Origin of the sequence: Naasia lichenicola (assembly GCF_004801885.1) — a bacterium.
Classification (GTDB): Bacteria; Actinomycetota; Actinomycetes; order Actinomycetales; family Microbacteriaceae; genus Naasia; species Naasia lichenicola.
In genome coordinates this window covers 229115-452615 of sequence record NZ_SSSM01000006.1, presented here as the reverse complement: position 1 = coordinate 452615, position 223501 = coordinate 229115, and the positions used below count along the sequence as shown (strand labels likewise).

At 69.1% G+C, this 223501-nt stretch carries 230 protein-coding genes, 5 tRNA genes and 1 riboswitch (2 of these 236 cut by a window edge); of the genes, 109 read left to right on the top strand and 126 right to left on the bottom strand.

The window, feature by feature from the left end:
* The 5 genes from E6C64_RS18395 to E6C64_RS18375 all read right to left on the bottom strand — a co-directional run.
* A protein-coding gene (locus E6C64_RS18395; protein WP_136429229.1) for an ABC transporter substrate-binding protein crosses the window boundary here: on the bottom strand, positions 1 to 524 show its 5' portion. It extends 403 nt beyond the left edge of the window; only the first 524 of its 927 coding nucleotides appear in the window; it begins with the start codon at positions 522 to 524; its stop codon lies beyond the left edge, outside the window.
* A gap of 40 nt (positions 525 to 564) precedes the next feature.
* Positions 565 to 1353: an ABC transporter permease gene (locus tag E6C64_RS18390; protein ID WP_136429227.1), complete on the bottom strand. Its 789-nt coding sequence runs from the start codon at positions 1351 to 1353 to the stop codon at positions 565 to 567.
* The gene (locus E6C64_RS18385) at positions 1350 to 2033 is read right to left on the bottom strand and encodes an ABC transporter permease (RefSeq protein WP_136429225.1); all 684 of its coding nucleotides are present in this window, start codon (positions 2031 to 2033) and stop codon (positions 1350 to 1352) included. The genes E6C64_RS18390 and E6C64_RS18385 overlap by 4 nt, the downstream gene beginning before the upstream one ends.
* Positions 2030 to 2947 carry an ABC transporter ATP-binding protein gene (locus E6C64_RS18380; protein WP_136429223.1) on the bottom strand — a complete coding sequence of 306 codons (918 nt, stop codon included), beginning with the start codon at positions 2945 to 2947 and terminating at the stop codon, positions 2030 to 2032. Before E6C64_RS18380 ends, E6C64_RS18385 begins: the two co-directional genes overlap by 4 nt.
* 185 nt (positions 2948 to 3132) lie before the next feature.
* A complete protein-coding gene (locus tag E6C64_RS18375; protein ID WP_136429221.1) occupies positions 3133 to 3771 on the bottom strand; it encodes a TetR/AcrR family transcriptional regulator in 639 nt (212 codons plus the stop codon).
* A gap of 119 nt (positions 3772 to 3890) precedes the next feature.
* On the opposite strand from E6C64_RS18375, the gene E6C64_RS18370 reads away from it, so the two are divergent.
* The 3 genes from E6C64_RS18370 (at position 3891) to E6C64_RS18360 (ending at position 6568) form a co-directional block, all read left to right on the top strand.
* On the top strand, positions 3891 to 4631 hold the full coding sequence (locus E6C64_RS18370; protein ID WP_136429219.1) for an SOS response-associated peptidase: 741 nt from the start codon (positions 3891 to 3893) through the stop codon (positions 4629 to 4631).
* 89 nt (positions 4632 to 4720) lie between these two features.
* Positions 4721 to 5779, top strand: coding sequence for an App1 family protein phosphatidate phosphatase (locus E6C64_RS18365; protein ID WP_233255721.1), 1059 nt, complete (start codon positions 4721 to 4723; stop codon positions 5777 to 5779).
* Positions 5780 to 6187: 408 nt separating this feature from the next.
* Positions 6188 to 6568, top strand: coding sequence for a GIY-YIG nuclease family protein (locus tag E6C64_RS18360; RefSeq protein ID WP_136429217.1), 381 nt, complete (start codon positions 6188 to 6190; stop codon positions 6566 to 6568).
* A gap of 280 nt (positions 6569 to 6848) precedes the next feature.
* Here E6C64_RS18360 and E6C64_RS18355 read toward each other — a convergent pair whose 3' ends face one another.
* Positions 6849 to 8246 (bottom strand): glucose-6-phosphate dehydrogenase, encoded by a 1398-nt coding sequence (locus E6C64_RS18355; RefSeq protein ID WP_136429215.1) that lies wholly within the window; start codon positions 8244 to 8246, stop codon positions 6849 to 6851.
* A 143-nt stretch (positions 8247 to 8389) separates the two neighbouring features.
* On the opposite strand from E6C64_RS18355, the gene E6C64_RS18350 reads away from it, so the two are divergent.
* The 4 genes from E6C64_RS18350 (at position 8390) to E6C64_RS18335 (ending at position 12880) form a co-directional block, all read left to right on the top strand.
* Positions 8390 to 8920: a MarR family winged helix-turn-helix transcriptional regulator gene (locus tag E6C64_RS18350; protein ID WP_136429213.1), complete on the top strand. Its 531-nt coding sequence runs from the start codon at positions 8390 to 8392 to the stop codon at positions 8918 to 8920.
* Between the two features lie 762 nt (positions 8921 to 9682).
* The gene (locus tag E6C64_RS18345; protein WP_158437928.1) at positions 9683 to 10774 is read left to right on the top strand and encodes a winged helix DNA-binding domain-containing protein; all 1092 of its coding nucleotides are present in this window, start codon (positions 9683 to 9685) and stop codon (positions 10772 to 10774) included.
* A 167-nt stretch (positions 10775 to 10941) separates the two neighbouring features.
* Positions 10942 to 11988, top strand: coding sequence for an FUSC family protein (locus E6C64_RS18340; RefSeq protein ID WP_136429209.1), 1047 nt, complete (start codon positions 10942 to 10944; stop codon positions 11986 to 11988).
* Positions 11981 to 12880: an alpha/beta fold hydrolase gene (locus tag E6C64_RS18335; RefSeq protein ID WP_136429207.1), complete on the top strand. Its 900-nt coding sequence runs from the start codon at positions 11981 to 11983 to the stop codon at positions 12878 to 12880. Before E6C64_RS18340 ends, E6C64_RS18335 begins: the two co-directional genes overlap by 8 nt.
* 31 nt (positions 12881 to 12911) lie before the next feature.
* On the opposite strand, the gene E6C64_RS18330 is transcribed toward E6C64_RS18335, so the two are convergent.
* Positions 12912 to 14090, bottom strand: a complete 1179-nt coding sequence (locus E6C64_RS18330; RefSeq protein WP_136429205.1) for a glycoside hydrolase family 3 N-terminal domain-containing protein — start codon at positions 14088 to 14090, stop codon at positions 12912 to 12914.
* Positions 14091 to 14277: 187 nt separating this feature from the next.
* Between E6C64_RS18330 and E6C64_RS18325 the strand changes: the two genes are divergently transcribed.
* The 3 genes from E6C64_RS18325 to E6C64_RS18315 are packed head-to-tail and all read left to right on the top strand — an operon-like array spanning position 14278 to position 16862.
* A complete protein-coding gene (locus tag E6C64_RS18325) occupies positions 14278 to 15114 on the top strand; it encodes a UbiA family prenyltransferase (RefSeq protein WP_136429203.1) in 837 nt (278 codons plus the stop codon).
* Between the two features lie 44 nt (positions 15115 to 15158).
* Positions 15159 to 16313: an acyl-CoA dehydrogenase family protein gene (locus tag E6C64_RS18320; RefSeq protein WP_136429201.1), complete on the top strand. Its 1155-nt coding sequence runs from the start codon at positions 15159 to 15161 to the stop codon at positions 16311 to 16313.
* Positions 16314 to 16355: 42 nt separating this feature from the next.
* A complete protein-coding gene (locus tag E6C64_RS18315) occupies positions 16356 to 16862 on the top strand; it encodes a 2'-5' RNA ligase family protein (RefSeq protein WP_136429199.1) in 507 nt (168 codons plus the stop codon).
* Positions 16863 to 16883: 21 nt separating this feature from the next.
* Here the strand turns inward: E6C64_RS18315 and E6C64_RS18310 are convergent, their stop codons facing one another.
* Positions 16884 to 18101, bottom strand: coding sequence for an MFS transporter (locus E6C64_RS18310; RefSeq protein ID WP_136429197.1), 1218 nt, complete (start codon positions 18099 to 18101; stop codon positions 16884 to 16886).
* Between the two features lie 124 nt (positions 18102 to 18225).
* Here E6C64_RS18310 and E6C64_RS18305 point away from each other — a divergent pair, with 124 nt between their 5' ends.
* Positions 18226 to 19059 carry a MerR family transcriptional regulator gene (locus tag E6C64_RS18305; RefSeq protein ID WP_136429195.1) on the top strand — a complete coding sequence of 278 codons (834 nt, stop codon included), beginning with the start codon at positions 18226 to 18228 and terminating at the stop codon, positions 19057 to 19059.
* Positions 19060 to 19120: 61 nt separating this feature from the next.
* Here the strand turns inward: E6C64_RS18305 and E6C64_RS18300 are convergent, their stop codons facing one another.
* Positions 19121 to 19894, bottom strand: a complete 774-nt coding sequence (locus tag E6C64_RS18300; protein ID WP_136429193.1) for an EI24 domain-containing protein — start codon at positions 19892 to 19894, stop codon at positions 19121 to 19123.
* Between the two features lie 149 nt (positions 19895 to 20043).
* On the opposite strand from E6C64_RS18300, the gene E6C64_RS18295 reads away from it, so the two are divergent.
* The gene (locus tag E6C64_RS18295) at positions 20044 to 20466 is read left to right on the top strand and encodes a hypothetical protein (RefSeq protein WP_136429191.1); all 423 of its coding nucleotides are present in this window, start codon (positions 20044 to 20046) and stop codon (positions 20464 to 20466) included.
* A 51-nt stretch (positions 20467 to 20517) separates the two neighbouring features.
* Here E6C64_RS18295 and E6C64_RS18290 read toward each other — a convergent pair whose 3' ends face one another.
* Positions 20518 to 21405 carry an alpha/beta fold hydrolase gene (locus E6C64_RS18290; RefSeq protein WP_136429189.1) on the bottom strand — a complete coding sequence of 296 codons (888 nt, stop codon included), beginning with the start codon at positions 21403 to 21405 and terminating at the stop codon, positions 20518 to 20520.
* A 118-nt stretch (positions 21406 to 21523) separates the two neighbouring features.
* Here E6C64_RS18290 and E6C64_RS18285 point away from each other — a divergent pair, with 118 nt between their 5' ends.
* The 8 genes from E6C64_RS18285 (at position 21524) to E6C64_RS19550 (ending at position 27693) form a co-directional block, all read left to right on the top strand.
* Positions 21524 to 22762, top strand: coding sequence for a ThiF family adenylyltransferase (locus E6C64_RS18285; RefSeq protein WP_158437927.1), 1239 nt, complete (start codon positions 21524 to 21526; stop codon positions 22760 to 22762).
* 10 nt (positions 22763 to 22772) lie between these two features.
* A complete protein-coding gene (locus tag E6C64_RS18280; protein WP_233255720.1) occupies positions 22773 to 24056 on the top strand; it encodes a molybdopterin molybdotransferase MoeA in 1284 nt (427 codons plus the stop codon).
* On the top strand, positions 24049 to 24543 hold the full coding sequence (moaC, locus tag E6C64_RS18275; RefSeq protein ID WP_136429183.1) for a cyclic pyranopterin monophosphate synthase MoaC: 495 nt from the start codon (positions 24049 to 24051) through the stop codon (positions 24541 to 24543). The genes E6C64_RS18280 and moaC overlap by 8 nt, the downstream gene beginning before the upstream one ends.
* Positions 24540 to 25058 carry a MogA/MoaB family molybdenum cofactor biosynthesis protein gene (locus E6C64_RS18270; protein WP_136429181.1) on the top strand — a complete coding sequence of 173 codons (519 nt, stop codon included), beginning with the start codon at positions 24540 to 24542 and terminating at the stop codon, positions 25056 to 25058. Before moaC ends, E6C64_RS18270 begins: the two co-directional genes overlap by 4 nt.
* Complete coding sequence (locus E6C64_RS18265; RefSeq protein WP_136429179.1) at positions 25048 to 25515, top strand: molybdenum cofactor biosynthesis protein MoaE; 468 nt, start codon at positions 25048 to 25050, stop codon at positions 25513 to 25515. The genes E6C64_RS18270 and E6C64_RS18265 overlap by 11 nt, the downstream gene beginning before the upstream one ends.
* A gap of 72 nt (positions 25516 to 25587) precedes the next feature.
* On the top strand, positions 25588 to 26415 hold the full coding sequence (locus tag E6C64_RS18260; RefSeq protein WP_136429177.1) for a zinc-binding metallopeptidase: 828 nt from the start codon (positions 25588 to 25590) through the stop codon (positions 26413 to 26415).
* 133 nt (positions 26416 to 26548) lie between these two features.
* The gene (locus E6C64_RS18255) at positions 26549 to 27292 is read left to right on the top strand and encodes an alpha/beta hydrolase (protein WP_136429175.1); all 744 of its coding nucleotides are present in this window, start codon (positions 26549 to 26551) and stop codon (positions 27290 to 27292) included.
* Positions 27293 to 27357: 65 nt separating this feature from the next.
* Positions 27358 to 27693, top strand: coding sequence for a helix-turn-helix domain-containing protein (locus tag E6C64_RS19550; RefSeq protein WP_136429173.1), 336 nt, complete (start codon positions 27358 to 27360; stop codon positions 27691 to 27693).
* 148 nt (positions 27694 to 27841) lie between these two features.
* Here E6C64_RS19550 and E6C64_RS18245 read toward each other — a convergent pair whose 3' ends face one another.
* Genes E6C64_RS18245 through moaA form a run of 5 tightly spaced genes read right to left on the bottom strand, consistent with a single transcriptional unit; the run spans position 27842 to position 31689 of the window.
* Positions 27842 to 28462: a nucleotidyltransferase family protein gene (locus E6C64_RS18245; protein ID WP_136429171.1), complete on the bottom strand. Its 621-nt coding sequence runs from the start codon at positions 28460 to 28462 to the stop codon at positions 27842 to 27844.
* Positions 28459 to 28938 carry a Fe-S cluster assembly sulfur transfer protein SufU gene (sufU, locus tag E6C64_RS18240; protein WP_136429169.1) on the bottom strand — a complete coding sequence of 160 codons (480 nt, stop codon included), beginning with the start codon at positions 28936 to 28938 and terminating at the stop codon, positions 28459 to 28461. Before sufU ends, E6C64_RS18245 begins: the two co-directional genes overlap by 4 nt.
* Before the next feature lie 13 nt (positions 28939 to 28951).
* Entirely contained in the window at positions 28952 to 30262 is a 1311-nt protein-coding gene (locus tag E6C64_RS18235) for an aminotransferase class V-fold PLP-dependent enzyme (protein ID WP_136429377.1), read from the bottom strand.
* Between the two features lie 24 nt (positions 30263 to 30286).
* Positions 30287 to 30601 (bottom strand): MoaD/ThiS family protein, encoded by a 315-nt coding sequence (locus E6C64_RS18230; protein WP_199241095.1) that lies wholly within the window; start codon positions 30599 to 30601, stop codon positions 30287 to 30289.
* 2 nt (positions 30602 to 30603) lie between these two features.
* A complete protein-coding gene (gene moaA, locus E6C64_RS18225; protein WP_136429167.1) occupies positions 30604 to 31689 on the bottom strand; it encodes a GTP 3',8-cyclase MoaA in 1086 nt (361 codons plus the stop codon).
* Positions 31690 to 31841: 152 nt separating this feature from the next.
* Between moaA and E6C64_RS18220 the strand changes: the two genes are divergently transcribed.
* From E6C64_RS18220 to E6C64_RS18190, 7 genes are all read left to right on the top strand, one after another.
* Entirely contained in the window at positions 31842 to 32987 is a 1146-nt protein-coding gene (locus E6C64_RS18220; RefSeq protein WP_136429165.1) for an XdhC family protein, read from the top strand.
* A 310-nt stretch (positions 32988 to 33297) separates the two neighbouring features.
* Positions 33298 to 33387, top strand: coding sequence for a K(+)-transporting ATPase subunit F (kdpF, locus tag E6C64_RS18215; protein WP_136429164.1), 90 nt, complete (start codon positions 33298 to 33300; stop codon positions 33385 to 33387).
* Complete coding sequence (gene kdpA / locus E6C64_RS18210) at positions 33387 to 35066, top strand: potassium-transporting ATPase subunit KdpA (RefSeq protein WP_136429162.1); 1680 nt, start codon at positions 33387 to 33389, stop codon at positions 35064 to 35066. The genes kdpF and kdpA overlap by 1 nt, the downstream gene beginning before the upstream one ends.
* On the top strand, positions 35063 to 37249 hold the full coding sequence (gene kdpB / locus E6C64_RS18205) for a potassium-transporting ATPase subunit KdpB (RefSeq protein ID WP_136429161.1): 2187 nt from the start codon (positions 35063 to 35065) through the stop codon (positions 37247 to 37249). The genes kdpA and kdpB overlap by 4 nt, the downstream gene beginning before the upstream one ends.
* Positions 37250 to 37317: 68 nt before the next feature.
* Positions 37318 to 37929 carry a potassium-transporting ATPase subunit KdpC gene (gene kdpC / locus E6C64_RS18200; protein WP_136429159.1) on the top strand — a complete coding sequence of 204 codons (612 nt, stop codon included), beginning with the start codon at positions 37318 to 37320 and terminating at the stop codon, positions 37927 to 37929.
* 8 nt (positions 37930 to 37937) lie between these two features.
* Positions 37938 to 40508: a DUF4118 domain-containing protein gene (locus E6C64_RS18195; RefSeq protein WP_136429157.1), complete on the top strand. Its 2571-nt coding sequence runs from the start codon at positions 37938 to 37940 to the stop codon at positions 40506 to 40508.
* Complete coding sequence (locus E6C64_RS18190; RefSeq protein ID WP_136429155.1) at positions 40505 to 41179, top strand: response regulator; 675 nt, start codon at positions 40505 to 40507, stop codon at positions 41177 to 41179. Before E6C64_RS18195 ends, E6C64_RS18190 begins: the two co-directional genes overlap by 4 nt.
* A 209-nt stretch (positions 41180 to 41388) precedes the next feature.
* On the opposite strand, the gene E6C64_RS18185 is transcribed toward E6C64_RS18190, so the two are convergent.
* Positions 41389 to 42087 carry an endonuclease/exonuclease/phosphatase family protein gene (locus E6C64_RS18185; RefSeq protein ID WP_136429153.1) on the bottom strand — a complete coding sequence of 233 codons (699 nt, stop codon included), beginning with the start codon at positions 42085 to 42087 and terminating at the stop codon, positions 41389 to 41391.
* A gap of 124 nt (positions 42088 to 42211) precedes the next feature.
* On the opposite strand from E6C64_RS18185, the gene E6C64_RS18180 reads away from it, so the two are divergent.
* Together E6C64_RS18180 and E6C64_RS18175 are read left to right on the top strand one after the other, a co-directional pair.
* A complete protein-coding gene (locus tag E6C64_RS18180; RefSeq protein WP_136429151.1) occupies positions 42212 to 43861 on the top strand; it encodes an FAD-dependent oxidoreductase in 1650 nt (549 codons plus the stop codon).
* A gap of 39 nt (positions 43862 to 43900) precedes the next feature.
* Positions 43901 to 44749 carry an MBL fold metallo-hydrolase gene (locus E6C64_RS18175; protein ID WP_199241094.1) on the top strand — a complete coding sequence of 283 codons (849 nt, stop codon included), beginning with the start codon at positions 43901 to 43903 and terminating at the stop codon, positions 44747 to 44749.
* 162 nt (positions 44750 to 44911) lie between these two features.
* On the opposite strand, the gene ykgO is transcribed toward E6C64_RS18175, so the two are convergent.
* Positions 44912 to 45034 (bottom strand): type B 50S ribosomal protein L36, encoded by a 123-nt coding sequence (gene ykgO, locus E6C64_RS18170; protein WP_136429149.1) that lies wholly within the window; start codon positions 45032 to 45034, stop codon positions 44912 to 44914.
* Between the two features lie 96 nt (positions 45035 to 45130).
* On the opposite strand from ykgO, the gene E6C64_RS18165 reads away from it, so the two are divergent.
* A complete protein-coding gene (locus E6C64_RS18165) occupies positions 45131 to 46120 on the top strand; it encodes a hypothetical protein (RefSeq protein WP_136429147.1) in 990 nt (329 codons plus the stop codon).
* A 136-nt stretch (positions 46121 to 46256) separates the two neighbouring features.
* Here E6C64_RS18165 and E6C64_RS18160 read toward each other — a convergent pair whose 3' ends face one another.
* The 4 genes from E6C64_RS18160 to E6C64_RS18150 form a co-directional block, all read right to left on the bottom strand.
* Positions 46257 to 47168 carry an SMP-30/gluconolactonase/LRE family protein gene (locus E6C64_RS18160; protein ID WP_136429145.1) on the bottom strand — a complete coding sequence of 304 codons (912 nt, stop codon included), beginning with the start codon at positions 47166 to 47168 and terminating at the stop codon, positions 46257 to 46259.
* A 90-nt stretch (positions 47169 to 47258) separates the two neighbouring features.
* The gene (locus E6C64_RS19495) at positions 47259 to 47702 is read right to left on the bottom strand and encodes an alpha/beta fold hydrolase (protein ID WP_233255719.1); all 444 of its coding nucleotides are present in this window, start codon (positions 47700 to 47702) and stop codon (positions 47259 to 47261) included.
* 42 nt (positions 47703 to 47744) lie between these two features.
* On the bottom strand, positions 47745 to 48080 hold the full coding sequence (locus E6C64_RS19490) for an alpha/beta fold hydrolase (protein WP_233255718.1): 336 nt from the start codon (positions 48078 to 48080) through the stop codon (positions 47745 to 47747).
* Positions 48077 to 49576, bottom strand: a complete 1500-nt coding sequence (locus tag E6C64_RS18150; RefSeq protein ID WP_233255717.1) for an FAD-binding oxidoreductase — start codon at positions 49574 to 49576, stop codon at positions 48077 to 48079. Before E6C64_RS18150 ends, E6C64_RS19490 begins: the two co-directional genes overlap by 4 nt.
* Positions 49577 to 49761: 185 nt before the next feature.
* Between E6C64_RS18150 and E6C64_RS18145 the strand changes: the two genes are divergently transcribed.
* Both E6C64_RS18145 and E6C64_RS18140 read left to right on the top strand, forming a co-directional pair.
* On the top strand, positions 49762 to 50370 hold the full coding sequence (locus tag E6C64_RS18145) for an MBL fold metallo-hydrolase (RefSeq protein WP_136429143.1): 609 nt from the start codon (positions 49762 to 49764) through the stop codon (positions 50368 to 50370).
* Between the two features lie 79 nt (positions 50371 to 50449).
* The gene (locus E6C64_RS18140; protein WP_136429141.1) at positions 50450 to 50890 is read left to right on the top strand and encodes an OsmC family protein; all 441 of its coding nucleotides are present in this window, start codon (positions 50450 to 50452) and stop codon (positions 50888 to 50890) included.
* A gap of 91 nt (positions 50891 to 50981) precedes the next feature.
* Here E6C64_RS18140 and E6C64_RS18135 read toward each other — a convergent pair whose 3' ends face one another.
* Positions 50982 to 52133: a Gfo/Idh/MocA family protein gene (locus E6C64_RS18135; protein WP_136429139.1), complete on the bottom strand. Its 1152-nt coding sequence runs from the start codon at positions 52131 to 52133 to the stop codon at positions 50982 to 50984.
* Positions 52133 to 52996 carry a sugar phosphate isomerase/epimerase family protein gene (locus tag E6C64_RS18130; RefSeq protein ID WP_136429137.1) on the bottom strand — a complete coding sequence of 288 codons (864 nt, stop codon included), beginning with the start codon at positions 52994 to 52996 and terminating at the stop codon, positions 52133 to 52135. Before E6C64_RS18130 ends, E6C64_RS18135 begins: the two co-directional genes overlap by 1 nt.
* A gap of 107 nt (positions 52997 to 53103) precedes the next feature.
* Here E6C64_RS18130 and E6C64_RS18125 point away from each other — a divergent pair, with 107 nt between their 5' ends.
* Positions 53104 to 53721: a TetR/AcrR family transcriptional regulator gene (locus E6C64_RS18125; protein WP_136429135.1), complete on the top strand. Its 618-nt coding sequence runs from the start codon at positions 53104 to 53106 to the stop codon at positions 53719 to 53721.
* A gap of 79 nt (positions 53722 to 53800) precedes the next feature.
* Complete coding sequence (locus E6C64_RS18120) at positions 53801 to 54481, top strand: TetR/AcrR family transcriptional regulator (protein WP_136429133.1); 681 nt, start codon at positions 53801 to 53803, stop codon at positions 54479 to 54481.
* Here the strand turns inward: E6C64_RS18120 and E6C64_RS18115 are convergent.
* From E6C64_RS18115 to E6C64_RS18105, 3 genes are all read right to left on the bottom strand, one after another.
* A complete protein-coding gene (locus E6C64_RS18115) occupies positions 54468 to 55433 on the bottom strand; it encodes an SAM-dependent methyltransferase (RefSeq protein ID WP_136429131.1) in 966 nt (321 codons plus the stop codon). The two genes, E6C64_RS18120 and E6C64_RS18115, sit on opposite strands and share 14 nt — an antisense overlap.
* Positions 55434 to 55602: 169 nt before the next feature.
* Positions 55603 to 55678 (bottom strand) — tRNA-Ala (locus E6C64_RS18110).
* A 155-nt stretch (positions 55679 to 55833) separates the two neighbouring features.
* A complete protein-coding gene (locus E6C64_RS18105; RefSeq protein ID WP_136429129.1) occupies positions 55834 to 56025 on the bottom strand; it encodes a DUF5302 domain-containing protein in 192 nt (63 codons plus the stop codon).
* Between the two features lie 104 nt (positions 56026 to 56129).
* On the opposite strand from E6C64_RS18105, the gene E6C64_RS18100 reads away from it, so the two are divergent.
* Positions 56130 to 56711, top strand: coding sequence for an antibiotic biosynthesis monooxygenase (locus E6C64_RS18100; protein WP_199241093.1), 582 nt, complete (start codon positions 56130 to 56132; stop codon positions 56709 to 56711).
* Between the two features lie 139 nt (positions 56712 to 56850).
* Here E6C64_RS18100 and rsfS read toward each other — a convergent pair whose 3' ends face one another.
* The 9 genes from rsfS to rplU all read right to left on the bottom strand — a co-directional run bounded on the left by rsfS (position 56851) and on the right by rplU (position 64649).
* Complete coding sequence (gene rsfS, locus E6C64_RS18095; protein WP_136429127.1) at positions 56851 to 57234, bottom strand: ribosome silencing factor; 384 nt, start codon at positions 57232 to 57234, stop codon at positions 56851 to 56853.
* Complete coding sequence (locus E6C64_RS18090; RefSeq protein ID WP_136429125.1) at positions 57234 to 58958, bottom strand: hypothetical protein; 1725 nt, start codon at positions 58956 to 58958, stop codon at positions 57234 to 57236. Before E6C64_RS18090 ends, rsfS begins: the two co-directional genes overlap by 1 nt.
* Complete coding sequence (nadD, locus tag E6C64_RS18085) at positions 58955 to 59554, bottom strand: nicotinate-nucleotide adenylyltransferase (RefSeq protein ID WP_269846392.1); 600 nt, start codon at positions 59552 to 59554, stop codon at positions 58955 to 58957. Before nadD ends, E6C64_RS18090 begins: the two co-directional genes overlap by 4 nt.
* An 11-nt stretch (positions 59555 to 59565) precedes the next feature.
* Entirely contained in the window at positions 59566 to 59769 is a 204-nt protein-coding gene (locus E6C64_RS18080) for a hypothetical protein (protein ID WP_136429123.1), read from the bottom strand.
* 352 nt (positions 59770 to 60121) lie between these two features.
* The gene (locus E6C64_RS18075) at positions 60122 to 61393 is read right to left on the bottom strand and encodes a glutamate-5-semialdehyde dehydrogenase (RefSeq protein WP_136429121.1); all 1272 of its coding nucleotides are present in this window, start codon (positions 61391 to 61393) and stop codon (positions 60122 to 60124) included.
* Positions 61394 to 61434: 41 nt separating this feature from the next.
* Complete coding sequence (gene proB, locus E6C64_RS18070) at positions 61435 to 62241, bottom strand: glutamate 5-kinase (protein WP_136429119.1); 807 nt, start codon at positions 62239 to 62241, stop codon at positions 61435 to 61437.
* Complete coding sequence (gene obgE / locus E6C64_RS18065) at positions 62238 to 63842, bottom strand: GTPase ObgE (protein ID WP_136429117.1); 1605 nt, start codon at positions 63840 to 63842, stop codon at positions 62238 to 62240. Before obgE ends, proB begins: the two co-directional genes overlap by 4 nt.
* A 198-nt stretch (positions 63843 to 64040) precedes the next feature.
* Entirely contained in the window at positions 64041 to 64316 is a 276-nt protein-coding gene (gene rpmA, locus E6C64_RS18060) for a 50S ribosomal protein L27 (protein ID WP_136429115.1), read from the bottom strand.
* A 24-nt stretch (positions 64317 to 64340) separates the two neighbouring features.
* The gene (rplU, locus tag E6C64_RS18055; RefSeq protein WP_136429113.1) at positions 64341 to 64649 is read right to left on the bottom strand and encodes a 50S ribosomal protein L21; all 309 of its coding nucleotides are present in this window, start codon (positions 64647 to 64649) and stop codon (positions 64341 to 64343) included.
* A gap of 316 nt (positions 64650 to 64965) precedes the next feature.
* On the opposite strand from rplU, the gene E6C64_RS18050 reads away from it, so the two are divergent.
* A complete protein-coding gene (locus tag E6C64_RS18050; RefSeq protein WP_136429111.1) occupies positions 64966 to 65232 on the top strand; it encodes a DUF4031 domain-containing protein in 267 nt (88 codons plus the stop codon).
* A 138-nt stretch (positions 65233 to 65370) separates the two neighbouring features.
* Here E6C64_RS18050 and E6C64_RS18045 read toward each other — a convergent pair whose 3' ends face one another.
* Complete coding sequence (locus E6C64_RS18045; protein ID WP_136429109.1) at positions 65371 to 67989, bottom strand: Rne/Rng family ribonuclease; 2619 nt, start codon at positions 67987 to 67989, stop codon at positions 65371 to 65373.
* A gap of 337 nt (positions 67990 to 68326) precedes the next feature.
* On the opposite strand from E6C64_RS18045, the gene E6C64_RS18040 reads away from it, so the two are divergent.
* Positions 68327 to 68974, top strand: a complete 648-nt coding sequence (locus E6C64_RS18040) for a vitamin K epoxide reductase family protein (RefSeq protein WP_233255716.1) — start codon at positions 68327 to 68329, stop codon at positions 68972 to 68974.
* Between the two features lie 147 nt (positions 68975 to 69121).
* Here E6C64_RS18040 and ndk read toward each other — a convergent pair whose 3' ends face one another.
* From ndk to E6C64_RS18010, 6 genes are all read right to left on the bottom strand, one after another.
* The gene (gene ndk, locus E6C64_RS18035) at positions 69122 to 69538 is read right to left on the bottom strand and encodes a nucleoside-diphosphate kinase (protein ID WP_136429107.1); all 417 of its coding nucleotides are present in this window, start codon (positions 69536 to 69538) and stop codon (positions 69122 to 69124) included.
* A gap of 39 nt (positions 69539 to 69577) precedes the next feature.
* Positions 69578 to 70000, bottom strand: a complete 423-nt coding sequence (locus tag E6C64_RS18030; RefSeq protein ID WP_233255715.1) for a DUF4233 domain-containing protein — start codon at positions 69998 to 70000, stop codon at positions 69578 to 69580.
* Positions 69997 to 71547 (bottom strand): bifunctional folylpolyglutamate synthase/dihydrofolate synthase, encoded by a 1551-nt coding sequence (locus E6C64_RS18025; RefSeq protein ID WP_136429103.1) that lies wholly within the window; start codon positions 71545 to 71547, stop codon positions 69997 to 69999. Before E6C64_RS18025 ends, E6C64_RS18030 begins: the two co-directional genes overlap by 4 nt.
* Positions 71540 to 74962 carry an isoleucine--tRNA ligase gene (ileS, locus tag E6C64_RS18020; RefSeq protein ID WP_136429101.1) on the bottom strand — a complete coding sequence of 1141 codons (3423 nt, stop codon included), beginning with the start codon at positions 74960 to 74962 and terminating at the stop codon, positions 71540 to 71542. Before ileS ends, E6C64_RS18025 begins: the two co-directional genes overlap by 8 nt.
* A gap of 358 nt (positions 74963 to 75320) precedes the next feature.
* Positions 75321 to 75866, bottom strand: coding sequence for a helix-turn-helix domain-containing protein (locus tag E6C64_RS19305; RefSeq protein ID WP_233255713.1), 546 nt, complete (start codon positions 75864 to 75866; stop codon positions 75321 to 75323).
* Positions 75866 to 77296 (bottom strand): helix-turn-helix transcriptional regulator, encoded by a 1431-nt coding sequence (locus E6C64_RS18010; RefSeq protein ID WP_136429099.1) that lies wholly within the window; start codon positions 77294 to 77296, stop codon positions 75866 to 75868. The genes E6C64_RS19305 and E6C64_RS18010 overlap by 1 nt, the downstream gene beginning before the upstream one ends.
* A gap of 184 nt (positions 77297 to 77480) precedes the next feature.
* Here E6C64_RS18010 and E6C64_RS18005 point away from each other — a divergent pair, with 184 nt between their 5' ends.
* Positions 77481 to 79331, top strand: a complete 1851-nt coding sequence (locus tag E6C64_RS18005; RefSeq protein WP_136429097.1) for a phosphoenolpyruvate carboxykinase (GTP) — start codon at positions 77481 to 77483, stop codon at positions 79329 to 79331.
* 158 nt (positions 79332 to 79489) lie between these two features.
* On the opposite strand, the gene E6C64_RS18000 is transcribed toward E6C64_RS18005, so the two are convergent.
* Entirely contained in the window at positions 79490 to 80728 is a 1239-nt protein-coding gene (locus E6C64_RS18000; protein ID WP_158437926.1) for an LCP family protein, read from the bottom strand.
* Between the two features lie 159 nt (positions 80729 to 80887).
* Here E6C64_RS18000 and E6C64_RS17995 point away from each other — a divergent pair, with 159 nt between their 5' ends.
* The 4 genes from E6C64_RS17995 (at position 80888) to E6C64_RS17980 (ending at position 85856) form a co-directional block, all read left to right on the top strand.
* Positions 80888 to 82210 (top strand): MFS transporter, encoded by a 1323-nt coding sequence (locus E6C64_RS17995; RefSeq protein WP_136429093.1) that lies wholly within the window; start codon positions 80888 to 80890, stop codon positions 82208 to 82210.
* Positions 82211 to 82433: 223 nt separating this feature from the next.
* On the top strand, positions 82434 to 85046 hold the full coding sequence (gene valS, locus E6C64_RS17990; protein WP_136429091.1) for a valine--tRNA ligase: 2613 nt from the start codon (positions 82434 to 82436) through the stop codon (positions 85044 to 85046).
* Between the two features lie 12 nt (positions 85047 to 85058).
* Positions 85059 to 85505, top strand: a complete 447-nt coding sequence (locus tag E6C64_RS17985) for a GNAT family N-acetyltransferase (RefSeq protein WP_136429089.1) — start codon at positions 85059 to 85061, stop codon at positions 85503 to 85505.
* 51 nt (positions 85506 to 85556) lie between these two features.
* Complete coding sequence (locus E6C64_RS17980; RefSeq protein ID WP_136429087.1) at positions 85557 to 85856, top strand: hypothetical protein; 300 nt, start codon at positions 85557 to 85559, stop codon at positions 85854 to 85856.
* 148 nt (positions 85857 to 86004) lie between these two features.
* Here the strand turns inward: E6C64_RS17980 and E6C64_RS17975 are convergent, their stop codons facing one another.
* Entirely contained in the window at positions 86005 to 86205 is a 201-nt protein-coding gene (locus tag E6C64_RS17975) for a hypothetical protein (RefSeq protein WP_136429085.1), read from the bottom strand.
* A gap of 441 nt (positions 86206 to 86646) precedes the next feature.
* Here E6C64_RS17975 and E6C64_RS17970 point away from each other — a divergent pair, with 441 nt between their 5' ends.
* The 3 genes from E6C64_RS17970 (at position 86647) to E6C64_RS17960 (ending at position 90636) form a co-directional block, all read left to right on the top strand.
* Positions 86647 to 88704: a M3 family metallopeptidase gene (locus E6C64_RS17970; RefSeq protein WP_438941877.1), complete on the top strand. Its 2058-nt coding sequence runs from the start codon at positions 86647 to 86649 to the stop codon at positions 88702 to 88704.
* Between the two features lie 115 nt (positions 88705 to 88819).
* The gene (locus E6C64_RS17965; protein ID WP_136429081.1) at positions 88820 to 89470 is read left to right on the top strand and encodes a GntR family transcriptional regulator; all 651 of its coding nucleotides are present in this window, start codon (positions 88820 to 88822) and stop codon (positions 89468 to 89470) included.
* Between the two features lie 134 nt (positions 89471 to 89604).
* Entirely contained in the window at positions 89605 to 90636 is a 1032-nt protein-coding gene (locus E6C64_RS17960; protein ID WP_136429079.1) for a 1-aminocyclopropane-1-carboxylate deaminase, read from the top strand.
* Between the two features lie 123 nt (positions 90637 to 90759).
* Here E6C64_RS17960 and E6C64_RS17955 read toward each other — a convergent pair whose 3' ends face one another.
* The gene (locus tag E6C64_RS17955) at positions 90760 to 92013 is read right to left on the bottom strand and encodes an acyl-CoA dehydrogenase family protein (protein WP_136429077.1); all 1254 of its coding nucleotides are present in this window, start codon (positions 92011 to 92013) and stop codon (positions 90760 to 90762) included.
* Positions 92014 to 92174: 161 nt separating this feature from the next.
* Here E6C64_RS17955 and E6C64_RS17950 point away from each other — a divergent pair, with 161 nt between their 5' ends.
* On the top strand, positions 92175 to 92504 hold the full coding sequence (locus tag E6C64_RS17950) for a hypothetical protein (protein ID WP_136429075.1): 330 nt from the start codon (positions 92175 to 92177) through the stop codon (positions 92502 to 92504).
* 109 nt (positions 92505 to 92613) lie between these two features.
* On the opposite strand, the gene E6C64_RS17945 is transcribed toward E6C64_RS17950, so the two are convergent.
* From E6C64_RS17945 to E6C64_RS17930, 4 genes are all read right to left on the bottom strand, one after another.
* Positions 92614 to 93027 carry a four-helix bundle copper-binding protein gene (locus tag E6C64_RS17945; RefSeq protein ID WP_233255712.1) on the bottom strand — a complete coding sequence of 138 codons (414 nt, stop codon included), beginning with the start codon at positions 93025 to 93027 and terminating at the stop codon, positions 92614 to 92616.
* Positions 93028 to 93224: 197 nt separating this feature from the next.
* Positions 93225 to 94028 (bottom strand): methyltransferase domain-containing protein, encoded by an 804-nt coding sequence (locus E6C64_RS17940; protein WP_136429073.1) that lies wholly within the window; start codon positions 94026 to 94028, stop codon positions 93225 to 93227.
* Between the two features lie 139 nt (positions 94029 to 94167).
* Positions 94168 to 94491, bottom strand: a complete 324-nt coding sequence (locus tag E6C64_RS17935) for a histone-like nucleoid-structuring protein Lsr2 (protein WP_136429071.1) — start codon at positions 94489 to 94491, stop codon at positions 94168 to 94170.
* Between the two features lie 88 nt (positions 94492 to 94579).
* Positions 94580 to 95161 (bottom strand): YdcF family protein, encoded by a 582-nt coding sequence (locus E6C64_RS17930; RefSeq protein WP_199241092.1) that lies wholly within the window; start codon positions 95159 to 95161, stop codon positions 94580 to 94582.
* 86 nt (positions 95162 to 95247) lie between these two features.
* Between E6C64_RS17930 and E6C64_RS17925 the strand changes: the two genes are divergently transcribed.
* Entirely contained in the window at positions 95248 to 96885 is a 1638-nt protein-coding gene (locus E6C64_RS17925; protein WP_136429070.1) for a molybdopterin-dependent oxidoreductase, read from the top strand.
* A 176-nt stretch (positions 96886 to 97061) separates the two neighbouring features.
* Here the strand turns inward: E6C64_RS17925 and E6C64_RS17920 are convergent, their stop codons facing one another.
* The 6 genes from E6C64_RS17920 to E6C64_RS17895 all read right to left on the bottom strand — a co-directional run bounded on the left by E6C64_RS17920 (position 97062) and on the right by E6C64_RS17895 (position 101986).
* The gene (locus E6C64_RS17920; protein ID WP_136429068.1) at positions 97062 to 97268 is read right to left on the bottom strand and encodes a ribbon-helix-helix protein, CopG family; all 207 of its coding nucleotides are present in this window, start codon (positions 97266 to 97268) and stop codon (positions 97062 to 97064) included.
* 102 nt (positions 97269 to 97370) lie between these two features.
* Complete coding sequence (gene clpX / locus E6C64_RS17915; protein ID WP_136429066.1) at positions 97371 to 98648, bottom strand: ATP-dependent Clp protease ATP-binding subunit ClpX; 1278 nt, start codon at positions 98646 to 98648, stop codon at positions 97371 to 97373.
* A 252-nt stretch (positions 98649 to 98900) separates the two neighbouring features.
* Positions 98901 to 99566 (bottom strand): ATP-dependent Clp protease proteolytic subunit, encoded by a 666-nt coding sequence (locus E6C64_RS17910; protein WP_136429063.1) that lies wholly within the window; start codon positions 99564 to 99566, stop codon positions 98901 to 98903.
* Between the two features lie 26 nt (positions 99567 to 99592).
* On the bottom strand, positions 99593 to 100204 hold the full coding sequence (locus E6C64_RS17905; RefSeq protein WP_136429061.1) for an ATP-dependent Clp protease proteolytic subunit: 612 nt from the start codon (positions 100202 to 100204) through the stop codon (positions 99593 to 99595).
* Positions 100205 to 100438: 234 nt separating this feature from the next.
* Positions 100439 to 101818, bottom strand: a complete 1380-nt coding sequence (tig, locus tag E6C64_RS17900) for a trigger factor (protein ID WP_158437925.1) — start codon at positions 101816 to 101818, stop codon at positions 100439 to 100441.
* Between the two features lie 94 nt (positions 101819 to 101912).
* Positions 101913 to 101986, bottom strand: a tRNA-Pro gene (locus E6C64_RS17895).
* Between the two features lie 206 nt (positions 101987 to 102192).
* Between E6C64_RS17895 and E6C64_RS17890 the strand changes: the two genes are divergently transcribed.
* Entirely contained in the window at positions 102193 to 102867 is a 675-nt protein-coding gene (locus tag E6C64_RS17890; protein WP_199241091.1) for a DNA alkylation repair protein, read from the top strand.
* A 56-nt stretch (positions 102868 to 102923) separates the two neighbouring features.
* Here E6C64_RS17890 and E6C64_RS17885 read toward each other — a convergent pair whose 3' ends face one another.
* Positions 102924 to 103418, bottom strand: a complete 495-nt coding sequence (locus tag E6C64_RS17885; RefSeq protein WP_136429057.1) for a hypothetical protein — start codon at positions 103416 to 103418, stop codon at positions 102924 to 102926.
* Between the two features lie 91 nt (positions 103419 to 103509).
* A complete protein-coding gene (locus E6C64_RS17880) occupies positions 103510 to 104529 on the bottom strand; it encodes a nucleoside hydrolase (protein ID WP_136429055.1) in 1020 nt (339 codons plus the stop codon).
* A 169-nt stretch (positions 104530 to 104698) separates the two neighbouring features.
* Here E6C64_RS17880 and E6C64_RS17875 point away from each other — a divergent pair.
* The 5 genes from E6C64_RS17875 to E6C64_RS17855 all read left to right on the top strand — a co-directional run bounded on the left by E6C64_RS17875 (position 104699) and on the right by E6C64_RS17855 (position 107022).
* Positions 104699 to 104772, top strand: a tRNA-Gly gene (locus E6C64_RS17875).
* A gap of 221 nt (positions 104773 to 104993) precedes the next feature.
* The gene (locus tag E6C64_RS17870; protein WP_136429053.1) at positions 104994 to 105770 is read left to right on the top strand and encodes a hypothetical protein; all 777 of its coding nucleotides are present in this window, start codon (positions 104994 to 104996) and stop codon (positions 105768 to 105770) included.
* Between the two features lie 213 nt (positions 105771 to 105983).
* On the top strand, positions 105984 to 106250 hold the full coding sequence (locus E6C64_RS17865) for a hypothetical protein (RefSeq protein ID WP_136429051.1): 267 nt from the start codon (positions 105984 to 105986) through the stop codon (positions 106248 to 106250).
* A 112-nt stretch (positions 106251 to 106362) separates the two neighbouring features.
* Complete coding sequence (locus tag E6C64_RS17860) at positions 106363 to 106569, top strand: hypothetical protein (RefSeq protein WP_136429049.1); 207 nt, start codon at positions 106363 to 106365, stop codon at positions 106567 to 106569.
* Between the two features lie 90 nt (positions 106570 to 106659).
* Entirely contained in the window at positions 106660 to 107022 is a 363-nt protein-coding gene (locus tag E6C64_RS17855) for an RNA-binding S4 domain-containing protein (protein WP_136429047.1), read from the top strand.
* A gap of 88 nt (positions 107023 to 107110) precedes the next feature.
* On the opposite strand, the gene E6C64_RS17850 is transcribed toward E6C64_RS17855, so the two are convergent.
* The 6 genes from E6C64_RS17850 to E6C64_RS17825 all read right to left on the bottom strand — a co-directional run bounded on the left by E6C64_RS17850 (position 107111) and on the right by E6C64_RS17825 (position 112061).
* Entirely contained in the window at positions 107111 to 107425 is a 315-nt protein-coding gene (locus E6C64_RS17850) for an AzlD domain-containing protein (RefSeq protein ID WP_136429044.1), read from the bottom strand.
* Positions 107422 to 108171, bottom strand: coding sequence for an AzlC family ABC transporter permease (locus tag E6C64_RS17845; RefSeq protein ID WP_136429042.1), 750 nt, complete (start codon positions 108169 to 108171; stop codon positions 107422 to 107424). The genes E6C64_RS17850 and E6C64_RS17845 overlap by 4 nt, the downstream gene beginning before the upstream one ends.
* An 89-nt stretch (positions 108172 to 108260) precedes the next feature.
* Positions 108261 to 108737 carry a nitroreductase/quinone reductase family protein gene (locus tag E6C64_RS17840; protein ID WP_199241090.1) on the bottom strand — a complete coding sequence of 159 codons (477 nt, stop codon included), beginning with the start codon at positions 108735 to 108737 and terminating at the stop codon, positions 108261 to 108263.
* Between the two features lie 15 nt (positions 108738 to 108752).
* Complete coding sequence (locus E6C64_RS17835) at positions 108753 to 109412, bottom strand: response regulator transcription factor (protein ID WP_136429041.1); 660 nt, start codon at positions 109410 to 109412, stop codon at positions 108753 to 108755.
* On the bottom strand, positions 109409 to 110965 hold the full coding sequence (locus E6C64_RS17830; protein WP_136429039.1) for a sensor histidine kinase: 1557 nt from the start codon (positions 110963 to 110965) through the stop codon (positions 109409 to 109411). The genes E6C64_RS17835 and E6C64_RS17830 overlap by 4 nt, the downstream gene beginning before the upstream one ends.
* A gap of 184 nt (positions 110966 to 111149) precedes the next feature.
* Positions 111150 to 112061 carry a prohibitin family protein gene (locus E6C64_RS17825; protein WP_136429037.1) on the bottom strand — a complete coding sequence of 304 codons (912 nt, stop codon included), beginning with the start codon at positions 112059 to 112061 and terminating at the stop codon, positions 111150 to 111152.
* A gap of 280 nt (positions 112062 to 112341) precedes the next feature.
* Between E6C64_RS17825 and E6C64_RS17820 the strand changes: the two genes are divergently transcribed.
* Positions 112342 to 112839, top strand: coding sequence for a Dps family protein (locus tag E6C64_RS17820; protein WP_136429035.1), 498 nt, complete (start codon positions 112342 to 112344; stop codon positions 112837 to 112839).
* A gap of 273 nt (positions 112840 to 113112) precedes the next feature.
* Here the strand turns inward: E6C64_RS17820 and E6C64_RS17815 are convergent, their stop codons facing one another.
* From E6C64_RS17815 to E6C64_RS17795, 5 genes are all read right to left on the bottom strand, one after another.
* Entirely contained in the window at positions 113113 to 114702 is a 1590-nt protein-coding gene (locus tag E6C64_RS17815) for an amidohydrolase (RefSeq protein ID WP_233255711.1), read from the bottom strand.
* Positions 114695 to 115351 carry an FMN-binding negative transcriptional regulator gene (locus E6C64_RS17810; protein ID WP_136429033.1) on the bottom strand — a complete coding sequence of 219 codons (657 nt, stop codon included), beginning with the start codon at positions 115349 to 115351 and terminating at the stop codon, positions 114695 to 114697. The genes E6C64_RS17815 and E6C64_RS17810 overlap by 8 nt, the downstream gene beginning before the upstream one ends.
* Position 115352: 1 nt before the next feature.
* Complete coding sequence (locus tag E6C64_RS17805; RefSeq protein ID WP_136429031.1) at positions 115353 to 116504, bottom strand: Fpg/Nei family DNA glycosylase; 1152 nt, start codon at positions 116502 to 116504, stop codon at positions 115353 to 115355.
* On the bottom strand, positions 116497 to 117003 hold the full coding sequence (locus tag E6C64_RS17800; protein ID WP_136429029.1) for a ribose-5-phosphate isomerase: 507 nt from the start codon (positions 117001 to 117003) through the stop codon (positions 116497 to 116499). The genes E6C64_RS17805 and E6C64_RS17800 overlap by 8 nt, the downstream gene beginning before the upstream one ends.
* Positions 117004 to 117070: 67 nt before the next feature.
* Entirely contained in the window at positions 117071 to 118102 is a 1032-nt protein-coding gene (locus E6C64_RS17795) for a DUF2332 domain-containing protein (protein ID WP_158437924.1), read from the bottom strand.
* Positions 118103 to 118239: 137 nt separating this feature from the next.
* Here E6C64_RS17795 and pepN point away from each other — a divergent pair, with 137 nt between their 5' ends.
* From pepN to E6C64_RS17775, 4 genes are all read left to right on the top strand, one after another.
* Positions 118240 to 120789, top strand: coding sequence for an aminopeptidase N (gene pepN, locus E6C64_RS17790; protein ID WP_136429026.1), 2550 nt, complete (start codon positions 118240 to 118242; stop codon positions 120787 to 120789).
* Between the two features lie 103 nt (positions 120790 to 120892).
* A complete protein-coding gene (locus E6C64_RS17785; RefSeq protein WP_136429024.1) occupies positions 120893 to 121942 on the top strand; it encodes a mechanosensitive ion channel family protein in 1050 nt (349 codons plus the stop codon).
* Positions 121939 to 122445, top strand: a complete 507-nt coding sequence (locus tag E6C64_RS17780) for a globin (protein WP_136429022.1) — start codon at positions 121939 to 121941, stop codon at positions 122443 to 122445. Before E6C64_RS17785 ends, E6C64_RS17780 begins: the two co-directional genes overlap by 4 nt.
* Before the next feature lie 71 nt (positions 122446 to 122516).
* Positions 122517 to 124178, top strand: coding sequence for an FAD-binding dehydrogenase (locus tag E6C64_RS17775; RefSeq protein WP_136429020.1), 1662 nt, complete (start codon positions 122517 to 122519; stop codon positions 124176 to 124178).
* A 147-nt stretch (positions 124179 to 124325) separates the two neighbouring features.
* Here E6C64_RS17775 and E6C64_RS17770 read toward each other — a convergent pair whose 3' ends face one another.
* Entirely contained in the window at positions 124326 to 125003 is a 678-nt protein-coding gene (locus tag E6C64_RS17770) for a DUF8185 domain-containing protein (protein ID WP_136429018.1), read from the bottom strand.
* Between the two features lie 99 nt (positions 125004 to 125102).
* Here E6C64_RS17770 and E6C64_RS17765 point away from each other — a divergent pair, with 99 nt between their 5' ends.
* Positions 125103 to 125975, top strand: coding sequence for an acyl-CoA thioesterase (locus tag E6C64_RS17765; protein ID WP_199241089.1), 873 nt, complete (start codon positions 125103 to 125105; stop codon positions 125973 to 125975).
* Between the two features lie 57 nt (positions 125976 to 126032).
* Here E6C64_RS17765 and E6C64_RS17760 read toward each other — a convergent pair whose 3' ends face one another.
* From E6C64_RS17760 to msrA, 5 genes are all read right to left on the bottom strand, one after another.
* On the bottom strand, positions 126033 to 126515 hold the full coding sequence (locus E6C64_RS17760) for an acyl-CoA thioesterase (protein ID WP_136429016.1): 483 nt from the start codon (positions 126513 to 126515) through the stop codon (positions 126033 to 126035).
* A gap of 94 nt (positions 126516 to 126609) precedes the next feature.
* On the bottom strand, positions 126610 to 128292 hold the full coding sequence (gene ettA, locus E6C64_RS17755) for an energy-dependent translational throttle protein EttA (protein WP_136429014.1): 1683 nt from the start codon (positions 128290 to 128292) through the stop codon (positions 126610 to 126612).
* Between the two features lie 91 nt (positions 128293 to 128383).
* Positions 128384 to 128878, bottom strand: coding sequence for a DUF6993 domain-containing protein (locus E6C64_RS17750; RefSeq protein WP_136429012.1), 495 nt, complete (start codon positions 128876 to 128878; stop codon positions 128384 to 128386).
* A 74-nt stretch (positions 128879 to 128952) separates the two neighbouring features.
* On the bottom strand, positions 128953 to 129474 hold the full coding sequence (locus E6C64_RS17745) for a single-stranded DNA-binding protein (RefSeq protein ID WP_158437923.1): 522 nt from the start codon (positions 129472 to 129474) through the stop codon (positions 128953 to 128955).
* A 186-nt stretch (positions 129475 to 129660) separates the two neighbouring features.
* Positions 129661 to 130188, bottom strand: a complete 528-nt coding sequence (gene msrA, locus E6C64_RS17740) for a peptide-methionine (S)-S-oxide reductase MsrA (protein WP_136429008.1) — start codon at positions 130186 to 130188, stop codon at positions 129661 to 129663.
* Positions 130189 to 130263: 75 nt separating this feature from the next.
* Between msrA and E6C64_RS17735 the strand changes: the two genes are divergently transcribed.
* From E6C64_RS17735 to E6C64_RS17710, 7 genes are all read left to right on the top strand, one after another.
* Positions 130264 to 131271: an aldo/keto reductase gene (locus E6C64_RS17735; RefSeq protein WP_233255710.1), complete on the top strand. Its 1008-nt coding sequence runs from the start codon at positions 130264 to 130266 to the stop codon at positions 131269 to 131271.
* Positions 131272 to 131425: 154 nt separating this feature from the next.
* Entirely contained in the window at positions 131426 to 131680 is a 255-nt protein-coding gene (locus tag E6C64_RS17730) for a hypothetical protein (RefSeq protein ID WP_233255709.1), read from the top strand.
* A gap of 33 nt (positions 131681 to 131713) precedes the next feature.
* Positions 131714 to 132787: a hypothetical protein gene (locus E6C64_RS17725; protein WP_136429005.1), complete on the top strand. Its 1074-nt coding sequence runs from the start codon at positions 131714 to 131716 to the stop codon at positions 132785 to 132787.
* Between the two features lie 70 nt (positions 132788 to 132857).
* Positions 132858 to 133292, top strand: a complete 435-nt coding sequence (locus E6C64_RS17720) for a MarR family winged helix-turn-helix transcriptional regulator (RefSeq protein WP_136429003.1) — start codon at positions 132858 to 132860, stop codon at positions 133290 to 133292.
* Positions 133289 to 134593: an MFS transporter gene (locus E6C64_RS17715; RefSeq protein ID WP_136429001.1), complete on the top strand. Its 1305-nt coding sequence runs from the start codon at positions 133289 to 133291 to the stop codon at positions 134591 to 134593. Before E6C64_RS17720 ends, E6C64_RS17715 begins: the two co-directional genes overlap by 4 nt.
* Positions 134594 to 134710: 117 nt before the next feature.
* A complete protein-coding gene (locus E6C64_RS19170) occupies positions 134711 to 134863 on the top strand; it encodes a hypothetical protein (protein ID WP_158437922.1) in 153 nt (50 codons plus the stop codon).
* Positions 134864 to 134919: 56 nt separating this feature from the next.
* Positions 134920 to 135792: a DNA-3-methyladenine glycosylase family protein gene (locus E6C64_RS17710; protein ID WP_136429000.1), complete on the top strand. Its 873-nt coding sequence runs from the start codon at positions 134920 to 134922 to the stop codon at positions 135790 to 135792.
* A 51-nt stretch (positions 135793 to 135843) separates the two neighbouring features.
* Here E6C64_RS17710 and E6C64_RS17705 read toward each other — a convergent pair whose 3' ends face one another.
* From E6C64_RS17705 to E6C64_RS17695, 3 genes are all read right to left on the bottom strand, one after another.
* The gene (locus tag E6C64_RS17705) at positions 135844 to 136263 is read right to left on the bottom strand and encodes a BLUF domain-containing protein (RefSeq protein ID WP_158437921.1); all 420 of its coding nucleotides are present in this window, start codon (positions 136261 to 136263) and stop codon (positions 135844 to 135846) included.
* A 167-nt stretch (positions 136264 to 136430) separates the two neighbouring features.
* Positions 136431 to 136503: transfer RNA gene (locus E6C64_RS17700), tRNA-Arg, on the bottom strand.
* 135 nt (positions 136504 to 136638) lie between these two features.
* The gene (locus E6C64_RS17695; RefSeq protein WP_136428996.1) at positions 136639 to 137013 is read right to left on the bottom strand and encodes a hypothetical protein; all 375 of its coding nucleotides are present in this window, start codon (positions 137011 to 137013) and stop codon (positions 136639 to 136641) included.
* A 178-nt stretch (positions 137014 to 137191) separates the two neighbouring features.
* Here E6C64_RS17695 and E6C64_RS17690 point away from each other — a divergent pair, with 178 nt between their 5' ends.
* The 3 genes from E6C64_RS17690 to E6C64_RS17680 all read left to right on the top strand — a co-directional run bounded on the left by E6C64_RS17690 (position 137192) and on the right by E6C64_RS17680 (position 139347).
* Positions 137192 to 137659, top strand: a complete 468-nt coding sequence (locus E6C64_RS17690) for an Imm61 family immunity protein (RefSeq protein WP_136428994.1) — start codon at positions 137192 to 137194, stop codon at positions 137657 to 137659.
* Positions 137660 to 137723: 64 nt separating this feature from the next.
* Positions 137724 to 138515 (top strand): hypothetical protein, encoded by a 792-nt coding sequence (locus E6C64_RS17685; RefSeq protein WP_136428993.1) that lies wholly within the window; start codon positions 137724 to 137726, stop codon positions 138513 to 138515.
* Positions 138516 to 138540: 25 nt separating this feature from the next.
* Positions 138541 to 139347, top strand: a complete 807-nt coding sequence (locus E6C64_RS17680; RefSeq protein ID WP_136428990.1) for a ferritin-like domain-containing protein — start codon at positions 138541 to 138543, stop codon at positions 139345 to 139347.
* A 5-nt stretch (positions 139348 to 139352) separates the two neighbouring features.
* Here E6C64_RS17680 and E6C64_RS17675 read toward each other — a convergent pair whose 3' ends face one another.
* Positions 139353 to 139568: an SCO4848 family membrane protein gene (locus E6C64_RS17675; RefSeq protein WP_136428988.1), complete on the bottom strand. Its 216-nt coding sequence runs from the start codon at positions 139566 to 139568 to the stop codon at positions 139353 to 139355.
* Positions 139569 to 139668: 100 nt separating this feature from the next.
* Here E6C64_RS17675 and orn point away from each other — a divergent pair, with 100 nt between their 5' ends.
* From orn to E6C64_RS17650, 5 genes are all read left to right on the top strand, one after another.
* A complete protein-coding gene (orn, locus tag E6C64_RS17670) occupies positions 139669 to 140289 on the top strand; it encodes an oligoribonuclease (RefSeq protein WP_136428985.1) in 621 nt (206 codons plus the stop codon).
* Positions 140290 to 140349: 60 nt separating this feature from the next.
* Positions 140350 to 140425 (top strand) — tRNA-His (locus E6C64_RS17665).
* A 101-nt stretch (positions 140426 to 140526) separates the two neighbouring features.
* Positions 140527 to 140877 carry a metallopeptidase family protein gene (locus E6C64_RS17660; RefSeq protein WP_136428984.1) on the top strand — a complete coding sequence of 117 codons (351 nt, stop codon included), beginning with the start codon at positions 140527 to 140529 and terminating at the stop codon, positions 140875 to 140877.
* 47 nt (positions 140878 to 140924) lie between these two features.
* Positions 140925 to 141566 (top strand): hypothetical protein, encoded by a 642-nt coding sequence (locus E6C64_RS19165; RefSeq protein ID WP_158437920.1) that lies wholly within the window; start codon positions 140925 to 140927, stop codon positions 141564 to 141566.
* A 10-nt stretch (positions 141567 to 141576) separates the two neighbouring features.
* Complete coding sequence (locus E6C64_RS17650; protein ID WP_158437919.1) at positions 141577 to 143058, top strand: serine hydrolase domain-containing protein; 1482 nt, start codon at positions 141577 to 141579, stop codon at positions 143056 to 143058.
* Positions 143059 to 143160: 102 nt separating this feature from the next.
* On the opposite strand, the gene E6C64_RS17645 is transcribed toward E6C64_RS17650, so the two are convergent.
* Entirely contained in the window at positions 143161 to 143436 is a 276-nt protein-coding gene (locus E6C64_RS17645) for a hypothetical protein (protein WP_136428981.1), read from the bottom strand.
* A 190-nt stretch (positions 143437 to 143626) separates the two neighbouring features.
* On the opposite strand from E6C64_RS17645, the gene E6C64_RS17640 reads away from it, so the two are divergent.
* Positions 143627 to 144970 carry a D-alanyl-D-alanine carboxypeptidase family protein gene (locus E6C64_RS17640; protein ID WP_158437918.1) on the top strand — a complete coding sequence of 448 codons (1344 nt, stop codon included), beginning with the start codon at positions 143627 to 143629 and terminating at the stop codon, positions 144968 to 144970.
* Here E6C64_RS17640 and E6C64_RS17635 read toward each other — a convergent pair.
* The 4 genes from E6C64_RS17635 to E6C64_RS17620 form a co-directional block, all read right to left on the bottom strand.
* Positions 144954 to 145544: a nucleoside/nucleotide kinase family protein gene (locus E6C64_RS17635; RefSeq protein ID WP_233255708.1), complete on the bottom strand. Its 591-nt coding sequence runs from the start codon at positions 145542 to 145544 to the stop codon at positions 144954 to 144956. The two genes, E6C64_RS17640 and E6C64_RS17635, sit on opposite strands and share 17 nt — an antisense overlap.
* On the bottom strand, positions 145534 to 146319 hold the full coding sequence (locus E6C64_RS17630) for an energy-coupling factor transporter transmembrane component T family protein (protein ID WP_136428979.1): 786 nt from the start codon (positions 146317 to 146319) through the stop codon (positions 145534 to 145536). Before E6C64_RS17630 ends, E6C64_RS17635 begins: the two co-directional genes overlap by 11 nt.
* Positions 146316 to 147704 (bottom strand): ABC transporter ATP-binding protein, encoded by a 1389-nt coding sequence (locus E6C64_RS17625; RefSeq protein ID WP_199241088.1) that lies wholly within the window; start codon positions 147702 to 147704, stop codon positions 146316 to 146318. Before E6C64_RS17625 ends, E6C64_RS17630 begins: the two co-directional genes overlap by 4 nt.
* 87 nt (positions 147705 to 147791) lie before the next feature.
* Complete coding sequence (locus E6C64_RS17620) at positions 147792 to 148427, bottom strand: ECF transporter S component (protein ID WP_136428977.1); 636 nt, start codon at positions 148425 to 148427, stop codon at positions 147792 to 147794.
* A 31-nt stretch (positions 148428 to 148458) separates the two neighbouring features.
* Positions 148459 to 148570: riboswitch (TPP riboswitch) on the bottom strand.
* 63 nt (positions 148571 to 148633) lie between these two features.
* Here E6C64_RS17620 and E6C64_RS17615 point away from each other — a divergent pair.
* The gene (locus E6C64_RS17615) at positions 148634 to 149569 is read left to right on the top strand and encodes a TIGR03560 family F420-dependent LLM class oxidoreductase (RefSeq protein ID WP_136428976.1); all 936 of its coding nucleotides are present in this window, start codon (positions 148634 to 148636) and stop codon (positions 149567 to 149569) included.
* Positions 149570 to 149649: 80 nt separating this feature from the next.
* Here the strand turns inward: E6C64_RS17615 and E6C64_RS17610 are convergent, their stop codons facing one another.
* Positions 149650 to 149976, bottom strand: coding sequence for a GerW family sporulation protein (locus E6C64_RS17610; protein ID WP_136428975.1), 327 nt, complete (start codon positions 149974 to 149976; stop codon positions 149650 to 149652).
* A gap of 237 nt (positions 149977 to 150213) precedes the next feature.
* Between E6C64_RS17610 and glgX the strand changes: the two genes are divergently transcribed.
* From glgX to treZ, 3 genes are read left to right on the top strand one after another with little or no spacing between them, the layout of a single operon-like run.
* Complete coding sequence (gene glgX / locus E6C64_RS17605; RefSeq protein ID WP_136428974.1) at positions 150214 to 152448, top strand: glycogen debranching protein GlgX; 2235 nt, start codon at positions 150214 to 150216, stop codon at positions 152446 to 152448.
* Complete coding sequence (treY, locus tag E6C64_RS17600) at positions 152448 to 154808, top strand: malto-oligosyltrehalose synthase (protein WP_136428973.1); 2361 nt, start codon at positions 152448 to 152450, stop codon at positions 154806 to 154808. The genes glgX and treY overlap by 1 nt, the downstream gene beginning before the upstream one ends.
* 2 nt (positions 154809 to 154810) lie before the next feature.
* Positions 154811 to 156556 carry a malto-oligosyltrehalose trehalohydrolase gene (gene treZ / locus E6C64_RS17595; RefSeq protein ID WP_136429348.1) on the top strand — a complete coding sequence of 582 codons (1746 nt, stop codon included), beginning with the start codon at positions 154811 to 154813 and terminating at the stop codon, positions 156554 to 156556.
* A 77-nt stretch (positions 156557 to 156633) separates the two neighbouring features.
* Here the strand turns inward: treZ and E6C64_RS17590 are convergent, their stop codons facing one another.
* The 5 genes from E6C64_RS17590 to E6C64_RS17570 form a co-directional block, all read right to left on the bottom strand.
* Positions 156634 to 156840, bottom strand: a complete 207-nt coding sequence (locus tag E6C64_RS17590) for a hypervirulence associated TUDOR domain-containing protein (RefSeq protein WP_136428972.1) — start codon at positions 156838 to 156840, stop codon at positions 156634 to 156636.
* 54 nt (positions 156841 to 156894) lie between these two features.
* Positions 156895 to 158148, bottom strand: coding sequence for a DNA polymerase IV (locus E6C64_RS17585; protein ID WP_269846391.1), 1254 nt, complete (start codon positions 158146 to 158148; stop codon positions 156895 to 156897).
* A gap of 207 nt (positions 158149 to 158355) precedes the next feature.
* On the bottom strand, positions 158356 to 159384 hold the full coding sequence (locus tag E6C64_RS17580) for an NAD(P)/FAD-dependent oxidoreductase (protein WP_136428971.1): 1029 nt from the start codon (positions 159382 to 159384) through the stop codon (positions 158356 to 158358).
* Position 159385: 1 nt separating this feature from the next.
* Positions 159386 to 159940, bottom strand: a complete 555-nt coding sequence (locus tag E6C64_RS17575; RefSeq protein WP_136428970.1) for an isoprenylcysteine carboxyl methyltransferase family protein — start codon at positions 159938 to 159940, stop codon at positions 159386 to 159388.
* Positions 159937 to 161097 carry a type III polyketide synthase gene (locus E6C64_RS17570; protein WP_136428969.1) on the bottom strand — a complete coding sequence of 387 codons (1161 nt, stop codon included), beginning with the start codon at positions 161095 to 161097 and terminating at the stop codon, positions 159937 to 159939. The genes E6C64_RS17575 and E6C64_RS17570 overlap by 4 nt, the downstream gene beginning before the upstream one ends.
* 129 nt (positions 161098 to 161226) lie before the next feature.
* On the opposite strand from E6C64_RS17570, the gene E6C64_RS17565 reads away from it, so the two are divergent.
* The gene (locus E6C64_RS17565; RefSeq protein ID WP_136428968.1) at positions 161227 to 161895 is read left to right on the top strand and encodes an SDR family oxidoreductase; all 669 of its coding nucleotides are present in this window, start codon (positions 161227 to 161229) and stop codon (positions 161893 to 161895) included.
* Between the two features lie 151 nt (positions 161896 to 162046).
* Positions 162047 to 163063: a magnesium and cobalt transport protein CorA gene (locus tag E6C64_RS17560; RefSeq protein ID WP_136428967.1), complete on the top strand. Its 1017-nt coding sequence runs from the start codon at positions 162047 to 162049 to the stop codon at positions 163061 to 163063.
* Between the two features lie 42 nt (positions 163064 to 163105).
* Here E6C64_RS17560 and E6C64_RS17555 read toward each other — a convergent pair whose 3' ends face one another.
* The 6 genes from E6C64_RS17555 to E6C64_RS17530 form a co-directional block, all read right to left on the bottom strand.
* Positions 163106 to 164005: an oxygenase MpaB family protein gene (locus E6C64_RS17555; protein WP_136428966.1), complete on the bottom strand. Its 900-nt coding sequence runs from the start codon at positions 164003 to 164005 to the stop codon at positions 163106 to 163108.
* A 70-nt stretch (positions 164006 to 164075) separates the two neighbouring features.
* Entirely contained in the window at positions 164076 to 164759 is a 684-nt protein-coding gene (locus tag E6C64_RS17550; RefSeq protein ID WP_136428965.1) for a hypothetical protein, read from the bottom strand.
* 181 nt (positions 164760 to 164940) lie between these two features.
* Positions 164941 to 165444, bottom strand: a complete 504-nt coding sequence (locus tag E6C64_RS17545) for a methylated-DNA--[protein]-cysteine S-methyltransferase (protein WP_136428964.1) — start codon at positions 165442 to 165444, stop codon at positions 164941 to 164943.
* Complete coding sequence (locus tag E6C64_RS17540) at positions 165441 to 166820, bottom strand: bifunctional transcriptional activator/DNA repair enzyme AdaA (protein WP_136428963.1); 1380 nt, start codon at positions 166818 to 166820, stop codon at positions 165441 to 165443. Before E6C64_RS17540 ends, E6C64_RS17545 begins: the two co-directional genes overlap by 4 nt.
* A gap of 41 nt (positions 166821 to 166861) precedes the next feature.
* Complete coding sequence (locus tag E6C64_RS17535) at positions 166862 to 167527, bottom strand: DedA family protein (RefSeq protein WP_438941874.1); 666 nt, start codon at positions 167525 to 167527, stop codon at positions 166862 to 166864.
* Positions 167524 to 167706, bottom strand: coding sequence for a PspC domain-containing protein (locus E6C64_RS17530; protein WP_136428962.1), 183 nt, complete (start codon positions 167704 to 167706; stop codon positions 167524 to 167526). The genes E6C64_RS17535 and E6C64_RS17530 overlap by 4 nt, the downstream gene beginning before the upstream one ends.
* Before the next feature lie 211 nt (positions 167707 to 167917).
* On the opposite strand from E6C64_RS17530, the gene E6C64_RS17525 reads away from it, so the two are divergent.
* Positions 167918 to 168889: a TIGR03557 family F420-dependent LLM class oxidoreductase gene (locus E6C64_RS17525; protein ID WP_136428961.1), complete on the top strand. Its 972-nt coding sequence runs from the start codon at positions 167918 to 167920 to the stop codon at positions 168887 to 168889.
* 68 nt (positions 168890 to 168957) lie between these two features.
* On the opposite strand, the gene E6C64_RS17520 is transcribed toward E6C64_RS17525, so the two are convergent.
* Positions 168958 to 169170: a DUF3072 domain-containing protein gene (locus E6C64_RS17520; RefSeq protein WP_233255733.1), complete on the bottom strand. Its 213-nt coding sequence runs from the start codon at positions 169168 to 169170 to the stop codon at positions 168958 to 168960.
* A 230-nt stretch (positions 169171 to 169400) separates the two neighbouring features.
* A complete protein-coding gene (locus E6C64_RS17515) occupies positions 169401 to 170069 on the bottom strand; it encodes an HAD family hydrolase (protein ID WP_136428959.1) in 669 nt (222 codons plus the stop codon).
* Positions 170070 to 170187: 118 nt separating this feature from the next.
* On the opposite strand from E6C64_RS17515, the gene E6C64_RS17510 reads away from it, so the two are divergent.
* The 3 genes from E6C64_RS17510 to E6C64_RS17500 are packed head-to-tail and all read left to right on the top strand — an operon-like array spanning position 170188 to position 171702.
* Complete coding sequence (locus tag E6C64_RS17510; RefSeq protein ID WP_136428958.1) at positions 170188 to 170466, top strand: hypothetical protein; 279 nt, start codon at positions 170188 to 170190, stop codon at positions 170464 to 170466.
* A 10-nt stretch (positions 170467 to 170476) separates the two neighbouring features.
* The gene (locus E6C64_RS17505) at positions 170477 to 170983 is read left to right on the top strand and encodes a metallophosphoesterase family protein (RefSeq protein ID WP_136428957.1); all 507 of its coding nucleotides are present in this window, start codon (positions 170477 to 170479) and stop codon (positions 170981 to 170983) included.
* The gene (locus E6C64_RS17500) at positions 170980 to 171702 is read left to right on the top strand and encodes a DUF72 domain-containing protein (protein ID WP_136428956.1); all 723 of its coding nucleotides are present in this window, start codon (positions 170980 to 170982) and stop codon (positions 171700 to 171702) included. The genes E6C64_RS17505 and E6C64_RS17500 overlap by 4 nt, the downstream gene beginning before the upstream one ends.
* A 107-nt stretch (positions 171703 to 171809) precedes the next feature.
* Here the strand turns inward: E6C64_RS17500 and E6C64_RS17495 are convergent, their stop codons facing one another.
* A complete protein-coding gene (locus E6C64_RS17495) occupies positions 171810 to 172652 on the bottom strand; it encodes a DUF3097 domain-containing protein (RefSeq protein ID WP_136428955.1) in 843 nt (280 codons plus the stop codon).
* A gap of 75 nt (positions 172653 to 172727) precedes the next feature.
* Here E6C64_RS17495 and E6C64_RS17490 point away from each other — a divergent pair, with 75 nt between their 5' ends.
* Positions 172728 to 173207 (top strand): GNAT family N-acetyltransferase, encoded by a 480-nt coding sequence (locus E6C64_RS17490; protein ID WP_136428954.1) that lies wholly within the window; start codon positions 172728 to 172730, stop codon positions 173205 to 173207.
* Between the two features lie 92 nt (positions 173208 to 173299).
* Here the strand turns inward: E6C64_RS17490 and E6C64_RS17485 are convergent, their stop codons facing one another.
* The 4 genes from E6C64_RS17485 to E6C64_RS17470 form a co-directional block, all read right to left on the bottom strand.
* Positions 173300 to 174121: an SDR family oxidoreductase gene (locus tag E6C64_RS17485; RefSeq protein WP_136428953.1), complete on the bottom strand. Its 822-nt coding sequence runs from the start codon at positions 174119 to 174121 to the stop codon at positions 173300 to 173302.
* Positions 174122 to 174275: 154 nt separating this feature from the next.
* Positions 174276 to 175055, bottom strand: coding sequence for a YidC/Oxa1 family membrane protein insertase (locus E6C64_RS17480; RefSeq protein WP_136428952.1), 780 nt, complete (start codon positions 175053 to 175055; stop codon positions 174276 to 174278).
* Positions 175056 to 175163: 108 nt separating this feature from the next.
* Positions 175164 to 175454, bottom strand: coding sequence for a hypothetical protein (locus tag E6C64_RS17475; RefSeq protein WP_136428951.1), 291 nt, complete (start codon positions 175452 to 175454; stop codon positions 175164 to 175166).
* A 157-nt stretch (positions 175455 to 175611) separates the two neighbouring features.
* Positions 175612 to 177141, bottom strand: coding sequence for a DUF7059 domain-containing protein (locus E6C64_RS17470; RefSeq protein WP_136428950.1), 1530 nt, complete (start codon positions 177139 to 177141; stop codon positions 175612 to 175614).
* 158 nt (positions 177142 to 177299) lie between these two features.
* Here E6C64_RS17470 and E6C64_RS17465 point away from each other — a divergent pair, with 158 nt between their 5' ends.
* The 3 genes from E6C64_RS17465 to E6C64_RS17455 are packed head-to-tail and all read left to right on the top strand — an operon-like array spanning position 177300 to position 178838.
* Positions 177300 to 177956: a TMEM175 family protein gene (locus E6C64_RS17465; protein WP_136428949.1), complete on the top strand. Its 657-nt coding sequence runs from the start codon at positions 177300 to 177302 to the stop codon at positions 177954 to 177956.
* Positions 177957 to 177969: 13 nt separating this feature from the next.
* Positions 177970 to 178461 carry an FBP domain-containing protein gene (locus E6C64_RS17460; protein WP_136428948.1) on the top strand — a complete coding sequence of 164 codons (492 nt, stop codon included), beginning with the start codon at positions 177970 to 177972 and terminating at the stop codon, positions 178459 to 178461.
* 29 nt (positions 178462 to 178490) lie between these two features.
* Complete coding sequence (locus tag E6C64_RS17455; RefSeq protein ID WP_136428947.1) at positions 178491 to 178838, top strand: hypothetical protein; 348 nt, start codon at positions 178491 to 178493, stop codon at positions 178836 to 178838.
* Between the two features lie 87 nt (positions 178839 to 178925).
* Here the strand turns inward: E6C64_RS17455 and E6C64_RS17450 are convergent, their stop codons facing one another.
* On the bottom strand, positions 178926 to 180380 hold the full coding sequence (locus E6C64_RS17450; RefSeq protein WP_136428946.1) for a phytoene desaturase family protein: 1455 nt from the start codon (positions 180378 to 180380) through the stop codon (positions 178926 to 178928).
* Between the two features lie 72 nt (positions 180381 to 180452).
* Complete coding sequence (locus E6C64_RS17445; protein WP_233255707.1) at positions 180453 to 180848, bottom strand: VOC family protein; 396 nt, start codon at positions 180846 to 180848, stop codon at positions 180453 to 180455.
* A 184-nt stretch (positions 180849 to 181032) separates the two neighbouring features.
* On the opposite strand from E6C64_RS17445, the gene E6C64_RS17440 reads away from it, so the two are divergent.
* Positions 181033 to 181437, top strand: coding sequence for a VOC family protein (locus tag E6C64_RS17440; RefSeq protein WP_136429343.1), 405 nt, complete (start codon positions 181033 to 181035; stop codon positions 181435 to 181437).
* Between the two features lie 20 nt (positions 181438 to 181457).
* Positions 181458 to 182825 (top strand): NtaA/DmoA family FMN-dependent monooxygenase, encoded by a 1368-nt coding sequence (locus tag E6C64_RS17435; protein ID WP_136428944.1) that lies wholly within the window; start codon positions 181458 to 181460, stop codon positions 182823 to 182825.
* 132 nt (positions 182826 to 182957) lie between these two features.
* Here E6C64_RS17435 and gatB read toward each other — a convergent pair whose 3' ends face one another.
* From gatB to gatC, 3 genes are read right to left on the bottom strand one after another with little or no spacing between them, the layout of a single operon-like run.
* Positions 182958 to 184487 (bottom strand): Asp-tRNA(Asn)/Glu-tRNA(Gln) amidotransferase subunit GatB, encoded by a 1530-nt coding sequence (gene gatB, locus E6C64_RS17430; RefSeq protein WP_136428943.1) that lies wholly within the window; start codon positions 184485 to 184487, stop codon positions 182958 to 182960.
* Positions 184487 to 186112 (bottom strand): Asp-tRNA(Asn)/Glu-tRNA(Gln) amidotransferase subunit GatA, encoded by a 1626-nt coding sequence (gene gatA, locus E6C64_RS17425; RefSeq protein ID WP_136428942.1) that lies wholly within the window; start codon positions 186110 to 186112, stop codon positions 184487 to 184489. Before gatA ends, gatB begins: the two co-directional genes overlap by 1 nt.
* Complete coding sequence (gene gatC, locus E6C64_RS17420) at positions 186109 to 186417, bottom strand: Asp-tRNA(Asn)/Glu-tRNA(Gln) amidotransferase subunit GatC (protein WP_136428941.1); 309 nt, start codon at positions 186415 to 186417, stop codon at positions 186109 to 186111. Before gatC ends, gatA begins: the two co-directional genes overlap by 4 nt.
* A gap of 148 nt (positions 186418 to 186565) precedes the next feature.
* Between gatC and E6C64_RS17415 the strand changes: the two genes are divergently transcribed.
* The 5 genes from E6C64_RS17415 (at position 186566) to E6C64_RS17395 (ending at position 191615) form a co-directional block, all read left to right on the top strand.
* A complete protein-coding gene (locus E6C64_RS17415) occupies positions 186566 to 187606 on the top strand; it encodes an isopenicillin N synthase family dioxygenase (RefSeq protein WP_136428940.1) in 1041 nt (346 codons plus the stop codon).
* 132 nt (positions 187607 to 187738) lie between these two features.
* Entirely contained in the window at positions 187739 to 188629 is an 891-nt protein-coding gene (locus tag E6C64_RS17410; protein ID WP_199241087.1) for an arginase family protein, read from the top strand.
* A gap of 190 nt (positions 188630 to 188819) precedes the next feature.
* Entirely contained in the window at positions 188820 to 190259 is a 1440-nt protein-coding gene (locus E6C64_RS17405) for a dihydrolipoyl dehydrogenase family protein (RefSeq protein WP_136428938.1), read from the top strand.
* The gene (locus tag E6C64_RS17400) at positions 190252 to 190746 is read left to right on the top strand and encodes a Fe-S oxidoreductase (RefSeq protein WP_233255706.1); all 495 of its coding nucleotides are present in this window, start codon (positions 190252 to 190254) and stop codon (positions 190744 to 190746) included. The genes E6C64_RS17405 and E6C64_RS17400 overlap by 8 nt, the downstream gene beginning before the upstream one ends.
* Entirely contained in the window at positions 190743 to 191615 is an 873-nt protein-coding gene (locus E6C64_RS17395) for an SDR family NAD(P)-dependent oxidoreductase (protein WP_233255705.1), read from the top strand. The genes E6C64_RS17400 and E6C64_RS17395 overlap by 4 nt, the downstream gene beginning before the upstream one ends.
* 6 nt (positions 191616 to 191621) lie before the next feature.
* On the opposite strand, the gene E6C64_RS17390 is transcribed toward E6C64_RS17395, so the two are convergent.
* The 6 genes from E6C64_RS17390 to E6C64_RS17365 form a co-directional block, all read right to left on the bottom strand.
* Positions 191622 to 192596, bottom strand: coding sequence for a siderophore-interacting protein (locus tag E6C64_RS17390; RefSeq protein WP_136428937.1), 975 nt, complete (start codon positions 192594 to 192596; stop codon positions 191622 to 191624).
* A gap of 151 nt (positions 192597 to 192747) precedes the next feature.
* Positions 192748 to 194157, bottom strand: coding sequence for an amidase (locus tag E6C64_RS17385; RefSeq protein WP_136428936.1), 1410 nt, complete (start codon positions 194155 to 194157; stop codon positions 192748 to 192750).
* A gap of 31 nt (positions 194158 to 194188) precedes the next feature.
* Positions 194189 to 194767, bottom strand: coding sequence for a GNAT family N-acetyltransferase (locus tag E6C64_RS17380; RefSeq protein WP_136428935.1), 579 nt, complete (start codon positions 194765 to 194767; stop codon positions 194189 to 194191).
* 33 nt (positions 194768 to 194800) lie between these two features.
* A complete protein-coding gene (locus E6C64_RS17375) occupies positions 194801 to 195535 on the bottom strand; it encodes a uracil-DNA glycosylase (protein WP_136429339.1) in 735 nt (244 codons plus the stop codon).
* A gap of 20 nt (positions 195536 to 195555) precedes the next feature.
* On the bottom strand, positions 195556 to 196284 hold the full coding sequence (locus E6C64_RS17370; RefSeq protein WP_136428934.1) for a Type 1 glutamine amidotransferase-like domain-containing protein: 729 nt from the start codon (positions 196282 to 196284) through the stop codon (positions 195556 to 195558).
* A 94-nt stretch (positions 196285 to 196378) separates the two neighbouring features.
* Positions 196379 to 196909, bottom strand: a complete 531-nt coding sequence (locus E6C64_RS17365; protein WP_136428933.1) for a phosphoribosyltransferase — start codon at positions 196907 to 196909, stop codon at positions 196379 to 196381.
* 189 nt (positions 196910 to 197098) lie between these two features.
* Here E6C64_RS17365 and E6C64_RS17360 point away from each other — a divergent pair, with 189 nt between their 5' ends.
* A complete protein-coding gene (locus E6C64_RS17360; RefSeq protein ID WP_136428932.1) occupies positions 197099 to 198595 on the top strand; it encodes an MFS transporter in 1497 nt (498 codons plus the stop codon).
* Between the two features lie 3 nt (positions 198596 to 198598).
* Here E6C64_RS17360 and E6C64_RS17355 read toward each other — a convergent pair whose 3' ends face one another.
* A complete protein-coding gene (locus E6C64_RS17355; RefSeq protein WP_199241086.1) occupies positions 198599 to 199381 on the bottom strand; it encodes an SDR family oxidoreductase in 783 nt (260 codons plus the stop codon).
* Between the two features lie 116 nt (positions 199382 to 199497).
* Between E6C64_RS17355 and E6C64_RS17350 the strand changes: the two genes are divergently transcribed.
* Together E6C64_RS17350 and metX are read left to right on the top strand one after the other, a co-directional pair.
* A complete protein-coding gene (locus E6C64_RS17350; RefSeq protein WP_136428931.1) occupies positions 199498 to 200814 on the top strand; it encodes a bifunctional o-acetylhomoserine/o-acetylserine sulfhydrylase in 1317 nt (438 codons plus the stop codon).
* A gap of 160 nt (positions 200815 to 200974) precedes the next feature.
* Positions 200975 to 202177, top strand: coding sequence for a homoserine O-acetyltransferase MetX (metX, locus tag E6C64_RS17345; protein ID WP_136428930.1), 1203 nt, complete (start codon positions 200975 to 200977; stop codon positions 202175 to 202177).
* A 48-nt stretch (positions 202178 to 202225) separates the two neighbouring features.
* Here metX and E6C64_RS19160 read toward each other — a convergent pair whose 3' ends face one another.
* Positions 202226 to 202372 (bottom strand): hypothetical protein, encoded by a 147-nt coding sequence (locus tag E6C64_RS19160; protein ID WP_158437917.1) that lies wholly within the window; start codon positions 202370 to 202372, stop codon positions 202226 to 202228.
* 199 nt (positions 202373 to 202571) lie between these two features.
* Between E6C64_RS19160 and E6C64_RS17340 the strand changes: the two genes are divergently transcribed.
* The 4 genes from E6C64_RS17340 to E6C64_RS17325 all read left to right on the top strand — a co-directional run bounded on the left by E6C64_RS17340 (position 202572) and on the right by E6C64_RS17325 (position 207039).
* On the top strand, positions 202572 to 203243 hold the full coding sequence (locus E6C64_RS17340) for a response regulator transcription factor (RefSeq protein ID WP_269846389.1): 672 nt from the start codon (positions 202572 to 202574) through the stop codon (positions 203241 to 203243).
* A gap of 453 nt (positions 203244 to 203696) precedes the next feature.
* Positions 203697 to 205049, top strand: coding sequence for an ATP-binding protein (locus tag E6C64_RS17335; protein WP_233255703.1), 1353 nt, complete (start codon positions 203697 to 203699; stop codon positions 205047 to 205049).
* Positions 205046 to 206329, top strand: coding sequence for a hypothetical protein (locus E6C64_RS17330; protein WP_136428928.1), 1284 nt, complete (start codon positions 205046 to 205048; stop codon positions 206327 to 206329). The genes E6C64_RS17335 and E6C64_RS17330 overlap by 4 nt, the downstream gene beginning before the upstream one ends.
* 53 nt (positions 206330 to 206382) lie before the next feature.
* Positions 206383 to 207039 (top strand): response regulator transcription factor, encoded by a 657-nt coding sequence (locus E6C64_RS17325; RefSeq protein ID WP_233255702.1) that lies wholly within the window; start codon positions 206383 to 206385, stop codon positions 207037 to 207039.
* Between the two features lie 209 nt (positions 207040 to 207248).
* Here the strand turns inward: E6C64_RS17325 and E6C64_RS17320 are convergent, their stop codons facing one another.
* The 4 genes from E6C64_RS17320 to E6C64_RS17305 form a co-directional block, all read right to left on the bottom strand.
* Positions 207249 to 208538 (bottom strand): MFS transporter, encoded by a 1290-nt coding sequence (locus E6C64_RS17320; RefSeq protein ID WP_233255701.1) that lies wholly within the window; start codon positions 208536 to 208538, stop codon positions 207249 to 207251.
* Positions 208539 to 208642: 104 nt separating this feature from the next.
* Complete coding sequence (locus E6C64_RS17315) at positions 208643 to 209143, bottom strand: DoxX family protein (RefSeq protein WP_233255700.1); 501 nt, start codon at positions 209141 to 209143, stop codon at positions 208643 to 208645.
* Entirely contained in the window at positions 209140 to 209496 is a 357-nt protein-coding gene (locus E6C64_RS17310; RefSeq protein WP_136428926.1) for a thiamine-binding protein, read from the bottom strand. Before E6C64_RS17310 ends, E6C64_RS17315 begins: the two co-directional genes overlap by 4 nt.
* A gap of 2 nt (positions 209497 to 209498) precedes the next feature.
* On the bottom strand, positions 209499 to 210746 hold the full coding sequence (locus E6C64_RS17305; RefSeq protein WP_158437916.1) for a glycosyltransferase 87 family protein: 1248 nt from the start codon (positions 210744 to 210746) through the stop codon (positions 209499 to 209501).
* 280 nt (positions 210747 to 211026) lie between these two features.
* On the opposite strand from E6C64_RS17305, the gene E6C64_RS17300 reads away from it, so the two are divergent.
* From E6C64_RS17300 to E6C64_RS17290, 3 genes are all read left to right on the top strand, one after another.
* The gene (locus tag E6C64_RS17300; RefSeq protein ID WP_136428924.1) at positions 211027 to 211890 is read left to right on the top strand and encodes an ABC transporter substrate-binding protein; all 864 of its coding nucleotides are present in this window, start codon (positions 211027 to 211029) and stop codon (positions 211888 to 211890) included.
* A gap of 86 nt (positions 211891 to 211976) precedes the next feature.
* A complete protein-coding gene (locus E6C64_RS17295; protein ID WP_136428923.1) occupies positions 211977 to 212840 on the top strand; it encodes an amino acid ABC transporter permease in 864 nt (287 codons plus the stop codon).
* Positions 212837 to 213628 carry an amino acid ABC transporter ATP-binding protein gene (locus E6C64_RS17290; protein ID WP_136428922.1) on the top strand — a complete coding sequence of 264 codons (792 nt, stop codon included), beginning with the start codon at positions 212837 to 212839 and terminating at the stop codon, positions 213626 to 213628. The genes E6C64_RS17295 and E6C64_RS17290 overlap by 4 nt, the downstream gene beginning before the upstream one ends.
* Before the next feature lie 2 nt (positions 213629 to 213630).
* On the opposite strand, the gene E6C64_RS17285 is transcribed toward E6C64_RS17290, so the two are convergent.
* The 4 genes from E6C64_RS17285 to E6C64_RS17270 form a co-directional block, all read right to left on the bottom strand.
* Positions 213631 to 215145, bottom strand: a complete 1515-nt coding sequence (locus E6C64_RS17285) for an FAD-dependent oxidoreductase (RefSeq protein WP_136428921.1) — start codon at positions 215143 to 215145, stop codon at positions 213631 to 213633.
* Positions 215142 to 216080 carry an FAD:protein FMN transferase gene (locus tag E6C64_RS17280; protein ID WP_136428920.1) on the bottom strand — a complete coding sequence of 313 codons (939 nt, stop codon included), beginning with the start codon at positions 216078 to 216080 and terminating at the stop codon, positions 215142 to 215144. Before E6C64_RS17280 ends, E6C64_RS17285 begins: the two co-directional genes overlap by 4 nt.
* Positions 216067 to 216552 carry an FMN-binding protein gene (locus E6C64_RS17275; RefSeq protein ID WP_136428919.1) on the bottom strand — a complete coding sequence of 162 codons (486 nt, stop codon included), beginning with the start codon at positions 216550 to 216552 and terminating at the stop codon, positions 216067 to 216069. The genes E6C64_RS17280 and E6C64_RS17275 overlap by 14 nt, the downstream gene beginning before the upstream one ends.
* A gap of 257 nt (positions 216553 to 216809) precedes the next feature.
* Entirely contained in the window at positions 216810 to 217649 is an 840-nt protein-coding gene (locus E6C64_RS17270; RefSeq protein WP_136428918.1) for an ADP-dependent NAD(P)H-hydrate dehydratase, read from the bottom strand.
* A 93-nt stretch (positions 217650 to 217742) separates the two neighbouring features.
* Here E6C64_RS17270 and E6C64_RS17265 point away from each other — a divergent pair, with 93 nt between their 5' ends.
* Positions 217743 to 218447 carry an HAD family hydrolase gene (locus E6C64_RS17265; RefSeq protein WP_233255699.1) on the top strand — a complete coding sequence of 235 codons (705 nt, stop codon included), beginning with the start codon at positions 217743 to 217745 and terminating at the stop codon, positions 218445 to 218447.
* A complete protein-coding gene (locus E6C64_RS17260) occupies positions 218444 to 219523 on the top strand; it encodes an NADH:flavin oxidoreductase/NADH oxidase (RefSeq protein WP_136428917.1) in 1080 nt (359 codons plus the stop codon). Before E6C64_RS17265 ends, E6C64_RS17260 begins: the two co-directional genes overlap by 4 nt.
* A 78-nt stretch (positions 219524 to 219601) precedes the next feature.
* On the opposite strand, the gene E6C64_RS17255 is transcribed toward E6C64_RS17260, so the two are convergent.
* The gene (locus tag E6C64_RS17255; RefSeq protein WP_136428916.1) at positions 219602 to 220642 is read right to left on the bottom strand and encodes a hemolysin family protein; all 1041 of its coding nucleotides are present in this window, start codon (positions 220640 to 220642) and stop codon (positions 219602 to 219604) included.
* Positions 220639 to 221973: a hemolysin family protein gene (locus E6C64_RS17250; RefSeq protein WP_136428915.1), complete on the bottom strand. Its 1335-nt coding sequence runs from the start codon at positions 221971 to 221973 to the stop codon at positions 220639 to 220641. Before E6C64_RS17250 ends, E6C64_RS17255 begins: the two co-directional genes overlap by 4 nt.
* 347 nt (positions 221974 to 222320) lie before the next feature.
* Here E6C64_RS17250 and E6C64_RS17245 point away from each other — a divergent pair, with 347 nt between their 5' ends.
* On the top strand, positions 222321 to 223280 hold the full coding sequence (locus tag E6C64_RS17245) for a hypothetical protein (protein ID WP_136428914.1): 960 nt from the start codon (positions 222321 to 222323) through the stop codon (positions 223278 to 223280).
* 78 nt (positions 223281 to 223358) lie between these two features.
* Here E6C64_RS17245 and guaB1 read toward each other — a convergent pair whose 3' ends face one another.
* Positions 223359 to 223501: the 3' portion of a GMP reductase gene (gene guaB1, locus E6C64_RS17240; RefSeq protein ID WP_136428913.1), read on the bottom strand. Its footprint extends 1294 nt past the window's final position; the window shows 143 of its 1437 coding nt (coding positions 1295-1437); its start codon lies off the right edge, out of view; its stop codon occupies positions 223359 to 223361.

Genomic DNA, 223501 nt, shown 5'->3' with positions numbered 1-223501 from the left:
AGCGGCACGTCGACGTTCTTGAGGTCGCCGATCGTCGTCAGCTTGTACTTGTCCGCGAATGCGGAGGTGACGTTGTAGGAGTCCTGATCGGTGGCGGGCGACTGGTCGAGGACCGTCAGGCCCTCGGGCAGCGCGTCCTTCAGTGCGGCGTAGACGTCGTCGGACGTGGTGGCGGTGGTCTCGGCGTCGTAGTACTGCAGCAGGTTGCCGGTGTACTCCGGGAACACATCGACCTCGCCGTCTTCAAGGGCGGGGAGGTATGCGTCGCGCTGGCCGATCTGGAAGTTGCGCTCGACGGTGTAGCCGGCGTTCTCGAGTGCCTGCGCGTAGATCTCGGCGATGATCTCGTTGGAGTAGTACGCCTGCGAGCCGACGACGATCGTGTCGGTCCCGCTCGACGAATCCGTGCCCGAGGTCGATCCGCTGCTGAGCGGGTCTCCTGAGGCGCACCCTGCCAGGGCCAATGCCGCCCCGACCACGACTGCGCCGATGGCGAGCCGGCCCTTGTTCCTTGCTGTGAACATGTCTCTTCTCTTCTCTTGGTGTCCCCGGTTGTCCGGGAAGTCAGCTGGGGCCGCTGCCCACGAGCGATGCGCTCGCGGTCGCCGCCTGTTCGGGCCCATCGACGCCCGGTCGTCGGCTCGACCCACGCCCGGTCCGCTTCTCGCCGGAGCCCGCGGTTCTGCCGAGGCGAACCCCGCGCGGGACGACGAGGTGCTCGAGGATCCCGAAGATCGTGTCGAGCAGCAGCGCGAGGATCACGACGACGAGCGCGCCGCCCAGCGTCTGGTCGTAGCGGCGGATCGCGATGCCCTGGAGGATGTCGTAGCCCAGGCCGCCGAGGCCGACGTAGGCGGCGAGGGTGGCCGTTGCGACGATCTGGAGCATGCCGCTGCGCATGCCCGAGATGAGCAGGGGCAGGCCGAGCGGGATCTCCACCTTCGTCAGGATCTGCCACTCGGTCATTCCCACCGCCCGCGCGGCATCGATGGTCCGTCGATCGACCGCCTCGAGGCCGGAATACGCCCCGGCGAGGATCGACGGGATCGCGAGCAGGACCAGCGCGATGGTGACGGCAGGGGCGATCTGAAGCACGCCGATGATCATGACGAGCAGCAGGATGAGGCCGAAGGAGGGCAGTGCCCGCGCGGCGCCGGAGACGGCGACGGCGATCTCGCGGCCCTTGCCGGTGTGGCCGATGAGGAATCCGACCGGCACGGCGATGGCCGAGGCGATGAGGAAGGCGAAGAAGGTGAAGAACAGATGCTCGCCCAGACGGACGGGGATCGCGTTCGCGCCCGCCAGCCGGTCGGGGCTGAACAGCCAGAGGAACGCGTCGAGGAAGAGGTTCACAGGACGGCCTCCGCAGTGGCGGCGGCGACCTGACGCTGCGAGGCGCGCTGGGGACGGCTCCAGGGCATGACGAGCCGACCGACCCTGGCGAGCAGGAAGTCGACCACCAGTGCCAGGACCATGGTCATGACGACTCCGGTCAGCACTTCGAGCAGGATGCGCCGCTGGAAGCCGTTGGTGAACAGGTAGCCGAGGCTCTCGACGCCGACGAGGATTCCCACCGTGACCAGAGCGATCGTGCTCACCGCGACGACTCGCAGACCAGCGAGCATGACGGGACCGGCGAGCGGGAACTCCACCGTCCAGAATCGACGCCAGCTCGAGTAGCCCATTGCTGTGGCGGCCTGACGGACGCCGGGGTCGACGGAGGCCAGGGCGTCGGCCACGGATCGGGCCATGATCGCGACGGCGTAGATGGTCAAGGCGATGATGAGGTTGAGGTCGCTGAACACGGAGATGCCCGTGATGGCAGGCAGGACGATGAGCAGTGCCAGCGACGGGATCGTATAGAGCAGCCCTGCGATGGTGAGCAGGATGCCGCGGGTCAGCCGATATCGGTAGGCGACGTAGCCGAGGGGCACGGAGATGATGAAGCCGAGCACGATCGGGATCACGGCGAGCCGAAGGTGCTGGATGGTGAGTTCGAGAACCAGGTCGAGATTGTTCGACAGCCAGTTCACGACGCTCGCTCACCCTGCGCCGGAGCACCCGAGGCTGTGCGGGCCCCGGCCTTTGTCTCGTCGATGCGTGCTGTCTCGGTGATCCGTCTGCCGGTGGCGGATCCGCCGAGCCGTCCGGCGGGCCGGCCATCGCCGTCGACCAGGATGTCGACCCCGTCGACCTGCTGGATGCTGAGCACCCGGCGGCCGCGGTCGGCGCCGACGAACTCGGCGACGAAGTCGTCGGCGGGCGCGGCGAGGATCTCGGCGGGACTGCCCTGCTGGGCGATCCTGCCGCCCTTCTGCAGGATGACCACCTGATCGCCGAGCAGGAACGCCTCGTCGATGTCGTGGGTGACGAAGACGACGGTCTTGTCGAGCTCGCGCTGCAGGCGCAGGGTCTCGGTCTGCAGCTCCGCGCGCACGATCGGATCGACGGCGCCGAACGGCTCGTCCATCAGGAGGATGTTCGGGTTGGCGGCGAGACCGCGAGCCACGCCGACCCGCTGCTGCTGGCCGCCCGAGAGCTGACTCGGATAGCGGTCGGCCAGCGACCGGTCGAGACCGACGGTGTCGAGCAGGGTCAGCGCGGCGCTCTGGGCCTGCTTCTTCGGCACGCCGTTGAGCAGCGGCACGGTGGCGACATTGTCGATGACCTTGCGGTGCGGCAGCAGGCCGGAGTTCTGCATGACGTAGCCGATGCGACGGCGAAGGGCGACGGGCGATTCCTCGGAGATGTCGGCATCGTCGATGAGGATGCTGCCTGCGGTGGGTTCGACCATCCTGTTGATCATCCGCAGGAGGGTCGTCTTGCCGCAGCCCGACGAGCCGACCAGGACGGTGATGCTTCGCGACGGGACGACCAGTGAGAAGTCTTCGACCGCCAGAGTGCCGTCAGCGAACCGTTTGGACACGCCACGGAACTCGATGGACATCAGAACTCGTTCCTCGGGGGCGGCAGCTGATCAAAGCGGGGGCGTCGGGGCCATGCGACCAGACACGGTTGAGACAAACACTCTTCGGAGCAAAAGGCAAAGCAGTTCGTAGCTCTGGGTAACGCTAGAGGGCGCCTCCGACATTCCCCCGTGACAGAAACAGGCTGCATCAGCCGACGATCGGGTCAGGCGTCGGGAGCGCTGTTCAGGGTCCGCATCGACTCGGTCGCCACCGTTGCGGCAGCGGCGATGAAGCGCTCGTCGCCCCCGCGGTCGGCGGCGAAGGCCCGGTGGATGAGCGAGGTGCAGAGGGTGACGATCGCCTCGAGCTGGAACATCCGATCGGCCGCTGTCAGGTCATGCCCCCGTCGGGCGGCAAGGTCGGCGAGGCTTCGGACGAGGGCGCTGGAGGTCGGATGATCGTTCGGACGGCCGTCGGCGGAATCGCTGTAGCGCAGGACCCGGAAACCGGGCTCGGTCCGATACATGGCGACGTACGCGGCCAGAAGGATGTCGACGCTCTCGGCGACATCGGCGGAGTCGGAGAGCTGGGACTCCACCTCGGTGATGAGGCGGCGCACCGATCGGGCACCGAGCCCCTCGAGGACCGCGATCCGATCGGGGAAGTAGCGGTAGACGGTTCCGATGGACGCGCCCGCCCGATCGGCGACCATGGCGGTCGTGAGCCGGTCGTAGCCCTGCTCGTCCACGACGTGCGCCGCGGCGTCGAGGAGGGAGGACAGTCGCAGGGCGCTCCGCGCCTGCACGGGCTCGTTGCGCACGGAGGTCTCAGCCGGCTGCTCCAGCAGGTCACCCACACTCATCGGACTCCCCTTTCGGTTCCTACGATGGGGAATCCTATCGCGCCCCCGAGTGGGGGCGGGAACTTCTTTCGGGACTGGGGCGGGGCGGCGAGTCGGAGGGGTGCGCCAAGATGGTGCACATGTGCGGGCGATACGTGGTCACGAAGACGGTGGGCGACATGGTGTCGTTCTTCGATGTCGAGAAGGTCGGCGAGACCCTCGCGGCCGAATCCTGGAACATCGCTCCGACCGATCGGGTCAACATCGTGCTCGATTCCCTGCCCAAGAAGACGTCCGAGGCCGACGAGCCGGCGCCCCTGCGTCGACTGGAGGCGGCCCGCTGGGGTCTCGTGCCGCCGTGGGCGAAGGAGCTGTCGGTCGGCTCGCGGATGTTCAACGCCCGCTCCGAAGACGCCGCCGAGAAGTCCGCGTTCCGCAACTCCGTCAAGAAGCGCCGAGCCGCTATCCCCGCCTCCGGCTACTACGAGTGGCGCAAGAACGAGGACGGCAGCAAGACGCCGTTCTACATCGCCCCGCCCGACGACGCGATGTTCGCCTTCGCCGGCCTGTACGAATGGTGGAAGAACCCCGCCGCTGCCGATGACGATCCAGCCAAGTGGGTGCTGTCGGCCACGATCCTCACCCAGGATTCCGCGGGCGAACTGGCGGGCATCCACGATCGGATGCCCGTGGTGCTCACCGCAGACACCCTCGAGCCCTGGCTCGACCCCACCGAGGAGGGCGATGCCGAGCTTGTGGCTGCCATCGCGGCAGAGGGGATCTTCGCGACCGAGGAGTTCTCCCTCCGGGAGGTCGGCCGCGAGGTGGGCAACGTGCGCAACAACTCCCCCGAGCTGATCGCACCGGTCGAGTCGTCGTGACGACAGGCGGCTCTGCGACGCGCCGTCGGGCGCTCCACCTCGACGACCGCTTCCCGGATCCGACGCGGCGTACCGCCTAGGCTGGCGAGGTGCCTTCGGTCCGCAAGCAGCGCCAGGAAGATGCACACCCCGGCGCCCTGATCCTCCACCGCGCGGCCCGGATCGAGGATGCGATCCAGGAGTTCCGCGAGCAGCGCGCCCGCAAGCGGGGCCTGCTCCCGACCGTCATCCCGTATGCGGGCTATGGGGCCCCTGGATGGGTCCGCGTGCTGGGTCGAGTCCTGCTCACCCGCGAGGGCGGTCGACCCGGCCGGGCCAGCGTCCGAGGCTGGCGCAGTTTCACGAGCGTGGCCGTCAACGATGTCATCGTCATCGTGACCGTCGGAAGTACGGAGCACCGCGTCACGGCCGACCGCGGCGGGGTGATCGACGTCCGGCTCGACTCCGATCTGCCCATCGGCTGGCAGACGGTCAGCATCCGCACAGACGACCCGATGAGCGATGATGCGCCCGCCGTCGAGGCGCCCGTCTACATCGTCGATCCCGACTCGGGATTCGGGATCGTCTCCGACATCGATGACACCGTGATGGTCACCGCGCTTCCGCGACCGTTCCTGGCCGCCTGGAACACCTTCGTCCTCGATGAGCACGCGCGAACGCCGACTCCGGGGATGGCGGTGCTCTACGACCGGCTCGCCAGCCAGCGTCCCGGTGCGCCGATCATCTACCTGTCCACCGGTGCGTGGAATGTGGCGCCGACTCTCACTCGCTTCCTCAGTCGCAACCTGTATCCGCGCGGGCCGCTCCTGCTGACCGACTGGGGTCCCACCCACGATCGGGTCTTCCGCAGCGGCCGGGCGCACAAGGAGAAGAGCCTCGAGCAGCTCGCATCGGACTTCCCGTACATCCGCTGGCTGCTGGTCGGCGACGACGGTCAGCACGATGAGGAGATCTACGGACAGTTCGCGACGTCGCACCCCGGACGCGTCGCGGCGGTGGCCATCCGACAGCTCTCCCCGGGCGAGGCGGTGCTCGCGGGTGGGCGCTCCAAGGCGGACGACTGGTCCTCCAAGACGGACGTCCCGTGGATCTATTCGCCCGACGGAGCCGGCATGGCCGCGAAGCTCAAGGAGATCCCCCTCGTCTGACGGCGTGATCCGCGTGCGCGCGATATCCCGTTGCTCGAGTAGGCGCGCCAGCCCCATATCGAAGCCCACGCGCCCCTCCCGTCGGTCGAGTAGGCGCCAGCGCCGTATCGAGGCCCCCGCGCCCCTCCCGTTGGTCGAGTAGACGCCCCAGCGCCATATCGAGGCCCACGCACCCCCTCCCGTTGGTCGAGTAGGCGCCCCAGCGCCATATCGAGGCCCCCGCGCCCCTCCCGTTGGTCGAGTAGACGCCCCAGCGCCATATCGAGGCCCCCCCGTTGGTCGAGTAGGCGCGCCAGCGCCGTATCGAGGCCCTCGTGAGCATCCCTTCACACTCGACGAGCCGATTGAGTTGTCCACAGATCGCGTCCATCCGCCTGAGGCCGACCCAACATGGTTCACCATCTCGGCATGGCATGGACCTACATCCTCGAATGCGCCGACAAGAGCCTCTACATCGGAAGCACCCGCGATCTGGACCAGCGCATGTTCGACCACGAAACGGGCGTCGGCGCGGCGTACACGCGCACTCGACTCCCCGTCCAGCTGGTTGCCGCGTTCGAGTCGGACACCATCGGCGAGGCCTTCGAGTTCGAGAAGCGAATCCAACGCTGGTCGCGAGCCAAGAAGATCGCCCTCATCGAAGGGCGGCTTGACGATCTCAATCGGCTGAATCGCAAGGGGCATCCACCGTCGTTGGTGAGTCCAGAATCATCGAACCCCGGTGGGCGCGGTCAGGGGTCTCACGAGATGCGCAGGACCAGCTCGCGACGGCTGAATCCGAAGGAGTGACTCAGCGCTCAGGGGCGCGGTTCAACACGTGGCTACTGCTCGACCAACGGAGCACCGCAGGCGGGCCTCGATACGGCGCTGGCGCGCCTACTCGACCAACGAGAGGGCCTCGATACGGCGCTGGCGCGCCTACCCGACCAACGGCCGGGCCTCGATACGGCGCTGGCGCGCCTACCCGACCAACGGCCGGGCCTCGATACGGCGCTGGCGCGCCTACTCGACCAACGACGGGGCCTGCACGCGGCGCTGGCGCGCCTACTCGACCAACGAGACTCGGGGGCTAGCTCCAGGTGGACGGGCCGCGGGAACCGGCGCGGTATTCGTCCAGGGGGATCTCGTCCGCTCGCCAGGCCTTCAGCACCGGGGAGACGATCCGCCAGCACTGCTCCGCGACATCGCCCAGCACCGACAGGGTCGGGTCGCTGCCGAGCACCCCGGCGAGGACCTCGCCGTACGCCGTGAGGTCGCGTTCGGCCAGCTCGACGTCGAACGCGGCGTGCTCGAGGTGGAACGGCTCGCTCCGCCCGTTGACGGCGACATCCAGCGCCAGGGTCTGAGGGTGGATGCCGAGCACGATCCGCTCCGGCACCCGCGGTCCGCTCAGTCCCGTCGGCAGGAACGGGGTCGGCCGGAACGTCAGGACGATCTCGCGGCGCGGGTCGCCGATGGCCTTGCCGGACCGCAGGATGAAGGGAACCCCCGCCCACCGGGCTGTGCGCACCTCGAGCGCGATCTCGGCGAGGGTCTCGGTCTTGCGCGTCGGATCGACGCCCTCCTCCGACGCATAGTCGGGGAACTTCCGCCCCTCGATCGTGCCGGCCGTGTACCGGGCACGGCGACTCGACCCATCCGTGCCGGGTAGCACGGGATCGCCGCTCCAGAGCGAGATCGCCCGGATCGCCTGGGAGGTCGCGGCACGGAACTCCGTCTCATCCATTGAGATCGGAGGCTCCATCGCCACGACCGACAGCACCTGCATGAGGTGCGACTGCAGCATGTCGATCAGGGCGCCGGCGGTGTCGTAGTAGCCGGCGCGACCCTCGAGTCCGAGCTGCTCGTCGTAGGTGATCTCGACCCGTTCGATGTTCTGCGCGTTCCAGATCGGCTCGAACAGCCGGTTCGCGAAGCGGAGGCCGAGAATGCCGAGCACGGTCGGGAGGCCGAGGAAGTGATCGATGCGATGGATCTGACGCTCGGGCACGAGCTTCTCGAGCTTGCGGTTGAGCGCAGCGGCGCTGCGGGAGTCCGAACCGAACGGCTTCTCGACCGCCAGGATCGTGCCCTTCGGCAGCTCGACCTCAGCCATCGCGGTGATGGCCTCGCTGACGATGGCGGGAGGCAGGGCGAAGTAGATGACAGGGACGCCCTCGGCTTCGCCCAGGATGCGGCCGAGGTCCTCAGTGACGGTCGGATCGGCCTGGATATAGGAGGCCTTGCTCGCAAGCGCCTTCGCCGCGCTCCCCGACGCTCCGCCTGCCTGAAGCGTCGACGTCACCGTCTGACGCCAGACCTCATCGGTCTTGGCTGAGCGCCCGGACCCGATGATCCGCACGTCGGTCGCGAGCGCCGACGACTTCGGATCGTCGGAGGCGATCAGACTGCCGAGCCCAGGAAGGAGCAGCCTTTCGGTCAGATCGCCGCTCGCGCCAAGGATGATCAGGGTGCCGACATCGCTCATGGCACGACTTTAGTCAGCGCGGCTTTCGTGTCCGTTCAGGTTTCGCCCATCCGGAAGTCCCGGACGCGCGCACATCCGACGCCACGACGCGCGCGAGCGGTTCCGGGAGATGCGACGCCGGTCGGCCCGGGTTACCGTGACGTGTGCCCAAAGGAGCCCTGCCGCCGGCCGAGCAGGGCACGAGCTTCCTGCTCGCCCAGTGCGGCGCGGAGGTCCGCAAGCGATGGGCGAAGATGCTCGGTGATCACGAGCTGACCCCTCACCACTTCGGGGTGCTCCAGGCGCTCCTGCACGTCGACGGAACGAGTTCGAAGCAGCTGAGCGCCGCGATCGGCATCGATCCGCGCAACGCGCCTCCGTTGCTCGATCACCTCGAGTCGCAGGGGCTCTTGGAACGCATGGAGGTTCCCGGCGACCGGCGTCGCCAGTCGATCTCGCTCACGGATGAGGGGCGCGAGACCGTCGAATGCCTGCAGCGTGCCTCCCGAGAATTGGAGGCCGACTACTTCGCCCGCCTGTCGGTGAAGGAGGTCACCACCTTGCGCGCTCTCCTCCTGCGCCTCGGCGAGCGAGCCGGATCGCCGGAAGCACGGGCGATGCTGGCCGCACCGCAGCCATCATTCGAGGAGCCCGCGGCGGTGCTCGACGACGCTGAGCACCCGTTCCTCTACTGAAGGGGACGCGGGTCCATTGACGGTCCGCATAGACAGATCCGTCTGAATTCTGTAACCCGTTAAGTGAACCAACGGGGTACGAATGACGGACAGAACGCGCGGGGACAGACAGATCGGTGTACCCCGTAGTGGGGATTTTTCGCAGTGATCGACAGGGATACATTTTCATCAAGCCCAAAAGGTCCCCGTAAATGAGGACACGGAAGGCAAGCGAAGAACCGCCGCTCCACCTGGACGACAGGCAGCCGGATGATTACCCGATCAGCCGGAAGCCGCCGCAGCAGACATACCCGAGAAGCCGCATCGTCCGCCCGTGCCACAGCCCCACTGCGGCAGGACATCACCCAGAATCAACCGAAGATTCGCCGAGGCCCACCCAGCCTCACTCGAGCTCCCCCCAGGCTCACCCGAAACATCACCCCGAAGCATCACCCCGAAGCATCACCCCGAAGCATCACCCCGAAGCATCACCCGAAGCATCACCCGAAGCCGACCCAGCTTCACCCGAGCTCCCCCCAGCTCATACCCCACAACTCAACCCACGAGCCTCCCCCGGGCTCATCCGCAGCACCACCACGCCGGCAGCCTCCCCAGCCGCCGGCCCCGCACCCGCCGTCTCCCCCACGGCAGCGGTCTGATGGCTGTCGACCGGCTCCCTCCCCCGGAGCCGATCGACAGCCATCAGTGCGTTGAGCCGCCAAGGTGAACCGGATGCACCCGGCTCGCGTCGCGGATGTCGGGGTGCTTCGCGATAATCAGACCATGCCCCTCGAGCTCACTGCCGCCGACGTCGCCCGCATGCGCGCGGTGAATCAGCTCCTCCCCGCAGGGCCGGCGCGCACCATCGCCGCCACCGCATCGTGGATGCTCGCGGTCCAAGCCCAGGACTACACCGCCTCGAAATGGGTGATCGGCTCGCGGACCCATGGTTCCGTCCGAGATCGCGACATCGAGGTGGCGCTCGAGCGTCGCGAGATCGTGCGCTCCTGGCCTCTTCGGGGAACCCTTCACATCACGGCGGCGGCCGATCTGGGCTGGATGCTCGAACTCGCCGCGGCGCGCCCTCTCAGATCCGCGAAGACCCGTCAGGAGAGCCTCGGGCTGCCCCTGCCGACGCTGGAACGCTCCGCCGAGCTCACCCACGAGATCCTCGCGGACGGAAGGATCCTCGCCCGCGATGCCTTCCTCACCGAGCTCGCCGACCAGGGAATCGACGGATCCGGCCAGCGCGGCGCGCACCTGATCGGCTACCTCGCGCAGACGTTCGTCATCTGCCTCGGACCACGCGTCGGCAAGCAGCACGGCATCGTGCTCGCCGAGAGCTGGCTTCCGCCGACGCCGCGTCTCTCCCGCGAGGAGGCGCTGCATCGACTGGCCCTCGGCTATGTGCGCGGCCACGGCCCGGTCGATGCCGCCGATCTCGCGTGGTGGGCGATGCTGCTCAAATCCGAGGCCACGGCGGCGATGGCATCGATCCAGGAGGAGCTCGAGGAGTTCGACTACGACGGCCGCACCGTCGCCGTGCTCAAGGACTCTCCCGCCCTCGTCCCGGAGATGATCACCGAGGGCAGACGGTCGATGACCGCGCTCGGCGCCTTCGATGAGCTGATTCTCGGCTATCGAGACCGCCAGCCCAACCTGTCCGACGAGCACTTCGAGCTCGTGGTACCCGGCAAGAACGGGATGTTCCTCCGCACTCTCCAACACGGAGGACGCATCCGAGGAACCTGGCGCACCGATCCGAAATCGGCGTCGGGCGCTGCCGTCGTCCCGTTCGACACCTTGACCGCCGATGAGCGGACGGGGTTCGAGCGCGCTCTCGCGGAACACGCACGCTTCGTGAGCGCCCAATAGTCGAACCGGATAGACGAGCACCGACCAGACGGCACTGGAGCACCGCGTCGGACGAGCGTCGCCGATCCGCGAGATCCCGCTCGATGACCTGATCAATACCGGTTTTCGGGGGCGTTCCTCCGCGAGCCGACGAGTGCTCCCTGTGCCGCCCGTCCTACGCTGGCGACATGCGATGGGCGAACCGGTTCACCACCGCGACCCGCGTTCCGCTGCTCCAGGTCGCGAAGACGGGTGCTGCCGCGATCGTCGCCTGGTTCGTCGCCAGCCTGCTCCTCCCCGGGGTCCTGCCCGTGTTCGCCACGGTCGCCGCTCTGCTGGTCGTGCAGCCGAGTGTGAACCAGTCCTTCGGCAAGGCCCTCGAACGCAGCGTGGGCGTCATCGTCGGGGTGCTCGTGGCCCTGGCGATCGGAATCATCTTCGCCGACCAGTCCTGGGTCGTCCTCGCCGCCGTCGTCGCCTCGGTCTTCATCGCCTGGGCTCTCCGGCTCACCCCGGCGTCGTCAGTGCAGATCCCGATCAGCGCCATGCTCGTGCTCTCGATCGGCGCGGCCACGCCCGCATACGCCGCCGAGCGCATCGTGGAGACCCTGATCGGCGCGGCGATCGGGCTGATCATCAACGCCGCGATCGTGCCGCCGTTGGCCATCGGACCGGCCCGCCTCGCTGTCAGCCGGGTCGGACGGCAGTCGGCGGACATCCTCGACCGGCTCGCGGGCGAACTCACCTCCCCCACACCGGCCGGATCGCTGGCCACCCTGCTGACCGATGCTCGGGCGCTGCGCCAGCTCCGCGCCGCCGCCAACGATGCGGTCGCCCAGGGGCGGGACAGCCTCACCCTCAATCCCCGTCGCTCGCGCTTCCGAGATCAGCTCGAGCAGGACATCGCCCTCTTCGCCCGACTCGACCCCATCGTGAACCAGGTCATCGGCATGACTCGAGCGCTGCGCGACCACTGGGACCCCTCGCTTCTCGGCGAGCCGGTCGTGGCCGGGATCGCGGAGGAGATCCGTCGCGCCGCCCATGACCTGCGCCTGCTCGTGCGGTCGGAGAAGCAGGTGGCGCGGGATGGCGTGGAACCTCCGACAGTGACGGGAGATCTGCCCGCGCTGACCGCACCTCTGGTCATCCTCGCCCCGCATCCGGAGCACTGGATCCTGATCGGATCGCTGATGGAGGACCTGCGCCGGGTGCGAGAGCAGATCGTCGGTGAGTGACCGTCCCGATCCCGCGGAATTCGGGCTGACTCCCTCCCTCGTCGACTCCCCCGCCGGTCAAGCGATGGTGTGGCACCGCCCGTCCCCGCGTCCGGATGACGAGCGTCCTCCTCTCGTGCTGCTGCACGGAGCGGCCGGCTCGTGGTCGACCTGGTCGGCGCTTCTGCGTGCGGCCGACAGCGCTCAGATCGATCTCGGCGCCGTCCTGGCGCTGGATGCTCCGGGCTGGGGATCGAGCACGGCCGTGCTGCGCCGCGAGACGAGCATCGACGACATAGCCGATGCGGTGCAGAATGCCGTCCGCTCACTCGGATTCTCGTCAGCTCGACTGGTCGGCCACTCGATGGGCGGGCTGCTGGCGCTGCACCTCGCCGCCAGGACCGACTCGATCGCCGCATCGGTGCTCGCACTGTCCCCGAGCTCGTCCGGCGTGATCGCCGCGGTCGACCATCCTGTCCGGTCGTTGGCGGGCGGCCTTCGAGAGCTCGTCCTCCTGCGTGCCGGCCTTCGCGTGCTGGCTCCGATCGACCGCGGCGCGCGATCGGCGGTCCGCGGTCTGCAGCGGTTCGGAGCTATCCGGCTGTTGGCGGCCCCGCTGTTCCGGCACCCGCTGCGCGCGCCGCGCTGGGTGATGGACGCCACCGCCGAGGATCTCCGACCGCGCTCGTTCACATTGGCTGCCGACGCGCTGCGGGGCTATCGGATCGAACGGTGGAAGCGGATCAGCTGTCCTGTCGCGGTGGCCGTCGGAGATCGGGACGTGTTCGTAGCTCCCGAAGACCTGGGCGGGCTCGAGGCGGTCGTGCCCCAGCTCACGGCCACCGTCCTGACGGACTGCGGCCACTTCCCTCAGGTGGAGCGCGCGGACGCGGTCCTGCGCCTGCTCAGCTGAACGACGGCATGCGCGGAGGAGCCCTCAAGCCCTAGGGCGTCTGGTCGCGGATGCCGATCCGCATGGCCAGCAGCAGGCGCGCATCCGCATCGATCTGGGCGCGACTGATCCGCCCGTCCTGGACGGCGGCCTCGAGTCCGTCGAGCAGCGCGTCGACATCCACTCCGGACACCGCCGGATCGGCCGCGAGCACATAGAGCAGCATCGTGTTCCCGGCCTGCAGAGCCCGCACCGCGTTCTGCACCGGATCCTGGTACTCGGGCAGCTCGGTCTGCTGCAGCATGAGCATGTCGTCGGTGATCGTCACGCCGTCGAAGCCGAGCTCGTCCCGGAGGATCTCGTGCCATCGGGTCGAGAGCGAGGCAGGCGCCGGATCGACCGACGTCAGGGCGAGGTGGCCGAACATCACGACCTGGGCGCCGTCCTCGATGCCGCGCTCGAACGGGATCGCCGCGGTCGATCTCCATTCGTCGAGGCCGATCGCGCTCGACGGAACGGTCAGATGCGAGTCGGCGTCGGTCAGGCCGTGGCCCGGAAAGTGCTTGAGCGTGCTCGAGACGACACCCTGCTCGCCGAGCACCGCCTCCCCCACCCGGTCTGCGGAGGCTGCGGGCGTCGTGCCGAGGACCCGGTCGTAGATGAATGAATGGGGATCGTCGGTGACGTCGGCGACGATGCCGAAGTTGAGGTCGATGCCTGCCGTGTGCACGATCTCGGCCCGTGCCGCGAACGCCTCCCGCGAGGCGTCGGCGGGCAGCTCGCGCAGCTGCTCCGCGGCGGGACCCGAGTCGGCATCCAGCCGGCTGACCTCGCCGCCCTCCTGATCGACGGCCACGATCGGCGGGAGGGACGGGTCCACATCGAGCGCCGACGTCGTGCCCGCGATGTCCGATCCGTCCGGAGCGTTGTCACCCATCACGATGAATCCCCCCGCACCCGTGCGGCTCATGAAGTCGGAGAGCGCTGCAGGGTCGGTGCCGGGGTAGTGCAGCATCAGCAGGCTCGCCAGCTCCTGACGCACCGACATCGCGGCGAGCCGCGCATCGACCTCCTGACAGAGCAGCTCCTCAGCGGACGGCGGCGTTGCCGTGGGAGCGGCGACGGGCGGATCGGATGAGATCGGCACCTTGCAGCCGGCGAGGAGCGGCAGCAGCACCGCACCCGCGAGGACGGCGCCGACGATCCTCCGCCCTCCCCGTCGTCGCAGCACCGGCACACCATAGGCGCGCGATCTGAGGGAGACGGTCCGATCGGCGCGACCCCAGGCGTGTCGGACGGGCGGCTCGGGCGTGTCGGAACCCACTGCTCGGAACCACTGCTCGGAACCCACTGCTCGGAACTCCGCTCAGGCGGCATGGGCGGCCGACCCCGCCGGAACCGGCCCTACGCTGACTGATGTGACGAAGCGGCTACCCCTCGGCGCGCTGCTGCTGTCGTCGCACCCCGTTCCCGGGGCCGCCGTCACCCTGGTGACCGCTGTGCTGGCTGCCGCCGTCGGCCTCGATCTCCGGCGGATAGTCGTGCTCACCATCGTGATGGCCGCCGATCAGCTGGCCGTCGGCTGGTCCAACGACGCCATCGACGCCGAGCGCGACACCGCCAGTGGACGCACCGACAAGCCCGTCGCGTCGGGCCGGATCGATCGCGTCATCGTTGCCCGCGCGAGCCTCATCGCCGCCGCCGCATCGGTGGCCGGCGCATTCACGCTCGGCATCGCCGCGGGCGGCTGGCATGCGGTCTTCCTGATGTCCGCGATCGCCTACAACGCGGGTCTGAAGCGCACGATCCTCTCCGTGCTGCCCTACGCGGTGAGCTTCGGACTGCTGCCCGTCCTCGTCGCAGCCGCCGCGGATCCGAGCCGGATCGCGAGCGGATGGGCGATCGGCGCGGGCGCCCTCCTGGGCGTCGCGGCGCACTTCGCCAACGTCCTCCCCGATCTCGATGACGACGAGCGGACCGGAGTCCGAGGACTCCCCCACCGGATCGGCGCACGTCCGACCGGCCTGCTCGCCTTCCTGGCGCTCCTCGCCGCTGCCGTCCTCGTGGCCACCGGTGCTTCCACCGGCGGCACCGCGTTGGCGCTGATCGCCGTCGAGGTCATCTCGGTGGTCGGCGTCATCCTGGTGGTCAGGCGCAGCTTCGGCCGGATCCTGTTCGTGCTGATCCTGCTGAGCGCCGTGGCTCTCGTCGTCGGGCTGTCATTCGCGGGGTCGGCGCTCAGCGCTCCCGCCTGACGGGCTCCAGCCGCGGCGTCGGTGCCGCGCGCTAGCGTGGACGGGTGACTGTTCGCTCGCTGCTGACCGACGACCTGCTGGCCCGCATCCACGCGCGAGCGGCCGGGTACGACCGCGACAACGCGTTCTTCACCGAGGATCTCGCGGAGCTCACGGAGGCCGGCTACCTCGCCGCCCTGGTGCCCGAGGAGTTCGGCGGTGCCGGACTCAGCCTGCGCGAGGTGGTCCGAGAGCAGCAGCGCCTTGCGGCCGCAGCTCCCGCGACCGCGCTCGGGGTAAACATGCACCTGGTCTGGACCGGCGTCGCGAAGGCCATGCACGAACGCGGGCTCGACTTCCTGGACACGGTGCTCACCGAGGCGGGCGCGGGCGAGGTGTTCGGCTTCGCCATCAGCGAGGCGGGCAACGACCTGGTGCTGTTCGGCTCGCGCACCGAGGCGGCCCCGCAGGCCGACGGCGGCTACGCCTTCACCGGCACCAAGATCTTCACCTCGCTGTCTCCCGCGTGGACCCGGCTCAGCGTGTTCGGCCTCGACACCGTGTCCGAGGATGCCCCCAAGCTCGTGCACGCCTTCATCGAGCGGGAGGCACCCGGCTACCGGATCCTCTCCGACTGGGACACCCTCGGCATGCGAGCCACTCAGAGCAACACCACCGTGCTCGAGGGCGTCGTGGCGCCGGCCGAGCGGATCTTCCGTCGACTCCCGCCCGGACCGACAGCCGATCCGCTGGTGTTCGGCATCTTCGCCAACTTCGAGCTGCTGCTCGCCGCCGTCTACACCGGGCTCGGGGCGCGGGCCCTCGAGCTCGGAGTCGCCGCGGCCAAGCGGCGCACCTCCATGAAGAACGACGGGAAGCCGTACTCGTCGGATCCCGACATCCGGTGGAAGGTCGCCGAGGCCGCCATCGCGCAGGACTCCCTCGCTCCGCAGATCGAGTCGCTCGCCCGCGATGTCGACGACCGGGTCGACCACGGCGCGCAGTGGTTCCCCAAGCTCGTCGGCGCCAAGGTCCGCGCGACCGAGACAGCCAGATTCGTGGTCGACCAGGCGATCCGAGTCTCTGGAGGCTCCTCGTACACCGCAGGAGCGGAGCTCTCCCGGCTGTACCGCGACGTGCTGGCCGGCATGTTCCATCCCTCCGACGACGAGTCGGCGCACAGCACGGTCGCCAATGCGTGGCTCGGACCGATCGCCTGAGATGGCGATCAGCGGAAGCGGAGTCGCGAAGATGGTCGGCGCATGACGAGCATCGAGCTGCTGCTGGACGAGGAGCTCGAGCATGCGGTGCTCGGCGAGTGGTGGCGACTCGAGGATGCGGGCATCCCCAATCAGTCGCGACACACGGGCGTCTCCAATCGGCCGCACGTCACCCTGCTCTGGGCGGACGCGGGAGTCGCGTCGGCGAAGCTGGAAGACGTGACGCTGCCCGTCGCGCTCCGCCTCGGGGCGCCGATCCTGTTCGGCGCGGGTCGGAAGGGCGTGATCCTCGCCCGCCTCGTGGTCCCGAATCGAGAGCTGCTCGAACTGCACCGCGCAGTGCACGCCCAGCATTCCGAGGCGACCGGGATCGCCCCCAAGACGCTGCCCGGAGCGTGGACGCCGCATGTGACACTGTCCCGCGGCATCCCGATGGATCAGCTGGTGGCAGCGCTCGAGACGCTCGACACCCGCGCGGTTCTGATGGGCGAGGCGATCGCGGCCCGCCATTGGGATGCGAGCACTGCGGCGATCACCGCAGTCGCCTGAAGCCTGGAGCCGCCCGAAGCGTCAGCCCGAAGCGCGCCGCGTCTGAGCAGAAGCCCGCAGAGCGGCGCTGACCCCGAAGACCCCGAACGCGAGGGTGGTGCCGACCACGATCAGGACCGGTACCGTCCAGCCATCGGTCGCGTCGTGCACGAGGCCGACGACGGGCGGGCCGAGGGCGGCGAAGACGTAGCCGACGCCCTGCACGAAGGCCGACAGCGCGCTGCTCTCCCGATCCGTCCGGCTGATCTGCACGATGACGGTGAACACCGACGTGAAGCCGCCGCCCTGCGCTATCCCGCCGAGGACGCTGAACAGGAGGAACTGCTCGGGCGCGATGAGCAGCCCGATCGGAAGGGATACCCAGAGCACGCCGAGGATGGCGATGGTCCGCCAGCCGGGCAGCCGCTTGGCGAGGAAGGGCGTGCCCAGCGCTCCGATGACCGCGCAGACCTGGAAGACCGAGGAAGAGGCACCCGCCGTGGAGGCGCTGAAGCCCCGCTCGTCCGCGAGCAGTGTGGGCAGCCAGGCGGTGATCGAGTAGTAGGAGACGGCCTGCCCGGCGAAGGCGAGGGCGATAAGCCAGGCGAGCGGATTGCGGTATGCGGCGACGGGAGCGACGGCGGGGATGACCTCTGCCACGTGCACGCGACCCTTCGACCGCGAGAGGAAGACCAGCCAGCCGACGAGAGCGAGCGCAGTGAGGACCGTCCAGATCGCAAGCGCCACCCGCCAGCCGAACAGCTCCGAGATCGGCGCCGTGCCCACCGAGACGATCATCGCGCCGATGTTGAGCACCGCCGTATAGGCGCCTGTCACCGTCCCGACGCGTCCGGGCGAGACGTCACGCCTGATCAGAACAGGAATGACGATGTTCCCGATGGTGATCGAGAGTCCGATCACCACGGTGGAGGCGAGGATCAGCCAGAAGGGTCCGACCGAGCGGAGCACCGAGCCGGCGATGATGCCGATCAGGCAGACGAGCACGGCGGCTTCGGCGCCCACGCGACGGACGACCAGCAGCGCGAGTGGAGCGGCGAGACCGAAGCAGAGCACGGGCAGGCTGGTGAGCAGGCCGACTTCTGCCGCGCTGATCTGCAGATCCGCCCGGAGCTCGGAGGCGATCGGGGCGACCGAGATGAACGGCGAGCGCAGGTTCAGCGCGACCAGCAGCATGGCGACGACGAACAGCGCGGGATGGGCCGCGCCGGATGCGGGTCGGTCGCCTCGTACGCTCTGCATCCTGATTTCGACGCTAGCACTCCGCCCCACCGCGACCCGCCGCGGCAGGAAGCGGAGCAGGCCGGTCGATCTCGAACGAGCAGCCGCTTGACCTTGACGCAGCGTCAACTCCTAGCGTGAAGGAATGCTGACGGAACAGGACGGATCGGAACAGGACGGATCGGACCGGGAGCGCCCGCGCGAGTGGTCGATCCAGCAGCTCGCGCGGCTGGCCGGTACGACGAGCAGGACGCTTCGCCACTACCAGGCCGAAGGACTGCTCGAACCGAGTCGGATGGGCGCCAACGGGTACCGGCACTACGACGCCGCCTCCCTGACCCGCCTTCAGCGCATCCTGCTGCTGCGCGAGCTGGGACTCGGGATCGCCGCCATCCGCACCGTGCTCGAGGACCAGCCCGCCACCGTCCCGGCGCTGCGCACTCACCTCGAGCTGCTGCGGCGGGAGCAGGAGAGGCTGACGCGGCAGATCGCGTCGGTCCAGCACACGATCCGCGCCATCGATGACGCGGACACCGATGGAGAAGGAGAGCAGGAGCTCATGCCCGAGAAGATGTTCGATGGATTCGATCACACCAGATACGAGGACGAGGTGGTTCAGCGCTGGGGCTCTGACGCCTACGCGTCGAGCGACGCATGGTGGCGCGCCAAGTCCCCCGGCGAGCAGAACTCGTTCACTGAGGCGGCGACTGCGCTGATCGCCGACTGGCGCGCTGCGGCGGTCGAAGGCATCGCACCCGATGCGGACGAGGCGCAGACCCTGGCGCGTCGCCAGTACGACTGGCTCAGCGGCATGCCCGGTGCCCCGACCACGGCGGAGGGTCGGCCGACTCGCGAGTACTTCGTCGGCCTGGCGGATATGTATCCGGCCGACGAACGGTTCGCCGCGAACTACGGCGGCATCGACGGTGCGACGTTCGTCCGCGACGCGATGCGCGTCTTCGCCGAGCGGAGCCTCTAGCGAACGCTGGACCGACCCCTCCGCAGGCTCCAGCGGACGCAGCCTCTAGCGGGCTCAGCCTCTAGCGGACGGCGGAGGGGTCGATCAGGTCGCGGGCGAGCAGCGTCGAGCCGGCGACGGCGGCCGGCATGGCGATCACCGCGCCGAGCGGCAGCAGGAACACGACGTAGGTCGCCGTGCCGAATCCCGTGATCCGGGCGCGATGCGAGCGCCGAAGCGTGGCCTGCTGCCGTGCGTCGAGCCCGCGGCCTTCGAACGGTCGGGCGAGCAGCTCCCGCGCGAGCAGGCCACCGCCGAGCACCGCGCCGACCACAGCTGCCAGCACACCACCCACGGCGGGGATCAGCCCAAGCGCGAACACCAGGATGCCGACCAGCACCGACGGCACCAGCAGGCGCAGTCCCGACACGATCCCTCGGCCGAGCGAACGCCAGAAGCCGCCGTCGTCCGCGCGGGTGAAGCCGCCCTCCCGATGCTCCACGGCCAGCCAGATGCGCTCGAAGAAGGGATCGCCCACTGCCAGCGTCAGGGCTGTGAAGGTCGCGACGGTCAGCAGCACCAGGGCGATGAGCAGCGCGGCGGAGACCCCGACCCGCAGGAGCGACCGCCACGGCTCCGTCCAGTCGTCGGCGAACGGGGTGAGCGTCGGCGCGAGGGTGTCGACGGTGACGGCCAGCGCCACGAAGGCGGCCAGCACGAGCGCACCGACGATGGCGGCCGGGATCAATCCGATGGCCATCGTGCCGGGCGAGGTCCGCCAGAGCGAGAAGCCCCGGAACAGGAAACCGACCCCGGCAAGGAACTCACGAACGCTGCTGGGTCGATGCTCGGCCATGGCTCAGGCTATCCAAACCATCCGTTTCGGCGACGCCCATTCCACCCGTCGACTGCGGGCCGCGCCCCCGTTTAGGCGCACGGGGGCGCGTCGTGCCAGACTGCGATCGCCGTGTCCTCCACGGCACCCGAAAGCGAGAAACACCCGTCATGGTCAGTGGAATCGTCTGGCTCGTCGCCGTCACCGGCGTCATCCTCATCGGCGCCGAAGCGGTGCTCTACGTCATCGCCAAGCTGCGCCGCGAGATCGTCAACCCGGGAGGATCGGCGCTGCCGAACGCGCCGATCACGGCGGACCGCTTCCGGATCGCGGCGAAGCCGATCAGCGATGTCGAGGATGCGCCCGTCAAGGTGCAGCGAGCCATCACGGACACCACGGCGTGGATCGCCTCGCTCGAGACCTACCGCGATCAGCTCGCCGCGGCGCCGACTCCCAACGCCGCCGAACCCGCACTGGTGCCCACCACCGGCTTCAGCAGCGTCCTCGCGCACTTCCCGCTCGCCACCGTGGGCCTCGCGCTCCTCCTGGGTGCCGCCGTCGTCGGCGGGATCACCTTCAACTTCTCGCTCTGAGCGACGGCCGCCAGGGCCAGCACCGCTTCAGCCGGTCGCCGGAAATCCGGTTCAGTCCGCGTCGACCTCGTCGAGGAATCCGATCACGACCTCACCGAACTCGGCGGGCCGTTCGATCTGCGGCATGTGTCCGGTGGCCGGGAAGAGGTGGGTTCGCGCCGCGGGGAAGACCTGGCGAGCCGCGTCGAGATGCCGGGCGGGCAGGACCCGGTCGTTCTCGCCCCAGATCAGCAGGACGGGGATGTCGAGCTCACCCAGCTGGTCGAGGAGCTGCCGGCGCCATTCGGGTCGGACTCCGCGGAGATTGCCGAGCGACCTGCCGATCTCGAGCAGCACCTCCGCCGATCCGGCGCGGGAAGCGAGCGAATAGGCGAGGTCGACCCGCGACGGCGTGACGAGAGCGGGATCGTGGAAGATGCCGCGCACCTGCAGCTCGGCGGCCCGGCGGCTGGGTCGCAGCAGCAGTCGGTTGATCCCCGGCAGCGCGAGCGCGCGCAGCTCCGCGGCCACCTCGCTACCGAAGCCTGCGCTGTCGACGAGGATCAGGGCCGAGAAGCGCGCCGGCGCGAGGCCGACCGCCTGGAGGGCGACGGCGCCGCCGAGCGAGTTGCCGACGATCCGGACGGGGTCGCGCACCCCGACGGCATCGAGGAAGTCGAGCACCGATCGACCGAAGGCGGTGAGGTCACTGGGGCCACCGAGCCGATCCGAGCCGCCGAAGCCGGGGAGGTCGAGCGAGTAGACGGTGAAGCGCGGTTCCAGTTCGACCCGCGCCTCCACCCAGTCCTCGAGACTGCGGGCGATCCCGTGCAGCAGCAGCATCGGTGGGCCGTCTCCGCCGACGGCGTAGCGCACCCGTCGCCCGCCGACCGATATCCATCGGTCGGGCGCGGGTTCGTCCAGCTCCTGCTCGCCCACACCGCCGGCCCGATCGGTCATGACCTCATCCCACACCACCAACCTGTCCGTTATCGAGGGCTGGACCGGAGGCGCCTTCCGCGACAGCGGGTTCTCGGCGCGCCGTAGGCTTAAGCGCCCGGCGGATGGAAGGAACGTGATGTCGCTCGCGCCCCTCATCGATCCTGTCGACGACCTCAGCCCCGCCGAGCTCACGCGCTACGCGCGTCAGCTCGCCCTTCCCGAGATCGGGCTCGCCGGTCAGCGCCGACTCAAGGCGGCTCGCGTGCTGGTCCTCGGGGCGGGCGGCCTCGGCACTCCAGTGCTCACCGCGCTGGTCGCGGCGGGAGTCGGCACGGTCGGACTGCTCGACTCCGACACCGTCGCGGAGTCGAATCTGCACCGGCAGACCCTCTACACGCCTGCCGACCTGGGAGCGCTGAAGGTCGAGACGGCCGCATCGGTCCTGCGCGCCCAGAATCCGCACGTCGCCGTCGTGCCGATCGCCGAGCGCATCACCGATGAGAACGCCCTCGCTTTGATCGACGACTACGACATCGTGATCGACGGCACCGACAACTTCCCCACCCGGGCGATCGCGCACGATGCCGCCGGTCTGCTCGGAAAGCCGTACATCTGGGGTTCCGCCCTGCGCCTCGACGGCCAGGCGACGGTGTTCTGGTCCGAGCCGCCGGAGGGATCCCCGTTCCTGCTCGCCGACCTCTACCCCGACTACCGCACGTCGGTCGATGACGAGACCTGCGAGACCGCTGGCGTGCTCGGCTCGGTCTGCGTCGCGATCGGCGGCGTGCTCGCCACCGAGGCGGTGAAGCTCATCGTCGGCTTCGGCGAGCCGCTGCTCGGCCGACTCCTCGTGCACGACGGCACCCTCGGCAGCTGGCGCACGGTGCCGTTCAGCCACGATCCCGCGCGTGTGGTCTCCGTCGAGCTGATGGACGAGGACGGCATCGCCCTGGACGCCATCGTCGCGCACTACATGCATCCGGCCGACAGCAGACGCGCGGACACCGCCGCACCACGAGAAAGGCCCACCGCCGCCATGAACCCCGAGATCTCACCGCAGGAGCTGCACGACCTTCTCGAGCAGCGCGCCAAGGGCGAGGCGAAATTCGTGCTCGTCGACATCCGCGAGCCGTGGGAGCGCGAGATCGTCGCCATCGACGGCTCCGAGTTCGTGCCGATGGGCGACCTGCTCTCCGACGAGGCGAAGACGGTGCTGCCGCCGGATTCCAACGTGATCCTGTACTGCCACCACGACGGCCGCTCCGGGCAGGCTCGCGATTATCTCGAGGGCGTCGGCTGGGAGAGCATCAGCCATCTGACCGGCGGAGTGCACGCCTGGGTGCGCGACATCGAACCGGACAAGCCGCGGTATTGAGCGCCGTCCGTTGAGCGCCGTCCGCAGCGTCGAGGAGCACCGAGCCGCCGTGGAGGCGCTGCTCGAGCCCCTCGCGCGGAGTCGCGTCGCCGAGGCGCTTCCGGTGTCGCCCGCCGCCATGGCAGCAGCGCCCGATCGCTATCGGGCCCGTGTGCTCGTCGACGATCTCCGCTCTCCGAGCGATCTGCCGCCCTTCGACAACTCGCAGATGGATGGCTACGCGGTCCGAGCCGCCGATCTGACGGGCGCTGCGCCGGACGCACCCCTTCGGCTGCCCCTGGCGCCGCAGATCAATGCGGGTGATGCCGCTCCCCCGCTCGCTCCAGGGGTCGCGGCCGCGGTGATGACCGGTGCGCCGATCCCGAGCGGCGCCGATGCTGTGGTGCCGATCGAGCACGTGGAACCACCACGGTTCTCGACCGCAGGCGCTCCCGTCGACGAGGTCGCCTTCGCGGCAGCTCCCCACCCCGAAGCGTTCGTTCGCCGCGCGGGCAGCGACGTGCGCGCGGGCGACGTCCTGCTCGCCGCGGGCACGCCGCTGGCCGCCGCGCAGTACGGCGTGATCGCCGGCACGGGGCTCAGAGAGATCGCGGTGCTCCGCCGCACCCGGGTGCTGGTGGTGCCCACCGGCCACGAGATCCGAGAGCCCGGGAGCCGACTCGAGCCGGGTCAGATCTACGACTCGAACGGCGCGCTGCTGGCCTCCGCACTCCTCGACGCGGGATGCACGGTCGCGGTCAAGCCGTGTCGATCGGACGACGCCGAACGCCTGCTCGCCATCCTGACGGAGCACGCCGCGGAGGTCGATCTGCTGATCACCGTCGGCGGCGTCAGCGCCGGCGCCCGCGAGGTCGTCCGCGACGCCCTCGCACCGTTGGGCGTCCAGTTCGGCAGCGTGGCGATGCAGCCCGGCGGCCCCCAAGGAATCGGGGCCATCGCCGCGGCGGATCGGGACGAGCGCCTTCCTGTCGTCTCCTTCCCCGGCAATCCGGTCAGCGCTCTCGTGTCGTTCGAGCTGTTCCTGCGTCCGATCCTGCGGCGGCTGGCCGGCGCGGCGCGACCCGAGCGCCCGGTCGTGCACGCGCCCCTGGCCGCCGCCGTCGACTCGCCCGCTGCCAAGCACCAGATCCGGCGCGGACGCCTCGACGACGACGGAGCCATCGAGCTGGTCGGCGGCGCCAGCTCGCACCTGCTTCACTCATATGCGAACTCGTCGCTGCTCGTGCACCTCCCCGTCGGGCTGGAGCGCGCAGGCGCAGGCGATCGGGTGGAGGCATGGAGGATCGATGACTGAGCGAGAAGGCGAACAGCGCCCGGCGCTGACGCACGTCGATGCCGACGGAGCGGTCCTCATGGTGGATGTGACCGACAAGCAGGCGACCACTCGCCGCGCCACCGCGGTGGCCACGCTCGTCACACGACCCGACGTCATCGACCTGCTGGTTGCCGGCGAGCTGCCCAAGGGCGAGGCGCTCGCCGTCGCACGGGTCGCGGGCATCATGGCCGCCAAGCAGACCTCGGCACTCATCCCCCTGTGCCACCCACTGCCGCTCTCCGGTGCCACCATCGACCTCGCTCCTCAGGGCGATCGGGTGCTGGTGACAGCGACGGTGAAGACCACCGGCGTGACGGGCGTCGAGATGGAGGCGCTGACAGCCGCGTCCGTGGCCGCGCTCACCCTCTACGACATGATCAAGGCCGTCGACAAGCACGCGAGCATCGAGGGCATCCACGTTGTGGCGAAGAGCGGCGGCAAGTCGGGCGACTGGATCGCGGAATGAGCGGGACGGATAGCGACACCGCATCGGCCAGATCCGTGGCGGCCAGATCCGTGGCGATCGTCGTCGCATCGACCCGTGCGGCGGCCGGCGTCTACGAGGACCGGACGGGTCCGATGCTCGTCGACTGGTTCACCGAGCGCGGCTGGATCGTCGACCGGGTGAACGTCGTCGCGGATGGCGATCCCGTCCGCGGCGCACTCGAGGCCGCCATCCCCTCGGTCGACGTCGTGGTCACCACCGGCGGCACCGGCATCAGCCCCACCGATCGCACCCCCGAGGTCACCCTTCCGCTGCTGGACCGGGAGCTGCCGGGCGTCATGGAGGAGCTGCGCCGACGCGGCGCCTCGTCCACCCCGCTGGCCGCACTGTCCCGCGGACACGCCGGCATCGCCGGATGGACGTTCGTCGTCAACCTTCCCGGGTCGAGCGGGGGCGTTCGGGATGGCCTCAGCGTCCTCGAGGATCTGCTCGATCACATCGTGGATCAGCTGCACGGAGTCGATCATGACCGTTGAGCCGAGCGATCCGAACTTCGGAGAATCGATCCCTGGTCAGGTGATCCTCGCCGCGGTCACCGACGAGTCGATCTCGGTCGAGGCCTGCAGCGCGGCCGTCGAGAGCGCGCACTCCGGCGCCGTCGTGACCTTCGCGGGAGTGGTCCGCGACCACGACGAGGGCAAGGGCGTCTCCTGGCTGCACTACACCTCGCATCCCACCGCCGATGCGATCGCGAAGCAGGTCGCCACCGAGGTGGCGGATGCCCATCCTGGAACGCGGATCGCCGTGCTGCATCGGATCGGCGATCTCACCGTCGGCGACGTCGCGCTCGTCTGTGCCGTCGCCTCCGCTCATCGCGCAGAGGCGTTCGCCGCCTGCGCATCGCTGGTCGACGAGATCAAGGCCCGGGTCCCCATCTGGAAGGAGCAGGGCTTCACCGACGGCAGCACGGAGTGGGTCGCCTCACTCGGTTGACAGCAGAGCCGGCTGAGAGCCGTGCCGGGCGATCGCCCGAGCGTGACGCGGTGGCCGCCCTAGGGTGACCTGGTGCGTCCCCATCGGCTCATCGCCGCCCTCCTCGTCGTCCCTCTGCTCTGCGCGGCGCTGGCCGGATGCGGGGCGATCGAGTCGGTGGTCGACGGCGTCCGACAGTCGACGACGTCGGGTCACGATGGGCCGCGCACCGAGGACGACGATGACTGGGGCGCCGTGGAGATCTACGACGTCGAGGCCGACGGCACCCTCGATCCCGCACCGACCGGACTGACCGCCGATGTCTGGCAGACGTTCGAGCGCGTCGTCACCCCCGAGTTCGCGACGGACACGTTCTCGGAGTTCCGCGTCGGCGACTCCGCCGACAGCGACACCCTCGCGTACGCCTACCAGGACGACGACCCCGAGCGCTGGGTGCTGGCGGCGAACCTCGCCACCAGTGGTGATGAGGGCGATCTCGTGGCGACGCTCGTGCACGAATACGCGCACGTGCTGACGCTTTCGACCGACGAGACGGAGCCTGTCGATGGCGACTGCCCGACCGTCGAGACGAGCGAAGGCTGCGCCCATGACGATGCCACGCTGTGGGCGTTCCAGCAGCGGTTCTGGTCCGAGTACCCGGACGCACCCGCTTCGGACAACGAGGATGCGGCGGTCGCCGAGGAGTTCTACGAGGCGCACGAGGCGGACTTCGTCAGCGACTACGCGGCGACCAACGTCGTTGAGGATCTGGCGGAGACCTTCATGACCTACGTCCTCGAAGACGAGCCCGACGGCGACAGCACTCTCGCCCGGAAGCTGCGCTTCGTCGGCGACCGCCCGGGCTTCGCCGACATCCGCGATCGCATCCGCGCCGAGTTCCCGGAGCTCGGCCTCTCCTGACCCGCCGAATTGCCACATTCGGCTCTCACAGGCGCCGCTATAGAGCCATTTCTGGCAATTCGACGATGTGCAGGTGCGCGGCTGTGAGCGGATCGGCGGATGGCAGGGCCGACCAGCCGCGTAGCTTCGGAGAATGACGGCATCGAGCGGTGGACCGACGGATCTGATCTTCGTGCACGGCGCCCTGGTGCGCGACGGCGAGTGGTGGTGGCGGCCGACCGCGGAGCTGCTGCTCGAGCGCACCGGCATTCCTAGCCGCTCGGTAAGGTTGCCGTCCTGCGGCGAGAGCGCAGGCGACGCCGCTGAAGCCGGGTTGGCGGAGGATGCCGCGGCGCTTCGGCGGGAGCTCGACGCGGTCGCCGCCCGCGGAGGTTCCGCGATCGTCGTCGGACACTCCTATGGCGGGACGGTCATCGCCGAAGCGGGTCACCATCCGGCCGTGGCCCGACTCGTCTACATCTCCTCGTACCTGCCCGACATCGGCCAGGCGCAGGGCGCGATCATGAGCGGCGAATCCGATCCGGTCTCCGTCGCCGACAACGGGGACGGAACCATCGAGATCGCCGGCTACGACGCGGCATCGTTCGGGGCGCGCTTCCTCCAGGATGTCGATGGCGATAGGCAGCGCGAGGCCTTCGCGCGGGTTTCCGGGCAGGCGATCGCGGCCTTCGGGACTCCGACCAGCGCCGCCGGCTGGCAGGGAGTCGACTCGACCTACCTCGTCTGCACCGACGACCGCAGCACGTCGATGGAGCTGCAGCGCTTCCACGCGGGTCGTACGACTCGGAGCGTCGATCTTCCGACGGGACATCATCCGTTCCTCTCCCGCCCCGATCTGGTAGTCGACCAGATCGCGGAACTGCTCGAAGCGCGCTGAGCCGGGTCGTCTGCTGTGAGCGGATTCGACTGCGCCGAGCACCCTCCGACGGGTTGACTGGCGGCATGAGCCAGCCGCACCGCGCCGACAGCCTGCCCTCCCCCGCCGCTGATGCATCGCCGCGCCCACCCGAGCGACTCTGGCGTGAGCTCGTCGGCGAGCAGCTGCGCGGCATCCGCCAGTCGCGCGGAGACACCCTCCGCGACGTCGCCGACCGGGCGAGCGTCTCGCCGCAGTACCTCTCGGAGATCGAGCGCGGCTTCAAGGAGCCGTCGAGCGAGATCCTCGCCGCGATCGCCGCGTCGTTGGACCGCACGCTGCTCGACCTCACCACCGGGGTCGCTGACCGCCTCGAGGCTTCGGGCGCATCGACCCGCGGTCAGGTTTCGCTGGCCGCCTGATCGCTGAATGAGGGCCTCGATACGGCCCTGGCGGGCCTGGCGATGAGCGCCTCGGCCTCGCGACCGGTCGAGCACGGCAGCCGGTCTCGAGACGCGCCCAGGCGGCGCTCCTCGACCAGCGGAGAGACCGCAGCCGGTCTCAACGACGTCAGGGTCGGCGGGTATCGGTGTCCTCGCCCGAGCCGAGGTCGGAGCAGTCGATCTCGTCCACGCCGTGGGCGACGAGGTACGCGCGGGCGCCACTGTCCCCCGAGACGGACGCCCGCAACGGCGCCCAGTGATCCCGACCGATCAGCACGGGATGGCCGGGGCGGCCGTCGAACATCGCCTGGGCCAGGGACGCGCTGAGAAGCCGAAATGTGCGGCTATCTGCGCCGGATTCCCGCACATTTGGGCTTCTCGCCTCGTCGATCACGCGGCGGACCATGGCCGCGGAGAGCGACGGCACGTCGACGGGGACGAAGACGACCGAATCCACCTCCGCATCGTCCTGCAGCGCCGCCAGACCCGCGATGATCGACGCCGAGAGGCCGTCCGTCCACCCGTCGACATCGACGATCCGGTCCACGCCGACGATGTCGCTGAGCAGCTCCCGCGCCGCATCGCGGTCGGCGCCGATCGCGACCAGCACGGCTGAGCACCCGCCATGACGGAGCGCTGTGACCGCTCGCGCGATCCACGGCGTTCCATCTCCGTCTCGCGCCAGCACCTTCGGACCGCCGTAGCGGCTGCCGGCTCCGGCAGCGAGCACCAGCCCGGCGATGCTCACCTCGCGGCGCCGGCCTCCGCGCCGAGCGCGCCGTCCGCCTCGAGCAGCGCGTGCTCGAGAGCGACCCACGGCAGCATCGCGCACTTGATCCGTGTCACGTATCGCGAGACTCCGGAGAGCGCCACGGCGTCCTCGAGGAGCTCCTCGTCGCCGTCGATCGTGCCCTTCGACTGCATCAGCTCACGGAAGGCCTCGATCCGCAGACGGACATCCGGCCGAGGAAGATCGTCGACGAGATCGCTGAGGATCGACGCGGACGCCGTGGAGATGGAGCAGCCCTGTCCCTCCCAGCTGATCGATGCGACGGTGTCGGCGTCGCCGAGATGCACTCGGAGGGTGACCTCGTCGCCGCAGGTCGGATTGAGCTGATGGGACGACGCGGCCGCGCCATCGCGCAGGCCGAAGCCGTGCTTCTCCTTGGCGTGATCCAGGATCACCTGCTGATAAAGACCCTGCAGAGCGGCGGATCCTGTCATGAGGCGCTTCCCATCAGACGGCTCCGAAGAAGGCGCGCACGTCGCCGATCGCTGCGATGGCGGCGTCGACCTCGTCCTCGGTCGTGTAGAGGTAGGCGCTCGCTCGAGTGGTCGCGGTGATGCCGAACCGGCGGTGCAGAGGCTGTGCGCAGTGGTGGCCGACGCGCACCTCGATGCCGCGGTCGTCGAGGAACTGGCCGACGTCGTGCGCATGCACGCCCTCGACGACGAAGCTCGCCAGTCCGACGCGCTCCTCGCCGAGGCCCGGGCCGAGCACACGGATCCCCGGCAGCGCCGCGATCCCCTCGAGCAGCCGCTGTCCGAGCGCGAACTCCCATCCTGCGATGCGGTCCATCCCGACCGCGGACAGATAGCGGGTGGCCTCGGCGAGCGCGACGGCCTGGGAGACCCGCTGGGTGCCTGCCTCGAAGCGCGCGGGGGCGGGCAGGAACTCGCTGTGGTCGAGCTGGACCGTGGTGATCATCGATCCCCCGGTGAGGAAGGGCGGCAGCGCGTCGAGCAGCTCGCGGCGTCCATAGAGCGCGCCGATGCCCGTCGGACCGAGCATCTTGTGCCCGGAGAGGACCGCGAAGTCGACGTCGAGGGCTCGGAGATCGAGCGCCATGTGCGGCGCGGACTGGCAGGCGTCGAGCACGACGAGGGCACCCACCCGACGGGCCATCGCAACCAGGTCCTCGACCGGGTTGACCAGGCCGAGCACGTTGGAGACGTGGGTGACGGCGATGAGACGCGTACGTGCGCCGATGATCTCCGCTGCCTCGTCCAGCTTCAGGTGCCCGTCGTCCTGCAGGCCGATCACCCGCAGGGTCGCGCCGGTCCGGAAGGCGAGCTCCTGCCAGGGGACGAGGTTCGAGTGGTGCTCCATCTCGGTGACGACGATCTCGTCGCCGGCTCCGATCCGGAAGCGCGCCGACGAATCCCCACCGCGGCCCAGCGACGCGTTGGAGATGCCGTACGCGATGAGGTTGAGACCCTCTGTCGCGTTGGAGGTCCAGACCAGCTCGTCGGCATCCACCCCGACGAACCCGGCGACCTGGGCGCGAGCCGCCTCGAAGGTCTCGGTCGCCTCGCCTGCCATGGTGTGCGCGCCGCGGTGCACTGCAGCGGTCTCATGCAACGCGAACGCACGTTCGGCGTCGAGCACGGCCAGCGGCTTCTGCGAGGTCGCCCCGGAGTCGAGGTAGACGAGCGGGCTGCCGTTCACGGTGCGCTCGAGGATTGGGAAGTCGGCACGCAGCCGCTCGACGTCCGCAGACGTCAGGGTGGTGACCGTCGCGTCGGTGCGCACGGGTACAGGCGGCATCACGGTGGTCGGGGTGGGCATGGATCAGCCTCCGGCGAAGGGCGGCAGCACGTCGATCGAGTCGGTCGGTGCGAGCACTGTGGAGCGGTCGGTGGTGGCTGCGCCGTTGCGGAGGAAGCTGCAGCGGGTCAGCACATCGGATAACGCCCGTCGTCCGCCGATCCTTCCGCTGGGGCCGCCCGAGCCTGCCGTCGAGCGGTTCGCCGATCCCGCGTCACCCGGATGACGCTCGCCGAGCAGGCTCTCGAGCTGGCCGAGAGTAAGTTCCCGTTCGAGTTCGAGAGTCTCCTCCTCGATCCCCGTGGCCGCACTCGCGGCAGCGAAGTACCTGATCAGCATTGCTATCCGCCGATCGCGCTCATGCTGCGTTCTGGCTGGATGTAGTCGGCGGCACCGAGGCCGGCGTGATCCATGCCGTGCGCCTTGGGCTTCATCCACATCGCATCGCGCCAGCGCTGGGCGATCTCGGCATCGGTCGCCCCGGAGCGCATGAGATGCAGCAGCGGGACCTCGTCGTGCGAGAACAGGCAGGAGCGCACCTTGCCGTCGGCGGTGATCCGGGTGCGCCGGCAGTCGGCGCAGAATGGCTCGGTGACCGAGGCGATGATGCCGATGACCCCGTCTGCCGGCTCGGTCGCGAGCGTGCCGGGACGGCGGACCTCCCAGCGGTCGGCCGGTGCGCCATCACGGTCGCGCGGATCGGGGGTGAGCACGAAGCGCTCCTCCACCCGAGCCCGGATAGCCCCCGCGGTGATCATGTTGTCGCGCGTCCAAATGTGATCCTCATCGAGTGGCATCTGCTCGATGAAGCGCAGCTCGTAGCCCTTGCCGATCGCCCAGTCGACGAGGTCGGCCGCCTCGTGGTCGTTGATGCCACGAAGCAGGACCGCGTTGATCTTGATCGGACCGAGGCCGGCATCGGCCGCGGCATCGATGCCGCGGAGCACCCGCTCCAGGAAGGGCCGCCGCGTGAGCGCGGCGAAGGTCTCGGAATGCAGGGAGTCGAGCGAGACGTTGAGCCGGGTGAGCCCGGCAGCCCTGAGCGAGGCCGCACGGCGGTCGAGTCCGACGGCATTCGTGGTGAGCGAGATGGGCAGCTCGGGCTGGCTCGCGCGGACTCGGCGCAGGATCTCCTCGAGATCCTTGCGGACGAGCGGCTCGCCACCGGTGAGCCGGAGCTCGCGCACCTGCAGGACATCGACGCCGATGTCGACGAGACGGACGATCTCGTCCGCGGTCATCAGATCGTTGCGCGAGAGCCAGTCCATGCCCTCCGCGGGCATGCAGTAGGTGCAGCGCAGATTGCACTTGTCGGTCAGCGAGAGGCGCATGTCGGTGGCCTGGCGGCCGAAGGTGTCGACCAGACCGCCCGTCGTCGGGGCGCCGTGCGCGGTGAGGATGCGCGGAATCCCCAGGCTGATGGACATGCTTCGAGGGTAGTCGAGGCTCCTGATGGGACTGTCGCGAAAGTCGCCCCGCGTTGACGCGCAGTCTCTCAGGCCACGGTGACCTCCGTCATCCGCCTGTAACGCTGGCGCGCTCATACTGGGAGCACGGAAAAGGCCGGATCGGAGGGACCATGCGCGAGATCCTCGCCGAGATCGCTCCCTGGTTCCATGCCGGAGAGCCCTTCGCGCTCGCGACCGTGGTGCAGACGTGGAGCTCCGCGCCGCGTCCGGTGGGGGCAGCCATGGCGGTGTCGCAGAGCGGCGAGGCCGTCGGCAGCGTGTCGGGGGGCTGCGTCGAAGGCGCGGTCTACGAGGTCGCGCAGGCCGTCCTCGCCTCGGGCGATCCGCAGCTCGTCACGTACGGCGTCGGGGACGACGACGCCTTCGCCGTCGGGCTGACCTGCGGCGGCACCATCCAGCTCTTCGTCAGTCGGATCGATGCTGAGCACTTCGCCGAGTTCGCCCGGATGGAGGATGCGATCGCGGCCGGCGCTCCCATCGCGCTTGCCACCGTGATCTCCACCGTGATCTCCGCCGTGATCGACGGTCCGGGCACCGGGGCGCAGCTGCTGCTCGGCGAGCATCAGCACTGGGGCTCGCTCGGCAGCGCCCGACTCGACGCCGCGGTGATCGACGACGGACGCGGCATGCTCGAGCACGGCAGCACGGGGATCCTGACCCTCGGTGCGGACGGCGAGCGCCGGCACGACGACCTGCGGGTGCTCGTGCAGACCTTCGCTCCGCCTCCTCGGATGATCGTCTTCGGCGCCATCGACTTCGCCGCCGCCGTCGCCCGGGTCGGCAGCCTCATCGGCTACCGCGTGACCGTCTGCGACGCCCGGCCGGTCTTCGCGACCCGCAAGCGGTTCCCCGACGTCCACGAGGTGATCGTCGAGTGGCCGCACCGCTACCTCGAGCGGACCGAGATCGACGACCGCACGGTGATCTGCGTGCTGACCCACGATCCGAAGTTCGACATCCCCCTGCTCGCCCTGGCACTGCGCACGCACGCGGCATACGTCGGGGCGATGGGCAGCCGGCGCACCCACGACGACCGGATGGCGCGGCTGCGCGAAGAGGGGCTCACCGAGGTCGAACTGGCGCGGCTGTCGTCACCCATCGGCCTCGATCTGGGAGCGCGCACCCCGCAGGAGACGGCGATCTCGATCGCCGCGGAGATCATCGCATCGGTGCACGGCGGATCCGGCCGTCGCCTCACCGAGCTGGACGCGCCTATCCATCGAGCGCCTCTCGTCACCACCCGCCTCCCCCTCTGACCTGCACGGGTCCGGAGTTCGTGCACCGATCCTGAGATCCCGTCCGAAACGGGGGCATCACGGCCCGAATCCTGAGGGACCCGGGGCAATCTCCGGATCCGTGAAGATCCCATACGGATCCGCGACCGGCGCGTGAGGAAACCGTAAGGACCGGCTGCGAGGCGCAGGACCGGGCATTCACTGTTCGTCGGTGGCCCGCAGTCCGCGGAGTGCCACCGCGAGGAGGCATCGTGCTGGACATCCTGTTGGTCGCCGCCGTGCTCGCCCTGATGGGCGGGGTCGGCCTGATCGCCCGGGCGGTGGAGAAGCTGTGAACGCGCTCGAGATCCTCGCCGGCGTGCTCGGCATCGCCGCGGTCGGCTACCTGCTGTTCGCCCTCATCCGTCCCGAGCGCTTCTGATGCCCGCCGTCTGGATGGCGATCGCTCAGATCGCCACACTCATCACCCTGCTCATCCTCCTGCACCGGCCGGTCGGAGACTGGATCGCGACCGTGTTCAGCACGGCGAAGGACTGGCGCATCGAGCGAGGCCTGTATCGCCTGATCGGCGTCGCTCCCCGCTCGGAGCAGTCCTGGCCGGTCTACCTGCGCAGCGTGCTCGCCTTCTCGGTCGTCGGCATCTTGCTCGTCTACCTGCTCCAGCGCACGCAGGAGCTGCTCCCCTACTCGCTGGGGCTGCCCGCCGTCGATCCGCTGCTGGCGATGAACACGGCCATCTCCTTCGCCACCAACACGAACTGGCAGTCCTACTCGCCCGAGCTCACCATGGGCTACGCGGTGCAGATGGCCGGATTGGCCGTGCAGAACTTCCTCTCCGCGGCCGTCGGGCTCGCGGTCGCCGTCGCCGTGATCCGCGGCTTCACCGGCGTCACGACGCGCACGCTCGGCAACTTCTGGGTGGACGTCGTCCGCGCCGTCACCCGCATCCTGCTGCCCGCCGCCCTCGTCGCCGCCGTGGCGCTCTCCATCGGCGGCGTGATCCAGAACTTCGCCGGGTTCACCGAGCTGACCACCTTGACCGGCGGCACCCAGACAATCCCCGGCGGCCCGGTCGCCTCGCAGGAGGCGATCAAGCAGCTCGGCACCAACGGCGGCGGATTCTTCAACGCCAACTCGGCGCACCCGTTCGAGAACCCGTCGGGCTGGACCAACACGTTCGAGGCATTCCTGTTCCTGCTCATCCCGTTCTCGCTCCCCCGCACCTTCGGCACCCTCGTGGGCGATCGCCGGCAGGGTCGCGCCGTGCTCGCCACGATGGCGACCCTCGCGATCGTCTCGACCGGCCTGCTCGTCTGGGCTGAGCTCGCAGCGGGAGGCACCGCCCCGCAGCTGGCCGGCGGAGCGATGGAGGGCAAGGAGACCCGCTACGGACCCGTCGCCTCGGCGATCTTCGCGGCAGGCACCACGCTCACCTCGACGGGCTCGGTGAACTCGATGCACGACAGCTTCACCGCGTTCGGCGGGGGCATCGCCATCGTGGACATGATGCTCGGCGAGGTCGCCCCCGGCGGCGTCGGCTCCGGCCTCTATGGGCTCCTGGTGATCGCGATCCTCGCGGTCTTCATCGCCGGACTCATGGTCGGCCGCACGCCCGAGTACCTCGGCAAGCGGATCGGAGCCCGCGAGATCAAGCTCGTCGGGCTGTACATCCTGGCCACCCCGATCCTCGTCCTCGTGTTCACCGGGCTCAGCTTCGCGATCCCCACGGTCCGGGCCGATGTCGAGGGCACCTCCATGGCGAACGGCGGCCTGCACGGCTTCTCCGAGGTGCTCTACGCCTACGCCTCCGCGGCTAACAACAACGGATCCGCGTTCGCCGGCCTCACCGCTGCGACGCCGTGGTTCGGGACGACGCTCTCCATCGCGATGCTGCTCGGCCGGTTCCTGCCGATCGTCTTCGTGCTGGCGCTCGCCGGCTCGTTCGCCGCTCAGAGGCGGGTGCCGACGACGGCCGGGACCCTGCCGACCCACCGACCGATGTTCATCGGACTCGTCGCCGCCACGGTGCTCATCGTCTCGGCACTCACCTACTTCCCGATTCTCGCGCTGGGTCCCCTGGCGGAAGGGCTGCAGTCATGACCACCATCCTCGAGACGCCTCAGGCGTCCACCCCCGACCCGACCGGATCCCCCTCGCGCCGATCGACCCGCGCCTTCGGCGTCGCCGGCCTGATCGCGGCCCTGCCCGGCGCGTTCCGCAAGCTGGATCCGCGCCTCATGGCCCGCACCCCGGTCATGCTCCTCGTCGAGGTGGGCGCGGCGCTCACGACGGTGCTGGCGATCGCCCAGCCCTTCGTTGCGCCACCCGCCGATTCGTCGCAGCCGTCGCTCGCCTTCACCTGGAGCATCGCGATCTGGCTCTGGCTGACGGTGCTCTTCGCCAATCTCGCCGAGTCCGTCGCGGAGGGCCGGGGCAAGGCGCAGGCCGACACCCTGCGCGCCACCCGGACCAGCACGGCCGCCAACAGGGTGCGCGGTTACGACACGAGGAGCGATCCGAGCGCCTCATCGGTCGCTCTCGAATCGGTCGCCTCCTCCGACCTCACTCTCGACGACATCGTGGTGATAGTGGCAGGCGAGGTCGTGCCAGGTGACGGCGACATCGTCTGGGGCATCGCGTCGATCGACGAGTCGGCGATCACTGGCGAATCGGCGCCCGTCGTCCGCGAGTCCGGCGGCGACCGCAGCGCGGTGACCGGCGGCACACGGGTGCTCTCCGACCGCATCGTCGTGCGCATCACGAGCAGGCCGGGCGAGACCTTCGTCGACCGGATGATCGCCCTCGTCGAAGGCGCATCGCGGCAGAAGACCCCCAACGAGATCGCCCTCAACATCCTGCTCGCCGCGCTGTCCATCGTCTTCGTCGTCGTGGTGCTCACCCTGAACGGGCCGGCCGCCTACGCCGGCGCCAGCCAGTCCGTCGTCGTGCTCGTCTCGCTGCTCGTCTGCCTGATCCCGACCACCATCGGCGCCCTGCTCTCCGCCATCGGCATCGCCGGGATGGACCGCCTCGTCCAGCGGAACGTGCTCGCGATGTCCGGCCGCGCGGTCGAGGCGGCCGGCGACGTCACCACCCTGCTGCTCGACAAGACGGGAACGATCACCTTCGGCAACCGGCGCGCCAGCGCCTTCGTGCCGGTGGGCGGGGTCGACGCCGATGAGCTGGCCATCGCCGCGCGCCTCTCCTCGCTCGGCGATCCGACCCCCGAGGGCTCGTCGATCGTGGAGCTCGCCGACGCGCAGTCCGGCTCGGAGCTCGGCGGCGCCAATGCCCATGAGCACGTCGTCGCACCCTCGGACAGCATCCTGGTGCCGTTCACCGCTCAGACGCGGATGAGCGGTCTCGACCTCGCCGACGGCCGGATGATCCGCAAGGGAGCCGGATCGGCGGTGCGGGCCTGGATCGCGGAGTCGACACCGATCCCCGCCGCCATCGACGACCAGCTCACGGCTGAGATCGAGCGGATCTCGGCCTCCGGAGGCACGCCGCTGGTCGTCGCGGAGCGATCCGCCGCGGGAGCCGCCCGTGCACTCGGCGTCGTCCACCTCAAGGACGTCGTCAAGCCGGGGATGGCCGAGCGCTTCGCCGACCTGCGACGGATGGGCATCCGCACGGTGATGGTCACCGGCGACAACCCGCTCACCGCGAAGGCCATCGCCGCCGAGGCCGGCATCGACGACTACCTCGCCGAGGCGACCCCGGAGGACAAGCTCGCCTACATCCGCAAGGAGCAGGAGGGCGGCAACCTCGTCGCGATGACGGGAGACGGAACCAACGACGCCCCGGCGCTCGCCCAGGCCGACGTCGGCGTCGCGATGAACTCGGGCACCTCGGCGGCGAAGGAGGCCGGCAACATGGTCGATCTCGACTCCGACCCCACCAAGCTCATCGAGATCGTCCGGATCGGCAAGCAGCTCCTGATCACCCGCGGATCGCTCACCACCTTCTCGATCGCCAACGACGTCGCCAAGTACTTCGCGATCATCCCCGCGATGTTCGCGACGTCGATCCCCGCGTTGGCCGCGCTCAACTTCATGCAGCTGTCCTCGCCCGCCTCGGCGATCCTCTCCGCGGTCATCTTCAACGCGCTGGTGATCGTCGCGCTCATCCCGCTCGCGCTCCGCGGCGCCGCCTACCGGCCCCTGTCGGCGAGCGCCCTGCTCGGCCGCAACCTGCTCGTCTACGGACTCGGCGGGCTGATCGCCCCGTTCATCGGCATCAAGCTGATCGACCTCGTGGTCAGCCTGCTCCCCGGCTTCTGAGCCGGCCCGAGCCGATCCCATCCACCCCCGACCTCACGCCTCGTACCCACCAGTTCAGGAAGAAACCCATGTCCATCGCCTCCCGCGGCACCGCGCGCCAGCATCTCGTCGCAGTCCGCCTCCTGCTGATCGCCACCGTGGTGCTCGGCATCGCCTACCCGTTCACCGTCACCGGCATCGCCCAGCTGGTCGCCGCCCCTCAGGCGAACGGATCGCTGCTGCGCGATGCGGAGGGCGAAGTCGTCGGCTCGCCACTGATCGGCCAGAGCTTCACCGACGCGGACGGCGGCGCCCTGCCGGAGTGGTTCCAGTCCCGCCCGTCCGCGGCGGGCGACGGGTACGACGGCGGCGCGTCCAGCGGCAGCAACCTCGGGCCTGAGAATCCCGACCTGGTGGAGAGCATCACCGCTCGGCAGGCGGCCATCGCCGAGCTCGACGGGGTCTCCGTCGCCGACATCCCCGCCGACGCCGTCACCGCCTCTGCTTCGGGACTGGACCCGCAGATCAGCCCCGAGTACGCGCTGCTCCAGGCCGACCGGGTCGCGGCGGCTCGCGGGATCCCCACTGCCACGGTGGAAGCCCTGGTGAGGAGTAAAATCGCGGCGGGCGATCTCGGCTACCTCGGAGCACCGACGGTGAACGTGCTCGAGCTCAATCTCGCCCTCGCGCAGATCGGATAGCAGGGTCGATGACCAGGGGGCGATTGCGCGTTCTGCTCGGAGCCGCACCGGGTGTGGGCAAGACCTTCGCCATGCTCGAGGAGGGGCACCGCCTCCGGGCTGCCGGCCGCGACGTGGTGATCGCGATCGTCGAGACCCATGACCGCGCCGCCACCGCAGCTCAGATCGGCGATCTCGATCTGATCCCCCGCCGCTCGGTCGACCATCGTGGAGTCTTGCTCCAGGAGCTCGACGTCGAGGCGGTGCTGCGGCGCGCACCCGATGTCGCCCTCGTCGACGAGCTCGCGCACACCAACGCGCCGGGCTCCGGCGCCGAGAAGCGCTGGCAGGACGTCGACCGCCTGCTCGACGCGGGCATCGACGTGCTCTCCACCGTCAACGTGCAGCACATCGAGAGCCTCAACGACCCCGTCCGCCGGATCACCGGCGTGCAGCAGCGCGAGACCATCCCCGACGCCGTCCTCCGCTCCGCGGACCAGGTCGAGGTCGTCGATCTGGCACCCCAGACCCTCCGCGACCGGCTCAACGAGGGCAAGGTCTACCCCGCCGCCCGCGTCGACGCGGCCCTCTCGAACTACTTCCGGCTCGGCAATCTCACCGCGCTGCGCGAGCTCGCCCTGCTCTGGCTGGCGGACGAGGTCGACGTCGCGCTCCAGCAGTACCGCACCGCCCACGGCATCGCCGAGACCTGGGAGGCGCGCGAGCGGATCGTCGTCGCACTGACCGGCGGGCCGGAGGGTGAGACCCTCATCCGACGCGCCGCACGGATCGCCGCGCGGTCGAGCGGTGGCCAGGTCTACGCGGTGCATGTGAGCGGTCCCGACGGACTGGCCGGATCCGATCCGGCGATCCTCTCCGAGCAGCGGGCACTCGTCGAGAGCCTCGGAGGCAGCTACCACCAGGTGGTGGGCGACCCCATCCCGAGCGCACTCGTCGACTTCGCCCGTGGAGTCAATGCCACGCAGCTCGTGATCGGCTCCAGCAGGCGCAACGCGCTCGCCGCCGTCGTCACGGGGCCCGGCATCGGTGCGACGGTCGTCCGCCTCGCGGGCGACATCGACGTCCACATCGTCACCCACGCTCAGGCGGGTCGGCGTGCGCTGCCGAAGGTCGGCGGAGCGCTCTCCACCCGGCGTCGGGTGATCGGATTCGCTGCCGCCATCGTCGGCCTTCCCCTGCTCACCCTCGCCCTCGAGCAGTTCCGCGCCGACGGCACGATCGGCAGCGACGTGCTCGCCTTCCAGCTCTTCGTCGTGATCGTCGCCCTGATCGGCGGGATCTGGCCCGCATTGTTCTCGGCCGCCTTCGCGGGCTTCCTCTTGGACTTCTTCTTCGTCCATCCGCTCTACACGGTGACGATCGCGTCGCCGAACCAGCTCATCGCGCTGCTGGTGTTCCTCACCGTCGCGACGCTGGTGAGCGTGGTCGTCGATCGAGGGGCCCGGCAGTCGCGGGCCGCCCGTCGCTCGGCCGCCGAAGCCGAGACCCTCGCTGCCGTCGCGGGCAGCGTGCTCGGCGGCCAGGACGCGCTCGAGGCGCTCGTCACCCGACTGCGTGAAGCCTTCGGGGCATCCGAGGTCGTCCTCCGCGAGGGCGAGGCCGTGCTCTACTCGTCGTCCGACCGTGCCCTCGGGCCCGAGGCCGGCGCGCTGCCGGGCGCCGCGCCGCACTCGCGCGCTGGCTCGACCACGGAGGTGCCGATCGGCGACGGAGCGGTCCTCGCTCTCACGGGGAAGGTGCTGCAGGCAGCGGACCGCCGCCTGCTCGGCGCGTTCGCCTCTCAGATGGAGTCCGCGCTCGCGCAGCGCGAACTGGCCAGGGCCGCGGACGCGCTCCGGCCGATCGCCGAGGCGGACCGGCTGCGGACCGCGCTGCTGCTCGCCCTCGGCCACGACCTGCGCCGCCCGCTCGCCGCGGCGACGGCGGCGGTGACCGGGCTGCGCTCCCCCGAGCTGACCTGGACCGCGGCGGATCGCGCCGAGCTGCTCGACACGGCGTCCGAGAGCCTCGGATCGCTGGGCACCCTCATCGGCGACCTGCTCGACGTCAGCCGAATCCAGGCCGGAGCGCTCGACATCACCATCCGACCCACGTCCATCGACGACATCATCATCCGTGCGCTCGACGAGCTCGGTGTGGGCCCGGGCGAGGTCGTGCTCACGCTCACCGCGGATCTGCCTGCGGCCGATGCCGACCCCGCTCTGCTGCAGCGGGTGCTGGTCAACCTGCTGAGCAATGCGCTCCGCTTCTCCCCGCCGGGCAGCGCCCCTCTGGTGACGACGAGCGAGTTCGGCGGCGAGGTCCAGCTGCGGGTGGTGGACACCGGCCCGGGCATCCCCGACCATCGGCGCGACGAGGTTTTCGTGCCTTTCCAGCGGCTCGGCGACACGGACAACACGACCGGCCTCGGCCTCGGTCTTGCCCTGTCCAAGGGCTTCGTCGAGGGCATGGGCGGGCGCATCGAGGTCGAGGACACCCCGGGCGGAGGGTCCACGATGGTGGTCAGCCTCCGATCGAGCGTGGCCCTTCCGGTCGAGCCGACGGGCGAGCCGTCGGGCGCGGGAACGGAGGCACGGTGAAGATCCTCGTCGCAGACGACGACCCGCAGATGGTGCGCGCCCTGCGGATCACGCTGACCGCTCGCGGCTACGACGTCGCGACGGCGGCGGACGGCCGAGAGGCGCTCGACGTCGCCGCGTCGTGGCATCCCGATCTGCTGGTGCTCGACCTGGGCATGCCCGGACTGAGCGGCATCGAGGTGATCGAAGGGGTCCGCGGCTGGTCGAGCGCGCCGATCCTCGTCGTCTCGGGCCGCACCGACTCCGCCGACAAGGTGGATGCCCTCGACGCGGGCGCCGACGACTACGTGACCAAGCCGTTCGCGGCGGACGAGCTGCTCGCCCGGATCCGCGCGCTCTCCCGACGCACTCCGACCGCCGACGACGACGAGCCTGTCGTGACCTTCGACGACGTCGTCATCGACCTGGCGGTGCGTCGCGTGACCAGGGCCGGAGCGGCCGTCCGCCTGACCCCGACGGAGTGGCGGATCCTGGAGGTGCTCGTGCGCAACCCGGGTCGGCTGGTCTCCCGCGAGCACCTGCTCACCGAGGTATGGGGACCCCAGTACACGAGCGACACCGGGTACCTCCGGCTGTACCTGTCCCAGCTGCGCAAGAAGCTCGAGACCACGCCGTCCGCCCCGGCTCACCTGGTGACCGAGCAGGGCATGGGCTACCGCTTCGTCCCGTAGCGCGCCAAGGGCCTCGATACGCGCCGTGAACGGCGCTACTCGACCAACGAATCGCCGGCTCGGTGGCCGAGTAGGGCGGCGCGGGTCCCCATCGGATCACCGCCCCGGTGGTCGAGTCGCGCGCCCCGCGCCCGTATCGAGGCCATCCTCCGCATCCGAACGGCCTCGATTCGGTGCTGACGCGCCTACTCGACCAACGGATCGCTTGCTCAGCCGACCGGCTTCACGTCGATCGTCAGCGCGCGGTGATCCGACAGACCGTCGTCCGAGAGGGTGATATCCGTGACCGCATACTCCTTCGGCACCAGGAAGTAGTCGTTCGCCTGACCCGACTTGCCGTAGGAGACGTACTGCTCGAGCTCGGAGGTCAGCACGTATCCCTCCTTCCACAGCGACCGGTGCCGCTCGAGGTGGTTGATGTTGAAGTCACCCCCGATGATCCGCTTCTCACCGCGTGAGTCGAGGATCCCCAGCACCTCTTCGAGATGGTGGAGCGCATAGTCGTCGCGGATCGACAGGTGGACGTTGGCGAGCTTCCAGATCGAGCCGTCCACGTCGACATCGAGCAGCTGCGCGAGGCGATTGTGCGGATCCGCCTGCTCGTGCCGAAGCACGAGCGCTTCGCTGGCCACGACAGGGTGACGCGAACCGCTAGCGAGTCCCTCCCGGTACGGCTTCCCGTCGGGGCTGGACTGGAGCCGGGTCACCGACGCATGCCGATACGGGAATGGCCGCTTCACCAGGTCATTCAGGAGGTCGGGCTGGATCCGCGGCGAGAGGTCCGGAAGGTAGACGACTTCTTGGAACACCGCGAGATCGGGATCGGTGGCATCGAGATACCCCACGATCCGATCGACCCGCGTCTCCCAGTCGAAGAAGCCCCGCAGGTTGAGGGTGGTGATGCGCATAGCCGAAGACTAGGCCGGACGATCCTGAGAGCTCGTCGGCCCTCGGCTCGATGCGGTGGTGCGTCGTTCTCCGCCAGACTCGACTCACGCTCGTCCATCGGCCGGAGCGGAAGGGAGCCCGTCTATGGGGAACGACGTCGCCACAGATGAGACCTTCCCGAAGCTCAGCCCGGAGGCACTCGCTCGCCTGAGGAGCTACGGGGTGCGTGAGCAGACCGAGGTCGGCCAGCATCTCTACTCGGTGACCGATTCGGACTACGAGATGATCGTCGTGGAGTCGGGATCGATCGACCTGTACCGCGCGGGGAATTCCGCCGCTCCCCTGCGCCTGATCGCGCACCTCTGCCCCGGCGACTTCCTCGGCGAGGTCAGCCTGCTGACCCACCAGCGCATGTTCCTCAAGGCCGCAGTCTCCGAGGCAGGCGCGGTGCACCGACTGTCCCGTGCCGCGTTCGAGCGAATGATGGCCTCCGACACCGAGCTCAACGAGATCGTGCTCACCGCGCTCGTCGGTCGTCGGGAGAACCTGCTGACTTCGGCGGCGTCGAGCATCGTGATCGTCGGCAACGACAGATCCCGCGAGTCGCTGGCTCTGCGCGAGTTCGTCAGCCGGTTCGACATCCCGAATCTCTGGGCCGAGCCCGACAGCGAGCTCGGACTCCGCGAGGCGGCAGAGCACGGTCTGAGCGAGGCGGACCTTCCGTTCGCGATCGTGCCGGACGAGGTGCTCCCCCGTGCCACGCCCGGGTCGCTGTCGGATGCGCTCGGCATCTCCTTCCGCGCCGATCCGGATCGCGACGTCGATCTGGTGATCGTCGGCGGTGGCCCGGCCGGGCTCGCCGCGTCGGTCTACGGCGCCTCGGAGGGCCTGCAGACGGTGCTGCTCGATTCCCTGCTGCCGGGAGGGCAAGCCGGCTCGAGCTCGCGGATCGAGAACTACCTCGGCTTCCCGCACGGGCTCGCCGGTGCTCAGCTGACCCGGCTCGCCACGCTGCAGGCGCTGAAGTTCGGCGCGCAGCTCTACGCGCCATGCCGGGTGTCCGACGTCGCGCGGTCCGGCGACGGCATCCTGGTGACGCTCGCCGATGGGCAGGTCATCCGCAGTCGCGCGGCCATCATCGCAACGGGTGCCGAGTACCGGCGCCTGCCGTTGGACGGCTGGGACGACTTCGAGGGCGCGAGCATCCTCTTCGCGGCGACGGAGGTCGAGGCCCGCGCGTACGCCGGTCAGCCCGTGGCCATCGTCGGGGGCGGCAACTCGGCGGGCCAGGCGGCGCTCTTCCTCGCATCCCGCGGCAGCGCGGTGGATCTCATCGTGCGCGCCGACGATCTGGCCAAGGGCATGTCCGCCTATCTCGTCCGACGCGTGCTCGATCATCCGGGGATCGAGGTGCACACCTCGGCCGAAGTGACCGAGTTGACCGGCGCTGGGGACTGCCTCTCCGAGATCACCGTCAGCTGCGGCGCGTCCGCCTCGCGGCTGAGCTGCGCCGCACTGTTCTGCTTCATCGGCGCCACCCCGGCCAGCGAATGGCTGCCCGGTGTGGCGACCGACGAGAACGGATTCGTCCTCACCGATTCCCGGATCCCCGCGTTCTCGATCGACAGCGAATGGCCGGCCATCGGGCGACTGCCCTTGCCGTTCGAGACGAGCATCCCGGGCATCTTCGCCGTCGGCGACGTTCGAGCGGGCTCGATGAAGCGTCGCGTCGGCCGTCGGCGAGGGCGCGAGCGCGGTCGCATCCGTCAACGCCATGCTCGCCTGATGCGCTGACCCGATCGAGATGCCACCTTCCGTCCCCAAACGACGAGGATGGGGACAGAAAGTGGCATCTCGGGAGGAACAGTGACGTTCTCGATCTGCTCCACCTGTGCGGTGGAGCATGCGGAGCAGCCGGCCGTCTGCCCGATCTGCGACGACGAGCGGCAATGGGTGCCCGAGGGCGGTCAATCGTGGACGACCCTCGCCGAACTTGTCGCCTCTGGCACACGCGGGTCCGTGGCCGAGCTCGAGCCGCACCTGTACGGCATCGCCTCCCAGCCTGCGGTCGGGATCGGACAGGTCAGCAAGCTGGTCGCTACTGCGGACGGCAACGTCCTCTGGGACCCGATCGGATTCGTCGACGACGAGCTCGCCGCTCGGGTGCATGCGCTGGGTCCGGTGGTCGCGATCGTCGCGAGCCACCCCCACATGTTCGGCGTCCAGGTGGAGTGGAGCCGCGCCCTCGGGGGCGTGCCCGTGCTCGTGGCCGAGGCGGACGCGCAGTGGATCCAGCGCCCAGATGCCGCAATCGAGCTCTGGTCGAAGCCCACCTCAGTCGTGCCTGGCGTCACCATCGCACAGCCGGGCGGGCACTTCCCGGGCTCGGCGGTAATGCATTGGGCGCAGGGCGCCGATGGTCGCGGCGTGCTGCTCTCGGGCGACACCATCTTCGCCAACTCCGACCGCCGCACGGTGAGCTTCATGCGCAGCTTCCCGAATCACCTGCCCTTGTCGGCGTCCGTCGTCGAGCGGGTCGCGTCCTACGTCGAGCGCTTCGACTTCGATCGCCTCTACGGCAACTTCGACAACGTCATCCCCTCCGACGCCAAGTGCGTCCTGCGACGATCCGCGGATCGCCATATCGGCTGGGTGCGGGGCGACTTCGACCACTTGACGTAACGATGCGAGATGCCACTTTCCGTCCCTATGAGGGCCTCATAAGGACGGAAGGTGGCATCTCGATTCATTGCGGGCAGAGAAAAGCGCCCTCGGTCCGGAGACCGAGGGCGCTGGCTGAGCTGGAGATGCACTCGTCAGCTCAGGCGTGAGGCCGCATCGACCTCAGCCTTGGCGTGCCTTGAACCTGGGGTTGAGCTTGTTGATCACGTACGTGCGCCCATGGCGACGGATGATCTGCGAGCCCTGCATCCTCTTCATCGAGCCCAGTGAATTGCGAACCTTCATAACCGCTCCTTCCGACCTTCTGTACAACCTCGGACGCCACTCGTGCATTCCCTCGAAGCGGCCCCGACCGCCCCCGAAACCGGGTTGACTGGGGCGGTGACCGAGCCCGACGACGCGTACGAGCACGCGATCCGCGACCCTGCCTTCCGAGCCAGATTCGCGGCGGCCTACCGCGGCGAGCACAACGCTCTGGATGCCCTCTGGTGGATGGTGCATCCGCTCGAGCCGTCCCCTCGCGGCCTCATCGCGCCGGCGGCTCTCCGCCGCGATCTGCAGCGGGCGGTGTACTCGGCGAAAAGCGCAGAGCCGGCCGGATCGAACGGATCGAACGCTGCAGCCGAGAGCCTGCACGCCCTCGAAGCCTCCATCGCCGCTGAACGCGTCGAGGTGTCCCGCGCGCTCGAGCTCGTCGACGTCGAGGACTCGATCCTGGATGCGCCCTCGGCCCCCGACGTAGACGGAGATCAAGGAGCGGGCGGCGGAACGGAGGAACGCGCCTTCGGTGGCAGAGGTGATGTCCCCGCCGACGAACTCCCCCGACGTCGCGGCGCGATCCGGCGACCGCTGCTCGTCGCGCTGCTGCTCGTGGGCGCGATCGCCATCGGAGCGTCCGGTCTGCTCCTCCGTCCGGTCGTCGACTCCGCCTTCGCAGAACCGGTCGAAGCCGCGGATGTCGCCATCTTCGACAGAGCTCAACAGCCCAGCGACCTGCCGAGCGAGACGGCCATCACCGAACTGGCCTATGCCGACATCGCGATCGACTCGCTGCGGCGGCTCAGCCTCAACCCGTCGATCGCAGCACCCGAGCCCACCAACCGGGCATACCTCGCCCGCGACCTCACGGATCGGGTCTGCCTGTTCGTGCTCGACGACGTCGTCGCGTTCGCGATGGGATGCGTGACCGAGGAGCAGTTCCGCGTCGACGGTCTTCGAGTGGTCTGGACGACCAGCGAGCGGCTTCGGCTTGGCGGCGATCCGGAGGATGCCACCCGCAGCGTCACCGTCGCGCCCAACGGCTCCGTGGTCTCGACCCTGGCACCGAGATTCCCGGCGAGCACCGGCTACCGGTCGAGCATCAACGGCTGAGCGGCTCCGCGCGCTGAGGAAAGGCGATCGAGATGCCACTTTCCGTCCCTAAAAGCCGCGAATAGGGACGGAAAGTGGCATCTCGATGGCCTGGAGCCCTGGCGGGGAGTGCTCAGGCGTCGGGGGCGGTCGGATTCTATGACGGAGGCGGGCCTGCCCATAGGGCCGGCGGCTGGCCCGTCACTCCGGGGCGGAAGGTGAAGAGGCGCCCGGAGAGCGGCCGGGCCGCCTTCTGCTCCTCGGACAGGCCCTTGCTCGCGGTCGTGATGACGAGCGTGGCGAGGTCGGGCCCGGCGAAGGTCACGCTCGACGGCTGCAGCGCCGGCACCTCGATAGCCGCGACCAGCTCGCCGGACGGCGAATAGCGGTTCACTCGTCCGATGCCCCACATCGCGACCCAGAGGTGGTCGTCGCTGTCCATCGTCATTCCGTCGGGATGTCCGTCGGTGGTGACGAGGAAGACCTTCCGCTCCCCCATCGCCCCGCTTCCCGGGTCGTAGTGGCGGACGTAGATGGTCTTCCGAAGGGTGTCTGTGCTGAAGAATCTGCTTCCGTCGCTGCTCCACCCGAGCCCGTTGGACAGCGTGAGGTCGGAGTCTATGACGACCAGGCGGCCGTCGGAGCCGAGGACCAGCAGCTCTTCGGTCTCCGACACCTCGTCGAAGTCGAGGGTTCCGATGATGTAGCGGCCGGCGGGGTCGGGTTTGCCGTCGTTGAGCCGGCGGTTCGAGCCGGCGGGGATCACCCGCGGCCCGTCGACGAGCTCACCGTCGGGGCGGCGGTAGAGGAGCGTCTCCTGCCCGGCGATGATCCATGCGCCGCTCTCGGCGGACGCGACGGCGCCCACCATGTGCGGGAACTCCAGTCGGTCGTCGACGGCGATCGTCCCGTCCGCCTGCAGCCGCCCCCGCAGGACCAGCCCGCGGAGGATGTCGACCCAGAGCAGCTGCTGTCGAGGCGCATCCCAGAACGGACCTTCGGCGAGCAGGTGCTCCTCGTCGAGGGCGAGCTCTGCCGTGCCGAGCAGTCGGGGGGATCGGTCGTTCATCCCTCCATCCTGCCGCCGATCAGAGCCGCCGAATTGCCGGATATGGCTCTCAAGAGGCGCGCAACGGAGCCACTTCTGGCAATTCGACGCTCAGAATCGGGTGAGGAAGTCGAGCAGGATCGCGTTGAAGCGTCTGGGCTGCTCGATGTTGGTCGCATGGCCGTCGTGCGCGATGACGACCGACGTCGCCGACGCTGTGAGCGCGGCCGACGCGGCGGCATGGGCGCTCGGCCACATCTCGCTCTCCGCACCGGCAATGAAGAGGATCGGAACCGAGCTCCCGGCGATGACGGGGCGCCAGTCGGCGTGGGCGTGGTCGCCGAGCAGCTCCAGCTCGCCGGGCGTCAGCCCCTTCTCGCCCTTCTCGCCGTCCATGGAGCTGCGCATGGCGCGGATCAGCCGCACCAGTCGGATGCCTCGCCGCCACAGCGGCGTACCGTGACCGGTGCTCGGGATGGACTCGGCGAAGAACGTGTCGACATTGTCCTCGGTGTATCCGTAGTAGCCGTACGGCCAATCTGCGGAGTTCAGCATCTTGGGCGTCTGGTCGACGATGACGACACCGGCGATGCGGTCCTATCCGAAGTCCTTGAGATGAGCCCACACGGTGTTGCCACCCATCGACTGGCCGACCAGAACCGCGCCCCGCAGATCGAGCTCGACCAGCAGCTGCTCGAGATCCGCCGCGCGACGGGCCATGCTGTGGCCGAAGTCGGGGCACTCCGAGGTGCCGTGTCCGCGCAGATCCACGCTGATGACCCGGTACCCGGCGGCTTCGAGGGCGGGCGTCTGGTACAGCCAGCTGGCCCGTGCGGCCTTGAAGCCGGCGATCAGCACGACAGGCACGCCGCCCGGCGCACCCGACTCGGTGTAGTCGAGGCGGACGCCGTCGTCGGTCGTGATGGAGGTCATGCCTCGCCTCGCGTTCTCGCGTCGGAGGCACCAGAACCCGTCCGGGCGCGCTGATCCGGGAACGCCTTGCCGGGATTGAGCAGCCCCGCGGGATCGAGCGCGTCCTTGATCGCACGATGCATGGCCAGCACTCGTGGCTCGAGCTCCTGCGCGGCGCCGGGAAGCTTGAGCAGGCCGACGCCGTGCTCGCCCGTCACCGTGCCGCCGAGCGCCAGGCAATCCGCGACGATCTCATCGAAGGCTTCCTTGGCTCGGGCCTTCGCTGCCTCGTCGCCGACCGGGGCGATGATCAGCGGATGCAGGTTGCCGTCGCCGGCGTGCGCGATGTTCGCGATGACGACGTCGTGACGCTCAGCCGTCGCCTGGATCCGGCCGAGCATCTCGGGCACCCTGCCGCGCGGCACGCAGACGTCCTCGGTGAGCACGGGCCCGAGACGCTCGAGTGCGGGATAGGCGAGGCGCCGGGCGAGGAACAGCCGATCGACCTCGTCCTGCTCGGTCGCGAGCTCGACATGCACTCCCCCGGCGAGCGCGAAGATCTCGGCGATGCGCTCGGCGAGCGCCAGTCCCGTGGATCCGGGCTCGTCGACCTTGGCCATCAGGAGGGTGTCGACGTCGGAGGGCAGACCGAAGCCCTGCCAGTCCTCGACGGCGCGGAGGCACATCCGATCGATCAGCTCGAGCGCGGATGGCACGATGCCGGCCGATGCGACGCCCGCAACGGCATCTCCCGCAGCCGTCAGCGAGGGGAAGTACCCGACGATGGCGCGCTCCTCGCGCCCGGCGAGCGGGAGCAGCTTGACCGTCACCTCGGTGATGATCCCGAGCGTGCCCTCCGAGCCGATCATCAGCGCCGTGAGGTCGTAGCCAGTCACCCCCTTCGCCGTGCGCCGACCCAGGCGGACGGTCTGTCCGTCGGCGAGCACGACGGTCAGGCCGAGGATGTAGTCGCGAGTCACGCCGTACTTCACGCAGCAGATGCCACCCGCGTTGGTAGCCGCGTTGCCGCCGATGGTCGAGATGGCGTAGCTCGCAGGATCGGGTGGATACCAGAGGCCCTGCTCGGCGACGGCGATCCGCAGCGCGTTGTTGATCACGCCCGCCTGCGCGACGGCGAGTCGCTCGCCGACGTCGATCTCGAGCACTCGGTCCATTCTCTCGAGGGATACGACGATGCAGTCGGCCACGCTGTTCGCGCCACCGGAGAGGCCCGTGCCCGCGCCGCGAGCAACCACGGCGAGACCATTGGCCCCGGCGAAGCGCACGGTGGCCGCGACGTCGTCCGTGCTCGTCGCGAGAACGACCGCGAGCGGCGGCACGAACGGCGCCCACTCGGCGTCGTCATGGCTGTAGTCGGCGAGCGCTGCCGAACCGACGAGCACGGCTCCCTCGGGCAGAAGCGCGATCAGCTCGCGCAGGGCGAGCTCGGCCGCGAGGTCGATGCCTCCCGCCGATGGAGTCGCGGTGGTCGGATGCGGCATGGATGCAGTCCTCATCGATCGATTCGGCGCTGATCGACGCCGTCCGCCCACGCTAGCCCGACCGGCCGACGCACGCTGGAGAGCCGAACCCCAGTGGCATCGGAACAGGATGGGCCGAGCCCGACCTCTGCCCCATCACGGGAACGCAGTCCTGCACCCGTCTGGGGAAGGGCACAGGATCGCCGTCCTAGGGTCGGACCATGAAGCTCACGAAGTACACGCATGCCGCGGTCGTCCTGGAGAAGGACGGCAAGAACCTCGTCATCGACCCGGGCGCGTACACCCCCGACTCCCCCGCCCTCGTGAAGGCGGCGGACGCCGTGATCTTCACGCACGACCACCCCGATCACATCGATGACGCCGCGATCGAGGGCATCGACGTCCCGATCTACGCCTCGGCCGAGACCGTCTCCCGGCTCGGTCGCGGAACGGTGCTTTCCGACGGGGACACCGTGCAGGTCGCTGGCTTCGAGGTGACCGTCTACGGCGCGAAGCATGCGCCGATCTGGGGAGACATTCCGGGCAACGACAACGTGGCCGTGCTCATCGACGGCACCGTCTACCACCCGGGCGACTCCTATGTCGTGCCCGGCGTCCCGGTGGACACCCTGCTGGTGCCGACCAGCGGCCCGTGGTGGAAGCTCGGCGAGGCGATCGATTTCGTGCAGGCCGTGAAGCCGCGCCAGTCCATCGAGATCCACGAGCTGATGGCGTCCGATGCAGGCCGTGGGATGACCGCGCAGATGCTCGGCGGCGCCGGCGGCGTGCCGCTGCAGACCATCACCCCCGGAGACTCCGTCACCATCTGAGCTCCCGGGCTCCTCCCGCAGTATCCATCCCATCAGGTCTGACGGATACCCCGCTCAGACCCCAACGAAGAGAGTCGACATGCCCACACGCACCGCCCGCACCGCATGGAACGGCAGCCTCGAGACCGGAGAGGGCCAGGTCGAGCTCACGAGCTCGAAGCTCGGCACCTATGACGTGTCGTTCCCGAAGCGCGCCTCCGAAGACGCCAACGGCTTCACCAGCCCGGAGGAGCTGCTCGCCGCGGCCCATTCGGCCTGCTTCGCGATGCAGTTCTCCGCTGTGCTCGGCGCCGCCGGCGGCACCGTCGAGGCGCTCGAGGTGAAGGCCGACGTCTCGCTCGGCCCCGACCCGGCAGGCGGATTCCAGCTGACGGGCATCCACCTCACCGTGCGGGGCGAGGTCACCGGGATTGACGCAGCCCAGTTCCTCGAGGCCGCCCAGTCCGCCAAGGAGGGCTGCCCGGTCAGCAAGGCTCTCACCGGGGTCGAGATCACTCTGGACGCCGAACTCGACTCCTGACTCGATTCCTGAGTCGACCCCTTCAGAACGACAGCGCCCGGACGCACCTGCAGAGGTGCATCCGGGCGCTTCCGCATCTCGAGGGCGGTGCTCAGAAGGTGCGCGCCAACGGATCGAAGTCGGCCGGGATCGCGCCCAGCTCCGGCACGGTGCTCTCGACCGCGACGATCCGATTCGAGGCAGCGGACTCCTCGATCGCGAGCAGGGTGTCGAGCACGTGGTAGCCGAGCTCGCCGCTCGCGACATGCGGACGACCGTCGCGGATGGCGCGCGCCATGTCCAGCAGTCCGAGTCCTCGGCCCACCAGCACGCCCTCCTGCTCGATCTCGATCCCCTGCTGAACGGCCATCTCCCCCGCGCCGGTGACCATCTCAGCCACCGCACCGTAGGGACGGATCACCGAGATGCTGCCGCCGAACGTGTTCGGATCCGGGATCGTCAGGGTGCCCTCCGTTCCGCTGACCTCGAAGAAGCCCGCGCGACGAAGCGCCGAGTCGGTGCTGTAGAGGCTCGATGCCTGCCCGCCGCCCTCGAACTGCATGAGCACGGACACGGTGGACGGGATCTCGACGGGGAACTCGGTGCCCGCGAGCTCGCCGACCTGCACGGTCCGGGTGGCGTGCGGCGTCTGGCCGAGGGCGACGACGGAGGCCACCGGTCCGAACACGTGCACGAGCGTCGAGACGTAGTACGGACCCATGTCCAGCAGCGGTCCGCCGCCGACCGCGTAGAGGAAGGCCGGGTTGGGGTGGAAGATCTCCGGGCCCTGCCACTGGAAGGCTGTCTGGGCGAAGAGCGGGCGGCCGATGACGCCCGCCTCGATGGCGCGCTTGGCGGTCTGCACTCCGGGGCCGAGGACCGTGTCCGGGGCGATGCCCACGCGCAGTCCCAAGGCGGCCGCCGTCTCGAGCAGCTTCTTCGAGCTCTCGCGGTCGACGCCGATGGGCTTCTCGCTCCAGACATGCTTGCCTGCCGCCAGGATCGACAGCGAGACGTCGACATGCACAGCCGGGATGGTCAGGTTGACGACGATGTCGATCTCGGGATCGCCGAGGACCGCGTCGACGCCGCCGGAGTTCGGGACGCCGTACTTCTCGGCCTGACTCGCGGCCCGTGCCTCGTCGAGGTCGCCGATCGCGAGCACCTCGAGATCCGGGAAGGTCGTGAGGTTCTGGAGGTACTGGTCGCTGATGTTTCCCGCGCCGATGATGCCGACGCCGAATGAACCGGATGCGGTGACCATCAGGCGGCCGATCCGTTCGCGCCCTGGCCGGCGAGAGACTGGCCGGCGACAGACTGGCCGGCGACAGACTGGCCGGCGAGGAACTGGAAGGACTGGGCGATGGCCGCATAGATGTCGCCATCGAAGTGGTCGAACTCGACGACCGCGTACTCGATGCCCGTGACCGCCTCGAGGGCGGCGGCCAGCGGCACGTTGCCCTGACCCGCAGGGAGCTGATCGGCCGGCGGGTACTTCGTCACCAGCTCGGGGTCGAGCGATCCGTCCTTGACGTGCACGGCCTTGACGCGCTCGCCGAGCCTGGCCAGCAGCGCGGGGACGTCGACGCCTGCACGGGCCGCCCAGTAGAGGTCGACCTCGAGCGCCACATCGTCGGTGAGCAGGCTCGCGAGCACCTCGAGTCCCGTGACCCCGTCGAAGCTCGCCTCGAGCTCGTGGGCATGGTTGTGGTAGCCGACGCGCAGACCGTGATCCTTCGCGATGGCCGCTGCTGCGTTGAGCAGCCTCGCGGTCTCCTCGATCTGCTCGACCGTGGTCCATCGATCGGGGGCGGTGTACGGGTCGATGACCAGGGACATCCCGAGGGTCTTGGCTGCGGCGAACACCACTTCAGGCGCGGGCACAGGGACCGTGCTGCCGGAGCCGTCGGGGTTCACGAACGAGGTGGAGGCCAGGAATGCATGGCCGGTCGGCGAGGAGAGTCCGTGGGTGGCGAAGGCCGCAGCGAGCGCGTCGGCGCGGCGCACGAAGTCATACGGCTCGACGGCGGTGAAGCCCGCCTCGGCCACCTTCGCGAGCGTGCCGTCCATATCGGCCTCGAGGGCCGCATTGACGGTGAACAGTTGGACGGAAGTTGTGGGTGACATGGGAGCTCCTCGTGCGAATCACCGTTGACGGGGCCATAGGACGGCGGCCGATCGGAACGCTATCACGAAAACCTCCAGATGGAGCTTTGTTCGGATAGAGTGCTCGCATGCCCACCGACGGAAGCCCCAGCGAGGGTGAGGGCGCCCGCGGCACCTATGCGAAGGGTGTCGCGCGACGCCAGGAGATCCTCGATCGCGCCATCGAGGTCTTCGCGGAGCGCGGCGCAGCGGGCACGTCGCTGCGGGCGATCGCGCAGGCGATCGGCGTCTCCCATGCGGCACTGACGCACTACTTCACCTCTCGCGAAGCACTGCTCGTCGAGGTGTATCGCGAGGCAGAGCGCAGGAAGAATCCAGCCGAACCGCCCGTCGATCGGCCGTCTCCCGTCGAGGGGATGGCGAGATCCGCCGAACGGAACAGGTCGGTGCCCGGTCTGGTGCAGCTCTACTCCACGCTCGTCGCGACCGCCCTGGAGGACGGCCACCCCGAGGCGACCGCTTTCGCGACGGAACGCTTCGCCCGCGTGCGCTCCAACATCGCGCGGGAGATCCGGGCGCTGCAGGCATCCGGCGAGATGCGCGCCGACCTCGACCCGGAAGCCGCAGCCGCACTGGTGATCGCCGCGTCGGACGGACTGCAGATCCAATGGCTGCTCGACCCGTCCGTCAAGCAGGATGCCGCACTCGCCCTGCTGTCGCACCTCTTCACCGACCCACAGCACTGAGTCGGAGTCGAGAAAAGCCCCCGATCCTCCTCGCAATCCGCCCCTCGATACAGCTGAGCGGTCGGAATAGAGTGAAGCGATGGCTCAGCACGATCCCGACCCAGACGATGCCGAGCGGGACGAGGTAATCGCCGTCGCGTTGGAGCTGATCGCCCTGACCGGATACTCGGCCTCGACGACATCAGAGCTCGCGGCGGCGGCCGGTCTGCCAGAGGCCCAGCTGATCGATCTCTTCGGGTCGCGCGAAGCGCTCTTCGCGGAGGTCATCCGCCGTCGCGACGAGCTGGACGCCGGCCAGTTCGTCGGTGAGCTCGGCCCTACCGTCGCCGACTTCGGTCGCACGATCGGCCGACTCGTCCGGCAGAACTCCCGAGTGCCCGGCCTCGTGCAGCTCTTCTCCAGTGTGATCGCCGAGGCCACGCCCGCAGACCATCCGTCCCACGGGTTCGTCGTCGACCGCTATCGGCAGGCGGACACCATGGTCACCGACGCCCTCGAGCGCATCGTCGGCGACGGATACGCGGACCGCGACATGCCGTCGCCGATGATCGCGGTGCTGCTGACGTCGTTGATCGACGGCCTGCAGACGCAATGGCTCTACGACCGTCGCCTGGACATGGGCGCACACATCGAGCTCTTCTGCCGGCTGGTCGACAATTCCTACCGAGTCACTCCCAACGCGGGTCCCCGAGCGAACCCGGATGACGCTCCGGAAGCGCCTTCGGAAACCGGCCGAACGGCCGAGGTCAGCGAGAGCTGACGGCGCGCCGACGGAAGACCAGAACGCGACTCCTGCCACTGGGCAGGACCAGTGCGCTGAGCTCCTCGTCGACGCTCCAGTCGAAGGCGTCCTGGGCGCGGTACGCATCCCATGCTCCGGCCTCCGACTCGTGGGCACCGACCACGGCGATGTAGGTCTGCACGCTCGGCGTCTCGAAGACGGCTCGCTCGAAGAGGTTCCCGGGAGGCGGCCACGAGCAGACCACCGTCGCCGGAGAGTGCATGCGCAGGGCGGTGCGGGCGTCCGCTCGTTCGACGTCGTCCGCGTAATCGATGGTCGAGGCCCAGCTGTGGTCATCAGTGGCATGGGCCGCCGCCCCGGCGTCGCGGAGGAAGCGCGTGAGCGTGCCGTCCCCCGCCGCGATCTCGAGCACGGCCCCCGGCTGTGCAGAGCCTACGGCGCGCGCCATCCCAGCGATCCGGCGCACGAAGGCGCCCGAGTAGAAGCAGTAGATGCCGTTGGGGCGGACCAGCGCCATCAGGCGGCGGCGCTCCCAGGCGAGGGGCCAGGCGATCCGATAGGCGCCCATCGACACCGGCTTCCGACGCAGGCCCTTCTCGAAGAAGACCCGCTGCAGCAGCCAGCCGTTGAGCAGCCCGAAGCGGACGCGCCCTTCCTCGACTCCGGATTCGGATCGGACGGCAACCGCTTGCAGCAGCCGGAGCGTCATGTGCGATCGGACTCTGTCCGATACTCGCGCTGCCTCGCTCTGCATCCGGTCGGCGGGTCGACCGCGCTGCGCGCCGAGTCGACGGGCCAGCTCCGCCCCGCCGCCGGCACCTCCCGCCGCCGCCTGCTTCACCTCGCCCATCGCCTGCTGCCACTCGGCAGGGAAGCGTGCCGCGACGTCCTCGAGGGAGGGATTCGTCGCCAGCCAGCGCTCGATCGCGACGAGCGATCGCTTGGCCGGGGATCGCTGCTCGGTGCTCACGCCTGCAGGCTAAGCCGAAGAACGCGCCGAACCGGGCACCGCGCGCCACTACGGACATAACGCACTGGCACCCGACCGCGTTTCGTCCGCAGCACCGCGTGCAGCTCCGCCTCCAGCACCAGGTGAACGACGAAGGCGCCGCCCGTGTGGACGACGCCTTCTGCTGTTGTGGTGGACCCGAGGGGATTCGAACCCCTGACCCCCTGCATGCCATGCAGGTGCGCTACCAGCTGCGCCACGGGCCCATCGACCCCCGTGGAGGCCTCGTCAACATTACTACATGCTTCGACCGTCGGCTTGCGCTGGGCCGTTCACGCGCGACCATGCGCAGGACGCCGGCGGAGGCCAAGGAAAAGGACCGGATCCTTAGCGGATCCGGTCCTTCCTCATTCCGGCGAACTCAGCCGCTCTTGCGGCGGAACTCCCGCTTGTGGTCGCTCGGACCGTGGGTGCTGTGGATCGCCGACTCGCCATCCAGGTGCGCCTCACCGCGCTTGGCGGCGTTGGCGTTCTTGCGATCCAACGCCTCGCGGAACTTGCGTTTCGTCTCCTCGGCGGCCTCTGCGGCCGCGCCTTCCGTCTCCGTACTCATGGCTTCAGCGTAACCACGCACCCTCCTGTGAGTTCAAGGGCGGATCGGCGAGGTATCAGCGACCTCGGTTCGGGGCGGAGGCACGGGGTTGGGACAATCGAGGCATGGTGCAGCAGGCGGAGCCGATCACGATCTCGATCGTGCGCAGGGTCGATCCCGATCGATCGAAGGAGGCCGCCGCGTGGGCGCGTGCCGGCCAGGAGCTGATGAGCGCACAGCCTGGGTACCTCGGATCCGGTTGGGTCCGCCCCGACGTCGACTCCCCCGACTGGCACATGCTGTATCGCTTCGCCGATGGTGAGAGCCTCGCCGCGTGGGAGCGATCGGGCGAACGCGAGTGGTGGGTCGCCAGTGCCGTCGGCATCGCCGAGGATGCCCACAGCGAGCGTCGTACCGGGATCGAGGGCTGGTTCGATGAGCCGGCGACCGTCGAGGTGTCCCCGAGCAGGCCGGCCATTCCGCCGCGCTGGAAGCAGATGGTCAGCATCGTGCTGGTCTTCTATCCGCTGAGCCTGCTCGCGCAGCTGTTCCTCGCGCCGCTCACGGTCGACTGGCCGCTGGCGCTCCGCGTCCTGCTGACGGTCGCGGTGCTCTCGCCGGTCATGACCTATCTGGCGCTGCCGCTCGTCACCCGGCTTCTGCGGCCGTGGCTTCAGAAGCGCAGACCGGAGCAGCTCATCCGCTAGCGGCTTTAGGCTTTGCACGGATCAGGGCCTTGCCCCCGAAATCTGCTGGTTCGGGCACCGAAGAGCCCCCAAGAGGACAGGATCCCCTGATCGGTGCGAGATCCCCTGATCCGCGCAACGAGCTGGATCGGCGAGGGAGCTACTCCCCCTGGCGGACCGGCAGGGTGATCGGGATGACCGGGCAGTCGCGCCACAGTCGCTCGAGCGAGTAGTACATCCGGTCGTCCTCGTGGAAGACGTGGACGACGATGTCGCCGAAGTCGAGGAGCACCCAGCGGCCCTCGGATCGGCCCTCCCGACGGAGGGCCTTCGTGCCCGCCTCGGCGAGCTTGTCCTCGATCTCATCCACGATCGCGAGCACATTGCGCTCGTTGCGCCCCGTGATGAGCAGGAATGCGTCGGTCAGCGGAAGCGGTCCGGTCACGTCGAGTGCGACGAAATCGGTTCCGTTCTTGGCATCGGCCGCGGCGGCCGCGAGCTGGATCAGGTGGACCGCGTGGTCCGATGCGCCGGAAGGAGAAATCAGAAGAGCCTCAGAACGTAGCTGCCGAAGAGCAGGGCGATCACGCCGACCGCCATGACTGCCGCCGTGATGGCGAGCACGGTGGGAAGCATACCCCCGCGACGCTTGCGCGGGCTGACCACGCTGCGAGTGGAGGTATGGGTGGCCACGGCCCGTGCGGCGCGGACCGGCACGACATCCGAGGTCTGGTGATCCTGATCCTCGAAGATCCGGTCGATCTCCGCGGAGTCGTACATGTCCGAGGCGCCGGTCGAGGACAGGCTGCGCGGGAGGTCGAGCTGCCCGGTCGCCATGATCTCGCCGGTGCTGTTCAGAGCATTGAAGAGGTCGGGCTGCGGATCGTTCGACATGATCAGCGCGTTCCCGGACGAGCCGGTGCTGCCCACGTCGCGCGAGAGCAGACCGTCGAAGGGCAGGTGGTCGTCGTGATCGTCGACCTGCGTCGACCAGTGACCGGTCGGCGGCGTGAAGGGACGCTCGGAGCGGACCGGCTGCGGCTGGCGCTGCGGCATCGGCGGCTGAGGTGCCTCACGGGGACCGCCGGCCTGCTGGATCATCGCCTCGAAGCCCTGCAGGGCCGCTTCCGACTTGCCGTATGCGGGCTGGCCGAACTGCTGTCCGTACTGCTGATCACCGTACTGCTCGGGATCGGGCGCCTGATAGGCCTGCGGCTCGTAGAACGGCTGGGCAGGTGCGGGGGCGGCGGCCTGCGGACGCACGGGTGCCGGCGCCTGAGCAGGCGGCGTAGAGCGCATGACGTTGACCGGAACGGTGCGAGGAGCGACCTCGTCGAAGTCGTGCTGCTGCGATTCGGCCTGGCGCTGCGCCTGACCCGGGAACTGAACCGTGGGCCGTGCGAACGGCGGCTTGGGCAGAGTGGGAGCCGGGAGGTCGGCGGACAGCGCGCGCTTCTCGATCGCCGACATCTCGACGGTCGCGGTCTCCTCGAACGGCACGTAGCCACCCGACGAGTACGGATTGGGTGACTGCTGCGGCGCCGGAGCGGCGGAGAACGCGGCAGGGGCCGGACGCAGCGGCACCTGCTGGCCGGCTGCGCTGCGCTGCGGCTCGGACTGCCACGGCGGGGCCGGCGGCTGGGAGACCTGCGGGCTCAGCTGCGCCGCGGAGAACGGTCCCACCTGACCGGTCTCGCGGATCTGGCGGAGCTCGCGACGGGACAGCGTGTGCTCCGTCGGCGCGGACGATTCGGGCTCAGGAGCGGCGGGAGCTGCGTGCGACCTGCGGCCGTAGGGCTCGCCGGTGATCTCGGCAGCCGCGTTGCGCTGCGGGGCGACCGGCTGCTGAGCGGACCGATTCCCCTGATCGGAGGCACCTTGGGGACCGTCGACGAGCATCGAGGAACCGCGCGGACGGCGGGTGTTCTCGACCGAGTACGACGGCACGCTGGGGCGCCCCTGTGTCAGGTACGAGAGGGGCTCCGACGGATAGTCGGTGTCCGAGACCGATCGCCCGGTGCGGCGCTCGGCGTCGGAGGCCACATCGCTCAGCTGCGATGCGGCCTTGCGCGAGATCGTGTCCCAGATGTTGCCGGAGGCGTTGACGTCGTAGATCTCCGAGGGGTGCTGCCCGAGGGCGCCATCCGTCTCGCGCTGATCGACGGCGGCTTGACGCTCGGCATCGCGCGCCTCTCGGCGGCTGGCAGGAGGAGCTGACTGGGCATACGCCGTTCCCTGGCGCTCCCGCTGTTCATTCCACAAAGTCATGAAGTACTCCGATACAGGTGGTGCTTGGAGATGTACTGCACGACGCCGTCGGGAACGAGATACCAGACGGGAAAACCCCTCTCCACACGACTACGGCAGTCGGTGGACGATATCGCCAGCGCCGGAACTTCAAGCCAGCTTACGTCGCCCTCTGGAAGATCACTGAGCGACACGACGTGTCCTGGACGACTGACCGCGACGAAATGCGCGAGATCCCAGAGCTCCTGCACGTTCTTCCAGGTGAAGATCTGCGCGACGGCGTCCGCACCCGTGATGAAGACGAAATCGGCGTCCGGCCGGGCCTTCTTCAGGTCGCGAAGGGTATCGATCGTGTAGGTCGTCTCATGCCGATCGATGTCCACCCGCGAGACGGTGAAGCGGGGGTTGGCGGCGGTCGCGATGACCGTCATCAGATAGCGGTGCTCGGCCTCGGTCACGACCCGCTTGTGCGGGGGCATGCCGGTCGGCACGAAGATGACCTCATCGAGGTCGAACGACTGCGCAACCTCGCTGGCGGCGACGAGGTGGCCATGGTGGATGGGGTCGAAGGTTCCACCCATCACTCCGATTCGCGGACGACGATGCCCGGGATCGATGTCCACGAAGCTCAGGCTCCGGACGAGCCGCCGTGGCTTCCGCCGGAGGAGCGGACGTTCTTGTCATTGTGCCGATTGGCCACGTTGCGGTAGCTGAAGAACACGAAGCCCAGGACCGCGAACAGGGAGATCGCGATGATCCCGAATACGAGAGGAGGGAACGGCAGCTCGATGCGAGCAGCTCCCTCTGCGAGCACCACAGCGGCAAGCGACATTCGTTTCTCCGATCAGGTTCAGCAGCCTCAGTCTACTGAGCACGCCTGTCGACGAACGCGCACACTCCGGCCGGCGCGCAGCGTGCCGCATCCGGACCCGACAAGGCTCCAGCTCAACAGGGCTTCGATACGGCCCTGCCTCCGGCGGGGCCCTACTCGGCCACCGGACGCGAGGGCATCCCGATGGCTGAGCCGGGCGCAAAGCGCCCGAGTCGAAGCCCACCAGATAAGGCTCCCGCTCAACAGGGCGTCGAGACGACCCTGCCTCAGGCGGCCTACTCAGCCACCGAGAGAGAGAACCCCGGTGGCTGAGCCGGGCGCGAAGCGCCCGAGTCGAAGCCCACCCGATCGATCACGGGCGGATCTGGCCCGTTCCGCGCACGAGCCACTTGGTGCTGGTGAGCTCCTGCAGCCCCATCGGACCTCGGGCGTGCAGCTTCTGCGTAGAGATGCCGACCTCGGCGCCGAAGCCGAACTCGCCTCCGTCGGTGAACCGGGTGGATGCGTTGACCATCACCACCGCGGAGTCGACCTCGGCGAGGAAGCGCTCGGCGTTGGCGAGGTCATTGGTGATGATCGACTCGGTGTGATGGGTGGACCAGCGGGCGATGTGCTCGAGCGCACCGTCGAGGTCGTCGACGATGGCGACGGCCAGATCGAGCGAGTAGTACTCGGCCGCCCAGTCCTCATCGGTCGCACGGACCGAATCGGGGTAGAGAGTCCGCACGTCGGCGTCGCCGTGGATGGTCACGCCCGCCCCGCGGAGACGATCGAGCACGGGGCCGAGCACGCGCGGGGCGGCGGCCCGGTTCACGAGCAGGGTCTCGAGCGCGTTGCAGACGCTGACCCGCTGCACCTTGGCGTTGTGCACGATGTCGACGGCGAGCTGCTCATCCGCGCTCTCATCGAGGTAGATGTGCACGACTCCGGCACCCGTCTCGATGACCGGGACGGTCGATTCGGCCACGACGGCATTGATCAGCTCGGCGCTGCCGCGCGGGATGAGCACATCGACGAATCCGCGGGCGCGCATCAGCTCACGGGCACCATCGCGTCCGAACTCGTCCACCGTCTGCACGCTGTCGGCCGGGAGGCCGGACGACGCGATCGCCGTGCGCAGGACATCGACGAGCACGAGGTTGGTGTTCTCCGCGGCGGATCCCCCGCGGAGCACGGCGGCGTTGCCGCTTTTCAGAGCGAGTGCGGCGATGTCGACCGTCACATTGGGGCGGGCCTCGTAGATGGCGCCGACGACGCCGAACGGAACACGGACCTGACTGAGCTTGAGCCCGTTGGGCAGCGTGCTGCCGCGCACCGACTCCCCCACCGGGTCGACGAGAGCCACCACATCGAGCACCGCATCGGCGAGTGCGCCGAGACGCTTCTCGTCGAGCGCGAGCCGGTCCCGCAGCCCAGCGGACAGTCCGTTCGCATCGGCGTTCTCAAGATCCCGCGCGTTCGCGGCGACGATCCGATCGGACTCGGCGAGCAGCGCGGACGCGATGGCCTCGAGGGCGCGGTTCTTCGTCGCGGCCGTGGCGGTCGCCAGAACCGTGGATGCGCGCTTGGCGGCGGCGAAGCGCTCTGCCAACGGGACGAGCGCGGCTGCAGTGGTTACGGACATGAGAAGGATTCTAGATTCGCGGCAGCAGGAATCCGACGCAGCTACACCTGGGCGGTGGAAGGGGCGGCGGCGACCTTCGGCGAGAACCAGGTGCCGACCTGCTCTCCGCGAAGCGCCTTGTCGACCTGGGAGGTCGAGGTCAGCAGAACCCCTGTTCCCGCGTCGGCCGCGTGCCGGGCGGCAGCGACCTTGGTGGTCGCGCCTCCCGTGCCGATTCCCGTGCCGACCGAGCCGACGATGACGCCGTCGAGCGGGTCGCCGTATGGCACGTCGTCGATGCGGACCGCGCCTGGCTCGAGTGGGGGCCGCGTGTAGAGCGCGTCGACGTCGCTGAGCAGCACGAGCAGATCGGCACCGACCAGGGTGGCGACGAGCGAGGCGAGGCGATCGTTGTCGCCGAAGCGGATCTCGTGGGTGGCCACGGTGTCGTTCTCGTTCACGATGGGCAGGATGCGCAGCTCGAGGAGCTTCTCGATCGCGCGCTCGGCGTTCTTGCGCGGAGTGCTGTTCTCGAGGTCGCCGGCGGTGAGCAGCACCTGTCCGGCGACGATCCGATAGCGAGCGAGGCTCTCCTGGTAGCGGTAGATCAGGAGGTTCTGGCCGACGGCGGCCGCGGCCTGCTGGGTGGCGAGGTCGGTGGGGCGGGAGTCGAGTCGCAGGTAGGGCATGCCCGTCGCGATGGCACCGGAGGACACGAGGATGACCTCGGCTCCGCGGCCGAAGGTCTCAGCGAGCGCTGTGACGAGCGGATCGATCTGGCCCGCGTTGTCGCCGCTGATCGACGACGAGCCGACCTTGACGACGACCCGACGAGCCTGGCCGATCTCAGCGCGCGATGCGGTCGTCATGCCTCGCTCTTCTCGCCTTCCGAGACCCGGCTGTCGGAGTCGATCGGGGCACCGTCGTCGCTCTCGCGAGCCTCGCCGACGATCGTCTCGCCGCCGTCGCCGGTTCCGGCGTCCTCGCGCCAGAGGCCGGCCTTGCGCTCGTCCTCCATCTCGAGCCGGGCGGCCGCCTTGGCGTCCATCCGCTCGAAGTAGCGCTCGCGTCGCGCGTCGCGCGTCGGGCGGTTGGACTGATCGATCCGCAGATCGGATCCGCGCGGACCGGTGATGAGCTCGGCGGCGGAGGTCAGGGTCGGCTCCCAGTCGAAGACGACGCCGTCGCCGGGGCCGATGACCACGGTCGATCCGGGGGTCGCGCCGGCGGCGAAGAGCTTCTCCTCGATGCCGATCTTGGCGAGTCGATCGGCGAGGTAGCCGATGGCCTCGTCGTTCTTGAAGTCGGTCTGGGCCACCCAGCGCTCGGGCTTCGGACCAAGGATGCGGAAGAAGTTGCCGTCGGATCCGCCTTCTGAGCGGACCGTGAACTCGGCGTCGTTGACCGCCTTCGGTCGGATGACGATCCGGGCGGGTGCGGCGTCGGCCTGGAGGCGCTCGGCCTCGACCAGCGCGGCCAGGGCGAACGACAGCTCGCGCAGGCCGGCGTGCGAGACCGTCGAGATCTCGAAGACGCGGTAGCCGCGGGCTTCGAGGTCGGGACGGACGAATTCGGCGAGCTCCTGAGCGTCGGGCACATCGAGCTTGTTCAGGGCGATGAGCTGCGGGCGCTCCAGAAGCGGCGTCTGGCCGTCCGGCACGAGATACGCGGCGAGCTCGCCGAGGATGACGTCGAGATCCGACAGCGGGTCGCGGCCGGGCTCGAGGGTGGCGCAGTCGAGGACGTGCAGCAGGGCCGTGCAGCGCTCGACGTGGCGGAGGAACTCGAGGCCGAGTCCCTTGCCCTCGCTCGCACCCTCGATGAGGCCGGGGACGTCGGCGATCGTGTAGCGGAAGGTGCCCGCCTGCACGACGCCGAGGTTGGGCTGCAGCGTGGTGAATGGGTAGTCCGCGATCTTCGGACGCGCGGCCGAGAGGGCGGCGACGAGGCTCGACTTGCCGGCGGACGGGAATCCGACCAGGGCGACGTCGGCCATGGTCTTCAGCTCGAGGCGGATGTCGCCTTCCCAGCCAGGCGTGCCGAGAAGGGCGAATCCCGGCGCCTTGCGCTTGGTGCTGGCGAGGGCGGCATTGCCGAGTCCGCCCTGTCCGCCCGGCGCAACGACGATGCGCTCGCCGGCGACGGTGAGGTCGGCGAGCTCGTTGCCGTCTGCGTCCTTGACGACGGTGCCCACAGGTACCGCGAGCTCCATGGTCTCGCCCGAGGCACCGGCGCGGTGGTCGCCCATGCCGGGGCCGCCGTTGTCCGAGGCCTTGTGCGGCCCGCGGTGGTAGCCGAGCAGGGTGGTGACCTGGGAGTCGGCGACGAGGACGATGTCGCCACCGTCGCCGCCGTTGCCTCCGTCGGGGCCCGCCAGCGGCTTGAACTTCTCGCGGCGGACCGACACGCAGCCGTTGCCGCCGTGCCCCGCCTTGAGGTGGAGCGTCACCCGGTCGACGAATGTCGCCATGGTCGTACTCCTCTGCTTCTCATCCGACGAACTGCCCACTTCTGCCGCCTGAATTGCGTTTCATGCGGCAGATCTGGGCAGATCACGGTTCTTGCTGCGCGATGCGTTGCAACGCGCTGTGCTGCTGTTGCTTAAGGCAGGAAAGGGCGGGCCGTCGAGGCCCGCCCATCCCGAAGTTGTTCGTCCTGCGTGCGAGAGCTACTCCGCGACCGCGACCGCTGCCGCGGGGACGACGATGTTGACGACCTTGCGGCGCCCCTTCTGACCGAACTCGACGGCGCCGGCCGACAGGGCGAAGAGGGTGTCATCCTTGCCACGTCCGACGTTGACGCCGGGGTGGAAGTGGGTGCCGCGCTGGCGGACGATGATCTCGCCCGCGCCGACGACCTGGCCGCCGAAGCGCTTCACGCCGAGGCGCTGCGCGTTGGAGTCGCGGCCGTTACGAGTTGAGCTTGCGCCCTTTTTGTGTGCCATTGCTGGTTCCCCTTCGCGCCGCGGCTAGTTGATGCCGGTGATCTGGACACGGGTGAGCTCCTGGCGGTGGCCCTGGCGCTTCTTGTACCCGGTCTTGTTCTTGAACTTCTGGATGACGATCTTGGGGCCACGCAGGTCGTTCAGCACCGAAGCGGTGACCGTGACCTTCGAGAGCGCGTCGGCGCCGCTCGTGATGGTCTCGCCGTCGACGAGCAGGACGGGGACGAGCGAGATGTTGCCGCTCTCGTCTGCCTTGATGCGGTCGAGGGTCACGATCGTGCCGACCTCGACCTTCTCCTGACGCCCTCCGGCGCGCACAATTGCGTAAACCACGTTTTCAGCCAATCTGTTGGATTCCGTCTGCCCGATCCCGCCCGTGCCGCATGAAACCGGGGTTTCACCGCCACGGGGACGATCGACTCCTGACGGAGAAGATTCGGTGCGGGCCTAGCCACGCACACCAACGGTCAAGAATAGTCGAAGATCGCCGCTGGCGCCAACCGCACTCCCCCATCCGCGGCGCGTCCTCCCCCGAATACTACGTTCCGGCCGAATGTGCCCGTAATTTCGCGCACATTCGCCGGTTTTGTGCACACGCTCGGAGGCGAACACCGACCGGCGAGCACTCCTGGGTTCCTAGGATGACGGCATGACGGTGCTGATCGATACGGCGATGTGGCCGGCTCACGGAACCGTGTGGGCCCATGTCGTCAGCGACAGCTCGCTGGACGAGCTGCACGCCTTCGCCGAGGCCAATGATCTGCCGCGCCGCAGCTTCGACCTCGACCACTACGACGTACCCGAGCGCAGGGTCGACGACCTCATCGCCGCCGGAGCGATTCAGGTGACCGGGCGCGAACTGGTCATCCGACTGCGGAACAGCGGGCTGCGGGTGAAGGCCCGCGACCGCCACTAGGCATCGGGCCGCTGAACGACGAACTGCCCAGTTCTGCCACTGGAAACGCACTTCAGGCGGCAGAACTGGGCAGTTCGATGTGAACCTCGTTGGTCGAGAAGACGCGCCGGCGCCGTATCGAGGCCCTCGGCTGAATCCCTACTGTTTGGAGTCGGGCGTGAGGATGGCGGTCGAGACGCGGCGGCTGCGTGAGCGACCCTGACCCGGCTTCTTCGGCTCGGGCAGGGCATCGAGCACCCCTTCGAGCAGGGAGTTCGCGTCGGCCGCCTTGGCGCGAGGCGCAGGAGGCGCCACCTCCGGCAGGGCCAGCTCGGGCAGCACGATCTCGGGGAACGAGGCCTCGGGCAGCGCGATGATCGCCTCGGAGACGGATTCGGGAGTGGCAGCCTCGGACACCGGCTCGAAGACGACCCGCTGGGGCGCGGCCTCGGTGGCGGGCGGGTTGCCGTGCTCGGCGGCAAGCTCGCTCTCGACGGCGTCCTTGTGCAGCGTGCTCGCGGCGATCTTGGCGAGCGCGTTGCGGGCGTCATCGGTGATCGAGTGCGTGCTGCCTGCAGCAGGGCGCGGCGGGGTGGCCGACTGCTTGCCGTTTCCATTGCCATTGCCGTTCCCGTTGCGTCGGCGGGAGTCGCCCTGCTGCTGCGATTGCGGGCGCGGCTGCTCGGCGTTCTTGCCGGTGTTCTCGACGAACGATTCGGCGAGGCCGAGTCCGAGCTTCTTGCGGGTCATCTGCACCAGACCGAGCGAGGTGACCTCGGCCACCTGATGCTTGGTGCGGTCGCGGCTCAGGCACTCGACGAGCCGCCGCAGCACGAGGTCGCGGTTGTTCTCGAGCACCATGTCGATGAAGTCGATGACGATGATGCCGCCGATGTCGCGCAGACGCAGCTGGCGGACGATCTCCTCCGCGGCCTCGAGGTTGTTCTTGGTGACGGTCTCCTCGAGGTTGCCGCCGGACCCGACGAACTTGCCGGTGTTGACGTCGACGACCGTCATGGCCTCGGTGCGGTCGATGACGAGCGATCCACCCGACGGCAGCCAGACCTTGCGATCGAGGGCCTTGTCGATCTGCTCCTGCACGCGGAATGCGGCGAACACGTCGCCGCTGCCCTCGTACTTCTCGACGCGCTCGAGCAGGTCGGGCGCGACGGCGCCGAGGTAGCCGCCGATGGTCGACTGCGCCTCCTCACCGGCGATGACCAGGCGGGCGAAGTCCTCGTTGAAGACATCGCGGATGATCTTGACGAGCAGGTCGGGCTCGCTGTGCAGCAGCGCAGGGGCCTGGGCCTTCTCGAGCTGGCCGCTGATCGACTCCCACTGGGCGGTCAGCCGCTTGACGTCGACGGTCAGCTGCTCCTCGGTCGCGCCCTCGGCGGCGGTGCGCACGATGACGCCGACGCCCTCGGGCAGCACCTCCTTGAGGATGCGCTTGAGGCGGGCGCGCTCGATATCCGGCAGCTTGCGTGAGATGCCGCTCATCGAGCCGTTCGGCACATAGACGAGGTAGCGGCCGGGCAGCGAGACCTGGCTGGTCAGGCGAGCGCCCTTGTGACCCACCGGGTCCTTCGTGACCTGCACGAGCACGCGGTCGCCGGGCTTGAGGGCCAGCTCGATGCGACGGGGCTGATTCTTCTCGCCCTCGGCCGCAGCGGCCTCCCAGTCGACCTCGCCGGAGTAGAGCACGGCGTTGCGGCCGCGCCCGATGTCGACGAAGGCGGCCTCCATGCTCGGCAGCACGTTCTGCACGCGCCCGAGGTAGACGTTGCCGATCAGCGAGACGTTCTGCGACTTCGCGACGTAGTGCTCGGCCAGGACGCCGTCCTCGAGCACGCCGATCTCGATCTTGTCGGATGAGCTGCGGACGACCATGGTGCGGTCGACCGACTCACGGCGGGCGAGGAACTCGGCCTCGGTGATGACGGTGCGACGGCGTCCGGCATCGCGGCCGTCGCGGCGGCGCTGCTTCTTGGCCTCGAGGCGGGTGGAGCCGCGGACGCGCTGCGGCTCGGTGATCTCCTCGACGACGCGCGGGCGCTGCACGGGGCGGGTGGTCTCGCGGACCGACACCTCATCGGGCGCGTCGGGCGATCCGCCGGAGCGACGACGCGAGCGCCGGCGGCTCGATGCGGACTGCTGCTGCCCGGACCCGTCGTCGATGGGATCGACCGGGGGTGCCTCGTCGACATCGACCTGGGCGAACACGGGAGGCGCCTTGAAGAGCAGCTGCAGAGGGCTGAGAGGCGCGACGAAGGCGGGCTCGGCTGACGCGGCGGGCTGCTCGGATTCGGACGCCACTGCCGCGTCGGACTCGAGCGAGCTCCGATCGATGTCCTCGGACGCCGTGAGGTCGAGCGCCTCGGCATCCACGAGCGCCGGGTCGGTTCCGACAGGATCGGCGGGTGCCTCGGCGGAGGGTGCGTCCTCGATGACATCCACGAAGGCGGGCACATCATCCGGCTCGACCGCAGGCTCCACGACGTCGACGACGATCACGTCGACCTCGATGCCGCCCACCTCGATGATCTCCTCCGACGATGAGGCCACCTCAGCGGCCTGAGCTCCGGCGCTGTCGCTGGGGCCGCTGCCGTTGAAGCTGCCGTCGGCGGCGCTGTCGTCGACGGAGCTGTCGGCAACGGGCACGCGGATGGCGCCGATCGTCTCGGGCAGGTGCGTGCTGTCAGGGCCCTCGCTCGCGCCTCGGCGGAGGAATGTCCTCCTGCGCTTCGGGGCCTCTTCTGTGCTCTTCTCATCCACCATCGCTGGTGACTCCTTGCAGATGCGGGTCCGCGCCGCCACACCTGATGCTTCGCGGTGGAACGTGTCCACCGAATCCTGGATCGAGCGATTCGCTCACGCCTTGCGGCGCTGTGCGGAGGCTGGCTCCGCGATGACCGGGTCGCACCTGCGACTCCGGAGAAGTCTTCTGCCCGCGCGCGGCGCGGGCACTGGCTCATTATCGCATGACACCCCGCCGCACGCCCCCACCGCGCGAAGGATGCACAGCTCCACTTCTCGTGATCGCTCCCCGGAATCCGCTCGGTTGGAGCGCGCGGGGTCCGCGAGCGGTCAGGATCTGCGTGCGACAATTCCTCGCATGACCGCCCGGACCGCTGCGCGCCCGAACACCGAGCCCGCCGCCGCCGCGGCGATGGCGGGTGCGCGGCAGCCGGTCTGGATCGCGATCCTCTTCATCGTCACCGGCCTGGTCGGCCTCTACGGATCGTTCACGCTGATCATCGAGCGCTTCGCCCTCATCACGAACCCGGGTGTGCCGCTCAACTGCGACATCAACCCGTTCGTCTCGTGCGGTCCGGTCATCCAGAGCTGGCAGGGATCGCTCTTCGGATTCCCGAATCCGATGATCGGCCTCGCGGCATTCGCAGCCCCCGTCGCTGTCGGCGTCGGACTGCTCGCCGGCGCCCGGTTCGCACGCTGGTTCTGGGTGCTCTACAACGCGGGGCTGCTGTTCGCGATCGTCTTCATCCACTGGCTGATGGTCCAGACGGTGTTCGTGATCGGCACGCTGTGCCCGTACTGCATGCTCGTCTGGCTGTTCACGATCCCGCTGTTCTGGTACGGGACGGTCAACAACCTGGGACGCAACTTCGGCCTGCCGGAGAGTGCGGCGAGCTTCTTCCGATCCGCGCTCAAGTGGACCTGGCTGGTCGTGCTCATCGACTACCTGGTCATCGTCGCGATCATCCTCAGCAACTTCCCGCTGCTCCTGACCGTGCTGTTCTGATCAGCTCGCTGGTCGAGTGGGCCCAAGGGCCGTGTCGAGGCCCTCGATCAGATTCGTTGGTCGAGTAGGCCCGCCAGGGCCGTATCGAGGCCCTCGGCCGCAGGGGCCTCGATACGGCGCGAGCGCCCTACTCGACCAATGGAAGACTCAGCGGAACCAGAGAGCGAGCTCGCGCGCGGCGGACTCGACCGAGTCGCTGCCGTGCACGAGGTTCTGCTGGACCTTGAGTCCCCAGTCCCGTCCGAGGTCGCCGCGGATGGTGCCCGGCGCTGCAGTGGTCGGATCGGTGGTGCCGGCCAGCGAGCGGAAGCCCTCGATCACGCGGTTGCCGGCGACCCGGATCGCCACGATCGGGCCGGACTCCATGAACTCGACGAGGGGCTCGTAGAAGGGCTTGCCCTCATGCTCGGCGTAGTGCGCCGCGAGCAGCTCGCGGCTGGCCTCGACGAGCTTGATGTCCACCAGCGAGTAGCCCTTGGCCTCGATGCGGGCGAGGATCTCGCCCGTCAGGTTGCGGGCGACGCCGTCGGGCTTCACGAGGACCAGGGTTTCTTCGACGCTCACGCGTTTCTCCTTGCGTTGGGGGTTGTCCGAGGGGATGGATCAGAGCGATGACGGGTCGGGCTCGGCGGCTTCTGCAGCGCGGCGAGCGCGATCCAGCCGGCCGCCCATCACCATGCAGTACGTCCAGATGCCGATGAAGATCGCCGCGACGAAGAAGATCTCGCTGACCAGGAACCCGGCGGCGAAGAACACCGCTTGAGCGATCCAGCCGAGCCAGACGCCCACCGGATAGCGAAGCAGCGGCACGGTGACGATCATGAGCAGCAGCAGCGCTCCCCCGCCGCCGAGGGCGAGCGCCGCGGGCAGCCGACCGAGGCCGAAGACGACGAGAGCGGCGAGGAAGACGATCACGACCTCGAACGAGATCACGATCGAGCCGAGGCTCTCGGTGGTCGATCGGCGCCTGCGGACCCGCCCGGGTCGACCGGCGGGCGCTGCAGACGGGTCGGGAGCGGTGGTCACTTCCAGGATTCCGCCGCCGCGATCTCCATCGCCTGGCCGACGAGGGTGATCGAGCCGAACACGACGACGGCGCCGTTCGCGCTCTCCTTGGCCGACTCGCGCGCGGCCAGCAGGGCATCGCGGACGTACGGCTCCACCGACACCCGCTCCTCTCCGACGATGTCGATCACCAGGTCGGCGAGCGTCTCGGCGTCCGTCGTGCGATCGGAGGGGGCCGTCGTGACGATGAAGCGGTCGACGATCGGCGCCATGGCGCGGATCATCCCGTCGGCGTCTTTGTCCTCCAGGATGCCCACCACCGCAGTGATCCGGTCGAAGGTGAAGTAGCTCTGCAGCGCCTCGGCGAGCGAGACGGCGCCGTGCGGGTTGTGGGCGGCGTCGACGAGCACGCTCGGCTCGACGCCCACGAGCTGCAGGCGCCCGGGTGATGTCGCGGCACCGAGGCCTTCGACGACGAGCTCGGGGGCGAGCGCGGTTCCGGCGTCCCCCAGGAACGACTCCACCGCCGCGACGGCCAGCGCCGCATTATGCGCCTGGTGCGCGCCGTAGAGGGGAAGGAAGACGTCGGAGTATGTGCCGGCGCGACCGCGGATGGTGAGCAGCTGGCCGCCCACCGCCACGGTGGAGTCGACCCCGAAGTCGATGCCCTCTACCGCGAGATGCGCCTCGCTGAGCACGACCGCGCGCTCCAGCTCGGCGAGCGCGGACGGATCCTGCGCGGCGGACACGACGGAGGCGAGCGGCTTGATGATGCCCGACTTGGTGCGGGCGATCTCGGCCACGGTGGCGCCAAGCCGCTTCTCGTGGTCGAGCGCGATGGGTGCGAAGACGGCGACCTGCCCGTCGGCGACGTTGGTGGCATCCCACTCGCCGCCCATCCCGACCTCGATCACCGCGACGTCGACGGGTGCGTCGGCGAAGCTGGCGAAGGCGAGGATGACGATCGCCTCGAAGTAGGTGATCGCCGGCTCGTCCGCCTCCTCGAGGCCGGCGTCGATCATGGCGATGTACGGCTCGATGTCGCGCCAGTTGGCGACCAGCCGCTCGTCGCTGATCGGCTCGCCGTTGATGAGGATCCGCTCGGAGAAGCGTGCGAGGTGCGGACTGGTGAGCAGGCCGGTGCTGAGCTCGTGAGCCCGCAGCAGGCTCTCGATCATCCGGCTTGTGCTCGTCTTGCCGTTCGTGCCGGTGATGTGCACGATCGGATAGGCGCGGTGCGGATCGCCCAGCAGCTCGACCACCCGACGGACGGGTTCGAGGCGGGGCTGCGGGGATCCCTCGCCGAGCCGCTGCAGGAGCTCCTCGTAGACCTCGTCGGCCAGTTCGCGGTACTCGTCAGCGTCCTCATCGACCGGCTTCAGGTCGTCGCGGTCCGAGTCGTCGACCCGGAGGTTGTCGACTCGGAAGTCGTCATCGGACCCGCCGTCGAAGGGATCGTCCACGCCGTCGAGCCCGTCGTCGGGCAGGTCGTCGCGATCCCGGTCGTCGCGGTCGCGGTCGTCGGCGGAGAGGGAATCGTTCGGCACGGCATCTTCCTGATCAGGCATCGACGGTCACCGGTCCAGTCTTCCGCAGCTCGAGGCGTCCGCCGTTCGATGCACCCCATGAACGGGATGCGCTGACCACGACATGGCTGTCGGGCCATCTCGCGAGGTGGACCCCCTCGTCGCCTTCAGACTCGGTGGCGTCGAGCGAGACCGCCAGGACCTCGGAGGAGATGAGCTCGCGGTGTGCGGCGACGACGGCGAGCAGGTCGGAGTCGCCGACCAGGTGCAGGTCGATCCGGTCCGAAACGTCGAGGCCGGCGCTGCGCCGGGCCTGCTGGATGTCGCGGATCAGGTCTCGGGCGTGGCCTTCCGCCTCGAGCTCGTCGGTCACGACGGTGTCGAGCAGCAGGAACCCACCTCCCGGGAGGAGGGCGACGGCGGCGCCCTCCTGGCCGCCGGAGATCTCGAGCGCGAGGTCGTACTCCCCCGCCTGCAGGGCGATGCCGTCCACGGTCACCACTCCCTCGGTCTCGGACCAGTTGCCGGCCTTGGAGCCCTGGATGACGCGCTGCACGTCCTTGCCGATCCGCGGTCCGAGCACTCGAGCATTGATGCTGAGGCGGGACTCGATGCCGTACTCCGTCGCGCTGGTGCCGGCGAGGTCGACGAGCGTGATGCTCTTGAGGTTCAGCTCGTCCCGCAGGATCCCCTCGAACGGCACGAGCGCCGCGGCGTCGGCGGTGACCACGGTCAGCCCGGAGAGCGGGAGGCGCACTCGGAGCCCGGACTGCTTGCGCAGCGCCAGGGCGGTGGACGCGGTGGCGCGGACGGCGTCCATGGTGGCGACGAGCGCGTCGTCCGCCGGGAACTCCTCCGCCTCGGGCCAGTCGGTGAGGTGCACGCTGCGGCCACCGGTCAGACCCTGCCAGATGCTCTCCGAGACGAGCGGCAGCAGTGGCGCGGCCAGGCGGGTGACCGTCTCGAGCACGGTGAACAGCGTGTCGAAGGCGGCGGTCTCGCCCCTCCAGAACCGGTCGCGGCTCCGGCGGACGTACCAGTTCGTCAGCACGTCGGCGAAGTCGCGCAGCTCCAGGGCGGCGGAGCTCGCGTCCAGCGCCTCGAAGTCGTCGGTCGCCGCCGCGACGAGGTCGTGGGTCTTGGCGAGGATGTATCGGTCGAGCACATCGTCCGAGGCGACGCTGCGGGCTGCCTCGTAGCCCTCGTGATCCGGGCCGCTCGCGTTCGCGTACAGGGTGAAGAAGTAATAGGTGCTCCAGAGCGGCAGCAGCAGCTGACGCACTCCCTCGCGGATGCCCTCTTCGGTGACGACGAGGTTTCCGCCGCGCAGCACAGGGCTGGACATCAGGAACCAGCGCATCGCGTCGGAGCCGTCCCGAGAGAAGACCTCGTTGACGTCGGGGTAGTTGCGCAGCGACTTGGACATCTTCTGGCCGTCGTTGCCGAGCACGATTCCGTGGCTGACCACGTTGTTGAAGGCGGGACGCCCGAACAACGAGGTGGAGAGGATGTGCAGCGTGTAGAACCAGCCGCGCGTCTGGCCGATGTACTCGACGATGAAGTCGGCGGGGCTGTGCTCGTCGAACCAGTCCGCGTTCTCGAACGGGTAGTGCACCTGGGCGAACGGCATCGACCCCGAGTCGAACCAGACGTCGAAGACGTCCTCGATCCGGCGCATGGTCGACTTCCCGGTGGGGTCGTCGGGGTTGGGGCGGGTCAGCTCGTCGATGAACGGGCGGTGCAGATCAGGCTCGCCCGCGTCGTTCAGCGGCAGCCGCCCGAAGTCGCGCTCGACCTCCTCGAACGAGCCGTAGACGTCTACGCGCGGGTGCTCCGGGTCGTCGCTGCGCCAGATGGGGATCGGGCTGCCCCAGAACCGGTTGCGCGAGATCGACCAGTCGCGGGCGCCGGAGAGCCACTTGCCGAACTGGCCGTCCTTGACGTTCTCGGGCACCCAGGTGATCTCCTGGTTGAGCCGCTCCATGTCGTCGCGGAAGTCGGTGACGCGCACGAACCAGCTGGAGACCGCCTTGTAGATGAGCGGTCGCCGGCAGCGCCAGCAGTGCGGATAGGAGTGCTCGTAGCTCGCCTGACGGAACAGGCGGCCCTTCTCCTTGAGCAGCCGGGTCAGCGGCTTGTTCGCGTCGAACACCTGCAGGCCTGCGACCTCGGAGATGTTCGGCAGGAACTTGGCTCCGTCGTCGACGGAGATGATGGTCGGGATGCCGGCCGCGGTGCAGACGAGCTGGTCGTCCTCGCCGTAGGCGGGCGCCTGATGCACGATGCCCGTGCCCTCGCCCGTGGCGACGTAGTCGGCGACGAGGATCTGCCAGGCGTTCTCGGTGCCCCACACCTCGGTGTCGGCGTAGTAGTCCCAGAGCCGGTCGTAGTGCACGCCCTCCAGCTCGCGGCCGAGGAGGGTGCGGCTGATCGCCGCCGTCGCCTCCGCCGCGCTGTCGTAGCCGAGCTCCTTGTAGTACGCGCCCACGAGGTCGGCGGCGAGCACGTAGTCGGCGCCCAGGACCTCGCGGTCGAGCGGGATCCCCTCGCCGATCTCGTTCGCGAGACCGTCCGGCGCCTCCGAGTCGGGTGTGCCGTTCGGGCCGCCGGGGACGACCGCGTAGGCGATGTCGGGTCCGACGGCGAGCGCCAGGTTCGTCGGCAGGGTCCAGGGCGTCGTGGTCCAGGCGAGCGCGCGGGCGGCGGTCAGTCCGAGCGCCTCCGCCTTGATGCCGACCAGCGGGAAGGTGACCGTGACCGACTGGTCCTGGCGCATCTTGTAGACGTCGTCGTCCATCCGCAGCTCGTGGTTGCTCAGCGGCGTCTCGTCGTTCCAGCAGTACGGCAGCACGCGGAAGCCCTCGTAGGCGAGTCCCTTGTCGTAGAGCTGCTTGAAGGCCCAGAGCACGCTCTCCATGAAGGAGGTGTCCAACGTCTTGTAGTCGTTCTCGAAGTCGACCCACCGAGCGGATCGGGTGACGTAGTCCTGCCACTCCCCCGTGTAGCGCAGCACGGAGGCACGCGCCTCGGCGTTGAAGGCGCCGATGCCCATCGATTCGATCTCGGCCTTGGTGGTGATGCCGAGCTGGCGCATCGCCTCGAGCTCGGCGGGCAGTCCGTGGGTGTCCCAGCCGAATCGGCGGTGAACCTGCCTGCCGCGCATCGTCTGGAAGCGCGGGAAGACGTCCTTCGCGTAGCCGGTCAGCAGGTGCCCGTAGTGCGGCAGGCCGTTGGCGAAGGGCGGGCCGTCGTAGAACACCCATTCGGGAGCGCCCTCGCGCTGGTCGATGGATGCCTGGAAGGTGCCGTCCTGCTTCCAGAATTCGAGGATCCCCTCCTCGATCTGAGGGAACTTCGGGCTCGGCGGAACTCCAGGCGACGCCTTCTGGAAGGCGTTGTTCTCGGTCAGACCGGTGGCTTCTGAAGCGGTGGTGCGGGGCGCATCCTTGGGATACATGCAGGGTCTCTCGTGTCGTGATGTTCACTTCACGAGGACGCCTTGCGACGCGGTACCACCCCGTTTGGCGCCCGCTTGCGTTTCGCGGTCGAGCGCCCACTCGATGTCGGCGATGACGGGCCGACCCGTCCGGTTCTACTGGGCTCCGCCGCTCTCGCGAGCTGCTCGGCCGTTCTTCCGGAGACTCCCCGGTGATGCCGGATCGATGCCTATGCGCCCATGGTACCCGCCACCACCCCGACGGAGTAGCCCGTCTCGTCGGTCACCCGGCGACGCACGACTTGTCACGAATGGTGGGTGCCAGCGCCTCACACCCACCATTCGCGTCAAGTCAGCTGGCGAACACCCACCATCTGCGTCACCTCGCGCGAACCGCTCGCTCCACGTGCTCCGCCAGCGGGCCGCGGCCGTCGCCCGCGTCGAGCCACGCCACTCCCCCTGCGACGGATGCCGCCACCAGGGCTGCGGCCAGCGCCGAGGCGTCGGGCAACGAGGCGCCACCCTGATGCAGGCGATCGCGGACGGCGCCGGTGAGGGCGATCATCCGCGGAAGTCCCGCGACGGCCAGGTCGGTGACCGTGCCCATCAGCTCACGCTCGATCATCACGACGGGCGCCGACGCCACCCGGCCCGCCAGCCCGAGGAGGGCGGATGCCGCCGCTTCCCGATCCGCGAACGCGCCCTCGGAACCCCCGAACTCGGCGAGCAGCGGATCCAGCTCCGCCCACAGCAGGTCGCCCTTGGCGGAGAAGTAGTTGAAGAAGGTCGCCCGGGCGACTCCTGCGCGCTGGGCGATCTGGTCGATCGAGGTGCGCTCATAGCCCTGCTCGAGGAACAGCTCCGCCGCCGCGTCGAGCAGCGTCGCCTGCGATGACCGGCGGGGCCGCCCTGCAGTCTCCGCCACTAGGAGTCCGAGTCGGAGTGGGATTGGAGGAAGCGGTACATCTCCAGGTCGTCGACGCCCGGGAAGGTTCCCGTGGGCAGCGGCGACAGGATGTGCGCGTGCAGCTTGGCCGACGGCCAGGCCTTTCCCTTCCAACGCGCGGAGAGCTCGCCGACCTCCGGCTGGCCGGACACGTCGGGCTCGGCCGACTGGGAGCGCACGCGCGTCTCGCGGCCTCGAAACCACTTCGAGTCGGCGAAACGGACGCCGACGGTGATCGAGAACTCCTCCGAGAGGGTCGTGCCGGTCTGAGCCGAGCACCAGAAGGTGCCGCTCGGCGTATCGGTGATCTGATAGAACTCGGTCGTCCGGTTGGTCCGCGCGAACGCGGTGCGCGCCGCCCATACCCGCGGGACGAGCTGTCCCTCCACCGACCCGCTCACGTCCGTCGGCAGGGGAAGGCCGTCGTTCTCGTACGCCTTGTAGATGCCGCCGTCGTCGCCGACCCGCAGGAAGTGCACCTGGAGGCCGAGGTGCTTGGTCGCGAGGTTCGTGAAGCGCAGTGCGGCCGCCTCGTGGGTCACGCCGAACGCGTCCCGATAGTCCTCGATGGCGAGATCCCGGCGGGCCTTGGCCGACGAGAGGAACTCCACGCTCGAGGTCTCGGGCATCAGGCAGGCCGCCGCGAAGTAGTTGATGTCGAGGCGCTGCTGCAGGAACTCGGCATAGCTCGGCGGCTCGCGGTGGCCGAGCACCCGGTGCGCCATCGCCTGCAGCGCCAGCGCGCGCAGCCCGTGGCCACCGGGGATCGAGGCCGGTGGCAGGTAGATGCGGCCGTTCTCGAGGTCGGTGACCGAGCGGGTGGAGTGCGGCAGGTCGCCGACGTGGATGATCTCGAAGCCGAGGTGCCGAGCGAGCCGACCGACGTTGTGGTGGGTCAGCGCTCCGCGCTCGTGGCCGACGACGGCGAGCAGCTTGAGGGCCTCCGCTTCGAGGTCGGGGCGGTAGTTGTCCCGTCCGCGCATCTCGCGGCGGAGCTCGGTGTTGGCCCTCCGCGCCTCCTCGGGTGTCGCGATGGCCTCGGTCGCGCGCCGCGTCAGTTCGCGGTGCAGGCCGACGAGGGCCTCGAGGGTGTCCTGCGGGAGGGTGCGACTTGTCGGCACCGACGGCAGCTGCAGTGAGCGGTAGAGGCTCGTCGACTGGGCGCGCTCGAGCTCGATCTCGAGCGCCGCGCGCGCATCCGGTGCCTCGTCGGTGAGCAGTCCGGTCAGCTCGACGTCCAGCGCCGTGGCGATCGACTGGAGCTGCGAGAGCCGCGGCTCCCGCCGGCCGTTCTCGAAGAGGGAGAGCTGACTGCCCGCCAGTCCGACCCGTTCCCCCAGCACGTCGAGCGTGTAGCCGCGCTGCTTGCGGAAGTGCCGGATCCGTCGGCCGACCGTGAGCACATCCATTGCTTATCTCCCTGATAAATTACGCGCTTCTTTCGGAAGTGTAGCTCTGCAACGGGCATCGTGCGGGCGGGATGATCGAGACACCCCACAAGTTTCCTCCCGGAATCGCGTCTGCGTGACCCGGGCAGCGTCGATGTCAGGCGCCGGAGACTGCGCAGACGCGCCGAACAGAGAGGTCATCACCATGACGGTCATCGACTCCCCCGCAACCGGCTTCGCATCGTCCGCCCGCACCCGCAACGCCAGGCTCGCGGCGTGGGTCGACCAGATGACGGCCCTCATGCAGCCGGAGCGCGTCGTCTGGTGCACGGGCACGGCATCGGAGTGGGACATGCTCACCAAGGAGCTCGTCGCGGAAGGCTCGCTGATCAAGCTCAACCCCGAGTGGCGCCCCAACAGCTTCCTGGCCCGCAGTGACCCGAGCGACGTCGCCCGAGTCGAGGAGCGCACCTTCATCTGCTCCGAGACCGAGGACCAGGCCGGCCCGACGAACAACTGGCGAGCGCCCGCAGAGATGCGCGCTGAGCTGACCGGCCTCTTCGACGGCACGATGCGCGGACGCACGATGTACGTCGTCCCGTTCTCGATGGGCCCGATCGGCAGCCCGCTCTCCAAGCTCGGCGTGCAGCTGACGGACTCCCCCTACGCCGTCATCTCGATGCAGATCATGACCCGCATGGGCACGGAGGCGCTGGAGCAGATCGGCCCCGACACCGACTGGGTGCCCGCCGTGCACAGCGTCGGCTCGCCGCTCATCACCGCCGACGGCACCCGGCTGCCGAGCACGCCGTGGCCGTGCAACGACACGAAGTACATCGCCCACTTCCCCGAGACGCACGAGATCTGGTCGTTCGGATCGGGCTACGGCGGCAACTCCCTGCTCGGCAAGAAGTGCTTCGCCCTGCGGATCGCCTCCGTGCTTGCGCGCGACGAGGGCTGGCTCGCCGAGCACATGCTGCTCGTCAAGGTCACCTCACCCGAGGGCCGCAGCTACAACCTCGCGGCCGCGTTCCCCTCTGCCTGCGGCAAGACGAACTTCGCCATGCTGCACCCCACGATCCCGGGATGGCGGGTCGAGACCATCGGCGACGACATCGCCTGGCTGCGGCCCACCGCCGATGGGCGGCTCCGTGCGATCAACCCCGAGCGCGGCTTCTTCGGCGTCGCCCCCGGCACCGGGACGGCGACCAATCCGACCGCCGTCGCCACGATCTGGGGCAACACGATCTTCACCAACGTCGCGCTGCGCGAGGACGGCGACGTCTGGTGGGAGGGCCTCACCCCCAAGTCGCCCGAGAAGCTGATCGACTGGCAGGGCGCCGACTGGACCTCGTCCCTCGAGGCGAAGGCCGCGCACCCGAACTCGCGCTTCACCGTTCCCGCCGATCAGTGCCCCACGATCGCGGACGAGTGGGATGACCCCGACGGCGTCATCATCGACGCGATCATCTTCGGCGGCCGCCGCTCCACCAACATCCCGCTGGTCGCCGAGTCGGTGGACTGGGCGCACGGGGTCTACATGGGCGCGACGATCTCCTCGGAGCAGACCGCCGCCGCAGAGGGCCCGGTCGGTCAGCTGCGCCACGACCCGTTCGCGATGCTGCCGTTCTGCGGCTACAACATGGCCGACTACTTCGATCACTGGCTGAAGATGGGCAGCGCCCTCGGCCGCACGGCGCCCAAGATCTTCCAGGTGAACTGGTTCCGCAAGGATGCTGACGGCTCGTTCCTCTGGCCCGGCTTCGGCGAGAACAGCCGTGTGGTCGAGTGGATCGTCCGCCGGATCGAGGGCACCGCGTCGTCGGTGCCCACGCCCGCCGGCAAGCTGCCGACCCGCGAGGAGTTCAACCTCGACGGCCTGCCGATGACCGACGAGACCTGGGACGAGCTGTTCGACGTCGACCCCGGCGCCTGGCTCGCGGAGACGGAGCAGACCGAGGCGCTGTTCGCCCGCTTCGACGGCCGGGTGCCGCAGGCGCTGCAGGACCACCTGCACACCCTGCGCTGGGACCTCCAGTCCCGGCTGCCCAGCTGACCTCCTCGCACCACCTCCTCCACGGATCAGGCGATCTTCACCGTTCAGGCGATTCTGCGGTTTCGAACGCGGTTCAGGCGGTTTTCGCCTGAACCGTGCTCGAAGACCTGATCCGTGAAGGTTGCCCGGCCACGTGTCCGCCCGGCTCAGTCTTCGGCTCAGTCGGCGGCGATGGAGCAGGTGGTCTGGCTGGCGTTCATCCCCGACAGGCCTTCATCGACGGGCGGGGCGGTCGCGACCGGGTCCCCCGCGGCGTCGGTCGCTGCCGGATCGGGTGCCACCGGATCCGTCGAGGCAGCCGGGGCCGGCGCGGACGGATCGAGGGTCACGCTCTGCCCCAGCGAATCCGCGGACAGCACGACGGGCGTGTCGCTGGCCAGCTTCCCGGCGAGCACCGGGGCGAGCACGTCGTCCGGGATGACCTTGGCTGCGTCGTCGGGATCATCGAGCACCGGATACTGCACGAAGACCATGTTCTGGAGGCTGACGTCCTTGATCGCCAGCGCCATCGCCACCATCCGGTCCACGCTCGCGAGCGACTCGGACAGGCTGATGCTCGTCGCGGCGGCCTCCGCCAATCCGTACAGCTTGGTCGGATCGGACAGCGTCCCAGCACTCGTCATCACCCGGAACAGGGACGACATGTACGCCTGCTGCGACGAGATGCGCGAGAGGTCGCTCTCCCCCGCGATGCCGTGGCGATCGCGGAGATAGGCGAGGGCGGTCGCACCCGAGACGACCGAGGTGCCGGCGGGCAGGTCGAGTCCTGAATCGGTGTCCTGGATCGCGTCCGTCAGGCAGATCGGCACGCCTCCGACGGCGTCTGCCATCGCGACCGTTCCTGCGAAGGTGAAGAGGGCGGCGTACGGGATCTCGAGGCCGGTGACCGCGCTCACCGTGGCGACCACGCAGCCGAGCCCGCCGCGCTGATAGGCGCCGTTGAGCGGTTCGTCGTCGACCGCGTCGTACACCTCGCCGCTCGTCGGATCGGTGCATTCGGGCTGCGAGATCACGAGATCCCGCGGAAGGCTGACGACCGTCACGTTCTGATGATCGGCCGACACGTGGATGAGGATGTTGACGTCGTTGAGGGTGGCGTCACGGGTCTCGCCGAAGCCGGATTGGTCCGGGGCGTTGTCGGCGCCCACCATCAGCATGTTGAACGATCCGGCAAGGGCTCCTATGGAGGGGATCGGCGCTGCGTCGCCGTTGCCGATGTCGATCGCGTTGTCCGTCACCTGATTGGTCAGCGACCAGACGGCGATCCCCGCGACGGATCCCACGCTGGCGACCACGACGGCGAGCGCCAGTGCCAGCAGACGAAGCAGATACATGACCGGGGCAGCCGCGTCTTGCCGGCCGGCAAGCCGGTGCCGAGCCTGGGTCGCCGGATCCATGCAGGAGAACCTAGACCATGGGGGCGGCTGCATCGCTGACATCCGCGCGGAGCGGAGCTCATGTCCGACGGCACGATCGGGAATACCTCGGCGGTCCGTTAGCTTTCTGTACTCGGTGCAGAAAACCGCTGCGCCGCCGATCGTCGAATTCTCGAGGCCATGACCACTACAGCTCCCGCCCCCGCACTCGCCGCACCACCCCGCACGACCCGCCGGGTGGTCTGGGCGTCGTTCGTCGGAACCGCCCTCGAGTCGTTCGACTTCTACGTCTACGCCTACTTCGCCGCGTTCTTCGTGGGACCGCTGTTCTTCGCGCCGCTCGGCACCTTCGGAGCGACGCTCACCGCGTTCCTCACCATCGGCATCAGCTACATCGTGCGCCCGATCGGCGCGATCGTGTTCGGCCACCTCGGCGACCGGCTCGGCCGGCGCACGACCCTGCTCGTGACCATCGCCGTGATGGGCGTCGCGACCGGCCTGATCGGCGTGCTCCCCACCTACGCGGCTGCCGGCTGGTTCGGCGCCGTCGCGCTGGTGATCCTCCGCCTCGCTCAGGGCATCTCGCTCGGCGGCGAGTGGGGTGGCGCGATCCTGCTCGCCACGGAGCACTCCGACGCCAGGCGACGCCCCTTCTACGCCTCGTTCCCTCAGCTCGGGTCCCCCGTCGGATCGATCCTCTCCGCCGTCGCCTTCCTCGTGCTGACCTTCGTCATGACGCCCGAGGACCTCGCCGCGTGGGGCTGGCGGATCCCCTTCCTCGTCGCACTGCCGCTTCTCGCCGTCTCGCTCTACCTGCGCTGGTCGATCGACGAGACGCCCGTCTTCAAGAACCTCGTGGCCGCCGACCGCCGCGATCGCATCCCCTTCGTCACGATGTTCCATCGCCAGCCGGTCGTGCTGCTCATCGCCGTCGGCGTCTCGCTGCTCGGCATCGGGTCCTACTCGCTGATGAACACCTACACGGTCGGCTACGGGGTCGCCGTGCTCGGCTTCACCTACCAGGACCTGCTCATCGCCACCACCGTCGGCGGGCTCCTGCAGCTGATCACCATCCCCACCTTCGGATGGCTCGCCACCAGGATCGGCTCCGCCAGGGTCGTGGCGATCGGCGCCGCCGGAACGCTCCTGATCGCGTTCCCGATGTACTTCCTGCTGCAGTTCTCGAGCTTCGAGATCCTGGTCGCCACGATGATCATCGGCGGCATCCTGCCCACGCTCAGCTGGGCGGCGCTAGGGGGCCTGATGAGCGACCTCTTCGACGACGACTTCCGCTACTCGGCCCTGTCCTTCTCGTACAGCATCGGCGCGCTCATCGCCGGCTTCGTCCCCGCGGTCACCGCGGGACTGGGCCAGGCGACCGGGAACGCCTGGTGGCACCCCGGCATCGTGCTGGGCATCCTCTCGGCGGCCACTTTGATCTCGGCGATCCTGGCCGCCCGGGTGCTGGCGAAGCGGACGCCTTCGACTGTCATGGCGGATTAGATACCCGAACAACCTTCGTTGGTCGAGGAGGCCGTTCACGACCGTCTCGAGCCCGGCTGAGCGCGGTCGGGACCGCGGCAACCGGTCTCGAGACGGGCGCGGGGCGCCCTCCTCGACCAACGAAGCATGGCCATCCCCGTCCGGTACCCTTTAGTCACCGCAACGCGCGGTCACAAAAGGCACCCTCACGCGGTGCCGCACATAACGGAACCGGAGCCCCGCCATGTCCCTGGACAACGCCGCATCACCGTCAGCGATCCCGGACAAGCCGGCACTCGAGGGCCTCGAGACCAAGTGGGGCGAGCGCTGGGAGGAGTCCGGCGTCTACCGGTTCCAGCGCGAGGGCGCCACTCGCTCCAGCATCTTCTCCATCGACACCCCGCCGCCGACCGCTTCCGGATCGCTGCACATCGGGCACGTGTACAGCTACACCCACACTGACGTCATCGCGCGCTTCCAGCGCATGCGCGGCAAGACCGTTTTCTATCCGATGGGCTGGGATGACAACGGCCTCCCGACCGAGCGCCGGGTGCAGAACTACTACGGCGTCCGCTGCGATCCCACCCTCCCCTACACGCCCGACTTCGTGCCGCCCTATCAGGGCGGCGACAACAAGAGCAGCAAAGCCGCTGATCAGGTGCCGATCTCGCGTCGCAACTTCATCGAGCTCTGCGAAGAGCTGACGGTCGAGGACGAGAAGCAGTTCGAGGCGGTCTGGCGGGCGCTCGGGCTGAGCGTCGACTGGACTCAGACCTACCGCACGATCGGCGACGACGCCCGCGCCGCCTCGCAGAAGGCCTTCCTGCGCAACCTGGCTCGCGGCGAGGCCTATCAGGCCGACGCCCCCACCCTCTGGGACATCACCTTCCGCACCGCCGTGGCTCAGGCGGAGCTCGAGGATCGCGTGCAGCCCGGAACCTACAACCGGATCGCCTTCCACACCCCCGACGGCGCGAACATCGAGATCGAGACCAGCCGCCCCGAGCTGCTCCCGAGCTGCGTCGCCCTCGTCGCGCACCCCGACGACGAGCGCTACAAGCCGCTCTTCGGCACCACGGTGACGACGCCGGTCTTCGGCGTCGACGTGCCCGTGCTCCCCCACCACCTCGCGCAGGCGGACAAGGGCACCGGCATCGCGATGGTCTGCACCTTCGGCGACGTCACCGACGTCGTCTGGTGGCGCGAGCTCGATCTGCCCAACCGCGCGGTGATCGGCTTCGACGGCCGATTCCGCACCGAGGCACCCGACGTCATCACGACCGACGCCGGCATCGACGCCTACGCCCAGCTGGCCGGCAAGACGGTGTTCTCAGCGAAGCAGGCCATAGTCGAGCTGCTCCGCGCCACCGGCGAGCTGCTCGAGGAGCCGAAGGCCATCACCCACCCGGTGAAGTTCTTCGAGAAGGGCGACCGTCCGCTCGAGATCGTCTCGACCCGCCAGTGGTACATCACCAACGGCGGCCGTGACCAGGAGCTGCGCGACCGCCTGATCGCCGCGGGCAAGGAGATGGAGTTCCTGCCCGACTTCATGCGCGTGCGCTACGAGAACTGGGTGCGCGGCCTCGCCGGAGACTGGCTGATCTCCCGTCAGCGATTCTTCGGAGTGCCGATCCCCGTCTGGTATCCGCTCGATGCCGACGGCAACCCCGTCTTCGAGCAGCCGCTCGTGCCCGGCGAGGACGTGCTGCCGATCGACCCGTCCACCGACGTGCCCCCGGGCTACGCCGAGGATCAGCGCGGCGCGGCGAACGGCTTCGTCGGCGAGCTCGACGTCATGGACACGTGGGCCACCTCGTCGCTGACCCCGCAGCTCGCGGGCGGCTGGGAGCGCGACGAAGAGCTGTGGAACCTCGTCTTCCCGTACGACCTGCGCCCCCAGGGGCAGGACATCATCCGCACCTGGCTGTTCTCCACGACGCTGCGCGCCCTGCTCGAGGAGGGCCAGAAGCCGTGGTCGCACGCCGCGATCTCGGGCTTCATCGTCGACCCCGACCGCAAGAAGATGTCCAAGTCCAAAGGCAATGTGGTGACGCCCGCCGACATGCTCGAGCAGCACGGATCGGACGCCGTCCGCTACTGGGCGGCCTCCAGCCGGCTCGGCACCGACGCGGCGTTCGACCCGCAGAATCCGACCCAGATCCGCATCGGCCGCCGCCTGGCGATCAAGATCCTCAACGCGTCGAAGTTCATCCTCAGCTTCGCCTCGGACGGCACGCTCGGTCGCGATGCCGTGACGCATCCGCTCGACTGGAGCATGCTCGCCACCCTCGACGCCGTGATCGCCACCGCCACGACCGCGCTCGAGGAGTACGACCACGCCCGTGCCCTTGAGACGGCCGAGGAGTTCTTCTGGACCTTCTGCGACGACTACCTCGAGCTGGTCAAGGAGCGCGCCTACGGGGGCGACGAGATGGAGGATGGCGGCCAGGCCTCGGCCGTCGCCGCGCTCCGCGAAGCGCTCGACACCCTTCTGCGACTGTTCGCACCGTACCTGCCCTTCGCGACGGAGGAGCCCTGGTCCTGGTACTCCGAGGGATCCGTGCACCAGGCGGCCTGGCCCGTGCCCGGAACTCTGCCCGAGACCGCCGACACCGCCCTGCTGAAGCTCGCGAGCGCCGCCCTGATCGGCATCCGCCGCGCGAAGACCGAGGCCAAGGCGTCGCAGAAGACGCTCGTCACCTCCGCCACCATCTCTGGTCCGGAGGATCAGGTGGCGCTCCTGCAGCTTGCCGAGGGAGACCTCAAGGCAGTCGGTAAGATCGGCGATCTCTCGTTCGAACGCGGCACCGATCTGGCGGTGACGGGGATCGTTCTCGAACCGAGCGAAGTTCTCTAGGGGGAAACACGCATGGTCTCTGTCCGACCATTGGAGCAGGGCGACTTCTTCGCCTGGTACGAGCTGTACGCGGGATACGCCGACTTCTACGAGACGCCGCTGCCCGACGCGCGTGCGATGCGCGCGTGGGCGTGGCTGCACGGGGCCGAGGCGGCGCATCGTGGGCTCGTCGCGGTGGATGACGACGGCAAGCTGGTGGGGCTCGCGCACGTCCGCGAGTTCCAGCGACTGCTGGAGAACGACAAGGGCCTCTACCTCGAGGATCTCTTCGTGGCGCCCGATCAGCGCGGCAAGGGCGTGGCTCGTGCGTTGATCGACCACATCAAGGGCGAGGGTCGCGACGGCGGTTTCGGCGTGGTGCGCTGGATGACCGACAAGAACAACGCGACCGCCCGCGCCCTGTACGACAAGGTGTCGGACAAGACCGACTGGGTGACCTACGACATCTCGCTCGGCTGATCCGCGTCGACCGGGTCGGGACACGGACCCGATCGCGGTAGCGTCGGGGGCATGATCCAGCTCGGTACCCGGTGGGCCTACGGGGCGACTCCCCCGTCACGACTGACGGAGGACGTCGTGGGGATCATCCGCGACGTCGAGGTGCTCGCCCTCGAGGAGGGCGGCGAAGGCGACGCGGACCCCCGCGAGTCGATGTGGACGCTGACCTGGTTGGAAGGACGACCGCACGCGACACTGGAGTTCATCACCTCGACCGGCGTGCAGTACACGGTGACCGTGAATTCTGTCACCGGAGCCGCTGAGGTCCTAGTGACCGACGACCAGGCCGAGTCCGACGGCTGGGACGACTGACCCGCCGAGCGCACTCGTCGGTCGAGCAGCCGCACCAGCGCCGTATCGAGGCCCTCGCGCAGAACGCAAGGACCTCGATACTGCCCGTCGCACGCATGCGACGTGGGTCCAGCCGGAGACGGTGCCACCCGACCCTCGAGCAGACTGCTCATAGCCGGTAGAGGTAGCTGGCCGCGATGATGCGGTCGCGCTCTCGCGCGGCTGCTCGACGCACCTCGGCCCGACGGTGCAGCTCGACCGGATCCATCTGCGGTCGCTCGCGCCGACCCCAGAGGATCAGCCGCAGCCCGAGCCGCAGGGCGGCGCGATCCAGGACGGAGACAGGGGTCGAGCCCGTGTCGATTGTCATTCGATTGTCGGGACCCGTTCGGATCTCGATTATTGCGGTCATGAAAGCGATTCCTTGGCATTGTTTGTCGATGGCGCAACAATTAGCGCCCGAAATAGGCGTGAAAAGAGCGCGGCAGAATAGCCGTCAGCAGTTGACGGAATGAGGTGGGCTCCCATGCCATCTGACTCCTCGCAGGCGAGGGCCACTGCACGGGGCAATGAGGGAATCGGTCGCACGTGCACATGCACGATGGGACAGGTCCGGCTACATCAGCGCTTCCACCGGAGACGATCCAGGAGCGCGGGGCTCGGATCGTCTACGCGACGGAAACGCCGACAGAAATGGTCTCTGGCTCGAATGCCATGACAATCTCCTTTCGGTTTCGACGTTGAATTCACGGTAGTGCGTCGACGTGCGACTCGGCAAGCCCGAATCGCCATTTCTTCGCAATAGGCTCGAATCGTGACCGAGAACCCCTTCTTCTCCCCCAGTTCGCTGCCGTTCCAGCTGCCCCCATTCGCCGAGATCCGGGACGATCACTACGAGCCGGCGTTCGAGCGCGGGATGGCTGAGCAGATCGCTGAGGTCCAGGCGATCCTCGTCGCCCCCGAGCCCGCGACGTTCGCCAACACCATCGAGGCACTCGAGCGGAGCGGGCGAATCCTGAAGCGCGTCTCGGCGGTGTTCTTCGGGCTGAGCTCGTCCGACAAGACCCCGTTCATCGCAGAGCTCGAAGAGCGGATCGCACCTCGCCTGTCTGCGCACGGCGATCGCATCCGGCTCGACTCCGATCTTTATGAACGCATCCGGGCTGTGTCCGAGCGCGTCGCCGCCGGCGAAGAGCAGCTCGACGCAGAAGCGGTCTACCTCGTCGACCGCTACCTGACGAGCTATACGCTCTCGGGCGCAGGGCTCGGCGATGCTGACAAGGCGACGCTGCGCGAGGTGAATCAGCGCCTGTCCACGCTCACCACCCGCTTCGACACCGACCTGCTCGACGACACCAACGCCCTCGCCGTGCATGTGGCCGACGTGTCCGAGCTGGACGGTCTCGGCGCCGACGCCATCGCGACCGCCGCCGCGAACGCGACGTCCCGCGGACTCGAGGGATACCTGATCACCCTCGTCCTGCCGACCGGCCACCCCTACCTGGCGTCATTGACGAACCGCGCGCTGCGGGAGCGGATCATGACCGCCTCGCAGTCCCGGGCCGCTCGGGACAACGACGCCGACAACCGCCCCGTCGTGCTCGAGATCGCACGGCTCCGAGCCAGCCGCGCCGAGCTTCTCGGCTTCCGCTCGCACGCGGCCGCCGTCACCGCCGCACAGACTGCGGGGACCCCCGAGGCGGTCGATGCCCTTCTCCGCCGCCTGGCCGCGCCGGCCGCCGCCAACGCTCGAGCCGAGGCAGCTGTCCTCCAGGAGCAGATCGACGCGACCGAGACGGACAGCACGCTCGCCAGCTGGGACTGGGCGTTCTACACCGAGAAGGTGCGCGCCGCCCGGTTCGACGTGGACACCTCGGCCATGCGCCCCTACTTCGACGCGGAGCGCGTGCTTCGCGATGGGGTGTTCTTCGCCGCCACCAGCCTCTACGGCATCCGCTTCGAGGAGCGCTTCGACCTCGCGGCGTACAACGGCGAGGCGCGGGTCTTCGAGGTCACCGAGGACGACGGGACGCCGATCGGGCTCTACCTGCTCGATCTCTACACGCGCGACTCCAAGCACGGCGGCGCGTGGATGAACTCGTTCGTCTCGCAGTCGCGACTACTGGGCACGCCGCGGGTGGTCACCAACAACCTCAACGTTCCCCGGCCCGCTCCGGGGACGCCGACCCTGCTCACTCTCGACGAGGTCACCACGCTCTTCCACGAGTTCGGTCACGCCCTGCACGGCCTGTTCGCGACGGTGACCTACCCGCGATTCGCCGGGACCAGCGTCTTCCGAGACTTTGTGGAGTTCCCGAGCCAGGTCAACGAGATGTGGATGCTCTGGCCCGAGGTGCTCGCCAACTACGCCAAGCACTTCGACACCGGCGAGCCGATGCCGCAGGAGATGGTGGACCGGCTCATCGCGTCGCGTGCATTCAACGAGGGGTTCAGGACCAGCGAATATCTCGCTGCGGCGCTGCTCGACCAGGCCTGGCACGGACTGTCATCCGCCGAGGCCGAGGCGGTCACCGATGTCGCCGAGTTCGAGCGTGCAGCACTCGAGCGCGTCGGCCTCGCCGATCGAGCCGTGCCGACCCGCTACTCCAGCACCTACTTCTCCCACGTGTTCGCCGGCGGCTACGACGCCGGCTACTACTCCTACATCTGGAGCGAGGTGCTCGACGCGGACACCGTGCGGTGGTTCGAGGAGAACGGCGGCATGACCCGGGCGAACGGCGACCGCTTCCGTCGACACGTGCTCGGCATCGGCGGATCCCGCGACCCGCTCGAGGCCTACCGCGAGTTCCGCGGCCGAGACGCCGACATCGCCCCGCTCCTCGAACGCCGAGGCCTGACGGAGTCGTAGCCCGACTCATCGAGATGCCACTTTCCGTCCCTATCCGCGACCTATAGGGACGGAAAGTGGCATCTCGGTCGCGCCGTCCGTCCGGCCAGCAAAACTAACATGTTAGATTTGCGGGGTGAGCACGGAACGACATCTGCTGAGGGACGAGGTGTACCTCGCGCTGCGTCGGGACATCGTGGCTGGACGCCTGCCTGCGGGCGCCGTGCTGAAGGATGCCGAGATCGCCGCCGCCTTCCACACCTCCAAGGAGCCCATCCGCAGCGCGCTCGCGCGACTGCGGGACGAGGGGCTCGTGCACACGAAGCCGCAGAGCGCGACCCGCGTCGCTCCGCTCGACCAGGTCGCCGCCCGTGAGTCGCTCGAGGTGGTCCGCACCCTCAGCATCAGGGCCGTCGAGCTCGGCTGGCCACATCTGACCGCGGAGCACATCGCTGCGATGGAGGATCGCAACGAGCGTTTCGAACGAGCGGCGGCGGCTGGGGACGTCGACGCCACGATCGAGGCGGATGACGCCTTCCACGACGTCTTCCTCGCGCTCACCGGCAACGAGGCGCTGCGCACCATCGCCCATCAGCATCAGGACGTGCTCCGCCGTGTCGAGGTGCAGCAGTTCGGCATCGGCTCGGGCGCGGAATCCGCCGCGCGCCATCGCGCGCTCGTCGAGGCATGCGTCGCCGGCGACCTCGCCACCGCGCGGGATCTGACGGCTCAGATCTGGTCCGCCCTCGAGACCCTCCTGACCCCGCCCGCCCCACCGCCCCTCTAGCCACCTTCCACGGATCAGGCGATCTTCACCGATCAGGCGATTCCGCCATTTCGCCCACGGTTCAGGCGGTTTTCGCCTGAACCGTGGTCGAAAGCCTGAACCGTGAAACTCGCTCCACCAGACGAATGGAAAACATGAACGACGCTCTGACGACCCTCGCCGCTATCCCCCGCCACCAGCTCCTGATCGGCCCGTCGCCGATCCACCGCCTCGAGCGCCTCACCGCCCATCTCGGCGGCGCGCAGCTCTGGGCCAAGCGCGAGGACCTCAACAGCGGCATTGCGTTCGGCGGCAACAAGACCCGCAAGCTCGAGTACCTGGTCGCGGACGCACTCGCGAAGGGCGCCGACACCCTGGTCTCGATCGGCGGGGTGCAGTCCAACCACACCCGCCAGGTCGCGGGCGTCTCGGCGAAGCTCGGGCTCGGCTGCGTGCTGATCCAGGAGTCATGGGTCGAGTGGCCCGACTCGATCTACGACCGGGTGGGGAACATCCAGATCTCACGGATCGCCGGTGCGGATGTCCGGCTGGTGCGCGCCGGCTTCGGGATCGGCTTCAAGGAGAGCTGGCAGCAGGCGATCGACGAGATCGAGGGCCGCGGCGGCACCCCGTATGCGATCCCCGCCGGTGCGAGCGACCACCCGCTGGGCGGACTCGGCTTCGCCAACTGGGCCGTCGAAGTGGCGCAGCAGGAGAGGGAGCTCGGCGTCTTCTTCGACACCGTCATCGTCTGCTCGGTCACCGGATCGACCCATGCCGGCATGATCGCCGGCTTCGCGGCCCTCGGCGATGACCGTCCCCGGCGGGTGCTCGGCATCGACGGCTCGGCCAAGCCGAAGGAGACGTGGGAGCAGGTGGCGCGGATCGCCCGCTTCACCGCCGAGCGGATCGGCCTCGGGCGGGACATCCTCGACGGCGAGATCCTCCTGGACGACCGGTACCACGCGGGCACCTACGGCATTCCCGACGACCAGACGATCGCCGCGATCGAGCTCGGCATGCGGATGGACGGCATGCTCACCGACCCGGTGTACGAGGGCAAGTCGCTCGCGGGCATGATCGACCTCGTCGCGACGGGTGAGATCGAGAAGAGCTCGAACGTGCTCTACGCCCACCTCGGTGGGCAGCTCGCCAACAACGCCTACACGGCGGTGCTCGGCCGCTGAGTCGACTTCGCCGGCTGAGTGGGCGCAAGGGCTGTGTCGAAGCCCGGTTGGCATGTCCGGGCTTCGACACGTCCGCTGCGCGGACGGCTCAGCCACCGGAGCGCAGGACGGGTCGACGCAGGATCAGACGAAGGCGGACTTGCCGGTGATCCCTCGCCCGATGATCAGTGCCTGCATCGTCTCGGTGCCCTCGTAGGTGTGAATCGCCTCGATGTCCGAGAAGTGCCGAGCGACACGGTTCGGCAGCAGCAGCCCATTGCCACCGAGCAGATCTCTGGCGTTGGCCGCGATCGACCGAGCCGTCCGCGTGGTCGTGTACTTCGCGAGCGAAGCCTTCTCCCCCGTCAGCCGGCCGGCCGCGTCGAGCTCCGTCATCCGAAAGGCGAGCAGCTGGATCTGGGTGAGCTCGCTGAGCATGCGCGACAGTCGCTCCTGGACGACCTGCGAGTGCGCGAGCGGGCGCCCGAACTGGATGCGCTGCTTGGCGTAGTGCACGGCCGTCTCGTAGCAGGCGGTCGCGTGACCGACTGCTGACCAGGCCACGCTCAGGCGGGTGGCCAGCAGCACGCGGGAGGTGTCCTTGAATGTCTTCGCGTCGGGCAGGAGCGCCTCGGTCGGAACGAAGACGTCGTCCATCCGGATCCTGGCCTGCCAGATCGCGCGGAGAGCCGTCTTGTTCTCGATCGGGACCGCGGAGTAGCCGGGGCTGTCCTGCTCGACGAGATAGCCGTGGACTGCGTCATCGTCCCCTCGCGCCCAGACGACCGTGAGGCCGCCGATCGAGCCGTTGCCGATCCACTTCTTCGAACCGCTGATCCGGAATCCGCCGGGCACGGTCACCGCGCGAGTCTCAAGGCTCGTCGAATCGGATCCGTGGGTCGGCTCGGTGAGCGCGAACGCGCCGTACTCGGTGCCGGCGGCGAGGGGCTTCAGCCAGCGCGCCTTCTGCTCGTCGGAGCCGAGCAGCGCGACGGAGCGCATCGCGAGCCCGCCCTGCACCGCCACCACCGTCGCCATCGAGCCGTCACCGCGGCTCATCTCCATGTTGACCAGACCGGCGGCGAGCGGGCTCATCGCCGGGTAGCCGTCGACTTCGAGGCCGTCGCGGAGCAGGTCGAGCTCCCCCATTCGGCGCACGAGGTGCACGGGATAGTCCGCGCGGTTCCAGTAGTCGTCGATAACCGGAAGGACCTCGTCCTGCACGAACGCGCGGGTGCGCATCCAGTACTCCCGGTCGGCGGCAGGGACGTCCGCGAAGAGCTCCGCGGCGTCGGGATCCAGCGGCTCGGTCAGGTGGTATTCGGGCTCGACGGTGCCTTCGGGAAAAGCGGAGCCCTCGGGCGAGGCGGTGCGGGCATCGGGCAGGGTGTCGGTCATCAGGTGCTCCTTCGCTCGGACGAGTCTAGGCATCGGGCCATGGCGCCCTATGTGTCCTCGTGTGACCGGTACAAGTGCGCTCCAGCGGACGGCCGCCTAGCTTGTAGATCTGCGCCGAGCGACGCGCACGTCCACCTCGGGCACAGAACGGAGAGGGAACCATGGCCCAGCACACGAACCTGCAGCACACGGCGATCACCGTCTGCGAGCACGGAGCGATGTGCATCGACGACCGCCCCGGTCACGCCATGAGCCTGGTGCGCCTGCGCCTAGCCGCCGCGACGCCGAGCAGCTGGTCCGACGCAGTCGTGCGGTCCGTCAGCACGGACGGGTCCGTCGAGCTCGAGCTGTGGGAGTCGGGCGAGACCGTACGCGTCTGGCAGCACACCGACATCTCGGCGCTGGTCGGTCCGGGTCTCCCGGTGGCGCTGCACAGGACGTATTCGGTGCTCGCGTCAGGCCTGCATCGCTTCAACGTCGCCATCGGCTGACCGCGCGCGCCGAGCGCGGTAGCTGCGGCCGAGCGCGGTAGGAACACCTACCGCGCTGAGCGCCCATTCGCGCGTCGGCGATCAGCGGCGTGGCTTTCCAGCGGGCTCGTCAGGCCATCGCCTTCATGGACGACAACATCTTCATGCAGGCGTTCATCGCCATCTCGCACGCCTGAGCGCACATCCTGCAGGTCTCGCTCATCTCGGCGTGACTCATGCACTCGTCCATGCACGCCTTGCACATGGCGATCGTGGCCTCGAGCATCGCCATCATGCTGGGCATGTCCATGGCCATCGGCCGCATCATGACGCGCATCATCGTCGTGCACATGTCGGCGCAGTTCGCGCACATGGACGCGCACGTGCCCATGTCCTCCATGCCGCCCATCGCGTCGGAGCACATCGTGCAGGCCTGCATGCACGCGGAGCAGGCCTCGATCGCCTCCTGCATCGCCATCATGTCCATGCCCATCGGCATCTCGGCCATCGGCATGCTCTTCATCATCTCTGCGGTCATGTTCATGGCGTCATCCGTTCGTCGTGCGCCACGGAGGACCGGATGGCCTGAGTCGGCGCGAGGTTATGACGAGATGCTACGGACCAGTCCGGCGGGCTCGCCAGACCTCCGAGGCCGACTCCGCAGCAATCCATGTGATGCACTCAGCTCGGCCGGCGCATCACAGGCCGGAGCCGACGGATCAGTCGCCCGGATCGCCCACCTCAGCCGACGCGCGCGATCATCTCTCCGTGCGGGAACGAGAACCACCCGTCGGGCTCTTCCGCCCACTGCTTCCAGGCGGCCGAGATCCGCTCGAGGACCTCCTGCGTCGCGTGCCCGCCGTCGATCGCCTGCTTGGCGAACTCGGAGTGCAGCGCCCGGTCGGCCCAGAGTCCGCCCCACCATGCGCGGTCCGCGTCGGAGGCGAACCCCCAGATGGATGCGGTGCTCACCACATCCGTCAGGCCGGCCGCGTGCGCCCAGGCCCGGAGCCGTCGGCCCGCATCGGGCTCGCCGCCGCCCGCGCGATGCACGGCATCGTAGATGCGGAGCCAATCAGCCAGTCCCGGGAGCAACGGGTACCAGATGGCTCCGGCGTAGTCGACGTCACGAGCGGCCACAATGCCGCCCGGTCGGACGACCCGTGCCATCTCCTTCAGCGCGTCCACAGGACGGGCCAGGTGCTGCAGCACTTGATGGGCGTGAGCGATGTCGAAGCTGTCATCGTCGAAGCTCAGAGCGTACGCATCGTCGACCGTGAACTGAACGTTGCCGAGTTCCCGCGACTGGGCGAGGTCGGTCGCCTGGTCCACGATCGCCGCCGCCGCGTCGATCCCGTGCACCGTTCCCGGCGCGAGTCGCTCGGCGAAGTCGACCGAGATGGTCCCTGGACCACTGCCCACGTCGAGCAGATCGAGCCCTGGCCTGAGGTGCGGGATGAGGTAGGCAGCGGAGTTCTCGACCGTGCGCCACGAGTGCGATCGGAGGACGCTCTCGTGGTGGCCATGGATGTAGCGCTCGTTCACGGCTCCGAGCCTACGGTTCCCGGCGGCGCGCGAGGTCAGGTGCTGGATCCGCTCGGAGCACCGAACGGACGAACGGTGGAAGGACTCCCACGGCGGCGACAGCAAGCAGGCTCAGAGAACGTGCACGAGGCGACAGCGGCTAACGGTTTCTCCACTGCTCGAGGATGGAGGCGGGAACGCGGCCTCGGGCGGGGACTTCGAGTCCCTGCCGCTGGGCCCATTGCCGCGCTGCCCTCGCGGCGTTCGGATCCACATGCGAGTCGGTCGGTGCGCTCAACCGCTGCTGCGACCCGATCGGGCGGGCGGCGCCGATGTACGGATCCAGTGCGGATTGCAGGGCTTGGAGGTTGGCGTCCGAGAGGTCTATCTCATAGGTCGTCCCCGAGATGCCGAACGTGACGGTGGAAGATGCCTCTGAGCCGTCGATGTCGTCGACGAGAAGAGTCTGCGTTTGCGTTGCCATGACGCTCATTCTGCGAGAAATCGGCTGATCGTGCTCTGAATCGCGACCTGGATCCGCTCTGTCCACCCCGACTCGATGGCGCGGGCGGCTACTTCCGCCGGCGCTGCTTCCGGAGATGCAGCACCGCGGCGACGACCTTCACGACGGTGATCTCGCCGAACCGGTAGTCCGCGGCGGGGACGAGGCGCCGCGCCAGATCGGGCCGGAGCCTCTGCAGATACGTGCGGCCGAGCTCGGCATGCAGCGAGTTGGAGACGATCTTGATCACGTCGAAATCCTCGAGATGCGGGATCGCGTTCCGGATGTTCTCCCATGTCGAGACACTGTCCCGATCGAGGACGTACGGGCCCGCATAGCCGAGCTGCTCGACGGCGTATCGCGCCATGAGAATCGCCTCCGCTGTCGTGCCCGCCACGCATCCGCCGCAGAAGACCAGCACGCTGGAGCCCGAGAGCTGGTTGCGCGACCGCAGCGCCGCTCGAACGCGGAAGCGATTCACGTAGTTGGCTCGGGTGCCGCGGTTCTTGTAGCCGAGCACCACGACCGCCTCTCGGCCCCGCCCATCGGGGTCCGAGACGCCGGCGATCCCCCGTCTGAACGACCGGTAGTGCACCACCTCACCCCAGAGCAGTATGCCGCCGACCACGGCGGCGACCACGGCGCGCTTCATAGTCAGAAGCTAGCGCGGACCCGCATGCGTCGACTCGCGTGAGCGCCCGAAGCTGGGGCACGGCTGGCGGGGGTAGCGTCAGCCGCATGGTCAAGCCCCCTCGCCGCGCCCGCAGACTAGCGCCGGCGTGGGTGGGGATCGTGTCGGCGTTGGCCGGGCTGGGGATCGGCGAGCTGGTCGCTGCACTGGCGGCACCCACTTCCAGTCCACTGGCCTCGACCGGTGCCGCATTGATCGACCTCGCCCCCGGGTGGGCGAAGGAGGTCGTGGTCGGACTCTTCGGGACCGGCGACAAGGTCGCCATCATCACCCTGCTCGTCGTCGTCGTCATCGCCGCGGCCGCTGGTGCCGGAATCCTCGAAGCGCGCCGCCGCTTCACGGGCATGGCCGTCTTCGCGGCGCTCGGAATCCTGGCCTCCGCTGCGGCGGTGACACGCGCCGGCGCCAATCCCATGTTCGCCTTCCCCGCGGTGATCGGAGCGCTGATCGCCATCGCGACCCTGCGTCGGCTCATCGGGCGGCTGCCGACCGAAGCGGCCGTCGTCACGAGCGCGGTGAGCCCGGCTCGGCCGACGGGGACAGGGGCACCGCTCGTCGCGCATGACTCTCCGCCGACGCCGAAGAACGATCGACCGAATCTGCGACGGCCGGTCGAAGCCGCGCCCAGCCGACGGTCGTTCCTGATCACCACCGGCGTGACGGCGATCGTCGGGATCGCGGCGGGCGTCGTCGCGCAGGCGTCCACTGCCGCAGGGCGCGCGGCCGAGGCGGCGCGAGCCGCTCTCCGTCTGCCGACGTCTGCCACGCCCGTCGCGCCTCCGACCGACGCGATGTCGTTCGACATCGACGGCCTCTCGCCGCTCATCACTCCCAACGCGGACTTCTACCGGATCGACACCGCGCTCATCGTTCCCGCCGTCGACCCGACGACCTGGACGCTGAGGATCCACGGCATGGTCGAGAACGAGGTCACGCTGACCTTTGCCGAACTGCTTGCGCTGCCGATGCAGCAGAGCGACACCACCCTCATGTGCGTCTCCAACTACGTCGGCGGCGATCTGATCTCGAACGCGGTGTGGACCGGATACCCGATCCGCGAGCTGCTCGCCCGAGCGGTGCCCACCGCAGACGCCGACATGGTGCTCTCCACCAGCGCCGACGGCTGGACCGCCAGCACGCCGCTGGAGGCGCTCACCGACGAGCGCAACGCCATCCTCGCCGTCGGCATGAACGGCGAGCTCCTGCCGGCCGAACACGGCTTCCCCGTTCGGATGGTGGTGCCCGGCCTCTACGGCTACGTCTCCGCGACGAAATGGGTGACGGACCTGCAGGTCACGCGCTTCTCCGACGCGACCGCCTATTGGACCGACCGGGGCTGGGGAGAGAAGGGGCCGATCAAGATCTCGAGCCGCATCGACGTGCCGACCCGGGTGGCCGACGGCGCCGGGAGCGTCGTGGTCGCCGGAGTGGCGTGGGCTCAGCACACCGGCATCTCCAAGGTCGAGGTCCAGGTCGATGACGGTGCCTGGGCGGAGGCGACGCTCGCCGACGAGCTGAGCATCGACACCTGGCGCCAGTGGATGTGGAGCTGGAATGCGACGGAGGGCGAGCACACCATCACCGTGCGTGCGACGGACGCGAACGGGAAGCTCCAGATCGAGACGCCCGCCGACGTGCTTCCCGATGGCGCCACGGGCTATCACAGCGTCACCCTGACGGTCTGACGCAGCGGGGGCTCGGCCTCACCGACGCGAACTGCTCAGATCTGCGGCCCGCCGGCCGCCTGGGGCGGCAGAAGTGGGCAGGTCGATGGTGTTAAAACGCGAACGACGCCTTACCCGCGGTATTGCGGGCGAAGGCGTCGATCCGATGTGGCTGTTGTACGGCGGTGCTCTCCAGATCAGACGTCCGCGAGCCTCTTCATGAGGCTTGCGTCGGTGGTGAGAATGCGGTCAAGTCCTGCCGAGATCTCAGCACGTCGCGTCTCGCGGGAGACCAGGAGTTCAGCGGCCTGAAGCACGAGTGAGTGCTTCGAGACATGCCATTCTTCTGCCAGGTGCGATAGCTGTGCGTCGAGGTCTTCGGGCAACCTCAATGTCATTGCCATTCGGCGAACCTAACATCGACGGCCGACAATGCCAACCCCGAAGTCCCCCATAAGGGGGACACTCAGCGTCCCCCCATGTCACCGGAAGGCGCAGAGTGCTGGTTAGGCGGACTTCTCCGCGCGCATCAGCTTGCGGGGCACGATGGTCGGCGCCGCGTTCTCGAGGACGACCTCGCGGGTGATGACCACCTTGGCGATGTCCGAGTCGGACGGCACTTCGAACATCATGGGGCCGAGGACCTCTTCGAGGATGGCGCGCAGTCCGCGGGCTCCCGTCTTGCGGAGCACGGCCAGGTCGGCGATCGATTCGAGGGCGCCGCGATCGAACTCGAGCGTGACCCCGTCGATCTCGAACATGCGCTGGTACTGCTTGATCAGCGCGTTCTTCGGCACTGTGAGGATCTCCATCAGTGCGACCTGATCGAGCTGCGTGACGGTCGTCACCACCGGAAGGCGGCCGATGAACTCGGGGATCAGCCCGAACTTGTGCAGGTCCTCGGGGAGCACCTCGCCGAAGAGGTTCACATCGTCGCCCTTGCTGTGCAGGGGTGCGCCGAAGCCGATGCCCTTCTTGCCCGCACGCTGGCTGATGATCTCCTCGAGACCGGCGAATGCGCCGGCGACGATGAACAGCACGTTCGTCGTGTCGATCTGGATGAACTCCTGGTGCGGATGCTTGCGTCCGCCCTGCGGCGGGACGGAGGCGACCGTGCCCTCGAGGATCTTGAGCAGCGCCTGCTGCACTCCCTCGCCCGAGACATCGCGGGTGATCGACGGGTTCTCGGCCTTGCGGGCGATCTTGTCGACCTCGTCGATGTAGATGATGCCGGTCTCGGCCCGCTTGACGTCGTAGTCCGCGGCCTGGATCAGCTTGAGCAGGATGTTCTCGACATCCTCGCCGACGTACCCCGCCTCGGTGAGGGCGGTGGCGTCAGCGACCGCGAACGGCACATTGAGGCGCTTGGCGAGGGTCTGCGCGAGATAGGTCTTGCCGCAGCCGGTGGGGCCGATCAGCAGGATGTTCGACTTCGCGATCTCGATGTCGTCGTTGAGCGCCTCGGCGGCTGTCAGCGACTGGCGCGAGCGGATGCGCTTGTAGTGGTTGTAGACGGCGACGGAGAGCGAGCGCTTGGCCTGCTCCTGGCCGATGACGTATTCCTCGAGGAAGCCGTAGATCTCCTTGGGCTTCGGAAGGTCGAATTCGCTCGACGCCTCCTCGCCCGCTTCGGCGAGGCGCTCCTCGATGATCTCGTTGCACAGCTCGACGCACTCGTCGCAGATGTAGACGCCGGGGCCAGCGATCAGCTGCTGAACCTGCTTCTGGCTCTTGCCGCAGAACGAACACTTGAGAAGGTCCGCGCTCTCCCCGATTCGCGCCATGCTCCCCATCCTCCCGAGACCGGTTCATTCCGGCTGTCGTCGTGTGCCCACGAGCCTAACCCGGCCCGCCGACGTTCCTGCGCAATGCGTCGGCCGGTGGCGGCGTGCCGCCTGATCCGTCCCCCACGACGCAGACCGCGTCCCCCGCCGCGTCCCAGCGACCTGGAAGGCGGGCCGGAGACGACGAATGGCGCCGCCTCATGAGAGGCGACGCCATGCGCTACGAGTCCCGCCCCGCGGGCGGACCGTTGACTACTTCGTGAGTGCCAGGGCCTTGCGGCTGGTCAGCACCTGGTCGATCAGGCCGTACTCGAGCGCCTCATCGGCCGACAGGATCTTGTCGCGGTCGATGTCCTTCTCGACCTGAGCCTGGCTGCGGTTGGAATGGTTGGCCAGAGTCTCCTCGAGCCAGGTGCGCATGCGCAGGATCTCCCGCGCCTGGATCTCGATGTCGGAGGCCTGCCCGCGTCCGGCATCGCCGGTCGACGGCTGATGGATCAGGATGCGCGCGTTCGGCAGCGCCAGGCGCTTGCCCGGCGTTCCGGCCGCGGCGAGCACAGCCGCGGCGGAGGCCGCCTGGCCGAGGATCACGGTCTGGATCTGGGGGCGGATGTACTGCATCGTGTCGTAGATCGCCGTCATCGCGGTGAACGAGCCACCGGGCGAGTTGATGTACATCACGATGTCGCGGTCGGGATCCATGCTCTCCAGCACGAGGAGCTGGGCCATGATGTCATCGGCCGACGCGTCATCCACCTGGACGCCGAGGAAGACGATGCGGTCCTCGAAGAGCTTGGCGTACGGGTCCTGGCGCTTGTAGCCGTAGGCGGTGCGCTCTTCGAAGCTCGGGAGGATGTAGCGGGAGCTCGGGCCCTGCTGGCCGCCGAACGCCGTGCCACCGAAGTCGTAGTTGGTCATGTCTGTGTCCGTTTCTTCCGGTGGTCTTACTTGCTCGAGGACTTGGCGACCACGGCGTCTGCCGTTCCGCCACCGCCCACGACGTCATTGGCCGACTCGCGGATGTGATCCACGAAGCCGTACTCGAGGGCCTCCTGCGCGCTGAACCAGCGGTCGCGATCGCCGTCCTCGTTGATCTGCTCGACGCTCTTGCCCGTCGCCGCGGCAGTGATCTCGGCGAGGCGCTTCTTCATCGAGAGGATGAGCTGGGCCTGGGTCTGGATGTCGCTCGCCGTGCCGCCGAAACCGCCGTGCGGCTGGTGGAGCAGGACGCGCGCATTGGGGGTGATGTAGCGCTTCCCCTTGGTGCCGGCGGTGAGCAGCAGCTGGCCCATCGAGGCGGCCATGCCGATGCCGACCGTGACGATGTCGTTCGGCACGAACTGCATGGTGTCGTAGATCGCCATGCCGGCCGTGATCGAGCCACCGGGCGAGTTGATGTAGAGGTAGATGTCCTTCTCGCCGTCCTCGGCGGCGAGGAGGAGAAGCTTTGCGGCGATCTCGTTCGCGTTGTCGTCGCGAACCTCGGATCCCAGCCAGATGATCCGGTCGCGCAAGAGGCGGTCGAAAACGTTGGGCTGCATTCCTGCGTCGGCCATGGGAGGTGCTCCTTCGTCTGGGTTCGCGTCGAATCTATCCGAGCGCGAGGGCCCGATCCGGGCTGTTCGCCGTGGGCAGAGAACCGCGCCGCCCGCGTTCGTCGGCAGAACTCCACCGGCGTAGTTCCGCCTGCACCATGGCCGCGCCGCCAACGATCCCTGCGACGGAAAATGGCTCCCCGCTCCGGACGTTTCCGGAGTGGGGAGCCAGTTCGTGCAGCGGCGAGCGTGGGCCTAGTGCGAGTGGCCCGCGTGGTCGTGGCCGTCGTGGTCGTGCGCGTTGGCCTCCTGCAGTGCGGCCGTGGCGGCGGACACATCGAAGGTGTCGTCCTCGTCGGGGGTGGCGACGAAGTCACCCAGGTCGACCGGGGCGCCGTTGGTGTCGACGACGGTCGCCTTGCCGAGGACCAGGGCGAGCGCCTTGGAGCGGGTCACCTCGGCGACGACGCCGGGCAGCTGGCCGTTGTTCTGCAGCACCTCGGCGAACTCCTGCGGCTGCATGCCGTACTGCGAGGCGGCCTGGACGACGTAGTTGGTGAGCTCGTTCTGGCCGACGCGCACCTTCTCCTTCTCGGCGATGGCGTCGAGCAGGATCTGCTGCTTGAAGGTCTTCTCGCTCGACTCGGTGACCTCGGCGCGGTGCACGTCGTCCTCGAGGCGGTTCTCGTTCTCGAGGTGGCGGTGAACCTCGTCCTCCACCAGCTGGGCGGGCACGGGGACGTCGACCGACTCGAGCAGCTGCTCGACGAGCTTGTTGCGCGCCTCGCCGGCCTGACCGAACGACTTGGAGCGCGCGACCTGATCCTTCAGCTGCTCCTTGAGCTCGGCGAGGGTGTCGAACTCGCTCGCGATCTGAGCGAAGTCGTCATCCGCCTCGGGCAGCTCGCGCTCCTTGACGGCCAGGAGGTCGACGACGATGAGTGCGGTCTCGCCCTCGTGGTCGCCGCCGAGCAGCACGGAGTCGAAGGTGGTCTGCTCACCGGCGGAGAGGGAGTCGAGCGCCTCGTCGATGCCCTCGATGAGATCGCCGGATCCGATCTCGTAGGAGATGCCGTTGGCGGTGTCGACCTCGCTGTCGCCGATGGTGGCCTTGAGGTCGATCTGGGCGAAGTCGCCGGTCTTGGCGGGCCGGTCGACCGTGATCAGGGTTCCGAAGCGGCTGCGAAGGCGCTCGAGCTCCTCGTCCACCTCGGCGTCGGTGACCTCGACGGCGTCGACCGTGATGGTCAGGTTGTCGTAGTCGGGCAGCTCGATCTCGGGTCGGACGTCGACCTCGATGGTCATCTCGAGGTCGCCCGAGTAATCCTTGAGGTCCGGCAGCTTGGTGACGTCCGCCTCGGGGCGTCCGAGCGGGTGCAGGTCGTTGGCGGCGAGCGCCTCGCGGTAGTAGCGGTCCATGCCCTCGTTGACCGCGTGCTCGATAACGGCGGCCTTGCCGACGCGCTGGTCGATGATGGGCGGCGGCACCTTGCCCTTGCGGAAGCCGGGGATGCTGACCTGCTCGGCGATGTGCTTGTAGGCGTGGTCGATGCTGGGCTTGAAGTCAGCCTGCGAGACGGAGATCTCGAGCTTGACGCGCGTGGGGCTCAGCTTCTCGACGGTGGACGTGACCATGTTCTGTCTTCTCTGCATTCTGGCGATGACCCCGCGCGGCTGGCGGGACGTGGTGGAGCATTGTGCGGATGGGCTGCGCTCGAGAGCGCTGCTGTCGGGGCGACAGGATTTGAACCTGCGGCCTCCCGCTCCCAAAGCGGGCGCTCTACCAAGCTGAGCTACGCCCCGGTCGTGCGAGGACCGTCCGGCCAGGAACGGGTATCCGAAAATTGGCCGCGGCAAGTCTAGCCGAGTTGCCGGGAGGCGGCTGGATGGCGGAAAGGCCCCCTCGCCGCATGTCTCAGGCCGGCGGTACCGTACGGGCGTGCCTTCGACTGCCGCCGCCGTCCAGTCCGAGCTGCGCTCCGCCGCGCATCCCGAAGACGCGATCCAGCTTGCGCGATTCTTCAACTCCGGACCCGGTCAATATGGAGGGCGACGCCTTCATCGGGGTGCGGGTTCCCGTGACCCGGACCATCGTCAGCCGCCACCGTGACCTGTCACTCGGAGAGTGCGGCGTGCTCCTGTCCAGCCCGGTCCACGAGGATCGACTGGCCGGTCTGCTCGTGCTCGTCGACCAGTTCCTTCGAGCGGCGAAGCGCCCGGCGGACGACCCTCGCTGCGCCGAGCTGCACCTCTTCTATCTCGACGCACTGCGCGCGGGTCAAGTCGACAACTGGGACCTGGTCGACTCGAGCGCGGAATACCTCGTCGGACAGCAGCTCATCCGAACTGACGCGTCGCTCGAGCTGCTGACCCGGCTCGCCCTCAGCGATTCGCTCTGGGAGAGACGGGTGGCCATCGTCGCGACCTTCGCCTTCATCAAGTCGGGCCTCGCCGAGCCGACCTTCGAGGTCTCCGACCTGCTGCTCCAGGACGGCGAGGACCTGATCCACAAGGCGGTCGGGTGGATGCTGCGGGAGGTCGGCAAGCGGGTCTCACGCGAAGCGCTGCTCGCCTTTCTGGAGGAGAACGCCGGCCGGATGCCACGGACCGCGCTGAGCTACGCGACGGAGCACCTGTCCGCCGACGAGCGTGCACGGTTCCGAGCGGCTCCGCGAATCGGCTGACCCTTCCAGCGCGTGGGATGAGTGTGGCCAGGGATAGATGCGGCCGGGGATGGATCTCAGAGTCGGTCCGTCGACCGCTCCCTCTGCGGCTGGGGCGACCCGTCGACGCGATCCCAGATCTCACCGAGGGTCGTCTTGTGATCCTTGAGGTGAGCGAGGCGAGCGGTCTCCCTCAGGAACACGCGACGGTCTGCTGCATCAGCGCCGACCTTGGCCAGGAAGCGCTCGCGGATCCTCGAGTCGGTCGAGGAGACGATGCGCAGTCGCAAGTAGCGCAGCGGAGCATGCTCGTGCTGACCGACGACGGGTCCGAGGGCCGGCCTGATGGCGACGAGCTGCTCCAGCTGACGCGTGGTCGCGCCCGGCTGACCGGCCATCGCGGTCGGCACGCGCGGATCGCGGTCGCGCATGAGCTTCTGCCAGACGTCGTCGGGCAGCGGGTGCCGGATCTCGGCGAGGCTCAGCCGCATGGCGAGATCGGGCGAGCCGGCGAGCATCCGCACGCGGGACAGCTCGACATCGTCGAAGCGCTGGCGACCGTCATCAGTCATGCAGGGATGATCACCCCGGAGGGCGACCGCTTCAGGGCGACGCGCCGTGCGGCCGTCCGCTGCTCGACCCGCCACTCCCCCGCCGGAGCGGTCAGCGGCGGGCGGACGAGCTGAATCCGGTGAGCACGCCGAGGAACTCCTCGAGGAAGGCGGGGTAGTCGATGGCGGAGGCGACGCGACTGTCGGGAGCCGCGTCGAACTCCCACGCCGGCGCATGGCGGTCCGCCGTCTGCATCAGCCGTCCGCGGATGGCGAAGCCGTCGGAGAGGACCCGGATCGGACCGGTCCGCCATTCGGTCACCAGCGCCGGTTGGAGCAGGATCGCGGCGGCCAGCCCGTCGTGCGCGGGCGAGACGCGGCGACCCCATGCGTATCGGTAGAAGTCCATGTACGACTCGAGGATCTCGGCGCTGAACTCCCCCGCCGCGGACCCCGATGCGCGGAGCCGCTCGACCGCCTTCTCATCGATGACAGCGCTACCCGTCACATCGACGCCGACGGCGATGAGCTCGTTTCTCGGTGCCGTGAAGACCCGCTCCGCGGCGATCGGATCGTTCTGCACATTGGGATCGACCATCTGGTACTCGCCCAGCGCCGGGAACGCGCCGGATCCCGCCATCACGACCACCGAGCGGAGCAAAGCGAACAGATCGGGCTCGAGCTCCAGCGCGAGGCCGATATTGGTCAAGGGAGCGAGCGCGAGCAGGTCGTAGTGTCCGGGACGGCTTCGGGCCAGCTCGACGATGAGCTCCGCCGCGGGAAGCGGCGACAGGTTCGTGGCATCGGCGGGCGGGAATCGACCTGGTGTGAGATCGCCGAGACCGTCACGTCCGTGGACGTGCGCCGCGATGTGCGCCGTTCCCTCGATGGGGTTCTGGGCGCCGCGTGCGACGAGAACGTCCTTACGACCTGCGATCCGGAGCACCCTGCCGATGTTGATCAGCGCGGACTCGACGTCGGTGTTGCCGTAAACGCTCGTGATCGCAACGACCTCCGCGCGCTCGTGACCGTGGAGATAGAGCAGTGCCATCGCGTCGTCGATGCCCGTGTCGGTGTCCACGATGATCTGGCGGATGTCGTCGTCGGCGCGATCAGAGGCGGCTGCTGTCACGCTCCGACCCTATGGCGCCCTCTCAAGCGGCCGAAGTCGGCGGCATGCTGCGCAGGTCGCAGCGTCGGCCTCGCCCGTGCGCATCCGACGGAACCGGTGGGGACCCGCTAACATGGATCCGGCCAGATGGCGCGGATCGCGCTGCCGGGCCCAGTGCCGTGAGGCGCTCGGGGTTGTAGCTCAATGGTAGAGCCTCAGTCTTCCAAACTGATTACGCGGGTTCGATTCCCGTCAACCCCTCCACTTCGAAAGCCCTGGTCGGAATCTGATTCCGCCAGGGCTTCCGTCATGTCGCGGTCGAGCGGCGAGGTCTGGGCGGCGGCCAGGATCCCGTATCGGCGAAGGGTCGTCCTGCGCCCTCTCCGCACGAGAAGGCGCGAGCAGGCTGGATAGATGATCCGCACGGTCCACGGCGGAATCCCAACGTCGAGCCCTAGCGTCACGGCAAGGGGAAGGCGGCGGCCATGGGGAGCTCATCCATCCGATTCAGCGCGATCGGGGCGGTGCTGGCACTCGGTGCCATCTGTCTTTCGGGGTGCTCCACTGGGCCCGTCGCTGCCGATCCGGATCCAGCGGCGACCCAGGGAACCTCGGCGAGCGCCGCACCGAGCGCATCGCCATCACCTTCGGCGGCTGCGCAGGGCTGTCCCGCGAATGACGCACAGGTCCCCGGAGACGCGATAATCGGCCAGATCGGCGACGTCGATGGTGACGGCCAGCCCGATCAGCAGTTCTACGTCGAGGCCGGAGGCTTCGCCTACGGCATTCACACGGCATCGGGGGCGACGATCACGCTGCAGGATGACCTCGCCGGGCCCGGCTCGCACCGCGGCTGGTCGGTCCGCACCGGACAGAACCAGGTGGTCACCGTGCTCGACGACGGTCGATCCGCCACGCTGCACGGCTTCGTGGACTGCGCGTTCACCACTCCGATCGGCGCCGATGGCCAGCCGTACTCGTTCTCATTGGCGGGGTTCGGTGACATCGGCACCGGTGTCGCCTGCGGACCCGCCGACGCAACCGGGTTCCGCCAGATCTTCGGCATCGAAGCGCGGGTGCAGTCGGACGGTCGCTACAAGATCACGAGCACCGAGGTGGAGGTGTCTGCAGACGGCTCGAGCGCGACGAACGGTGCGACGACGACGGACCCGAGCTCCTACGCCGTCGACGACCCTCGGGTGACGACCGCCATGACCGCGGTATGCGATGGCGTGGAGGCCGTGCACACGAGCGGCAAGTAGCCGGAGGCCGGTTGCCCCGCTTCGATCCGGCCCCACGTCCGTGGCCGGTCGGCAGCGGATGGTCGTCAGGGCTTCCTCGTCAGCATCCTCACCCAGGCGCCGAACGCGTTCAGTCCGCTTCTCGCTCTCACCTTTCGGGTGGATGATTCCCTTGTGCGGACGCGGAGAACGAGTGGATGCGCTCCGTCGCGTGAGGCACTCTTCGCGGCTCGCGTGCGTCGCTTCCTCGTACTCTACGGCACCGTCGGACTCGTCTATCTCGTACTCGGCGGGGTCTCGATGATCGTCGAGGGCCCCGATGTGCTCGGCTTCGTGTTCCTCGCACTCGGCGCCTTCTGGCTGTTCCTCGTCGTCCGATTCCTGCTCCGCTCGCGCAGCGCGCTCGAGATCGGACCGGGTGATGAGCGCACCGATCTGCGCGGGGCCGAGGGCATCGGCCACCGTCACCTGGCCACGCGCGCGCGGATGCGTCGTCCATAGGGCGAACGGCGCTGCGGTCCGGTTGCAGGCGAGCGCGGGCGGGCATCCGGCGCTCGCGGAGCGTGCCTCTGGACCAGCTCGTTTCGGAGGCCGGCGGGCCTACCCTGTCGGTATGAGTCCCGGGGTGAGCATCGCGATCGGATACGTGGTGATCGCGATCGGCATCCTCGCCGCGCTCAGCTCGCTGATCGGGGCACGCTGGGTGCTGCTGGTGGCGTCGCTGCTGCTCCTCATCTTCGGGATCCGGCTCCTGGTCGGAGGTCGGCGAGAGCTGGCTCGTGATCGGATCGATCCTCCGGAGCTGCCCGCCGGACGCTGAAGGATCGCGCCCGTTCCGATTCCTGAAGGCACTGACGCCATCCGCTCCCACCACGGCCTGGTCGGACCCGCGCAGATCTAGGCTCGGAGGATGGCGGACTCGGTGCGCGTGGACGTGTGGCTCTGGGCGGTGCGGCTCTACAAGACCCGGTCGCTCGCCACGGCGGCGTGCAAAGCGGGCCATGTCCGAGTCAACGGAGATCGTGCGAAACCGGCTCAGACGGTGCGGATCGGCGACGAGGTCATCGCCCGCACGGATCGCGAGCACATCCTCGGGGTGAAGGGCATCCTGCTCAAACGGGTCGGCGCGCCCGTGGCCGCCGAGGCGATCGAGGATCGCACCCCTCCCCTGCCGCCGCGAACCGAGACGCCGCTCACCGTGCTCCGTGAGCGGGGCGCCGGCCGGCCCACCAAACGGGACCGCCGGGACATGGAGAAGCTGCGCGGCTACTGATCCGCGTCCGGCTCCGATCCGGCGATCCGCACCAGCCCGCAGATCACCGGCTCGCGGATCACCGGCCGGCGGACCACCCGCCCGCGGATCACCCGACCGCGAGCAGGCGGACGGGGATGGTGACGACCACTGCCGCGCCGACGCACGCGATGTCCGGAAGTCGGAATCTCCACGCCACCGCCGCCGCCGCCAGACCGGGGACGACCGTCGGATCGGCAGCCTTCCATTGGAAGCCGAGCAGCTCGACGGCGAGCAGTCCGGCGAGCAGCGCAGGAGGGAACCCCGACACGATGTCGGCGACCACGCGCGGCAGGGCTCGGGTGCCGAGCAGGGCCGGCGCGGCCCCCTTGAAGACGATGTTGATCACCGCCAGGGCGATCGTCGCCACGATCATCGCGGTCACGTCGACCTGCGCGTCCGCACGGCGGCGATCGTCGCGGCAGCTCCACAGAGCAGCAGCGCGATTCCACCCGGCAGGAAGTACACCGCGACGATGCCGATGACGAGCGCCGCTCCCGCGATGATCCGCGCTCGGGCCGAGAAACGGATCGCGCCGAGCAGGAGCACGAGGAAGAAGGCGGGGAAGATGACGTCGAGGCCGTAGGTGCGCATGAACTCGGTGGAAGGAGCGAAGATCGCGCCGATCGCGGTGCCGAGGATCCACGCCGGCCACTGCACGAGCGTGGCGCCGAGCATCTTCTCGCGGTCGAGAGTGCCGTCGGTGCGCTGCGCGCTCACGAAAGAGGCGTCGACCACGCCCTGACCCTCGAGCGCACGCTGAAGTGGACCGCCATGCAGCCCACGCGCGACCGCGATGGACATCGGGATGAAGCGCGCGTTGATCAGCGCCGCGGCTCCGATCCCGGCGACCAGCGCCCCGCCGCCGGACATCGCGGTCACGATGGCGAACTGCGCCGAGCCGGAGAAGACGACGAGCGACATGGTGATGGCGAGCCAGGCCGGCCACCCGTTGGTCACGGCGAACGCGCCGAAGCTGATCGCGAGAGCGAAGGCACCGGCGGCCATGCCCAGTCCGATGCGGAACCCACCCGCCCAGCCCACCGAGTCGACGTGATCGCCGCCGACGTCGTCGTCACCATCGCCGTCGTCACCGGGAGGGCCATCAGCGGGAGGCGGTGAGGGCTTCATCGCGGTCAGTCTGACGGCTGCAGCCGACATCCGCGAGGGGCGCATGCCGTGCCCTCAAGCACCCCGCTCGCCTCGAGCCGTCGACACGGTCAGAGGGCGGGCAGGCTCACGAGCGGGATGCGACGCGGAGTCTGCGCCTGGTGCTCGAGGAAGAACGGGGAGTCGCGGGTGACGTCTGCCCAGACCCGATCGTATTCGGCTCCATCGAGCACCACCGCACGCGAGCGATAGGCCTTGTCGGGCAGCTCCACCGTGACCTCGGGATCGGCTTCGAGGTTCAGGAACCACCCCGGATGCGCGAGCGCCCCCATGTTGCTGGCGATGACGACCGGCACTCCCCCATCGAGGTGGAACATCATCGGCGCGGTGATCTGCTCGCCCGACCGTCTTCCCGTGGTGGTCAGCAGAACGAGCCGCTCGCGATGCAGGCCCTGCACCTCACCGCCGGCACGGAACTGCTCGATGACCTGCGCGTTGAACTGCAGCTGGTCCGGCTGCCCGTCATCGGTCGCATCCATTCGCTCGCCCTCCCCGTCGTCCGCCTCGATGGCGGACTCGTCTGCCATCCGACGAGTCTGGTCTCAGCGCTCGAGGAATGCGAGCACTGCAAGGACCCGGCGGTGCTCGCTTCCGGAGTCCTCCAGGCCGAGCTTGAGGAAGATTCCGGTCACGTTCTTCTCGACCGCCCCTGTGCCGATGACGAGGGCGGCCGCGATCGCCGCATTCGATCGGCCCTGCGCCATCAGAGCGAGCACCTCGCTCTCTCGACGGGTGAGCGCGTCGAGCGGATCCGCGCGCCTGCTCATCAGCTCGGAGACCACCAGCGGATCGAGTGCCGTTCCTCCATCGGCGACCCGCTCGATGGCGTCGCGCAGCTCGTCGAGTGAGCTGACTCGATCCTTCAGCAGATAGCCGATCCCACCGGACCCCGCCCGCAGCAGCTCACGCGCGTAGGTCGCCTCGACGTACTGGCTGAGCAGCAGGATGCCGAGGGCCGGATGACGACGGCGGAGCTGGATCGCGGCCTGCACGCCCTCATCGCGGAAGGTCGGCGGCATCCGCACATCCAGCACGGCCACGTCGGGCGCGTGCTCGGCGATCAGCGTCTCGAGGCCGGTGGCGTCTCCGACGGCGGCGACTGTCTCGAAGCCCGCCTCGGCCAGGACGCGCACGAGACCCTCGCGCAGCAGCACCGAGTCCTCGGCGAGCAGGATGCGCAAGGGTCTCGTGGGGGTCGTCATGACGTGGGGTCTCCTGGGTTGATCGGCAGCGTCGGAGTCGACCCGACAGGTGGGGTCGGTTCCGCGGGTGAGATCGATTCCGGGGGCTGGGACTCGATCGGCAGCGGGATGGTCGCGGCGATCCGCGTGGGACCGCCGGCCGGGCTGGCCAGGTCGAGCGTGCCGCGCATCCCGGCGACCCGTTCGGTCAGACCGACCAGTCCGTGGCCCGGCACCAGGGTCGCGCCTCCCCGTCCGTTGTCGTCGATCTCGAGAGTCAGCGTCACCGGCGCGCCCTCTGCGGAGCCTTCGACGACATGCACGCGCAGAGCGATGGCGGTGGCCTCGGCATGCTTGACCGCGTTGCTGAGCAGCTCGGCGACGATGAAGTAGGAGCCGCGCTCGATCTCGCCGGGCAGGGTGCGTCCGCCGAGATCGATCGAGCATTCGACGGGCACGCTGCTGCGGAGCGCGAGCGCCTCGATCGCGGCGCTGAGTCCTCGGTCCTGCAGCAGCGGAGGCGCGAAGCCTTGAGTGAGCGCGCGCAGCTCGTCGAGGGTCTCCTGCGCGAGCAGGCGGGCGGAGCCCATCAGCTCCATGGCCTGCGCTGGATCGTCCGCCATACGGCGCTCGGCGCTGGCGAGGTCCATCTGCAGGCGCATCAGCCGCTGCTGCGGTCCGTCGTGGATGTCCCGCTCCAGCCTGCGCAAGGAGTGGTCCTCGGCGACGACCGCGGCGCGCTGCGAGGCGGCCAGTGCGGCGACCTCGGTGGACATGTCCTCGCTCGGGAATCGGGCGAGCAGCACGCGCGCCGCTCCCCAGTGGGCGTAGGTCATGCCGTGGGTGATGAACGGGATGAGGGCGACCATGGCGGCGCCGAGCAGGGTGAACCCCGTGATCGCGAGTGCGGTCAATCCGGGATCCTCACGATCCCAGACGGCGTAGGTGAGAAGAGTCCCCAGATTCCAGTCGGTGCCGATCTCGGTGTTCGGACCGTAGGAGAAGCCCGGAAGGTTGCTCGGCCTCACGGCGGCCCACAGGGGCGTGAGGAGCAGCGAGAAGCCGGTGACGAACCAGGCGAAGGTGATGACTCCGCTCACGATCGCCACGAGGAAGTTCACGATCGCGCCGTGGACGTAGTACAGCCAGTGGTGGGCGCTCGCCAGCGGATCGATGACCGCGCGCATGAAGGTCTTGCCGGCGAAGGGTGGAGTCCAGCGAGGCTCCGCGATCGGCGGAAGGCCCGAGGAGCGCAGACGCAGGAGCTCGAACGAGCCGAGGTATCGGGCCGCGACGAGCACGAGGGACACGATGATGATGCCGACGAACAGGAAGACGAGGCTCGCGCCGGTCGCGATGGCCGCGGTGAGGAAGTTGAAGACGACGACCGCGATGATCCAGGTCGGCACGAGGTAGCCGAGCTCGCGCGGCACGCCCCGCCAGAGGCGCAGGTAGAGGGGCCGGCGCTTCGCGAGGCCGTCGGCGGTCGGGTCCGCCTCGAGGCGGATGCCGGGTCGTGCGGTGGGGCTGCTGGCGGCCGGCGGGCGGCCGACGGCGGGAAGGCTCTGTGACATGCCTCGAGCCTCCCGTTCCACGCCTCCCGACCCTATCCGGGAGACCTCCCGACCGTTCCGGGGGCTAACCCCTCCTTCCAGCGCCGAATTGCCGCAAATGGCTCTGAGATCCGCCTTTTGAGAGCCATTTGTGGCAATTCGGCGGGGTTCGTGAAGGGCCTGCGCGGCGCTGGCTCGATGCAGCTCAGCGCTGGATGAGAACGCCCGAGCCCGTGCCGTCGGTGATCACCAGGTTGCCCTCGGCAGCCAGCTTGGCGAGGGTGTCGAGGTAGCGCTGGCGCAGGATGTTGTCGGTCAGCGATGCGTTGAGGATCGCGTTCGCATCCGCTTCGGCCTGCGCCTGCACGACCTTCTGCTGCGCCGAGACCTTGGTCGACTCCAGCTTCGCCTGCTCGGTGGTCACGTTGATCTGGGCCTGCTGCGCCTCGGCGTAGGCGTTCGTCACCGTCTCGCTGTAGCGGATCTCCTGCAGGGCGACGTCCTCGACGATGATGCCGTCGTCCTCCCAGCGCGCCTCAAGCGCGCTGAGGATGCTGGCCTGCACGTCATCGCGCTCGGTGAGCAGCTCGAGGGTCGTGTACTTTCCCGGCACGCTGCGCACGACGGAGCGGACGTCGTTGTTGATCAGGCGGGTGCGCAGATTGTCCTCGTTGAGGTACTGGCTGTAGATGTCGATCACCGCGTTCGGGTCGAGGCTGTAGCGGATCGCGACGTCGACGTTGGCCGTCACGCCCTCGGCATCCTGCACGGTGATCTGCGGTCCGTCGGCTGCGCCGCCCGTGTTGTCGCCCGCGCTGTCGCCGCCCGTGTAGACCACGCGCTGATTGCGCACGTCGAAGGTGACGACATCCACCCACGGCGCCTTCCAGTGCAGGCCCTGCGTGGTCTCCTGGCCGACGATGTTGCCGAACCAGTCGCGCTGCACGCTCGCCTGGCCGACGTCCTGGGTGAAGGTCGCGGAGAAGAAGGTCAGTGCCAGCCCCGCGACGATGGCCACCCCGGCGACCGCCCGTGGGATGAGCTTGCTGCTGACACGGAGCGACGCGATGACCGCGCCTGCCGCGATGAGGAAGAAGATGATGGCGACGACGAACATCAGGGCCTCTCTGCCTGTCCAATGGGTGCGCGGACAGCCGGGATGGGTGGGCGACGATCCTACGGGTTTTCATAGAAGCCCTGGTGAAGTGGTTCTCCGGCGCCCAACGACCGCTCCGATGAGGAAAGCCTTCTCTTCGTTTGGCCAGCCTTCGCTTGCTTGCGAACAATTCTCATGTGAGTAGCGTTGAGGTCAGCGATGCGACGGCCGCCCGGATCTCGATCCTCGGAATCCCGTGTGCATCTCGACCGACTTCATCAGTCAACGAAAGGATTCAGTCATGACTGACACCATCTCCGTCAACAAGGACGCATCGAGCCTGCTCGGCGCCGATGTCGCTGCAGGCGTCGCCCAGTTCCTCCAGCCCGTCGTCGTCAACCTCCAGGCCCTCGGCGTGGACGGCAAGCAGGCGCACTGGCACGTCCGCGGCTCGAACTTCATCGGCGTGCACGAGTTCCTCGACGTCTACGTCGGCCACGTGCAGGAGTGGGCTGACCTCGCCGCGGAGCGCGTCGTCGCCCTCGGCCTGCCCGTCGACGCCCGGGTCCAGACGCTCGCAGCCGCGACCACGACTCCGGTGCTCGCCGACGGCTTCCAGCGCACCAATGCGACGATCGCGGCCGTGGTCTCGCAGATCGACACCACGCTCGAGCTGATCCACCAGGGCATCACCGGTCTGGACGACATCGACGTGAGCAGCCAGGACGTGCTCATCGAGATCGCCCGCGGCCTCGAGAAGGACCGCTGGTTCCTCTTCGCCCACATCGCCGAGGCCTGATCCGCGGCAGCTCCGCTGCACCTCGCTCCGCGAGCCTGATTCATCTGAAAGGGCCGTCCCCTCGGGCGGCCCTTTTGTCGTCTCCGGACGCGCCTGCGGCGTGTTCGGCGACCCGTGCGATCGCTCGGCCACCTTTCCTACCGACGGCCACCTCTATAAACCTGGCCCACGGTAGAAAAGCTGGCCGTGGCGGAGGTAAAGGTGGCCAACGGTAGGAAAGGTGGCCGAGCAGGACCGAAAGGTGGCCGAGCAGGACCGAGAGGTGGCCGAGCGTTACAGGGCGCGGTGGGTGAACCGGCCCTCGAGCAGCGTCGCGGCCACCGGCATGGCGCGCAGCTGCTCCGCGGGGGTGTTCAGCGGATCGTATTCCGTGATCGCGATGTCGGCGATCTCGCCCTCGCTCACCACTCCCCTGCCTCGGGTCGACGCATAGAGCGCCTGCTCCGGCGTGATGGACTGCTCGGGATGCCACGGCTCGCGCTCGTCGGCCGTGCGCCCGATGGCCGCGGCCATGCCGAGCCACGGATCGAGCGCGGATACGGGAGCGTCGGAACCGAATGCCAGCGTCGCCCCGGCATCGAGCAGCGACTTCCAGGCGAACGCGCGATCGGCGCGGTCCGCCCAGAAGTGATCGGCGACCTCGCGGTCGTCCATCGCATGCTCGGGCTGCACGCTCGCCGTCACGCCGAGCTGGGCGAAGCGCGCGAAGTCGTCGACAGCGATGAGCTGGGCGTGCTCGATCCGGCCCGTCGTCGCCGTGCGGGCGAACGCATCCAGGGCGACCTTGTTGGCGGCATCGCCGATGGCGTGGATGGTGGGCACGATCCTCGCCATCGCCGCCGTGCGGAGCAGGGCGTCCAGCTCGTCCTCGGGCACGGTGAGCAGGCCGTAGCGGTCGTCGCCCTCGAGATCGGCGTAGGGCTCGAGGCAGTAGGCGGTGCGGGTGTTGAGCGATCCGTCGATCAGGATCTTCAGGAAGCCGACCGTCGTGAGCTCGTCGACCTTCTGGCCGGTGCGTATGCCCAGCTCGATCGCGGTGTCGAGGAACTGGGAGTAGATGCCGAACTGGACCCGGAGGGAATCGTCGCCCGAGGCTCGGCGGCGTGCCCAGACCTCGAGGTTCCAGGCCATCTCCAGATCCACGATGCCGACGACTCCCCGGCTCGCGGCCTGCTGGGCCGCCTCTGCCGCCCACACGTCGACGATCACGTCGGGCAGCTCGTTGACGGCGCGCTCGACCAGGAATGCGTCGTCTTCGCGGACGAGTCCGTATTCGTCGATGGCAACGCCGATGGTCTCGGCCGCCGTCGTGTTCAGCCACGCCGTATGCAGGTCGGCGCTGATGAGCACGACCGGCGCGCCGAACGCGGCCTGGTCGAGCAGCTCGGACGAGGGCATGTCCGGCCAGAGTCCGTCGCGGAAGCCGTGCCCCACCAGCGGCCCCGCGGGCGGCATGCCGCCGTTGCGGGCGCGCTCGCGCACCATGTCCGCCGCCTCCGCCGCAGACGCCGCGCCGCCGACGTCGAGGCGGTGGGAGATCAGCGAGAGCTGGGTGAAGTGCACGTGCTCGTCCCACAGCCCCGGGATCACGAATCGTCCGTCGAGGTCGATCACCTCGCCGAAGTGACCGGGGCGATCGGCGGAGAAGTCCGCGTAGCCCTGCTCCGTCGGTCCGAGCATGCGCTCCGGCTGTCCGCGCAGGCGGTGGGCGATCCGATCGAGTCCGGGGAATCGTGAGGCGCGCCTGGGGCCATCCACCGGGACCAGTCGGCGGATCAGCCCGTCGGCGATATCGAGGTCCCACAGACCGTCGCGGCCGGGAAGTCGTGCCTTGCGGAGCAGCAGTGCTCGTCGTTCAGCCACGGGCCGCCCGACGACGTTCGTGGACGCGCCGCATCTCGGCGGCGAGCGCCGGCTGCGCGTACGGGCCTGACCCCTCGAGCTCTCCGATGACGGTGTCGACGATGTGGTCCGGCCGGTTCTGGCTCAGCTTCGACTTGGCGACCACACGGGTAGGCCGCAGCCGGAAGCCCACCGTGCCGGAGCTGATCCGCTGCGCGTACTGCGCGTTCTCCGGAGTGATCTCCATCAGCCGAGGCTCGGGAAGCACCCTTTCGAAGTGCTCGACCAGATCGCCGAGGACCCGGTAGTTCTCCTCGTCGCTGAGGATCTCGGGCACCCCGTACAGATGGGCGGTCACGTAGTTCCAGGTGGGCACGTTCGGCCTGTGCGAGCCGTCGGGATCCGTGTACCAGCCGGGCGAGATGTAGCCGTGCGGCCCTTGGACGATCAGCAGGACCTCCCGCTCTCCCAGGCCGTGCAGCTGCTCGTCGGGGCGTCCGACGTGGGAGACGACCGAGATGCTCTCCTCGTCCTCCTCGAGCACGATCGGGTAGTGCGATGCGACCATCCCGTCGTCGGTCGTGGAGATGAGGATCGCCCACGGGTTCTCGCGAATCAGCCGCTTCAGCTCGACCTGGTCCTGCAGCACGAAGCTCGGGTTCTGCCGCATGTCACAGCTCCTCGGGAGCGGCAGGCGCGTCGGGATCAGCTGGCGTCGCAGCAGCGGCCGAGGCGGGCGGCAGCTTCGGTGTCGGCCGCTTCTGCCAGCCCGGCGCCCAGTACAGGTTGCGCCCGCCCATGTCCTCGATGACGACCTCGCCTCGACCGCGCGGCGCCTTCTTGCCCTGCTGCTTGTAGACGTAGTGGCGGGCATCCCGGCTCGCCATCGCGGCGAGGTACTCGTCCTCGTTCAAGCCGTCCTTGGTCATCATCTGACCCGTCTCGACCCCGATGGCGAGCAGCTTCGCCCAGTCCCGCCACAGCGCGCGGAGCACGCGCTCGGGAACCTCCTTGCCGGGGGTGTACGGATCGAGGCGAGCTCGAAAGAGGAGCTCGGCACGGTAGACGTTGCCGATCCCACTGATGACGCTCTGATCCATGAGCAGCAGTCCGATGGGGGTGGACTTGCTGCCGGCCTTCGTGACGAAGCGGTTCTCCGCCGCCCGGCCTGCATCGACCAGCGGATCCGGTCCGAGCTTGGCCAGGGCGGCCTCGACCTGGTGGGAATCGAGCACCTCACAGGCGGTGGGCCCGCGGAGGTCGGCCACGGCCATCTCGGTCAGCAGGCGGACCCGGACGGCGCCGATCGGTGCGGGCGGGAAGTCGGCGAGGTCGGTCGCGCGCTCCGACTCGGCCATCCGCAGGCGCGTGCGGCGCGGAGCGCCAATCGAGCCCAGGCTGTCTTCTGGCAGGGCGTCGGGCACGGAACCCGATGAGGCCTCCAGGGCTGCCCGTCCGCCTCGCGTCACGGAGGCGACGACCTCGGCCGAGTCGAGCTCGCCGGCGACGGAGTCGAGGAACGTGCCTCGTTGGTTGGTCTGCCCGATCCGGCCGCCGGCCGAGGCCAGTGTGGCGTCGACCGTGATGTCACCGGCGAAGTCCCACGCGCCGTAGAGCCCGAGGTGCACCCGGAGGAATCGATCGCCGTCGAACTCGAGGAAGAGCTGCTTGCCGACCGCGCTGGAGGCGATCATCGTGCGTCCGTCCAGCTCGGCGGCGCCGGCCGCGAACCTCCCCTGCGGGCTCGAGGCCGCGACGCGGTGCCCGACGAAGTTGGCGCGGAACTGTCGGGCGATGCGATGGACGGAGTGGCCCTCAGGCACTCGCCGACACCGCCGGGTTGTGCTCGCCCGCCGCGATGGCGCGGGTGTCCTCGTACTCCGCCAGCTGGGCGATCCGGCGCTCGTGCCGCGGATCGAAAGAGAACGGCTCGGCGACGAAGGCGTCGATCAGTGCGGTCGCCTCTTCGAGAGTGTGCTGGCGGGCGCCGATCGAGATGACGTTGGCGTCGTTGTGCTGGCGGGCGAGCTGGGCCGTCGCGGTGCTCCAGACGAGGGCGGCGCGCACGCCTGTCACCTTGTTGGCGGCGATGGCCTCGCCGTTGCCGGATCCGCCGAAGACGACGCCGAGGGTCTCGGTGCCGATGGACTGGTCGGCGACGACCGCCTGCGCCGCGGCGATGATGAACGCCGGGTAGTCGTCGAGCGGGTCGTAGCTCGACGGACCGTGGTCGACGACGTCGTGACCGGCCTCCGCGAGGTGCTCGATGATGTGCCGGCTGAAGTCGAGACCCGCATGGTCGGTCGCGAGATGGATCCGCATTCCAGAGAGTCTAGGGAACGCGGCGTGGCGTCGCGTGCCCACCTCCGATCGCCCGGTAGGGCGCCGGTCAGGGGTGCGCCGGCCGCTCGTCTCCATCCCAGGCGACCCACGCCCCGTGAGGGTGCGAGCGCGCCACAGGCACGCCGTCGACGGCCACCACGAAGGAGAACTCGTGGGCCGTGTCGCTGCCGTAGGCCTGCGAATCGATGCCGGGGATGACGTCGTCGAGCTCGCTCGCGATCCACACGCACGGCAGGGCGAGCACGGTGTTGACGAACGTCTCGACCTCCTCGTATTCGACGTAGCCGAGCACCGCGGAGTGGAAGATCACCAGCGTCGCCTCGGGCGGCACCTGCCGGATGAGGGCGGGCAGGGCGTCGTTGAGGTCGCCCTTCACGAGCATGGGGGTCTCCCCCGCCACGAGCTCGATGGCCGCGTCGAGCGTGCGCGACCTGCGCTCGTTGTCCGGCCAGATGAGGGCGCGGAGCCAGGCGACGTCATCCGGGTTCCGCACGTCCACGGGATTCAGGTCGATGCCGGCGCGCCAGACGATCTGCGGGAGTTCAGGGGGTGCGGGGAAGTGATCCGACACGGCGCACTCGATCACCACGGGGCTGGGACCGTCGGCGGGGTGGATGGCGGGGTGATCGCCGTACTTGAAGGAGTACCGGTCCGGGTACAGGCACAGGCCCGCAGACGCCCCGACCTCGAGGAGGGCGATCGGCTTACGGATCTGCGCGAGCAGCGGCAGGATCGGGGCGAGGCGGGATGGGTCGTTGGTCTGCATCGTCCGTCCGACGGCGGTCTCGAGCACGAGCTCGCGATGCTCGAGGACCCAGTCGCGGAAGGCCTCGAACTGGTGGAACGGGGCGCCGAGGTACCGGGCGAGCGCGAAGACGAACGTCACCTGCCGCTGCATCGCCGGCAGCTCGTCGATGATCTCGAGCAGCTCGGGGTCATCGGCCGCGCGCCGGGCGAGCTCGGCATACACCGGAGAGAGGTCGAGCGCGTCGACATCGGCGAACACTCGATACCGCTCCGCCGTGAGCGATTCGTTGCGCGTCGAGGTCTGCTCCGCGGATGCCTGGTCGATCACCACGGCGATATTGAAGCACGCGGCGCGACCCTGACAGGTCGAGGAACTCTCGATTCCCAGCTGAAGCGCTGAGAGAACCACCAGGCGAGGGGTCGGACCGGCGTTCTAGGGTTGAGGCACGCGACAAGGACGGAAGCACAATGCCCGGAGAGAACCTCACACGACTCGAAGCCCAGGAACGGAAGGCGCTGCTCGATGTGGCGTCCTACGAGGTGGTGCTCGACCTGACCACCGGCCCCGAGACCTTCGGCAGCACCACCACCGTGCGCTTCAGTGCCGGCGAAGGGGCGTCGACCTTCATCGATGCGATCACCAAGACCGTGCACTCGGTCACCCTGAACGGCACGGAGCTCGACCCGGCCGCGGTCAGCGACGGCGTGCGCATCCAGCTCGACGGGCTGGCGGACGAGAACGAGCTGGTGGTCGTCGCCGATGCCCTGTATACGAACACCGGCGAGGGCCTGCACCGGTTCGTCGACCCGGTGGATGACGAGGTCTACCTCTACACGCAGTTCGAGGTGCCCGACTCGCGCCGGATGTTCGCCGTCTTCGAGCAGCCCGACCTGAAGGCGACCTTCCAGTTCACCGTCACGGCGCCCGACTATTGGGAGGTCGTCTCCAACTCGTCGACGCCCGAGCCCGTCGACGTCGGCGAGAGCAACTTCCGCTGGGAGTTCGCGCCCACGCCGATCATCTCGAGCTACATCACCGCCCTCATCGCCGGCCCGTATTCGGTCGAGCGTCGCGAGCTCACCTCGAGCAGCGGACGGGTCATCCCGCTCGGGGTCTTCGCCCGCGCATCGCTCGCCCAGTACCTCGACACCGACTACATCGTCGAGAAGACCCGACAGGGGTTCGAGTTCTACGAGGCGAACTTCGACTACCCGTACCCGTTCGAGAAGTACGACCAGCTCTTCGTGCCCGAGTTCAACGCGGGCGCGATGGAGAACGCCGGCGCGGTGACCTTCACCGAGTCCTACGTCTTCCGCTCCAAGGTGACCGACGCCATGCGCGAGCGCCGGGTGACGACGATCCTGCACGAGCTCGCGCACATGTGGTTCGGCGATCTCGTGACGATGAAGTGGTGGAACGACCTCTGGCTCAACGAGTCGTTCGCCACCTACATCTCCACCCTCGCCACTGCCGAGGCCACCGAGTGGGTCGAGGACTGGACCACCTTCGGTGCGCTGGAGAAGGGCTGGGCCTACCGCCAGGACCAGCTGCCCTCGACGCATCCGATCGTCGCCGAGATCACCGACCTCGAAGACGTCCAGGTCAACTTCGACGGGATCACCTACGCCAAGGGCGCCTCGGTCATCAAGCAGCTCGTGGCCTGGGTCGGTCGCGACGAGTTCCTCGCCGGCGTCGCGGCGTACTTCAAGAAGCACGAGTTCTCGAACACGGAGCTGACGGATCTGCTCGCCGAGCTCGAGACCACCAGTGGACGCGATCTCTCGTCGTGGTCGGCGCTCTGGCTCGAGACAGCAGGGGTGAACACCCTCAAGCCGACCTTCTCTGTCGGCGAGGACGGCACCTACTCGTCCTTCTCCATCCTCCAGTCGGCGACCGAGGAGTGGCCGACGATCCGCCCGCACCGACTCGGGGTCGGCTCCTACTCGCTGCAGGACGGTGCTCTGGTCCGCACGGGCACCTTCGAGCTCGACGTCGACGGCGAGGTCACCGATGTGCCCCAGCTCGTCGGGACCGCCCAGCCCGATCTGCTCCTGCTCAACGACGATGATCTGGCCTACGCGAAGATCCGGCTCGACGAGCAGTCGCTCGCGACCGCAATCGAGCACCTCGGATCGATCTCATCGCCCCTCGCGCGCTCTCTGGTCTGGGGATCGGTCTGGGACTCCACCCGCGACGCCGAGAGCGCCGGCCGGGACTACGTGCGCCTGGTGCTCGGCAACATCGGCGCCGAGACGGAGTCGACAACGGTCCGCACCGTCCTCGGCCAGCTGCAGCTGACCGCGTCGTCCTATGTGGCACCCGAGCACCGAGCCGCTGCGCTCGAGCAGGTGGGCGATGCGCTCTGGGAGCTCGCCCAGGCCGCCGATGCGGGCTCCGACAACCAGTTCCAGTTCGTGAAGGCGTTCGCCGCCATCGCGCACACGCCGGGACAGCTCGACACCGTGCAGGCGGTGCTCGATGAGAGGATCCAGCTCGACGGCCTCGACATCGACACCGATCTCGGCTGGGAGCTGCTCATCGCCCTCGCCGCGGGAGGACGAGCGGGGCAGGCCGAGATCGACGCGGCACTCGCCAGCGACAACACGGCGACTGGACGGCAGTCCGCCGCCCACGCCGCCGCGGCCATCCCGACCGTCGAGGCCAAGCAGGCCGCGTGGGACTCCATCGTCGGGTCCGATGGAGCGGCCAACCTGATCGTTCGGGCCACCGGCCTCGGCTTCCTGCGCACCGCCGACCCGTCGCTGCTCGCGCCGTTCGTCGATCAGTACTTCGCCGCCCTCACCGGACTGTGGGAGTCGCGCAGCTACGCCATCGCAGCGGGCATCATCAACGGGTTCTACCCGTCGCCGCTCGCTGACCAGGCGCTCGTCGACGCCTCCAAGGCGTGGCTGGACGCCAACCCCGAGACGCCGGCGCTTCGCCGGCTGATCATCGAGAGCGTCGCCGGGGTCGAGCGCGCGCTCGCCGCCCAGGCCCGCGACGCGCAGGACGTCTGAGTCGCTCGGGCACATCGGGATCGTCGGGCACGTCATCGTGAGCGTGCCCGACGATCCGATATGCCCGAGACGCTCGACAACCGATTCATAGACTGGGGGCCCTATGACATGGGATGAGTTCTGGAAGGCGTGGCACGTGCCGATCGAAGTCGCCTCGATCATCGTCGTCGCCGTCCTCGTGCGGATCGTGCTGCACTTCGTGATCCAGCGGGTCGTCAATCAGATCGTCAGCGGCGTCAAGAAGCGCCAGCGCACCGATGACACGCAGGCCCTCGCGGCGTCGCCGCTGAGCGCCGTCCGGATCGTTCAGCGCACCCGCACGCTCGGTGGGATCCTCGGCAATATCGTCTCCGTCGTCATCACCGTCGTGGCCGTGCTGTCGATCGTCACCGCGATCAACCCCAGCATCACCGGTGCGTTCTCCCTGATCACGGCGGCATTGGGAGCCGGTCTGGGCTTCGGCGCGCAGAACATCGTGAAGGACGTCCTCAACGGCCTGTTCATGGTCATCGAGGATCAGCTCGGCGTCGGCGATGTCGTCGACACGGGCCAGGCGACCGGCGTCGTCGAGAGCGTCGCGATTCGGATCACCCAGATCCGCGACGTCAACGGCACGCTCTGGTACGTCCGCAACGGCGAGATCACCCGCGTCGGCAACATGTCGCAGGGCTGGGCACGGGTCATCATCGACCTCGCGATCCCCTACGACGCCGATGTCGATGCGGTGCAGGATCGCATGCTCGCGACGGCCAACGAGCTCGTCGACAGCGAGCGCTGGAAGTCATCCGTGCTCGAGCGGCCCGAGATCTGGGGCCTGGAGTCGATCTCCTCCGAGGCTCTTGTCATCCGCATCGTGATCAAGACCCGCACCAGCGCGAAGGACGACGTCGCCCGCGAGCTGCGCATGCAGCTCAAGCGCTCGCTCGACGACATGAACGTCAAGCTGCCCTCGCTCAACACCGTCGTGCTCTCGGGCTTCGAAGGTGCGGCCAGCGTCAAGGGCGCACGCAGCCCGAAGCCGATTGAGCCGGGATCGACTCGGGCAGCGCCGACCAAAAACCAGGCTCCGCACGTGAGCGCGGCCGTCCTGCCGAAGACCACGAGGTCCCGCCGAACCAAGCCCGTCCCGCCGAGCGATCAGGTCGAACGATGAGCCAGCTGCCCGATCCGCACCAGCCCGCGTCGGCGTCTTCCGTCCCGGCGAACGTCGAGGCGTCGCTGCCGACCGCATCCCCTGTCACCATCCGCGTCGGCGCCGGACCCACCGCGCAGCCGGTGGACGGCAACTTCTACGAGCAGGTCGGCGGCCGCGCGACCTTCGAGAAGCTCGTGCGCGAGTTCTACCGAGGTGTCGCCTCGGATCCCCCGCTGCTCGCGCTGTACCCCGAGGCCGACCTCGAGGGCGCCATCCAGCGCCTGACGGGCTTCCTCGAGCAGTACTGGGGCGGTCCCGGCACCTACAGCGAGATGTACGGGCACCCGCGACTGCGGATGCGGCATGCGCCCTTCGTGGTGACGCCGGCTCAGCGCGACCGCTGGCTCCAGCACATGCGGACGGCGGTCGACTCGTTGCGCCTGCCTCCGCTCCAGGACGCCACCCTCTGGGCCTACCTCGAGCGTGCCGCCTTCGCCATGGTCAACTCCTTCGCCGACTGACCCCGCCCCATCTGGCCGGGTCTCCGGGATAGCCTGACGTCTGCGCCAGCCGCGGACGACGAGGAGGTCGGATGAGCAACCCCACCGGTACGGAGTACGACGCGATCGTCGTTGGGGCAGGACTCGCGGGGCTCGTCGCCGCGTCCGAGCTCATCCATGCAGGGAAGCGGGTGCTCGTCCTCGATCAGGAGCCCGAAGCGAGCCTCGGCGGCCAGGCCTGGTGGTCGTTCGGCGGGCTGTTCCTCATCGACTCTCCCGAGCAGCGCCGGATGGGCATCCACGACTCCGCCGAGCTCGCGCATCAGGACTGGTTCGCCAGCGCCGACTTCGACCGCGAGGAGGACCTCTGGCCGCGCCGGTGGGCCGAGGCCTACCTCGACTTCGCGGGTGGCGAGAAGCGCGCCTGGCTGCATGAGATGGGGGTGCGCTGGTTCCCGATCGTCGGCTGGGCGGAGCGCGGCGGTCAGACCGCCACCTCGCACGGCAACTCGGTGCCGCGCTTCCACGTCACCTGGGGCACCGGCCCGGGCGTGCTGGCCCCCTTCCTCGAGCGCGTGCAAGGCGCGGTCGACGACGCCAGCGCGGAGTTGCGCTTCCGACACCGGGTGGATGAGCTGATCGTCGAGGGCGGCGCCGTCGTGGGCGTTCGCGGAGCCGTGCTGGCCCGAGACGATGTCGCGCGGGGCGTCGCGAGCAGCCGCGAGGTGGTGGACGAGTTCGAGTTCCGGTCGTCCGCAGTCCTGGTCACTACGGGTGGCATCGGCGGCGACCACGATCTGGTCCGCGCCGCCTGGCCCAGCCGCCTCGGAGCTCCCCCCGCCGGCATGCTGTCCGGCGTCCCCGCGTCGGTCGACGGCCGGGGCATCGCGCTGGCGAAGCGGGCTGGCGGGCACACGGTCAACGAGGACCGGATGTGGCACTACACCGAAGGCATCATCAACCACTCGCCGGTGTGGGCGCAGCACGGCATCCGCATCCTGCCCGGGCCGTCCTCCCTCTGGCTCGATGCCACCGGGCGTCGCCTGCCTGCACCCCTGTTTCCCGGCTTCGACACCCTGGCGACTCTGGAGCACATCGCCCGTTCCGGCCACGCGCATTCGTGGTTCATCCTGACCCAGAAGATCATCGAGAAGGAGTTCGCCCTCTCGGGCAGCGAGCAGAATCCCGACCTCACCGGCAAGGACCTCCGGCTCCTCGCGTCTCGGATCGGCAAGGGCGCTCCTGCTCCTGTCGAGCTGTTCAAGGAGCGCGGACCGGACTTCGTGGTCGCCGGATCGATCGAGCAGCTGATCAGCGGCATGCAGGCGCTCGAGCCGTCGGTGCGGCTCGACGGCGAGCTGGTGGAGCGGGAGATCCGCGCGCGCGATCGCGAGATCGTCAACGACTTCACGAAGGACGCCCAGGTGACCGCCATCCGCGGTGCACGCAAGTACCTCGGCGACCGACTGATCCGCGTCGCATCGCCCCATCAGCTCCTCGATCCGAAGGCTGGGCCGCTCATCGCGGTGCGCCTGCATGTGCTGACCCGCAAGAGCCTCGGCGGGCTGGAGACCGATCTGTCCGGCCGGGTGCTCGGGCCCGACGGACGGACCGTCCCCGGACTCTTCGCGGCGGGCGAGGCCAGCGGCTTCGGCGGCGGCGGGATGCACGGCTACCGCTCGCTCGAGGGGACTTTCCTCGGCGGCTGCCTCTTCTCGGGCCGCGTCGCCGGACGCGCGATGGCTGGACTCTGACTCACGGACCCGGAGATGTTGCGCCGATCCGGATCATCCGACGGAACACGGCGTTGCGGACCGCAGGAGTGGGCAGCTCACCACTTTTCGGCCCAGATCTCCGGATCCGTGAAAGAACTCCGGATCCGTAAAGGAGGCTTGGACGAGCTAGGTGCCGAGGAGGGACCAGGCGCGGCGGCGGACCAGGACGTGACCGCGGGACGACGTGAGGCGGGACCAGGGGCCGGCCTCGAAGACGGGGACCTCTTCGTCGACGTCTTCGGCGACGAAGCCGAGACTGAAGGCGGCGAAGGCCGCGCCCGACGGGATCGCGTCGAGCCCGGGGATCGGGCGGCCCCAGACCTCGGAGCGCACGCGGCGCACGATCTGCTCGCCGACGGCGCTCGGCACCGCGGTGCCGACCTCATCGATTCCCGCCTTGCCGACGGCCACCAGTGTCGTGGCATCGGTCTCGCCGACGCGCTTCCACCCGGAGCGCGGCGGTGAGATGCCCGCCCAGGTCACGGTGCTGACCTCGGTGGGCAGCGCGACGGATATCAGCGTGTCACTCGATTCGCGCGCGCGGGTCACCCGATCCAGCAGGGATCGGACCGGCACGACCACATCGAACGCCACCCGGTCGGTCAGCGCGAAGGTGCGAAGCCCCAGGACGGTCGGGCTGTCGTCGAGCAGCCCGGCGGGATAGAGAATCGCGGAGTAGACCGCGAGCACCCCGGCGGCGGCGATCATGCGCACGGAACCACCCTCCACTCGGCCCGCGCGGCCGAGGTAGACCGACAGATCGTCGAGGGATGGCGTGTCCACGAGGGTGAAGGATCGGCTCATCAGTCTGTCTAAACTACAGGCGGGGCGCGGGCTTCGAGCGGGCAAGGGCTCGGCATCGGTCCTTCGCCTGAGAATCGCTCACCGCTGCGAGGAGATCCCGTGCCCGATCCGCTGGCGTCATTCCTCGCCGCTCTCGATCTCACCGACACCGGTGCCCGCACGAACGAGGACATCTTCACCGGGCCTTCGCAGTGGAGTCCGCTCGGTCGGGTCTTCGGCGGTCAGGTGCTCGCCCAGTCGCTGCTCGCGGCGATCCGGACCACGGAAGAGGATCGGGTCGTGCACTCCATGCACGGCTACTTCCTGCGCCCCGGAGACGTGAAGCTGCCCATCACTTTCTCCGTGGATCGGATCCACGACGGGCGCTCCTTCTCCACGCGGCGCACGCAGGCGTACCAGAACGGTCAGCCGATCCTGTCGATGATCGCGTCGTTCCAGACCCAGGACGACGGGCTCGACCACCAGATCGAGATGCCCGCGGATCTCGCCGATCCCGAATCGCTGCCGAGCACGGCGGAGGTCCTCGCCGGCGTCGACCACCAGGTGGCGAAGTTCTGGGCAGAGGAGCGCCCGTTCGACCTCCGCCACCTCGAGTCGCCGATCTACCTCTCGGTGGACGGGAACCGCGTGGCGCACCAGTCGATCTGGATGCGGGCGATCGGACGCCTGCCCGACGACCCGAACCTGCACCGGGCTGCGCTCGCCTACGCCAGCGACTACTCGATCCTCGAGCCCATCCAGCGCCGGCATGGCATCTCGTGGGGCACCCCCGGCATCCGCGTTGCCAGCCTCGATCACGGCATGTGGTGGCATCGGTTCGCCCGGGTCGACGAATGGCTGCTGTACGTGCAGGAGTCGCCGAGCGCGAGCGGCGGACGCGGCCTCTCGGTCGGCCGGATCTACACCCGCGACGGCATCCTGGTGGCGAGCGTCGCCCAGGAGGGCATGGTGCGCGTCCCGCACGCCGACTGATCGCTCCATCCGCAGAAGCGGCAGCAGGACAGAAGCGGTACAGGGACCAGGAGCCTGCTAGCGGCGGTCGAACTCGATCTGGTCCTCGACGTAGGGCGCCCAGGCGGTGCGCGCGAGGTCGCTGATGCGCTGCGGCTTCCCATTCGCCGCATCGACCATGACCAGCGTGGACGACGCCTTCGCGAAGAGCGAGCGGACGGGGGCGCCCTCCGACTCGTCGGGGATGGCGGAGTAGATCTCGTAGCAGATCTGCAGACTGGCTCCCCCGAGCCGTCCGATCCACAGCTCGATGTCGAGCGGAGTGCGCTGATACGGGATCGGTAGCAGGTACTCGACCTCCTGGCGTGCGATCAGCGAGATGGTCGGCGAGCCGGGTCGGCCGTCGATGACGGCGAGCTCGGAATTCGAGGCGGGATCGTCGGTCGCCCAGAACGCCTCGATGCGCGCCTCTTCGAGCAGGCGCAGCATCTCGGCGTTGTTGACGTGCTGATAGGCGTCGAAGTCCGACCAGCGCAGTCGGACGGGAACGTGCAGGCGCACGGCATGCCTCTCGGGGAAGCGCAGATCCGCACCGAACTGCCCGGTTCTGCCGCCTGGAACGCATCCCGAGCAGCAGAACTGGGCAGCTCGGCGGCTAGCTGCGGGTGAGCTTGCGGTACGTGGACCGGCTGGGACGAGCCGCATCGATGCCGAGGCGCTCGATCTTGTTCTGCTCGTAGGAGTCGAAGTTGCCCTCGAACCAGTACCAGTGGGCCGGATTCTCCTCGGTGCCCTCGTAGGCGAGGATGTGGGTCGCGATCCGGTCGAGGAACCACCGATCGTGGGTGATGACCACCGCGCAGCCGGGGAACTCGAGCAGCGCGTTCTCGAGGCTGCCGAGGGTCTCGACGTCGAGGTCATTCGTCGGCTCGTCGAGCAGCAGCAGGTTGCCGCCCTGCTTGAGGGTGAGGGCCAGATTGAGCCTGTTGCGCTCCCCACCGGACAGCACGCCGGCCGCCTTCTGCTGATCGGGTCCCTTGAATCCGAACGTCGAGACGTAGGCCCGCGACGGGATCTCGGTCTTGCCGACCTGGATGTAGTCGAGCCCGTCGGAGACGACCTCCCAGAGTGACTTCTTGGGGTCGATGCCGCCGCGGTTCTGGTCGACGTAGGAGATGTCGACCGTGTCACCGATCTTGAGCGTTCCGCCGTCGAGCGGCTCGAGGCCCACGATGGTCTTGAACAGCGTGGTCTTGCCGACTCCGTTGGGGCCGATTACTCCGACGATGCCGTTGCGGGGCAGGGTGAAGGAGAGGCCGTCGATGAGCTGGCGGCCCTCGAATCCCTTCTCGAGCTTGCTGGCGTCGATGACCTGCGAGCCGAGTCGTGGGCCGACCGGGATCTGGATCTCCTCGAAGTCGAGCTTGCGCGTCTTCTCGGCCTCCGTCACCATCTCCTCGTAGCGAGCGAGGCGCGCCTTCGACTTGGTCTGGCGGCCCTTCGAGTTCGATCGGACCCAGTCGAGCTCGTCCGCGAGTCGACGTGACAGCTTGGCGTCCTTCTTGCCCTGGACCTTGAGGCGCTCCTGCTTCTTCTCGAGATAGGTCGAGTAGTTGCCCTCGTAGGGGTAGAGACGTCCGCGGTCGACCTCGGCGATCCACTCCGCGACGTTGTCGAGGAAGTACCGATCGTGAGTGACGGCGAGGACGGCGCCGGGGTACTTCGCGAGATGCTGCTCGAGCCACTGCACGCTCTCGGCGTCGAGGTGGTTGGTCGGCTCGTCGAGCAGCAGCAGGTCGGGCTTCTGCAGCAGCAGCTTGCAGAGAGCGACGCGGCGCTTCTCACCACCCGAGAGGTTGCTGACGATGGCGTCGCCCGGCGGCGTCCGCAGGGCATCCATGGCCTGCTCGAGCTGGGAGTCGAGGTCCCAGGCGTCGGAGGCGTCGATCGCCTCCTGCAGCACGCCCATCTCGGCCAGCAGAGTGTCGAAGTCGGCGTCGGGATCGGCGAGCGCGGCGCTGATCTCGTTGAAGCGATCGAGCTTGCCCTTGGTCTCGGCGACGCCCTGCTGCACGTTCTCGAGCACGGTGGCGCTCTCGTCGAGCTGAGGCTCCTGCTCGAGAAATCCGACGGTGTATCCCGGTGACAGCTTGGCCTCGCCGTTGCTCGGGATGTCGAGGCCCGCCATGATGCGCAGGATGGTGGACTTTCCGGCACCGTTCGGCCCGACGACGCCGATCTTGGCGCCGGGCAGGAAGGCCATCGTCACATCGTCGAGGATCACCTTGTCGCCGTGCGCCTTGCGCGCGCGGACCATGGAATAGATGTATTCGGCCATGGCCCAATCCTATTTGGGCGGCACGACCTCGCCGCTGTCGTGCACACCCCGCTCGGTCGCCGTCACCCCTGCCACTGCGAACAAGGGAGCCTCAGCCGGCGGGACGGTCGGAGCCGATGAGGCATCGCCCGGAGGACAGCACGGCAGTGACGAGCGAGTGATAGCCGACCCCGCTGCCCCACTGGCCGATCAGACAGCCGTCGGCCAGCCGGACGGAGAACTGCACCGACGCGGCCTCGAGATCCACCGCCGTGCGGTCGGGCGTGAGCTCCATCGCCGCCGTATCGAAACCCGCCGCGGCGAGCGCCGCGGTGAACTGCGCTCCGTCGGGAGCCGGATCGGCGACGAGCACCTGTTCGTTGACGTAGTCGAAGAAGGCGAGATTGCCCTCCGCCGTTCCAGCCGGGTCGAGCACGGGTGTTGTGTCGACAGGCGTCGGCGCGGCGGTCGGCTGGGCGGAGACGGCAGCGGTCTCGGCCGGGCCGGCAGGCCCCATGGCCGAGCAGCCTGCCAGCCCTGCAGCCAGGAGCACCGACGCCAGTGCGCCGCGCGCCGCGCCGCGCATCCAGTTGTGTCCCGTCGCCATGCTGACGCTCCCCCATCGACTCCGCCGAAGTCTAGGCGGACCGCTGCGCCAGAGGCCCTGATCGACGCGGGCGATCAGAACGGGGCGTCGGCGTCGGCCATCTCGGCCTCGCGGCCGACTGCGGGATTGAACCAGGCATCCGCCGACGACGCCACGTCGGAGGACCCCTCGGCTGGGGACGAGCCATCCGACGCCGTGGTCGACGGCTGCTCGGGCGGTGCTGTGCGGGCAGGAGCCGCAGGCGGCGTGACCGGTCCGTTGAACCACTTCAGATCGATCCCGACGCTCTCGGCGATGATCTCCACGTTCGTTCCCTTGCGGCCGTCGGGATTCTCCCAGTCGGCGATGCGCACCCGGCCCGAGACGATCACGGTGCGACCCTTGCGCACCGCGGACGCGACGCCCGCGGCGAGCTGCCCGAACGCGACTACGCGGTACCAGTTGGTCTGCTTGCTCTGCTTGTCGAGCTGGCCGTCTGCGCCGCGGCGCAGATAGTCGGTGGCGACGCTGAACGAGGCCACCTCGAGGCCCCTCGCGGTGGTCGTGAAGGTCGGGTCGGCACCCGCTCGTCCGCTGATGGAAATGCTGTCGTTCATGTCCGCTCTCCTCCTCGTCCGCGCGGTCGACGCGCGGTGCTCGATCGAGGGCGGTCCGATGTCTCGTGCCGGATTCACCGGACCGCTCTCTCCGAGAAGGATCCGCGGAATGGACCGGCCGGGAACGGCCGAAGCCGACATCGGTGGACAACCCGATGCCGGCTTCGACTGTGAGCGCATGGTGCGCTAGGCGGCCTTGACGTACTCGGCATAGCTGCGGCGGACCTTGTTGACCTTGGGCACGGCCACCGCGAGGCAGTAGCCCTGGTTGGGATTCTTGGCGAAGAAGTCCTGGTGGTAGTCCTCTGCGGGGTAGTACTCCCCTAGCGGCTCGAGCTGGGTCACGATGGTGCCGTCCCACAGATCGGCGGCCTTGTCGATGGCCGCCTGGAAGAGCTCCCGCTGCTCCTCGTCGGCGTAGAACATCGCCGATCGGTACTGCGTTCCGACATCATTCCCCTGGCGGTTGAGCTGACGCGGGTCGTGCAGGGTGAAGAAGACGTCGAGGATGACCTGCCGCGGGATGACATCGGGATCGAAGGTGACGGCGACCGCCTCCGCGTGTCCCGTGGATCCCGTGCAGACCTGCTCGTAGGTGGGGCTGATCGCCGAACCTCCGGTGTATCCCGACACCACGTCGGATACGCCCACCAGGTCCCGATAGACCGCGTCCAGGCACCAGAAGCACCCTCCGGCCAGTACGAACGTCTCCATATGCCTGCTCCTCTGCTCCGCGAGCGGTGCGTTCCCTGGGCGATGGGACGTCGCGCTCGTCACTACCATTGAACAGTGAACTACAGCGCCGCAGCCGATCGTTACCAGCAGCTCGAATACCGACGCACCGGTCGGAGCGGCCTGATGCTGCCGCCCCTGTCGCTCGGCCTCTGGCACAACTTCGGCGACGAGCGCAGCATCGACTCGCAGCGCGCGATCCTGCGCCGCGCCTACGACCGTGGGATCACCCACTTCGATCTGGCCAACAACTACGGTCCGCCTCCCGGATCGGCGGAGACCAACTTCGGCCGGATCTTCAGCGAGGACTTCACCGCGCACCGCGACGATCTGGTCATCTCGACGAAGGCCGGCTACAGCATGCAGGAGGGCCCCTACGGTGACTGGGGTTCCCGCAAGTACCTCCTCAACTCGCTCGACGCGAGCCTGAAGCGGATGGGCCTCGACTACGTCGACATCTTCTACCACCACCGACCCGACCCGAACACGCCCATCGCGGAGACCGCGAGCGCGCTCGAGACCGCGGTGACCAGCGGACGTGCCCTCTACGTCGGCATCTCCAACTACAGCCCCGAGCAGACGACGGCCATGGCGAAGGAGCTGTCCTCCCGCGGCATCCACCTGCTCATCCACCAGCCCCGCTACTCGATGTTCGACCGGCACATCGAGGAGGGACTGTTCCCCGTGCTCGAAGAGCAGGGGATCGGCTCGATCGTCTTCTCGCCACTGGCGCAGGGCATGCTGACCGACCGCTACCTCGGCGGTGACATCCCGAGCGACTCACGGGCCGCCACGAGCGTCTTCCTGTCGGAGGACAGGATCGACGAGACGTACCTCGCGCGCGCACGCGGCCTCAATGCGATCGCGCAGGACCGCGGACAGACTCTCGCCCAGCTCGCGCTGGCCTGGGTGCTGCGCCAGCCGCAGGTCACGTCGGCGCTGATCGGCGCGTCGAGCACGCAGCAGCTGGATCAGAATCTGGGCGCCCTCGACGCCGCGCCGCTCACTGACGATGAGCTTGCTGCGATCGACGAGTTCGCCGTCCACGGCACCGGCTTGCGCTGAGCAGCCGCGATCAGCGGGGATCGGCCCGCGCATCGCGCACGTCTGCCGCTCACTATCCGCCATCCATGCCGTCGGAGGGCATGTCGGAGGGTCGTCCTAGCGTCTGAAGCACAGATCAGATGCGCAGGGCCGGCTGCGGAACGAGAGGACAGACATGACCACCACGATTGCCGCCGACGCCGTCCGCACCGCGCTTCCCCGTCGCGGCGTGTCATGCACTCAGCTCAACAACGGGCTCTGGCGGATCACCCGTGACAGCGGCCAGGTGCTCGGCTACGTCGAGCACATCGAGAACGGCGCACTGCCGCGGTTCCAGGCCAAGAGGCTCGCATCCACCGGCCGCTCGTTCGTCGCGGCCGGCGAATTCTGGTCGTTCGACGATGCGGTCGACTGCCTGCGGTTCTCCTGAGCAGCGCGCGACACCGAAGGTATAGTCCCTGCCATGCAGTGGTGGAACGATTTCGTCGACTGGTTCTATTCACCGGCAGGACAGACCGTGCTCCTCGGAGCGGTGATCCCCTTCGTCGCCATCCTGGTGTCCGGGATCATCGCGACGGCGATCGCTCGCGGCAGCATCAAGCGCCTCATGCGCAGCCACGACCGGGAATTGAAGGCGTCTGCTGTCATCGGCCTGCTGGACAGCGCCCGGCAGGCGTCGGTCTGGCATTCACTGCTGCCCAACGAGCAGCTGGCGGCCGATCGGTCGATGGGTGCTGCCGACGTGCAGCTGAGGATGCTGCCCATCCCGGGCGCATCGGTCGCGGCCAATTGGGCCGGCCACGAGATCCGCGAGTTCAAGCGTGCATCCGCGACCTTCACCCTGCAGTTCGACGCCCCGCTCGCGGAGTTCCGCGACCGCCTCATCGACTGGGAGAGCAACCCCCGGCGCGCGCGCAAGATCTTCGAGCGCGACCTCGCCCGTTGGAGCGAGGACCGCTCCCGCGAGGATCAGCTGCTGCAGCAGGAGCAGGATGCCTGGGCCGCCCAGCAGAACCCGGCTCCGCGCCTCGACGATTCGGCCGCGACACCCGTCGTGACGGCGCCGGCGCCCGTTCCGATTCCGCCGTCGGGGCCCACGCTGGTGCCCGACCCGGTCCCGGTCGCCGACGGCGAGCCCTCGCCCGCCTTCGCACCCGTGCGGCCGACCCAACCCTTCCGACGCCCAGAACCCGTTCGTCCAGAAGCCGTCCGGCCCGAAGCCGTCCGCTCCGAGTCTGCCCACCCCGAGCCCGTGCGCCCGGACAGGAGCTACTCCTCCGCGGCAAGGCTCGACGACAATGTCGATGCGGGCGGCGGGACGTCCGTGAACCCTCGCCTGCTCGCCTCGAGCGATGACGATCAGACCCAGGTGACGTCGGTGATGCCTCCGATCGGCACGCGGCCGCTCCGCCCGTCGCTCCCCCAGCAGATCCACGATGCCGACGAGGAGCCGGGCGCAGTCGAGCGCCCTACCGACGAGCCATACGCACCTCCCATCCCGGCCGCCTTCGGGCGTCCGCGGGGCTCGGAGGACTGATCCGACGCCGCCACGGCAAATTCGGGATTTTGCATAGCGCAGCTATATAGTTCGGCTATAGTTGTGGAACGTGAACGAATCAGTCGACACCCTGCAATCCCTGATCATCTCTGCGCATCGCCTCACCCGGATCGCCGCGCAGCACACCGGAAACGGCACCTCGCCCGCGGTCTGGCGGACACTGTCGATCCTCATCAATGACGGCCCCATGCGGATCGGCGAGCTCGCCGCCGCGAGTCGGGTCGCTCAGCCCACCATGACGAAGATCGTCCAGAACCTGGCCGCAGAGGATCTCATCCGTCGAATCGCCGACGTGGACGACGCCCGGGCCTGGCTCATCGCGATCACCCCGAAGGGCCAGAACGCTCTGAACACCTGGCTCCAGCAGGTCGCCGAATCCGCCGCTCCCCTGTTCTCCGACCTCACGGCCGATGACTGGGCGGCCATGCGCGCCGTCGCGTCGATCCTCGAACGCCACATCTCCGTGTCGGAGGTCGCCGCATGACTGCTCCAACCCGGTCAGGCCGAGCGGCGCGCAGCGCTGTCCCACAGAACACCGCGCCGCGGCCCGACCCCAAGGAAGCCACGGGACACCCGAGCCTGCTCCGCCAGCCCCGGCAGGTCTGGGCCGTCGCCTTCGCCTGCGTCGTCGCCTTCATGGGCATAGGACTGGTGGACCCGATCCTTCCGACCATCGCGGCCGACCTCGACGCGACGCCCACCGAGACCGAGCTGCTCTTCACCAGCTACCTTCTGGTCACCGGTCTCGCGATGCTCGTCACGAGTTTCATCTCCTCGCGGATCGGCGCCAAGAAGACGCTGCTGATCGGCCTGGCGCTGATCGTCGCCTTCGCACTCCTCGCCGCCATCAGCGGCAACGTCGAGGCGGTCATCGGGTTCCGCGCGGGATGGGGACTGGGCAACGCGCTCTTCATCTCCACAGCGCTGGCCACGATCGTCGGAGCCGCATCGGGCGGCAGCTCGGCGGCGATCGTCCTCTACGAGGCGGCGCTGGGTCTCGGCATCGCCATAGGCCCCCTGCTCGGCGGCCTGCTCGGCAGCATCAGCTGGCGCGGCCCGTTCTTCGGCACAGCCGCCCTCATGGCCGTCGGCTTCGTGGCGATCCTCGTGCTGCTGCGCGGCGACGCGGCGAGCACCCACGCATCGCCGATCCCGTTCTCCGCTCCGTTCAGGGCGCTGGGCCGGCCCGCGATCGCGGTACTCGCCGCCACCGCCTTCCTCTACAACATCGGCTTCTTCATCCTCCTGGCCTACACGCCGTTCCCCTTGGGCTTCGGTGCGATCGGGATCGGCTTCACCTTCTTCGGCTGGGGTGTCGGCCTGGCCATCACCTCCGTCTGGGTGGCTCCGCTGCTCACTCGGCGGTTCGCGCGGCCGTCGATCATCGCGGTCGCCCTGCCCGTGCTCGCGGTCGACCTGATCGCCGCCGGTGTCCTCGTGGACAGTCAGGTGGCGCTGGTGGTCGCGGTCGTGATCGGCGGGCTCGTCCTCGGCGTGCTGAACACCGTGCTCACCGAGACCGTCATGGAGGCCACCGACCTGCCGCGCGTGGTCGCGTCATCGTCGTACTCCGCAGTGCGCTTCATCGGCGGAGCGATCGCGCCTCCCACCGCCACACTGCTGGCCGACGCCTTCGACGCGGCGACGCCCTATCTGTTCGCCGGCGGCGCCGTGCTCGCCGCGACCGCCGTGATCCTGCTCGGACGCCGTGCACTCATGCCAGCGGACCACGCTCCGGAGTCGGCACTCGAGGAGGCCAGGGCCATCTCGCTCGGCGACGCCTGACGGCTTCGCCGATGGCGACCCGCTGTCTGTGACCAGAAGTGGGGACCAACCAGGCATTCGTCTGCGCCGAACCATCTCAGACCCGCATCAGCGGACTGAGCAGAGGACTGAAGCATCGTGAACGCCAGAACCCGCAACCGCCGACGATCTCGCACCGGCCTGTACGTGGTCGTGGCCGTCATCGCAGTGATGCTGGCCGCGTGGTCGACGGGTGCCGGCGCCAGCTTCAGCCCGTCGGCGCAGCTCGCCTCGTTCATCGTCTCGCAGTAGCGATACCGAACCCGCCCCTCCCACGGCTCTCCCGAGCGCATCGGCCAGGATGAGGCGTGAGCTCTTCCGCGAGCACCGAGCTCGAACTCCGATTCCTCGGCCCCTACGACGTGCGCGCCGCCCTCCGTCTGCTGGAGGCGCACGCCATCCAGGGCGCTGAGGTGGTCGACGTCGATTCCGCGTCCTACCGTCGCCTGTTCCCCTCGGTCGGCGGTCCTGTCGCCGCCAGCATGCGTTTCGACTCGGAGCGGATGGTGGCGACCGTCGAGGCGGGCCTGGAGACGGCTCGGACTCTCGTTCCGGCCATCCGCCATCTCTTCGACCTCGACATGGATCCCGCGGCACTCGGGATCCGTTTCGCCGAGGACCCGCGTATCGGTCCGCTCATCGCTGCGCGCCCGGGGCTGCGCGTGATCGGCCATCCCAACGGATGGGAGGCCGCTCTCACCACGGTGCTCGGCCAGCAGGTCTCGCTCGCCGCCGCCCGAACGTTCAGCGGCCGACTCGTCGCGCGCTTCGGCGGAGAGCATGGATCGGGTCTGCGCACATTCCCTCCGGCAGCACTCGTCGCCGAGCTCGACCACGAGGAGCTCAGGGCAGCCATCGGCATTACCCGCAGCCGCGCCTCCACCCTGCTGCATGTCGCCCGGGCATTCGCCGACGGCCTGTCGATCTCGCCGGCCAGCGATCCGACCGTGGCCCGCCGCCTGCTGCTCGCCATCCCCGGGGTCGGTCCGTGGACCGCGGATTACCTCGCCGTCCGCGTGCTCGCCGATCGGGACGCGTTCCCGAGCGGCGACCTGGTGCTGCGCAAGGCTCTGGGCAACGTCGACGCGAAGACCGCCGAGGCGCTGTCCGAGCCGTGGCGACCCGTGCGCGCATACGCCCTGCTGCATCTGTGGACGAGCGTCGCCCCGTCCCTCGGCTGACCCGCGATTACGGACAACGGCACGCAGCGGGCAGCGCTCATGAGCGCAGGCCTACAGGGTGTTGTCGCGGAACCAGTTCAGCAACCAGGTCGCACGGGTCGGTGTGGCCCAGGCGCGATCCGCCGCGTTGCCGTCTTCGAAGAAGTCCGCGAAGCCGGGGATGTCTCGCAGTGACTCGTCGCTCACCGAGCGGAAGCCCATCGACCAGTCCCCGAATGTGCGGTCTTCGATCGGCGACTCCCACAGGACCCAGACGCTCTTGTGGCGAGGATCGTCCGCGATCGTCTTGAGCAGCGATCGGACGGCAGGCTCTGGACCCTCGAGCGCCTGCATGAACTGGCCGTCGTGGTGGAGCAGGAGACCGGTCACCCCCAGCTCTGCATTGGTGGCACGTGCGTCGGACAGCAACTCGACAAGGTCCTCGTCGGAGAACGGCACGGTGGCGGTGCTGACATACACAGAGGAGAGCACGATCATCCTTTCGGGACACAGTCTTCGACTGAGCGTGGCCCCAGTGTGCCGCCTCCCCCTGGCACGGGAGGGGCACATGGAAGGACGGCCGCCTTCTCACGGGCGATTCGGAGGCGGAACAGAGGGAGTCGGCCGAGGCGATCAGGTTGAATCCCTGGTCAGATGGGTGCCCCCGGTTGGATTCGAACCAACGACAAGCGGATTAGAAGGCCGCTGCTCTATCCCCTGAGCTACGGAGGCGCGCCCGGAAGTCTACGCGCGAGCGCCCGACCACGCCCGCCCAGCGCTCCCCGGCCAGCAGCGGGGTCGGAGTCACCGAGTGCATCCATCGAGCCGTCGCGCCGACTCTCGACTCGACCGTCTTCAGACGAGGGGTCAGAGAGGCAGGCGCACCAGGAGCACACCGGCCGCGAGACCGACGGTCACCACGGACGATCCGACGATGGCGGCGAGAGCAGCCTCACGACGGGTCGAAGTGTCGTACACGGAGTCGCGTCGTTCGGCGATACGGCCTGGTTCGAGTGCCCGCTGGGCGGCACCGAGGGAGAGGAAGGTGCCGGCGACCTCACCCACCCAGTCGACCGCGCGGAACATGAGTCCCTGCCGGGTGACCGTGCCGGCGATCTGCCCGTGGATGCTGCCGAGCCACATGCGCCCGTGGTGCTCCCAGGAGACGAGCGGAGTGTCGATGGAGGAGATCTGACGGCGATACGGGCTGGTGCGGAGAAGCGGAAGTCCAGAGACGGTCACGAGAACTCCTTTCGGGTCGCTAGTTAGTCTAACTAGCTCGAAATCATCCGCAAGCCCGCAATCGCAGACGAGGCGCAAGCGTCGCTCCTCCTCGTCCGATCGCCATGCTGTGTTTCCTTCTGGTTAACGCTGGGCGATCCGGAGCCGCGGCCGCCCCACCCGTCCGTACGATTCATGCATGGAGGACCTCATCGCTTGGGCGGAGAGGGGCGGGCTCGAGCCCGTCACCCGGAACGCCGATGATCTGCTGCACGTCGCCGATGCGCACGTCGCCTTCGCCATCGCCGCGCACCACGACCTGTTCCCGGTCGAGGCGGCCCGGGCCGGCCAGGATCGCGTCGCTCTCGGCGTGTTCGAGAGCCTGGAGGACGCCCAGCGATTCCTCGTCATGGAGCTCGGCGCCATCATCCGAGCCCATCGCAGCCTGCCCCGGCTCATCAGCGATGGGCTGCCTCCCGGCTACGTGATCGAAGAAGCCCCCACCGCGCTGTGGCTGACCTGGCTGCTCGGATCGGCGGAGTTCCCGGTGGCCCCGAGATCCCGCGGACGGGCCACCAACTTCAGCCGGATCTCCCGCGCCCCCGTCGAAACCATCGAGTCGAGCTTCCTCGCGCCATCGGGACACCCGCTTTTCGAAGCGGCGTAAAGCCCCTACCCTGTCGGGAGATCGTAGGCTATGGCCAACGTCCACCCGGAGGAGGGGATCCGCGTTGCCTCGATCCAGTCAGGACGACGAGCTTCTGCTCGTGCCCGGCGCGTCATTCGACGTGCGCGGCTACACGAGAACAGCCATCGGCAGCCACCGCGATGATCTCGATCTCGACGGGTTCGCTGCCCAGCCGCTGACGCCCAGCACGCTGCGGGCAATCCGAAGCCTCGAGCGCGTCGAACGCTCAACGATGCATCATCTGCGCAACGTGCTCGTCACGCCCACACACAAGGATGCGCGGGTCACCGCGTTCCTCATCACCTGGGCGTTCGAGAAGTTCTGGATGGCCGACGCTCTGCGGGCCGTCCTGGAGGCGCACGCCATCGAGCCCCTCGGTGAGAGCTCGCGCCGAGGCGGAGGAGCCGTCTTCGACCGCATCCGCCCCATCGGCACCTCACTGTTCACCGGCGCGATCGGATCGGACATCGTCGCCGTGCACATGGCGCTCGGCATCGCCGACGACTGGGCGATGGGCGCGACCTACGAGACCGTCGCCAGCGACGCAGCGAACCCCACACTCGACGCGGTCTTCGCCCGGATCGCGCACGTCCGCGCCCGCCATGCGGAGTTCTTCGAGGTGCAGGCACGCGATCGACTCAGTCGATCCCTGCGCTCTCGCTCTCTGACCCGCGCGCGCTTCCGAGTGGCGACGGTGCCGATCAGCTCCTCTGCGCTCAGCGCGGACGACCGGCGCGCGCTCGACACGATCGTGCAGCGCCGCGCCACCGAGACCCTTGCACGCATCCGCACTCTTCCCGGCCTCGCCGGGACCCGCCTCCGCCCCGGGCACTGAGCCCGAGACGACCAGTCAGGACACCATGGCATTCGACATCACCAAGTACACCTCCACGTCGGAGTCGGTCAATTGGCGCGACCTCGCCTTCGAGGAGTTCGCCGACAACCCGCTGCCCGAGCACACCCTGCGGAGCCTCCGCTACATGTGCGACGTGGAGTACCACACCGTCTGCTACCTGCGGGACATGCTCGTGACCCCGTCGCACCGCGACGACGACGTCTCCGCGTTCATGACGATGTGGAACCGCGAGGAGTTCTGGCACGGCGAGGCGCTCGCCGATGTGCTCGGCGCCCACGGCGTGAGCGTCGACTTCGACGAGCTCAAGGCCAAGCGCATCCGCCTGGGCTGGAAGGACCGGCTCGACCCGGTCAAGCAGTCGCTCATGGGCAACATCGTGGGCAAGGACTTCGTCGCGGTGCACATGATCTGGGGAGCGGTCAACGAGTGGTCGGCCATCGCCGCCTACAACCGGCTCGCCGACCTCGAGAAGCACCCCGTGCTCGCCGAGCTGCTCCGTCGCATCGCCAAGCAGGAGGCGCGCCACGTGGCCTTCTACGCGAGCCAGGCCCGCGAGCGCCTCGCTGTCAGCAAGAAGGCGCAGATCCTCGCCCGTCTCGCTCTCAGCAAGGCATGGCGTCCCGTCGGCTCCGGCATCATGGCCGACGACGAGGTCACCCACGTCATGAAGCACCTCTTCGGCAGCGACAGCGGAATCGTCGAGATCCAGAAGATCGACACCCACGTCGCGAAGCTCCCCGGTCTGCAGGGCCTCACCATCGTCGAGGACGCCATGCGCGCGCACGGCGTGGGAGTCGGTCTCGCCGCCTGACAGCTTCAGGCCACGAAGCTGGCGATCGCCGCGATCGCCGAGACGAGTGCGATCAACAGCGAGACGCTGACCAGGATCACGTGCACGCGGAGGAATGCGGTCGCGCGTCCCCTCTGGTCGCGGGCCCGCGGGTCGCGCGCCACCCTCCGGAGGAAGGGCGGCCACACCACGACGTTCCAGACGGCGTTGACGAGCAGCAGGACGGCGAGGAGCGTTGACACGTTCCGACGATATCCGTGGCGGCTGGGCGCTGCGCCACCGCCCGGTGGGCTGAGCGGGCGGCAGATCCGGCGTGTCCGGGGGCGCCAGTAGAGTTGCCGGGTGGCAAACGGAAGCGAACGACTCGTCTGGATCGACTGCGAGATGACAGGGCTCGACCTCGCGGTCGACGAGCTCGTCGAGGTCGCGGTGATCGTCACCGACTACGAGCTCATGCTCCAGGATGCCGGGCTGAGCCTCGTGATCAAGGCCGACCAGGCCGCCCTCGACAACATGAACGAGGTGGTCACCAACATGCACACCGAGTCGGGGCTGATCAACGAGATCCCCCGCGGCATCAGCCTCGCCGACGCCGAGTTCCAGGTCCTCGAGTACATCCAGCGCTTCGTGCCCACTGCCGGATCGGCGCCGCTCGCCGGCAACACCATCGGCACGGACCGGTCCTTCCTCGCCAAGTACATGCCTCGGGTCGACACGTACCTCCACTACCGCAGCGTCGACGTGTCCTCGATCAAGGAGCTCGCTCGCCGCTGGTTCCCCCGCATCTACTTCAACGCTCCCGCGAAGGCCGGCGGCCACCGTGCCCTCGCCGACATCATCGAGAGCATCCGCGAGCTCGACTACTACCGCAAGGCCGCCTTCGTGCAGCCTCCCGGTCCGACCACCGAGCAGGTGCAGGCGGTGTCCGCCGCCGTGGTCGATGAGTTCGCCGCCCGGCTGTAATAGACTCTCCGAGTTGCTTCGCGGTTCCGCCGCGGACGATGCCCGTTCCGACGGGCCGTGGTGGGCGTAGCTCAGTTGGTAGAGCGCTGGCTTGTGGTGCCGGATGTCGCGGGTTCGAGTCCCGTCGTTCACCCCACTTCTTCGCGAAGGCGAGGTACTCGGCAGGTCCGAGGCACCTCGCCTTCGCTGTATCCACGGCCGCATCGCCGGCTTATCCCGTCCGCATCGGAGGCATGGATGATCGACCTCGATGCTGAAGCGTTCGAGGCGCTCGTCGTCTCCGAGCTGGACGCGTTGCCGGACGACATGGTCGACGGCCTCGAGAACGTCGTCTTCGTGGTCGAGGACCGCCCGGAGGACGGCACGCTCGACACGCTCGGCTTCTACGACGGCACCGCGCTCACCGAGCGCGACCGCTACGGATTCGGAGAGATGCCCGACCGGATCGTGCTGTTCCGCGAGCCGCTGCTCGCCATCTGCGACGGCGAGGATCAGCTCCGCGACGAGATCCACATCACCCTCGTGCACGAGATCGCGCACTTCTACGGGATCGACGACGAGCGGCTGCACGAACTCGGTTGGGACTGACCCGCCGGGCGGAACTGCGAGCCCTCCCGCGGGGGCATGCTGAGTGCATGAGCCTCTACTCGGACTTCCCCGCCCGGCGCACCCTTCAGGTCGTGATCGACCTGCTCGCCGTGATCGCGATCGTGCTCGCCATCGTCGCCGGGGCGGCGGTCCGCTCCGCCATCGACGGGCTTGCCGGGCTCGGCGAGCAGATGCAGAGCACCGGATCCGACTTCGACGGCGCCCTCAGCGACGCGGGCGACCAGCTCGGCGGGGTGCCGCTCATCGGCGGCGGCATCCGCTCGCCGTTCGATGCCGCAGCCAGCGCAGGAGCCTCCCTTGCGGATGCCGGTGCGCAGCAGCAGTCGGCCGTGCACACCGCCGCGGCGGTCGCCGGCCTGCTCGTCACCCTCATCCCGATCGGATTCCTGCTCTGGTACTGGCTGCGCGCGCGGATCATCTTCGCGATCGGCTCGGCCAGAGCCCGCGCCATCCTCCGCCTCGACGATGGGCTGGATGTGCTCGCCCTGCGGGCACTGGTCGCCGCCCCCGCCGCAGACCTGCGGACGGCGTCCCCCCGGCCGGCCAACGCATGGCGCATGGCCGATTCCGCCGACATCGCGCGTCTCGCGGCCATCGAGCTGCGCACCTGGGGCGTGCGGCTGCCTCGAGACCTCGCCCGCGATCCCGCGCTCGCCGGACGCGAGTAGCGTGCACAGGGTGACCACGACCGGCCCCGACTCCCCGTCCTCCTCCCCCGGCGCCGAGACTGATGCCCCGCCGAGCACGGCTCTCCCGAGCTCCACGCGGACCGCGGAATCGGTCGCCGCACGCGGGATCGGGGCCTTTCTCGATGCCCTCGAGGCGCACCCGGACATCGAGCCGCACAGCCTCATGCTGCTCCGACACGGGCGGGTCATCGCCCAGGGCTGGTGGGCACCGTTCACCCCGAGCCGGCTTCACCACGTGTACTCCGTGAGCAAGACCTTCACGGTGAGCGCTCTCGGATTCGCCGTCGACGAGGGTCTCGTCGGCCTCGACGACACGGTGATCTCGCATTTCCCCGAGTTCGCCGACGAGATCACGACCCCTCGGAGCCGAGCGATCCGGATCCGAGATCTCGCCGCGATGGCCGCTGGGCACCGGGAGGACATGTACGCACCCGCGCTCGAGACCGACCCCCTCGAGCCGGTGCGCGGCTTCCTGCTGCACGAGCCCGACGAGGAACCGGGCAGCGTGTTCGCCTACAGCCAGCCCTGCACGTACACGATCGCGGCCATCATCCAGCGCGCCTCGGGCCAGACGCTGACCGACTACCTGCGACCGAGGATGTTCGATCCCCTCGGCATCGGGGCGGCCGTCTGGCGGGAGTACCCCGCCGGCCGCCAGGTCGGCTTCGCGGGTCTGCACGTGACGACCGAGGCGATCGCCAAGCTCGGCCTGCTGCATCTTCAGGACGGGGTATGGGAGGGAGAGCAGGTGCTCCCCGTCGGCTGGGCTGCGGAGGTCCGACAGCGCCGGGTATCGACCGGTGCGGACGAGAGCGACGACTGGGAACAGGGCTATGGATTCCAGGTCTGGCAGGCGAGGCACGGCTACCGGGGCGACGGCGCCTCCGGCCAGTTCTGCGTGATCCTGCCCGAGCAGGACGTCGTCCTGGCGGTGACGGCCGGGACCTACGCCATGCGAGCCATGCTCGAGGCCGCCTGGGAGCATCTGCTTCCCGCGGTCGACGCCCCCACCTCGGACGCGGACGACGCGACGCTCGAGACCCGCCTGGGGGCGCTGGCCCTTCCATCCCTCGAGGGAGCCGCCGCACCGGCCGAGGCCGACGGCTGGGCCGGGTCGTTCTACCTGACGGGTGCCGAGGACGCGCGGCTGCGCACGGCCTCCGTGGCGGAAGACGACGGCGCGTGGCGGATCGAGCTGACCGACGTCGCGGGGAAGACGCTTCGCGTCCCCGTCCTCGGCACCGGCTGGACGACCATCGAGGCGGTGGACGGGCTGCCGCCGGTGGCCGTGACCGGCGGCTGGGTCGACGACGAGCTCCTGAGGATCGACATCTCGTTCCTCGAGACGCCGCACCGGATCACGCTGAGCCTGCGACGCGAGTCGCGCCGAGCGGTCGCGCGCTGGCTCACCGAGCCGCTGCTCGTCGCACCGGACGACGCGGGGATATTCGGCCTGCAGGCGCCGCGCTGACCTCGGGAGGCCGACACGAGAGCGGACTTCGGGCCGTTCGAGCGGTCGAGATCGCTCTGACAGCCCGAAGTCCGCTCGGGTGAACTCGGCTCGGGGCGCAGGCTAGAGGCGGAGCGACTCGTCGGCGTCGCCGCTCTGGGTGGGGTCGCTGTCGCGGGCATCGAAGGTGTAGCTGACGTGCAGCTCGCCCTCGATCTCGCGGGTCTCACCCGCGTTGTACCAGAAGATGGCCTCGATGCCATCGACGAGCGAGATGCTGCTGAGCTGGGTGTCGTAGGTGTCGTCGACCATGACGCGGGTCTCGCTGCGTCCGGCGAGCGGGCCGTCGACGAATTCGGCGAGGTAGCGGATGTTCGACGGGGACTGTGCATCACTCATGCCGCAACGTTACCGCGCGCCCCTGATGGCTCGCCTCGCTGTGATCCGTCCATCCCGTGCGACCGCGAACGCGACGAGCGACCGGGACGAGCGAACGCAAACCCGATCGCGACCGCATCAGCGGACCGCCCGTCTCGACGGGTGCGGTGCGCCGGACGCCGGCGTCGCCGAGCGCAGCTACCCTGGCCGCATGGCTGGTCGGGAACGCAATCGCGTGGTCGCGGTGATCATCGCGGTCGTCGTCGTCGCCCTGGCCGTCTACGGTCCGGTCGCGCTCCTCGCCCCGCTGCCCTCCACTACGGGCAAGACGGCGCAGCTCGCATCGGAGTCCGCCTCCACCACCCCGCCTGTGCTCCCTGCAGCGGGGTCGAGCGGTGTCACGCTGAGCGCGGATGAGGTCCCTCTCGCGGGAGGCTCCTCCGACGCGCTGCCCATGGCGGCCATAGCGAAGGTGATCACTGCGCTCGTCGTGCTCGATCAGGCGCCCCTGCAGCCCGGACGCGCCGGGCCGGCCATTCCGGTCACGGCCGACGACTACGCCTCCTACGCGAAGTTCCAGGCGCAGGGCACCCGAGCGATCCGCGTCGTGACGGGCGACAGCTGGAGCGAGCGCGAGGCTCTCCAGGCCATGCTCATCGCGTCGAGCAACAACCACGCAGAGATGGTCGCGCGATGGGCGTTCGGATCCTTGGACAACTACCTGACAGCCGCCCAGGCCTGGCTCGCCGAGAACGGCCTCGCCAGCGTGGTCGTCGTCGATCCGACGGGCCTGTCGGATCAGAGCGTCGCCTCTGGATCCGACCTCGCGCAGATCTCGGCGCTCGCGATGGCCGACCCGTTCATCGCCGAGACCGTCACCACGGGCCAGGTCGTCACCACGCGGGGCGGCGTGTTCGACAACACCATCAGCTACCAGGCGGCGAGCGGCGTCATCGGCATCTCGCGCAGCTACACCGACGAGGCGGGAGTCTGCCTGCTCTTCGCTGTGCCGGTCACCGTCGACGCGAGCACGAGCGCGGAGGGCGACGCGGCCTCCCAGCAGGTGACCGTCTATGGCGCCATCGTCGGCGAGCCCTCCTACGACGACCTGGATGCCGACTTCACCGCCCTGGTCGCCAGCCTGCCGGGCGCCATCGGCGAGCACGTCCTCCTCGCCAAGGGCGCAGTCGTCGGCACCTACTCCACTCCATGGGGCTCCACGGCGAACGCCGTCGCACGGGACGGCATCTCCGTCCTGGGCTTCTCGTCCAGCCCCGACGCAGCACCCGTCGTCGTGCTCGATCCTGTCGCGACCGCGTCGAAGGGCACTCGGGTCGGCACGTTCACCATTTCGGGCCCCGCCACGACCGACCCCGAAAGCACGGCCAGTGGCGCCGACTCGGGTGCCGACGGCGGCAGCGCCGACACGGCCTCCGACCAGGTCGTCACTCTCGTCCTCGATCGAGCCATCACCGATCCCGGGCCGCTCTGGCGGCTCAGCTCGCCCGGCGTGGTCATCCCGGCCATGATCGGCTCGATCAGCGGATCAGGCTGAAGTCCGATCCCCTGACGACCACCTGGGCGCGGTGCCGCGGATCCTCGCGCCGGATCAGCTCCTCCTCCTGCAGCGCCCACATGTCCCAGAACGGCTCGAAGGCGGCGCCGTCGCGCAGCAGCGCGTTGCGCCGGCGCGAGGCCGCGTCGAGTTCGACCCAGATGCTCGAGGTGACGAGGCCCGAGCTCCGCCTCGAGATGCTTCCGCAGCCGTCGATGATCAGCGGCGCCGAGAGGTCGACGATGTGCCGATCGGCGGGCCGGTCATTCGTCCAGTCCCATCCCGTCCACTGGCCGCCGAGCAGGATGTCATCGACGACCATCCGGCTCGCCTCCGCGAGCCCGCTCCACCCCGGATAGACGTCGTCGAGGCGGACGAGCTCCGCGCCGAGCCGGGGGGCGAGCAGCGTCGCGAGGGTCGACTTGCCCGATCCGGATCGCCCGTCGATCAGCACGACGGCCCGGCTGCCGGACGGAGCCGACCGCTCGAGGATCTCGACGATCGCACCGACCTGATCCGACAGGTGCGGTCGACGGAGGCTCAGGGGATCGGACGGATCCGGCTCAGCGGGCACCGATGAAGTTCCATTCCCCCGTGAGGACCGCGGCGGTGACCGCGATGGTCGAGATGGCCGCACCGACGGCGAGCAGCGCGAACTCGCGGCCGCCGAACGGGGAGGCCCGCGCCCAGGTGCGCCGCTCGGAGCCGCCGAACGCGCGCGCCTCCATGCCGACGGCGAGCTTGCTTCCCCGACGGATCGACAGCACGAGCAGCGAGAACGCCATCCCCGCGAAGCGGCGGACCCGGCCGCGATCGGCGATCCCGCGCGCGCGGCGTGCCAGTTCCAGCGAACGCCAGTCCTCGAGGAACAGTCCGACGAGTCGGAGACCCGCCAGTGCACCCAGCACGAAGCGGGCGGGAAGCCGGAGCCGCTGGGCCAGACCGTCGGCGAGATCGGTCGGGTCGATGCTGATGAACAGCACGACCGCGGGAACTCCGATCGCCAAGACGCGCAGCAGAGTGGCGACTGCCAGCGCGATGGAGCCGTCGCTGACCCTCACGAGGAGCCATTCGACGTAGACCGTGCCCTCGGTGCGCCCGTAGAGCAGCACCGAGATGCCGGCGAGCGGCGCGGCGACCCACACCGGCAGGGTGCGGATCCAGAACCGCCGCCATCCGACGCCCATGAACGGCACCACGGCAAGCACGAGCACGAGCGCCACCGCCGCCGACACCCAGTCGATGGTGAGGATCAACGGCCCGGAGACGAGCACGGCGGCGCCGAGCTTCGCCAGCGGATTCACCGGTCGCAAGCGTGCGGGGGCGAGCAGCGCGGTCGACGAGGTCATGCCACGGACTCCACGGGAAGAGGATGCAGCTCGAGCCGGTCGGTGGCGACCGCGTCGACGAAGTCCTGGTCGTGGGTGACGGCGATCAGCGCGGTGCCCTGCTCCTGGAGACCGCGGAGGAGACGCACCAGCTCGGCCCAGGTCCGTGCGTCCTGGCCGAAGGTCGGCTCGTCGAGGATGAGCACCGACGGGCCAGCGGCGAGAGCGGTGGCGACCGACAGCCGACGCTTCTCGCCTCCCGAGAGCGTGAAGGGGTTGGCGCGCTCGATCGCGCGCAGGCGGAGGGCGTCCAGGAGGGGATCGATCCGCGCGTCGACGTCCCGCGCTCCGAGTCCCGCGGCTGTCGGGCCGATCGCGAGCTCGGCGCGAACCGTCGGGGCCACGAACTGGTGCTCGGGATCCTGGAAGACGGAGCCGATCCGGGTGATGAGCTCGCGCGAGCTCCAGCGGATGGGGCGGCGCTCGCCGCGCGCCGCGAGCGCCTCGCCGACCTGCACCTCCCCGCCGAGGGGCGGAAGCAGACCCCCGAGCGCGAGCGCCGCCGTGGATTTGCCGGCTCCGTTCGGTCCGGTGATGCAGAGCGCGGATCCCGCCGCCAGTCGCAGATCGATGCCGGACTGCACGATTCGAGTGCCGCGGCCGACGGCCAGGTCGATGGCCCGCATCACCTCGAGGTCGCTCCGAGACCGGAGCGGGGTGAACCTCGTGGCGCGTCCCGGCACCCAGACCCCCGCCTCGACGAGCGAGTCCGCTGCCGAACCGAGCACGTCGGCGGGTGCGCCGTCCGCCAGGACTCCCCCGCCGGCGGCGAGCACCACCACGCGATCCACGATCGGCAACCAGGTCGCCACGCGATGCTCGACGACCACGAGCGTCGCGCCCGTGCGCGCCAGCATCCGCTCGATCGCATCGACGACCTCGCGGACGCCGTCGGGATCGAGGTTGGCGGTCGGCTCGTCGAGGAGCACGAGTCCCGGACGCATGGCGATGATCCCGGCGAGCGCGAGCCGCTGCTTCTGTCCGCCCGACAGCGCGGAGGTGGAATGGTCGAGAGGCAGATCGAGTCCGACGGCGTCCAGTGCCTCGACCACCAGCGGCCAGATCTCCTCGCGAGCCACCCCGAGGTTCTCGGGTCCGAAGGCCACGTCGTCGCCGACCCGCGCGAGCACGATCTGCGCGTCCGGGTCCTGCAGCAGCAGCCCGGCCCGTCCGCGGAGCCCGGCCGCCGAGACGCCATCGAGGGTCAGCTCGCCGCGCTGGTCGCCTTCATCCGAACCTCCGAGCAGGCCGGCGAGGCCCTGCAGCAGGGTGGACTTGCCGGCTCCCGATGCGCCGAGCAGCAGGACGCGTTCGCCTGCGTCGATCCGCAGGTCGAGCCCCTCCACCGCCCACGCGCGGCGGCCGGCGTGACGCCAGCCCCATCCCCGCGCCGTGACGGTGGTCGGACGCCCCGGCGCGATCCGCGCGGGGATCTAGACCTCGCCGGCGATCTCGCGACCGGAGGCGAAGCGGCTGAGCGCTCCCGTCCGCGCGAGGCCGCGCACGGCGAGCCAGGACAGCACCCCCGCGAGAACGGCCCCCGAGATGACGGCGCTGACGCCGTAGATGACGGAGAAGGCGACGTCCGATCCCGGGTACCAGAGCACCAGGTCGTTGATGGCGAGGGCAAGCCCCGACGCCGCTCCCGCGAGCACCGCGGTGCCGAGACGCCAGCTCGTGTAGAGGAAGAGGGCGAAGACGATCTCGGCCGCGAGGCCCTGGACCAGCCCGGATTCGAGCGTCCACGGGCCCCACTGGTTGCCGACGAGCGCGGAGACCGCCGCGGCGACGAGCTCGCCGTACAGTGCCGCGCCCGGCTTGCGCACGACGAGGGCGGTGAGCACCCCGGCGAACAGCCAGCCGCCGCCGAGCAGCGCCTGCAGGCCCGGCAGCAGGGCGGAGACGGGGGTGCTCAGGGGGTTGTATGCGACGTTCCAGGCCAGGAAGACGAGCCCGGATGCGACGCCGATGACGCTGGCGACGACGATGTCGACGACCCGCCAGCGGGAGCGCTCCGCCCAGGACGGCGTGACGGCGGATGAGGTGGACGGTGCGGTGCGTGTGGTCACTGAACGTGCCCCTTTCGAATCGAAAAGTAGGGCACGGGATTGAGCTGCCTCCCTGCGCTGGCATTATCCAGATCAGGTTCGACGGTCGAAGCTTGGATCAGCTTCCTCTCAGCCCGGCTCACCGGACTCCCGTGTTTCCTCGATGGTAGCCCCGAACGGCACATCTCGTCGACGGAGGCGTCAGGTCGCCGCCCTAGTCTGGCGACGTGGAATTCTGCATCTTCACCGAGCCCCAGCAGGGCTACACCTACGACGAGCTGCTCGCCAGCGCCCTCGCGGCCGAGGCACTCGGCTTCGACGGCTGGTTCCGAAGCGACCACTACCTGGCGATGGACGGCATCTGGACCGGCGGCCCCGGCGGCACGCCCGGACCGACGGATGCCTGGACCACCCTCGCGGGCCTCGCCCGAGACACGACGACCCTGCGGCTCGGCACGCTCGTCTCGTCGGTGACCTATCGCTATCCCGGCGTGCTCGCGATCCAGGTCGCCCAGGTCGATCAGATGTCCGGCGGGCGCGCGGAGCTCGGGCTCGGAACGGGCTGGTTCGCCGAGGAGCACGCCCAGTACGGCATCCCGTTCCCGGAGAAGCGCTTCGGGATGCTCGACGAGCAGCTGCAGATCGTCACCAGCCTGTGGTCGACGCCCATCGGCTCGACCTTCGACTTCGCGGGCAGCCACTACACGCTGACCCGCTCGTCCGCGCTGCCCAAGCCGACCCAGGCACGCATCCCGCTGATCGTGGGCGGCAACGGCGCGAAGCGCACGCCCGAGCTGGCGGCGCGCTACGCGACGGAGTTCAACATTGGCTTCGTCGACGATGCGGGCGTCTCAGCGGCCTTCGACCGCGTCCGCTCCGCGGCATCGGCGATCCAGCGCGACCCGTCCGACCTGCGCTACTCGGTGGCGCAGCCCATCGCGGTCGGCCGGACGGAAGCCGAGTTCGTGGCACGGGCGAAGCGCAACGGCGCCGACCCGGCGCAGCTGCGCTCGCAGAACCTCGGCGGCACGGTGGACGAGGTCGTCGACCGCCTCGGCCGGCTCCGGGAGCTGGGCGCGGATCGCGTCTACCTCCAGCTGTTCGACCTCTTCGACGCCGACCACCTGGCCCTCATCGCGGAGATCACCGCGCCCTTCAAGTAGGGGCGCCGCCCGCCATGTGCACGAGACCGGCGTCATGTGCTCGGAACTTCGTGCACATGGCGCCGGAACGTAGGACCAGATCAGTGCTTGAGGGCCTTGAAGATCCTCGCGATCGCCTTGCCGGCGACCCAGACGAACGGGATGCCGACCCACAGGAGCGCCACGACGTTCGGCTGGAAGCGGACGAACCCGGCCTCCTCCACGTAGGCGCCGACGGGGATGGTCACTCCCCCGCCCCCGCCGCCGCCCGCGGCGTCGTCGCCCTCCTCCGATCCGGCGCCGAAGCCGAACCACATCGCCGCGACCGGGACGACGGTCTTGCCGCCGACCTCGATCGGATCTCCGTACACGGACTTGATGCCGAGTGAGCTGACCTTGTCGGCGAGCTCGGATGCCAGGTGTGCCATACGGCGAACCTACTCCGCGGCATCTCTCGCAGACAGGGCATCGGCTGAGACTCGGCGCCCCGAAGGCCCGCCATAGCCGACCGGTGATCCGGCTTCAACCCCTCCCTCTTCCGCAGTCGGATTGCGGAGAGTGGGCCGGTGGTCAATCCTGCAGGCACTCGAGCCGTCCTCACCACCAGCCCTTTGGCAGGCACCCCTCCAGTAGGTTTGGACAGTTCTGACCCCTTTGGAGGACTCATGCAGGTTTGGCCAGGAGCCCCCTATCCGCTCGGAGCGACCTTCGACGGCAGCGGCACCAATTTCGCGATCTTCAGCGAGAGCGCTGATCGGATCGAGCTCTGCCTGTTCGAGGAGGACGGCACCGAGACCCGCGTCGAGCTCGAGGACGTCGACGCCTACGTATGGCACTGCTACCTGCCGCAGGTCCAGCCCGGCCAGCGCTACGGCTACCGCGTGCACGGCAGCTACGATCCCGCCCGGGGTCTTCGGTCCAACCCCAACAAGGTGCTGCTCGACCCGTACGCGAAGGCGACGGCGGGCGACTACGACTGGGATCCGTCCCTCTTCTCCTACAACTTCGGCGACCCGGAGTCCGAGAACGACGACGACTCGGCCGGCCACGTGATGCTGTCCGTCGTCATCAACCCGTTCTTCGACTGGGCCGGCGATCGCGCACCCAAGACCCCGTACTCCGAGACGGTCATCTACGAGGCGCACGTCAAGGGCCTCACCGAGCTGCACCCCGACATCCCCGAGGAGGAGCGCGGCAGCTACCTCGCGCTCACCCACCCGGCGATCATCGAGCACCTGCAGAAGCTCGGCATCACCGCCATCGAGCTGATGCCGGTGCACCAGTTCGTCCAGGACGCGACCCTGCTCGACAAGGGCCTGCGCAACTACTGGGGCTACAACACCATCGGTTTCTTCGCGCCGCACAACGAGTACTCCGCCACCGGTGTGCTCGGGCAGCAGGTGCAGGAGTTCAAGAGCATGGTGCGCACCTTCCACGCCGCCGGCATCGAGGTCATCCTCGACGTGGTCTACAACCACACCGCTGAGGGCAACCACCTCGGCCCCACGCTGAGCTTCAAGGGCATCGACAACGCCGCGTACTACCGGCTCGTCGAGGACGACCAGCAGTACTACATGGACTACACCGGCACGGGGAACACCCTCAACGTGCGCCACCCGCACTCGCTGCAGCTGATCATGGACTCGCTGCGCTACTGGGTGACCGAGATGCACGTCGACGGCTTCCGCTTCGACCTCGCCTCCACCCTCGCCCGCGAGTTCTACGACGTCGATCGGCTCTCGACCTTCTTCGAGCTCGTGCAGCAGGACCCGATCGTGTCGCAGGTGAAGCTCATCGCCGAGCCGTGGGACGTCGGCCCCGGCGGCTACCAGGTCGGCAACTTCCCCCCGCAGTGGACCGAGTGGAACGGCAAGTACCGCGACACCGTGCGCGACTTCTGGCGCGGCGAGCCCTCCACCCTCGGCGAGTTCGCCTCCCGGATCACCGGCTCGGCCGACCTCTACGAGAACTCCGGACGCCGCCCGGTCGCCTCGATCAACTTCGTGACGGCGCACGACGGGTTCACCATCGCCGACCTCGTCTCGTACAACGAGAAGCACAACGACGCCAACGGCGAGGACAACAACGACGGCGAATCGCACAACCGCTCGAAGAACTTCGGCGCCGAGGGTCCGACCGACGACCCGGCGATCCTCACGCTCCGCGCGCGCCAGCAGCGCAACTTCCTCGCCACCCTGCTGCTCTCTCAGGGCATCCCGATGATCCTGCACGGCGACGAGCTGGGTCGCAGCCAGGGCGGCAACAACAACACCTACGCGCAGGACAGCGAGATCAGCTGGGTGCACTGGGATCGCGCCGACGAGCCCCTCATCGAGTTCACCGCCGCCGTCTCGCGCCTGCGCAAGGATCATCCGACCTTCCGACGCAGCCGCTTCTTCAATGGACGCCCGGTCGAGGACGAGGAGAACGCCCCGCTGCCCGACATCGTCTGGTTCAAGACCGACGGCAACCAGATGGCGCCGAAGGACTGGGATTCGGGCTTCGGCAAGTCGGTCGGCATGTTCCTCAACGGCAACGGCATCCGTCAGCGCGACTCGCGTGGCGAGACCATGACCGACGTCGACTTCCTCGTGATCTTCAACGCGCACGACGGAGATGTCGACTTCACGATCCCCAAGCAGGGCGACCACCGGAGCTGGGACATCGTCATCGACACGGCAGGCAAGACCGCGGACAGCGAGCCGAAGGTCTCGGGCGAGACCATCGTCGTCGAGCCCACCTCGCTCCTCGTGCTGCGCGCCCACCAGGACGACCAGCCCGAGCCCGATCACTCGGTCGCCGCGTCGCTGGCCGTGCTGAGCAGCTCCAACGTGACCAGCAGCTCCACCACCACGAGCAGCGCGAGCCCCACCGCGGCCTCGGCCCCTCGGGTCCGCTGATGGCTCACGAGCCGGCGAAGCGCGCCCCGATCTCGACCTACCGACTGCAGATCCGCTCGACCTTCACCCTGCAGGATGCGGCCGCGATCACCGACTACCTGCACGATCTGGGTGTCGACTGGGTCTACCTCTCCCCGCTGCTCAAGGCGGAGAGCGGATCGGATCACGGCTACGACGTCGTCGACCACTCGCAGGTCGACCCGGATCGCGGCGGCTCCGCCGGACTCGATGCCGCGTCGGCTGCGGCGCGCAGCCACGACATGGGCGTGCTCATCGACATCGTCCCGAACCACGTGGGCGTCGCCACCCCCGCCGCCACCGCGTGGTGGTGGGACGTGCTGAAGCACGGCCGCGAGTCGAAGTACGCGCAGGCGTTCGACATCGATTGGGATGTCGCCGACGGCAAGCTCCGCCTGCCCGACCTCGGCTCCCCCGACGATCTGTCCGAGCTGAAGCTGGTTCCGGCAGACGATGCGGCCGGCTCCACGGGCCAGCTCGAGCTGCGCTACTACGACCACCGCTACCCGGTCGCGCCGGGCACGGCTCAGCCGGGCGATGATCCCGTCGCGGTGCACGCCCGGCAGAGCTACGAGCTCGTGCACTGGCCCCGCGCCGACTACGACCTCAACTACCGGCGCTTCTTCGCCGTCAACACTCTCGCCGGCATCCGCGTCGAGGTGCCCGAGGTGTTCGCGGAGTCGCACGCCGAGATCCTGCGCTGGATCCGCGAGGGCCTGGCCGACGGCCTGCGCATCGACCACCCCGACGGCCTCATCGACCCGGCCGGCTACCTCGAGCAGCTGGCCGAAGCGACCGGGGACGCCTACGTGCTCGTCGAGAAGATCCTCGAGGGCGACGAGCAGCTTCCGCAGTGGAAGACCGCCGGCACGACCGGCTACGACGCCCTCGCCGACTTCGACCGGATCCTCGTCGACCCGGCGGGCGAGGCGGGGCTGACCGCCGTCGACTCCGAGCTTCGCGGTGAGCCCACGCCCGACTGGCTCGAGATGATCCACGGCACGAAGCGCGCCGTCGCCGACGGCATCCTGCACTCCGAGGTGCTCCGGCTCGACCGGATCGCCGAGGCCGCAACGGACGAGGTCGCAGACGAGGCGATCGCCGACGCCATCGCCGAGCTGCTCGCCTGCTTCCCGGTCTACCGCTCCTACCTGCCGCTCGGCATCGAGCACCTCGACGAGGCCGCCGAGCTCGCCCGGAAGCATCGACCCGACCTCGCCGCCGCGCTCGACGCGGTGCTGCCGATCCTGTCCGATCCCGAGCACCCGGCCGCCCGTCGCTTCCAGCAGACCTCCGGCATGGTAATGGCGAAAGGTGTTGAGGACCAGGCCTTCTACCGCTACACGCGGTTGACCTCGCTCACCGAGGTGGGTGCCGATCCGGCTGAATTCGGCATCTCGGCCGATCGCTTCCACACTCGCCAGTCGACTCGTCACGAGACCTGGCCGACGACGATGACCACGCTCACGACGCACGACACGAAGCGCAGCGAGGACACCCGCGCGCGGATCAGCGTGCTCGCCGAGATTCCGGACGAATGGCGCACCGCGGTCTCCGAGCTCCGTGAGCTCGCGCCGCTCGGCGACGGGCCCCTCGAGAACCTGCTCTGGCAGGCGGTCGTCGGATCGTGGCCGGCGTCCCGCGAGCGGCTGCACGACTACGCCGAGAAGGCTGCCCGTGAAGCCGGCGATTCGACCAGCTACACCGAGCCGGACGAGGCCTTCGAGACGAGGATGAGTGCGCTCATCGACTCGGTCTTCGACGATGCGGCAGTGTCCGCCAAGATCGGCGAGCTCGTCACTCGCGTCGCCCAGCCCGGCTGGTCGAACTCGCTCGCCCTCAAGCTGATCCAGCTCACCGCGCCCGGCGTTCCCGACGTCTACCAGGGCAGCGAGCTGTGGGAGACCTCCCTCGTCGACCCCGACAACCGACGCCCGGTCGACTTCGACGAGCGTCGCGCGCTGCTGACCCGGATCGACGGCGGCTGGCTCCCCCCGATCGATGAGACCGGCGCCGCCAAGCTCCTCGTCACAGCCCGCGCGCTGCGCCTGCGCCGGGATCGCCCCGAGCTGTTCGAGTCGTACCAGGCGCTCACCGCGGCGGGTCCCGCCCGCGAGCACGTGCTCGCCTTCGACCGCGGCGGCGCGATCACCGTCGCCACCCGTCTGCCGATCGGCCTCGAGGCCGCAGGCGGATGGGGCGACACCACCCTCGACGTCGGATCCGCCCCGGTCCTCGATGTCCTGACCGGCCGCACCTTCCCGGGCGGCGAACTGAAGCTGAGCGAGCTGCTGTCCACCTACCCGGTGGCGCTGCTCATTGAAGAAGGCGGCAAGCCGTGACCATGTTCGATGTCTGGGCTCCCAAGGCGAAGTTCGTCGCGCTCTCCCTCGACGGGCAGACGCTGCCCATGACGTTCGCGGGCGGAGGCTGGTGGACCGCGCCCGCCGATGCCGCGGGGACCGACTACGGCTACCTCATCGACGACGCCACCACCCCGGTGCCCGACCCGAGGTCGCGCCGCCAGCCCGACGGCGTGCACGGACTCAGCAGAATCTTCAGCGCGGCGGATCACGGATGGGGCGATGAGGCCTGGACGGGACGCCAGCTCGCCGGCGGCACGATCTACGAGCTGCACATCGGCACCTTCACCCTCGAAGGCACGCTCGACTCCGCCATCGAGCGCCTCGATCACCTCGTCGAGCTCGGCATCGACTTCGTCGAGGTGCTGCCGGTCAACGGCTTCAACGGCACGCACAACTGGGGCTACGACGGAGTGCTCTGGTACACCGTGCAGGAGACCTACGGCGGCCCCGCGGCCTATCAGCGGTTCGTCGACGCGTGCCACCAACGCGGGCTCGCGGTCATCCAGGACGTCGTCTACAACCACCTCGGCCCGAGCGGCAACTATCTGCCGCAGTTCGGCCCCTACCTGCATGAAGCCGCAGCGAACACCTGGGGTTCGTCGCTCAACCTCGACGGCGAGGACTCCGACGAGGTGCGGCACTACGTCATCGACAACGCCCTGATGTGGCTGCGCGACTACCACGTCGACGGCCTGCGACTCGATGCCGTGCACGCCCTGGAGGATCACCGTGCGGTGCACATCCTCGAGGAGCTCTCGGAGGAGGTCGACGCGCTGTCCGCTCATCTCGGCCGGCCGCTCTCGCTCATCGCGGAGTCCGACCTGAATGATCCGCGGATGATCCGCCCGCGCGAGGCCCACGGCTTCGGGATCACGGCTCAGTGGAGCGACGACTTCCACCACTCGGTCCACGTCGCCCTCACCGGAGAGACCACGGGCTATTACGAGGACTTCGAGTCCATCGAGGCACTCGCCACGGTGCTGGAGCGCGGCTTCTTCCACGCGCGCAGTCTGTCGACCTTCCGCGGGCGGGTGCACGGCCGGGCGATCGAACGCGAGACCACGCCGACCTGGCGGCTCGTCGTCTTCTCTCAGGACCACGACCAGATCGGCAATCGCGCGATCGGCGATCGGCTCTCCGCCACCCTCGATGAGAACGGCCTCGCGCTGGCCGCGGTCCTCACGCTCACCTCGCCGTTCACGCCGATGCTGTTCATGGGCGAGGAGTGGGGAGCGACCACCCCCTGGCAGTTCTTCACCTCGCACCCCGAGAAGGATCTGGGCGAAGCGACCGCGAAGGGCCGGATCGCCGAGTTCGCCAAGATGGGCTGGGACCCGTCGGTCGTGCCCGATCCCCAGGATCCGCAGACCTTCGCGAACTCCAAGCTCGACTGGTCGGAGCCGTACCCCGAGTCAGCGACCGGAGACGGCGGGCAGCACGGCCGCCTGCTGGCGCTCTACCGCGAGCTCATCACCCTGCGTCGCGCCCGGCCCGAGCTGACCGATCCGCGCTTCGGACAGGTCACCGTGGAGTACGACGCCGACGCCCGGTGGCTGGTGCTGGGCCGGGGTCACCTCGTCATCGCGCTCAACCTCGGAGATGCGCCCCTCGACCTGGAGCTCGCCGGCACCCTGCTGCTCACCACGGGATCGGGTGTCGCGCTCGACGCGCACCTCAGCCTTCCGGCGCGCACCTCGGCCATCGTCGACACCCACGGACACTGACCCCGTCGGCGGGATCGCATAGCGGCGGGCCCGAAGCCTAGGACTCGTGCGAAGGAATCGAGAGCGAGGCCCGAAGCCTAGGACTTGAGGGTGTTGAGCGCGCTGCCCTTATGGGCGGCCTTCGCGCCCGTCTTCTCGCTCTCGACGATGAACGCGGGCTCGTCCTTCGAGGCGGTGAACTTCTGGCCGTCGAACTCGAAGTCCGACGTCTTCCGCTCGACGACCTTGCCCTGGGTGCGTCCCTGCGAGGTGTTCCAGCTGACCCTGTCTCCCACTGCGACCATGCCCCCACGGTAGGGCGCGAGCCTGCAAGCTCTCTGACGCGTTCCTTGGGATCGTCAGGCTTCGGGCGCTTTGGTGTCGTACAACCTGTCTCTTCGACCGAGCAGTCGAGCCGGGAGGATGGCGCCCCGTCCGAAGCGCTCGGTCGCCGCATCCATGACCTGCTCTGCGTCGCGCCAGCCGTCGTTGTCGGCCTCGTCCCAGAGCGAGAGGCTGTCCCGCTCCCCCGCGTGCACGAGCTGCTCGGCGCGCACACCGATCAGTCGGATGCGCTTGTCGCCGAGCTCCTGCTCGTCGAGCAGCGCGGTCGTCGTCTCGTAGATCCGACGCGCGACGTCGGTGGGCTCGGCGATCGTGCGGGCTCGGGTGATGGTGGTGAAGTCGGAGTAGCGGAGCTTGATGGAGATCGTGCGCGACTCCCAGCCGCCCCGACGCAGGCGGACGGCGACCCGCTCCGACTGGTCGAGCAGCTCCCTGCGCAGGGTGTCGCGATCAGCCGTGTCGTGACTGAAGGTGTTCTCGTGGCCGACGCTCTTCTCGATGTGCCGGGTGTCGACGTGTCGAGGGTCGCGCCCCCACGAGAGCTCATGCAGATGGGAGCCCGCGGCATTCCCCAGCCACTTCCGAAGGGTGTCGGGCGGGGTGTTCGCCAGGTCGCGCACGGTGTGGAGGCCGTGCCGGTGCAGGTTCTCGGCGCTCACCTTGCCCACTCCCCACAGCGCGTCGACGGGCAGCGGATGCAGGAAGTCGAGCGTGCGGGCCTTGGGGATGACGAGCAGCCCGTCGGGCTTGGATCTCGTCGAGGCGAGCTTGGCGACGAACTTGGTGGAGGCTGCGCCGATCGAGCAGGTCAGACCCGTCTCGGAGAGCACGCGCGCGCGGATGCTCCGCGCGATCACCAGCGGGCTGCCGAGCAGGCGGCGGGCGCCGGCGACGTCGAGGAACGCCTCGTCGATGCTGAGCGGCTGCACGAGCGGCGTCACGTCACGGAAGATGCTCATCACCCGGCGCGAGTACTCGCTGTACTTGGCGCCATGCGGAGGCAGGATGACCGCCTTCGGGCAGAGCTGCATGGCGCGGCCCATCGACATCGCCGACCTGACGCCGTAGGCACGTGCCTCGTACGTGGCGGAGGTGACCACGCCGCGGCCGGATGCTCCTCCAACGATGACCGGCTTGCCGCGCAGCTCGGGGTGGTCGAGGAGCTCGACGCTGGCGAAGAAGGCATCCATGTCGATGTGCAGGATGGTGGCGTCGTCGCTGTCGACGGAATCGCCCGTGGACTGGCGCTCGCCCTGACCGCCCTTCACACTCACCCCTCCATCTTCCCCTGCGCCTCCGACATCCGTCGGCTTCCAATCGCGAGGAGGACACACAGCTGCACGGATCAGGAGATTGCCCCCGTCCAGCACGGTTCACCGCCCGCACATGCCCCCGGCGGACCAGGATCTCCGGATCCGTGCAACATCCCCTGATCCGTGCAGCGTCTCCGGATCCGTGGGGCGGGCTGGCCGTGGTCAGCGGGCGAGGCGCTCGATGACCGCCCCGAAGGCGGCGGGGAGGGCGGAAGCCGTCGGGACGATCGCCCCGCGCAGGGGCGAGGTGGCCGCTGCGACCATGAGCCCGGTGATCACCCGGAAGTCGCGGGAGCGATGAGCCCATTCGCGGCCGTAGCCTTCGGCACTGTCGGCGAGCACGGCGTCGACCGCCGCCTCGGCCTGCGCGAGTCCGACCCGCATCCCCTCCCCCGTCAGCGCGTCGACGTAGCCGGAGGCGTCGCCGACCAGCAGCACTCGACCTGCAGATCGTGCCGACGTGCGCTGCCGAAGCGGCCCCGCACCCCGGACGCTCGATGCGGGCGCCGCGCCGTCGAGCCGGCCGGCGAGCTCCGGCAGGGACTCGATGGCCGCGCGGAAGTCGGTGCGCGGCGGTCCGAGGATGCCGATGCCGACCACGTCAGGAGCGACGGGGGTGACGTACGCCTCGATCCCGGCGCTCCAGTGCACCTCGACGAGATCGGTCCATGGCGCGACGGCGAAGTGCTGACGGATGCCGAAGCGCCGAGGAGCCGTGCTCGGACGAGCGAGCCCCAGGGTGCGACGGATGCCCGAGTGCAGGCCGTCGCAGGCGAGCATCCAGCGGGCCTCCAGTCCTGCAGCGTGGACGGTGCGGTCGTCCTGCTCGATGTCTTCGACCCGCCCGACCAGCCGCTCGACTCCGACCTCATCGGCTCGAGCCTCGAGCAGCTCGGAGAGGGCCAGTCGGCGCACGCCGCGGCCCGGCGCACGCGTCAGCCGATGCGAGACAGTGCGACGACCGTCGGTGTAGCGGAAGCCGGCGATCGGCATGCCCGGCGGCGACACTCCGATCGCGGCCAGCGCATCGATGGCGCCGGGCATCAGACCCTCTCCGCACGCCTTGTCGATCGGCCCGGAACGAGGTTCGACGAGGGCGACGGTCAGTCCGGAGAGTCGGGCTCGGATCGCGGCGGAGAGGCCGACGGGTCCCCCGCCGGCGACGAGGACGTCGAACCGCCGCACGCTCATCTCAGCCGCTCGATCTGGCCGGCTCGGCGACGAGTGCGAGGGCTCGCTCCTCGACCGGGATCCGGTACCGCATCAGCAGGATGGCGTTGAGCACGGTGAACCCGATCGCGGTGATCCAGGCGGTGTGCACGAGCGGAAGCGCGATCCCTTCGAGCACCACCACGACGTAGTTCGGGTGCCGCAGGAAGCGGTACGGCCCGCCGGTGACGAGGCCGGCGCCGGGAACGACGATGACGCGGGTGTTCCACTGTCGTCCCAGGGCGTTGATGCACCAATAGCGCAGCGCCTGCGACGCGAGTGTCGCGGCGAGCGCCGCCCAGCCGAGCCACGGCAGGAACGGCCGGTCGGCGACCACCACCTCGACGAAGCAGGCGACGAGCAGGCCTGTGTGCAGTGCCACCATCCAGGGGAAGTGCTCGCGGCCGAATTCCACACCTCCGCGGGCGAAGGCCCACCGCGCGTTGCGGGTGGAGATGACCAGTTCGGCGAGGCGTTCGATGCCAGTCGCCAGCAGCAGGACGGCGTAGAGCAGCACGCCGAGCTGGTCGGAGCTCATGCCGCCACAGCCTTCCGGCCACCGTCGACGACGTCGCCGACACCGCTGTCGACGCCGCTGTCGATGCCGCGATCCTCGGAGGGCCAGCGCAGCAGCACCATCTCGGCGCTGAGGCCGGGGCCGAGCGCGAACAGCATGGCGGTCCCGGCACCGGGAGCCTTGCCGTCGGGGCCGTCGATCGCCAGCGCATCGGCCAGAACGTGCAGGACCGACGACGAGGACAGGTTGCCCACCGCGGCCATCGATCGCCAGCTGAGGGCCAGCGCATCGTCGGCGAGCCCGAGAGAATGCGAGAAGGCCTCGAGCACGCGAGGACCGCCCGGGTGGGCGATCCACCGGTCGATGTCGGGGATGCTCAGTCCGTTGTCCGAGAGGAATCCGTCGACGTCCGCGCCGAAGTGCTCGTCGACCACATCCGCGATCCCGCCCGTGAGCACGATCCGGAAGCCGGTCGATCCGGGATTGAAGCCGAGGATGTGGCCGCTGTCGGGGTACAGCCGGCTGCGCACGTCGACCACGTCGGGACCCGTGAGCCCCAGCTGCTCCGCTCTCCGCGCGCCCACCATGACCACGGCCGCGCCGCCGTCGCCGAACAGCCCGCTCGCGACGAGGTTGGCCATGGAGTCGTCGTCGCGCTGCACGGTCAGCGAGCACAGCTCGATCGACAGCAGCACCGCGACGTCGTCGGGGTGCCCGAGGAGGTAGTCGTGCAGGCGTGCGATGCCCGCCGCACCCCCGACGCAGCCGAGGCCGAACATCGGCACCCGCTTGATATCGGACCGCAGGCCGATCCGTGGCACGAGCAGCGCATCGATGGACGGGGCGGAGATGCCGGTGACCGAGGTGAACATGATCATGTCCACGTCGGATGCCTGCAGGCCGGAGCGCTCGAGTGCGTCGCGCACCGCCACCTCGGCGAGATCGGTCGCGGCACCGATGAACCGATCGTTGCTCTCGGTGAAGCTCAGTCCGGCCCGATACTCGTCGAGCGGCATCACCAGATGGCGGCGATCGACCCGGCTGCCGGCGTGCATCCGGCGCAGCACGGCCTGCTTCGATCCGTCGCTCGTGATCATGGGCGCGATCATCTCGGTGATCTCCGACTGAGCGTAGGAATGCTCAGGAAGGACTGCGGCGACTGCGGCGATCCGACTCATTGCCGAAAGCTAGCACCGCCCTCTGAACGCCCCATGACCGCGCCCCCGATTCGTGCACAGCGTGCGCGGCACAATGGAGGCAGGAGACGGGCTCGACAGCTCGGTCAGCGAACAGGAAGCGAGACGCGGATGAGCAGGATCACGATCATCGGAGCGCACGGAGCGGTGGCCCAGCGGATCCTGAGCAGGCTCTACGATCGCGGCGACGAGGCCGTCGGAGTGATCCGCAATCCCGAGCACGGTGAGGACATCCTCCGGCTCGGCGGCGAGACGGCGGTGCTCGACATCGAATCCGCGACGATCGACCAGCTGGCTTCCGTGCTGACGGGGTCCGATGCTGTCGTCTTCGCGGCCGGCGGTGGCCCGAACTCCGGAGCCGCGCGCAAGCGGACCGTCGACTATGCGGGCTCGGTGCTCACCGCCGACGCGGCGACGGCAGCAGGCGTGCGACGGATGGTGCAGATCTCCGCGATCGGCGTGGACGAGCCGCTCGCAGAAGACGCAGACCCCGGCTGGGCCGCCTACGTCGACGCGAAGCGCGATGCCGACGCCTACCTGAAGGGCACCGACCTCGATTGGACCATCCTGCGTCCGGGCGGCCTCACGTCCGACGATGGAACCGGATCCGTGCAGCTCGGCATCGAGGTCGAACGCGCCAGCATCCCGCGGGACGACGTCGCGGAGCTCGTGCTGGCCGTCCTCGACGACCCCACCTCCATCGGTCGGGTCTGGGAGGTCGTGTCCGGCTCGACGCCCATCGCCGACGCGGTTGCCGCGGCAGGTTCCGCCACCTCCTAGCCCGGGATAGCCCGGTCGGATCGGCGGGCCACGAGAAAGTCGGCGGCGCACAGCGCTCGTGTCTCAGCTCGGCGTGTCGGTCGAGGCCGTACAGTCTCGATAGCCCGGCGGTCCTCTCGATCCAGCAGGCGCCGGATCAGAAGGAGTGCCGATGGCCATCGTCGACAACGCGGTCTACGTCGAAGGCGTCCGGGTGGCGGATCCGCCCAGCCTGAGCGAGACCTTCGAGTACATGCGTGCCAAGAAGGGCATGGCCTGGATCGGCCTGTACCGACCGAGCGAGGATGAGCTGCATCAGGTCGCCCAGGAGTTCGGCCTGCACCCCCTCGCCGTCGAGGACGCGCTGCTCGGTCACCAACGGGCGAAGTTCGAGCGCTACGGCGACATCCTGTTCATCGTGCTCCGCCCGGCTCGCTATCTCGACGGTCCAGAGGAGGTCGAGTTCGGCGAGGTCCACCTCTTCATCGGGCCCGATTTCGCGATCACCGTCCGGCATGCGGAGTCGCCCGACCTCGCAGCCGTCCGCGCCCGTCTCGAGGCATCCCCCGATCTGCTCAAGCTCGGCCCCAACGCCGTGCTCTACGCCGTCCTCGATCAGGTCGTCGACGAGTACAGCCCGGTCGTGCACGGCCTGGAGAACGACATCGACGAGATCGACGATCAGCTCTTCGGCGGCGAATCGGAGGTCTCCCGACGCATCTACGAGCTGGCCCGCGAAGTCATGAACTTCCAGCGCGCGATCGGCCCGCTCGTACCCATGCTCGACACCCTCTACCTCGGCTTCTCGAAGTCGGAGAGGGAGATCGAGCTGCGACGCGGCATGCGCGATGTCCGCGATCACGCCATCAAGGTGTCTGAGCGGGCGGACGGCTTCCGCACGGTTCTGCAGAATGCGCTGATCACCAACTCCACTCTGGTGACCGAGCGTCAGAACGAGCAGATGCGGGAGCTCAGCGAGACGAGCATCACGCAGGGCGAGCAGGTGAAGCGGATCTCCTCCTACGCGGCCATCCTGTTCACCCCGAGCCTGGTCACGGGCGTCTACGGGATGAACTTCACCCACATGCCCGAGCTCGACTGGACACTCGGATACCCGCTCGCCGTGCTGCTGATGATCGTGCTGAGCGGCGGGCTGTTCCTGCTGTTCAAGCGCAAGGGCTGGCTGTAGCGCCCGTCTCACGCATCAGGACCGCGGGACCGTCCCTGTCGGTCAGACTGCGGCGGCTCGCAGCCGGGCCAGCCGGGTGCGTGCCGCCTTCTCCGCTCCCGGCATCGTGCCGAGCAGCCGCCCGGTGGCCTGCAGCACGGCCGCCGTCGCCGGGACGGCGGGGCCGATGGGGCGCCGCAGCTTGAGAGCGATCCGGAACTCGTCGTCCAGCGACGCGACGGCGCCGTTCCAGAGCAGCGGATAGGTCGGACGGAGCGAGGGGGCGAGGGGCGGGGTCTTGAGGAACCTGATGACGTCGGCGACGCGTTCGTCATGGCGCAGCTGCCCCGAGTCGAGGTAGGCATGCATCTGCTCGTGCAGTTCGGCGCGCGATCGAGGCGGATCCTGCACGCCCATCAGCTCGCCGGCCTTCGCCCATTCGCGGACATAGGCGTCAGGACCGCCGGGGATCGGCCGTCCCCAGACCTCGTGCACGCCGAGGAACGCGTCGGTGAAGGCGAGATGAACCCACCGGAGCAGGTCGGGCTGGTTCGCGGCGTAGGGAATCGGCTCCCCATCAGGGCCTTCGTAGACGCCGGTCACCTTCTCGTGCAGGCGCAGCACCCAGGCCGACGCGTGCTCCGCGTCGGCGCGGCTGCCATAGGAGACGGTGAAGATCCAGCGGATGGTGCCGGCCAGCCGTCCGAACGGATCCTCGCGGTAGCGCGAGTGATCGTGCACCCCGGCCATCGCGCCCGGGTGCAGGGCCTGGGTGAGGAGCGCCCGGATTCCGGCGACGAGCGTCGGCATGTCGCCATGCACCGCCCAGACCGCCGAGCCGGGGCCGAAGAAGCCCTCGTCGTCGCCCTTCTCGAGCTCCGCCACCCAGGGAGGTTCGCCCTCGTCCCGACCGGTCAGGGCCTGGAGCACTCGGGCTTTGAGGGGATCGCTCAGCTTGGCCATGCCCTAGTGTGCGCCGCGCCCCCGCAAGGTCCGCTGTGAAGCCCCCGTCGAGAGGAGGGACACCGCGGGATCAGAAGTCGCCCCCACCGAAATCGCCGCCCCCGAAGTCGCCACCGCCGAAGTCACCGCCACCGAAGTCACCGCCTCCACCGTCCCAGCCGGAGTCACCGCCCCAGCCAGAGTCGCCACCCCCGTCGGCACCGGATGCATCCGCCGATGACGCGTCCGCGGAAGCATCCGAGCCGTCGACGCCCGAGTCGTACGAGGCGTCGGGCATGAACGCGCCCACCAGAGCCGAGCCGATGACGTACCCGGCCACGGTTCCGAGGATGGAGCTGCCCACCATCGAGCCGAAGCTCGGCCCGCCCCGATAGCCGCCGCCCATCGCTCCGCCGCCGCCATTCGCCCCGCCGAACGCGCGCTCGAGAGTGCCCGGCTGCCGGATCTCGGATCGGGTCGCCGAGCGCGCGAGCGACTCGGGGTCGTCGCCCGACGGCTTGTCGGGCCCGGCCACCAGCTCGTCGTAGACCTGGCGGCGCTGCTCGGGGGTGAGCTTGCCGAACGCCTCGGCATGCACCTGCTCGATCGTCTCCGGCGGAGCCGTGCGCAGCAGGTATCTGTAGCGCTCGAGGGCGATCTCGTCGTCCGTCCGCGGTGCGCCCTGGCCTGCGCCGCGACCGAACGACTGCTCGGCCGCCGAACGGGAATTCTGCTCTGGCTCGTCGCGTCCCAGCAGACGATCGAGGAAGCCCATGGTGTGTGCCCTTCTCTGACAGCGCCCGGAGATCGGGCACCGATGTGGGATTCCTGAATCTAGGAGCGACCGCTGAAGGGGCGCTGGGGAATACCGGCGCCGATCACGGCTGGGGTGCGCTGGCGGCGAACATGGCTCGAGATCCCCGCGGCTCCGGGCGCATCCCGCCGAACGGGTGGAATCAGGCCGCTTCGCGGGCGAGCAGCGAGCGCTTCACGGGGACGCCCCAGGCGAAGCCGCCCATGGTCCCGTCGGTGCGCAGCACCCGATGGCAGGGCACGAACAGGGCGGGCGCATTGGTCGCGCAGGCCGAGGCGGCCGCGCGCACGGCGCTGGGGCGACCGCTCGCGGTGGCGAACTCGGTGTAGGTGAGCGGATGCCCCGGCTCGATGGTGCGGAGCGCCGCCCATGCCACGGACCGGAACGGGCCCCCGCTCTGGCGGACCCGCACGGAGTCGATCGCCGCGAAGTCGCCCGCGTAGTAGCGCTCGACCGCCGCGACGACGTCGGCCAGCGCATCCTCGCGCAGCTCGGTCGGACGAAGGGTCGGGGTCAGGCGCATCACCAATGCGTCGACATCGTCCGTCCATCCCGAGGCGAGGACCTCGTGCTCGTCCGTTGCGAGGATGCCGAACGGACCATCGGGCGTCGATACGAAGGCCGTGAGAGCGGCAGAAGGGGTCATGGTTCTTCTCCTCGGGAGATCGGGAGCGGCGACGCCGTCGGGACTGGAGTCGGATGAAGGGTTGAGTGCGGGGTCGGGCGCGGGGCGCGTCCGGCGGAGCGGAAGTGCAAGGCGGCGTAGCTGCGCCACGGGGACAGCCGAGACGTCTCGCCGGCCGTGCGACGGCTGTCCAGGCCGAGGCGGCGCATGCCACGACGGACGATGTCGTCGGACGAGCAGTCGACGTCGGGCGAGCCGAGGATCCGAGACACCGCGTAGGCACGAGAGGCGGCCGAAACTCCGAGGCGCTCCAGTTCGCCCGACAGCTCCGAAGCCGACCATCCGCTGTCGACCTGCTCGGCTAAGGACTGCACCGCCTCGCGCTCCTGTGCGCGGTCCAGGTCGGCACGGCGAGCGGCCCGGCCGTGGGTCTCCCCTGCCGCGGCGCGGATGATGAGGTCGGACGCCTCGAGCGCGCCGGGAACTCGGATGCCCGGCGCAGTGCGCACCGCTTCACGGAGCGCCGGGATCTCCGCGAGTGCCGCATCGACCGTCTGCGGATCGGCATCGAGGTCGAAGAGGCGGCGGACGCGGGCGATTGCCACCGGCAGGTCACGCAGCTCGTCGAGCCGCACGGAGAGCTTCAGCTCCGCTCCGTCCGCACGGACCTCGATGTCGCCCGTCCCCCGCGGAAGCACGATCGGCCGCGCATAGCCGGCATCCGATGCCCGCTCCGTCCGGAGGTCGGCGTGCTCGGCGAGATATCGGAAGGTCCCGGCCGCGTCGAACGGCTCACGGGTGGCCAGACGCAGCTCGATCCTCCCCGGCGACGCGTGCATCGCAGAGCGCTGAGCCCGGATGGCAGTCGGCGTGAGCTGGAAGACCTCGCCGATCGTGTCGTTGAACTGGCGCACACTGGCGAATCCGGCAGCGAAGGCGACGTCGGTGATCGGCAGGTCCGTGGACACCAGCAACGTGCGAGCCGTCTGGGCACGCACCGCGCGGGCCAGAGCGAGTGGCCCCGCTCCGAGCTCCTCGGTGAGCACGCGCGTCAGGTGCCTGGTGGTGTACCCGAGCCTGCTCGCGAGGCCTCCGACTCCGGCACGCTCGACCTCGCCGTCGGCGATGAGCCGCATCGCACGGCCGACGAGGTCGTCTCGCAGATCCCACTCCGGCGTGCCGGGAACGGCTTCGGGGAGACACCGCTTGCAGGCCCGATACCCCGCCAGGTGGGCTGCGGCGGAGGTGCTGAAGAAGGTGACGTTCTCGGGCCGAGGGGTGCGTGCGGGGCAGGACGGACGGCAGTAGATCCCGGTGGTGCGCACAGCAGTGATGAACTGGCCGTCGAACCGGCGGTCGCGGCCTGCGATCACCCGGTATCGCTGCTCGAAGTCCATGCTCCGATTCTGTCAGCGGAGATGCCCGCCGCTAGCGGGAATCAGACACGACGACCGCGGCGCACCCGGCGGATCACGAGCACGGCGAGCACGGCGACGAGGGCGGCGATCACCGCGACGTCCAGCACGCTCGAGTACCGGTCGATGAGCTCGTACTGCGTTCCGAGTGCCGCGCCGAGACCGACGAGCAGGCCGTTCCAGAGCAGGCTTCCGGCGATCGTGAACAGGCTGAACGAGAGCAGCGGCATCTTCGTCGAGCCGGCGGGCAGTGAGATGAGGCTGCGGATGCCCGGAAGCAGGCGACCGAAGAACACCGCCGAGCGACCGTGCCGCTCCAGCCACCGCGATGACTTCTCGAAGTCGTCACGGTCGACGAGTGGGAGCCGGGCGAGCAGCCGGATGGCCCGATCCTCGCCGATCCGCCGTCCGAGGCCGTAGAGCAGGAGAGCGCCCAGGTACGAGCCGACCGTGGCGAGAACCAGGACGAGCGCCAGGTCAAGGTCGCCCTGCTGGGCGAGGAATCCCGCGAGCGGCAGGATGACCTCGCTCGGTATCGGCGGGAAGACCGTCTCGGCAAGCGTGAGGAGCCCGACGCCGATCTCCCCCAGAGCGGCGATGACCCGTGCGGCGACTCCGACGAGACCGCCCAGGTCGGCCGCGCCGTCGCCGGCTGCGGCGTTCGGGGCCAGGGCCGTCAGCGAGCTCACCGCTCGTTCGGGACCAGGATCCACATCGCGACGTAGATGAGGATCTGCGGGCCGGGAAGCAGCATGGAGAGCAGGAAGGCGAGCCGGACGAGCCACGGCGCCCAGCCGAAGCGACGAGCGATGCCGACGCAGACTCCCGCGAAGATGCGACCGGACCGAGGACGGATGAGTTGGGCCATGCGTCCAGTCTTCCCAAAGTCGGCTGACATTCCCCAGTGGGGTAACCCCCGGAAGTCGATGGGTCGGCGATGAGCAGATCCCCAGGTGACGCCCCCGGTCGGGGTCATAGGTTGGACGGGATGTCGATGCAGCCGGTCGCGGCAGGCCGATGACGGGCACGTGCACGACGGCATCGGCAGCATGCACACCACAACGACGCGAGGGATGGACATGACGAAGTTCGGCTACACCCTGATGACGGAGCAGAGCGGACCGAAGGCGCTGGTGGGCTACGCCATCGCCGCCGAGCAGGTCGGCTTCGACTTCGAGGTCTCGAGCGACCACTACTCCCCCTGGCTCACCTCGCAGGGGCATGCCCCCTATGCCTGGGCGGTGCTCGGAGCGGTGGCTCAGGCGACGTCGAAGGTCGAGCTCGCGACCTACGTGACCAGCCCGATCCAGCGCTACCACCCCGCGGTCGTCGCCCAGAAGGCGGCGACGCTGCAGCTCCTCTCGGACGGGCGCTTCATCCTCGGCCTGGGCTCCGGCGAGAACCTCAACGAGCACATCACCGGTGAGGGCTGGCCGCCCATCGCCCAGCGTCAGGACATGCTGGAGGAGGCCGTGACCATCATCCGCGCCCTGCACACCGGGGAGCTCGTGACCTGGGAGGGCGACTACTTCAGAGTCGACTCGGCCAGGATCTGGGATCTGCCCGAGCAGGGCGTTCCGATCGGCCTCGCCGTCTCCGGCGACAAGGGCATCGAGCGGTTCGCGCCGCTCGGCGACCATCTGATCGCCGTCGAGCCGGAGAAGGACCTCATCAACAAGTGGGACGCCGAGAAGGGGCCTGGCTCACGCAAGATCGGCCAGATCCCGATCAGCTGGGGTCCCGACCGCGACGAGGCGATCGACCGCGCGCACGATCAGTTCCGCTGGTTCGGCGGAGGCTGGGCGGTCAACGCCGATCTGCCGACGCCCGCCGGCTTCGCCGGCGCCAGCCAGTTCGTGCGCAAGGACGATGTCGCCGAGAGCATCCCGTGCGGTCCCGACCTGGAGGCCATCGTCGAGGCGGTCAAGGCGTACTGGGAGGCGGGGTTCACAGACATCGCCCTCGTGCAGGTCGGCGACGCTTTGCAGCAGCAGTTCCTGGATCAGGCCGCAGCCCCGCTGCTGTCACTGCTCCGCGACGCCGCGAAGTAGCGAGCGGCCTCGACGCGGCGCCCGGGTTGAGCCCGGGGCCGCATCGAGGCGGCTTTACGTGGTGCGAGCTATTGGCCGCGGCCGGTCTTCGCCTGCAGGCGCTCGATGTTCTCGGACGCCTCGGCCTTGGTGATGTCGGCGGGGATCTCCTCGCCGGCCTCGCGGGCCAGGGTGTCGAGGTAGCTCTTCTGCGCACCGGTGATGGGCTCATCGCCGGTCACCCACTCGCTCGGGTCCTTGGACGCCGTGGTGCTGGGGTCGTCCCCGCGTCCGCCCAGCATCTCGGGCTCGGCAGCACTCTCGCCGGTGGTCTGGTCTGCAGTCTGGTCGGTGGTCTCGTCGGGGTTCGGGTTCTTCACATCGCTCATGACGGCAACCTACGCCGTGCCCCCGACATGAGGCGCGCAGCGACGCGATCAGCGTCGCAGCGACCATGCTGAGGAGCAGCGCACGCTTGCGCTGCGTCTCGAAGCATGGGGCTCCGAGCACGTTCAGGAAGCGGGCGGTGGGCTCAGAGGCCGAGCGCGTCGCTGTCGTCGAGGTGGTCGAGGAGGTCTCGAACGTCGTCATAGACCTCGACGGCGCCTGCGCCACGCAGCTCCTCCTCGCTGACGCCTCCGCTGCGCACGCCGATGGTGGGCACACCCGCCTTGCCGGCGGCCTGGATGTCCCAGATCGTGTCGCCGACGAAGACCGCCTCATCGGCGCCCACGCCCGCGCGCTCCAGCGCGACCTGGACGATGTCGGGTTCGGGCTTCGCCGTCTCGACGTCTCCGGATGAGGTCACTCCGGTGAGGTACCCGTCCACATCGAGCACCGTGCGGAGGGTGGCCAGCTCATCCTCGGGCGCCGAGGTGGCGAGCACCACCCGCACACCGCGGTCGGCCAGCTCGGCGATGAGCTCGCGGGCGCCGTCGAACGGGCGAAGACGATCGGCCATCGCGGCGTACAGCTCGCTGTGCGCATCGGAGGCGGCGTCGGCGATGGATTCGGCCGCATCGCCCACGAGGACCTTCAACAGCTCGTCGGAGTCCTTGCCGATGGCCCGATGGATCTTCCACGCGTCGACCGCATGACCTGCGCCGGCGAGCGCACGCTGCCAGGCGTCGACGTGAAGGTAGTTGGAGTCGACGAGGGTGCCGTCGATGTCGAACAGGATCGCCTTGATGGGTGTGGGCATCCTCCAGCTTTGCAGGATCTCCCCCCACATCGGCTGTGTCGCTGTGGAGAACCGAAGAAGTCGGCGACGCCTGGCCAGCCCTCGCCCGATGTCGGGGTCAGCACCTAGCATCGTCGAGATGGATTGGTTGATCTTGCTCGGGTGCGCCGTCGCGGCGGTCGTCGCGATCCTGCTGACCACCCGCGGATCCGGGCGCTCGAGCGGCGGATCGTCAGGCGTCTTCGGCGCTATCGACGAGGTGTTCGCGCCGAACCGCCACTCGACGATGCTCGAATACGAGCGCCAGACCGAGCTGCCTGCACCCGCTCCAGCTCCCGGCGACAAGGACTTCGACGCAGAGGCCAAGCTCGATCCCACCCGAGGACGCTGGGCGGGCACGATCCGCATCGACATCTGACGGCGCCTCGATGACCCGACTTCTCGTGGTCGCGGACACCCATGTTCCGCTGCGGGCCAAGCGGCTGCCGAATGAGGTGCTCGAGCTCCTCCCTGCTGTCGACGTCGTCGTGCACGCGGGCGACTGGGTCGATGAGCCGACGCTCGATCTGTTCGAGGAGTCGTCCCGGGTGCTGGTGGCGTGCTGGGGCAACAACGACGGATCGGGACTTCGCTCCCGCCTGCCCGAGACGGCGCGGGTCGAGGTCGATGGGATCCGCATCGCCGTCACCCACGAGACGGGGCCCAAGGAGGGTCGGGAGCGGCGCGCCGACGAGCGGTTCCCGGACGTCGATCTGCTGATCTTCGGCCACAGCCACATCCCATGGGACAGCGTCGCCCCGAGCGGGATGCGACTGCTCAATCCTGGATCGCCGACGGACCGACGGGCTCAGCCGCACGCCAGCTACCTCGTCGTCGACATCGCGGCCGGCCGCATCGACGCGGATCTGAGGCTGATCCCCCGGCGGCAGGCATGAGCGCACACATCGGCACCTCAGGCTGGAGCTACGACCACTGGAACAGGGTCCTCTACGACGGGCACGCGTCCAAGGATCGACTGGCGCGCTATGTCCAGGAGTTCGACACCGTCGAGCTCAACGCGAGCTTCTACCGCTGGCCGAAGGACACCTCGTTCGAGAGCTGGCAACGGCGCCTTCCTGCCGGCTTCCAGCTCTCGGTCAAGGCCCCGCGCGGGCTGACGCACGCCAAGCGCCTCTACTCCCCCGAGGTCTGGATCGAGCGGATCGAGCGGGGATGGCATGCCCTCGGCGACAAGCGCGCGATCCTGCTCGTGCAGCTCCATCCGCAGCACGAGCGGGACGATGCTCGGCTCGACTACTTCCTCTCCCGCCTGCCCTCATGGATACGGGTCGCCGTGGAGTTCCGGCACCCGTCGTGGCACACCGACGAGGTGTTCGAGCTGCTCGCCCGGCACGGAGCCGCCTACTGCGTGATGAGCGGAGCGAAGCTGCCGTGCATCCTGCGGGTGACCGCCGACTTCGTCTATCTGCGACTGCATGGCCCGGATACCGAGTGGCTCTACGGCGGCTCGTATTCGGACGAGGATCTCACCTGGTGGGCGGATCGCATCCGAGAGTGGCAGGCCGACGGCCGCGACGTGTTCGCCTACTTCAACAACGACGGCGAGGGCAACGCGGTGCGCAACGCCTGGACCCTGCGCGCAATGCTCGGCTGACCGGCATCTGACCGGGCTCGGATCGGATCGGATCCGATGCCGAGTTGCCCAGTTCTGCCGCTCGAAGGGCCCTCCAGGCGGCAGAACTGGGCAGCTCGGTCGCTGCGCTACTCGGCGGTGACGAAGTCGATGAGCTGCTCGACGCGCCCCAGGAGCTCGGGCTCGAGGTCCGAGTAGCTCTCGACGCGGGACAGGATGCGCTGCCAGGCCCGGGCGATGTCCGCCTGCTCGGCGTGCGGCCAGCGGAACGCCTCGCAGATCCCGTGCTTCCACTCGATGCCGCGCGGGATGACCGGCCACGCCTTGATGCCGAGGCGTTGCGGCTTGACGCCCTGCCAGATGTCGATGAACGGGTGGCCGACGACGAGGACGTCCTTCGCGAAGGGACCCCGAGCGACCGCGTCCGCGATCCGGCTCTCCTTCGAGTTCTTCACCAGATGGTCGACGAGCACGCCGACCCTCTTGCGCGGCCCGGGAGCGAACTCGACCAGGAGCTCCTCGAGATGGTCGACACCCTCGATGTACTCGACGACGACGCCCTCGATGCGCAGATCGTGGCCCCACACCTTCTCGACGAGCTCGGCGTCGTGCCGCCCCTCGACGAAGATCCGGCTGGCCCTCGCGACGCGGGCCTTCGCATCGGTGACGGCGATGGAACCGGAAGCGCTGATCAGACGTCCCTTCGACGCACTCAGCTTCGCCGGGGCCTTGAGCACCACGGGCTTGCCGTCGATGAGGAATCCCGGACCGAGCGGAAAGACGCGGACCTTGCCGCGGCGGTCCTCGAGCTTGACCATCCGGCCCTCGACACCCACGACGGCTCCGACGAATCCGCTGTCCGGCATCTCGACGACCACGTCATCCGTGGCCTCGACGATGGCGGGCGGGGGCGTCTTGGGCTTCTTCCAGTCGCTGCTGAGGACGTCGGCGCTGTATCGGTCGTAAGTCACCGGACGAGGCTAGCCGCGGCCTCGTCGAACTCCGGCAGACGTGGCCGCCCTCGAGCGGACCGCTACCGTGATTCCATGGATTCGGATCACCCGGCCGGGCGTTTCACCGTCTCGGCGGTCGACTGGGATGACCCCGACGCCGTCGCACTTCGACTGGCCCAGCGCGCGGAGATCGACGAGCTCTACGGCACGCCCGACAGCGAGCCGGGCCCGGCGCCGACTCGGGCCGATGTCGCCGTCTTCTTCGTGGCTCGGGACGCAGCGACCGGCGAGCCCGTCGCCTGCGGCGGTCTGCGGATGCTCGATGACGCGGCCGCGGAGATCAAGCGGATGTTCGTGCCGGTGCAGTGGCGCGGGCGGGGCGCCTCCGTCACGATGCTGAGCGCACTCGAAGCCGAGGCGGTCCGCCGCGGACTGACCCATCTGCGACTGGAGACGGGAGAACGGCAGGCGGCCGCCATCCGTCTCTACGAGCGCGAGGGGTACACCCGCATCCCGCCGTTCGGCTACTACGTCGACTCGGCGATCTCGCTCTGCTACGAGAAGGCGCTCTGAGGGGCGACGGACCGAACGAGTCGCGCGACCTGCCCAGTTCTGCCGCTCCGGAGCGCGTCCAGGCGGCAGAACTCGGCAGTTCGATGAGGTGGCTAGCCCTGCGCCTCGATGGAGACGGGCTGCCACTGCTCCCAGAGCGCGATCCGCTTCTCGTAGTCGGCCTTCGCGATGTCGATGGGCGATGCACCGAAGAAGATGCGCAGCGGCGGCTCCTCCGCATCGACGACCTTGAGGATGGCCGCGCCGGTCGCCGTGGGGTCCCCCGCCGCACCCATCCGTGACTTGCGTGCTTCGGCGACCTGCTCGTGCAGCTCCTGGTAGTCGTCCAGCTGCTGTGCCCGCTTCGCCGAGGATCCTCCCCAGTCCGTCGCGAACCCGCCCGGCTCGATGAGCGTGACGTGGATGCCGAAGCCGGCGACCTCCTGGGCGAGCGCCTGCGAGAAGCCCTCCAGCGCCCACTTCGAGGCGTGGTACGCCCCCACCAGCGGGAATGCGGAGATCCCGCCGATCGATGAGACCTGGATGATGTGGCCGGCCCCCTGCTTGCGCATGATGGGGAGGACCGCCTGGGTGACCCAGACCGCACCGAAGAGGTTGGTCTCCAGCTGGTCACGCCACTCCTGCTCCGAGACCTCCTCGATGAAGCCGAACTGGCCGTAGCCCGCGTTGTTGATGGCGATGTCGATCCGACCGAAGGTGCTGACCGCCTGTGCGACCGCGGCGAAATCCGCCTCGCGGTCGTTGACGTCGAGGGCGATCGGCAGGATCGCGTCGCCGTACTTCGCCTTCAGATCGTCCAGCGAATCGACGTCGCGTGCCGTCGCCGCGACCCTGTCCCCGCGCTCGAGGGCGGCGGTCGCCCATTCGCGGCCGAACCCGCGGGATGTGCCGGTGATGAACCAGACCTTGCTCATTGATGCTCCTTCAGCGTTCGCGTGCACGTCTCCGCGCATTCTGCGCAGCTTCCTGCGTCCCTTTCACGCTAGGACCTCCAGTCGGCCTTCACGTCGTTGACGGTCAGCTCGCGTCCCATGCCCATGCGACGTGGGGCGAGATCTCAGTTCGGACTCACCCTGCGGCGTGCGGACCGAAGCGATGACGCAGCGCCCGTCGTTCGATGAGGGTCCAGAGCGCCGAGGTGGCGAGATAGATGGCGGCGGCCAGTGGGACGATCACGGAGAAGACGGCCGAGAGGTAGCTCAGCCAGCTCATCGCCCGAGCGATCCGCATCGGGTCGGCTCCTGCCACTCCAGATGCGGCCGGCGGCACGACCGCGGCCGGCGCCTGCAGGTCGAGCCGACGGTTCGCCTCGCGTCTGCTCAGTTCGGCGATCACGATCATCACCGCGAAAACCGCGAGATTGACGAGCATGCCCGGCCATGCGACGGTGCCGAGATCGGAGAGCAGGCCCACGGCGAGCGGAGCTCCGCCCACGACATGGGAGACCAGCTCGTTGACGTGGCCGCCGATGACCGGCTGGGTGACGAGCCCGTAGAGGAGGCCGAGGATCGGCGCCTGGGCGAGCACGGGCAGGATGCCCGCCAGTGGAGAGACACCCTCTCGGCGATACAGCTCGACTGTCTCACGCTGCAGCCGAGCGGGGTCCGACCCGAACCGCCGCCGCAGTGCCGTCAGATCGGGCGCCAACCGCCGGCGGACAAGGTCTGCCCTGGCCGCGGCGATCGCGAGCGGCACCAGCGCACCGCGGACGGCAAGGGTGAGCCCGACGATCGCCAGGGCGAATCCTGGAGTGCCGATCAGCGGGACGAGCAGGTGGGCGACGAAGAGGACAGCGTCGTATGCGCTGCTGAGCAGGCCGGCGATCGGCCCGAAGGCATAGATGTTCAATGGATCTCCTCGAGGTCATGCGGATGGTTTTCCGGATGACCGCGCGGACGGATGGCGAGCTGGGGTGCGTCACCCCGTGGAGGGGTGGACGGACGCCGAGGCTGTCGGTCAGGCGCGCGCGGTCGAGAGATGACGCGAGGGCGCGCGCGGCTCCGGGCGACCCGCCGCTCGCCACAGCGTCTCGGAGACGAGAGCCGCGAGTTCGGGCGCATGCAGCCGATCCGCGGAGGCGAGCTCTCGCACCGGCGCGGCCGTGGCGCCAAGGCGGCGGAGCACCAGGCCCACCGCGACTCCGGCCAGCATCAGGCCGGCTCCGACGAGCAGCAGCTGCCCGTCGACGGGCATGCCGAGCACCGCGATCAGGTGCAGGACGGCGACCACGAGCTCAGTCTGCAGCAACGAGGGCTTCGACACACGCGCTTCGCGCGCGGCTCAGCCACCGGCCGGGGCGAGCGACGAGCCCCTCCGGTGGCTGAGCCGGACGAAGGCCGCGTCGAAGCCCACCCGACCGAATCCCCGACCGAACGGGCCAGCCACCCATCCCGCCGGCGCAGGGTCAGTCTGCGGAGGGGAGGAGGATGCCGATGTTGACGAGGTCGCGGATCTGCGGCAGCAGCTCGGCACGCAGCGCGTCGGGGTCGCCCTCGAGCAGCTGGGCGACAGCGTCGCTGATCGATCCGACCTCCAGCTCGCCGTCGCAGGCGCCTACGAAGCCGGCGAGCGCGCTATCGATCTCCACGGTCCGGCCGAAGCCACCACCCTGACGCAGGTCGATCACCGCGGGGTGGGCGTCGCCCGGCCAGTAGTGCCGCTGCTCGGTGACATCCGCAGCCACCACGAGTCGTGCGCGCAGCAGAGCGTCGTCGGAGAGGTCCGTCTGCCAGTCGTGGGCGGCGATGCAGGCCGCGACATGCGCCGACAGCCCGGCGTCGCTCGCACCCAGCGCCCCGTGCAGCCGCTCGAATCGGGAGAGGGTGGGAAGGGAGCCCACAGGCTTTCGAAGGATCAGATAGCCGAGACCGATCCGATCCACGTCCCGCACCGCGAAGTCTTCGAGCCATGCCGCGTACAGCTCATCGAAGCGAGGCGTGCGGGCGAGGACTCCCCCGTCGCGGATCCAGGTCTCGGCGTACTGCGACGCGGTCAAGACGTCCCGCTCGACGACCCAGGCATCGAGACCGGCCGCTCTGGCCGCGAGCCGCATCCGATCCAGTCCGTCGCGATCGACGTGATACTCCCAGTTGCCGAGAAGCACCGCGATGCCGCCCGGGGCGAGGTGCGCAGGCAGCTCGCCGATGAGGGTCGTCATCAGGTCATCCCCCGAGCGACCGCCGTCGCGGTACTCGAGCAGCGGAACGCCGTCGACCCGAGGCGTGACGACGAACGGCGGATTGGACACCAGCCGATCCACCGTCTCCCCGGCGAGTGGTCGGAACAGGTCGCCGAGCCGGAAGTCGATGTTCTCGGCCCCGTTCAGTGCCGCGTTCAGCCGTGCGAAGCGGAGGGCGCGCTCGGAGATGTCGGTGGCGATGACCCGATCGGCATGCGCGCTCGCGAGCAGCGCCTGGATGCCGCAGCCGGTTCCGAGGTCGAGCGCGGTGCCGACCCGATCGGTCGGCTGCAGCCCGAGCAGGGTGGTCGATGCTCCGCCCACTCCGACGACGTGGTCGTCACGCAGCGGCCGACGGGTGACCGCCTCGTCGAGATCGGAGACGATCCACCACGAGGTCGCCCCGTCGGCGTCGACGAAGGTGTGCGAGCGCAGGGAGCAGAGGGCCCGCACGCCGGCGTCCGAGACCTCGACCAGTTCGAGCGCCTCGGCTCCCGCGAGCCCCAGGGAGGGCAGCGCGTCGCCGACCCGCTCGGCGGGAAGCGTCTCTCCGAGGATGAACAGCGCGCCGAGGGTCGCCAGCGCGGAGTCGTCGGACCTGCCAGCCAATGCCCGCCGCGCAGGCAGCAGCTGTCCCCGCACGATGGCATCGTCCGCATCCGGCCCCCACAGCTCGCGGATCCCGCTCGCGGTGTAACCGGCTGCCATGAGATCCTCGCGCAGCGCCGAGGCCGAACCGCCTTCGTCGATGCCCATGTGCCCTCTCTGCGGCTACCCCGTCCGCTGCCGGTCCGCCGCCGGTTCGCTCCCGCATCCGTGGACGGATCGGGCGACCATCCGAGTCATCCGTCCGACGGTGCGGCTCGAACCGCCATCCACCGTAGCGCGGCGCGCCGACGTGGTTGGCTGGCTCCATGGCACGAACGGAGCGCGGGCTCGACCGGGTGGTCTTCTTCACGGACGCGATCGCGGCGATCGCGATCACCCTGCTGATCCTCCCGGTCGTCGAGGCGGTGTCCGAGGTGTCGTCGGAGTCCGCGTCTCCGGTCGCGATCTTCTCGGAGCACGCGGGACAGCTCATCAGCTTCGTGATCAGCTTCGCCGTGATCGCGCGCCTCTGGTACGCGCATCACCAGCTCTTCGAGCACGTCGAGGCGTACTCGCCCCGGCTGATCCTGCTCGGCGTCGCGTGGGCGTTCACCATCGTCCTGCTGCCCCTGCCGACGGCCATCACCGCGGAGTTCTCGCCGAGCCCGCTCACCGTCGGCTTCTACATCGGGACCATGCTGCTCAGCAGCGCGCTACTGACCTCGATGACCCTCCTGGTCAGGAGATCGCCGCAGATCCAGGCGGCCGACAATCCGGTGACGAATCGGCGGCTGGTCGGTTCCGCGGCGACCACGATCGCCTTCGCGGTCGCACTGGTCCTCGGCGCGCTCGTCCCCGTGATCAACTACTGGGCCCTGCTGCTGCTCGCCGTCACGCCGATCTTCGAGCGTCCGCTCATCCGCTCGCTGGATCGGAGATCGGGAACGACGTCCGCCAGCCGGGTGCCCTCGACGAAGGCTTAGGCTTGTTCCACCGATGCAGCCGCTGACCGAGACCGAGATCCGCGCGTCGCTCGTCAATGCGAGCGCCGGCGAAGCGAGCCGGATGACCCTTCCCGGCCTGCACGAGATGCTGTGGGACGAGCGCGAGTACCTCGGCTGGATCGACTCCAAGGTCGTCCACCGCGCCTACATCGTGCAGTGGCGCGACGGCTCTCCCGTCGGCATGGTGCTGCGCGCGACCGAGAACCGGATGCGTCCCGGCATGAACGCGATGTGCTCGCTCTGCCAGACGCAGCGCCCGGCAGGTCAGGTCTCGATGTTCGCCGCGGCCCGGGCCGGGGAGGCCGGCCGCAACGGCAACACCGTCGGCACCTACATCTGCGCCGACCTGTCCTGCTCGCTCACCATCCGTATCGCGCCGCCCGCCTACGACATGCAGCCCGACCCCGCAGAGATCGTCCAGCGGCGGATCGCCACGCTTCAGACCCGACTCTCGGCTTTCACGGATAGCGTTCTGACCAGCTGATTCACTCCCTTCGCACCTGAGGAGGCCTCATGACCATCCATCTGAACGACGCCGGGCTGAAGCACGCGAAGTCGCTCATCAGAGCGGGCGATGTCGTCGTCGACGAGCCCGGTGACTGGTCCTCTGCGCAGGCGTCGACCTCCGACGAGAACGCATTCCTCGAGAAGCACGGCTGGGCCGAGTACGCGGAATGGTTCCTGGCCTACGACGATTCGGAGAACGAGGAGACGAAGGGCCGCTTCAAGTTCCCCTATGGCGACTTCGGCAAAGTGCACAGGTCTGGCGTGATCGCCGCCGAGCAGCGCGCGGGAAGCGAGCACGACCGGAAGGTCGAGGCCGCCGCGAAGGAGCTGCTGGAGCTCATAGACAAGGACTGATGGGGCCGGGCCGGATCCACGGCCTCCCGGCGCTGGATCGGCGATGGCCGGACCGTCAGACGCCAGGACCGTCAGACGCCTGAACCGTCAGACGCCCGGACCCAGCTCGGGTTCGGTGTCGATCCCGAAGTCGTGGCGCAGCGCCGACAGCGCGGCTCGCCAACCGGGCAGCCCGTGCACGCCTGGGCCGGGAGCGGCCGACGATGAAGCGAGGTAGATCCCCCGGCCCGGTGTCCGCCACGGATCGGGAGCGAGCACCGGCCGGACCAGCAGGCCGAGGAAGTCGCCGTTGCCGGACGCGATGTCGCCGCCGATGTAGTTGGGATCGTGCAGCTCCACGTCGTGCGCGGAGCGGCTGCTCGAAGCGAGAACGAGGTCCCGGAACCCCGGCGCGAAGCGCTCGATCTGCCGCATGATGGCCTCCGTCTGATCGAGCCGCGATCCGCGCGGGACATGCGCGTAGGTCCACAGGGTGTGCTTGCCCTCCGGCGCCCTGCTCGGATCGAACGTGCTCGGCTGCGAGACGAGCACGTAGGGCCGCTCGGCGTGGCGCCCGGCGGTGACTGCGCCCTCCGCTTCGGCGATCTCGGCCCTGGTGCCCCCGACGTGCAGGGTGCCGGCTCGACGGGACTCCTCGTTGGCCCATGGCACGGGGCCGGAGAGCGCGAAGTCGACCTTCGCGACCCCGTTGCCGTACCGCACCCGGCGCAGCCGGTCGAGGTATCGATCGGGCAGGCGGTCGCGCGCGATCCGGCCCATGGCACGCGCGCTCGTGTCGAAGAGCACGACCCGCGAGCTCGGAAGGGCGCGCACATCGGACACCTCGGAGTCGAGCGCGATGCTGCCGCCGTGCGCGAGCAGATCGTCGGCGAGGGCATCGACGATCCGCTGGCTTCCGCCGATCGGGATCGGCCAGCCACCGGCGTGGGCCCAGGTTGCCAGTGCGAGTCCGGCGGCGGAGGCTCCGAGGCTGGGCAGGGGCTGCACCCCGTGCGCCATCACTCCGGTGAGCAGCCCGGCCGCCTCATCCGTGCTCCACCGTGTGTTCCAGGCTGGACCGCCCTGCTCGAGGACGCGCAGTCCGAATCGGGCCAGGGTGATCGGATGGCGCGGCATCCGCAGCAGCGAGTCGCCGGTGATCGACGTCAGGTCCCCTACCGAGCGCACGAGGGGGTCGAGCAGTCGGCGCCAGGCGGGCCCATCGGCGCCGAGAGCCGCGCTCGTGAGGGCGAGGTCCCGATAGGCGAGCCCGGCCCGACCGCCGTCGAGGGGGTGCGCGTAGGACAGCTCGGGGTTGACGAAGTCGACCCGGGAGGTGAGCCCGAACCGCTGGAAGAACGGCGATGCGAAGGCCATGGGGTGAACGGCGGAGCAGATGTCGTGGAAGTACCCGGGCAGTGTCAGCTCGGCGGTGCGCGCTCCACCGCCGATCGTCCCCGCCCGCTCGTGGACGGCGACCCGAAGGCCGGCGCGAGCGAGGGTCACAGCGGCAGCCAGCCCATTGGGCCCTGCCCCGACCACCACGGCGTCGAGCTCTGTCATCGCGTCAGTCTGACAGTGCTCGGATCGTGGGCGCCTGGGTGTCGGTGCCCCCGATGTCAGGAGAGCTCGAGATCACGCGTCCGGGCCGGGATCGGCGAGCACCGCGAGCACGTTGCCGCTCGGATCCTTGAACCAGGCGATATCGGGGCCGCCGCCCAGCCCGCGGGCGATGCCTCGAGAGTCGGTCGGGAAGTCCTCGTCGGAGTAGATCTTCGTCTCGACGCCGGCCGCGCGCAGCTCGTCGACGGCGGCATCGATGTCCTCCACCCCGAAGTTGAGGAAGGTGTAGGACGACGGCTCGTGGTTCGGCTTCTCGTACACGAACAGATGCGCTCCCCCGGGCAGCTCGACGTCGATACCGCCCATCGTGTCCGTGACGGTGAGACCGAGCCTGTCGGCGTAGAACTCCTTCGAGGCGGCCACATCGTCGGTGGACACCCCCGGGAACGCCCTGCTGTTCTCGAACACTGTCGACTCCTCCTGCTGACCCGCGATGCCCCCGGATCCACCCTGGCACCGCTGGCGACACAGGTCGAGTCCCTCCGGCGAAGGGCGGTCCGATCGGTGTCGGCGGTGGGTCATAGGGTGTGGTCAGCGCATCGGAAAGGACCTCCCCATGGATATCGAGACGAACTCCACGAAGGACTCCAAGATGGACTTCAAGATCGAGCTCATAGCCCTGCCGGTGAGCGACGCCGACCGGTCGCGCGACTTCTACGAGCGGCAGTGCGGGTTCACCGTCGATCACGATCAGCGGGTGAGCGATGAGCTCCGCTTCGTGCAGGTGACCCCTCCCGGGTCGGCGTGCTCGTTCGCGTTCGGGCCGGGGGTCAGCGATACCGAGCCGGGCAGCTTCAGGAACGCGACGATGGTCATCGACGACGCACAGGCCGCCTTCGACTTCCTCGTCGGCAACGGCGTCGACGCCGATGCACCGGTCGACGAGGGCTGGGGCACGTTCGTGTACTTCCGCGATCCCGACGGCAACAGGTGGGCGCTGCAGCAGATGCCCGATTGGTCCGGTCTGGGCTACGAGCCCGAGACCGAGACCGCCTAGCCGAAGCGCCGCACCCGGTCATGACGTATCCCAAACGGGCGATCATCAACCTCTTCGAGATGAATACGCCCGGGCACATCACCCACGGCATGTGGCGGCTGCCCGGCAACAGCCGGCATCGGTACACCGACCTCGGCTACTGGCTCGAGCTGGCGCGCATCGCGGAGCAGGCGGGCTTCGAGACGATCTTCCTGGCCGATGTGGTCGGCGCGTACGACGTCTATCGCGGCAGCGCCGATCCTGCCATCCGCGAGGGTCTTCAGATCCCGAACAACGATCCGCTCCTCGTCATCCCCGCCATGGCGACGGTCACCGAGCGACTCGGCTTCGGGGTCACCTTCTCCACCAGCTACGAGCCGCCCTTCGCCTTCGCGAGGCGGATGAGCACCCTCGACCACCTCACCGAGGGACGCGTCGGGTGGAACATCGTCACCTCCTACCTGCCCAACGCGGCGCGCAACTTCGGGCTCGAGGAGGAGATCCCGCACGATCGGCGCTACGAGATCGCCGACGAGTTCATGGACGTCGTCTACAAGCTCTGGGAGGGCTCCTGGGAGGACGATGCGGTGGTCCTCGACCGGGAGCGCGGCATCTACACCGACCCGGCCAAGGTGCACGCCGTCGACCACGTCGGCGAGCACTTCCGGGTCGCCGGCCCGCATCTGTCCGAGCCGTCCCGACAGCGCACCCCCGTGCTGATGCAGGCCAGCGCGTCGAAGGCCGGCATCGACTTCGCGGCCAAGCACGCCGAGGTGCTGTTCACCGCCGACCGACCCCCTGGAGCGCTCCGGACGAACATCGCGACGATCCAGGATGCGGCCGTCGGGCACGGCCGACGCGCGACGGATCTGAAGTTCCTGGTGATGGCGACCGTAATCACCGGCGACACGCAGTCGGAGGTCGACGAAAAGCTCCGTCAGTACCGCAGCTTCTCCAGCGCCGAGGGCAAGTTCATCCATCAGAGCGTGCCGTTCCATCCGCTCGATCACCCGGGCGACATCACCGTGCGCGAAGCCCTCGAGCGCGAGGGCCGAAGCGACGTCATCGCCGCAGGCGGACTGCCCCTGCACCTCACCATCGATCAGTTCAGCATCGCGGTGGACCAGGCGTGGGACGAGAAGCAGTTCTTCGCAGCGGGCACTCCCGATCGTGTCGCCGACACCATCGAGCATTGGCTGGATGACTTCGGGATCGACGGCTTCAACCTGCGTCAGTACCACTCGTTCGACACCGCCCGGGACTTCGGCCGGCTGGTCACCCCGGAGCTGCGGCGACGTGGACGACTCGCGCCCGCCGGTGAGCCTCATCGATCACTGCGGAACGGCCTGTTCGGCGAGGGCGACCGCCTCCCGTCCCGCCACTACGCCGCCCAGTACCGGCGGAGGTGATGACCTGAGCGACCGCCCAGCCACAGACGTTGGTCGAGGAGGCGCCCCGCGCCGTACCGAGACCCGCTGCCGTCGGCAACCGGTCTCGAGACGGCCGCGAACGGCCTCCTCGACCAACGCGGGCGGTTAGATCTACAGCTTGCTCGAGCGCTCCAGGACGAGCTCGCGGACGCGGGCGGCATCGGCCTGGCCCTTCATCGCCTTCATGACCGCGCCGATGACAGCGCCGGCGGCCTGCACCTTGCCGTCGCGGATCTTGGCCAGCACGTCGGGCTGGCTCTCGAGCGCGGTGTCGATGGCGGCGATCAGCGCGGTGTCGTCGGAGACGACGGCGAGGCCGCGCGCCTTGACGACCTCGTCGGGCGAGCCCTCCCCCGCCACCACGCCCTCGAGCACCTGGCGGGCGAGCCGGTCGGTCAGCTGCCCGCTCTCGACCAGCGCGATGAGCTCGCTGACGTTGAACGGGGTCACCAGCGTGCCGGGCTCGACGCCCTGGGCGTTGGCGATGCGGAGGATCTCGCCGAGCCACCATTTGCGCGCCTGCGCGGGCGACGCGCCGGCCTTCACCGTCTCCTCCATCTCGACCAGGATGTTGGCGTTGAGGATGTCGCGGAACTCGGAATCCGTGAAGCCGTAGTCCGCCTGCAGGCGACGGCGGAAGATCGCCGGCGACTCGGGCAGGGCGGCGCGCAGCTCGTTGATGAGCTCGGCCGACGGCACCACGGGCAGCAGATCGGGCTCCGGGAAGTAGCGGTAGTCGTCGGCGTCCGACTTCGGGCGGCCGGCGCTCGTGGTTCCGGTGTCCTCGTGCCAGTGCCGGGTCTCCTGGGTGATCGTCCCGCCCTTGGCGAGGATCGCCGCCTGGCGCTGGATCTCGTAGCGGACCGCCCGTTCGACGCTGCGCAGGGAGTTGACGTTCTTCGTCTCGGTGCGGGTGCCCAGAGGTGCTGGCTCCTCCCCGGCCTTACTGCGGGGACGCAGCGAGACGTTGGCGTCGCAGCGCAGGTTGCCGCGCTCCATCCGCGCCTCGGAGATGCCGAGCGAGCGCACGATGTCGCGGATCGTCGCCACGTACGCCTTGGCGATCTCAGGAGCGCGCTTCTCGGCCCCATAGATCGGCTTCGTGACGATCTCGACCAGCGGAACGCCCGCACGGTTGTAGTCGACGAGAGAGTATTCGGCGCCCTGGATGCGACCGGTCGAGCCGCCCATGTGGGTCAGCTTGCCCGCGTCCTCCTCCATGTGCGCACGCTCGATCGGCACCGTCACCGTTGTGCCGTCCTCGAGCTCGACCTCGACGCTGCCCTCGAAGGCGATGGGCTCGTCGAACTGGGAGATCTGGTAGTTCTTGCCAAGGTCGGGGTAGAAGTAGTTCTTCCGCGCGAATCTGCTGGACTTCGCGATCTGGCAGCCGAGCGCCAGCCCGAGCGAGATCGAGTACCGGACGGCCGTCTCGTTGACGGTCGGCAGCGATCCTGGCAGCCCGAGGTCGACGGGTGCGATGTTGGTGTTGGGCGCACTGCCGAACTCGTTCGGGGCGGCGGAGAACATCTTGGTCTTGGTGGACAGCTCGACGTGCACCTCGAAGCCGAGCACGGGCTCGTACGTCTCGAAGACCTCGTCGAAGTCCATAAGCTCGGCCGAGCCGTGTGCGGTCGCCATCAGCGGGTCCCTCCGTCGGGCTCGGTTCCGAAACCGGGTTCGGGGGCGCCGTGCACCGGCAGCACGGACGCGGGCGCGGGCGCGGGCGCGCCGACGGTCGCCCGCTCGGCGCCCATCCCAGCCATCGTCGGCAGCTGGTCGAGCAGCGATCCGCCCCACTGCTGAGCGAACAGCGCCTCGAAGGCGGCGCCGATCCGATACAGGCGGACGTCCTCGCGCGCAGGCGCCATGATCTGCAGGCCCGTGGGCAGGCCGTCTTCGGCGGCGAGGCCCATCGGCAGGCTCATCCCGGGGATGCCGGCCAGGTTGGCCGGGATCGTGGTGATGTCGTTGAGGTACATCGACAGCGGGTCGTCCGTCTTCTCGCCGAAGGTGAAGGCGGTGGTCGGGGCGCTCGGTGAGACCAGCACGTCGACCCTGTCGAATGCGGCGGCGAAGTCGCGCTGGATGAGGGTTCGCACCTTCTGGGCGCTTCCGTAGTAGGCGTCGTAGTAGCCGGCGGACAGGGCGTACGTGCCGAGGATCACGCGACGCTTCACCTCGGGGCCGAAGCCGGCCTCGCGGGTGGCGGACATGACCTGCTCGACCGTTCCACCGCCCTCGGGGGTGACACGCAGGCCGAAGCGGACGGAGTCGAACTTCGCGAGGTTGCTCGATGCCTCGGCGGGGAGGATGAGGTAGTAGGCGGCGATCCCGTATTCGAAGTGCGGGGCGCTGACCTCCACGATCTCGGCACCGGCGGCCTCGGCGAGCGCGAGCGCCTCGGTGAAGCGGTCGTTGACGCCCTTCTGGAAGCCGTCGCCGCCGAGCTCCTTGATGACGCCGATCCGGACGCCCTTCAGCGACGGTGCCTCTGCGCCCTCGCGGGCCGCTGCGGCGAAGGACGGCCAGAAGTCGGTGAGGGAGGTGGCGTCATGCGGGTCGTGGCCACCGATGACGTCGTGCAGCAGCGCGGCGTCGAGCACGGTGCGGCTGACCGGGCCGACCTGGTCGAGGGAGGAGGCCAGGGCGATCGCGCCGTAGCGCGAGACGCCGCCGTAGGTCGGCTTCACGCCGACCGTGCCGGTGAAGGCGGCGGGCTGGCGGATCGATCCGCCCGTGTCGCTGCCGAGCGCGAAGGGCGCCTCGAAGGCGCCGACCGCCGCGGCCGAGCCGCCCCCGGAGCCGCCGGGAGTCCGCTCGCGGTCCCAGGGGTTGCGGGTCGGACCGTAGGCGGAGTACTCGGTGGAAGAGCCCATCGCGAACTCGTCCATGTTGGTCTTGCCGAGCAGCACGAGGTTGGCGGATCGCATGCGCGCGACGACGGTGGCGTCGTACGGAGGCATCCAGCCTTCGAGGATCTTGGAGCCGGCGGTCGAGGGCATGCCGATGGTGCAGAGCACGTCCTTCACCGCGACCGGGACTCCGGCGAGAGGTCCGACCTCATGGCCGTCGGCTCGGAGCTGGTCGATCTCGCTGGCGCGCTTCAGCGCTCCATCGGAGTCGATGTGCAGGAAGGCGTGCAGATCGGTGTCGACCGCCTCGATCCGATCGAGGTGCGCGCGGGTCGCCTCGACGGAGGACACCTCGCGGGTGCTGAGCAGCTCCGCGAGCGCGGCCGCGGTCACGCGGGTGAGGTCGGTCACTGCTCCTCCCCCAGGATGGCGGAGACCTTGAAGCGGCCGTCGGCCGACTCGGGCGCCCCCGAGAGCGCCTGCTCGTTGGTCAGCACCTCGCCGACGACGTCGGGGCGGAAGACGTTGGTGAGCGGGATGGGGTGGCTCGTCGCAGGGACGTCGGCGGTGGCGACCTCCGAGACCTTGCGGATGTTGTCGACGATGGTGCCGAGCTCGACCGCGAGGTGCTGGATCTCGTCGGGAGTGAGGGCGATTCGGGCGAGACCTGCGAGGTGCTGAACCTGCTCGGCGGAGATGACCTGTTGCTCGGGCATGGCTTCGAGTCTAGAGCGGCGGGCGGATACCGATCCGGCCCACCACCGACGGCAACCGGTCTCGAGACGGCCCAGCCTTCGGCGGGGGCCTCCTCGACCAACGAGGTCGGTAACCCCTCCGTAACACCGGCGGCGTAGCTTTGCTCGCATGGCCTTCCACGTCCCGCAGATCGACATCTCCCCGTACGTGAACGACGGGTCCGCCGAAGAGAAGGCCGCAGTGGCCGCCGCGGTCGACACCGCGTGCCGCGAGGTCGGCTTCATCCAGATCGTCGGACACGGCATCCCGACCGACGTCTCCGCCGGGCTCGCGTCGGCGATGGACGACTTCTTCGGCATGGACCTCGACGCGAAGAAGCAGTACCGCACTCCGCCGTCGGTCAACCGGGGCTACGCGCCGCCGAAGACGGAATCCCTCAGTCTCAGCCTCGGCGTCGAGTCCGCGAGCCGGATGAACGACTTCTTCGAAGCCTTCAACATCGGGGACTCCGCGGGGATGCACCCCGACCTCGACCTGCCGAAGGACGCCTACACGGAGAACGTCTGGCCCGATTCCGTGCCCACCTTCGAGCCGAAGGTCAGCACCTACTACGAGCAGGCGCGTCGCGTGGCCCAGACGATGGTCGACATCTTCGAGGACGCCCTCGGCGTGGAGGAGGGCACCCTCTCCGGGCTGACCGGCCACTCGATCGACGTGATGCGGATGAACAACTACGCCCTGCCGCCGGGCGAGATCGAGCTCGACGGTGACCTGACCGGTATGGGCGAGCACACCGACTACGGCATCGTGACGGTGCTCTGGGCCGACCAGGTCAAAGGCCTCCAGGTGCTCGGCACCGACGGCGGCTGGCACGACGTGGCCCCGATCGACGGCGCCCTGTTGATCAACCTCGGCGATGTCACGGCGCGTCTGACGAACGAGAAGTGGATGTCCACCCTGCACCGGGTCAAGCCTCCGATCGTCGACGGCACCATCGAGCGCCGACGGTCCGCCGCCTTCTTCCACGACGGCGACTACGACGCGGTCGTGGCCCCCCTCGCGGTGTGCATCGACGAAGGCGAGCACGCCATCTACGAGCCCATCACGGTCGGCGAGCACATCGCCCAGAAGCTGGCCGGATCGCGCGCCGGCAAGAAGAACACGACGGCCGTCCGCGAGGCGGCCAGGGTGGGCGCCGCCAGCTCCTGACCTCGGCCCGGACCACAATGTGTACGTTCCGGCGGAATGTGCGCAGAATTGCGTGCACGCGGGTCCGGTTTCGTGCACATGATCTATCCAGCGGAATGCGCGTCGTCGCGCCGGGTGAGGGGAACTGAGATCGTGGCCGTCAGATTCGTCGTTGTACCCCAGTGGCAGGGCTCCGCCTCCAGTCGTGCGATGCGCCTCGCGGATGGCGCGAACGCCATCATGGGCGACCTGCCCTCCAGCAGGACGACCTTCGTCGAGGTGCCGCTCGGCGCAGGTGAGGCGCTCGGCACGGGCATCGCCCGACTCAGCTCACTGCAGATCGTGCGCGATCGGATCTCCGACGTGCTGCGCCGCCTTCCCGGCGAGCCGGGAGAGGCGCCGGTCGCGTTCGAGCCCACCGTGCTGATCGGGGGCGACTGCGGCATCGAGCTCGCCGGCGTCGAGCACGTGCTCAAGAGCGGTGAGACGTCGGGCGATGCCCCTCCCGCGCTCGTCTGGTTCGACGCCAACCCCGACCTGCACTCCCCCGCGACCTCTCCGTCGCACGCGTTCTGCGGCATGGTCGCCCGCGCCATCCTCGGCGACGGCACGGCCGGGCTCGTGTCCTCTCCGGCGCTGCCCTCCCGCAATCTGGTCCTCGCCGGCCTGCGCTCGGCGGACGACGCCGAGGAGGAGTACATCCGCGACAACGGCGTGCAGGTCGTGACGACGGATGATCTCGAGGATGAGAACGCGCTCGTCGCCGCCGTCGAGGCGACCGGCGCCACCAGCGTCTACATCCACATCGACCTCGACGTGCTCGATCCATCCGTGATCAGCGGCCTGTCGGATCCGCAGCCGTTCGGGCTCGAGCTCGCAACGCTCGTCACGCACCTCCGCGCGCTGCTCGGGCGCTTCTCGCTCGCAGGCGCCGGGATCGCCATGTTCTCCCCGGAATCGCCCGACGCGGCCGGCGGCGATCTGCCGACCGTGCTGCGCATCCTCTCGGCGCTGACCTCGCCGCCGGTCGCCGTCTCGGCGTAGGAGCCTCCGGCCGCCTGGGGCGCCGACGGACTGCCGGAAGCCTCCGTTATGGGGCACCTCCCGGGTTCACGGGTGGAGGATGAGAACAGGCTGAACGACGCCTGACTTCGAGACCGCCGACTTCGGGAAGACCGCGGTCGACCTCTCACTTCGACTCATCATTCCGAAACCACTGACGCTGGGAGCGCCCATGACGGACACCTATGACCTGATCGTGATCGGAGCCGGACCGGTCGGTGAGAACGTGGCCGACTACGCGGTGAAGCGAGGCCTCACCGCGGCGATCGTCGAGAGCGAGCTCGTCGGAGGCGAATGCTCCTACTGGGCATGCATGCCCAGCAAGGCCCTCCTCCGCTCGGGCGCAGCGCTCGAGGCCGCTCGGCGGGTCCCTGGCGCGGCCGAGGCGATCACCGCTCAGCTGGACGTCGCCGCCGTGCTCAAGCGCCGCGATGAGATCGTCAGCGACTACGACGACGGCGGTCAGGTGGAATGGCTGGAGAGCGCCGAGATCGACCTGCACCGCGGCTTCGGCCGGATCACGGGCCCCAAGCGCGTCTCGGTCACCGCGGCGGACGGCACGGTCACCGAGCTCACCGCGAACTTCGCCGTCGCCGTCAGCACCGGGACGGCGGCGCTGCTGCCCGACATCCCCGGTCTCGCCGACGTGCAGCCCTGGACCAGCCGCGAGGCGACGGGAGTGACCGAGGTGCCCGAGTCGCTCGTGGTCATCGGCGGCGGAGTGGTCGCCAGCGAGATGGCGACGGCCTTCGCGTCCTTCGGCACCACCGTCACGGTCGTTGCCCGCGGCGGGCTGCTCAGCACGATGGAGCCCTTCGCGGGCGAGCTCGTCGGCGCAGCCCTCGAGAAGGCCGGTGCCGTCCTGAAGCTGGGCGTATCCCCCACCTCCGCCCGTCGGGAGGCCGACGGCTCCGTCGTGATCGAGCTCGATGACGGCAGCTCCGTCACCGCGGAGCAGGTGCTCGTCGCCACCGGACGCACCCCGCGCACCGGCGATCTCGGCCTGGCCAGTGTCGGACTCGAAGACGGCGACTGGATCGCCGTCGACGAGACTCTGCTCGCTACCGCCGACACGAACAAGGACGACCCATGGCTCTACGCCGTCGGCGACGTCAACCACCGCGCTCTGCTGACCCACCAGGGCAAGTACCAGGCGCGCGCCGCCGGAGAGGTCATCGCGGCTCGCGCGCAGGATCGCACGGTCGACGACGCACCGTGGGGACTGCACGTCGCCACGGCCGACAACGAGGCGGTCCCGCAGGTCACCTTTACCGACCCCGAAGTGGCATCCATCGGGCTGACCGAGAAGGCGGCGAAGAAGGCCGGCTACGACATCCGGACGGTCGACTACGACATCGCCTCAGTCTCCGGTGCGCACGTCGCGGCGGAGGGCTACGCGGGCCGGGCCAGGATCATCGTCGATGAGGCACGGAAGGTGCTGATCGGAGCCACCTTCGTCGGCCAGGACGTGGCCGAGCTGCTGCACTCCGCCACCATCGCCGTGGTCGGCGAGGTGCCCCTCGATCGGCTCTGGCACGCCGTGCCGTCGTACCCGACCATCTCCGAGGTGTGGCTGCGCCTGCTCGAGACCTACGGGCGACCCGATGCCTGAGACCCCGGACACGGGTTCCGGCAGCCGGCCGCGGCGCCGGATCCTGCGGGAGTTCGGATTCTTCTACGCCACCCTCGTCGGCCTGACCTGGGGGCTCCCGCTCAGCACCGGACGGGTCGTGCGTCACGGCGATCTCATCGTGCTCAGCGGACTGCCGCACTGGGCCTATCGACGCGGCGGGACGACCGTCGGGCGGGTGTATCTGACCGGCGACAACACCGGAGAGCGCGTGCTCGTGCACGAGACGGTCCACGTCGAGCAGTGGCGTCGCCTGGGCATGTGGTTCCCGCTGCTCTACTGGCTGGCGGGAGCGAACCCGATGCACAACCGCTTCGAGGTCGAGGCGGGCCTCGAGGACGGCGGCTACCTGCGTCGTCGCAGGCCGATGCGTCGCCCGGTTCCGCCCGCAACGGTCACCTCCCTGGCGGACACTCCCGAGACTTCCGACCCGTCCGATGCAGCAACGACTTCAGAGGCAGGCGCATGAACGAGCTCCCGATGCCCGGCGACATGACGGGTCGCACCGTGATCATCACCGGAGGGAGCTCGGGGATCGGCGCCGCGGCAGCTCGGGCTCTCAGCGCACTCGGAGCGCAGATCGCCGTCGTGGGCCGCAATCCCGCGCGCACGCAGCAGGTGGCGGACTCGGTCGGCGGCAACGCCTTCCTGGCCGACTTCGGAAAGCTGGCGGCGGTGCGCGAACTCGCCGACGAGCTGCTCGAGCGCTATCCCGACATCCACGTGCTCGCCGATAACGCGGGCGGAATGCAGCGCACGCGCGCACTGACCGCAGACCGCAACGAGCGCACCGTGCAGGAGACGCACCTCTCAGGGATGCTGCTCACCTCTCTCCTGCTGCCACGGATCAGCCAGACCGCGACCCGCTCGCCCGAAGGCAGCGTGCGGATCGTCCAGACGGCGAGCGCGGCGAACCTGATGGGCAGGATCTCACTCGACGACCTCGACACCCTTTCCGGGCCGTGGGCCGACGGGTGGCGCGCGTACGGACGGGCGAAGCTGGCGAACATCCTCTTCGCGCAGGAGCTGGCCCGCCGCACCGAGGGCACCGGGGTGCGGGTCTATTCGTTCCACCCCGGCCTGGTGAGGACGCGCTTCGGCTCGGGCGCCTGGAGCATGTCCGTGCTGAGCGCGGTCACCTTCGGCCACTACGGCCTCAGTGCAGAGCAGGGCGCGGAGCCGCTCGTGCGGCTGGCCTCTGCGGACCGGATCACGGAGCCGAGCGGCACCTACTGGGACCGCCTCAAGCCGAACGGGCTCACCGCTCCCCAAGCGAAGGACGCAGCCTTCGCTCGTGCGTTCTGGAAGGCGTCGGAGGCGCGGCTGGTCCCGCGCTGATCTCCGTCAGCTCGCTTCTGCGCGGCCCGCTCGCCAGTAGCCCATGAACGCGACCTGGTGGCGATCCAGACCCGATTCGCTGACCAGGAACCGGCGGATCAGCTTGACCTTCGAGGCCTCTCCGGCCACCCAGACGTAGAGGTCCTCGAAGCCCGTCGTGGCGGATTCTGCTTCGAAGGCCTCGGGAACCTCCCAGAGCAGGGATCCCTCGGAGTCGATGTCCACGTCCTCGAGCTCGCTCGCGGGGTCATCGGGACTGTCGTTCGGATCGGATCGTCCGTGGGCGGCGACCCAGGCCGCCACCGCCGAGTGGGCATCGGACGCCGACCCCTCGGTGCGATCCCGGACGATCCAGTCGATGGAGAGTCCCGGCCGCAGGGGAAGCAGGAGCCGATCGGCCTGGTGCGGCACCTCGACGATCGCGTGTCCGCGCACACCCGGCTCGAGGGTCTCGAGGATCGCCGAGATCGCTGGCAGCGCCGTCTCGTCGCCGACGAGGAGGACCCGTGATGCGCTGCCGGGATGCCATTCGATGCCGCCGCCGGAGTTCGGGCTGGTTGCATCGGGCCCGACGAGGAGGAGCTCGTCTCCCGCCCTCGCCCGGCCGACCCACGCCGACGCAGGTCCTGTGTCGCCGTGCGAGACGAAGTCGACATCGATCTCCGCCATGGCGGGGCGAACCGCGCGGACCGTGTAGGTCCGGATCGGATTGCGGTCATGATCAGGGAGTTCACGCCAGCGGAGATACCACTCACCCCGCTGGATGGAGTCAGGATCATCCTGGCCGAAGTCGCCGAAGCGCTCGCCCGGCAGCGGGAGGATCACCTTGATCCGCTGATCGCGGCCACCGGTCCCGAAGTCGCCGAGATCGACACCGGTGAAGGTGATCCGAGCGAAGCAGCAGCTCACCCGCCGAATGGCGACCACCTGCACCCGATAGGGACGATAGCCGGGCTTCGTGGGCTGAACCGCGGTAAGCATAGGCTCACCTTACCTCTGCTCTTGGCCGCAAGCGGCCCCATCGGCCGAAGGCGGCCTCAGGTCCGCGCGGCAGAGGCCCGCTTCGCGAGGGCCTTCGGCCCTTGGCGTCCCGTCCACAGGGGCGAAGCCCAGCTGGAGCTTCTCGTTCTGCTCACCACATGGGTGGGTGGCGGCGCTGCCATTGGAGGCGGCGCTCGAGCTGGCGGCCGATCGAGAGCAGCGTCGCCTCTCCCCCGGGCGGCCCGATCAGCTGCACGCCCATCGGCAGGCCGTCCTCGGTCTGGATGACCGGGAGGGTGATGGCCGGAAGCCCGGTCACGTTCACGAACGATGTGAAGGGCGTGTACTGCACCTGCTGGGCGAAGTTGCGCTCCGCATCCTCGCCGTCCCACCAGCCGATCGGCCGCGGAGTCATCGCGAGCGCGGGCGTCAGCACCGCGTCGACCCGAGCGCTGTGCGGGCCGAACCAGGCGTGGACGAGCGCGCGTGCGAACGCATCGAGTGCTCCGAGGGACTGGACGAGCTCACGCACCGGGAGCTCGCGGCCCCGACGGACCAGCCATGCCGTCAGGGGCTCGACCAGCTCGAGCTGCGCGTCATCGATCGGCACTGCCGAAGCGCCGCCCTGCCACAGAGCGCGGAACGCCGCCGGGTAGGCGGTGCTGTCGGGCATCGCCACGTCGTCCAGGCCGTGACCGATCTCGCCGAGAGCCTCGATGGCGGATTCGAGCGCGCTGCGGGCGGCAGGATCCAGGACGACGTCGTAGCCGCTGTCCCACGGACTCTGGGTGGTGATGCCGAGCTGGAAGCGCCCTTCTCCTCGGACCGCGTAGCCGAGCAGCCGGTCCGATTCGGGTCCTCCCCCGATCGATCCGCGGCGGGCGATCATCGCGTCGAGCAGCATGGCGGCGTCGCCGACCGAACGGGCGATCGGGCCGTTCACCACGAGCTGTCCCAGGGACCAGCGATCGGCGGGCACGAGCGACCGCGTCGGCTTGATCCCGACGAGCCCGGTGGCAGCGGCCGGGATCCGGACCGATCCCCCGCCGTCGCTCCCGGGCGCGAACGGCAGGAGTCCCGCCGCGACCGCGACCGCCGCGCCGCCGCTCGAACCGCCCGGGCCGAGGGTGAGGTCCCACGGATTGCGGGCCGGGGGGCGTCCCACCGGCTCGGTGTACGACGGGAAGCCGAACTCGGGTGCGGATGTCGAGCCGAGGCTCACCGCGCCGGCCGCATCGACCGCCTCCACGATGGCGTCGGAGCTCTCCGCGATCCGGCCGACGAATGCGCGGGAGCCGAACGTCGCGGGGCTGCCCGCGCGCTGAGCGAGCTCCTTGTCGGCAAGCGGAAGACCCCACAGCTCGGCGGACTTCGGAAGCTGCGCCACCTCGGCGACACGAGCGAGAGCGCGGTCCGCGTCGACGTGCGCGAAGGCGCTCAGGTCGGGATCGAGCCGCTCGATGCGCCGCAGGTAGTGCTCGGTGAGCTCGAGCGGACTGACATCGCCGCGCTGCAGCCAGTCCCATTGATCCTGCGCGCTCAGATGATGCAGCTCGAACATCCCCCGAGCCTAGAGCGGTCGCCCCGTCCGGCTACTTGAGGGACTTCTGCAGGAGGACGGTGCCGAGCCAGCGGTCGAACTTGAAGCCGACCCGGCCCATCCGGCCGATCTCCTTGAATCCGAACGACTCGTGCAGCGCGATCGACGCCTCAGCGCCCTTGTCCGCGATCACGGCGAGCACCTCCTTGAGCCCGGCGGCCTTCGAGCGCTCCAGCAGCTGCGCGAGCAGGGCGCGTCCGAGACCCTTGCCGGTCGAGGCGGGCCCGAGGTAGATCGAGTTCTCGACCGTGTAGCGGTACGCGGCCTTGGCCTTCCACGGAGTCACGAGCGCATAGCCGAGCACGGTGCCGCCCGGAGCGACTGCCGCGATGAACGGCATCTTGAGCTTGCGCAGGTAGGCGAACTTCGTCTTCCACTCCTGCAGCGTCATCTGGTCCTCATCGAACGTGACCACGCTGTTGACCACGTAGTAGTTGTAGATCTCGCGGATGTCCGGCAGGTCCTGCGCTTCGACGTCGCGGATCTCGTAGGAGAAGGCGGGCTCATCCGCGGGCAGCTTGCGCAGGTGGAACGGCACCTGGCGGCGCGGTTCGTATTCTTCCTCGAGCATCTGTCGCCCCTTCAGCAGATCGGCAGAACCAGGCTAGTGCGACAGTCCGGACGGGGCTGCGCCCGACGCCTCGGGCTGGGCGGCGGGAGGATCGACTCTCCAGTCGATCGGCGATGCGCCCTGCTCCTCGAGCAGCGTGTTAGCGCGGCTGAACGGCCGAGACCCGAAGAAGCCCGACGCCGCCGAGAGCGGGCTCGGATGGGCCGACTCGACGATCGGCACCGATCCGAGCAGCGGACGCAGATTGCGGGCGTCGCGTCCCCAGAGGATCGCGACGAGCGGCCCGCCCCGCTCGACGAGACGCCGGATGGCGAGCTCGGTGATCTGCTCCCAGCCGTGGCCGCGATGCGAACCGGCCGATCCCGCGCGCACGGTGAGCACCCTGTTGAGCAGCAGGACGCCCTGATCGCTCCACGCCGCGAGGTCGCCGTGTGGCGCCATCGGGATGCCGAGGTCGTCGCGGAGCTCCTTGTAGATGTTCGTCAGGCTCCGCGGCAGAGGACGCACGTGCCGCTCCGTGGCGAAGGACAGCCCGATCGGATGCCCCGGGGTCGGATAGGGGTCCTGCCCGACGATGAGCACGCGGACCTCGGAGAGCGGTCGGCGCAGCGCCCTCAGGATGTCGGCGCGGGCGGGCAGCACCGTCGCGCCCGCATCCTGCTCGGCGGCGAGGAACGCGCCGATCGCGAGGAGCTGGTCTTCGGACCCGGCGAGCGCGGCCGACCATTCGGGGTGGATGCCCGATCCGCTGAGCGAGAGTGCCACGATCTGCTCCTGTCCAGCTGGTGCTACTCGGCGGCGGCGAGGATGTCGACGAGCACGCGGGAATCGGACGGCGTCACCCGCCAGACGCTGCCCGAGCCCACCACCTCGAAGCCGTCGTCGCTGACGATGAGCGTGGTCGACTCGTCGATCGCGACCCCGCCCTCCGTCAGTCCCGCCGAGGTGGCGGCGACGAGGCGCGAGAGGGTGCCCCACTGCGCCGTGTGCACGTCGACGGTCACGTCGATCAGGCCGATGCCCTCGACGATCGTGACCTCGTCCAGCTCTTCGGCGGTGAGCTCGGCGCAGACCGCGACTCCGCCGATCCGCCAGCCGCCGATGAGCGCATGGTCGGGCGCGATCATTGCGCCCGCGGAGAATCCGAGGTAGGGCACGCCGTCGGCCACGCGGTCGCGGATCTCGTCGAAGATGCCGGTCAGGCTGTCGAGGTAGGCGGGCGTCAGTCCCCCGCCGATGATGATCCCGTCCACGTCGCGGAGCAGTCCGGCCGGGGCGGCGATGCCCTCGATCAGCGAGGTGACGACGGCGTCGATCTCGCCGGCGTGCGCGACCTCGGTGAGCAGCCGGTCGGCATGCTCGATGCCGTCGCCGTCACGGACGACGATCACGGCCACCTTCGGCGGCCCGGTCACTCCACGGCTCTGCGCCCGATCGGCAGCCTCGTCGACGAACGTCGCGAAGGCGATCCCGTCGCCGCCGTCGGACCAGCCGCCTCCCACCAGGTGAATGCTCACCCGGGGACTCTACCGGTCGACTCCGACGCCCCACGACGGGGTCGGCAAGCTCGCACGGCTCCGCGAGCAGCGACCCGATCGAGCCGGGTCCGGACTAGTGCGCGCTGGGGCCGTCGGCGGTGACGGGAGGCAGCGCCGACCAGGGGAAGACGATCCACAGATCGGTGTTCCGCCACGAGTAGTCGGGCACGAAGATCGTCTGCGGCTTCGTGTAGAGGCAGACCGAGCGGACATCGGCGCCCATTCCCTGCAGGATCTCCACGGCGAGCGCCAGGGTCTGACCCGACTGGGACACGTCGTCGACGAGGAGCACCCGCTTGCCGGCCAGAGCAGCTCCGTCGAGCAGCGGCGGAAGGACGAGCGGTGCGGGCAGGGTCTCGTCCACGCCGGTGTACAGCTCGACGTTGATGGAGCCGCAGGACTTGATGCCGAGCGCGTAGGCCACGGCACCGCCCACGATCAGGCCGCCGCGGGCGATGGCGACGACGATCTCGGGCACGAACCCGCTGTCCGCCACCGAGTGGGCCAGCTGACGCGACGCGTCCCCGAACTCCAGCCAGCCGAGCACCTCGCGCTCGGGGGTGGTGTCCGGGAGGTCATGCGCCGTTGCCTGGTCGATCGACATGGCTCTACGGTAACCGCTCCGCGTTACAGACCTGTTGCAGGAAGTCGCAATCCCCTGTTCGCTGGGCAGGACCTGCGTGGGCGTTTCGCCGGTCGGCCGATCGGCTCGAACGAGCGCGCCGCGAGCGCATCGACGCACCGCTTCGGACCGGGGAATCCGCGGAGCCGCAGGCGCTGATTAGGGTGAGGCATGGCATCAGCGCCCCCCATCGGCTCACGCAGCCCAGGTCCCCGAATCGGCCGCGCAGGCGCGGTCACATTCGGCCTCGTCGGCTGGCTGTTCTTCGTCGAGATCGTCAGCGGACTGCTGCAGGGGTACTACATCCCGCTCGTCTCTCCGCTGGCCCGCGTGCTCGGCATCGACGATCCGCAGTTCAACTGGTTCGAGGCCGCCCAGCTTCTCGTCTCGGCCATCGCGCTGCCCGTGCTCGCCAAGCTCGGCGACATGATCGGCCACAAGCGGATCCTGCTGATCTCCAGCGCGTTGACGGCGGCCGCGAGCTGGTGGCTGATCTTCGCCGGCGACTTCACGAGCTTCCTCCTCGCCTGGGCGCTGCAGGGCTTCTACGTGGTGTGGCTGCCGCTCGAGGTGGCGATCATCTTCTCTCGCGCGCGCTCGACCGGGGTGGCGAATGCGACGACCCGGCGAGCGGCGGGACTGCTCGTGGTCGCGCTGCAGCTCGGTGCGATCATCGGCGCCCTGCTCGGCGGTCGCCTGCTCGACGCGTTCGGCGGAGCGACCATGCCGACCCTCGCGATCCCGGCGATCGGCGTCACGCTCGTCTTCTTCGTCGTGCTGTTCGGAGTGCCGAAGACGGCGCCAGAGGTCGGCCGGCGGACCCTCGATCTCGGCGGATTCGCCCTGCTCGGGCTCGGACTGCTGCTGATCACGTCGTCGCTGACCTTCCTGCGGATCAACGGCGTCGGCGCATGGTGGGTGTGGGCGCTGCTCGCCGCCGGACTGCTCAGCTTCCTGCCGTTCGGCTGGTACGAGCTGCGGCGCAAGGATCCGGCGATCGATCTGCGCGTGCTCCGGACCCCGTCGATGTGGCCGGTCCAGACCACCGCCGGGCTCTTCGGCATCTCGGTGCTCGGCGCGCAGGTGCCGCTGTCCACCTTCGTCGCAACCGATCCGGCGGCCGGCTACGGCTTCGGCCTCAGCGCCTCGTCGGTGTCGAACCTGATCGGCGCCTACCTGCTGTCCGTCATCATCGGCGCGATCGCCTTCTCCTTCGTGGCTCGCCGGACGACTCCCCGCCTCACTCTGATCGGCGCCGCGATGCTCGTCGGAGTGGGGTATCTCATGTTCATCCCGTTCCACGGCACGGTCGTCAACGTGGTGGTGAACATGCTCGTCGCCGGGCTCGGCTCGGGCGCGCTGCTGGCGGCGCTGCCCGCGGCAGCAGCAGCTGCGGCTCCGCTGGGACAGACGGGCATCGCGGCGGGCCTCACGAATACGACCAAGACCATCGGCGGCTCGTTCTCGTCCGCCATCTTCGGGGTGGCGCTCGCCTCCGGTGCGGTCGGGGCGGTCGCGACCGCCGGGTCGCTGGCCGGCTACTACACGGTCTGGCTGATCTGCGGCGGCACGGCGATCGTCTCCGCTGTGCTGCTCGTCTTCGTGCCGAAGCTGGCCTTCTCCGATCCGCCCCTCGTCGAGGAGCGGACAGGGACCGAGGCGCCCTGAGTCTCAGTCGGCGCGGACCTCGAGCGGCGTGCGGATGACCTTGAACTGGGCGGCCTGCGCGACGGGGCGGATGGTGATGTGGTCGAGGTTCACGTGGCCCGGCAGCTCGACCGCGTGCACGACCACCTCGGCGACGTCCTCGGCGGTCAGCGGGTTCACGACGCCCTTGTAGACGGCGGCCGCACGATCGGCGTCGCCGTCGAAGCGGGTCAGCGCGAACTCCTCGGTCTTGACCATGCCGGGGGCGACCTCGATCACTCGCAGCGGCTCCCCCGCGAGCTCGAGCCGCAGCACTCCCATCAGCGAGACGGCGCCCGCCTTGGCGGCGTTGTAGCCCGCGCCTCCCTCGTAGACCTCGTGCCCCGCCACGGAGGTGATGGTCACGATGTCGGCGTTGCCCGCCTCGGCGGCCGTGCGGCGGAGGACCGGCAGCAGCGCGGCGGTGACGCGCTGGACCGCCACGACGTTGACCTCGAACATCCAGTTCCAGTCCTCGGGCTTGCCCGCCTCGATCCGGTCTCCGCCACGGGCACCACCCGCGTTGTTGACGAGGACATCGACCCGGTCCAGCGTCTCGAGGTGCGCGGCGAGCGCCGCGACGTCGTCCGGATCGGTCAGATCGGCGACGAAGGTGTCGGCGCCGGTCGCGCTCGCGAGCGATTCGAGGCGGTCCGCGCGGCGCGCCACCCCGGTGACCTCCCAGCCGTGGCTGCGGAAGAGCTCCACCGTCGCCCGTCCGATTCCCGAACTGGCACCTGTGACCACCGCGCGCTTCGTCGTTCCCATGCCGGAGACGCTATCGAGGTGATCCGACCGCGCACCAATCGAGCGGCGCGGCTCTGCGTTACGCCGCGTGTCCGCACTCGTTGCCCGCGGTGGGCCCGCTACCTAGGCTCCCCAGCATGACCAATTCGCAGTGGAGATTCGAGACCCAGCAGATCCATGCCGGAGCCTCCCCTGACCCGGTGACCAACGCCAGGGCCACGCCCATCTACAAGACGACCTCGTACGTCTTCAACAGTGCCCAGCACGCCAAGAACCTGTTCGCTCTTGCGGAGTTCGGCAACATCTACAACCGCATCCAGAACCCAACGCAGGCCGTGGTCGAAGAGCGGGTCGCCAACCTCGAAGGCGGCACGGCAGCGCTTCTCGTCGCATCCGGTCAGGCGGCGGAGACCTACGCCATCCTCAACATCGCGCAGGCCGGAGACCACATCGTCTCGTCCGCCTCGATCTACGGCGGCACCTACAACCTCTTCAAGTACACGCTGGCCAAGCTCGGCATCGAGACGACCTTCGTCGAGAACCAGGACGATGCGGACGAGTGGCGTCGAGCGGTCCGCCCGAACACCAAGCTGTTCTTCGCCGAGACGATCGGCAACCCGCAGATCAACATCCTGGACATCGAGCTCGTCGCCGACGTCGCGCACGAGAACGGCGTGCCGCTGATCGTCGACAACACGATCGCGACGCCCTACCTGATCCGCCCGTTCGAGCACGGCGCCGACATCGTGGTGCACTCCGCCACCAAGTTCCTCGGCGGCCACGGCGTGGTCATCGGCGGCGTCATCGTCGACGGCGGCAGGTTCAAGTGGTCGGAGAACGTCGAGAAGTTCCCCGGGCTCACCGAGCCCGACCCGAGCTACCACGGCGCGAGCTACACCGCCGCGGTCGGCGACGGCATCGCGTACATCATCAAGGCACGCGTGCAGCTGCTGCGCGACCTCGGTGCGGCCATCTCGCCGGACAGCGCGTTCCACCTCATCCAGGGCATCGAGACGCTCTCGCTGCGGATCGAGCGTCACGTGCAGAACGCGCAGGACATCGCGCTCTGGCTCGAGAACCACCCCGACATCGCCAGCGTCAACTACGCCGGCCTGCAGTCGAGTCCATGGAACAAGGCGGCGGGCAAGTACGCGCCGAAGGGCGTCGGAGCGGTGCTGTCCTTCGAGCTCAAGGGCGGCGTCGATGCCGGCGAGAAGTTCGTGGACAGCCTCGAGCTGTTCTCGCACCTCGCGAACATCGGCGACGTGCGCTCGCTCGTCATCCACCCGGCGTCCACGACGCACTCGCAGCTCACCCCCGAGCAGCAGCTGACCTCGGGCGTCACGCCGGGGCTGGTGCGCCTGTCGGTCGGACTGGAGAACATCGAGGACCTCAAGGCCGACCTCGAGGCCGGTCTCAAGGCCGCCCGCGAGCTGAGCGCGGTCGACGCCTGATCCCGAACGCGTAACACAGCCACGCGAACTGCCCAGTTCTGCCGCCCGGAGAGCGTTCCGGGCGACAGAACTGGGCAGTTCGTGCCTGCGGCCCGCCCCGGCCGCGTGTCGGCCGTAACAGTGTCGGAGGCGGCTCCGCCGCGCCTGCAGACTGATCCCGATGGACTGGCAGACCCCTGAAGACGCCGTGCCGTCGGCATTCGTCTCGGAAGCCGACCAGCGCGCGCTCCTCGGCAAGCCCCCCGCCACCGGAGCGTGGAGGGAGGGCGATCCCGTCGCGGGCCGGAAGTTCGTGGACATCGGCGCGCTGCGGCTGGAGCACGGATCGCTGCCGGCGGTCCGAGTCGCCTACCGGACCTACGGCGAACTCGACGACGACCGCGGCAACGCGATCCTCGTGCTGCACGCGCTGACCGGAGACTCGCTGCTCACCGGCCCCGCCTGCCCCGGCCAGCCGACGGCGGGCTGGTGGACGGGCATGGTCGGCCCCGGCCTCGCGCTCGATACGGATCGCTGGTTCATCGTGGCGCCCAACATGCTGGGCGGCGCCCAGGGCACGACGGGCCCCTCCTCCCTGGCGCCCGACCGACGCGAATGGGGCTCCCGCTTCCCGGCGCTGACCATCCGCGACCAGGTGGCCATGCAGAGCGCCTTCTCCGACGCCATCGGCATCGAGCGCTGGGCGGCCATCGTCGGCGGCTCGATGGGAGGCATGCAGGTCCTCGAGTGGGCGATCAGCCATCCCGATCGCGCGCAGCGGATCGCTGTGCTCGCCGCGCCCGCGGTGGCCAGTGCCGACCAGATCGCGCTCAACTCGGTGCAGCTCGAAGCCATCCGGATGGATCCGCGCTTCCGTGGCGGCGACTACTACCTCGCGCCCGATGGCGAGGGGCCGCATCACGGGCTCGCCCTCGCCCGACGGATGGCACTGCTCAACTACCGCAGCCCGACGGAGCTGAACGAGCGCTTCGCCCGCAGCTGGCAGAGCGGCATCGATCCGCTCGGCGGGGCGGGCAAGTTCGCGGTGGAGTCCTACCTCGACTTCCACGGCAACAAGTTCGTCCGCCGCTTCGACGCCAACAGCTACATCCGGCTGGTCTCGGCCATGAGCTCGCACGACGTCGGCCGAGGCAGGGGTGGTGTGGAGGCGGCGCTCGCCCGCGTGACGGCCCGGGCGCTGATCCTCGGGATCGACAGCGACAGGCTCTTCCCCGTCCAGGACCAGATGGTGATCGCCCGGAACGTCGCCACCGGCATCGACGGGCGCGAGCCGGTCGTCATCGGCTCGGAGTTCGGCCACGACGGCTTCCTCATCGAGGGCGAATCGGTGGGACGAGAGCTCCGTCGGCTGCTCGGGAGCTGAATCAATTTCATTGAATCCAGCTGAATCACGCGCGCGGATTCCGAGGACTCAGAAGTCGATGTAGTGACGCTCGTTCAGCGGATCGCGCTCTTCGGCTCGAAGCCCGCGTGCCGTGCCGAGCAGCGCGGCCGCACCGAGCATGCCGAGAATGGAAGTGCCGATCAGAAGCACATTTCCCTGAGGCGTGTCAGCCATCAGACCATGGCTCGTATGAGCGTTGAGCGCGCGAAGCACCCCAGAGAACGGCCCCATGAATCCCCCCGGATCAGCGCCCGATGACGGCGCTGTCCCACAGTAGGGCCCGCCCTCGGAGCCTCGCGGAGGACCCCGCTCCCCAGTCCGGGGGGACAGACGCCCCCGCAGTGCCTACACTGGTCCCGCGGAGGGGGTACGGGTGCAAAGTACTATCGCCAGCGCGCGGCGGACGGCCCGGGTGCGAGTAGCCATTGTCGATGACCATCAGATGGTCCTCGACGGTCTCGCAGCCCGCCTTGCAGCGCCGAAGTCCGGAATCACCGTCGCCGCCACCGTGACGTCATGGGGCGCGCTGCTCGCCCACCCCGAGTTCCCGGTGGATGTGGTCATCCTCGATCTCAATCTCGAGGACAACATCCCGGTCTCGTCGAAGCTGCGGATGCTGCGCTCCGCGGGGTCCGAGGCCATCGTGATCAGCCGCCACACCGACTCGGGCTCCATCTACGGTGCGATCCAGGCCGGCGCCGCCGCCTTCGTCACCAAGACCGAGTCCGCCGACAGCCTGATCGCGAACGTGCACGCCGCCGCCAGCGGGTCCGCCCAGCTCTCGGATGCCGTGCAGCGGGCGCTCGCCGACTTCCACAACGCGGGTGAGCCGAACCTCGGCAAGCAGGAGCACCGCGCTCTCGTGCTCTACGCCGCCGGACGCTCCATCAAGGAGGTCGCGAGCGACATGAACACGACCGAAGAGACGATCAAGAGCTACATCAAGCGCGCGCGCCGCAAGTACCGTGCGATCGGCGTCGACCTCGGCACCAAGATCCTCCTGCGCCGCCACGCCATCCGCGAGGGCTGGATCACGCCCGAGTAAGGCGCGGTGCGTCGTCGGTCATGTCGCGAGGAGCCTTCGCGACCATCCCTCGTTGGTCGAGGAGGGCGCCCCGCGCCCGTCTCGAGACCGTGCGGCGTCGGTACGACTTCTCAAGCCACCTCCCGTTCGACCGGTCTCGATACGGCGCGGGGCGCCTACTCGACCAACGAGAGATGGCTGAGTCGCGTCGAGGATTCGACTCGTGCATCGCTCGAACTACAGCTTTGTAGTTCCGACACACCGGGACACGCCGACAACGACGCGGAACCTCGACGCTCGGGCTCGTCATCGGGTTAGAGTCGAACCGCAATCCGGATCTGCGGATTCAACCGGTCGCATCGCGACCGACGCCGAGGGGAATCGTCGGGGCGTCGCTGAACAAGCGACGCCCCCTCCTCGTTAAGCACCTCTCGCCCCGCCTGCCGGGTGCTCCGGTTCTGGAGTTTGCGCGTCGTGACCCCCGTTTCCGGCATTCCGGTGACACCATGGACGAGGTCGCCGCGACCGGTCTGCGCGTGGCGGCTTCCCGACGCCTCCGCGACCATCAGGACCGCCATGCCGGCCGACCTGCTCAGCCGACCCGCTTACCACCCGGAGATCATGGAACGCATCGTCAAGGAGCGCGACCGGCTCATCCAGCGGAGCGCCCGCACGATCGGGCTCGCAGGGACCGTCGTCGCACTCATCTGCCTCGTCCTGCCCGGCGCGGTCGACACCCCTCTGCTCGTGCTGCTGGTACCGCTGTTCGCGGCCATCGCCTTCGCCCTCTACCGGATGGGGCAGAGCCGCTCCATCCTGTGGGTCGTCATTGCCGTGCTGGCCGGATCCCTCGCGATCCTCACCATCCACCTCGGCAACGTCGGCGCGCTCTATCCGATCACCGGGACCCTCGCCTCGCCCACGGGGCTCAGCGACTCAGCCGTCGAGGCGATCCGGATGCTGTCCGCCTGGGTCATCGCCTCCGTCGGGATCGTGCTCACCATCTCGCTGGGCCGGATGATCGTGCTCGCGGGCGCGTTCCTCGTCTCGCTGATCATCACCGCAGTCGCCCTGTCCGGCACCGTGACGGCTGCGCTCAGCATCGCGATCCTGTTCGCGGGCTGGACCATCGCGGTCGTGATCGGATCGCTGCTGGCCACCGGAGTGCTCCGAGCGGCTCGGCGGATCACGAACATCGGCCGCGCGCACCGCACCGAACGCCAGGCCAGCGAGACAGAGGCCCAGCGCCGGCAGGGCGCCCGACTGCTGCACGACACCGTGCTGGCCACCCTGACGCTGCTCGCGCACTCGGGTGTCGGCGTCAGCTCATCCGCCCTCAAGCATCAGGCCGCGGACGACGCACGCCTGCTCCGCCAGCTCCGCCTCGGCGGCACCCCCTCCCCCAAGTCGAGCGGCGACTACACGCTGCAGAAGCCGACCTCCGAGTCGGTCCTCGGCAACACGCTCGAGAACGTCAAGCAGCGCTTCGGCCGGATGGGCCTGGCCGTCAGCTGGCACGGCACCGGACAGGTGCTGCTGCCCAGCGACGTGCTCGACGCCTTCCTCGGCTCGCTCGCCGAATGCCTCGAGAACGTCCGCCGGCACGCCGGCGTCTCCGAGGCGCATGTGACGATCACCGACGACGACACCACCATCCGCGCCATGGTCACCGATTCCGGCGTCGGCTTCGACATCGCCACCATCGGCGACCAGCGCCTCGGCTTCAAGGAGTCTGTCCTCGCCCGTCTCCGCGAGGTCGGGGGCAACGCCCGCGTCTTCTCATCGCCGGGTTCCGGCACGACCGTCGTCCTGGAGGTCCCGCGATGAGCTCGATCAGCAGCCTCGTGCAGAACGAGGTCGAGGAGAACACCCTCGGCGTCGTCGCCAGCGGCCAGCGCAAGGCGCGCTCGCCCCTCAAGCTCCCGGGCTTCGCCAGCTCTCGGATCATCGACGAGAACGCCGGCAGCCTCGGCACCGCCTTCCTCGGCTTCGGCGCGATGATCGTCTGCGTCATCATCGCCGTGTTCAGCCTCGGCAAGTTCACCGTGCAGTGGGAGCTCTACTCGGCCCCCGCCGCCGAGGTGGTCGCCTGGCTGCTCTACGCCGTGCTCCTCGTATCGGTGCTCGTCGTCATCCGCCGCAACGACGACCGCCTCTCGGACGGCATGTTCATCGGCTACGCGCTCGGCCTGCTGCTGGTGGTGGCCCTCGACCTCGGCGCCGTCTGGCCGCTGCACGACGTGTCGGGCACCTCGACAGCCTCGATCGCCGCTGGGGTCGGGGTGCTCGCGCTGGTCGGCGTCCGCCCACTGCGCCAGGTCCTCGGCACCGCCGTGGTCTTCGGAGCGCTGCTGCTGATCGCCGATCTGCTGGACGGCAACGTGCGGGCCGACAGCCTGTCCGCGACGCTCGCCATGCTGTCGCAGGCCGTGCTGCCCGCCGTCATCGGCTGCTTCATCGTGCGATCGTTCCGCCGCATGGTCACCCTGGAGCTCGACCGGGTGCTCGTGCAGAGCACCGTCTCCGCCCCGCGCTACGCCGTCGGCATGCTGGCCTCGGAGGAGCTCGCTCGCCTCGACCTCGCCGCCGAGCAGCTGCTCGAGGGCGTTTCGAGCGGTCGCACTCCCCTGCCGCTCGACGCCAAGGTCGCCCAGACCGCCGCGTCGCTCGCGACCGAGCTGCGCCTGCATCTCATCGAGGGCCGGCGGGAGACCTGGCTCTACCACGCCGTCAGCGAGTCCGAGCTGCTCGGGCCCGCCGTCACCCTGTCCGACCCGCACAGCCTCGCCGGCCTTCTCGACCCGCGCCAGCGCGACGGCCTGCTGTCGGCCATCTGGCTGCTCGTCAGCGAGTCGGGCGTCAAGGTCGTCGGTGCCGATCGCACCGCCCGGGTGACCCTCGGCCCGAGCGACCGCGATCCGAACAGCGGCGCCGTGCGCAAGCTCATCGTGCCGATCGTGATCGAAACATCGGGCGTGGCGCGCAACCGTGTGGATCCGGGCGCATGGGATGCTATCCGCAAGGTAGGGAAGCACGCCGACTCGGTGTTGGACGGAAGTCTTCGCCTCGAGATCGAATGCATCGTCGATAGTCCCTCCGACTCATAGGGGGCGTCATGACTACAACCTGGCCAACAGCTACTCAGCCTCGGAGGGACACAGTGTCCGAACCGCAACAACGCATCAGACTCGCGATCGTCGATGACCACAAGATGATCCTCGGTGCGCTCACCGAGTGGATCCGCAACGCTGCGGATGACATCGACATGGTCTGCGCCGTGGCCAGCTGGCCCGAGCTGCTCACCCACCCGGAGTTCCCGGTGGATGTGGTGCTGCTCGACCTCGACCTCAAGGACGAGCTGCCGATCTCCCTCAAGCTGTCGACCCTCAAGACGACGGGCGTGAAGACGGTGCTGATGAGCACCTACTCCGAGCCCAACGTGGTCCGCGAGGCTCTCGCGGCCGGCGCGCTCGGCTACCTCGTCAAGAGCGAGGAGGCCTCGATGATCGTCGACGCCCTCCGCTCCGCGTTCCGCGGCGAGTCCTACATCTCGGCGGAGCTCGACCTCGCACTCAACGCCGTCGACGTCGGCGGCGCGCCCAAGCTCAGCGCTCAGGAGCGCCGGGTCATGGCTCTCTACGGCGGCGGCGAGCCGGTCAAGTCGGTGGCCTACGAGCTCGGCATCTCCGAGGAGACCGCCAAGTCGTACCTCAAGCGCATCCGTGAGAAGTACCGCGTCGCGGGCTTCGATGTCGGCACCAAGGTCGCCCTGCGCAAGCGCGCGATCCAGGACGGCATCCTGCTCCAGTCCGACTGAGCAGGCCTCGGCCTCAACTGCACAGCTTCACCGAACTGCCCAGTTCTGCCGCTTGAAAGCTCTTTCAGGCGGCAGAACTGGGCAGTTCGTCGTTCGCCAGCCGGAGGCGCGCAGACTTCGCGATCACGCAAGCGGAGATCGGGTGTTTTCGGCTCTCGAAACGCCCCTTCGAGGCGCATCTCCGCTTGCGCGCACATCGACGGACGGTGTCAGGACTGGGGAGCGTCGATCGCCTCGGTGAGGGGCTCGCCGTGCAGCTGGAGGCGTCCACCGCCGCGACGCTCTACGCCGAAGCTGATCAGGGCGACCGCGATGCCCAGGATGCTGAGCACGATGCCCGCCGCGATCGGCGAGGTGTAGCCGAGTCCGGCGGCGATGGTCAGGCCGCCGAGGAACGCTCCCAGGCTGTTGCCGAGGTTGAGCGCCGAATGGTTGACCGCTGCGGCGATGGTCTGGCTGTCACCGGCGACATCCATCAGCCGCACCTGGATGGCCGGGGACAGGGCCGCCGCGGAGGCGCCGATGAAGAACACCCCGATGAACAGGCCGACCGGGTTCGCCGCGACGACCAGCAGGAACGCCAGCGAGACGATGATGGCGACGAAGAACACGAGGACGGCGCGCTTCACCCCTCGGTCGACGAACCAGCCGCCGAACAGGTTGCCGACGGTCATGCCCGCCCCGAAGACGATCAGCACGATGGGCACGAGCGCCGCGTCGATGCCGGTCACGGTCGTGGCGAGCGGGGCGACGTAGGTGTATGCGGCGAACAGTCCGCCGAATCCGATCGCCCCTGTGGCCAGGGCGAACCAGACCTGCGGACGCGCGAACGCCTTCAGCTCTCCCCGAACCGTCGCAGCCGGGTTGCCGGCCATCGGCGGCACCGCGAGGGCGACCATGATCAGGGTCAGCGCGAAGACGGCGGCCACCGCGAGGTAGGCGATCCGCCAGCTCGCGTTCTGACCGAGCCAGGTGATGGCCGGAACCCCGATCACGTTCGCGATGGTGAGTCCGCCGAGCACGTAGGCCGTGCCGCGACCCCGATTGCCCGGCCCCATCAGCTCGGCGGCCACGAGTGCCGCGACGCCGAAGTAGGCGCCGTGCGGCAGGGCGGCTAAGAAGCGGGCGACGAGAACCAGTCCGAAGGTGGGCAGGACCGCGGAGAGCAGGGTCGCGAAGACGAACCAGGCGGCGAAGACCAGAAGCAGGCGCTTGCGCGAGAACCGCGCTACGAACGGCACGATGGTGGGTGCGCCGACGACCACGCCGAGGGCGTAGGCGGAGATCAGCCAGCCGGCCTGGGCATTGGCCTGCTCCGTCGAGGCGGCGTACACCCCGGGCAGCAGATCGGCGGCCACGGTCGGCAGCAGGCCGATGATCACGAACTCCGTGCAGCCGATGCCGAAGCCGCCGAGTGCGAGGGCGAGCAGCGCGAACCGGACGCGCCCCGGTGTGAGCGCCGATGCCAGGGCAGCGGGTGGAGCGGCGGAGGACGACACGGCGGACTCTCTCGAACGAGGGCGGATCGGCCTCAGTGCCGCGCAACCAGGCTAGCGCTCGGCCTCGAGCCGTCCGTCGTCGCTCTCACGAGGTCGGCGCGTCGTCAGACGGCCTCTGCCCGGCGCTGTGCGCGCCACCAGACGAGCCACGCCCATGCCGCGGTCGACCAGAGCGCCCACAGCACGAGGAGCGGCTGGAAGATCAGCCGGACCCAGAGGCCCGTCGCGGATCCTGCGCCCTCGCTCTGGATCTGGACCACGAGCTGGGAGATGTTGCCGGGAAACACCAGGACGAAGAACAGCGCGACGAGCCAGCCGAGCGGCACCGCGAACCGGCGGAGCGGGCGAAGCCCCACTGCGAGGAGGGCGAGCCCCAACAGCATCTCGACCACGCCGGACGCGAGCACGACGAAGTCGGGATCGAGCGGCAGCCATGGCGGCACCTGCGCCTGGAAGGCCTGCCGCAGCAGCGTCCAGTGGCTGATCCCCGCAGCGAGCAGGAACACGCCGAGGGCCACCCGCGCGATCCGCCGGGGCGAGAACCGACGTTCGGTGAGCCGCCCGCGCGCGGTGCTCGGGCGGGCGGTGCCGGAGCGTTCGCTCACCGCGAGCTGGGCGTCTGTCGTTCGAGCGCTGCTTCGAGTCGTTCCACCTTGCCGGTGATCTCTCCGGTGTGCCCGGGTCGGATGTCGGCCTTGAGGACGAGCGAGACGCGCGATCCATGCCGCCCGACGGCCTCCGTCGCGCGCCGGATGACGTCGAATACCTCATCCCACTCCCCCTCGATGGTGGTGAACATCGAGTCGGTGGAGTTGGGCAGGCCCGATTCGCGCACGATCCGCACCGCGTCTGCGACCGCGTCGTGCACGGAGTCCGCGGCTGCGCCCGGCGCAGAGTTCGGCATGGCTGCATCACCGGGGGCGACGCCGCTGGGCGAGACGGAGAAGGCGACGAGCATGGTCAGGACTCCCTTGTCGTGACGCCGGGAAGCGGCGCCGCATCTTCTGGAATGTGCACGTCGTCCGTCACTTCGGATCGGCGTCCTCGAACGCCCGAGTCTGCCGCACCGAGCCGCCAGATGGCTCTGACCGTCCAGGCGAGCAGAGCGATGTAGGCGGCATTGCGGGCAGTGAGCAGCGCCGCGACGATCGGATCCGCCGCAACCAGCCCGGTGTAGAGCCAGGGATAGACGGCCTGGGTGAGCGCGGCGATGGCGAGGAGCGGCACGCCCGGTCCGCGCAGCGGCGATGCTCCGCGCAGCAACCAGAGGATGAACGGCGCGGCGAGCCAGCCCACGAACTGCGGCGAGCCGACCTTGTTGGTGACGATGAGCGCGAGAACGAGGCCGAGGGCGAGAGGCGGAAGCAGGTCCAGTCCGGGCGCGCCTCGAAGCGTCGCCCGCACTCCAAGGGCGATCATCCCGAGCACGGCGAGGACGAGCAGCGGCGTCATCAGGGTGGCGACGAGCCCGGTGCCGGGACCCGCCACCTGCCAGGTGAGGATGTCGCGGTCGTAGTAGATCCGACTCCAGCCGGTGCGGAGCACGGAGTCCCACACCCAGTACATGCTGACGGGCGCCTCGAGCTGCAGGCCGCGACCGGTCTGCTGGAGCAGGAAGCTGAACACGTTGGCGCCGCTGCCCGCCAGGAGGGCCCCGCCGATTACGACGATCGTCGTGGCGCAGGCGCCGACCACGACCCTGGAGCGATCCCGCAGCGCGATGACGGCCGCGAGCAGGATGGCCACCGGCCACACCTTCATCCAGGCGGCGAGAGCGAGCAGGGCGGCCGCGACCACGGGGCGGCGGCTCAGCCAGATCACCCCGAGGATGGCCAGAGGCGCGGTGACGGCGTCGATCCGGCCGACTGCCACGGGCCCGAGCGCGGCCAGGAAGCCCACCCACCACCACGCGGCGATCGGCCGGTGCCGAGCGAGCACGAACAGCGCGACCGCATCGAGCACCGAGACGATGACCAGCCAGGTGAAGCCGTACAGCGCGGATCCGAACACCGCCGACGCCGCCATCGGCAGCAGGGCCGCGATCGGGTAGACCCAGGCGGTGTCGATGCCGACGATCACGCCGTGCTGCGCGGCGTAGTCCATCCAGAACCTGTAGACGAACAGCACGTCGCCGAATGGCAGATGGGTGCTGTCGGTGAGGTCGATGGCGCCGAGAACCAGGTGGACGAGGACGAACGCGGTCCACAAACCGATCGGTCCCGTAACGATTCGACTCAGAGTTCCGGCCCCCGCGCGAGCGTCGTTCATGCTGGAAGGGCGCCGTCGTCCGAGGCACCCAGCAGCACAGCAGCCTGAAGCACCGCAGCCTGACGCACAGATTCCGTCAGCACAGCACGCCCTGGACGGCGGAGCGTCGGGATACCACAGCAGCGCACCAGCGAAACAGTACCCCAGCACCTTCCCTCCGCCCGGTGCCCTCCCGCCCGTTCCACCGCACCTGCCCCGCCTTCACCTCCGAGGAGTTCCCATGACCGTGCGCCGTTCGATCCGAGCGGGAGCCGCCGCGCTCGCCGCCGCCGCATCCCTCGTCCTGCTCGCCGGGTGCTCCAGCGGAGGCACCGACGCCGCGACCGACTCATCGGGGTACGTCACCGACGGCAAGCTGACCATCGGCACCGGCGAGCCCGCCTACTCCCCCTGGGTCGAAGGCGACGATCCCGCATCGGGCAAGGGCTTCGAATCGGCCGTGGCCTATGCCGTCGCCGAGCAGCTCGGCTTCGACGACAGCGATGTCGTCTGGGTGCGGACCACCTTCGACGAGGCGATCGCTCCGGGCCCGAAGACCTTCGACATCAACTTGCAGCAGTTCTCCATCACCGACGAGCGCAAGGAGAACGTGGACATGTCGACGGCCTACTACGAGTCGTCCCAGGCGGTGCTGACCATCGAGGGCTCCAAGGCCGCGGGTGCCGGCTCGATCGCCGAGCTCACGGACATGCTGATCGGCGCGCAGACAGGAACGACGAGCTTCGACGCCATCGAGGCGCAGATCGCCCCTACCGCCGGCGCCCAGGTGTTCAACACCAACGAGGACGCTGTGCTCGCCCTGCAGAACGGCCAGGTCGATGCCATCGTCGTCGACCTGCCGACCGCGCTGTATCTCGCGAGCGCGGACCCCGAGGAGGGCGGCGTCGAGGGCGGGTTGATCGTCGGGCAGCTGCCTCCGGCCGACGGCAAGACCGGCGACGAGTTCGGCTTCGTGCTGACGAAGGACAGCGCCCTCACCGGCGAGGTCTCGGACGCGGTCGACGCCCTCCGCGCCGATGGCACCCTCGACTCGCTCGCCTCCGAGTGGCTGGCGGACAGCATCGGCGCCCCCGTCCTTCAGTAGGGCGCACGTGAGCAGCACTCCGCAGACCCGCATGCAGCAGCACCGCATTCAGCAGCACCGACATCGGCACCTGGGATAGTCAGCGGATGACCGATGGACAGGGGCGCGCCGAGCCGTCGCGCCTCGAGCTCGACCGTCGCGCCTTCCGGCGCCGCCAGTCGACGAGGTCCGTACTCGTTGGCGCAGGGTCGACCGTGGTGTTCGCGGTCATCGTCTGGCTGACGCTGATCAACACTCCGGGCTGGGCGCGGGTGCAGAAGACGTTCCTCGATCCCGCAGCCGCCGTCGAGGCGTGGCCGCGCGTCTTCGGCGGACTGCTGGTGAACCTGCAGGTGCTGGTCGTCGCGGCCGTCGGTGTGCTCATCCTCGGCTCGCTGATCGCGATCGCGCGCACGCTGCGCGGGTCCGTCTTCTTCCCGCTTCGCGCGCTGGCTGCGGGCTACACCGACCTGTTCCGCGGGCTGCCGCTGATCATCGTGCTCTACATCGTCGGATTCGGCATACCGGGCCTCGGGCTCTTCGCCGAGCGCCCGTCTGCCATCGTCCTCGGCACGGTGGCGCTCGTGCTGACCTACTCCGCCTACGTCGCCGAGGTGCTGCGTGCCGGCATCGAGGCCGTGCATCCCTCCCAGCGTCTTGCCGCACGCGCGCTCGGACTCAGCCATGCCAAGACCCTGCGGCTCGTCGTGCTGCCGCAGGCCGTCCGCAAGGTCGCGCCGGCGCTGATGAACGACTTCGTCTCGATGCAGAAGGACGTTGGCCTGATCTCGGTGCTCGGCGCCATCGATGCGGTGCGCGCCGCGCAGATAGAGACGGCCTCGAGCTTCAACTTCACCCCCTACGTGCTGGCCGGCCTGCTCTTCGTGCTGCTCGCACTGCCGACCATCCGTCTGACCGACTGGTACAGCGCGCGAGTGCGCGCCCGAGAGCAGATCGGCAGCAACGTATGAGCGCCACCACTCCCACGTCCGGACGGCCCGGGCCCGAGATCCCGCAGCCCGGAACTCCCCTGCTTCGGCTGATCGAGCTGCGCAAGTCGTTCGGCGCGACCGCCGTGCTCCGCGGCGTCAGTCTCGACGTCGCCGAGAACGAAGTCATCGCCCTGATCGGAGCGAGCGGATCGGGCAAGTCCACGCTGCTCAGAGCGGTCAACCTGCTCGAGCCGATCGACGACGGCCAGATCCTGCTCGACGGCGCCGACATCTCCGATCCCCGCGTCGATGCCAACGCGGTTCGGGCCGGGATCGGAGTGGTGTTCCAGCACTTCAACCTCTTCCCGCACCTGTCGGTGCTCGACAACCTCTCTCTCGCCGCCCGGCACGTGCACGGCTGGTCGCGATCCGCGGCCGAGAGGCGGAGCAGGGAGCTCCTCGAGCAGGTCGGCCTCCTCGAGAAGGAGCGGGAGTTCCCCGATCGGCTCTCCGGCGGTCAACAGCAGCGGGTGGCGCTCGCCCGTGCCATCGTCACCGAGCCGCGACTGCTGCTGCTCGACGAGATCACCAGCGCATTGGACCCCGAGCTGGTCGGCGAGGTGCTCGCCCTCGTCCGTCGGCTCGCGCACACCGGGACGACGATCCTGATGGCGACCCACGAGATGTCATTCGCACGCGATGTGGCCGATCGGGTGGCCTTCCTCGACGGAGGGGTGGTCGCCGAGCTGGGTCCGGCCGCCCAGGTGCTCGGGGCTCCCCAGCATGTCCGCACCCGGGAGTTCCTGGCTCGGATCAGCGCGGGCTGAGCTCAATAGCCCGAAAAGCGGTCTGTGTGGATGCGCTTCACTCCGGCGGCCCGAAGCGCGCCCGTCGCACGGGCCACGAACGTCGGCGTGCCCGAGAGCAGCGCGGTCCGCGACCCCACCGATGCCAGCGATGCGAAGGCCGCCGCGAGATCCGGCTGCCACGACCAGCCGAACGGCAGGTCCGTCGGCTCGTCACGGGTGACCACGACGACGGGAGCCCGCGCCGCCGCCAGCTCATCGCGGTAGAGCAGGTCGTCCGACGAGGATGCGCGGTAGACGAGCGTCACATCGCGGCCCCCCGCCGCCGCCTCGGCGAACTGTCCCACGAACGGTGTGATCCCGATCCCGCCGGCGACGAGAAGGACGGGGGTCTTCTCATCCTTCGGCAGCAGGAAGTCGCCGCCGAGCCAGGTGAGCCGCACGTCATCGCCCTGCTTGAGCTCGGCGAGCGCCGACTTGAACGAGCTGCGCCGTTCGGGCATGCGGACCGCGACGGTGATGTCGCGTCCGGAGCTCTCAGGTGCGGAGACGACGGTGAGGTGGCGGCGCTCGCCGCGCGCGTCGGCGCGACGGTGCGGCACGTGCAGCTCCGCGTACTGGCCGGCCCGACGACGCAGCGGCCGGTCCGACTCGAAGGCGAACTCGAGGCTGCCCGGTCCCACTTCGCGCGATCCGATCAGCCGCAGCCGGGCGCCCGCCGGCAGCGCGATGGCGGCCGCGACGAGATTGCCGATCACGAGCGCGAACTCCTGGCTCAGGTAGAAGTTGCCGAAGGAGAGCGAGGTCGAGAGATAGCTGCCGAGATAGAGCGGCAGGGCGAAGAGCACGGCCACGACGAGTGCGACGACGACCTGCTGCCAACGTCGCGGCGGCAGGGTGAGGGGCTCGGTGAGCATGAACATGCCGAGGAAGAGGATCGGATAGGACACGATCGCCGTCGCGAACGCATCCGCCCCGAAGCTCAGCAGCGGAGTGATGACGAGAAGGTAGGTCGTGCCGATGAAGACCAGCGGCACGATCAGCGTGCGCGTGCGCCAGAGGATGGCGGCGCCGCCGAGCACAACGAAGGGCAGGAGCGGCAGGGTGGCCACCCACCATCCGGCCGCACCGAGCCCGGTCAGACTCACGATGAACGCGCCGATCGCGGCCGGGTTGAACAGGTGGCGGCCCCGCCAGGCGAGCACGTACTTCGAGGCGCCCGCGAAGAATCCGACCAGGGCGATCACCAGCAGCCCGCCGACCTCGACGCTCGGCAGCATGAGGAAGAAGATGATCAGCCCGGTGATGATCGACGATTCGCCGTGCACCCGCGAGCGGAAGATCAGGGCGAACAGCCGCGACGTCAGCGCGGTAGAGAGCACCGCGACGACGGCGGAGAGGATGAGCGACAGGGGCGAGTAGAAGAGAGCGCCGGCGAGGGACGAGATGATCGCGGCGACGAGAATGACGCCGAGCGCGATGCTCATCAGCCGGTACATCGGCACCCTGCTGAGGGTGCGGTCGATCGTGGCGATCATCGGGCCTGTCCTTGGCTGGCATGTCCTACAACGCGGGAGCCCGACGCGGAGCGGCCACCTGTCGGGCGACCCTCGCGCAGGAACAGCCGGCCGGGGAGATCGGGTGAGAACTCGGCGCTGCCGTCGGTGAACATCCTGACGAAGCGGAAGTCGAAGTCGGCGAGCCGGTCGGCTCCGACGAAGAACAGCGCCGTCGCGAGCGCGTCGGCGTCCAGTGCGGTGTCGGCCAGGACCCAGGTGGCCGCGACCTCGTGCACCGGCTCGCCGGTGAGCCCGTCGAGCACGTGGTGCAGGCCGCTGCCCCACGCACGACGGTTCGTGGCCGAGCCGCAGAGCGCGCCGCGTTCTAGCTCGATCACGCCGATGGCCTTGCCGGCGTCGTAGGGGTGCTCGAGCGCGATGCGCAGCGGCGCCGAGCCGTGGTGCACGAGGTCGCCCCCGGCATCGACGGTGCAGTCGGTGATGCCCTCCTCCGCCAGCGCCTCGACCACGAGGTCGGCCAGGTAGCCCTTGCCGGCCGCCCCGAAGTCGAGCAGGGTCGGCTCGCTCACCCGGATGGCGTGCCGGCTGAGGCTCACGCGGTCGTCCCAGACCGGGCTGGCCAGCGCGGCGCCGCTCGGGGTCAGCGAGTAGTCGCGGTCGTAGCCGAGCCGTTCGAGAGAGGCGCCGACCAGCGGGGTCATCGCACCGTCCGTCGCCTCGTAGAGACGGCGGTAGACGGCCATCATCGCGTCGACGTCATCCGGGAACAGCACCTCGCCTGCTCGGCGCGCCAGGTCGGCGACGAGCGAATCGGTGCGGAAGCGCGAATAGGCGAGGTCGAAGGTCTCGATCCGCTCGGCCACCCGCGCCCGCTGGCCCTCGGTGAGCGGCACCGGGGTGCTGATCGCCCAGCGCGTCCCGATCGCCTCGAAGACGAGATCAGGCTGCGGCATCAGCCTTGATCGTCTCGACGGCGTCGTTGAATCCGCCGCTGGTGAGGGACGATCCCGACACCTTGTCGACGGAGAGGTCGTCAATGTCGACGCCGACCACCTCATCGGCGATGCCCGACGCGAAGGCCTTCTGATACTGAGCAGCGTTGCCGCTGGTCGCCTCGGGGGTGACGGTGACCGCGGTGACCACATCGCCCGCGAGGGTGAGTGAGACGGAGATCGACTCCTGGCCACCCGGCGAGGTGTAGCTGCCCTCCGCCTCGTACGTGCCGTCGACGTAGCCGCCCGAGCCGCCTGAGCCGCCTGAGCCGCCCGAGCCGGTCGTCGTGCCCGGATCGGTCTCCGCCTCGGCGGGCGAGCAGGCGGCCAGGCCTCCGATCAAGCCGAGGCCCGCGATGGTGGTGAGCACGGGGCGGGCGATGCGCACGGTGCGCGCCCGACGGTCGAGTCGGCTGGTGTGGTCCTGGATCATGAGGGCTCCTCGCTGGGTGACGTGTTCACAATGGCAGGCGACATCCCGCGTCCCCTCGAAGGAGTCTCAGGATCGCCCAAGAGGCGCATCGATGGCGCAGCACAGCCGCGCCGCCGCAGCGGTACAGCCGCACGGCGGAACGACGGATGCGCGTCGCCGCGTCGGCCCCTCGAGAGGAACACGGGCACGCTGCGGCAATCGTTCAGCCAGTCCAGGCGATGTCCAGGATGGGGGTGCACCCGCGATCGAGCCCGGGATCACGCTCCGGCGAGCAGCTCTCTGATCGCAGCCGGCAGCGCCTCGGCGAGGTCCAGCGCGACGATCGGTCCCCCGCTCGACGCGAGCTCTCCGGCCCTGCCGTGCAGATGCGCGGCTGCGGCCGCCACCTCGGCGAGCACAGAGGGCTCGGCGAGCACCCGCTCGGAATGCGAGGCCAGGAGGGCGCCAAGCACTCCCCCGAGCACGTCGCCCGCGCCGGCGGTGGCGACCCAGGCGGGACCCGCGGCGACCCGGATGCCCTCCCCGCGCGGCGCGGCGACATAGGTCGTGCTGCCCTTGAGCAGCACAACGACCCCGAGCCGATCGGCGGCGGCGCGCGCCCACTGGGCGGGGAGCTCGGCGATGTCCGACTTCTCGACCTCGTCGCCCCGGGCGCTGAGCAGCCGGGCGAGCTCACCGAAGTGCGGAGTGATCACCACAGGGCCTGCAGCCCGGTCGACGAGGTCGAGCGCACCCGCGTCGAGGACCGTCGGCAGCCCCTCCGCTAGTGCGGCGCCCAGCTGCTCGGCGAGCCCTCCCGACCGTGTCGATGAGTCCATCCCCGACCCCGCCAGCCATGCCTGCACTCGTCCCGCCCCGGTCACGATCTCGGGGCGGCGGTGCAGCACGAAGTCGGCGGCTCGCTCGTCGCCGAGGTAGCGGATCATGCCGAGTCCGGTGCGTGCGGCACCCTCCACGCCGAGCACCGCCGCGCCGGGGTACTCGGCCGATCCGGTCAGCATCCCGAGCACGCCGCGACTGTACTTGTCGTCGCCGGACTCGGGAACCCGGATCCAGGCTGCGGTCTCCGCCGCCGTCCAGTCGCGCCAGTCGCTCATCGGCTCAGCCTAGGACTGCGCACCGCATCCGCCCCGATCGCCGACGAGCTCGGCCGCCGACGAAGCCCCCATCCTCGGCCGATACGGTGAAGTGTGAGCTTCGGACCCATCTCCATCCCTGACCGCGTCGTCGTCTTCGATTACGGGGAGGTCATCTCGGTCAGCCCGACGGATGCCGACAAGCGGATCGTCGAGGAGCTGGCGGGCGTCGATCCCGAAGCGCTCTGGCCCCGATACTGGGCCACCCGAGACGACCTCGACCGCGGCACCATCGGCACCGCCCAGTACTGGGCAGACATCGCGCGCGATCTCGGCGTCAGCTGGAGCCCGGCCCGCATCCACGAGATCTGGCTCGCCGACTTCCGCAGCTGGCTGAGCGTGGCACCCGTCGTCTTCGAGATCCTCACCGATCTGAAAGCAGGCGGCACCCGCACCGCGCTGCTGTCGAACGCCGGTCCCGACTTCGGCGGCGCGTTCCGCTTCTCGCCGCTCGGCAGCATGTTCGATGACTTCTTCGTCAGCGGCGAGCTGCTCCTGCTCAAGCCCGAGCCCTCCATCTACGAGCATGTCGCCGAAGCGCTCGGCATCCCCGCCGATCAGATCGTCTTCATCGACAACAGGGAGGTCAACGTGCGCGGCGCCGAGTCGATCGGCATCGCCGGGCACGTCTTCGTCGGCGCCGACGAGCTGCGCGACTTCCTGGAGGGGCTCACTCCCAGCGCGTCCGCATCTCCCAGCGCATCCGCATCCGCATCCGCATCCGCATCCGCATCCGCATCGATGGGGGCCTCAGCATGACCATCGGACTGTTCGACCCACTGACCATCCGCAGTGTCGCCATCCGCAACCGGATCTGGGTGCCGCCCCTCTGCCAGTACTCGGTGGAGGCCGAGGACGGGGTGCCGACCGAGTGGCAGCTCGTGCACCTGGGTGCCATGGCGATGGGCGGCGCCGGGCTCGTGGTGGCCGAGGCCAGCGCTGTCGAGCCGGAGGGGCGGATCTCGCCGAAGGACACCGGCATCTGGAATGCGGAGCAGGTCGCCGGGTGGCGGCGCGTCACCGACTTCCTGCACAGCCAGGGCGCGACGGCGGGCATCCAGCTCGCGCATGCCGGCCGCAAGGCATCCGTCCATCCGGAGTGGGGAGCGTCCGGGAAGGGCACGATCGCCCCGGAAGACGGCGGCTGGCCGACCGCCGCCCCGTCGGCTGTTCCATTCCCTGGCTACGGCACGCCCGTCGCCCTGGATCGGGCAGGCATCGACCGCATCGTGGCCGCCTTCGTGACCGGAGCAAGGAACGCGCTCGACGCCGGGTTCGACCTCGTCGAGCTGCACGCCGCCCACGGCTACCTCATCCACCAGTTCCTGTCCCCCCTTTCCAATCAGCGCACCGATGGCTACGGGGGCAGCCTCGAGAACCGCGCCCGCCTGCTGCTCGAGGTCATCCGCGCGGTCCGCGACGAGGTCGGCGACGAGGTGCCCGTGCTCGTCCGCTTCAGCGCGACGGACTGGGCCGAGGGCGGCTGGGATGCGGAGCAGACCACGATCGTCGCCCGATGGGCAGCGGATGCGGGTGCCGATCACTTCGACATCTCCAGCGGCGGACTCACCGCCGGTGTGCAGATCCCCCTCGGACCCGGCTACCAGGTGCCGTTCGCGGCCCAGGTGCAGACCGCCGGCGTCGAGGTGAACGCGGTCGGTCTGATCACCACGTCGCGGCAGGCCCAGGAGATCGTGGAATCGGGTCAGGCGCAGGCGGTCATGATGGGCCGCGAGATGATGCGCGATCCGCACTTCGTGCTGCGCGCCGCCCACGAGCTGGGAGTCGAGCTCGACTACTGGCCGCCGCAGTACGTCCGCGCCCGCTGGCGCTGATCTCGGCTCGTTCGCGCTCGGTCGCCGCCAGCCTGCGGGCGACTGCGCCGGTGCGATGCGCCGCGCCCGACATCCAGCTCAGCGGCGGCGGGTGGCGTCCTGCACTTCGCCGACGAGCTCCTCGATGATGTCCTCCAGGAAGAGCACGCCCGTCGTCGATCCCGCCTCGTCGAAGACGCGGGCGACGTGCACGCCCATCCGTCGCATGGTGGCGAGGGCGTCCTCGAGCTCGGTGTCACGGAAGATCGAGACGAGCTGACGCACGAACTTCGTGGGCACCGGGTCGTCGTACTCGTCGTCGTCGAGCTCGAGCACATCCTTGAGGTGCAGGTATCCGGTCGGCTCGTCCGTCACATCGACCAGCACGTAGCGGGAGAAGCCGTGCTGGGCCACCGCCCGCTCCAGCTCGGCGGCGCTCGTGTTCTCGGGCAGGCTCACCAGCTTGTCGAGGCTCAGCGCGATGTCCCGGACCTTCTTGCTGGTGAACTCGAACGCCGCGGTGAGCGCACCGCTCCTGTCGTCGAGCACGCCCTCGCGGGTGGACTGCGACACGATCGTCTGCACCTCTTCGAGCGTGAAGGTGCTCGCGGCCTCGTCCTTCGGCTCGATCCGCAGCAGGCGGACCGCGGCGTTGGCGATCGCATTGAGGCTCGCGATGATCGGGCGGAGCACCGTCGCGATGAAGACGAGCGGCGTCGCGAGCAGCAGCACCGCCTTGTCGGGGATGGAGAACGAGATGTTCTTCGGCACCATCTCGCCGATGATCACGTGCAGGAACGACACGAGCACGAGCGTGATGACGAAGGCGATGGTCCCTGTCACGGCCTCGGGGAGTCCGGTCAGTCCGAGGGGAATCTCGAGCAGGTGATGGATCGCCGGCTCGCTCACATTGAGGATCAGCAGCGAGGCGACGGTGATGCCGAGCTGCGAGGTGGCGAGCATGAGCGTCGCATGCTCCATCGCCCACAGCGCGGTCTTGGCGCTGCGCTTGCCCTGTTCGGCGAGCGGCTCGATCTGGGATCGACGCGCGGAGATGACGGCGAACTCCGCGCCCACGAAGAACGCGTTGACGAGCAGCAGCACGACGAGCCAGGCGATTCCCGCCCAGTCGGCGCTCACGAGGACACCTTGCTCGAGGTCGACTCCGACTCGGTGACGGGCACCGTCGGCGTGAAGCGGACGCGGTCGATCCGGCGTCCATCCATCCGGAGCACACGGAGCACACCGGCCGGGATCGTGACCTCGTCGCCGACGACGGCGATCCGTCCGAGTTCGCTCAGCATGAAGCCGGCGACGGTCTCATAGGGTCCGTCCTCCGGCACGGTGATGCCGGCCTGCTCGATCAGCTCGTCCGGGCGGAGGCTGCCGGGGAAGGTCAGGGAGGTCTCGGATCGGACCACGCCGGCCCGGCGACGGTCGTGCTCGTCGACGAGGTCGCCGACCAGCTCCTCCACGAGGTCCTCGAGCGTGGTCACGCCCGCGGTTCCGCCGTACTCGTCGACCACGACGGCCATCTGGTAGCCGCTGGCGCGCAGCTCGTCGAGCAGCAGGTCGAGCTTCATCGTCTCGGGCACGCGGATGGCGTCCGTCTGCAGTGCGCCCACCGGGACCAGCTGGCGCTTCTCCCGCGGGACGGCGACGGCCTGCTTGACGTGCACGAAGCCGACGATGTCGTCGAGCCCCTCGTCGGTGACGGGGAAGCGCGAGAAGCCGGTCCGACGGGCGAGGCCGATCACGTCGTGCGCGGTGTTGCCCCGCTCCAGGCTCGCGATCCGGGGACGCGGGGTCATCACATCGGCGGCCGTGTGCTCCGAGAAGTTGAGCGTGCGGGTGAGCAGCGTGGCGGTGTCGCTGTCGAGCACGCCGGCCATCGCCGATCGGCGCACGAGCGAGCTGAGCTCCTCAGCCGTGCGTGCTCCCGACAGCTCCTCCTTCGGCTCGATCCCGAACAGTCGGAGGATGGCGTTCGCCGAGCCGTTGAGCAGGGCGACGATGGGGCGGAAGACCATCGTGAAGCCCACCTGGAACGGGATCACGATCTTCGCCGCGGTGCGCGGCACGGCGAGCGCGAGATTCTTCGGCACGAGCTCGCCGAGGATCATCGACAGCAGGGTGGCGATGAGCACGCCGACGACCGCACCGACGGGACGCACGAAGCCCTCGGGAAGTCCCGTCGCCAGCAGGGGACGCTCGAGCAGCGAGCTGATCGCCGGCTCCATCGTGTAGCCCGTGAGCAGCGTGGTCAGCGTGATGCCGAGCTGTGCACTCGACAGGTGGGTCGAGGTGATCTTGAGGGCGCCGATGATCGGCCCCAGGTGCCGTTCGCCCTTGGCCTCACGGCTCTCGAGGTCGGCGCGATCGAGGTTGACGAGTGCGAACTCCGAGGCGACGAAGAAGCCGGTGCCGACCGTCAGGACGAGGCCCACGGCGAGCAGGATCCACTCGTTCATCGATGCCCGCCCAGCATGCATCGATCCGCAGATGAGTCACGGAGAAGGGAAGCCGCACGAAGCGGCTCGATATGGGCGGAGGGAGAGGCGTCCATCGGAACGATCAGCATAACCGACGCACGCTCTCCCGTCCCTGGGTGGCCGCGCCAACACTGCCCGAACGCGTCCCTGCGGACAAAACGCGCCTGGGCACCAGCGCGTTTTGTCCGCAGAGACTCGTTATCAGGAGGGACGGACTGCGCCGCGAGCGATCAATGCCGCGCGTCCACAGGAGGTGGACCGGGCGTGTTCTGCACAGATGTCGGGATGAGCCTCCACGCGGTTGTCGCATCGGACAGATTGACCCGATGCCGCTGCAGACCGCTGACTTCATCGATGCTCTCATCGTCGCTCGCGACGTCCGCCAGTCGGGCGACGACATCCGCCGCTACAGCAGAGACGTGGAACGAGGACGGCTGGTCCGGGTGAGGCGGGGTGTCTATCTGCCGACCGAGGTCTGGACGGCACTCGGCCCACGCGATCGTTCCATCGCTCGGATGTGGGCATACGCACTCGTAGTCGACCGCGCCCCTGTCTTCTGCCATGGGTCCGCCGCGATTTTGCATGGGCTTCCGCTGCTGAAATCGAAGGACGCCCGGATGTCGGTGGCGGTCGACGGAATCGCGTCCGGCAAGCCCGGCAACGATGTGCGGCAGCGTCCCCTGCAGCTCGACGCGTCGGAGCTCTGCACAGCCGTCGGCCTGATCGCCACCACCCCGACTCGGACCATCCTCGATCTCGCGAGCACGCTCCCATTCGGCGATGCAGTCGTCCCTGCGGATGCCGCGCTCCGCCAGCGCTTGACGACCGTCGAGCAGCTCGGACAGGCGGCCGAGGAGTCGGTCATCTCTCGTGGCATCCGCAAAGCGCGGCGGGTCGCCGCGTTCGCCGATCCGCGTTCGGACTCGCCCGGCGAATCCCTCAGCAGGGCGGTCATCCACGAGGCCGGCTTCCCCGCTCCCCTGCTCCAGTACGACTTCTCCGACTCTCGCGGCTTCGTCGGACGTGTGGACTTCTGGTGGCCCGAGCACAACCTGATCGGCGAGTTCGACGGGCGGATCAAGTACCAGTCCGGGCGGTTCGCCGGCACTCCCGACGACAACCTGTGGAAGGAGAAGCTTCGTGAAGATCGACTTCGCGCGCTCGGCCCGCAGGTCGCTCGGTGGATCTGGTCCGACGCGATGTCGCCGGCCCTGCTCGCCTATGAGTTGAGCCGCCACGGACTTCCGACCGTCCAGCGCGCCCGCGTCCGCTCAACGCAGCGCTGAGGACAAAACGTGCTGGCACCCGGGCGCGTTTTGTCCGCTGCGCCTCGTGGTGTCCGCAGGTGCGCGTTATGTGGGCGGCTACCAGGAGACCGGGAGGGCTTTGCCCTCCTCGTAGCCCGCGGCCGACTGGATGCCGACCCGAGCGCGCTGGTGGAACTCCTCGACCGTGCTCGCCCCGGCGTAGGTGAAGGAGGAGCGCACGCCCGAGGTGATCATGTCGA

Excerpts from the sequence above, each read along its gene's own strand:
- E6C64_RS18230 (WP_199241095.1), bottom strand. The coding sequence starts at position 30,601 with ATGCTGATCAGGTACTTCGCTGCCGCGAGTGCGGCCACGGGGATCGAG.
- E6C64_RS18295 (WP_136429191.1), top strand. The coding sequence starts at position 20,044 with ATGGTCAGTGGAATCGTCTGGCTCGTCGCCGTCACCGGCGTCATCCTC.
- E6C64_RS18005 (WP_136429097.1), top strand. The coding sequence starts at position 77,481 with ATGACGGTCATCGACTCCCCCGCAACCGGCTTCGCATCGTCCGCCCGC.
- valS (WP_136429091.1), top strand. The coding sequence starts at position 82,434 with ATGTCCCTGGACAACGCCGCATCACCGTCAGCGATCCCGGACAAGCCG.
- tig (WP_158437925.1), bottom strand. The coding sequence starts at position 101,818 with ATGGTCACGTCCACCGTCGAGAAGCTGAGCCCCACGCGCGTCAAGCTC.
- E6C64_RS17860 (WP_136429049.1), top strand. The coding sequence starts at position 106,363 with ATGAGTCCCGGGGTGAGCATCGCGATCGGATACGTGGTGATCGCGATC.
- E6C64_RS18285 (WP_158437927.1), top strand. The coding sequence starts at position 21,524 with ATGTCGCTCGCGCCCCTCATCGATCCTGTCGACGACCTCAGCCCCGCC.
- E6C64_RS17750 (WP_136429012.1), bottom strand. The coding sequence starts at position 128,878 with ATGGCGACGGGACACAACTGGATGCGCGGCGCGGCGCGCGGCGCACTG.
- E6C64_RS17415 (WP_136428940.1), top strand. The coding sequence starts at position 186,566 with ATGGCCTTCCACGTCCCGCAGATCGACATCTCCCCGTACGTGAACGAC.
- E6C64_RS17830 (WP_136429039.1), bottom strand. The coding sequence starts at position 110,965 with ATGTCACAGAGCCTTCCCGCCGTCGGCCGCCCGCCGGCCGCCAGCAGC.
- E6C64_RS17785 (WP_136429024.1), top strand. The coding sequence starts at position 120,893 with ATGACATGGGATGAGTTCTGGAAGGCGTGGCACGTGCCGATCGAAGTC.
- E6C64_RS17275 (WP_136428919.1), bottom strand. The coding sequence starts at position 216,552 with ATGATCCAGGACCACACCAGCCGACTCGACCGTCGGGCGCGCACCGTG.
- msrA (WP_136429008.1), bottom strand. The coding sequence starts at position 130,188 with ATGGAGACGTTCGTACTGGCCGGAGGGTGCTTCTGGTGCCTGGACGCG.
- E6C64_RS17775 (WP_136429020.1), top strand. The coding sequence starts at position 122,517 with ATGAGCAACCCCACCGGTACGGAGTACGACGCGATCGTCGTTGGGGCA.
- E6C64_RS17520 (WP_233255733.1), bottom strand. The coding sequence starts at position 169,170 with ATGCTGGGCGGACGCGGGGACGACCCCAGCACCACGGCGTCCAAGGAC.
- E6C64_RS18360 (WP_136429217.1), top strand. The coding sequence starts at position 6,188 with ATGGCATGGACCTACATCCTCGAATGCGCCGACAAGAGCCTCTACATC.
- E6C64_RS17975 (WP_136429085.1), bottom strand. The coding sequence starts at position 86,205 with ATGACAATCGACACGGGCTCGACCCCTGTCTCCGTCCTGGATCGCGCC.
- E6C64_RS17870 (WP_136429053.1), top strand. The coding sequence starts at position 104,994 with ATGGGGAGCTCATCCATCCGATTCAGCGCGATCGGGGCGGTGCTGGCA.
- E6C64_RS17780 (WP_136429022.1), top strand. The coding sequence starts at position 121,939 with ATGAGCCAGCTGCCCGATCCGCACCAGCCCGCGTCGGCGTCTTCCGTC.
- obgE (WP_136429117.1), bottom strand. The coding sequence starts at position 63,842 with ATGGCGACATTCGTCGACCGGGTGACGCTCCACCTCAAGGCGGGGCAC.
- E6C64_RS18305 (WP_136429195.1), top strand. The coding sequence starts at position 18,226 with ATGCTGACGGAACAGGACGGATCGGAACAGGACGGATCGGACCGGGAG.
- E6C64_RS17435 (WP_136428944.1), top strand. The coding sequence starts at position 181,458 with ATGACGTATCCCAAACGGGCGATCATCAACCTCTTCGAGATGAATACG.
- E6C64_RS17610 (WP_136428975.1), bottom strand. The coding sequence starts at position 149,976 with ATGGCACACCTGGCATCCGAGCTCGCCGACAAGGTCAGCTCACTCGGC.
- E6C64_RS17575 (WP_136428970.1), bottom strand. The coding sequence starts at position 159,940 with ATGAGCTCCGACCAGCTCGGCGTGCTGCTCTACGCCGTCCTGCTGCTG.
- E6C64_RS17400 (WP_233255706.1), top strand. The coding sequence starts at position 190,252 with ATGCCTGAGACCCCGGACACGGGTTCCGGCAGCCGGCCGCGGCGCCGG.
- E6C64_RS17590 (WP_136428972.1), bottom strand. The coding sequence starts at position 156,840 with ATGGTCGCAGTGGGAGACAGGGTCAGCTGGAACACCTCGCAGGGACGC.
- E6C64_RS18010 (WP_136429099.1), bottom strand. The coding sequence starts at position 77,296 with ATGGATGTGCTCACGGTCGGCCGACGGATCCGGCACTTCCGCAAGCAG.
- E6C64_RS17530 (WP_136428962.1), bottom strand. The coding sequence starts at position 167,706 with ATGGCCCAACTCATCCGTCCTCGGTCCGGTCGCATCTTCGCGGGAGTC.
- E6C64_RS17820 (WP_136429035.1), top strand. The coding sequence starts at position 112,342 with ATGACTGACACCATCTCCGTCAACAAGGACGCATCGAGCCTGCTCGGC.
- sufU (WP_136429169.1), bottom strand. The coding sequence starts at position 28,938 with ATGACAGGATCCGCCGCTCTGCAGGGTCTTTATCAGCAGGTGATCCTG.
- E6C64_RS18375 (WP_136429221.1), bottom strand. The coding sequence starts at position 3,771 with ATGAGTGTGGGTGACCTGCTGGAGCAGCCGGCTGAGACCTCCGTGCGC.
- E6C64_RS18370 (WP_136429219.1), top strand. The coding sequence starts at position 3,891 with ATGTGCGGGCGATACGTGGTCACGAAGACGGTGGGCGACATGGTGTCG.
- E6C64_RS17380 (WP_136428935.1), bottom strand. The coding sequence starts at position 194,767 with ATGCTCGAGGAAGAATACGAACCGCGCCGCCAGGTGCCGTTCCACCTG.
- E6C64_RS19490 (WP_233255718.1), bottom strand. The coding sequence starts at position 48,080 with ATGACCTCCATCACGACCGACGACGGCGTCCGCCTCGACTACACCGAG.
- E6C64_RS17580 (WP_136428971.1), bottom strand. The coding sequence starts at position 159,384 with ATGAGCGTGCGGCGGTTCGACGTCCTCGTCGCCGGCGGGGGACCCGTC.
- E6C64_RS17855 (WP_136429047.1), top strand. The coding sequence starts at position 106,660 with ATGGCGGACTCGGTGCGCGTGGACGTGTGGCTCTGGGCGGTGCGGCTC.
- ykgO (WP_136429149.1), bottom strand. The coding sequence starts at position 45,034 with ATGAAGGTTCGCAATTCACTGGGCTCGATGAAGAGGATGCAGGGCTCG.
- E6C64_RS17365 (WP_136428933.1), bottom strand. The coding sequence starts at position 196,909 with ATGTCGATCGACCAGGCAACGGCGCATGACCTCCCGGACACCACCCCC.
- E6C64_RS17835 (WP_136429041.1), bottom strand. The coding sequence starts at position 109,412 with ATGACGACCCCCACGAGACCCTTGCGCATCCTGCTCGCCGAGGACTCG.
- E6C64_RS17515 (WP_136428959.1), bottom strand. The coding sequence starts at position 170,069 with ATGCCCACACCCATCAAGGCGATCCTGTTCGACATCGACGGCACCCTC.
- E6C64_RS18090 (WP_136429125.1), bottom strand. The coding sequence starts at position 58,958 with ATGACTTTGTGGAATGAACAGCGGGAGCGCCAGGGAACGGCGTATGCC.
- E6C64_RS17680 (WP_136428990.1), top strand. The coding sequence starts at position 138,541 with ATGGCATTCGACATCACCAAGTACACCTCCACGTCGGAGTCGGTCAAT.
- kdpB (WP_136429161.1), top strand. The coding sequence starts at position 35,063 with ATGACCACCATCCTCGAGACGCCTCAGGCGTCCACCCCCGACCCGACC.
- E6C64_RS17935 (WP_136429071.1), bottom strand. The coding sequence starts at position 94,491 with ATGGCAACGCAAACGCAGACTCTTCTCGTCGACGACATCGACGGCTCA.
- E6C64_RS17390 (WP_136428937.1), bottom strand. The coding sequence starts at position 192,596 with ATGCTTACCGCGGTTCAGCCCACGAAGCCCGGCTATCGTCCCTATCGG.
- E6C64_RS17925 (WP_136429070.1), top strand. The coding sequence starts at position 95,248 with ATGGTCAAGCCCCCTCGCCGCGCCCGCAGACTAGCGCCGGCGTGGGTG.
- E6C64_RS18290 (WP_136429189.1), bottom strand. The coding sequence starts at position 21,405 with ATGACCGATCGGGCCGGCGGTGTGGGCGAGCAGGAGCTGGACGAACCC.
- gatB (WP_136428943.1), bottom strand. The coding sequence starts at position 184,487 with ATGGCGACCGCACACGGCTCGGCCGAGCTTATGGACTTCGACGAGGTC.
- E6C64_RS19165 (WP_158437920.1), top strand. The coding sequence starts at position 140,925 with ATGAGCCTCTACTCGGACTTCCCCGCCCGGCGCACCCTTCAGGTCGTG.
- E6C64_RS17455 (WP_136428947.1), top strand. The coding sequence starts at position 178,491 with ATGACCATCCATCTGAACGACGCCGGGCTGAAGCACGCGAAGTCGCTC.
- E6C64_RS18045 (WP_136429109.1), bottom strand. The coding sequence starts at position 67,989 with ATGGTGGATGAGAAGAGCACAGAAGAGGCCCCGAAGCGCAGGAGGACA.
- E6C64_RS18185 (WP_136429153.1), bottom strand. The coding sequence starts at position 42,087 with ATGCGCATCACCACCCTCAACCTGCGGGGCTTCTTCGACTGGGAGACG.
- E6C64_RS18130 (WP_136429137.1), bottom strand. The coding sequence starts at position 52,996 with ATGTCACCCACAACTTCCGTCCAACTGTTCACCGTCAATGCGGCCCTC.
- E6C64_RS18135 (WP_136429139.1), bottom strand. The coding sequence starts at position 52,133 with ATGGTCACCGCATCCGGTTCATTCGGCGTCGGCATCATCGGCGCGGGA.
- moaA (WP_136429167.1), bottom strand. The coding sequence starts at position 31,689 with ATGTCCATCAGCCTGGGGATTCCGCGCATCCTCACCGCGCACGGCGCC.
- E6C64_RS18235 (WP_136429377.1), bottom strand. The coding sequence starts at position 30,262 with ATGCCGCCTGTACCCGTGCGCACCGACGCGACGGTCACCACCCTGACG.
- proB (WP_136429119.1), bottom strand. The coding sequence starts at position 62,241 with ATGACGACCGCATCGCGCGCTGAGATCGGCCAGGCTCGTCGGGTCGTC.
- E6C64_RS18150 (WP_233255717.1), bottom strand. The coding sequence starts at position 49,576 with ATGAGGACTGCATCCATGCCGCATCCGACCACCGCGACTCCATCGGCG.
- E6C64_RS17825 (WP_136429037.1), bottom strand. The coding sequence starts at position 112,061 with ATGTTCGTCGTCGCCATCATCTTCTTCCTCATCGCGGCAGGCGCGGTC.
- E6C64_RS17730 (WP_233255709.1), top strand. The coding sequence starts at position 131,426 with ATGACCACCACGATTGCCGCCGACGCCGTCCGCACCGCGCTTCCCCGT.
- E6C64_RS17460 (WP_136428948.1), top strand. The coding sequence starts at position 177,970 with ATGCAGCCGCTGACCGAGACCGAGATCCGCGCGTCGCTCGTCAATGCG.
- E6C64_RS17960 (WP_136429079.1), top strand. The coding sequence starts at position 89,605 with ATGAACGACGCTCTGACGACCCTCGCCGCTATCCCCCGCCACCAGCTC.
- E6C64_RS18345 (WP_158437928.1), top strand. The coding sequence starts at position 9,683 with ATGCCCCTCGAGCTCACTGCCGCCGACGTCGCCCGCATGCGCGCGGTG.
- E6C64_RS18310 (WP_136429197.1), bottom strand. The coding sequence starts at position 18,101 with ATGCAGAGCGTACGAGGCGACCGACCCGCATCCGGCGCGGCCCATCCC.
- E6C64_RS17845 (WP_136429042.1), bottom strand. The coding sequence starts at position 108,171 with ATGAAGCCCTCACCGCCTCCCGCTGATGGCCCTCCCGGTGACGACGGC.
- E6C64_RS19160 (WP_158437917.1), bottom strand. The coding sequence starts at position 202,372 with ATGGCTGACACGCCTCAGGGAAATGTGCTTCTGATCGGCACTTCCATT.
- E6C64_RS17385 (WP_136428936.1), bottom strand. The coding sequence starts at position 194,157 with ATGTTCGAGCTGCATCATCTGAGCGCGCAGGATCAATGGGACTGGCTG.
- E6C64_RS17985 (WP_136429089.1), top strand. The coding sequence starts at position 85,059 with ATGGTCTCTGTCCGACCATTGGAGCAGGGCGACTTCTTCGCCTGGTAC.
- E6C64_RS18220 (WP_136429165.1), top strand. The coding sequence starts at position 31,842 with ATGCGCGAGATCCTCGCCGAGATCGCTCCCTGGTTCCATGCCGGAGAG.
- E6C64_RS17640 (WP_158437918.1), top strand. The coding sequence starts at position 143,627 with ATGGCTGGTCGGGAACGCAATCGCGTGGTCGCGGTGATCATCGCGGTC.
- E6C64_RS17645 (WP_136428981.1), bottom strand. The coding sequence starts at position 143,436 with ATGAGTGATGCACAGTCCCCGTCGAACATCCGCTACCTCGCCGAATTC.
- pepN (WP_136429026.1), top strand. The coding sequence starts at position 118,240 with ATGCCCGGAGAGAACCTCACACGACTCGAAGCCCAGGAACGGAAGGCG.
- E6C64_RS17270 (WP_136428918.1), bottom strand. The coding sequence starts at position 217,649 with ATGAGCGACTGGCGCGACTGGACGGCGGCGGAGACCGCAGCCTGGATC.
- rpmA (WP_136429115.1), bottom strand. The coding sequence starts at position 64,316 with ATGGCACACAAAAAGGGCGCAAGCTCAACTCGTAACGGCCGCGACTCC.
- E6C64_RS17885 (WP_136429057.1), bottom strand. The coding sequence starts at position 103,418 with ATGACTGATGACGGTCGCCAGCGCTTCGACGATGTCGAGCTGTCCCGC.
- E6C64_RS17330 (WP_136428928.1), top strand. The coding sequence starts at position 205,046 with ATGAGCTCGATCAGCAGCCTCGTGCAGAACGAGGTCGAGGAGAACACC.
- E6C64_RS17525 (WP_136428961.1), top strand. The coding sequence starts at position 167,918 with ATGACGAAGTTCGGCTACACCCTGATGACGGAGCAGAGCGGACCGAAG.
- E6C64_RS18025 (WP_136429103.1), bottom strand. The coding sequence starts at position 71,547 with ATGCCTGATCAGGAAGATGCCGTGCCGAACGATTCCCTCTCCGCCGAC.
- E6C64_RS17570 (WP_136428969.1), bottom strand. The coding sequence starts at position 161,097 with ATGAGTCGGATCGCCGCAGTCGCCGCAGTCCTTCCTGAGCATTCCTAC.
- E6C64_RS18075 (WP_136429121.1), bottom strand. The coding sequence starts at position 61,393 with ATGTCCGTAACCACTGCAGCCGCGCTCGTCCCGTTGGCAGAGCGCTTC.
- treY (WP_136428973.1), top strand. The coding sequence starts at position 152,448 with ATGGCTCACGAGCCGGCGAAGCGCGCCCCGATCTCGACCTACCGACTG.
- E6C64_RS17245 (WP_136428914.1), top strand. The coding sequence starts at position 222,321 with ATGCCGCTGCAGACCGCTGACTTCATCGATGCTCTCATCGTCGCTCGC.
- E6C64_RS17565 (WP_136428968.1), top strand. The coding sequence starts at position 161,227 with ATGAGCAGGATCACGATCATCGGAGCGCACGGAGCGGTGGCCCAGCGG.
- E6C64_RS17355 (WP_199241086.1), bottom strand. The coding sequence starts at position 199,381 with ATGGGAACGACGAAGCGCGCGGTGGTCACAGGTGCCAGTTCGGGAATC.
- E6C64_RS17405 (WP_136428938.1), top strand. The coding sequence starts at position 188,820 with ATGACGGACACCTATGACCTGATCGTGATCGGAGCCGGACCGGTCGGT.
- E6C64_RS17300 (WP_136428924.1), top strand. The coding sequence starts at position 211,027 with ATGACCGTGCGCCGTTCGATCCGAGCGGGAGCCGCCGCGCTCGCCGCC.
- E6C64_RS17550 (WP_136428965.1), bottom strand. The coding sequence starts at position 164,759 with ATGGGCTTCCTCGATCGTCTGCTGGGACGCGACGAGCCAGAGCAGAAT.
- E6C64_RS17450 (WP_136428946.1), bottom strand. The coding sequence starts at position 180,380 with ATGACAGAGCTCGACGCCGTGGTGGTCGGGGCAGGGCCCAATGGGCTG.
- E6C64_RS18315 (WP_136429199.1), top strand. The coding sequence starts at position 16,356 with ATGACGAGCATCGAGCTGCTGCTGGACGAGGAGCTCGAGCATGCGGTG.
- glgX (WP_136428974.1), top strand. The coding sequence starts at position 150,214 with ATGCAGGTTTGGCCAGGAGCCCCCTATCCGCTCGGAGCGACCTTCGAC.
- E6C64_RS17725 (WP_136429005.1), top strand. The coding sequence starts at position 131,714 with ATGCAGTGGTGGAACGATTTCGTCGACTGGTTCTATTCACCGGCAGGA.
- E6C64_RS17540 (WP_136428963.1), bottom strand. The coding sequence starts at position 166,820 with ATGGACTTCGAGCAGCGATACCGGGTGATCGCAGGCCGCGACCGCCGG.
- E6C64_RS18145 (WP_136429143.1), top strand. The coding sequence starts at position 49,762 with ATGAAGCTCACGAAGTACACGCATGCCGCGGTCGTCCTGGAGAAGGAC.
- E6C64_RS18140 (WP_136429141.1), top strand. The coding sequence starts at position 50,450 with ATGCCCACACGCACCGCCCGCACCGCATGGAACGGCAGCCTCGAGACC.
- E6C64_RS17310 (WP_136428926.1), bottom strand. The coding sequence starts at position 209,496 with ATGCTCGTCGCCTTCTCCGTCTCGCCCAGCGGCGTCGCCCCCGGTGAT.
- E6C64_RS17560 (WP_136428967.1), top strand. The coding sequence starts at position 162,047 with ATGGCCATCGTCGACAACGCGGTCTACGTCGAAGGCGTCCGGGTGGCG.
- E6C64_RS17545 (WP_136428964.1), bottom strand. The coding sequence starts at position 165,444 with ATGACCCCTTCTGCCGCTCTCACGGCCTTCGTATCGACGCCCGATGGT.
- E6C64_RS17810 (WP_136429033.1), bottom strand. The coding sequence starts at position 115,351 with ATGCGGCAGAACCCGAGCTTCGTGCTGCAGGACCAGGTCGAGCTGAAG.
- E6C64_RS17715 (WP_136429001.1), top strand. The coding sequence starts at position 133,289 with ATGACTGCTCCAACCCGGTCAGGCCGAGCGGCGCGCAGCGCTGTCCCA.
- metX (WP_136428930.1), top strand. The coding sequence starts at position 200,975 with ATGGACTGGCAGACCCCTGAAGACGCCGTGCCGTCGGCATTCGTCTCG.
- E6C64_RS18160 (WP_136429145.1), bottom strand. The coding sequence starts at position 47,168 with ATGAACGACCGATCCCCCCGACTGCTCGGCACGGCAGAGCTCGCCCTC.
- E6C64_RS18255 (WP_136429175.1), top strand. The coding sequence starts at position 26,549 with ATGACGGCATCGAGCGGTGGACCGACGGATCTGATCTTCGTGCACGGC.
- E6C64_RS17350 (WP_136428931.1), top strand. The coding sequence starts at position 199,498 with ATGACCAATTCGCAGTGGAGATTCGAGACCCAGCAGATCCATGCCGGA.
- E6C64_RS18340 (WP_136429209.1), top strand. The coding sequence starts at position 10,942 with ATGCGATGGGCGAACCGGTTCACCACCGCGACCCGCGTTCCGCTGCTC.
- E6C64_RS17470 (WP_136428950.1), bottom strand. The coding sequence starts at position 177,141 with ATGGGCATCGACGAAGGCGGTTCGGCCTCGGCGCTGCGCGAGGATCTC.
- E6C64_RS17840 (WP_199241090.1), bottom strand. The coding sequence starts at position 108,737 with ATGGCAGACGAGTCCGCCATCGAGGCGGACGACGGGGAGGGCGAGCGA.
- E6C64_RS18380 (WP_136429223.1), bottom strand. The coding sequence starts at position 2,947 with ATGTCCATCGAGTTCCGTGGCGTGTCCAAACGGTTCGCTGACGGCACT.
- E6C64_RS17510 (WP_136428958.1), top strand. The coding sequence starts at position 170,188 with ATGGATTGGTTGATCTTGCTCGGGTGCGCCGTCGCGGCGGTCGTCGCG.
- E6C64_RS17485 (WP_136428953.1), bottom strand. The coding sequence starts at position 174,121 with ATGAGCAAGGTCTGGTTCATCACCGGCACATCCCGCGGGTTCGGCCGC.
- E6C64_RS17995 (WP_136429093.1), top strand. The coding sequence starts at position 80,888 with ATGACCACTACAGCTCCCGCCCCCGCACTCGCCGCACCACCCCGCACG.
- E6C64_RS17290 (WP_136428922.1), top strand. The coding sequence starts at position 212,837 with ATGAGCGCCACCACTCCCACGTCCGGACGGCCCGGGCCCGAGATCCCG.
- E6C64_RS17905 (WP_136429061.1), bottom strand. The coding sequence starts at position 100,204 with ATGGCCGACGCAGGAATGCAGCCCAACGTTTTCGACCGCCTCTTGCGC.
- ileS (WP_136429101.1), bottom strand. The coding sequence starts at position 74,962 with ATGTATCCCAAGGATGCGCCCCGCACCACCGCTTCAGAAGCCACCGGT.
- E6C64_RS18100 (WP_199241093.1), top strand. The coding sequence starts at position 56,130 with ATGGTGCAGCAGGCGGAGCCGATCACGATCTCGATCGTGCGCAGGGTC.
- E6C64_RS17955 (WP_136429077.1), bottom strand. The coding sequence starts at position 92,013 with ATGACCGACACCCTGCCCGATGCCCGCACCGCCTCGCCCGAGGGCTCC.
- E6C64_RS17945 (WP_233255712.1), bottom strand. The coding sequence starts at position 93,027 with ATGAACATGACCGCAGAGATGATGAAGAGCATGCCGATGGCCGAGATG.
- gatC (WP_136428941.1), bottom strand. The coding sequence starts at position 186,417 with ATGCCCGAGCAACAGGTCATCTCCGCCGAGCAGGTTCAGCACCTCGCA.
- E6C64_RS18180 (WP_136429151.1), top strand. The coding sequence starts at position 42,212 with ATGGGGAACGACGTCGCCACAGATGAGACCTTCCCGAAGCTCAGCCCG.
- moaC (WP_136429183.1), top strand. The coding sequence starts at position 24,049 with ATGACTGAGCGAGAAGGCGAACAGCGCCCGGCGCTGACGCACGTCGAT.
- E6C64_RS17770 (WP_136429018.1), bottom strand. The coding sequence starts at position 125,003 with ATGAGCCGATCCTTCACCCTCGTGGACACGCCATCCCTCGACGATCTG.
- E6C64_RS17440 (WP_136429343.1), top strand. The coding sequence starts at position 181,033 with ATGGACTTCAAGATCGAGCTCATAGCCCTGCCGGTGAGCGACGCCGAC.
- E6C64_RS18050 (WP_136429111.1), top strand. The coding sequence starts at position 64,966 with ATGACGGTGCTGATCGATACGGCGATGTGGCCGGCTCACGGAACCGTG.
- E6C64_RS18195 (WP_136429157.1), top strand. The coding sequence starts at position 37,938 with ATGACCAGGGGGCGATTGCGCGTTCTGCTCGGAGCCGCACCGGGTGTG.
- E6C64_RS17280 (WP_136428920.1), bottom strand. The coding sequence starts at position 216,080 with ATGCCGCAGCCTGATCTCGTCTTCGAGGCGATCGGGACGCGCTGGGCG.
- E6C64_RS18105 (WP_136429129.1), bottom strand. The coding sequence starts at position 56,025 with ATGAGTACGGAGACGGAAGGCGCGGCCGCAGAGGCCGCCGAGGAGACG.
- E6C64_RS17660 (WP_136428984.1), top strand. The coding sequence starts at position 140,527 with ATGATCGACCTCGATGCTGAAGCGTTCGAGGCGCTCGTCGTCTCCGAG.
- clpX (WP_136429066.1), bottom strand. The coding sequence starts at position 98,648 with ATGGCGCGAATCGGGGAGAGCGCGGACCTTCTCAAGTGTTCGTTCTGC.
- treZ (WP_136429348.1), top strand. The coding sequence starts at position 154,811 with ATGTTCGATGTCTGGGCTCCCAAGGCGAAGTTCGTCGCGCTCTCCCTC.
- E6C64_RS17980 (WP_136429087.1), top strand. The coding sequence starts at position 85,557 with ATGATCCAGCTCGGTACCCGGTGGGCCTACGGGGCGACTCCCCCGTCA.
- E6C64_RS18300 (WP_136429193.1), bottom strand. The coding sequence starts at position 19,894 with ATGGCCGAGCATCGACCCAGCAGCGTTCGTGAGTTCCTTGCCGGGGTC.
- E6C64_RS18125 (WP_136429135.1), top strand. The coding sequence starts at position 53,104 with ATGCCCACCGACGGAAGCCCCAGCGAGGGTGAGGGCGCCCGCGGCACC.
- E6C64_RS18270 (WP_136429181.1), top strand. The coding sequence starts at position 24,540 with ATGAGCGGGACGGATAGCGACACCGCATCGGCCAGATCCGTGGCGGCC.
- E6C64_RS17295 (WP_136428923.1), top strand. The coding sequence starts at position 211,977 with ATGACCGATGGACAGGGGCGCGCCGAGCCGTCGCGCCTCGAGCTCGAC.
- E6C64_RS18265 (WP_136429179.1), top strand. The coding sequence starts at position 25,048 with ATGACCGTTGAGCCGAGCGATCCGAACTTCGGAGAATCGATCCCTGGT.
- kdpA (WP_136429162.1), top strand. The coding sequence starts at position 33,387 with ATGCCCGCCGTCTGGATGGCGATCGCTCAGATCGCCACACTCATCACC.
- E6C64_RS18175 (WP_199241094.1), top strand. The coding sequence starts at position 43,901 with ATGGGGACAGAAAGTGGCATCTCGGGAGGAACAGTGACGTTCTCGATC.
- E6C64_RS17285 (WP_136428921.1), bottom strand. The coding sequence starts at position 215,145 with ATGATCGCCACGATCGACCGCACCCTCAGCAGGGTGCCGATGTACCGG.
- E6C64_RS17800 (WP_136429029.1), bottom strand. The coding sequence starts at position 117,003 with ATGCGGATCCATCTCGCGACCGACCATGCGGGTCTCGACTTCAGCCGG.
- E6C64_RS17745 (WP_158437923.1), bottom strand. The coding sequence starts at position 129,474 with ATGAACGACAGCATTTCCATCAGCGGACGAGCGGGTGCCGACCCGACC.
- E6C64_RS17465 (WP_136428949.1), top strand. The coding sequence starts at position 177,300 with ATGGCACGAACGGAGCGCGGGCTCGACCGGGTGGTCTTCTTCACGGAC.
- kdpC (WP_136429159.1), top strand. The coding sequence starts at position 37,318 with ATGTCCATCGCCTCCCGCGGCACCGCGCGCCAGCATCTCGTCGCAGTC.
- E6C64_RS17260 (WP_136428917.1), top strand. The coding sequence starts at position 218,444 with ATGACCATCGGACTGTTCGACCCACTGACCATCCGCAGTGTCGCCATC.
- E6C64_RS17505 (WP_136428957.1), top strand. The coding sequence starts at position 170,477 with ATGACCCGACTTCTCGTGGTCGCGGACACCCATGTTCCGCTGCGGGCC.
- ettA (WP_136429014.1), bottom strand. The coding sequence starts at position 128,292 with ATGGCCGAATACATCTATTCCATGGTCCGCGCGCGCAAGGCGCACGGC.
- E6C64_RS17950 (WP_136429075.1), top strand. The coding sequence starts at position 92,175 with ATGGCCCAGCACACGAACCTGCAGCACACGGCGATCACCGTCTGCGAG.
- E6C64_RS17690 (WP_136428994.1), top strand. The coding sequence starts at position 137,192 with ATGGAGGACCTCATCGCTTGGGCGGAGAGGGGCGGGCTCGAGCCCGTC.
- E6C64_RS17360 (WP_136428932.1), top strand. The coding sequence starts at position 197,099 with ATGGCATCAGCGCCCCCCATCGGCTCACGCAGCCCAGGTCCCCGAATC.
- E6C64_RS17555 (WP_136428966.1), bottom strand. The coding sequence starts at position 164,005 with ATGGCCAAGCTGAGCGATCCCCTCAAAGCCCGAGTGCTCCAGGCCCTG.
- E6C64_RS17500 (WP_136428956.1), top strand. The coding sequence starts at position 170,980 with ATGAGCGCACACATCGGCACCTCAGGCTGGAGCTACGACCACTGGAAC.
- E6C64_RS17395 (WP_233255705.1), top strand. The coding sequence starts at position 190,743 with ATGAACGAGCTCCCGATGCCCGGCGACATGACGGGTCGCACCGTGATC.
- E6C64_RS19550 (WP_136429173.1), top strand. The coding sequence starts at position 27,358 with ATGAGCCAGCCGCACCGCGCCGACAGCCTGCCCTCCCCCGCCGCTGAT.
- E6C64_RS18120 (WP_136429133.1), top strand. The coding sequence starts at position 53,801 with ATGGCTCAGCACGATCCCGACCCAGACGATGCCGAGCGGGACGAGGTA.
- E6C64_RS17920 (WP_136429068.1), bottom strand. The coding sequence starts at position 97,268 with ATGGCAATGACATTGAGGTTGCCCGAAGACCTCGACGCACAGCTATCG.
- E6C64_RS18080 (WP_136429123.1), bottom strand. The coding sequence starts at position 59,769 with ATGTCGCTTGCCGCTGTGGTGCTCGCAGAGGGAGCTGCTCGCATCGAG.
- E6C64_RS17910 (WP_136429063.1), bottom strand. The coding sequence starts at position 99,566 with ATGACCAACTACGACTTCGGTGGCACGGCGTTCGGCGGCCAGCAGGGC.
- E6C64_RS18040 (WP_233255716.1), top strand. The coding sequence starts at position 68,327 with ATGACCGCCCGGACCGCTGCGCGCCCGAACACCGAGCCCGCCGCCGCC.
- E6C64_RS17930 (WP_199241092.1), bottom strand. The coding sequence starts at position 95,161 with ATGAAGCGCGCCGTGGTCGCCGCCGTGGTCGGCGGCATACTGCTCTGG.
- E6C64_RS19495 (WP_233255719.1), bottom strand. The coding sequence starts at position 47,702 with ATGCTGAACTCCGCAGATTGGCCGTACGGCTACTACGGATACACCGAG.
- E6C64_RS18000 (WP_158437926.1), bottom strand. The coding sequence starts at position 80,728 with ATGGATCCGGCGACCCAGGCTCGGCACCGGCTTGCCGGCCGGCAAGAC.
- E6C64_RS17250 (WP_136428915.1), bottom strand. The coding sequence starts at position 221,973 with ATGAACGAGTGGATCCTGCTCGCCGTGGGCCTCGTCCTGACGGTCGGC.
- E6C64_RS18355 (WP_136429215.1), bottom strand. The coding sequence starts at position 8,246 with ATGAGCGATGTCGGCACCCTGATCATCCTTGGCGCGAGCGGCGATCTG.
- E6C64_RS17490 (WP_136428954.1), top strand. The coding sequence starts at position 172,728 with ATGGATTCGGATCACCCGGCCGGGCGTTTCACCGTCTCGGCGGTCGAC.
- E6C64_RS17630 (WP_136428979.1), bottom strand. The coding sequence starts at position 146,319 with ATGACCTCGTCGACCGCGCTGCTCGCCCCCGCACGCTTGCGACCGGTG.